Origin of the sequence: Pseudomonas sp. SGAir0191, from assembly GCF_002812565.2 — a bacterium.
GTDB classification, from domain to species: domain Bacteria; phylum Pseudomonadota; class Gammaproteobacteria; order Pseudomonadales; family Pseudomonadaceae; genus Aquipseudomonas; species Aquipseudomonas parafulva_B.
In genome coordinates, this window is sequence record NZ_CP025035.2 from 458883 (window position 1) to 689568 (window position 230686).

203 protein-coding genes, 2 tRNA genes, 4 pseudogenes and 1 riboswitch (2 of these 210 only partly in view) are annotated in these 230686 nt (G+C 62.0%); of the genes and pseudogenes, 125 read left to right on the top strand and 84 right to left on the bottom strand.

The window, feature by feature from the left end:
• Positions 1-233, top strand: the end of a protein-coding gene (locus CWR53_RS01965; protein WP_058604013.1) for a glycosyltransferase. 652 nt of this gene lie to the left of the window's left edge; the window shows 233 of its 885 coding nt (coding positions 653-885); its start codon lies beyond the left edge, outside the window; the stop codon is at positions 231-233.
• A gap of 5 nt (positions 234-238) precedes the next feature.
• Positions 239-877: a CatB-related O-acetyltransferase gene (locus CWR53_RS01970; RefSeq protein ID WP_100850676.1), complete on the top strand. Its 639-nt coding sequence runs from the start codon at positions 239-241 to the stop codon at positions 875-877.
• Here the strand turns inward: CWR53_RS01970 and CWR53_RS01975 are convergent.
• Both CWR53_RS01975 and CWR53_RS01980 read right to left on the bottom strand, forming a co-directional pair.
• Complete coding sequence (locus CWR53_RS01975; protein WP_100850677.1) at positions 854-2062, bottom strand: acyltransferase; 1209 nt, start codon at positions 2060-2062, stop codon at positions 854-856. The genes CWR53_RS01970 and CWR53_RS01975 overlap by 24 nt on opposite strands.
• A gap of 1 nt (position 2063) precedes the next feature.
• The gene (locus tag CWR53_RS01980) at positions 2064-3920 is read right to left on the bottom strand and encodes a bifunctional O-antigen ligase/aminoglycoside phosphotransferase family protein (protein WP_058604010.1); all 1857 of its coding nucleotides are present in this window, start codon (positions 3918-3920) and stop codon (positions 2064-2066) included.
• Between the two features lie 146 nt (positions 3921-4066).
• On the opposite strand from CWR53_RS01980, the gene msbA reads away from it, so the two are divergent.
• Both msbA and hldE read left to right on the top strand, forming a co-directional pair.
• Positions 4067-5872: a lipid A export permease/ATP-binding protein MsbA gene (msbA, locus tag CWR53_RS01985; protein ID WP_058604009.1), complete on the top strand. Its 1806-nt coding sequence runs from the start codon at positions 4067-4069 to the stop codon at positions 5870-5872.
• A gap of 129 nt (positions 5873-6001) precedes the next feature.
• Positions 6002-7423 carry a bifunctional D-glycero-beta-D-manno-heptose-7-phosphate kinase/D-glycero-beta-D-manno-heptose 1-phosphate adenylyltransferase HldE gene (hldE, locus tag CWR53_RS01990; protein ID WP_023532960.1) on the top strand — a complete coding sequence of 474 codons (1422 nt, stop codon included), beginning with the start codon at positions 6002-6004 and terminating at the stop codon, positions 7421-7423.
• 138 nt (positions 7424-7561) lie between these two features.
• Here hldE and CWR53_RS01995 read toward each other — a convergent pair whose 3' ends face one another.
• The 4 genes from CWR53_RS01995 to CWR53_RS02010 form a co-directional block, all read right to left on the bottom strand.
• Entirely contained in the window at positions 7562-8533 is a 972-nt protein-coding gene (locus CWR53_RS01995) for a hypothetical protein (RefSeq protein ID WP_058604008.1), read from the bottom strand.
• 46 nt (positions 8534-8579) lie between these two features.
• Positions 8580-9392: an aldo/keto reductase gene (locus CWR53_RS02000; RefSeq protein WP_100850678.1), complete on the bottom strand. Its 813-nt coding sequence runs from the start codon at positions 9390-9392 to the stop codon at positions 8580-8582.
• Positions 9389-10564, bottom strand: coding sequence for an FAD-binding oxidoreductase (locus CWR53_RS02005; RefSeq protein ID WP_078477894.1), 1176 nt, complete (start codon positions 10562-10564; stop codon positions 9389-9391). Before CWR53_RS02005 ends, CWR53_RS02000 begins: the two co-directional genes overlap by 4 nt.
• 104 nt (positions 10565-10668) lie before the next feature.
• Positions 10669-11001 carry a multidrug efflux SMR transporter gene (locus CWR53_RS02010; RefSeq protein ID WP_058604005.1) on the bottom strand — a complete coding sequence of 111 codons (333 nt, stop codon included), beginning with the start codon at positions 10999-11001 and terminating at the stop codon, positions 10669-10671.
• 83 nt (positions 11002-11084) lie between these two features.
• On the opposite strand from CWR53_RS02010, the gene CWR53_RS02015 reads away from it, so the two are divergent.
• Positions 11085-11975, top strand: a complete 891-nt coding sequence (locus CWR53_RS02015; protein ID WP_100850679.1) for a LysR family transcriptional regulator — start codon at positions 11085-11087, stop codon at positions 11973-11975.
• Between the two features lie 11 nt (positions 11976-11986).
• Positions 11987-13258, top strand: a complete 1272-nt coding sequence (gene waaA / locus CWR53_RS02020) for a lipid IV(A) 3-deoxy-D-manno-octulosonic acid transferase (RefSeq protein WP_100850680.1) — start codon at positions 11987-11989, stop codon at positions 13256-13258.
• An 83-nt stretch (positions 13259-13341) separates the two neighbouring features.
• Here the strand turns inward: waaA and CWR53_RS02025 are convergent, their stop codons facing one another.
• On the bottom strand, positions 13342-14775 hold the full coding sequence (locus tag CWR53_RS02025) for a TolC family outer membrane protein (RefSeq protein WP_058604002.1): 1434 nt from the start codon (positions 14773-14775) through the stop codon (positions 13342-13344).
• 160 nt (positions 14776-14935) lie between these two features.
• Positions 14936-15042, top strand: a riboswitch (TPP riboswitch).
• Positions 15043-15196: 154 nt separating this feature from the next.
• Here CWR53_RS02025 and thiC point away from each other — a divergent pair.
• Both thiC and cytX read left to right on the top strand, forming a co-directional pair.
• On the top strand, positions 15197-17077 hold the full coding sequence (gene thiC, locus CWR53_RS02030; RefSeq protein WP_058604001.1) for a phosphomethylpyrimidine synthase ThiC: 1881 nt from the start codon (positions 15197-15199) through the stop codon (positions 17075-17077).
• Positions 17078-17186: 109 nt separating this feature from the next.
• Entirely contained in the window at positions 17187-18470 is a 1284-nt protein-coding gene (cytX, locus tag CWR53_RS02035; RefSeq protein ID WP_058604000.1) for a putative hydroxymethylpyrimidine transporter CytX, read from the top strand.
• On the opposite strand, the gene CWR53_RS02040 is transcribed toward cytX, so the two are convergent.
• On the bottom strand, positions 18439-19185 hold the full coding sequence (locus CWR53_RS02040) for an RsiV family protein (RefSeq protein WP_058603999.1): 747 nt from the start codon (positions 19183-19185) through the stop codon (positions 18439-18441). The genes cytX and CWR53_RS02040 overlap by 32 nt on opposite strands.
• A 185-nt stretch (positions 19186-19370) precedes the next feature.
• Here CWR53_RS02040 and CWR53_RS02045 point away from each other — a divergent pair, with 185 nt between their 5' ends.
• The 9 genes from CWR53_RS02045 to CWR53_RS02085 all read left to right on the top strand — a co-directional run bounded on the left by CWR53_RS02045 (position 19371) and on the right by CWR53_RS02085 (position 28695).
• Positions 19371-19988, top strand: coding sequence for an NUDIX domain-containing protein (locus tag CWR53_RS02045; RefSeq protein ID WP_023532940.1), 618 nt, complete (start codon positions 19371-19373; stop codon positions 19986-19988).
• Positions 19943-20431: a DUF1249 domain-containing protein gene (locus tag CWR53_RS02050; RefSeq protein ID WP_205885101.1), complete on the top strand. Its 489-nt coding sequence runs from the start codon at positions 19943-19945 to the stop codon at positions 20429-20431. The genes CWR53_RS02045 and CWR53_RS02050 overlap by 46 nt, the downstream gene beginning before the upstream one ends.
• A 12-nt stretch (positions 20432-20443) precedes the next feature.
• Positions 20444-21244 carry a 3',5'-cyclic-AMP phosphodiesterase gene (gene cpdA, locus CWR53_RS02055; protein ID WP_058603998.1) on the top strand — a complete coding sequence of 267 codons (801 nt, stop codon included), beginning with the start codon at positions 20444-20446 and terminating at the stop codon, positions 21242-21244.
• Between the two features lie 255 nt (positions 21245-21499).
• Complete coding sequence (locus CWR53_RS02060; RefSeq protein WP_058603997.1) at positions 21500-22108, top strand: YqiA/YcfP family alpha/beta fold hydrolase; 609 nt, start codon at positions 21500-21502, stop codon at positions 22106-22108.
• A 35-nt stretch (positions 22109-22143) separates the two neighbouring features.
• Positions 22144-24048, top strand: a complete 1905-nt coding sequence (gene parE, locus CWR53_RS02065) for a DNA topoisomerase IV subunit B (RefSeq protein ID WP_058603996.1) — start codon at positions 22144-22146, stop codon at positions 24046-24048.
• A complete protein-coding gene (locus CWR53_RS02070; protein ID WP_100850681.1) occupies positions 24045-25031 on the top strand; it encodes an esterase-like activity of phytase family protein in 987 nt (328 codons plus the stop codon). Before parE ends, CWR53_RS02070 begins: the two co-directional genes overlap by 4 nt.
• Positions 25028-25546 (top strand): TIGR02281 family clan AA aspartic protease, encoded by a 519-nt coding sequence (locus tag CWR53_RS02075; protein WP_100850682.1) that lies wholly within the window; start codon positions 25028-25030, stop codon positions 25544-25546. Before CWR53_RS02070 ends, CWR53_RS02075 begins: the two co-directional genes overlap by 4 nt.
• A gap of 10 nt (positions 25547-25556) precedes the next feature.
• Positions 25557-27812 carry a DNA topoisomerase IV subunit A gene (gene parC / locus CWR53_RS02080; protein WP_100850683.1) on the top strand — a complete coding sequence of 752 codons (2256 nt, stop codon included), beginning with the start codon at positions 25557-25559 and terminating at the stop codon, positions 27810-27812.
• A gap of 172 nt (positions 27813-27984) precedes the next feature.
• Entirely contained in the window at positions 27985-28695 is a 711-nt protein-coding gene (locus tag CWR53_RS02085) for a membrane integrity-associated transporter subunit PqiC (RefSeq protein WP_100850684.1), read from the top strand.
• 275 nt (positions 28696-28970) lie between these two features.
• On the opposite strand, the gene CWR53_RS02090 is transcribed toward CWR53_RS02085, so the two are convergent.
• Complete coding sequence (locus CWR53_RS02090) at positions 28971-30413, bottom strand: hypothetical protein (RefSeq protein WP_058603992.1); 1443 nt, start codon at positions 30411-30413, stop codon at positions 28971-28973.
• Between the two features lie 134 nt (positions 30414-30547).
• On the opposite strand from CWR53_RS02090, the gene serB reads away from it, so the two are divergent.
• Positions 30548-31762: a phosphoserine phosphatase SerB gene (gene serB, locus CWR53_RS02095; RefSeq protein ID WP_058604066.1), complete on the top strand. Its 1215-nt coding sequence runs from the start codon at positions 30548-30550 to the stop codon at positions 31760-31762.
• Positions 31763-31828: 66 nt separating this feature from the next.
• On the opposite strand, the gene asd is transcribed toward serB, so the two are convergent.
• Genes asd through CWR53_RS02105 form a run of 3 tightly spaced genes read right to left on the bottom strand, consistent with a single transcriptional unit; the run spans position 31829 to position 35089 of the window.
• Positions 31829-32692, bottom strand: coding sequence for an archaetidylserine decarboxylase (gene asd, locus CWR53_RS23090; RefSeq protein ID WP_058603991.1), 864 nt, complete (start codon positions 32690-32692; stop codon positions 31829-31831).
• A gap of 9 nt (positions 32693-32701) precedes the next feature.
• Positions 32702-33511, bottom strand: coding sequence for a rhodanese-like domain-containing protein (locus CWR53_RS23095; protein ID WP_058603990.1), 810 nt, complete (start codon positions 33509-33511; stop codon positions 32702-32704).
• Positions 33512-33553: 42 nt separating this feature from the next.
• Positions 33554-35089, bottom strand: a complete 1536-nt coding sequence (locus tag CWR53_RS02105; RefSeq protein WP_100850686.1) for an HDOD domain-containing protein — start codon at positions 35087-35089, stop codon at positions 33554-33556.
• A gap of 130 nt (positions 35090-35219) precedes the next feature.
• On the opposite strand from CWR53_RS02105, the gene motA reads away from it, so the two are divergent.
• Positions 35220-36071, top strand: a complete 852-nt coding sequence (motA, locus tag CWR53_RS02110; protein ID WP_058605808.1) for a flagellar motor stator protein MotA — start codon at positions 35220-35222, stop codon at positions 36069-36071.
• A gap of 3 nt (positions 36072-36074) precedes the next feature.
• Complete coding sequence (motB, locus tag CWR53_RS02115) at positions 36075-37097, top strand: flagellar motor protein MotB (protein WP_100850687.1); 1023 nt, start codon at positions 36075-36077, stop codon at positions 37095-37097.
• Between the two features lie 80 nt (positions 37098-37177).
• On the opposite strand, the gene rsgA is transcribed toward motB, so the two are convergent.
• Positions 37178-38209: a small ribosomal subunit biogenesis GTPase RsgA gene (gene rsgA / locus CWR53_RS02120; RefSeq protein ID WP_023532943.1), complete on the bottom strand. Its 1032-nt coding sequence runs from the start codon at positions 38207-38209 to the stop codon at positions 37178-37180.
• A gap of 139 nt (positions 38210-38348) precedes the next feature.
• Between rsgA and orn the strand changes: the two genes are divergently transcribed.
• Together orn and CWR53_RS02130 are read left to right on the top strand one after the other, a co-directional pair.
• Positions 38349-38891 (top strand): oligoribonuclease, encoded by a 543-nt coding sequence (gene orn / locus CWR53_RS02125; RefSeq protein ID WP_027913960.1) that lies wholly within the window; start codon positions 38349-38351, stop codon positions 38889-38891.
• Between the two features lie 110 nt (positions 38892-39001).
• Entirely contained in the window at positions 39002-39613 is a 612-nt protein-coding gene (locus CWR53_RS02130; RefSeq protein WP_023532953.1) for a trimeric intracellular cation channel family protein, read from the top strand.
• Positions 39614-39711: 98 nt separating this feature from the next.
• Here CWR53_RS02130 and queG read toward each other — a convergent pair whose 3' ends face one another.
• Positions 39712-40776 (bottom strand): tRNA epoxyqueuosine(34) reductase QueG, encoded by a 1065-nt coding sequence (gene queG / locus CWR53_RS02135; RefSeq protein ID WP_100850688.1) that lies wholly within the window; start codon positions 40774-40776, stop codon positions 39712-39714.
• Between the two features lie 64 nt (positions 40777-40840).
• On the opposite strand from queG, the gene CWR53_RS02140 reads away from it, so the two are divergent.
• The 14 genes and pseudogenes from CWR53_RS02140 to CWR53_RS02200 all read left to right on the top strand — a co-directional run bounded on the left by CWR53_RS02140 (position 40841) and on the right by CWR53_RS02200 (position 55806).
• A complete protein-coding gene (locus CWR53_RS02140) occupies positions 40841-41701 on the top strand; it encodes an NAD(P)H-hydrate dehydratase (protein ID WP_100850689.1) in 861 nt (286 codons plus the stop codon).
• Positions 41689-42171: a tRNA (adenosine(37)-N6)-threonylcarbamoyltransferase complex ATPase subunit type 1 TsaE gene (gene tsaE / locus CWR53_RS02145; RefSeq protein WP_058605813.1), complete on the top strand. Its 483-nt coding sequence runs from the start codon at positions 41689-41691 to the stop codon at positions 42169-42171. The genes CWR53_RS02140 and tsaE overlap by 13 nt, the downstream gene beginning before the upstream one ends.
• A 2-nt stretch (positions 42172-42173) precedes the next feature.
• Positions 42174-43604, top strand: coding sequence for an N-acetylmuramoyl-L-alanine amidase (locus CWR53_RS02150; protein WP_058605814.1), 1431 nt, complete (start codon positions 42174-42176; stop codon positions 43602-43604).
• Positions 43601-45490, top strand: a complete 1890-nt coding sequence (mutL, locus tag CWR53_RS02155; RefSeq protein WP_078477908.1) for a DNA mismatch repair endonuclease MutL — start codon at positions 43601-43603, stop codon at positions 45488-45490. The genes CWR53_RS02150 and mutL overlap by 4 nt, the downstream gene beginning before the upstream one ends.
• 1 nt (position 45491) lies before the next feature.
• Complete coding sequence (miaA, locus tag CWR53_RS02160) at positions 45492-46463, top strand: tRNA (adenosine(37)-N6)-dimethylallyltransferase MiaA (RefSeq protein WP_058605816.1); 972 nt, start codon at positions 45492-45494, stop codon at positions 46461-46463.
• Positions 46464-46557: 94 nt separating this feature from the next.
• Positions 46558-46818, top strand: coding sequence for an RNA chaperone Hfq (gene hfq, locus CWR53_RS02165; RefSeq protein ID WP_015272006.1), 261 nt, complete (start codon positions 46558-46560; stop codon positions 46816-46818).
• Between the two features lie 12 nt (positions 46819-46830).
• Complete coding sequence (hflX, locus tag CWR53_RS02170; RefSeq protein ID WP_058605817.1) at positions 46831-48132, top strand: ribosome rescue GTPase HflX; 1302 nt, start codon at positions 46831-46833, stop codon at positions 48130-48132.
• Positions 48133-48228: 96 nt separating this feature from the next.
• Entirely contained in the window at positions 48229-49407 is a 1179-nt protein-coding gene (hflK, locus tag CWR53_RS02175) for an FtsH protease activity modulator HflK (RefSeq protein WP_058605818.1), read from the top strand.
• Entirely contained in the window at positions 49407-50276 is an 870-nt protein-coding gene (hflC, locus tag CWR53_RS02180) for a protease modulator HflC (protein WP_058605819.1), read from the top strand. Before hflK ends, hflC begins: the two co-directional genes overlap by 1 nt.
• Positions 50277-50563: 287 nt before the next feature.
• On the top strand, positions 50564-51751 hold the full coding sequence (locus CWR53_RS02185; protein WP_023532898.1) for an ATP phosphoribosyltransferase regulatory subunit: 1188 nt from the start codon (positions 50564-50566) through the stop codon (positions 51749-51751).
• 56 nt (positions 51752-51807) lie between these two features.
• Complete coding sequence (locus CWR53_RS02190; RefSeq protein WP_023533002.1) at positions 51808-53100, top strand: adenylosuccinate synthase; 1293 nt, start codon at positions 51808-51810, stop codon at positions 53098-53100.
• A 1003-nt stretch (positions 53101-54103) separates the two neighbouring features.
• Positions 54104-54316, top strand: a pseudogene (locus tag CWR53_RS23395) (methyl-accepting chemotaxis protein); the annotation flags it as partial.
• A 201-nt stretch (positions 54317-54517) separates the two neighbouring features.
• Positions 54518-55222, top strand: a complete 705-nt coding sequence (locus tag CWR53_RS23400) for a methyl-accepting chemotaxis protein (RefSeq protein WP_375335479.1) — start codon at positions 54518-54520, stop codon at positions 55220-55222.
• 116 nt (positions 55223-55338) lie between these two features.
• Positions 55339-55806 (top strand): DUF2867 domain-containing protein, encoded by a 468-nt coding sequence (locus CWR53_RS02200; RefSeq protein ID WP_100850691.1) that lies wholly within the window; start codon positions 55339-55341, stop codon positions 55804-55806.
• 101 nt (positions 55807-55907) lie between these two features.
• On the opposite strand, the pseudogene CWR53_RS23100 reads toward CWR53_RS02200, so the two are convergent.
• Positions 55908-56400, bottom strand: a pseudogene (locus CWR53_RS23100) (iron ABC transporter permease); the annotation flags it as partial.
• Positions 56401-56838: 438 nt separating this feature from the next.
• Here CWR53_RS23100 and CWR53_RS02210 point away from each other — a divergent pair.
• Genes CWR53_RS02210 through CWR53_RS02230 form a run of 5 tightly spaced genes read left to right on the top strand, consistent with a single transcriptional unit; the run spans position 56839 to position 62443 of the window.
• The gene (locus CWR53_RS02210; RefSeq protein ID WP_100850692.1) at positions 56839-57900 is read left to right on the top strand and encodes a hypothetical protein; all 1062 of its coding nucleotides are present in this window, start codon (positions 56839-56841) and stop codon (positions 57898-57900) included.
• A 5-nt stretch (positions 57901-57905) separates the two neighbouring features.
• Positions 57906-59429 (top strand): acetate/propionate family kinase, encoded by a 1524-nt coding sequence (locus CWR53_RS02215; RefSeq protein ID WP_100850693.1) that lies wholly within the window; start codon positions 57906-57908, stop codon positions 59427-59429.
• The gene (locus CWR53_RS02220) at positions 59426-59971 is read left to right on the top strand and encodes a hypothetical protein (RefSeq protein WP_100850694.1); all 546 of its coding nucleotides are present in this window, start codon (positions 59426-59428) and stop codon (positions 59969-59971) included. Before CWR53_RS02215 ends, CWR53_RS02220 begins: the two co-directional genes overlap by 4 nt.
• A gap of 13 nt (positions 59972-59984) precedes the next feature.
• Positions 59985-61154 (top strand): hypothetical protein, encoded by a 1170-nt coding sequence (locus CWR53_RS02225; RefSeq protein WP_138031800.1) that lies wholly within the window; start codon positions 59985-59987, stop codon positions 61152-61154.
• Positions 61151-62443 carry an MATE family efflux transporter gene (locus CWR53_RS02230; protein ID WP_100850695.1) on the top strand — a complete coding sequence of 431 codons (1293 nt, stop codon included), beginning with the start codon at positions 61151-61153 and terminating at the stop codon, positions 62441-62443. Before CWR53_RS02225 ends, CWR53_RS02230 begins: the two co-directional genes overlap by 4 nt.
• Before the next feature lie 649 nt (positions 62444-63092).
• On the opposite strand, the gene CWR53_RS02235 is transcribed toward CWR53_RS02230, so the two are convergent.
• From CWR53_RS02235 to CWR53_RS02250, 4 genes are all read right to left on the bottom strand, one after another.
• A complete protein-coding gene (locus CWR53_RS02235) occupies positions 63093-64658 on the bottom strand; it encodes an iron ABC transporter permease (protein ID WP_100850696.1) in 1566 nt (521 codons plus the stop codon).
• Complete coding sequence (locus tag CWR53_RS02240; RefSeq protein ID WP_058637993.1) at positions 64658-65671, bottom strand: extracellular solute-binding protein; 1014 nt, start codon at positions 65669-65671, stop codon at positions 64658-64660. Before CWR53_RS02240 ends, CWR53_RS02235 begins: the two co-directional genes overlap by 1 nt.
• Before the next feature lie 241 nt (positions 65672-65912).
• A tRNA-Leu gene (locus CWR53_RS02245) sits at positions 65913-65999 on the bottom strand.
• 86 nt (positions 66000-66085) lie between these two features.
• Positions 66086-66172: transfer RNA gene (locus tag CWR53_RS02250), tRNA-Leu, on the bottom strand.
• Between the two features lie 271 nt (positions 66173-66443).
• Between CWR53_RS02250 and rnr the strand changes: the two genes are divergently transcribed.
• The 9 genes from rnr to azu all read left to right on the top strand — a co-directional run bounded on the left by rnr (position 66444) and on the right by azu (position 76908).
• Positions 66444-69026 carry a ribonuclease R gene (gene rnr, locus CWR53_RS02255; protein WP_058605823.1) on the top strand — a complete coding sequence of 861 codons (2583 nt, stop codon included), beginning with the start codon at positions 66444-66446 and terminating at the stop codon, positions 69024-69026.
• Positions 69023-69769 carry a 23S rRNA (guanosine(2251)-2'-O)-methyltransferase RlmB gene (gene rlmB, locus CWR53_RS02260; RefSeq protein WP_023532995.1) on the top strand — a complete coding sequence of 249 codons (747 nt, stop codon included), beginning with the start codon at positions 69023-69025 and terminating at the stop codon, positions 69767-69769. Before rnr ends, rlmB begins: the two co-directional genes overlap by 4 nt.
• A 295-nt stretch (positions 69770-70064) precedes the next feature.
• The gene (gene rpsF, locus CWR53_RS02265; protein ID WP_021783885.1) at positions 70065-70490 is read left to right on the top strand and encodes a 30S ribosomal protein S6; all 426 of its coding nucleotides are present in this window, start codon (positions 70065-70067) and stop codon (positions 70488-70490) included.
• A 28-nt stretch (positions 70491-70518) separates the two neighbouring features.
• A complete protein-coding gene (rpsR, locus tag CWR53_RS02270) occupies positions 70519-70749 on the top strand; it encodes a 30S ribosomal protein S18 (RefSeq protein ID WP_003249563.1) in 231 nt (76 codons plus the stop codon).
• 33 nt (positions 70750-70782) lie between these two features.
• The gene (locus CWR53_RS02275) at positions 70783-71646 is read left to right on the top strand and encodes a hypothetical protein (protein ID WP_100850697.1); all 864 of its coding nucleotides are present in this window, start codon (positions 70783-70785) and stop codon (positions 71644-71646) included.
• Between the two features lie 20 nt (positions 71647-71666).
• Positions 71667-72113, top strand: coding sequence for a 50S ribosomal protein L9 (gene rplI, locus CWR53_RS02280; protein WP_012316464.1), 447 nt, complete (start codon positions 71667-71669; stop codon positions 72111-72113).
• Between the two features lie 113 nt (positions 72114-72226).
• Positions 72227-73624, top strand: coding sequence for a replicative DNA helicase (dnaB, locus tag CWR53_RS02285; protein ID WP_023532900.1), 1398 nt, complete (start codon positions 72227-72229; stop codon positions 73622-73624).
• Positions 73625-73807: 183 nt separating this feature from the next.
• Complete coding sequence (locus tag CWR53_RS02290; RefSeq protein WP_100850698.1) at positions 73808-76108, top strand: YgiQ family radical SAM protein; 2301 nt, start codon at positions 73808-73810, stop codon at positions 76106-76108.
• Positions 76109-76458: 350 nt separating this feature from the next.
• The gene (gene azu / locus CWR53_RS02295; RefSeq protein ID WP_058605826.1) at positions 76459-76908 is read left to right on the top strand and encodes an azurin; all 450 of its coding nucleotides are present in this window, start codon (positions 76459-76461) and stop codon (positions 76906-76908) included.
• A gap of 55 nt (positions 76909-76963) precedes the next feature.
• Here the strand turns inward: azu and nadE are convergent, their stop codons facing one another.
• Together nadE and pncB are read right to left on the bottom strand one after the other, a co-directional pair.
• On the bottom strand, positions 76964-77791 hold the full coding sequence (gene nadE, locus CWR53_RS02300) for an ammonia-dependent NAD(+) synthetase (RefSeq protein ID WP_100850699.1): 828 nt from the start codon (positions 77789-77791) through the stop codon (positions 76964-76966).
• Positions 77792-77795: 4 nt separating this feature from the next.
• Positions 77796-79001: a nicotinate phosphoribosyltransferase gene (gene pncB / locus CWR53_RS02305; protein ID WP_058605828.1), complete on the bottom strand. Its 1206-nt coding sequence runs from the start codon at positions 78999-79001 to the stop codon at positions 77796-77798.
• Between the two features lie 485 nt (positions 79002-79486).
• Here pncB and CWR53_RS02310 point away from each other — a divergent pair, with 485 nt between their 5' ends.
• The 6 genes from CWR53_RS02310 to CWR53_RS02335 all read left to right on the top strand — a co-directional run bounded on the left by CWR53_RS02310 (position 79487) and on the right by CWR53_RS02335 (position 85997).
• The gene (locus CWR53_RS02310) at positions 79487-80623 is read left to right on the top strand and encodes a branched-chain amino acid ABC transporter substrate-binding protein (protein WP_100850700.1); all 1137 of its coding nucleotides are present in this window, start codon (positions 79487-79489) and stop codon (positions 80621-80623) included.
• 157 nt (positions 80624-80780) lie between these two features.
• Positions 80781-81695, top strand: coding sequence for a branched-chain amino acid ABC transporter permease (locus CWR53_RS02315; protein WP_023533025.1), 915 nt, complete (start codon positions 80781-80783; stop codon positions 81693-81695).
• A 2-nt stretch (positions 81696-81697) separates the two neighbouring features.
• Positions 81698-82999: a high-affinity branched-chain amino acid ABC transporter permease LivM gene (gene livM, locus CWR53_RS02320; RefSeq protein WP_100850701.1), complete on the top strand. Its 1302-nt coding sequence runs from the start codon at positions 81698-81700 to the stop codon at positions 82997-82999.
• Positions 82996-83871 (top strand): ATP-binding cassette domain-containing protein, encoded by an 876-nt coding sequence (locus CWR53_RS02325; RefSeq protein ID WP_100850702.1) that lies wholly within the window; start codon positions 82996-82998, stop codon positions 83869-83871. Before livM ends, CWR53_RS02325 begins: the two co-directional genes overlap by 4 nt.
• Complete coding sequence (locus CWR53_RS02330; protein ID WP_058605833.1) at positions 83868-84584, top strand: ABC transporter ATP-binding protein; 717 nt, start codon at positions 83868-83870, stop codon at positions 84582-84584. The genes CWR53_RS02325 and CWR53_RS02330 overlap by 4 nt, the downstream gene beginning before the upstream one ends.
• 645 nt (positions 84585-85229) lie before the next feature.
• A complete protein-coding gene (locus tag CWR53_RS02335; RefSeq protein WP_058605834.1) occupies positions 85230-85997 on the top strand; it encodes an SDR family oxidoreductase in 768 nt (255 codons plus the stop codon).
• 407 nt (positions 85998-86404) lie between these two features.
• Here the strand turns inward: CWR53_RS02335 and CWR53_RS02340 are convergent.
• Positions 86405-87768, bottom strand: a protein-coding gene (locus tag CWR53_RS02340) for an IS3 family transposase (RefSeq protein WP_100850704.1) whose coding sequence is annotated in 2 segments (ribosomal slippage) — positions 86405-87303 and positions 87303-87768 — 1365 coding nt in all. Because the reading frame shifts where the segments join, the coding sequence is not laid out codon by codon here.
• A 213-nt stretch (positions 87769-87981) separates the two neighbouring features.
• Here CWR53_RS02340 and CWR53_RS22875 point away from each other — a divergent pair.
• Positions 87982-88191: a hypothetical protein gene (locus CWR53_RS22875; protein WP_181405455.1), complete on the top strand. Its 210-nt coding sequence runs from the start codon at positions 87982-87984 to the stop codon at positions 88189-88191.
• 387 nt (positions 88192-88578) lie between these two features.
• Here the strand turns inward: CWR53_RS22875 and CWR53_RS02345 are convergent, their stop codons facing one another.
• The 3 genes from CWR53_RS02345 to CWR53_RS02355 all read right to left on the bottom strand — a co-directional run bounded on the left by CWR53_RS02345 (position 88579) and on the right by CWR53_RS02355 (position 90811).
• Positions 88579-89679 carry an AGE family epimerase/isomerase gene (locus CWR53_RS02345; RefSeq protein ID WP_100850705.1) on the bottom strand — a complete coding sequence of 367 codons (1101 nt, stop codon included), beginning with the start codon at positions 89677-89679 and terminating at the stop codon, positions 88579-88581.
• 62 nt (positions 89680-89741) lie between these two features.
• Positions 89742-90374, bottom strand: a complete 633-nt coding sequence (locus CWR53_RS02350) for a TetR family transcriptional regulator (protein ID WP_100850706.1) — start codon at positions 90372-90374, stop codon at positions 89742-89744.
• A 119-nt stretch (positions 90375-90493) separates the two neighbouring features.
• Positions 90494-90811 carry a hypothetical protein gene (locus tag CWR53_RS02355; protein WP_058603492.1) on the bottom strand — a complete coding sequence of 106 codons (318 nt, stop codon included), beginning with the start codon at positions 90809-90811 and terminating at the stop codon, positions 90494-90496.
• 329 nt (positions 90812-91140) lie between these two features.
• On the opposite strand from CWR53_RS02355, the gene CWR53_RS02360 reads away from it, so the two are divergent.
• A complete protein-coding gene (locus CWR53_RS02360; RefSeq protein ID WP_058603493.1) occupies positions 91141-93207 on the top strand; it encodes an AsmA family protein in 2067 nt (688 codons plus the stop codon).
• Between the two features lie 454 nt (positions 93208-93661).
• Here CWR53_RS02360 and CWR53_RS02365 read toward each other — a convergent pair whose 3' ends face one another.
• Together CWR53_RS02365 and osmE are read right to left on the bottom strand one after the other, a co-directional pair.
• On the bottom strand, positions 93662-94192 hold the full coding sequence (locus CWR53_RS02365) for a bacterioferritin (RefSeq protein ID WP_058603494.1): 531 nt from the start codon (positions 94190-94192) through the stop codon (positions 93662-93664).
• Between the two features lie 49 nt (positions 94193-94241).
• The gene (gene osmE, locus CWR53_RS02370) at positions 94242-94583 is read right to left on the bottom strand and encodes an osmotically-inducible lipoprotein OsmE (protein ID WP_027915304.1); all 342 of its coding nucleotides are present in this window, start codon (positions 94581-94583) and stop codon (positions 94242-94244) included.
• Between the two features lie 192 nt (positions 94584-94775).
• Between osmE and CWR53_RS02375 the strand changes: the two genes are divergently transcribed.
• Both CWR53_RS02375 and CWR53_RS02380 read left to right on the top strand, forming a co-directional pair.
• Entirely contained in the window at positions 94776-95063 is a 288-nt protein-coding gene (locus tag CWR53_RS02375; protein WP_100850707.1) for a PsiF family protein, read from the top strand.
• A 71-nt stretch (positions 95064-95134) separates the two neighbouring features.
• Positions 95135-96142, top strand: coding sequence for an AI-2E family transporter (locus CWR53_RS02380; protein ID WP_100850708.1), 1008 nt, complete (start codon positions 95135-95137; stop codon positions 96140-96142).
• A 122-nt stretch (positions 96143-96264) separates the two neighbouring features.
• Here the strand turns inward: CWR53_RS02380 and CWR53_RS02385 are convergent, their stop codons facing one another.
• Positions 96265-97533, bottom strand: coding sequence for an Hsp70 family protein (locus CWR53_RS02385; protein WP_100850709.1), 1269 nt, complete (start codon positions 97531-97533; stop codon positions 96265-96267).
• A gap of 164 nt (positions 97534-97697) precedes the next feature.
• On the opposite strand from CWR53_RS02385, the gene cbpA reads away from it, so the two are divergent.
• Positions 97698-98654: a curved DNA-binding protein gene (gene cbpA, locus CWR53_RS02390; protein WP_058603497.1), complete on the top strand. Its 957-nt coding sequence runs from the start codon at positions 97698-97700 to the stop codon at positions 98652-98654.
• Between the two features lie 2 nt (positions 98655-98656).
• On the top strand, positions 98657-98962 hold the full coding sequence (locus CWR53_RS02395; RefSeq protein WP_023534557.1) for a chaperone modulator CbpM: 306 nt from the start codon (positions 98657-98659) through the stop codon (positions 98960-98962).
• A 90-nt stretch (positions 98963-99052) separates the two neighbouring features.
• Here the strand turns inward: CWR53_RS02395 and CWR53_RS02400 are convergent, their stop codons facing one another.
• The 6 genes from CWR53_RS02400 to urtA form a co-directional block, all read right to left on the bottom strand.
• On the bottom strand, positions 99053-99574 hold the full coding sequence (locus tag CWR53_RS02400) for a GNAT family N-acetyltransferase (protein WP_100850710.1): 522 nt from the start codon (positions 99572-99574) through the stop codon (positions 99053-99055).
• 31 nt (positions 99575-99605) lie between these two features.
• Positions 99606-100304, bottom strand: a complete 699-nt coding sequence (urtE, locus tag CWR53_RS02405; protein WP_027915298.1) for an urea ABC transporter ATP-binding subunit UrtE — start codon at positions 100302-100304, stop codon at positions 99606-99608.
• Between the two features lie 72 nt (positions 100305-100376).
• Complete coding sequence (urtD, locus tag CWR53_RS02410; protein ID WP_100850711.1) at positions 100377-101234, bottom strand: urea ABC transporter ATP-binding protein UrtD; 858 nt, start codon at positions 101232-101234, stop codon at positions 100377-100379.
• On the bottom strand, positions 101231-102310 hold the full coding sequence (gene urtC / locus CWR53_RS02415) for an urea ABC transporter permease subunit UrtC (protein WP_100850712.1): 1080 nt from the start codon (positions 102308-102310) through the stop codon (positions 101231-101233). Before urtC ends, urtD begins: the two co-directional genes overlap by 4 nt.
• Positions 102310-103797: an urea ABC transporter permease subunit UrtB gene (urtB, locus tag CWR53_RS02420; protein WP_100850713.1), complete on the bottom strand. Its 1488-nt coding sequence runs from the start codon at positions 103795-103797 to the stop codon at positions 102310-102312. Before urtB ends, urtC begins: the two co-directional genes overlap by 1 nt.
• A gap of 86 nt (positions 103798-103883) precedes the next feature.
• Positions 103884-105149, bottom strand: a complete 1266-nt coding sequence (urtA, locus tag CWR53_RS02425) for an urea ABC transporter substrate-binding protein (protein WP_027915294.1) — start codon at positions 105147-105149, stop codon at positions 103884-103886.
• 502 nt (positions 105150-105651) lie between these two features.
• On the opposite strand from urtA, the gene CWR53_RS02430 reads away from it, so the two are divergent.
• Positions 105652-105948, top strand: a complete 297-nt coding sequence (locus CWR53_RS02430) for a hypothetical protein (RefSeq protein ID WP_058603502.1) — start codon at positions 105652-105654, stop codon at positions 105946-105948.
• 178 nt (positions 105949-106126) lie between these two features.
• Here the strand turns inward: CWR53_RS02430 and CWR53_RS02435 are convergent, their stop codons facing one another.
• The 12 genes from CWR53_RS02435 to cbiE form a co-directional block, all read right to left on the bottom strand.
• Positions 106127-113227: a Tc toxin subunit A gene (locus tag CWR53_RS02435; protein WP_100850714.1), complete on the bottom strand. Its 7101-nt coding sequence runs from the start codon at positions 113225-113227 to the stop codon at positions 106127-106129.
• Between the two features lie 159 nt (positions 113228-113386).
• A complete protein-coding gene (gene cycA / locus CWR53_RS02440) occupies positions 113387-114793 on the bottom strand; it encodes a D-serine/D-alanine/glycine transporter (protein WP_058603504.1) in 1407 nt (468 codons plus the stop codon).
• Between the two features lie 243 nt (positions 114794-115036).
• Entirely contained in the window at positions 115037-116404 is a 1368-nt protein-coding gene (locus CWR53_RS02445; RefSeq protein WP_100850715.1) for a PepSY domain-containing protein, read from the bottom strand.
• Between the two features lie 57 nt (positions 116405-116461).
• Positions 116462-118522 carry a TonB-dependent copper receptor gene (locus tag CWR53_RS02450; protein WP_100850716.1) on the bottom strand — a complete coding sequence of 687 codons (2061 nt, stop codon included), beginning with the start codon at positions 118520-118522 and terminating at the stop codon, positions 116462-116464.
• 62 nt (positions 118523-118584) lie between these two features.
• Positions 118585-119016, bottom strand: a complete 432-nt coding sequence (locus tag CWR53_RS02455; protein ID WP_100850717.1) for a DUF2946 domain-containing protein — start codon at positions 119014-119016, stop codon at positions 118585-118587.
• Between the two features lie 19 nt (positions 119017-119035).
• Entirely contained in the window at positions 119036-119515 is a 480-nt protein-coding gene (locus CWR53_RS02460; RefSeq protein WP_058603508.1) for a copper chaperone PCu(A)C, read from the bottom strand.
• Between the two features lie 47 nt (positions 119516-119562).
• Positions 119563-119952 carry a DUF2946 domain-containing protein gene (locus CWR53_RS02465; RefSeq protein WP_058603509.1) on the bottom strand — a complete coding sequence of 130 codons (390 nt, stop codon included), beginning with the start codon at positions 119950-119952 and terminating at the stop codon, positions 119563-119565.
• A gap of 138 nt (positions 119953-120090) precedes the next feature.
• Positions 120091-120945 (bottom strand): SPFH domain-containing protein, encoded by an 855-nt coding sequence (locus CWR53_RS02470; RefSeq protein ID WP_058638228.1) that lies wholly within the window; start codon positions 120943-120945, stop codon positions 120091-120093.
• 25 nt (positions 120946-120970) lie between these two features.
• A complete protein-coding gene (locus tag CWR53_RS02475; RefSeq protein ID WP_100850718.1) occupies positions 120971-121408 on the bottom strand; it encodes an NfeD family protein in 438 nt (145 codons plus the stop codon).
• A gap of 137 nt (positions 121409-121545) precedes the next feature.
• The gene (locus CWR53_RS02480; protein WP_100850719.1) at positions 121546-122268 is read right to left on the bottom strand and encodes a cobalt-precorrin-6A reductase; all 723 of its coding nucleotides are present in this window, start codon (positions 122266-122268) and stop codon (positions 121546-121548) included.
• Positions 122265-123359: a cobalt-precorrin-5B (C(1))-methyltransferase gene (locus CWR53_RS02485; RefSeq protein ID WP_058603513.1), complete on the bottom strand. Its 1095-nt coding sequence runs from the start codon at positions 123357-123359 to the stop codon at positions 122265-122267. The genes CWR53_RS02480 and CWR53_RS02485 overlap by 4 nt, the downstream gene beginning before the upstream one ends.
• Positions 123352-124563 (bottom strand): precorrin-6y C5,15-methyltransferase (decarboxylating) subunit CbiE, encoded by a 1212-nt coding sequence (cbiE, locus tag CWR53_RS02490; RefSeq protein WP_100850720.1) that lies wholly within the window; start codon positions 124561-124563, stop codon positions 123352-123354. The genes CWR53_RS02485 and cbiE overlap by 8 nt, the downstream gene beginning before the upstream one ends.
• A 157-nt stretch (positions 124564-124720) precedes the next feature.
• Between cbiE and cobG the strand changes: the two genes are divergently transcribed.
• The 7 genes from cobG to CWR53_RS02525 all read left to right on the top strand — a co-directional run bounded on the left by cobG (position 124721) and on the right by CWR53_RS02525 (position 131261).
• The gene (cobG, locus tag CWR53_RS02495; protein WP_100850721.1) at positions 124721-126034 is read left to right on the top strand and encodes a precorrin-3B synthase; all 1314 of its coding nucleotides are present in this window, start codon (positions 124721-124723) and stop codon (positions 126032-126034) included.
• Entirely contained in the window at positions 126027-126653 is a 627-nt protein-coding gene (locus CWR53_RS02500; protein ID WP_027915280.1) for a precorrin-8X methylmutase, read from the top strand. The genes cobG and CWR53_RS02500 overlap by 8 nt, the downstream gene beginning before the upstream one ends.
• Positions 126653-127384, top strand: coding sequence for a precorrin-2 C(20)-methyltransferase (locus CWR53_RS02505; protein ID WP_058603631.1), 732 nt, complete (start codon positions 126653-126655; stop codon positions 127382-127384). Before CWR53_RS02500 ends, CWR53_RS02505 begins: the two co-directional genes overlap by 1 nt.
• Positions 127372-129069 (top strand): precorrin-3B C(17)-methyltransferase, encoded by a 1698-nt coding sequence (cobJ, locus tag CWR53_RS02510; RefSeq protein WP_100850722.1) that lies wholly within the window; start codon positions 127372-127374, stop codon positions 129067-129069. The genes CWR53_RS02505 and cobJ overlap by 13 nt, the downstream gene beginning before the upstream one ends.
• A gap of 117 nt (positions 129070-129186) precedes the next feature.
• Entirely contained in the window at positions 129187-129870 is a 684-nt protein-coding gene (locus CWR53_RS02515; protein WP_058603517.1) for a hypothetical protein, read from the top strand.
• Positions 129871-129925: 55 nt separating this feature from the next.
• Positions 129926-130612, top strand: coding sequence for a hypothetical protein (locus CWR53_RS02520; protein WP_058603518.1), 687 nt, complete (start codon positions 129926-129928; stop codon positions 130610-130612).
• On the top strand, positions 130605-131261 hold the full coding sequence (locus CWR53_RS02525) for a hypothetical protein (protein ID WP_100850723.1): 657 nt from the start codon (positions 130605-130607) through the stop codon (positions 131259-131261). Before CWR53_RS02520 ends, CWR53_RS02525 begins: the two co-directional genes overlap by 8 nt.
• Before the next feature lie 8 nt (positions 131262-131269).
• Here CWR53_RS02525 and CWR53_RS02530 read toward each other — a convergent pair whose 3' ends face one another.
• The 8 genes from CWR53_RS02530 to CWR53_RS02565 all read right to left on the bottom strand — a co-directional run bounded on the left by CWR53_RS02530 (position 131270) and on the right by CWR53_RS02565 (position 141634).
• Positions 131270-134050 (bottom strand): hybrid sensor histidine kinase/response regulator, encoded by a 2781-nt coding sequence (locus CWR53_RS02530; RefSeq protein ID WP_100850724.1) that lies wholly within the window; start codon positions 134048-134050, stop codon positions 131270-131272.
• Between the two features lie 149 nt (positions 134051-134199).
• Positions 134200-135489: a phosphoribosylamine--glycine ligase gene (gene purD, locus CWR53_RS02535; RefSeq protein ID WP_058603521.1), complete on the bottom strand. Its 1290-nt coding sequence runs from the start codon at positions 135487-135489 to the stop codon at positions 134200-134202.
• A 99-nt stretch (positions 135490-135588) separates the two neighbouring features.
• Complete coding sequence (gene purH, locus CWR53_RS02540) at positions 135589-137196, bottom strand: bifunctional phosphoribosylaminoimidazolecarboxamide formyltransferase/IMP cyclohydrolase (RefSeq protein ID WP_100850725.1); 1608 nt, start codon at positions 137194-137196, stop codon at positions 135589-135591.
• An 81-nt stretch (positions 137197-137277) separates the two neighbouring features.
• Positions 137278-137598: a DNA-binding transcriptional regulator Fis gene (fis, locus tag CWR53_RS02545; protein ID WP_023534526.1), complete on the bottom strand. Its 321-nt coding sequence runs from the start codon at positions 137596-137598 to the stop codon at positions 137278-137280.
• Positions 137595-138608, bottom strand: coding sequence for a tRNA dihydrouridine synthase DusB (gene dusB, locus CWR53_RS02550; RefSeq protein ID WP_100850726.1), 1014 nt, complete (start codon positions 138606-138608; stop codon positions 137595-137597). Before dusB ends, fis begins: the two co-directional genes overlap by 4 nt.
• 207 nt (positions 138609-138815) lie before the next feature.
• Positions 138816-140144 carry a DUF3426 domain-containing protein gene (locus tag CWR53_RS02555; RefSeq protein ID WP_100850727.1) on the bottom strand — a complete coding sequence of 443 codons (1329 nt, stop codon included), beginning with the start codon at positions 140142-140144 and terminating at the stop codon, positions 138816-138818.
• A gap of 42 nt (positions 140145-140186) precedes the next feature.
• The gene (gene prmA / locus CWR53_RS02560) at positions 140187-141065 is read right to left on the bottom strand and encodes a 50S ribosomal protein L11 methyltransferase (protein WP_100850728.1); all 879 of its coding nucleotides are present in this window, start codon (positions 141063-141065) and stop codon (positions 140187-140189) included.
• Positions 141066-141178: 113 nt separating this feature from the next.
• Positions 141179-141634, bottom strand: coding sequence for a MaoC family dehydratase (locus CWR53_RS02565; RefSeq protein WP_058603526.1), 456 nt, complete (start codon positions 141632-141634; stop codon positions 141179-141181).
• A gap of 130 nt (positions 141635-141764) precedes the next feature.
• Here CWR53_RS02565 and CWR53_RS02570 point away from each other — a divergent pair, with 130 nt between their 5' ends.
• Genes CWR53_RS02570 through CWR53_RS02580 form a run of 3 tightly spaced genes read left to right on the top strand, consistent with a single transcriptional unit; the run spans position 141765 to position 143440 of the window.
• Positions 141765-142127, top strand: a complete 363-nt coding sequence (locus tag CWR53_RS02570; protein WP_023534554.1) for a CidA/LrgA family protein — start codon at positions 141765-141767, stop codon at positions 142125-142127.
• Positions 142124-142840: an LrgB family protein gene (locus CWR53_RS02575; protein ID WP_058603527.1), complete on the top strand. Its 717-nt coding sequence runs from the start codon at positions 142124-142126 to the stop codon at positions 142838-142840. Before CWR53_RS02570 ends, CWR53_RS02575 begins: the two co-directional genes overlap by 4 nt.
• A 9-nt stretch (positions 142841-142849) precedes the next feature.
• Positions 142850-143440, top strand: coding sequence for an LON peptidase substrate-binding domain-containing protein (locus CWR53_RS02580; protein WP_100852574.1), 591 nt, complete (start codon positions 142850-142852; stop codon positions 143438-143440).
• A 13-nt stretch (positions 143441-143453) separates the two neighbouring features.
• Here CWR53_RS02580 and CWR53_RS02585 read toward each other — a convergent pair whose 3' ends face one another.
• Together CWR53_RS02585 and CWR53_RS02590 are read right to left on the bottom strand one after the other, a co-directional pair.
• Positions 143454-144770 carry a bifunctional DedA family/phosphatase PAP2 family protein gene (locus CWR53_RS02585; RefSeq protein WP_100850729.1) on the bottom strand — a complete coding sequence of 439 codons (1317 nt, stop codon included), beginning with the start codon at positions 144768-144770 and terminating at the stop codon, positions 143454-143456.
• Positions 144771-144773: 3 nt separating this feature from the next.
• Positions 144774-145442: a DNA-3-methyladenine glycosylase gene (locus CWR53_RS02590; protein ID WP_100850730.1), complete on the bottom strand. Its 669-nt coding sequence runs from the start codon at positions 145440-145442 to the stop codon at positions 144774-144776.
• A gap of 246 nt (positions 145443-145688) precedes the next feature.
• Here CWR53_RS02590 and CWR53_RS02595 point away from each other — a divergent pair, with 246 nt between their 5' ends.
• From CWR53_RS02595 to CWR53_RS02655, 13 genes are all read left to right on the top strand, one after another.
• Positions 145689-146960 (top strand): glutamate-5-semialdehyde dehydrogenase, encoded by a 1272-nt coding sequence (locus tag CWR53_RS02595; RefSeq protein WP_058603530.1) that lies wholly within the window; start codon positions 145689-145691, stop codon positions 146958-146960.
• Position 146961: 1 nt separating this feature from the next.
• On the top strand, positions 146962-147621 hold the full coding sequence (nadD, locus tag CWR53_RS02600) for a nicotinate-nucleotide adenylyltransferase (RefSeq protein ID WP_078477933.1): 660 nt from the start codon (positions 146962-146964) through the stop codon (positions 147619-147621).
• A 43-nt stretch (positions 147622-147664) separates the two neighbouring features.
• Positions 147665-148084 (top strand): ribosome silencing factor, encoded by a 420-nt coding sequence (gene rsfS, locus CWR53_RS02605; protein WP_027915263.1) that lies wholly within the window; start codon positions 147665-147667, stop codon positions 148082-148084.
• Between the two features lie 10 nt (positions 148085-148094).
• Positions 148095-148562, top strand: a complete 468-nt coding sequence (gene rlmH, locus CWR53_RS02610; RefSeq protein ID WP_023534514.1) for a 23S rRNA (pseudouridine(1915)-N(3))-methyltransferase RlmH — start codon at positions 148095-148097, stop codon at positions 148560-148562.
• Between the two features lie 16 nt (positions 148563-148578).
• The gene (gene mrdA / locus CWR53_RS02615; protein ID WP_058603532.1) at positions 148579-150468 is read left to right on the top strand and encodes a penicillin-binding protein 2; all 1890 of its coding nucleotides are present in this window, start codon (positions 148579-148581) and stop codon (positions 150466-150468) included.
• A 38-nt stretch (positions 150469-150506) separates the two neighbouring features.
• On the top strand, positions 150507-151610 hold the full coding sequence (gene rodA / locus CWR53_RS02620; RefSeq protein ID WP_042139378.1) for a rod shape-determining protein RodA: 1104 nt from the start codon (positions 150507-150509) through the stop codon (positions 151608-151610).
• A gap of 17 nt (positions 151611-151627) precedes the next feature.
• Positions 151628-152638 (top strand): lytic murein transglycosylase B, encoded by a 1011-nt coding sequence (gene mltB, locus CWR53_RS02625; protein ID WP_058638948.1) that lies wholly within the window; start codon positions 151628-151630, stop codon positions 152636-152638.
• On the top strand, positions 152638-153645 hold the full coding sequence (locus CWR53_RS02630) for a septal ring lytic transglycosylase RlpA family protein (RefSeq protein ID WP_058603534.1): 1008 nt from the start codon (positions 152638-152640) through the stop codon (positions 153643-153645). The genes mltB and CWR53_RS02630 overlap by 1 nt, the downstream gene beginning before the upstream one ends.
• A 267-nt stretch (positions 153646-153912) precedes the next feature.
• The gene (locus CWR53_RS02635; RefSeq protein WP_023534573.1) at positions 153913-155073 is read left to right on the top strand and encodes a D-alanyl-D-alanine carboxypeptidase family protein; all 1161 of its coding nucleotides are present in this window, start codon (positions 153913-153915) and stop codon (positions 155071-155073) included.
• A gap of 72 nt (positions 155074-155145) precedes the next feature.
• Positions 155146-155421: a DUF493 domain-containing protein gene (locus CWR53_RS02640; RefSeq protein ID WP_058603535.1), complete on the top strand. Its 276-nt coding sequence runs from the start codon at positions 155146-155148 to the stop codon at positions 155419-155421.
• Positions 155421-156068 (top strand): lipoyl(octanoyl) transferase LipB, encoded by a 648-nt coding sequence (gene lipB / locus CWR53_RS02645; protein ID WP_027915256.1) that lies wholly within the window; start codon positions 155421-155423, stop codon positions 156066-156068. Before CWR53_RS02640 ends, lipB begins: the two co-directional genes overlap by 1 nt.
• A gap of 2 nt (positions 156069-156070) precedes the next feature.
• Positions 156071-157087 carry a lipoyl synthase gene (lipA, locus tag CWR53_RS02650; RefSeq protein ID WP_058603537.1) on the top strand — a complete coding sequence of 339 codons (1017 nt, stop codon included), beginning with the start codon at positions 156071-156073 and terminating at the stop codon, positions 157085-157087.
• 107 nt (positions 157088-157194) lie between these two features.
• Positions 157195-158133 carry an LD-carboxypeptidase gene (locus CWR53_RS02655; RefSeq protein ID WP_100850731.1) on the top strand — a complete coding sequence of 313 codons (939 nt, stop codon included), beginning with the start codon at positions 157195-157197 and terminating at the stop codon, positions 158131-158133.
• Positions 158134-158215: 82 nt separating this feature from the next.
• Here CWR53_RS02655 and CWR53_RS02660 read toward each other — a convergent pair whose 3' ends face one another.
• The 5 genes from CWR53_RS02660 to leuS all read right to left on the bottom strand — a co-directional run bounded on the left by CWR53_RS02660 (position 158216) and on the right by leuS (position 164263).
• Positions 158216-159526: a lytic murein transglycosylase gene (locus CWR53_RS02660; protein ID WP_058638953.1), complete on the bottom strand. Its 1311-nt coding sequence runs from the start codon at positions 159524-159526 to the stop codon at positions 158216-158218.
• A gap of 60 nt (positions 159527-159586) precedes the next feature.
• The gene (gene arfA / locus CWR53_RS02665; RefSeq protein WP_100850732.1) at positions 159587-159751 is read right to left on the bottom strand and encodes an alternative ribosome rescue factor ArfA; all 165 of its coding nucleotides are present in this window, start codon (positions 159749-159751) and stop codon (positions 159587-159589) included.
• A 160-nt stretch (positions 159752-159911) separates the two neighbouring features.
• Positions 159912-160949: a DNA polymerase III subunit delta gene (holA, locus tag CWR53_RS02670; RefSeq protein ID WP_058603540.1), complete on the bottom strand. Its 1038-nt coding sequence runs from the start codon at positions 160947-160949 to the stop codon at positions 159912-159914.
• A 40-nt stretch (positions 160950-160989) separates the two neighbouring features.
• Positions 160990-161595, bottom strand: a complete 606-nt coding sequence (gene lptE / locus CWR53_RS02675; protein ID WP_100850733.1) for an LPS assembly lipoprotein LptE — start codon at positions 161593-161595, stop codon at positions 160990-160992.
• A gap of 61 nt (positions 161596-161656) precedes the next feature.
• A complete protein-coding gene (gene leuS, locus CWR53_RS02680; RefSeq protein WP_100850734.1) occupies positions 161657-164263 on the bottom strand; it encodes a leucine--tRNA ligase in 2607 nt (868 codons plus the stop codon).
• Between the two features lie 224 nt (positions 164264-164487).
• Here leuS and CWR53_RS02685 point away from each other — a divergent pair, with 224 nt between their 5' ends.
• Positions 164488-164802, top strand: coding sequence for a hypothetical protein (locus CWR53_RS02685; protein ID WP_078477937.1), 315 nt, complete (start codon positions 164488-164490; stop codon positions 164800-164802).
• Positions 164803-164917: 115 nt separating this feature from the next.
• Positions 164918-165679: a YdcF family protein gene (locus CWR53_RS02690; protein ID WP_100850735.1), complete on the top strand. Its 762-nt coding sequence runs from the start codon at positions 164918-164920 to the stop codon at positions 165677-165679.
• 45 nt (positions 165680-165724) lie between these two features.
• On the opposite strand, the gene lnt is transcribed toward CWR53_RS02690, so the two are convergent.
• From lnt to CWR53_RS02730, 8 genes are all read right to left on the bottom strand, one after another.
• Positions 165725-167242, bottom strand: a complete 1518-nt coding sequence (lnt, locus tag CWR53_RS02695; RefSeq protein WP_100850736.1) for an apolipoprotein N-acyltransferase — start codon at positions 167240-167242, stop codon at positions 165725-165727.
• 8 nt (positions 167243-167250) lie between these two features.
• Positions 167251-168090 (bottom strand): HlyC/CorC family transporter, encoded by an 840-nt coding sequence (locus tag CWR53_RS02700; RefSeq protein ID WP_023534628.1) that lies wholly within the window; start codon positions 168088-168090, stop codon positions 167251-167253.
• 25 nt (positions 168091-168115) lie between these two features.
• Complete coding sequence (ybeY, locus tag CWR53_RS02705) at positions 168116-168589, bottom strand: rRNA maturation RNase YbeY (protein ID WP_058603546.1); 474 nt, start codon at positions 168587-168589, stop codon at positions 168116-168118.
• Positions 168582-169580 carry a PhoH family protein gene (locus CWR53_RS02710; RefSeq protein ID WP_028687151.1) on the bottom strand — a complete coding sequence of 333 codons (999 nt, stop codon included), beginning with the start codon at positions 169578-169580 and terminating at the stop codon, positions 168582-168584. Before CWR53_RS02710 ends, ybeY begins: the two co-directional genes overlap by 8 nt.
• A gap of 105 nt (positions 169581-169685) precedes the next feature.
• Positions 169686-170231 (bottom strand): tetratricopeptide repeat protein, encoded by a 546-nt coding sequence (locus CWR53_RS02715; RefSeq protein ID WP_100850737.1) that lies wholly within the window; start codon positions 170229-170231, stop codon positions 169686-169688.
• Between the two features lie 254 nt (positions 170232-170485).
• Positions 170486-171769: a glutamate-1-semialdehyde 2,1-aminomutase gene (hemL, locus tag CWR53_RS02720; RefSeq protein WP_058603548.1), complete on the bottom strand. Its 1284-nt coding sequence runs from the start codon at positions 171767-171769 to the stop codon at positions 170486-170488.
• A 16-nt stretch (positions 171770-171785) separates the two neighbouring features.
• A complete protein-coding gene (thiE, locus tag CWR53_RS02725; RefSeq protein ID WP_078477940.1) occupies positions 171786-172409 on the bottom strand; it encodes a thiamine phosphate synthase in 624 nt (207 codons plus the stop codon).
• Between the two features lie 13 nt (positions 172410-172422).
• A complete protein-coding gene (locus CWR53_RS02730) occupies positions 172423-173220 on the bottom strand; it encodes a hydroxymethylpyrimidine/phosphomethylpyrimidine kinase (protein ID WP_058638963.1) in 798 nt (265 codons plus the stop codon).
• A gap of 262 nt (positions 173221-173482) precedes the next feature.
• On the opposite strand from CWR53_RS02730, the gene CWR53_RS02735 reads away from it, so the two are divergent.
• The gene (locus CWR53_RS02735; protein WP_100850738.1) at positions 173483-175468 is read left to right on the top strand and encodes a hybrid sensor histidine kinase/response regulator; all 1986 of its coding nucleotides are present in this window, start codon (positions 173483-173485) and stop codon (positions 175466-175468) included.
• 73 nt (positions 175469-175541) lie between these two features.
• Here the strand turns inward: CWR53_RS02735 and CWR53_RS02740 are convergent, their stop codons facing one another.
• The 3 genes from CWR53_RS02740 to CWR53_RS02750 all read right to left on the bottom strand — a co-directional run bounded on the left by CWR53_RS02740 (position 175542) and on the right by CWR53_RS02750 (position 178284).
• Complete coding sequence (locus tag CWR53_RS02740; protein WP_100850739.1) at positions 175542-175919, bottom strand: hypothetical protein; 378 nt, start codon at positions 175917-175919, stop codon at positions 175542-175544.
• A 588-nt stretch (positions 175920-176507) separates the two neighbouring features.
• Positions 176508-176885 carry a hypothetical protein gene (locus CWR53_RS02745; protein ID WP_176417782.1) on the bottom strand — a complete coding sequence of 126 codons (378 nt, stop codon included), beginning with the start codon at positions 176883-176885 and terminating at the stop codon, positions 176508-176510.
• Positions 176878-178284, bottom strand: a complete 1407-nt coding sequence (locus CWR53_RS02750; protein ID WP_100850740.1) for a PAAR domain-containing protein — start codon at positions 178282-178284, stop codon at positions 176878-176880. Before CWR53_RS02750 ends, CWR53_RS02745 begins: the two co-directional genes overlap by 8 nt.
• A 296-nt stretch (positions 178285-178580) precedes the next feature.
• Here CWR53_RS02750 and CWR53_RS02755 point away from each other — a divergent pair, with 296 nt between their 5' ends.
• The 3 genes from CWR53_RS02755 to CWR53_RS02765 all read left to right on the top strand — a co-directional run bounded on the left by CWR53_RS02755 (position 178581) and on the right by CWR53_RS02765 (position 182444).
• The gene (locus CWR53_RS02755; RefSeq protein ID WP_100850741.1) at positions 178581-180224 is read left to right on the top strand and encodes an acyl-CoA dehydrogenase family protein; all 1644 of its coding nucleotides are present in this window, start codon (positions 178581-178583) and stop codon (positions 180222-180224) included.
• 111 nt (positions 180225-180335) lie between these two features.
• Positions 180336-181799, top strand: coding sequence for an AMP nucleosidase (gene amn, locus CWR53_RS02760; RefSeq protein WP_023534634.1), 1464 nt, complete (start codon positions 180336-180338; stop codon positions 181797-181799).
• Between the two features lie 6 nt (positions 181800-181805).
• Entirely contained in the window at positions 181806-182444 is a 639-nt protein-coding gene (locus CWR53_RS02765) for a pseudouridine synthase (RefSeq protein ID WP_058603557.1), read from the top strand.
• 36 nt (positions 182445-182480) lie between these two features.
• Here the strand turns inward: CWR53_RS02765 and CWR53_RS02770 are convergent, their stop codons facing one another.
• The 3 genes from CWR53_RS02770 to CWR53_RS22880 form a co-directional block, all read right to left on the bottom strand.
• Positions 182481-182684, bottom strand: a complete 204-nt coding sequence (locus tag CWR53_RS02770) for a DUF2788 domain-containing protein (RefSeq protein WP_023534618.1) — start codon at positions 182682-182684, stop codon at positions 182481-182483.
• 54 nt (positions 182685-182738) lie between these two features.
• Complete coding sequence (locus CWR53_RS02775) at positions 182739-183215, bottom strand: Lrp/AsnC family transcriptional regulator (RefSeq protein WP_100850742.1); 477 nt, start codon at positions 183213-183215, stop codon at positions 182739-182741.
• Between the two features lie 143 nt (positions 183216-183358).
• Positions 183359-183517 (bottom strand): hypothetical protein, encoded by a 159-nt coding sequence (locus CWR53_RS22880; RefSeq protein ID WP_181405456.1) that lies wholly within the window; start codon positions 183515-183517, stop codon positions 183359-183361.
• A 94-nt stretch (positions 183518-183611) separates the two neighbouring features.
• Here CWR53_RS22880 and CWR53_RS02780 point away from each other — a divergent pair, with 94 nt between their 5' ends.
• Positions 183612-184406 (top strand): DUF6515 family protein, encoded by a 795-nt coding sequence (locus tag CWR53_RS02780; RefSeq protein ID WP_100850743.1) that lies wholly within the window; start codon positions 183612-183614, stop codon positions 184404-184406.
• A 4-nt stretch (positions 184407-184410) separates the two neighbouring features.
• Here CWR53_RS02780 and CWR53_RS02785 read toward each other — a convergent pair whose 3' ends face one another.
• Both CWR53_RS02785 and CWR53_RS02790 read right to left on the bottom strand, forming a co-directional pair.
• Positions 184411-185280 (bottom strand): cation diffusion facilitator family transporter, encoded by an 870-nt coding sequence (locus tag CWR53_RS02785; RefSeq protein WP_100850744.1) that lies wholly within the window; start codon positions 185278-185280, stop codon positions 184411-184413.
• A gap of 21 nt (positions 185281-185301) precedes the next feature.
• Entirely contained in the window at positions 185302-185721 is a 420-nt protein-coding gene (locus CWR53_RS02790) for a hypothetical protein (protein WP_058638971.1), read from the bottom strand.
• A 117-nt stretch (positions 185722-185838) separates the two neighbouring features.
• On the opposite strand from CWR53_RS02790, the gene hrpB reads away from it, so the two are divergent.
• The 12 genes and pseudogenes from hrpB to CWR53_RS02850 form a co-directional block, all read left to right on the top strand.
• Positions 185839-188358 carry an ATP-dependent helicase HrpB gene (gene hrpB / locus CWR53_RS02795; protein WP_100850745.1) on the top strand — a complete coding sequence of 840 codons (2520 nt, stop codon included), beginning with the start codon at positions 185839-185841 and terminating at the stop codon, positions 188356-188358.
• Positions 188359-188559: 201 nt separating this feature from the next.
• On the top strand, positions 188560-190245 hold the full coding sequence (locus tag CWR53_RS02800; protein ID WP_181405480.1) for a ShlB/FhaC/HecB family hemolysin secretion/activation protein: 1686 nt from the start codon (positions 188560-188562) through the stop codon (positions 190243-190245).
• Positions 190246-190283: 38 nt separating this feature from the next.
• The gene (locus CWR53_RS02805; RefSeq protein WP_100850747.1) at positions 190284-199490 is read left to right on the top strand and encodes a hemagglutinin repeat-containing protein; all 9207 of its coding nucleotides are present in this window, start codon (positions 190284-190286) and stop codon (positions 199488-199490) included.
• Entirely contained in the window at positions 199480-200115 is a 636-nt protein-coding gene (locus CWR53_RS02810) for a hypothetical protein (RefSeq protein ID WP_058603598.1), read from the top strand. Before CWR53_RS02805 ends, CWR53_RS02810 begins: the two co-directional genes overlap by 11 nt.
• A 521-nt stretch (positions 200116-200636) precedes the next feature.
• Entirely contained in the window at positions 200637-201083 is a 447-nt protein-coding gene (locus CWR53_RS02815; protein WP_181405457.1) for a hypothetical protein, read from the top strand.
• Positions 201083-201607 (top strand): hypothetical protein, encoded by a 525-nt coding sequence (locus CWR53_RS02820; protein ID WP_081322811.1) that lies wholly within the window; start codon positions 201083-201085, stop codon positions 201605-201607. Before CWR53_RS02815 ends, CWR53_RS02820 begins: the two co-directional genes overlap by 1 nt.
• A gap of 489 nt (positions 201608-202096) precedes the next feature.
• Positions 202097-202492 (top strand): DUF6911 family protein, encoded by a 396-nt coding sequence (locus CWR53_RS02825; RefSeq protein ID WP_058603601.1) that lies wholly within the window; start codon positions 202097-202099, stop codon positions 202490-202492.
• Positions 202493-202846: 354 nt separating this feature from the next.
• Positions 202847-203209: a hypothetical protein gene (locus tag CWR53_RS02830; RefSeq protein ID WP_100850748.1), complete on the top strand. Its 363-nt coding sequence runs from the start codon at positions 202847-202849 to the stop codon at positions 203207-203209.
• Positions 203210-203485: 276 nt separating this feature from the next.
• Complete coding sequence (locus tag CWR53_RS02835) at positions 203486-204034, top strand: hypothetical protein (RefSeq protein ID WP_138031801.1); 549 nt, start codon at positions 203486-203488, stop codon at positions 204032-204034.
• A 299-nt stretch (positions 204035-204333) separates the two neighbouring features.
• On the top strand, positions 204334-204654 hold the full coding sequence (locus tag CWR53_RS02840) for a hypothetical protein (RefSeq protein WP_220458355.1): 321 nt from the start codon (positions 204334-204336) through the stop codon (positions 204652-204654).
• Between the two features lie 209 nt (positions 204655-204863).
• Positions 204864-205148, top strand: a pseudogene (locus tag CWR53_RS23405) (hypothetical protein); the annotation flags it as partial.
• A 161-nt stretch (positions 205149-205309) separates the two neighbouring features.
• Positions 205310-205569: pseudogene (locus CWR53_RS02850) on the top strand (transposase); the annotation flags it as partial.
• A gap of 40 nt (positions 205570-205609) precedes the next feature.
• Here CWR53_RS02850 and CWR53_RS02855 read toward each other — a convergent pair.
• Positions 205610-206932, bottom strand: coding sequence for an APC family permease (locus CWR53_RS02855; protein ID WP_100850751.1), 1323 nt, complete (start codon positions 206930-206932; stop codon positions 205610-205612).
• A gap of 83 nt (positions 206933-207015) precedes the next feature.
• Positions 207016-207840 (bottom strand): carbon-nitrogen hydrolase family protein, encoded by an 825-nt coding sequence (locus CWR53_RS02860; RefSeq protein WP_100850752.1) that lies wholly within the window; start codon positions 207838-207840, stop codon positions 207016-207018.
• A 317-nt stretch (positions 207841-208157) separates the two neighbouring features.
• Here CWR53_RS02860 and CWR53_RS02865 point away from each other — a divergent pair, with 317 nt between their 5' ends.
• Positions 208158-208937: a helix-turn-helix transcriptional regulator gene (locus tag CWR53_RS02865; RefSeq protein ID WP_058603605.1), complete on the top strand. Its 780-nt coding sequence runs from the start codon at positions 208158-208160 to the stop codon at positions 208935-208937.
• A gap of 16 nt (positions 208938-208953) precedes the next feature.
• Here the strand turns inward: CWR53_RS02865 and CWR53_RS02870 are convergent, their stop codons facing one another.
• The gene (locus tag CWR53_RS02870) at positions 208954-209610 is read right to left on the bottom strand and encodes a hypothetical protein (protein ID WP_100850753.1); all 657 of its coding nucleotides are present in this window, start codon (positions 209608-209610) and stop codon (positions 208954-208956) included.
• A gap of 168 nt (positions 209611-209778) precedes the next feature.
• Here CWR53_RS02870 and CWR53_RS02875 point away from each other — a divergent pair, with 168 nt between their 5' ends.
• From CWR53_RS02875 to CWR53_RS02905, 6 genes are all read left to right on the top strand, one after another.
• Positions 209779-210540, top strand: coding sequence for a DUF2076 domain-containing protein (locus tag CWR53_RS02875; RefSeq protein WP_100850754.1), 762 nt, complete (start codon positions 209779-209781; stop codon positions 210538-210540).
• A gap of 71 nt (positions 210541-210611) precedes the next feature.
• Positions 210612-211091: an NYN domain-containing protein gene (locus CWR53_RS02880; RefSeq protein ID WP_023534583.1), complete on the top strand. Its 480-nt coding sequence runs from the start codon at positions 210612-210614 to the stop codon at positions 211089-211091.
• 7 nt (positions 211092-211098) lie between these two features.
• Positions 211099-211704, top strand: coding sequence for a PolC-type DNA polymerase III (locus CWR53_RS02885; RefSeq protein ID WP_058603609.1), 606 nt, complete (start codon positions 211099-211101; stop codon positions 211702-211704).
• 130 nt (positions 211705-211834) lie between these two features.
• On the top strand, positions 211835-212728 hold the full coding sequence (gene yedA, locus CWR53_RS02890) for a drug/metabolite exporter YedA (RefSeq protein WP_100852575.1): 894 nt from the start codon (positions 211835-211837) through the stop codon (positions 212726-212728).
• An 81-nt stretch (positions 212729-212809) separates the two neighbouring features.
• Entirely contained in the window at positions 212810-214141 is a 1332-nt protein-coding gene (locus CWR53_RS02895) for a DEAD/DEAH box helicase (RefSeq protein WP_100850755.1), read from the top strand.
• Positions 214142-214597: 456 nt separating this feature from the next.
• Entirely contained in the window at positions 214598-215347 is a 750-nt protein-coding gene (locus CWR53_RS02905; protein ID WP_100850756.1) for an RHS repeat-associated core domain-containing protein, read from the top strand.
• Positions 215348-215439: 92 nt separating this feature from the next.
• Here CWR53_RS02905 and CWR53_RS02910 read toward each other — a convergent pair whose 3' ends face one another.
• From CWR53_RS02910 to CWR53_RS02920, 3 genes are all read right to left on the bottom strand, one after another.
• Positions 215440-216693: a TIGR03862 family flavoprotein gene (locus CWR53_RS02910; RefSeq protein WP_100850757.1), complete on the bottom strand. Its 1254-nt coding sequence runs from the start codon at positions 216691-216693 to the stop codon at positions 215440-215442.
• 148 nt (positions 216694-216841) lie between these two features.
• Positions 216842-217756: a histone deacetylase gene (locus tag CWR53_RS02915; protein ID WP_058638431.1), complete on the bottom strand. Its 915-nt coding sequence runs from the start codon at positions 217754-217756 to the stop codon at positions 216842-216844.
• A 111-nt stretch (positions 217757-217867) separates the two neighbouring features.
• A complete protein-coding gene (locus tag CWR53_RS02920; protein WP_100850758.1) occupies positions 217868-218554 on the bottom strand; it encodes a histidine phosphatase family protein in 687 nt (228 codons plus the stop codon).
• Between the two features lie 182 nt (positions 218555-218736).
• Here CWR53_RS02920 and CWR53_RS02925 point away from each other — a divergent pair, with 182 nt between their 5' ends.
• The 9 genes from CWR53_RS02925 to CWR53_RS02965 all read left to right on the top strand — a co-directional run bounded on the left by CWR53_RS02925 (position 218737) and on the right by CWR53_RS02965 (position 227849).
• Positions 218737-219309 carry a GNAT family N-acetyltransferase gene (locus CWR53_RS02925; protein WP_100850759.1) on the top strand — a complete coding sequence of 191 codons (573 nt, stop codon included), beginning with the start codon at positions 218737-218739 and terminating at the stop codon, positions 219307-219309.
• A 141-nt stretch (positions 219310-219450) separates the two neighbouring features.
• Positions 219451-220320 carry an acyl-CoA thioesterase II gene (tesB, locus tag CWR53_RS02930; RefSeq protein ID WP_100850760.1) on the top strand — a complete coding sequence of 290 codons (870 nt, stop codon included), beginning with the start codon at positions 219451-219453 and terminating at the stop codon, positions 220318-220320.
• On the top strand, positions 220317-220907 hold the full coding sequence (locus CWR53_RS02935) for an HAD family hydrolase (RefSeq protein WP_058638427.1): 591 nt from the start codon (positions 220317-220319) through the stop codon (positions 220905-220907). Before tesB ends, CWR53_RS02935 begins: the two co-directional genes overlap by 4 nt.
• Positions 220908-220955: 48 nt before the next feature.
• The gene (locus CWR53_RS02940; RefSeq protein ID WP_058603618.1) at positions 220956-221966 is read left to right on the top strand and encodes an NAD(P)-dependent alcohol dehydrogenase; all 1011 of its coding nucleotides are present in this window, start codon (positions 220956-220958) and stop codon (positions 221964-221966) included.
• Positions 221967-222094: 128 nt separating this feature from the next.
• Positions 222095-223210: an ABC transporter substrate-binding protein gene (locus CWR53_RS02945; RefSeq protein WP_100850761.1), complete on the top strand. Its 1116-nt coding sequence runs from the start codon at positions 222095-222097 to the stop codon at positions 223208-223210.
• Positions 223207-224268, top strand: a complete 1062-nt coding sequence (locus CWR53_RS02950; RefSeq protein WP_100850762.1) for an iron ABC transporter permease — start codon at positions 223207-223209, stop codon at positions 224266-224268. Before CWR53_RS02945 ends, CWR53_RS02950 begins: the two co-directional genes overlap by 4 nt.
• Positions 224265-225026, top strand: a complete 762-nt coding sequence (locus CWR53_RS02955) for an ABC transporter ATP-binding protein (protein WP_058603621.1) — start codon at positions 224265-224267, stop codon at positions 225024-225026. Before CWR53_RS02950 ends, CWR53_RS02955 begins: the two co-directional genes overlap by 4 nt.
• A 348-nt stretch (positions 225027-225374) precedes the next feature.
• Complete coding sequence (gene gabP / locus CWR53_RS02960; RefSeq protein WP_100850763.1) at positions 225375-226766, top strand: GABA permease; 1392 nt, start codon at positions 225375-225377, stop codon at positions 226764-226766.
• 258 nt (positions 226767-227024) lie between these two features.
• Positions 227025-227849 (top strand): hypothetical protein, encoded by an 825-nt coding sequence (locus tag CWR53_RS02965; RefSeq protein ID WP_100850764.1) that lies wholly within the window; start codon positions 227025-227027, stop codon positions 227847-227849.
• Positions 227850-227916: 67 nt separating this feature from the next.
• Here the strand turns inward: CWR53_RS02965 and CWR53_RS02970 are convergent, their stop codons facing one another.
• Entirely contained in the window at positions 227917-228396 is a 480-nt protein-coding gene (locus tag CWR53_RS02970) for a hypothetical protein (RefSeq protein WP_100850765.1), read from the bottom strand.
• Positions 228397-228701: 305 nt separating this feature from the next.
• Here CWR53_RS02970 and CWR53_RS02975 point away from each other — a divergent pair, with 305 nt between their 5' ends.
• The 4 genes in view from CWR53_RS02975 to CWR53_RS02990 are tightly spaced (at most 3 nt apart) and all read left to right on the top strand, a layout consistent with a single transcriptional unit that may run on beyond the window.
• The gene (locus CWR53_RS02975; RefSeq protein WP_100850766.1) at positions 228702-229553 is read left to right on the top strand and encodes an STAS domain-containing protein; all 852 of its coding nucleotides are present in this window, start codon (positions 228702-228704) and stop codon (positions 229551-229553) included.
• Between the two features lie 3 nt (positions 229554-229556).
• On the top strand, positions 229557-229919 hold the full coding sequence (locus CWR53_RS02980) for an STAS domain-containing protein (RefSeq protein WP_058603626.1): 363 nt from the start codon (positions 229557-229559) through the stop codon (positions 229917-229919).
• Positions 229916-230320 carry an anti-sigma regulatory factor gene (locus tag CWR53_RS02985; RefSeq protein WP_023534560.1) on the top strand — a complete coding sequence of 135 codons (405 nt, stop codon included), beginning with the start codon at positions 229916-229918 and terminating at the stop codon, positions 230318-230320. The genes CWR53_RS02980 and CWR53_RS02985 overlap by 4 nt, the downstream gene beginning before the upstream one ends.
• On the top strand, positions 230311-230686 hold the start of the coding sequence (locus CWR53_RS02990) for an ATP-binding protein (RefSeq protein ID WP_375335473.1). Its footprint extends 644 nt past the window's final position; the window shows 376 of its 1020 coding nt (coding positions 1-376); the start codon lies at positions 230311-230313; the stop codon falls past the right edge of the window. The genes CWR53_RS02985 and CWR53_RS02990 overlap by 10 nt, the downstream gene beginning before the upstream one ends.

The window sequence follows — 230686 nt, forward strand, 5'->3', positions numbered from 1 at the left end:
AGAACCACCGGTTCATGATCGACAATATCCTGCGCACCTATGCCAAGTTCAAGGATCATCCGGCCTATGAGCAGGTCAAGTTCAAGGCGCTGAACTCGATGTTCCTCAAGGTGGCCAACCGTGATCGCAAGCTGGCCCGCGAGCTGCTGGCGCAGATTCCATTGCGCGCCTACACGCGAAAGACCTGGCGCGGGCTGGGGCGATTGTTCTTCTCGCCATTGGAAAAGGGCTGAAGGGCATGGGCTGGCTCTCGCGCTACCGGGAAAAACGGGCCAAGCGGGCGATTCGCAAGCTGCCGGCCATCGAGCGCGGGCAGGCGCGATTTGCCGCGCGTTACCCCCAGTACGCTTTCGGCGTGGGCAGCTATGGCGTGCCCGAGGTGCACGACTGGCAGGAGGGGACGACGCTGCGCATCGGCGCCTATTGCTCGATTGCCGAAGGCGTGCAGATTTTCCTGGGCGGGCATCATCGGGCCGACTGGGTAACCACTTACCCATTCCCGGCCATGCTGCCCGAGGCATCGGCCATCGAGGGCTATGCCTTCAGCCGCGGTGACGTGACCATCGGCAACGACGTATGGCTGTGCTCCAACTGCACGATCCTGTCGGGGGTTAGCATTGGCAGCGGTGCCATCGTGGCCGCTGGGGCCGTGGTGACCCGGGATGTGCCCGCTTACGCGGTGGTCGGCGGCAACCCGGCCAGCATCGTGCGCTGGCGATTTCCGGAAGCGGTGCGAGAGCAACTGCTGGCCAGCGCCTGGTGGGACTGGCCACCTGCCGAGATTGCCCATGTGGTGGGCAAGCTGTGCAGCGATGACATCCAGGCGTTTCTCGCCTATGCCGAGCGGCGCGCCTCAGGCCTGATGGGTCGAGCCTGACTTCAGGTTCCCAGGCTTGGCCTGCGGGCGCTGGGCCAGGCGCTTGCCCAGGGCGATCCCCGGCTTTTCCAGCAAGAGGAACGTGGCGCTGCTCACGACCACCAGCACGGTGCAGGCGACGGCGATCACGGCCATGAACGCCCCGTGGTCGTCGTAGGTGAACCCGTAAGAGGGGTAGAGGCGATAGGCGAGCCACCACAGCACCAGCCCATGGAGCAGGTACAGGCTATAGCTGATTTCGCCTAGCCAGCGGGCACTGCGCAGGACCAGGGCGCCCAGTAGGTCGTTGCCTGAGACGATGATGCAGAACACGAGGCTCAGCAGAAGCAGCGGGAACACCGCGAAGGTCTTGTGCAGCACCGTCATTACCAGCACCAGCAAGCCGATGGCCATCCAGGTGCCGTACCTGCCCTTGGCCCATTGCACCAGTGCCGGGCTGCGTACCCAGTAAACCGCTGCAATGCCGCCTGCAAAGCTCATCAGGTATTTCTTTTTCAGCGCATGTTCCCAGCCCACAAGCTTTGCCAGCAGGTACAGGGCGACCACGCAGGCAATGGCCCTCAAGAGCGTACCGCGGTAGACGAACATCAGGCCCAGCAACGGCAGGGCCAGGTAGAAGTAGATTTCGTAGTTAAGGGTCCAGGTCACGTTCGAGATCAGGTTGCCGGTGCCGGCCAACTGGTTGATGTCGGGGCGGTGGAACAGCAGCCAGCCTGAAAGCTGTTGTGCCAGGGCGGTTGGCGTGTCGAGCAGCTTCCAGCCTTGCAGGTAGAACACCGTCACAAGCACTGCAGCCAGCAGGCCGAAATACAGCGGGTACAGGCGCATGACCCGGGAAATGGCAAAGGCTCGCCAGTCGAAGGCGCGGCCCTGGCGCACCAGCCTGCTCCAGAACAGAAACCCGGTGATCATGAAGAACAGCGCGACGCTCGCTTGCCCGATCTGGGCGAAGAAGCGTTCGGGGGGCATGTTGATCTGGCCGGTGTGCTGGTAGTGCCAGGCAATGGCGGCATGGTGGATGAAGACCCCGAGTGCCAAGTAGCCCCTCAAGCCATCGAGGGTGGCCCAGCGCCCCGCCACCGGCTCAAGATGGCGCGCCACCCAAGGGCTGCGCAGCAGCAGCCCTGCCAGCAACAAGGCAAGGCCGAACACCAGGAAACTCAGCAGCGGCGCCAGATAGCCCATGTCAGCGTTCCGCTCCCGGGGCCAGTTCCAGCTTTTGACGCAGGGCGTGGCTCATGGTCTGGCTGGCTGCTGCGCTGTAGCCTTCCAGCAGGGCCTGGACGTTTTCCTCGAACAGCCACTGCTTGTCTTCGGTGTAGCGCTGCATGTGGCGCAAATTGCGCTGGCGCAGCTCCGCCGACAGCGGCGAAGGCAGCAAGCGCATGTCGGCAAGGTCGATCAGGCCGAATTCACCGTTGTCCATCAGCAGTACGTTGCCCAGGTGCAAGGACCGGAAGTAGACGCCTTGCTGGTGCAGACGCCCCATGAACCGCCCCATACGCTGCACCAGGGCCCGGCGTTCTGCCAGCGATGGGCAGGCCTGCAGCGCCTGGCGCACGGTCTGGCCTGCCAGGGGGATGTAGCGCACGCCTTGGGTGCCATCGGCGTAGTTCAGCAGTTCCACGACGGGGGGCGTGGGAATGCCTTCGAGTGCCAGTTGCTGGCTGTTTCTGGCAAAGCGGCGCGCGTAGGGGTAGAAGGCGCCGGCGGTGTACCAGGCGCGCGGGCGGAACAACTTCAGGAAGCTGCCATCTTGCAGCAGCAGGACCTTGGGGCCCAGCCCGTCCTCTTCGATGACGCGAGCACCCTCATGCAGCTGCCTGGCCTGCGCCTCGCTCAAGCGGGCGCGGTTGGCCGCCACCAGCCTGCCACCCCGGCGGGCGATGTTCAGCCCGGCGACCAGCGCCAGCGGAATCCACAGCAGGAACCAATGCTCCTTGGGCCGCGACAGGATACCGCCGCCCTCGGTCAGACCCGCACCGATGCCAAACACCAGCAGCGCCGAGGCCATCTGCAAAGCAGGGTGGGTGCGGTACTTCCAGCCGCTGTAAAGCGCGTAGACGATCATGCCCAGCCACGGCAGCAAGCCCAGGATGCCCACGTAATACAGCACGCCCATGACGAAACTGTGGGGCTCGCTCAGCAGGTAGCCCACGCCGACATCGATGGACAGGGGCGCGTCGTAGCCATGGCCGATCAGCGGGTGCTGGAGGAACAGGTCCCAGGTAATGCGCCAGATATCGAAACGGTACGAGTCGCCGCGCGCCATGATCAACTGCGGGTCCACCACCAGCACCGCGACGATGAACAGCGGGGCGGCCAGGAACAGGGGGATCGAGCGACGGTCCAGGCAGAGCAGGGCGATCCAGTTCACCGCCAGGGTCATGGCCACCAGGGGCGTGCGGGAACCGGTGGCCACCACCGCGGCGAACATGACCGCAAAGGCCGCCATGCACAGCGACACGGTCAACGCCCGCTTGCCGTTGACCGCCATCCACAGCCAGTAGGTCCCGAAGAAACCGTACAGGTGCGAGCTGAGCAGCGGGTTGTCCAGAGCGCCGGCCCCGATCAGCCGGCTGCCCGGGGTGTAGGTGAGCATGAACGTGGTCAGGTCCCGCAGCGTGGCCAGCAGCGCCAGCAGCGCAGCGCCCAGGAACAGCCCCTTGAGCGCCTCGGGTCGGTAACGCAGCATCAGCCCGGTGCCCAGGAACAGCATCAGGGTGTGCAGGGGCCGCTTGATCAGGTTGTCCGCCTGCGCCGGCGAGGGTGACCAGCTCAGGCTGAGGATGGCGTATCCGGCGAAGGCCACGAACAGCCACAAAAGCGGTTCACGAAACAGGGTTTTCAGTTCACGAGGCCGGACGCACAGCGCCAGCAGGGTCGGAATGCTGAAAAGACCGTAGTACAGCTTGTGGTGCAGGCTGCGTTCGGGCAGGAAGAACAGGGCACCGAGCAGCGCCAGCATGCCGGCCGGCAGCAGCCACAGGCACACGAAATCGAAAAAGCGGTTGCCGGCGTTGTGTAGGCTGCTTGGGAACATGGAGAAAGAGGGCCCAGGTCGAAAGAACGGGCAATGTTAACCCAGCTTTGCGCGCATTGCTGCTGGTAAGCGGCGGGGCCGAGTGGTCCGACGCCGCTGCCAACGTGTGGTAAAGTCAGCACCCCATTTTCAGCATGTTCCGTGATATGACAGACGCCAACGGCTCCCAGAGCCCATCGAGCATGAAGATCTATTTCCGTCTACTTGGTTATGTCCGACCCTACATCGGCGTGTTCCTGCTGAGTATCCTGGGCTTTCTGATCTTTGCATCGACCCAGCCAATGCTGGGCTACATCCTCAAGTATTTCGTCGACGGCCTGTCCAACCCGGATGCCTCGCTGTTTCCCAACGTCCCGCACCTGCGCGACCTGAACCTGCTGCACACGGTGCCGGCGCTGATCATCATCATCGCTGCCTGGCAGGGCCTGGGGTCGTTTCTGGGCAACTACTTCCTGGCCAAGGTCTCGCTGGGCCTGGTCCATGACCTGCGGGTGCAACTGTTCAATAACCTGCTGAGCCTGCCCAACCGCTACTTCGACCAGAACAACTCCGGGCACCTGATCTCGCGCATCACCTTCAACGTGACCATGGTCACCGGGGCGGCTACCGATGCCATCAAGGTGGTCATTCGCGAAGGCATGACGGTGGTGTTCCTGTTCGGCTCGCTGCTGCTGATGAACTGGCGCCTGACGCTGGTGATGCTGGCCATCCTGCCGCTGATCGCCTTCATGGTGGGCCGTGCCAGCAAGAAATTCCGCAAGCAGAGCAAGAAGATCCAGGTTGCCATGGGCGACGTCACCCACGTGGCGTCCGAGACCATTCAGGGCTACCGCGTGGTGCGCAGCTTCGGCGGTGAAGCCTACGAGCGCCAGCGCTTCCTCAAGGCCAGCCAGAGCAACACCGACAAGCAGCTGCGCATGACCCGCACCAGCGCCATCTATACGCCCCTGCTGCAACTGGTGATCTATGTTGCCATGGCCGTTCTGATGTTCCTGGTGCTGTACCTTCGTGGGGACGCCTCGGCAGGTGACATGGTGGCCTATATCACCCTGGCCGGCCTGCTGCCCAAGCCGATTCGCCAGCTTTCGGAAGTCAGTTCGACCATCCAGAAGGGCGTGGCCGGTGCCGAGAGTATCTTCGAGCAGCTCGACGAGCAGCGGGAAGTGGACAAGGGCACCGTCGAGCGCGATGCGGTCAGCGGGCGCCTGGAAGTTCGCAACCTCAGCTTCACCTACCCCGGTACCGATCGCCAGGTGCTGAGCGACATCAACTTCACCGTCGAGCCTGGGCAGATGGTCGCGCTGGTGGGCCGCTCCGGGAGCGGCAAGTCCACCCTGGCCGGCCTGATTCCACGCTTCTACCACCACAGCAGCGGCGAGATACTGCTCGATGGCGTGGAAATCGAAGACTTCAAGTTGCTCAACCTGCGTCGACACATCGCCCAGGTCAACCAGCATGTGACCTTGTTCAGCGACACCATCGCCAACAACATTGCCTACGGTGACCTGGCCGGCGCGCCGCGTGCCGACATCGAAGCGGCGGCCGAGGCGGCGTTTGCCAAGGATTTCGTCGATCAGTTGCCCAAGGGCTTCGATACCCAGATCGGCGAAAACGGCGTGTTGCTCTCCGGTGGCCAGCGCCAACGCCTGGCCATCGCCCGTGCGCTGTTGAAGAACTCGCCGTTGCTGATCCTGGACGAAGCGACTTCGGCTCTGGATACCGAATCCGAGCGGCACATCCAGGCTGCGCTGGACCGCGTGATGCAGGGGCGCACCACGTTGGTGATCGCGCATCGCCTGTCGACCATCGAGAAGGCCGACCAGATCCTGGTCATGGATCAGGGCCGCCTGGTGGAGCGGGGCACCCATGCCGAACTGCTGGCTGCCAACGGCTACTATGCCCGCCTGCACGCCATGGGCCTGGATGAGCCGGCCAAGGCCGATATCACCTGACCCTGCCCGCAAAGGGGGCCCAGCGCCCCTTCTGTTTCGGGGTATTCCTCAGCGCGAACTGGCCCTAAAGCCGCCAGCCACGCTGTGCTAATATCCCGTCCCTGTTCACTATTGTCATATGGGTTGCCCATGAAGTTGTCCATGCCGCGTTTCGATCAAGCCCCGGTACTGGTGGTCGGCGATGTCATGCTCGACCGCTACTGGCATGGCGGTACGTCGCGTATTTCGCCGGAAGCGCCAGTGCCGGTGGTCAAGGTCGATCAGATCGAGGATCGCCCAGGCGGTGCGGCCAACGTGGCCTTGAACATCGCCGCACTCGGCGCGCCGGCTTCCCTGGTGGGCGTCACCGGGCAGGACGAAGCTGCCGACAGCCTTTCCAACAGCCTGCAGGCGGCAGGCGTGCGTTCTGTGTTCCAGCGCATTGCGCACCAGCCGACCATCGTCAAGCTGCGGGTCATGAGCCGACACCAGCAACTGCTGCGCATCGATTTCGAAGAATCCTTCGCCACCGACCCGGTGTCGCTCAGCGCAGAAGTCGACGGTTTGCTCGAAGGCGTCAAGGTTCTGGTGCTGTCGGACTACGGCAAAGGCGCGCTGAAAAACCATCAGGCGTTGATCCAGGCTGCACGGGCCAAGGGCATCCCGGTGCTGGCCGACCCCAAGGGCAAGGATTTCTCCGTTTACCGTGGGGCCAGCCTGATCACCCCCAACCTCAGCGAGTTCGAGAACATCGTCGGGCGTTGTGCCGACGAGGCGGAGCTGGTTGCCAAGGGTTTGCAACTGCTGCAGGAACTGGACATGGGCGCCTTGCTGGTGACCCGTGGCGAGCACGGCATGACCTTGCTGCGCGAGGGCCATCCGCCCCTGCACCTGCCAGCCCGTGCGCGTGAAGTGTTCGATGTGACCGGCGCAGGCGATACCGTGATATCCACCCTTGCCGCCGCCATTGCCGCCGGTGAAGAACTGCCCCAGGCAGTGGCCCTGGCCAACCTGGCAGCGGGCATTGTCGTCGGCAAGCTCGGTACTGCGGCGATCAGTGCGCCGGAGCTGCGCCGCGCCATCCAGCGCGAAGAAGGGTCCGAGCGCGGGGTGCTGGGCCTTGAGCAATTGCTGGTGGCCATCGACGATGCCAGGGCGCACAACGAGCGCATCGTGTTCACCAACGGCTGCTTCGACATCTTGCATGCGGGCCATGTGACCTACCTGGAGCAGGCACGCGCGCAAGGCGATCGTCTGATCGTCGCGGTCAATGACGATGCATCGGTCAGCCGCCTGAAGGGCCCGGGCCGGCCGATCAACAGCGTCGACCGCCGCATGGCCGTGCTGGCAGGCCTGGGCGCGGTGGACTGGGTGATCAGTTTCTCCGAGGGCACCCCGGAAAACCTGCTGAGCCAGGTCAAGCCGGATGTGCTGGTCAAAGGCGGCGACTACGGCATCGACCAAGTGGTTGGCGCCGACATCGTCAACGCCTATGGCGGCACCGTGAAAGTGCTGGGGCTGGTGGAAAACAGCTCTACCACCGCCATCGTCGAGAAGATCCGCAAGCACTGACAGGGCAGGGCTGCACGTCGGCCCTTGTTCAGCCGGTCCTGCGAGAGAAGCGTTATATGCCCGCTTCGGCCGTAATGCTGTTCACTTAGGGCCGCAGAGCGGCCCCATCTATCTCAAATGAACAGCGTTACGCTTCGGTCAGGGCTTGTGCAGCGAGGTACGCGCCCGCTTGAGCAGCGCTCGGGCCTTGGCACCGAACCGTTGCAGGTGGGAGGCGCGGGCTGGCTTGGGTTCCACCAGGCCTTGCTGACGCACCCAGTCCTTCCAGCGTATGCGTTCCTCGTTGACCACCCAGCCCTCCTGCCGCGCGAAGCTTTCGGCCAGGTACAACCCGCGTGTGCTGGCCGGCACCAGTTCGTCTTTCTTCAAGGTATACAGCTCGGCCAGAGGCTGGCCGTCCTGTAGCGGCATCAGGTACAGGTCCGGGCGCTTGCGGTTCAGCCGCGCCACCAACTGGTCACCCTCCAGGCGTTCGTCCACATGGAACAGGCTGAGTTTCTTGATCTCCCTTGGCACTTGCAGGCGCATGTCGTAGATCAGTTGCAGCGAAGCGGTCGGCAGGTGCACGTAGGCCCGGGGTCGTTCCAGCAGGACCAGGTTACCGCAGTAGACCGGGCGGGCGGCACCGGACTGCGGTGCCAGTTGAAAATGCGGCGTCTCACGGTAGTGCAAGGCTGCTGCATAGGGCACCGGTAGCCAGGTGTCGTTGAAACGGCCGCCCAGCCAACCCTCGGTGGTTTCCAGCAGGCATTCCTCGGCCACTTCCTGCACGGCGGTGTGCAATGGCAGGTTCAGTTCCTGGGCGGGCACGTAGCCTGAGATCAGTTTCAGCACCACGTCGCCACGGTCTTGCCGCCGTTGACGGACCAGCACCCAGTAGTCACGGTTCTGCCAGCTCAGCGTCAGGCGCACCGACACACCCAGGTTGGCAAGCTCGACCGCGAACCGCTGCGGGTCTGCCACCGCCACCGGTTTGCGACGTTGCTGGGTCTGGGCGAAATTGAGGGGCATGCCGGTGCCCTGGTAGAGAAGGCTTTCGGCCGTGGCCTCGACATGCAGCGGCAGCGTCTTGAAGTTGCTCGGGTTCTTGCGTATCAGCGTTCGCGCCACGTTGCTCCTCCTTGCGACGGCTCACCCGGCGCGTGGCCAGGCAGACTCAATGCTGGCCCAGGATTCGGGCGACGGTGGCCACGTTGTGGGCCAGGTGCAACGGGTTGATGGTGCCCACGATAGCACTGCTGACGCCTGGGTGGGCGAACAGCAGCTCGAAGCTGGCACGGACCGGGTCGACGCCGGGTGCCAGGCAGGCATGGCCGCTGGCCAGGGCCTTTTTCACCAGGATGGCCTTGCCGTGCTGCGCAGCGTAGTCGAGTACCGGTCGCTCTGCCTGTTCGTTCAGGTTGAAGGTCACCATGGCGCAGTCGCCTTGCTCCAACGCCTTCAAGCCTCCGGCCGCCGTCTTGCCTGAAAAGCCAAAGCCCAGGAGCTTGCCTTCACGCTTGAGCGCGGCCAAGGTCTCATACACTTCCTGCTGCTCGAGGATGGCCAGGTCATTACCATCGGAGTGCACCAGCACCAGGTCGATACGGTCGGTTTCCAGCCGGCGCAGGCTGCGTTCTACCGAGCGGCGGGTGTGGGCTGCGCTGAAATCGAAGCGCGATTGACCGCCGTCGTATTCCTCGCCCACCTTGCTCACCAGCACCCAGGCATCGCGCTGACCCCGCAGCAGCGGGCCAAGGCGCTCTTCACTACGGCCATAGGCCGGGGCGGTGTCGAGCAGGTTGATGCCCAGGTCGCGGGCCTGGCCAAGCAGCAGCCTGGCTTCATCGTCGCCGGGGATGGTGAAGCCTGAAGGGTATTTGACGCCCTGGTCCCGGCCAAGCTTGACCGTGCCCAGCCCCAGGGGCGAAACCTGCAAGCCCGTGCTGCCCAGGGGGCGATGCAGGCCGTGGAGGGTTGGCAGGCTCATGGCAGCAGGGTCTCCCACGCAGGCTGGCCCAGCGGCGGGCGCGGCAAGTCGGTCAGGTCGGCCTGGGCCTGGGGTTGCACGGCGTCGCGTTGCAACTGGCGGATAACCCGATCGCTGAAATCAGGTGCCAGGGCCAGCTTGGTAGGCCAACCCACCAGCAGCCGTTGCTGCTCGGCAAGAAACGCATTGTCCGGGCGCACCAGGCCGGACTGGGCAGGCTCGGCACGGTCCACCCGCAAGGTGGCCCAGTGCAGCTGGCTTTGATCCACCCAGGGCAGCAGGCTGGCCACTTCTTTCTGTGCCGCGGCGATCTGCTCGGCCGGCTCGCGGGCCACCCCATCGGCTTCGGCCAGCTCGCCGCCCAGGTACCACACCCACTGTCCGTCGGCGGCCGGGTGGGTGGTCACCGTCATGCGCGGCTTGGGGCCTGCGCCCAGGCAATGGGCATAGAGTGGCTTGAGGTTGGCCCCCTTGACCATCACCATGTGCAGGGGGCGGGTTTGCATGGCGGGCTGCTCCAGCCCCAGTGCCTGCAACAGGTCCGCGATGCCGGCGCCGGCGCTGAGCACGATGCGCTGGGCGCGGATGTCACGCCCATCCACACGTAGGCCCACCAGCTCGCCATTGTCGCGCAGCGGCTCGATGCGCTCGCCTGCCAAGAGGCTGTCACCGGCCAGTTCGGCCAGGTTGGCCAATAGGCTGGGCACGTCGATCACCAGCTCGGCCAAGCGATAGACCTTGCCCTTGAAGGCGCGGTCTTGCAACGCCGCAGGTAATTGGTCGCCTTTGACCTGATCCACCCGGCCACGCACCGCCTTGCTGGCGAAGAAGCTGGTGAGGTTGCCGGCCAGGGTGCCTGGAGACCACAGGTAATGCGCATCGGATAGCAAGCGCGTATGACGCAGGTCCAGTTCGCCGTTGCCTGCCAAGGCTTCGCGCCAGCGGCGCGGCATGTCGGCAATCGCCTCCGAGGCGCCGGTCAAGGCCCCATGCAGTGCGTACTTGGTCCCGCCATGGATGATGCCCTGGGACTTGAGCGTCTGTGCGCCGCCTACCGTGGCGCGCTCCACCAGCACTGTCGAATAACCCAAGCGGCGCAAGCGGGCATTGAGCCAGAGGCCTGCGACCCCGGCGCCGACGATCAGCACGTCAGTGGAAATGGCAGATGGCATGGCGATACCTCGAAAACTGGGACAGCTGGCAAGTATACAGGCTCAGGATCGGATGCACGGGGTGGCGTGCGTCACGCATCCAGAGGCTGCTGCCAAGGCCCGGCTCAATGCCCCGAGGTCTTGGAGAACAACTGGATCACCACCACGCCGCCGACGATCATCGCCATGCCGAGTATCGCCGGGATGTCCAGCTTCTGCCCATAGATCACCAGTGCTGCCACGCTGATCAGGACGATACCGAGCCCAGACCAGATCGCGTAGGCGATGCCCACCGGAATGCTGCGCACCACCAGCGTCAGCATCCAGAACGCGATGCCGTAACCCACCACCATCAGCAGCAAAGGCAATGGCGTGCTAAGGCCTTTGACGGCCTTCATGGAAGCGGTGGCGACGACTTCGGCGCAGATGGCAATCGCAAGGTAGGTGTAGGCATTCATGACGGTTCTCCATTCGATGGGCGCATTCTAGGCCGTACTCGGATGCGGTAAAGTCATTACCTATCTGGCAAGGAGATAGGTGGATGGCCGAGCAATGGAGTCTGGATCAGCTGCGCACGTTCCTGCGGGTGGCTGAGCTGCGTTCGTTTTCGGCGGTTGCACGCGAACAGCACAAGGCTCAGTCAGCGATCAGCAGCGCCATCGCCCTGCTCGAAGCGGACCTTGGGGTCACCTTGTTCGAACGCAGCAGTGGGCGCCAACCGAAGCTCACCGCAAACGGCGAAGCGCTGCTTGCCGATGCCCGTGAGCTGCTGCGCCAATGCGAGCGCCTGGACGGACGGGCCCTGGCACTGATGCGTGGCCAGGAAGCACTGCTGCGGGTGGCGCAGGATGAGGCGATGCCGTATCAGCCTGTCATCGACAGCCTGGATGAGCTGGCAATCTGTTACCCCTTTCTGGAAGTGCAACTGGCCAGCGGCGCTCAGGGCGATGTCGCGCGCAAGCTGGTGGAGCGGCGCGCCGACTTGGGGTTGTTCTTTCACCACGAGCGCATACCGGCGTCGCTTGAACGGCGGGCCTTGGGTAGCGTGGAAATGGTCACGGTCTGCGCCGTCGGCCACCCTTTGGCGCAGGCCGGCCGGGTGGACCGACAGCAACTGGCACGCCATCGACAGCTGCTGATTACGCCCCAGCAGAGCGGTTACCCGGGAGGTGAGGCGATCAGCCCGCAGGTATGGCGGGCCGACAGCTTCTATGCCATGGCCGAACTGCTGATGCGTGGGCTGGGCTGGGCCTGGCTGCCGCGCCATGTGGTGCAGTACCCCACCTACCAGGCGCACATGGTAGAGCTGGCCAGCGACTGGCGGCCACCGGCGCTGGTGGTGGAGCTTGCCTGGCGTCGGGACGAACCGCTGGGGCCTGCTGCGCAGTGGCTGGCGGAGCGCTTTGCGGTGCATTTGCGTGCGATCGGGTAAACTGCGTCGCCATGAACAGAACCCTCTACACTTTGCTGTTTCACCTGGGCCTGCCCTTGCTGGCGCTGCGCCTGTACTTGCGCGCGCGCAAGGCCCCTGCCTACGGCCGCCGCGTCGGTGAGCGGTTCGCCTTCAGGCTACCGGCCATGCGCAAAGGCGGCATCTGGGTGCATGCCGTCTCGGTGGGCGAAAGCATTGCAGCCGCGCCCATGGTGCGCGCCCTGCTCAAGGCCTACCCTGAGCTGCCGATTACACTGACGTGCATGACGCCCACCGGGTCGGAGCGTATTCGCGCCCTGTTCGGCGATGAACCCCGGGTCCAGCATTGCTACTTGCCATATGACCTGCCGTGGGCGGCAGGGCGCTTTCTCGACCATGTGCAGCCAAGGCTGGGCGTGATCATGGAAACCGAACTCTGGCCCAATCACATCCATCAGTGCGCCAGGCGTGGCATTCCCGTGGCGCTGGCCAACGCGCGCTTGTCAGAACGCTCGGCCCGTGGCTACGGGCGGTTTGCCAGGCTGACCCGGCCCATGCTGGCCGAAATGAGCCTGATTGCTGCGCAGACTGAAGTCGAAGCCCAGCGCTTTCTTGCACTCGGAGCGCGTACTGGCTGCGTGCAGGTGACCGGCTCGATCAAGTTCGACCTGAAGATCGATGAGCACCTGGTGCCGCGGGCCCAGGCCTTGCGCCAGCAATGGGCCGCCGCTTCGCGCCCGGTGTGGATCGCCGCCAGCACCCATGATGGCGAAGATGCCCTGGTCCTGCAGGCGCACCGGCAGTTGCTGCAGGTGCATGGGGATGCGCTGTTGATCCTGGTGCCCCGGCATCCGGAGCGCTTTGAGGCGGTCCATGCCTTGTGCAGCCAGCAGTTTGCCACGGTGCGTCGCTCTACCGGGCTGCCGGTGCTTGCACAGACGCAAGTGCTGCTGGGCGACACCATGGGTGAGTTGCTGTTCTTGTATGCCCTTGCCGACATGGCGTTCGTCGGCGGCAGCCTGGTGCCGACTGGCGGGCACAACCCGTTGGAACCGGCAGCACTGGCGCTACCGGTGCTGATGGGGCCGCACGTGTTCAATTTTCTCGAGATCAGTGCCATGTTGCGCGAGGCGGGCGGGTTGCAGCAGGTCGATGACGCCCAGGGGCTGGCCGGTGCCGTGCAGCGGCTGGTCGAATTACCGCAAGATGCCCGGCGCATGGGTGAGGCGGGCAGGGCGGTGATGAGGGCCAATCAGGGGGCGTTGCAGCGCTTGCTCGAGGGGTTGGAAAAGTTGATGCCCTGAGCTCACCACGGGGGCGATGGCTGCGGTTGGCGTGATCAGGGGGCCGCTTTTGCGGCCCATCTTGCAGTTCGGACAGCCCGCCCTCAGGGCCTGCGCTCGAAATTCTTCGCCGCCGCTGCCGCCAGGTCCGGAGGCAGGAAATCCTTGTCCGGGTTGTAGTCAGGTTTCAGGTAGCGCTTGAGGTCCTGCAGGTCTTGCGGGCTCAGCGTACCGGCTGCCTGTTTCAGGCTCAGGTTGTCGAGGATGTAGGCGTACCGGCTGTTGTTGTAGTCGCGCACCGAGGTGTACAGCTGGCGCTGGGCGTCGAGCACATCGACGATGTTGCGGGTGCCCACCTGATAGCCGATTTCGGTAGCCTCGAGTGCGCTCTGGTTGGAAATGATCGACTGCTTGCGCGCCTGCACCTGTTCGACATCGGTGTTCACCGCGCGGTGCAGGTTGCGGGTATTCTCCACCACCTGGCGGCGCAGGCTTTCGCGCTGCTGCTCGCTCTGGCTCAGGCGTTGGTAGGCTTCGCGTACCTGTGAACTGGTCAGCCCGCCGCTGTAGATGGGGATGTTCAACTGCAAGCCAACGGTGGTCTGCTCCACGTCGCCGCCATAGCGAACACCCAGCGGTGAAGGGTTGCTAAAGCCCAGGTTGTCGTTGTCACCCTTCTGGTATTTGGCCACGGCATCCACGGTCGGGGCGTGACCGGCCTTGCGCTGACGCAGCGTTTCTTCCGCCGCGGACACTGCGTAGTTGGTCGCCAGCAGGTTGAGGTTCTGCCGGCCTGCAGTTTCGACCCAGGCCTTGGCGTCGTTGGGCACGGGCACCTGCACCGGCAGGCTGTGCACCACGCCCTGGATAGCGGTGTATTCCCGGTTGGTCAGGGTGACCAACGCCTCGAAGGCGTCCTGCACCTGACGGTCGGCGATGATGCGGTTGGCGCGGGCCGTGTCGTAACTGGCCTGGGACTGCAGCACGTCGGTCTTGTCCGAAAGCCCCACGTCGAAACGCTCGTTGGACTGGTCGAGCTGACGCTTGAGGGCCGCTTCCTCGGCCTTGCTGGCCGCCAGGTTGTCCTGGGCGCGCAGCACCGCGAAGTAGCTTTGCGCCGTCTGCAGGATCAGGTTCTGCTCGGTGGCAGACAGCTCCAGCGCGGCCTGTTCGTTGACCGCTTCGGCAGCCTGCAACTGGAACCAGCGGTCGGCGCGGAAGATGGGCTGGGCCAGGGTCGCGCTCCAGGCATTGCCGCTGCGGTTGGATGTGATCGAAGGTTCGTCGAGCTTGGTGCGGGTGCTTTGCATTTCGGCACCGGCCGACAGGTTGGGCAGCAAGCCGGCACGGGCCTGGGGCACGATTTCGCGACGCGCGCCGTAGTCGGCGCGAGCGGCGGCCAGGTCGGCGTTGTTCTGTACCGCTTCCTGGTAAACGCTCACCAGATCGGTCTTCACCGTAGCCGGCACGTCCGCTGCCCAGGCCATCGTCTGGGACGCACAAGACACGGCCAGGGCCAGTGAGAGTTTGCGCAGCATAGGGGCAATCCTTGTACGAAATGTAATTACTGAACTGTTGAGTTTCGTGTGATGACGCAGTGTAGTGCCACGCGCACCGGGCAACAATCACCCCGGATGCCGTTGATCATTCCCGGGATTGCTCGCTTGGCTTTGCCGGCAACTCCAGTCTAGACTGCGCATGTTCTTGTCGGGGTGCCTTGAAGCAAAGGCTGAGATCGCATAGGTGCGGATCCCGTTGAACCTGATCAGGTTAGCGCCTGCGTAGGGAACAAGATTGCTCGCCTTCCCGGGGAGCCTCTTGTGCCAGGTCCGGGAAAGCATCGGCTGCTTGCAGCCCATGACACCCCGTCTTTGGCACCGCACCCGTCTAGGAGTGCGTCCGCGTCCTTCAGGTTCACCCCGACATTCCACTGCTAGGAAGCCGTCTGGAGAGCCTGTGATGACCCAACAAGAAAAAGCGATGAACCTCAGCGAATCGGCGCAAGTCGATCAGCAGTCCGTGCAGCCGTTTCCGCGCTCGCGCAAGGTTTATGTCCAGGGCTCGCGCCCGGATATTCGCGTACCGATGCGCGCGATCAGCCTGGCCGACACGCCCACCGATTTTGGGGGTGAGAGCAATGCGCCGGTGCTGGTCTACGACACTTCCGGCCCTTACACCGACCCAGAGGTGTTGATCGACGTGCGCAAGGGCCTGGCCGACGTGCGTTCGGCCTGGATCGACGCACGGGGTGACACCGAGCGCCTGAGCGGGCTGAGCTCCCACTTCGGCCAGCAGCGGCTGAACGACGCCGAACTGGCCAAGCTGCGCTTCGCCCATGTCCGCAACCCGCGTCGTGCCAAGCCAGGCGCCAATGTGTCGCAGATGCATTACGCCCGCCAAGGCATCATCACCGCCGAGATGGAATACGTGGCCATCCGCGAGAACATGAAGCTGCAGGAGGCCCGGGCGGCAGGCCTGCTCGATACGCAGCATGCCGGTCACAGCTTCGGCGCCAGCATTCCCAAGGAAATCACCCCCGAGTTCGTACGTGAGGAAGTGGCCCGTGGCCGCGCCATCATCCCGGCCAACATCAACCATACCGAGCTGGAGCCGATGATCATCGGCCGCAACTTCCTGGTGAAAATCAACGGCAACATCGGCAACAGTGCGTTGGGTTCGTCCATCGAAGAAGAAGTGGCCAAGCTCACCTGGGGCATTCGCTGGGGCTCGGACACCGTCATGGACTTGTCCACCGGCAAGCACATCCATGAAACCCGCGAGTGGATCATTCGCAACTCCCCCGTGCCCATCGGCACCGTTCCCATCTACCAGGCATTGGAAAAGGTTGGCGGTGTGGCCGAGGACCTGACCTGGGAGCTGTTTCGCGACACGCTGATCGAACAGGCCGAGCAGGGCGTGGACTACTTCACCATCCATGCCGGGGTGCTGCTGCGCTATGTACCGCTGACCGCCAAGCGCGTCACCGGCATCGTCAGCCGGGGTGGCTCGATCATGGCCAAGTGGTGCCTGGCGCATCACCAGGAGAACTTCCTGTACACCCACTTCGATGAAATCTGCGAAATCATGAAGGCCTACGACGTCAGCTTCTCGCTGGGCGATGGCCTGCGCCCAGGCTCGATCGCCGACGCCAACGATGCGGCGCAGTTCGGCGAGCTGGAAACCCTGGGCGAACTGACCAAGATCGCCTGGAAGCACGATGTGCAATGCATGATCGAAGGCCCTGGCCATGTGCCGATGCAGTTGATCAAGGAGAACATGGACAAGCAGCTCGAGTGCTGTGACGAAGCGCCGTTCTACACCCTGGGCCCGCTGACCACCGACATCGCCCCTGGCTACGACCACATCACCTCCGGCATTGGGGCGGCCATGATCGGCTGGTTCGGCTGCGCCATGCTCTGCTATGTGACGCCCAAGGAACACCTGGGGCTGCCTGACAAGGACGACGTCAAGACCGGCATCATCACCTACAAGATTGCAGCCCATGCAGCCGACCTGGCCAAAGGTCACCCAGGGGCCCAGATTCGCGATAACGCGTTGTCGAAGGCGCGCTTCGAGTTTCGCTGGGAAGATCAGTTCAACCTGGGGTTGGACCCTGACACGGCGCGTGCCTTCCACGACGAAACCCTGCCCAAGGAGTCGGCCAAGGTGGCGCATTTCTGCTCCATGTGCGGGCCGAAGTTCTGCTCCATGAAGATCACCCAGGAAGTGCGTGAATACGCTGCCCGGATCGACACCGTGGATGTCTCGGTGGAGCAGGGCATGCGCGAGCAGGCCGAGCGCTTCCGCCAGGCCGGCAGCCAGCTGTACCACAAGGTCTGAGGCCCAGCCTTTGGGCCAAGGTGGGCGCAAGCAGGTCGCGAAGCAGGTACCTGGTTAGCCGCCTGCCTTGCGCCCACACCTACAATCACATTGCCGAGTGCGAGCAAGCATGACCACGTCCAGTCAATTCTCCCCCGATCATCCCATTCCCAACGGCCAACGCGTGTTCGGCGGCCGCGACCTGTTTTCACTATGGTTTTCCCTAGGCATCGGCCTGATGGTGCTGCAAGTCGGTGCCATGCTGGCGCCGGGCCTTGGCCTGTCCGGGGCTATCCTGGCCATCGCCCTGGGCACCGGGGTCGGTGTGTTGTTGTTGGGTGCTGCCGGTGTGATCGGCAGTGACACCGGTTTGTCCGCCATGGGTACGCTCAAGCTCAGCCTGGGGACGCAAGGTGCGCGCTTGCCAGCGCTGCTCAACGTATTGCAGCTGATAGGCTGGGGCGCCTTCGAGATCATCGTCATGCGCGATGCCGCCAGCCTGCTGGGTGCACGAGCCTTCGGTGAGGCCAGCGTGTGGAACAGCCCGGTACTGTGGACGCTGTGTTTCGGCGCGCTGGCCACCGTGCTTGCGGTCAGCGGGCCGTTGGCCTTCGTGCGCAAGATCCTGCGGGCCTGGGGTATCTGGCTGCTGCTGGGCGCCTGTGCCTGGCTGACCTGGAACCTGTTCGCCAAGGCTGACCTGGCGACGCTGTGGCAACGCGGCGGGGATGGGTCGATGTCGCTGGCCGTGGGCTTTGACATCGTCATCGCCATGCCCCTGTCGTGGTTGCCGCTGATTGCCGACTATTCGCGGTTTGCCCGTGACGGCAGGCAGGTGTTCGGCAGTACGGTGGTGGGGTACTTCATCGGCAACACCTGGCTGATGAGCCTGGGGGTGGCCTACACCCTGGCCTTCGCGGCGCAGGGCGAAGTCAATGCCCTGCTACTGGCGCTCGCCGGGGCTGGCATGGGTATTCCGTTGTTGCTGATTCTGCTCGACGAATCGGAAAAAGCCTTCGCCGATATTCATTCGGCAGCGGTCTCCGCCGGGGTGCTGGCACGCGTGAAGGTAGAACACCTGGCCATGGCCATCGGTGTGCTGTGCACGTTGATCGCCCTGTTGGCACCGCTTGCGCAGTACGAGAACTTCCTGCTGCTGATCGGCTCGGTGTTCGCCCCGCTGTTCGGCGTGGTGCTGATGGACCATTACTGGGTTCGCCGTCGCAGCGTTCCAGCCCATGTGGGGGCGCTGCACTGGCCGGCATTGCTGGCGTGGGCGGCTGGGGTGGCGGCGTATCACATCATCGCCGCCCAGGCGCCGGACCTGGGCGCGACCCTGCCGGCGCTGGTGCTGGCAGGGGTGTTGTATGGCGTGTTGAACCTCAGCCGCGGCCGGGGAACAGTTCGGGCTTGATCACGCCATTGAGGCGTGGGTAAGGGATTTTCAGCTCCACATGGCCCATGGAATACGGCGCGATGGCGTACACCTCGTACTTCACCACCACCGCGCCGTAGGTCAGGGCGATATGGGGCGAGCGTTTGAATGGCCAGGTCTTGATGAACTCGGCATCCTTGTCCATGCCGACACTGATCAGCCAGGCGCGGTGCGATTCCTCCACCGTCTTCCAGAACGTTTCTTCCTGGCCAGGGACCAGCATGTCCTGCAGTGTCAGGACCTTGTCCAGCTTGCGTGAATAGTTGATGAAGGCACGACCTGGCATGCCATGGGCGCCACCGGTATCCAGGTAGCTGGACAGCTCGATGATCACCAGCCCGTCATGCTGTTCGCGTACCTTGGCCTGCAAGTAGCTGCTGTTGCGCTTCTCGGCGCTGGCCAGGTACTGCTGCTCGTAGGCCTGCAACGTGGTCGGTGCTGCCCCGTGCTGGTTGTCCTCGGTCAGCTGCAGCAGGCGCTTTTCGACAATACCGTCGAGCTTGGGCAACGCCGGGAAATGCACGGTGTCAATATTCACCAACGGGCAATCACGCTCGCTGCAGCCTGGCTTGACGTGCTCCCAAGCTTCGCGCTTGACCTCGAGCGGTGCTCGGTAGTTGGGGGCGAACAGGCTCTGGCATGCGCCCAGCGCCAAGGCCAGCACAGCGATGGATGTCAGTTTGACGAGTGTCATGATGATCCTTGCAAGAACAGGGAAAAGTCGGCCTTTGACCGTCGGCATGGCCTTCAGTTCGCCACTAAGCTAACAGAGACCGGGCCCGCTGTGCCATGTACGCCAACGGTTGTCGCCGGGGGGTGAAACGTGCCAGCGTGCAGAGTAGGATGGCGCGATGCAGCAGCGATGCAACGAGGATTTTCATGTCGGATACGTTGAATTCAGTGCCCCAGGCGGTCGAGATCGTCAAGCGGGACAAGTGCTTCCAGGGCTTTTACAGGCTCGACAAGCTGCACCTTCGCCATGAGCTGTTCGCCGGTGGAATGGGCCGGGAAATCAGCCGTGAGCTGTTCGTGCGCCATGACGCGGTGTGCGTTTTGCCGTACGACCCGCAGCGCGATGAAGTGGTCCTGATCGAGCAGTTTCGTGTGGGCGCCCTGGACAAGGTCGCCAACCCCTGGTTGATCGAGATGGTCGCCGGGCTGATCGACAAGGACGAGCAGCCAGAAGAAGTGGCGCACCGTGAGGCCGAGGAAGAGGCCGGCCTGACGTTCAGCGCCCTGTGGCCGATGACGCGCTACTTCCCTTCGCCAGGCGGCAGTGACGAATACGTCCACCTGTTCCTTGGCCGCTGCAGCGCCGAGGGTGCTGGTGGCCTGCACGGGCTGGAGTCTGAAGGCGAGGATATCCGGGTTCGCGTGTGGTCGTTCGAGGATGCCTTGCAGGCGGTACGCGACGGGCGCATCTGCAATGCCGCGACCATCATCGGCTTGCAATGGCTCGCCCTGAACCGCGACGAAGTTCGAGGTATGTGGAAGTGAACCTGCTGCGCGAGCGCTACCGGGTCGACCTGGCCGGATTGCAGGCCGCCTGCGAGGCCAACTATGCCCGGCTGATGCGCCTGCTCCCGGACATGCGCACCACCCAGAGCTCGCGTAGCATCGGCATGACCCAGGGCGACCAGATGCTGGGCGTGCTAGTGCTCGACGTGGTCCTGGCCTGCCCCTACACCACCACGCTGCGCATACGCCAGGAGCACAGCCTGCCCTGGCTGCCGGTCCCGGTCATGGAGGTGCAGGTTTACCACGACGCCCGCATGGCCGAAGTGGTGAGCGCCGAGCACGCCAGGCGTCTGCGCAGCATCTATCCTTACCCCAACGCCGCCATGCACCAGCCGGACGAAAAAGCCCAGCTGAACCTGTTCCTGGGTGAATGGCTTTCTCACTGCCTGGCCTGCGGCCACGAACTGGTAAGCGCTCGCTGAAAGGAGACGGCCTTGCCGCACTCGAACCCTGCCGGCACCGTTAACGTGGTGCACCTGACCGACGCCCATCTGTTCGCCAGCCCCGAGGGCAGCATGCTAGGCCTCAATACCCGCGACAGCCTGCGCCATGTGGTGCGGCAGGCATTGCGCGAGCAGAGCGACACGCACCTGTTGTTGTGCACGGGGGACTTGTCCCAGGACGCCAGCGTTGCTTCCTACACGGCCTTTGAGCAATTGACCGCAGGCTTTGCTGCGCCGGCGCGCTGGCTGCCGGGCAACCATGACGAAGCGCAGGTGATGGCGCAGGTGGCGCCTGAGTTGGTGCAGCCGGTTACCGACATCGGGGCCTGGCGCATCGTCATGCTCGACACGGCAGTGCCAGGAGCGGCCCATGGTTGGCTGCAGGATACCCAGCTCAGCCTGCTGGAAACTGCATTGCGCACGTCAGGGGAGCGCCACTGCCTGGTGTGCCTGCACCATCAACCGGTCGACATCGGCTGTGCATGGATCGCCCCCATCGGCCTGCGCAACGCCGATGCGCTGTTCGCCGTGATCGATCGTCACCCCCAGGTGCGTGCGCTGTTGTGGGGGCACGTGCATCAGGAATGGGATCAATGGCGCGGCGACCTGCGGCTGCTGGCCACGCCTTCGACCTGCATCCAGTTCGCCCCAGGCAGTGAAGATTTCGAGGTAAGCCAGCAGCACCCTGGCTATCGCTGGCTCCGCCTGCAGGCTGATGGGACGGTGGACACGGGTGTGGAGCGGGCGCTGGATTTCGAGGTCAGACTCGATTTCGATAGCCCGGGGTATTGAACTGCGCGGGCTGTCCTGCACCCGCTCTCCAAACGAACCCAGTTCCGTGTGGGAACGGCCTCGCCGGGGCGCCGGACCGGCCGCTCCCACCCTAACCGTGTCACCATAGCTGCCAATAGTGTCAGTGACTCTCCACCTGCCCATAGCGGAATGTGTTTCAGAAAAACCAGCGCGGCGCCAAAACCTTGCGAACGCGATACACTGCGCGTCCCTGCGCCTGCCTACAGGCGCAACGCTACAGCTTCCGGGGGCAGCATGTCGGGTTCCATCCTCTATATACACGGCTTCAACAGCTCGCCGTTGTCAGCCAAGGCCAGGCAGCTTCAGGCCGTCATGCAGCACCTCGGGCTGATCGACCGGCTGCGCCTGCCAGCGCTGCATCATCATCCCCGCCAGGCCATCGAGCAGCTTGAAGGTTGCATCGCCGAACTGGGCGCGCCGTTGCTGGTGGGCAGTTCACTGGGCGGCTACTATGCCACCTACCTGGCCGAGCGCCATGGCCTCAAGGCCTTGCTGGTCAACCCCGCCGTAGGGCCGCACCGCCTGTTCGACGGCTATTTGGGTACCCAGCACAACCATCACACAGGCCAGGCGTGGGAGTTGACCCTTGACCACGTCCAGGCGCTGGCCGAGCTGGAGGTCCCGCCCCCTACGGACCCAAGCCGCTACCAGGTATGGTTGCAGACCGGCGACGAAACCCTGGACTATCGCCACGCCGAGCGGTACTACCGCCACTGCGCGCTGCGTATCCAGGCCGGTGGCGACCACAGCTTCCAAGGCTTCGCCGAGCGCCTGCCGGCCCTACTGGCCTTCGCCGGTGTTGCCCCGACGCAGTACGCTGCACTCGATTTTTCTGTATTTTGATTTTTTTGCATTCACCAGACTGACGACGAGACCCCATGGCCAATCCCAGCGCTAGCGCCTATAACGCAGACGCCATCGAAGTCCTCTCGGGCCTTGACCCGGTTCGCAAGCGGCCGGGCATGTATACCGACACCAGCCGCCCCAACCACCTGGCCCAGGAAGTCATCGACAACAGTGTCGACGAAGCCCTCGCCGGCCACGCCCGTTCGGTGCAGGTCATCCTGCACGCCGACCATTCGCTGGAAGTCAGCGACGATGGTCGCGGCATGCCAGTGGACATCCACCCTGAAGAGGGCGTATCGGGCGTCGAACTGATCCTCACCAAGCTGCATGCCGGCGGTAAGTTCTCCAACAAGAACTACCAGTTCTCCGGCGGCCTCCATGGCGTCGGTATTTCGGTGGTCAACGCCTTGTCCACGCAGGTGCGCGTGCGGGTGAAGCGTGACGGCAACGAATACCAGATGACCTTTGCCGATGGCTTCAAGTCAAGCGAGCTGGAAGTGGTCGGCACGGTCGGCAAGCGCAACACCGGCACCAGCGTCTATTTCAGCCCCGACCCCAAGTACTTCGATTCCCCGCGGTTTTCCATCAGCCGGCTCAAGCACGTACTCAAGGCCAAGGCCGTGCTCTGCCCAGGCTTGCTGGTCAGTTTCGAGGACAAGGCCAGCGGCGAGAAGGTGGAGTGGCACTACGAAGACGGCCTGCGCTCCTACCTCGTGGATTCGGTCAGTGACTTCCAGCGCCTGCCCGACGAGCCGTTCTGCGGCAGCCTGGCCGGCAACAAGGAAGCGGTCGACTGGGCCCTGCTGTGGCTGCCCGAAGGGGGCGACAGCATTCAGGAAAGCTACGTCAACCTGATCCCCACGGCCCAAGGCGGCACCCATGTCAACGGCCTTCGCCAAGGCCTGCTGGACGCGATGCGTGAGTTCTGCGAGTTCCGCAACCTGCTGCCCCGTGGCGTGAAGCTGGCCCCGGAAGACGTCTGGGAGCGCATCACCTTCGTGCTGTCGATGAAGATGCAGGACCCACAGTTCTCCGGGCAGACCAAGGAGCGCCTTTCCTCGCGCGAAGCCGCCGCCTTCGTCTCAGGCGTGGTCAAGGATGCCTTCAGCCTGTGGCTCAACGCCCACCCGGAGCTGGGCATGCAGCTGGCCGAGTTGGCCATCAGCAACGCCGGTCGCCGCCTGAAGGCCAGCAAGAAGGTCGAGCGCAAGCGCATCACCCAGGGCCCCGCACTGCCGGGCAAGCTGGCCGATTGCGCGGGCCAGGATCCGATGCGCGCCGAGCTGTTTCTGGTCGAGGGCGACTCGGCCGGTGGTTCGGCCAAGCAGGCGCGTGACAAAGAGTTCCAGGCGATCCTGCCGCTGCGCGGCAAGATCCTCAACACCTGGGAAGTGGACGGCGGTGAAGTGCTCGCCAGCCAGGAAGTGCACAACATCGCCGTTGCCATTGGCGTGGATCCAGGCGCGACCGACCTGGCGCAGCTTCGTTACGGCAAGGTGTGCATCCTGGCCGACGCTGACTCCGACGGCCTGCACATCGCCACCCTGCTGTGCGCGCTGTTCGTGCAGCATTTCCGGGCACTGGTCGAAGCCGGTCATGTGTATGTGGCCATGCCGCCGCTGTACCGTATCGACCTGGGCAAGGAAATCTACTATGCCCTGGATGAAGCCGAACGAGACGGCATTCTCGACCGCCTGGTGGCAGAGAAAAAGCGCGGCAAGCCGCAGGTTACCCGCTTTAAGGGCCTGGGCGAGATGAACCCGCCCCAGTTGCGCGAAACCACGATGGACCCCAACACTCGGCGCCTGGTCCAGCTCACCCTGGACGACGTGCAGACCACATGCGAGCTGATGGACAAGCTGCTGGCCAAGAAGCGTGCAGGGGATCGCAAGGCCTGGCTGGAAACCAAGGGCAACCTGGCCGAGGTCATGGTTTGATTCGTTGGCTCCTGGCGGCTTGTCTGCCGCTGGTGGCCTTGCCGACCCTGGCAGACACCTGGTCTGAACTTGAACTGATCGGCGAGCACCCCATCGATGGCATGCGTGCCGGTAACCTGTCGGGCCTTGCGCAATGCCGGGGTAGCTTATGGGGTGTCTCGGACCGGGACGACGACCGCCTTTACCGTTTTGAACTCAAGGACGGTGCGTGGCAGGCGCAGGCAGTGGCGTTCGACCCACCACCGGTGCCGGAGAGTGGCTTGCCGTGGGGGCTGAAGATGCGGACCTGGCTGTCTTCGTGGCTGCGCGGTGGCGACCTTGATTTCGAGGGCATCACCTGTGACCAGGCCGGCAACCTGTACCTGGTCAGCGAGGCGCATGCCGCCGTGCTGCAACTGCCTGTTTCGGGCGCGCCGCACTGGCTGAAGATCGATTCGGCCATGGTGCGCCAGGCACGGGCCAGCGGCATGCTGCTGAACTTCAATGCGTTGTTCGAAGGCGTGGCCGTCAACCCTGCCGGCGATCGCCTGTGGCTGGCCGGCGAGCGTGAGCGCCGTGGGCTGGTGGCCATCGAGCGCCAACAGTCGGTGTGGGCCTGCGGGCGACGCTGCGTCCTGTTCAGCGAAGCCGGTGTAGAGATGCAGCCGCCGCAGCTACCCGATGCGCGACCGGTTTCGCGGGACTTTGCCGACCTGGCCTGGTTCGACGGCAAACTGTTCACGCTCGAGCGCAATGCCTATCGCATCTGTCGCCGCGATGCCGACAGCGGTCAGATCGAGCGCTGCTGGTCGTTTGCGGCCGACGCGTTGACCGAGCCACGCCGCTATGACCAGCTGTTCGGTGTGGCCGAGGCGCTAGTGGTCGACGCCGAGGGGGCGTGGATCGGCCTGGACAACAATGAAGGCGCGCGTGCCGATGGCGAGCGCCGGCCGATCGTCTGGCGCTTTGCTGCCCCTGCCGGCGGCTGGAGTGCCAAGCCGTGAGCCAGGCACCGGGCAAACGGGCGGGCAGGGTGCTGATGATCCTGGCCTGGGCGGCGGCGCTGTTCCTGGCCACGCGCTTCTTTGGGCAATGGGAAGACCGCCAGCGCAACCCCAATGCCCAGGTCCAGTCCTCCCATGGACAAGGGTTCGTCGAGGTGCGCCTGCTGGGCAATGGCCAGGGCCACTTCGTCGCCGATGGCGCCATCAATGGCCAGGTGGTGCATTTCATGCTCGACACCGGTGCCACGGATGTCGCCATACCCGAATCCCTGGCCGACGGCCTTGCGCTCAAGCGTGGCAGCCCGGTAACCGTCAGCACCGCCAACGGTCGCACGCAAGGCTATCGCACCCGGCTGGACAGCCTGCAATTGGGCGACATCCACCTGCGCGACATTCGCGCGATCGTGGCGCCGGGTCTGGATGGCACCACCGTGCTGTTGGGCATGAGCGCCTTGAAACAACTTGAATTTACCCAGCGCGGCGGCACCATGCTGCTGCGCCAGAACCTGAAATGACGAGGCTCGCATGAGCGAACTACAAGACAGTCTGGACGGCGTCGAACGCCGCTCGTTGGCTGACTTCACCGAACAGGCCTACCTCAACTACTCCATGTACGTGATCATGGACCGGGCCTTGCCGCATATCGGTGACGGCCTCAAGCCTGTGCAGCGGCGCATTGTCTACGCCATGAGCGAGCTGGGCCTGGACGCCGATGCCAAGCACAAGAAGTCGGCGCGCACCGTGGGCGATGTGCTCGGCAAGTTCCACCCCCACGGGGACTCGGCCTGCTACGAGGCCATGGTGCTGATGGCGCAGCCCTTCAGCTACCGCTACACACTGGTGGACGGCCAGGGCAACTGGGGCGCCCCGGACGATCCCAAGTCGTTTGCCGCCATGCGTTATACCGAAGCACGGCTGTCGCGGTATGCCGAGGTGCTGCTCGACGAAGTCGGCCAAGGTACCGTGGATTGGGTGCCCAACTTCGACGGCACCTTGCAGGAACCGGCGGTGTTGCCCGCGCGCCTGCCCAACATTCTGCTCAACGGCACCACCGGCATCGCCGTGGGCATGGCCACCGACGTGCCGCCGCACAACCTGCGCGAGGTGGCCAGTGCCTGCGTGCGCTTGCTCGACGAGCCAAAGGCCTCCGTCGAGCAGTTGTGCGAGCACATCCAGGGGCCCGATTACCCGACCGAGGCAGAGATCGTCACGCCTCGGGCCGACATTCTCAAGATGTATGAAAGCGGGCGCGGTTCGATTCGCATGCGTGCAGTGTACCGGGTCGAGGATGGCGATATCGTCGTCACGGCGTTACCGCACCAGGTGTCCGGCGCCAAGGTACTGGAGCAGATCGCCGCACAGATGCAGGCCAAGAAGCTGCCGATGGTCGCTGACCTGCGCGATGAGTCCGATCACGAAAACCCCTGCCGCATCGTCATCATCCCGCGCTCCAATCGCGTGGATGCCGACGAGCTGATGCAGCACCTGTTCGCCACCACCGACCTTGAAAGCAGCTACCGGGTCAACGTCAACATCATCGGCCTGGACGGCCGCCCGCAACTGAAGAACCTGCGGGCGCTGCTGCTGGAATGGTTGGAGTTCCGTACCGGCACTGTCCGGCGGCGCTTGCAGCATCGCCTGGACAAGGTCGAAAAACGCCTGCACTTGCTAGACGGCTTGCTCACTGCCTTCCTCAATCTGGACGAAGTGATTCATATCATCCGTACCGAGGAACATCCCAAGCAGGCGCTGATCGCCCGCTTCGACCTCACCGAGATCCAGGCCGATTACATCCTGGAAACCCGTCTGCGCCAGCTCGCCCGGCTGGAAGAGATGAAAATCCGTGGCGAGCAGGACGAGCTGCTCAAGGAGCAGGCCAAGCTGCAGGCACTGCTGGGCAGCGAGGCGAAGTTGCGCAAGTTGGTGCGCAGCGAATTGATCAAGGATGCTCAGACCTATGGCGATGACCGACGCTCGCCCATCGTGGCGCGGGCAGAAGCCAAGGCGCTCTCGGAAAACGAGCTGATGCCGACCGAGCCCGTCACGGTGGTGCTGTCGGAGAAAGGCTGGGTAAGGTGTGCCAAGGGGCATGACATCGATGCCACTGGCCTATCGTACAAGGCCGGGGATGGGTTCAAGGCCGCAGCCGCGGGGCGCTCGAACCAATTTGCCGTGCTCATCGATTCCACCGGCCGAAGTTATTCGGTGGCCGCCCACAGCCTGCCGTCAGCCCGTGGCCAGGGCGAGCCCCTGACTGGGCGCCTGACGCCGCCACCGGGCGCCACTTTCGAGTGCGTGCTGCTGCCCGAAGACGATGCGCTCTACGTGGTGGCCTCCGATGCCGGCTACGGGTTCGTGGTCAAGGGTGAAGACCTGCAGGCCAAGAACAAGGCTGGCAAAGGGCTGCTCAGCCTGCCCAACGGCGCCAAGGTGATGACGCCGCGACCGGTGGCCAACCGAGAGCAGGACTGGTTGGCAGCGGTAACCACCGAAGGCCGTCTACTGGTGTTCAAGGTCAGTGATCTGCCGCAGTTGGGCAAGGGCAAGGGCAACAAGATCATCGGCGTGCCCGGTGACCGGGTCGCCAGCCGGGAAGAGTACGTCACCGACCTTGCCGTGGTGGCCGAAGGGGCCACGCTGGTGCTGCAAGCCGGCAAGCGGACCCTGTCACTCAAGGGCGATGACCTGGAGCACTACAAGGGCGAACGTGGTAGGCGCGGCAGCAAGTTGCCCCGTGGCTTCCAGCGGGTCGATGGGCTGCAGGTCGAATTGCCCGGCTGAGCATCCGACAGGCCCGCAATGGCGATTTCACCGCCGTTGCGGGCAGAAATGCTGGAGTCGGGCTCTTATTTCGCGGATGATATGCCCCCTGCGGTGCCGGCGTAGCCGTGTGCCCGTTTGAATCCATACGTATCACTGCGGCGTGCCTGAAGGCAGCCGCCTGGATGGGATGATGAAATTTCTGCGCCTTCCCTTTGCGCTGTTGATGACGGGTCTATTGGGCCTGGGCGGGTGCACCATGCACCAACCGGTTGCCTTGTACCAGCTCGACAGCGGTGATCCTGGCCAGCCGTCGCAACATGCGGGCATGGCCGTTGTACTCGGCCCGGTTTCGGTAGCCGACTATCTGCAACGTGAGACGTTCCTGCAACGCCAGGCCGACGGCAGCCTCAGTGCTGCGACCGACGGGCGCTGGGCAGGTAGCCTGTCCTCGGACATCGACCAGTTGCTGGTGCGGCAGCTGGCCTGGCGTCTGGACAGCCAGCGCGTGGTGCTGGCGCCGGCGACGGCAGGTTTCAGCCCGGACGTGCAAGTGCTGCTATCGATCACGCGACTGGACTCTGGCAAGAACCAACCCGCGGTTCTGGATGCACAATGGCGTGTGCTCGACCGCCGTGGTCAGGTGCGTGACAACCGCATCGTACATTTAGAGCAGAAGCATGCAGGCAGCGAGGCCTCGCAGGTCCAGGCGCAAGGGCAACTGCTGCAGAAGCTGGCCGAGCAACTAAGCACTGCGGTCAAGCCGTTGGCAAACCAGCCGGCCATCGCCGAAGCCGCACCCAAGAAGCCTGCAGCGCCTGTGCAGGTCAAGAAGCAGCCCGAGAAATCCAAAATCCCGATGGCCTCGCCGATTCGTACCGACATGGAAGTGTATCGGTTCTGATCGAAGACCAGGCATTGAAGAAGCCCGCATCAAGGCGCAATGGTGTTCACTTAGGGCCGCTTCGCAGCCCATCGCGGCCGGTCCGGCGCCCCGGCAAGGCCGCTCCTACACTGACCGCGTGATGCCCTAGTTGGGGTACTCGCAGGGTGTAGGAGCGGCCTTGTGCCGCGATGGGCCGTGAAACGGCCCCAGCGATCTTAAGTGAACAGCATTACGCATCAAGGCGGGCTTTTTCGTGGGCGCTGTACAGCGCCGCGCAGCGACCCTGTAATGGCTCAGGCGCGGCGTTCGTGCATGCGGGCCAGCTGGCGCTCCAGCATCGAGGGGTATGGCTCCATCAAGCGCTCCACACAGCAGGCGCCTTCCGGGCTTGCAATGGGGCGGATGCGAGCACGCTGGCGGATCAAACCGTCGTCGTTGACCTTGCGCTCGACCAGCAGCAGGTTGCGGCTGTGTTGAGACAGTGCCAGCGCATCCTGCACCTTCTCAGCCATCAGCAGGTCGACCAGTTCCAGGCCATCGAGGTCATTGCTCATGGCAAGGCCCAGTTGCAGTTGCAAGGTGATGCCGCTGTCAGCGACGTCGATCTGCAAGGCATGGCCCAAGGCACGTAGCAACTCACCGCAACAGATGGCATTGGTAAGGTAGTCCTCGCCGCACTGGCGGCTGTGGAACAGGACCAACGTACTGCCATCGTTGAGGGTGTGGGTTTCGCCCTCGTACAGCGAGGCCGCATGCTCCAGGCACTCCTGATAGCGCTCGGTAAGCTCGGTCAGGCGGGTGCGCGGCAAACGCCGCAGCTGCTCCTGGGAACCCAGTTGCACGGCAAGCACTGCGCTGAACTGGGGCTCATCGGACTCCACTTCGATCGCATGCGCCGGTGTGTCGTCCAGCAGGCCGGCGAATGCCTCGTCGTCATCGTCCGCGCTGGTCACGGTAGTGCGCTGGGCAGGCTTGGAAACGGGGGCGGGCGCTTCATCGAAGTGCTCGTCGTCCTCCGGTTCCGGTTCCGGCTCTGGCGGAGGCGGTGGAGCCAGTCGGGCGTGCAGTTGCCGGGCGATGTCGCCGATCTCGTCCTGGCGGTCGGTGGCGGGCGTGTAATACTGCGGGTCGCGCAACCAGACCCGCAGCTGCAGCAGCGGCAAGGTGATGAATCGGCCCTGGCGCAGGCTCAAGGTCAGGGCGAGCACCAGCAGAATGGCCGCCAGGATAGCCATGCTCTGCATGCTGATCAGCATGGGCTGCTGGAACTGGCTCATGTCCAGGCTCATGCGCAGTTGCCCGGCGGCCACGTCCTGGAAGGTGATCTTGGTCTGATAGACGCCCTCGGCCTCGCCCAGCAGGCTGTTGCGCGGACGCTGGCCTGCCTCGGCGAGGATGCGGTTGTCGACACTGTAGATGGCGGCATGCGCCACCAGCGGGTTCTTCACCAGGTTGCCCAGCAGCACGTTCAGGCTGAGGATATCGTTGGCCACCAGCAACTCGGTCGCCGACGTGGCCGTCTGGGTCGTCAGGCTCTGGCCCACGGCATCGGCCTGGTCGTGCATGGCCTGCTTGAACTGCAACCCCATTACGCAGGCATAGATCACCAGCGCCAGGGCCACCAGGAAAATGTTGGTGCAGGCGATGCGCAATGCCAATGGCACGCGACGTTGACTCAGGGCGCGATAGATCATCAGGAAGAAATTGTCTGTTTTGACTGAGGTGGGCCGGTTCACTGAGCTCGGCTCTTAATGGCATGAAGTGGGGGGCAGTATAGCGACACGGGTTTTGTCGGCAAAGTATCGTTAGCGCCCGATGGTCACGGAAAATCGGTAGAATGCGCATTTTTCATCGAAGTCGGAGCCTGGTTGTGCGCGAAATCGTCCTGATCAACATCACCGGTGAGGACCGCCCCGGTCTTACCGCTGCCATCACTGGCGTCCTGCTGCAGGGCGGTGTGAGCATTCTCGACATCGGCCTGGCGGTGATGCACGGCACGCTGTCGTTCGGCATCCTGGTGGATATCCCGGATAACGAAGTGGCGACCAAGCTGCTGCAAAGTGTCCAGGCCAAGGCGCACGAGCTGAACTTGCAGGCGCGCTACACACCGATTTCCGAAGCGGACTACCAGCACTGGGCCGATGGCCATGGTGAAGCACGGCACGTGGTGACCCTGCTTAGCCGCAAGATCTCGCCCGACCAGTTGCAGCGTGTCAGCGCCATCATCAGCCAGCACGGGCTGACCATCGAGCGCATCGAGCGCCTGTCGGCTCGAGTGGCGCTGGACGCGGACACCAGCAAGGGCAAGGCCGCGGTGGAGATTTCGGTTCGCGGCGAGCCTGACGATGGCCAGGCGTTGCGCGCCGAGTTCTTTGCCTTGTCCGAGGCCCTGAGCATCGACATTGCCTTCCAGCGGGACGACCTGTTCCGCCGCAACCGCCGCCTGGCCGTGTTCGACATGGATTCGACCCTGATCGAAGCCGAAGTGATCGACGAGCTGGCCAAGGCCGCTGGCGTGGGTGAGCAGGTCGCGGCAATCACCGAGCGGGCCATGCGGGGCGAGTTGGACTTCCGGGCCAGCTTCAAGGAACGTATGGCGCTGCTCAAGGGCCTGGATGTCAGCGTACTGGATGAAATCGGCGCATCGCTGCGCTTGACCGAGGGCGCGGAAAACCTCTTTGCCGAGCTCAAGCGCCTGGGTTACAAGACCGCCATTTTGTCGGGTGGCTTCACCTACTTCGCCCGCCAGGTACAGGCGCGCCTGGGCATCGACTATGTCTTTGCCAATGAGTTGGAAGTGGTCGACGGCAAGGTGACTGGCGTGGCGGTGGAGCCTATCGTCGATGCCCAGCGCAAGGCCGAGCTGCTCCAGCAACTGGCCAGCGAAGAGGGCCTGCAACTGGAGCAGACCATCGCCGTTGGCGATGGCGCGAACGACCTGCCGATGCTGGCGTTGGCGGGGCTGGGCGTGGCCTTCCGCGCCAAGCCGCTGGTGCGTCAGTCGGCCAAGCAGGCGATTTCCACGCTGGGCCTTGATGGTGTGCTGTACCTGCTGGGCCTGCGCGATCGCGATACCCGCGGCTGATCCAGCCTGCGCAGACCCCAGGGTTTTGGCGTTAGCGCCCGAACCCTAGGGCCACGTCTCGGGCCATCACGCCTGCAATGGGGTGGCCAACAGCTGGCCCATGCGCACCGACGAGGCGGCGCCCACGTGTTCGGCCCATTTGACCTGTTCGGGGCCGAACAGCACGATCGCCGTCGAACCCAGCTTGAATCGACCCAGTTCGGCGCCTTTTTCCAGGTGAATTGGCGCACGGCTGGCATCGTCGTAGCGGAAGGTCTTGAGCTCGCGCTTGGGCGGCGTGACCAGCCCTGCCCAGACGGTCTCGATGGAGGCCACGATCATGGCACCGACCAAGACAACCGCCATCGGGCCGCGCTCGGTGTCGAACAGGCAGACCACCCGCTCATTGCGAGCGAACAGTTCGGGCACGTTTTCTGCGGTGGTCTGGTTTACCGAGAACAGCCGCCCCGGCACGTAGACCATCTCGCGCAGCGTGCCTGCCAGCGGCATGTGCACGCGGTGGTAGTCCTTGGGTGACAGGTAGACAGTGGCAAACTCGCCGCCCATGAAGGGGGCTGCCAGGGCCGGGTCGCCGCCCAGCAGTTCCTGTGCGCTGTAACTGTGGCCCTTGGCCTGGAAGATGCGGCCGTGCTCGATCGGGCCAACCTGACTCACTGCACCGTCGGCCGGGCACAGGATGGCGCCGGGGGTCTGGTCCAGGGGGCGTGCGCCTGGTTTCAGGGCGCGGGTGAAGAATGCGTTGAAGTGCTCGTAGGCGGTCAAGTCTTCGACCAGCGCCTCACGCATGTCAACCTGGTAGCGCTTGGCAAACCAGGCGGTGAAGGCGTTCTTGAACCAGCGGGCGCGGCACTCGGCAACGCAGCCGGCCAGGCGCGACAGCAGGTGATGGGGCAGCAGGTACTGGCTGATGATGAACAGACGGGATTTCATTCAGGTTCCTTAAACTTCGACAGGCGTGTCCGGGTGGTTGCCCCACTCGCTCCAGGAGCCAGCGTACGCTTTGACTCGCGGGTAGCCCAGGGCCTTTGCCACCAGATAAGTGAAGCCGGAGCGGCGATGCGTCTGGCAGTGGGTGATCACTTCCTTGTCAGGCGTGATGCCAAGGGACTGCAGCACTTCGGCGATGTCCGGGCGGATGCGCAGATGGTCATTGAGATCCATGCCGGCGGTCCATTCGAAATTGACCGCACCAGGTATGTGCCCGCCTTTGGCCGCGAGCATTTTTTCGCCGGTGAATTCCTGTGGGGCGCGAGCATCCCAGATGGCCAGGTCATCGGCGCCCAGGCGGCTTTGCAGGTACTCGCGGGTGGCGGTGGGTTCCGGATGCAGTTGCAAACTCACCGGCCGGGTACCCTTGGCAGGCACATCGGTACTGAGCCGGTCGGCCGGCCAGGTCTGGATGCCACCGTTAAGATAGTGGTACCGGGTGTGACCGATCACATCGAGCAACCAGATGAAGCGGCCAGCCCAGCCACCGCCATCATCGTCATACACCACGTAGACCGCATCGCTGCGGTGGCCCAGTTCGCCGAACAGCTTTTCCAGGTCGCTCTGCGGCGGTAGCAGCCCAGGCGCAGGCGGCTGGCCGAGCTGGGTCCGCTTGCCCTCGACGAAATGCGCGCCCGGGATATGCCCGCTGACGTAACGATTGGCGCTGCTGAGGTCGACCAGGATCAAATCGGGCGAGCCCAGGCGTGGCAACAGGTCGGCGGCTTCGATCACCAGCGGCAGGCCGGAAAAGTCGGTCATCCACGGTCTCCAGTGTGCAAAGGGGCGATTGTAGCGCAAGGCTCAGCCCTTGCGGTTGGCAAACACCGACAGCGCCCGTTCGATGCATTGCGAGGTTTTGCCAAAAGCCTGCACGCTGATGTCGGCCAGGGGCCGGCACCCCTGGTCGGCCACCAACAACATCACCACCTGGTCTTTGACCGCCAGCGAGCGCAGCAGGACATGCTCGCCTCGGAACAGGGCACGTAAGGGCGGCGGCAACAACGAGGCGAACTGCGTATGGTTTTCGGGCGTGATGCGCAGTTGCCCGGCCTTGGACATCAGCTTTTGCAGCAGCTTGTTCGCCGCCACCGGCAATACCAGGCTGGTCGCCTCTTTCGCTAGCCCGGCTGCCTGTTGCACGCGTAGGCAGTCATTGGTCCGGTCCAGGCCAAGCAGCAGCAGGCGTTGCATGCCGCACGCCAGTACCGCCTCACGGGCTTGGGCCGCCAGGTGCACGGTATTGGTGAAAGGGCTGGGCTGGGCCAGCAAGTCCTGGCAGAGCGACCGCCAGCGTGCCAGTTCATCGGCGGTGGGGGGCGGGGGCGCCAGCATGTCCGGGTGGGGGCGGCGTTGATGCCACGGCCAGATCAAGGCCTCGGCTGGGTGGAACAGTGCCAGGCGCGCATGGCGCCTGGCACTGGCTGCGGCTTGTTGGTGCACCTGCTGTTGTACGTCTTCGAGCGAGGTCTGCAGGTAGAGTGCGGTCAGCAGTTGCCAGCGCAGCAGATGGGGATTGTCCCAGCCCACCTGGGCTGCCAGCGCCAGGTTATTGGCCAACAGCACGGTATTGGCCGGTTGGTTGAACCAGCGCCGCAGACCGGGCTCGGCATCGAGCCGATGTTGTTGGTTGAGCAGGTCTTCGTCCCGGGCGATGTTCAACACCTGGGCAAGCTGCTCGCGCTCTTCGAGCAGCAGACGGTAACCCTGGGTCACCCATTGCGGCAGGCGCCACTGCTGGGCAACGGCCTGGCACAGCGCCATGATGCGAACACCGAACAGCTCCTGCTCGACAATGGCGGCGTCTTCTCCTTTATGGATGACCCGCAGCTCCCAGGTGTCGAGCAGCTTCGGGTGGGCCAATGCCAGCGGCCATAATGGGGACAGAAACAGCAGGCTACCCCAGTGGATTTCCTGCCACAGCCGCGCCAGTCGGCTGGCGAACAGGCCACTGGCCTGCTGCGAGGCATGCTGGCTGATCATCTGGAACTGGCGCAGCACCGGCGGGATGTCTTCCATCGGCAGCGCTGGCAGGCGCTTGAGCAGCAGTGCGCTGCGCTCAAGGCCCAGGCGATTGAGCGCAATCTCCAGGCTTTCGGCCGGCTCGGCCTGGCTGGCGTTGGTCGGGTGGTTGGCTTCGCGCATCACCGACAGCACCAGGGCCGGGCTGTCCTGCATCAGCTCGGCGATGTCGCGCAATGAACGCCGGTTATCGTTGATGGCCGCCATGACCCGGTCGTAGCTGTGCTTGGGCACAGGAATGCGCACACTCTCCAGCAGCTTCACCCAGGCTTCTAACGTACGTGGGGCCTGGCCGGATACCTCGGTTTCAATTGGCATTTTGACATCAGTCCGAACTGGCTTTTCGCTTTTAGTGGCTATAGTCTGGCGCAGTTCTGCCGATAAGGAGAAGAAGAGTTTTGACGCTCCCGCCTCTTTCCCTGACCACGACAGCAAGTGCTTTGAATCTATGGCTAAAATTATCGGCATCATCGTCGTATTCGCGAGCGTACTCGGCGGCTACGTCCTTTCCCACGGCAAGATTGCGGCGCTGATCCAGCCGTTCGAAGTGCTGATCATCGGCGGCGCGGCCTTTGGTGCGTTTCTGCAGGCCAACCCTGGCTACATGACGATGCACGTTCTGAAGAAGTCGATGAAGATGTTCGGCTCGCGCTTCACCCATGCCTATTACCTGGAAGTGCTGGGGCTGGTCTATGAAATTCTCAACAAGAGCCGCCGCGAAGGCATGATGGCCATCGAGGCCGACATCGAAGACGCCTCGGCCAGCCCGATCTTTGCCAAGTACCCGACCGTACTGGCCGATGAGCGCATGACCGCGTTCGTCTGCGACTACCTGCGCATCATGTCCACCGGCAACATGGCCCCCCACGAACTCGAAGGTCTGTTCGACATGGAGCTGCTGAGCATGAAGGAGGAGCTGGAGCATCCTTCCCACGCGGTCACTGGGGTCGCAGACGGCATGCCAGGCTTCGGTATCGTTGCAGCCGTATTGGGTATCGTCGTCACCATGGCGTCGCTGGGCGATGGTGACCAGGCAGCCATCGGTATGCACGTGGGCGCCGCCTTGGTGGGTACCTTCTTCGGTATTCTCGCCGCCTACGGTTTCTTCGGCCCACTGGCCAAGTGCCTTGAGCACGATGCCAAGGAAGAACTCAATCTGTACGAGTCGATCAAGGCCTCGCTGGTCGCCTCGGCCTCGGGCATGCCGCCGTCGCTGGCCGTGGAGTTCGGGCGCAAGGTGCTGTACCCCAAGCATCGCCCCAGCTTCTCCGAGCTCGAGCAAGCGGTACGCGGTCGCTGAGTCATGGAGAACAATCAGCCCATCATCGTCAAGCGCGTAAAGCGCTTTGGCGGCGGCCACCACGGTGGCGCCTGGAAGATCGCCTTTGCCGACTTCGCCACGGCCATGATGGCGTTCTTTCTGGTGCTGTGGTTGCTGTCGACCGCAACCCCTGAACAGAAGATCGCCATCGCCGGGTACTTCAAGGACCCGATCGGCTTCTCCGAGAGTGGTACACCTTACGTCATCGACCTGGGCGGCTCGCCCGAGCTGGCGCCGGAAAAGACCATCAACCCCGAGGTGAAATCGGAGCCGACCCCAGACACCAGCATCGAACTGAACAAGGACCAGGTGGAAACCATGGCCGAGCAGGTCGAGCGCGAGCGCCTCGAGCTGCTGCTGCAGGAGTTGCAGAACAAGGTGGAGGAGAACCCGCAGCTGCAGAAGTTCAAGGACCAGATCCTGTTCGAGATCACCCAGGACGGCCTGCGCATCCAGATCATGGACGCCGAGAACCGGCCCATGTTCGACATCGGCAGTGCACGCTTGCAGCCCTATTTCGAGGACATCCTGCTGGCCATGGCCGATACCATCAAGACCGTGCCCAACAAGATCAGCGTCAGTGGCCATACCGATGCCAAGCCGTACGCAGGCGCTGGCGAGTTCGGCAACTGGGAGCTGTCGGCCAACCGTGCCAACGCTGCGCGGCGGGCCCTGGTGGCAGGGGGGTATCCAGATGGCCAGGTGGCACGGGTGGTGGGGTATGCGTCTTCGTCGCTGTTCGATCGCAAGAACCCGTTCAACCCGGTAAACCGTCGGATCGACATCATCGTGCTGACCAAGAAGGCCCAGCGTGATATCGAAGGCGAGCAGGGCGCCGCGCCACCGCCGGCGGAAGCCCCTACCGGGGCGCAGCCACCTTCAACGACCGCACCGGCACCCTCGGCGGCCGATGGCCAGACGCCCATGCAACCACGTGAGTTGCGCCAGAAGCTCAACATCTTCGAGGACGGCACGTTGAAGATGGATGAGACCAAGGAACAGTAAGGGCTTGGCAGCCCCGTTGGGCTGCCGGTCACTGCCGGGGCGGACAAGGCACCCCGCCTGCATTGGGCATGCAGGGTTGATCAGTAGGTTTCTTCCGGCAGGCTGGCGATGATCGAGCGGTAGCTGTTCATCCGCTGTGGCTTGATTCGCCCGTCTTCCAGGGCCTTGAGCAGCGCGCACCCAGGCTCGCGATCATGTTTGCAGTCGCGGAAGCGGCAGGTGCCGAACAGGTCGCGGAACTCGATAAAGCCCTCTTCCACATCGGTGCGGCTGACGTGCCCCAGGCCGAACTCACGGATGCCCGGCGAGTCGATCAGGTCGCCCCCGTTGGGGAAGTGGTACAGGCGGGCGGTGGTGGTGGTATGGGTGCCCTGGCCTGACCATTCCGACAGGTCACCGACCCGGGTACCGGCCTGTGGCAGCAGGCTGTTGACCAGCGACGATTTGCCCACCCCCGACTGACCGACGAAGACGCTGATGTGTCCATCCAGTGCCTGCTGCAGGCGCTGCATGCCATCCCCTTGATGCGCCGACACTTCCAGCAGCGGGTAGCCCAGTTCACGGTAGACGTCCAGGAGCGCTTGCAGGCCTGGCCCGTTCTCGTCATTAACCAGGTCAGCCTTGTTCAGCAGCAACAGGGGCCGCAGGCCGGCATGCTCGGCGGCCACCAGGTAGCGGTCGATGAGGTTGGGGTGCGGTTCCGGCGCCGGTGCGAAAACGATGACGATAAGGTCGACATTGGCCGCCACTGGCTTGAGCTGGCCATGGTTGTTGGGCCGGCACAGTTCGGTTGCACGGGGCATCTGCGCAACGATGACGCCGATCCCCTGGTTGCCGGCACGCCAGACCACGCGGTCGCCAGTGACCAACGCAGGAAGGTTGGCGCGCAGGTGGCAGCGAAACACCTGGCCTGCGGTGTCGCCATCCTGGGCTTCGACTTCAACTTGTACACCGAAGTGCGCGATCACCAGCCCCAGCTGCTCGGGCCCAAGGTCGCCGCCTTCCAGTTCCTGCAAGGCATGCTGCTCGCGCTTCGCCGCACGTGCAGCGCGCTCGTTCTGAATCTTTTCGATACGCCAGTTCTGGCGACGGTTGAGCTGGCGTTTGGCCATGAACGCTCCGTAGAAGGCCCCGTGCGGGGCGTAGAAAACGACTGGCAGTCTAGCATGCCGGGCCTGAACGCTGTCCGCTTCACTTTGGTTCGTGGGGGTGCACTGCGCTAATATAGACCTCCATCGGAGGAGTGCCTGCATGCAAAACCCACAGAACCTGATCTGGATCGACCTGGAGATGACCGGGCTGGATCCGGACAGCGATGTCATCATCGAGATGGCCACCATTGTCACCGACAGCGACCTCAATACGCTGGCCGAGGGCCCGGTCATCGCCATCCACCACAGTGATGAAGTGCTGGCGCGCATGGACGACTGGAACACCCGCACCCACGGCGCCTCCGGCCTGACCCAGCGTGTGCGCGAGAGCCAGGTGAGCATGGCCCAGGCCGAGGCCCAGACCATCGCCTTCCTTGAGCAGTGGGTACCTAAAGGCAAGTCGCCGATCTGCGGGAACAGCATCTGCCAGGACCGTCGGTTCCTGTACCGGCACATGCGTCAGCTGGAAAATTACTTCCACTACCGCAATCTCGACGTCTCCACCCTCAAGGAACTGGCAGCGCGCTGGGCCCCCGAAGTGCGAGACAGCTTCAGCAAGGGCAACACGCACCTGGCGCTGGACGACATTCGCGAATCCATCGCCGAGCTGCGCCACTACCGCGAACACTTCATCAAATTCTAAAAAACGCAGCTCACGCGCTTCACGCGGCCATCAGCGTACGGCCCCGGCACTTCTGCCCGAGGCCGTGCGCTGATGGTCGCTTGAGCGGGTGATCGGTGTGGGTCTTGCTCATGTTGCTGATGCTTTATCTGATCGCCATCACCGCCGAAGCGATGACCGGTGCGCTGTCTGCCGGCCGTCGTGGCATGGACTGGTTCGGGGTGGTGCTGATCGCGTGCGTGACCGCATTGGGCGGTGGCTCGGTGCGTGACGTGCTGTTGGGGCACTACCCGCTGACCTGGGTCAAGCACCCGGAATACCTGGTGCTGACCAGCTGTGCGGCGCTGTTGACCATTTTCATCGCGCCGATGATGCGCCGCCTGCGCTCCCTGTTTCTGGTACTCGACGCCTTGGGGTTGGTGGCTTTTACCCTCATTGGTTGCATGACCGCGCTGGAGATGGGGCAGGGCATGCTGGTGGCGTCCATCAGCGGGGTGATCACGGGGGTCTTCGGCGGGATTCTGCGGGATATCTTCTGCAATGACATTCCGCTTGTGTTCCGCCGGGAGCTTTACGCGAGCGTGTCGTTCGCTGCGGCCTGGTTCTACCTGGGCTGCGATTACTTCAAGGTGCCCGCAGAGCAAGCCATGCTGCTGACCTTGTTCGGTGGGTTTCTGGTGCGATTGCTGGCTATCCGCTTTCACTGGGAAATGCCCAAGTTTCATTACAATGACCAGCAGTGAGGTTGGGCGCCCGCACCAGGCTAGCGGGCCCTGGCTTTGTGCTACACCGCAAAGGTGCAGAGGCCGCTGTGCGGCCTATCGCGACCTCCCCTTGAGGGTCATGCCACCCCGTGCCGGGCAAGCGCCCATTCCACGTGTTCCCTCACCAGTGGCGAGGCATCGTCGCGTCGCGCCTTGAGGGCTTCGATGACCGGGATCGTGGAGGGGGCGTTGCCCAGGCCGACGGCCAGGTTGCGCAGCCAGCGCTCATAACCGGCACGGCGCAGAGGTCCGCCTTCGGTCTTGCGCAGGAAAGTAGGCTCATCCCACAGAAACATCTGCGCCAGTTCCGCATTCTCCAGGCCGTGGCGGGGCTGGAAGTCCTGCTCGCGGGTGGGCTTGGCGAAGCGGTTCCAAGGGCAGACGATCTGGCAGTCATCGCAGCCGAACACCCGGTTGCCCATCATCGAGCGCAACTGCACCGGGATCGGCCCCTTGAGCTCGATGGTCAGGTAGGAGATGCAGCGGCGGGCATCGAGCACGTACGGGCCGACGAAGGCCTGGGTTGGGCAGATGTCCAGGCAAGCCGTGCAGCGGCCGCAATGCTCGCTGGCGGTGGCCTGGTCCACTGGCAAGGGCAGGTCGACGAACAGTTCAGCCAGAAAGAAATAGCTGCCGGCCTTGCGGTTGAGCAACAGGGTGTTCTTGCCGATCCAGCCAAGCCCGGCTTGTTCGGCCAGCGCCTTTTCCAGCACCGGCGCGCTGTCGACGAAGGCTCGGTAGCCAAAGGGGCCGATGGCCTGCTGGATGCGGTCGGCCAGCGACTGCACACGCTTGCGCACCAGCTTGTGGTAGTCCCTGCCCAAGGCATAGCGGGATACGTAGGCCTTTTCCGGTTGGGCCAGGCGCTGCGCCATTTGCGTGTCGCCGGGCAGATAGTCCATGCGCAGCGAGACGACGCGCACGGTGCCTGGAATCAGCTGCTCTGGGTGGGCGCGCTTGCTGCCGTGTGCCCCCAGGTATTCCATCTCCCCCTGATAACCGGCGTCCAGCCAGCGCTGCAGGTGATGCTCGTGTTCGCCCAGGTCGATACCGGCGATGCCGACGTGGGCAAAGCCCAGTTCCTGGCCCCACAGCTTGATGTTATGGGCCAGTGCGTCGAGGTCAGGAGTGGAGGCGGACATGGATGGGCAAGCAATACGGGCAGAGGTGCGTATAATTCTGCCAGACATTGGAGCTTTTGACCCCATGCAACAGACCAGTAACCCCGTACACGCCCCCACAGTGCTGAGCAGCCTGACCGTTGCTCGCCTGCCGCCACGCCCTGCTCAGGCCCATAAAGGTGACTTCGGCCATGTGCTGGTGGTCGGCGGCGACCTTGGCACCGGCGGCTCCGCCCTGCTCAGCGCCGAGGCCGCGTTGCGCTGCGGCGCAGGGCTGGTGAGCGTGGCCACGCGGCCGGAGCACGTGGCCGCCGGGCTGACCCGCATGCCCGAAACCATGTGCCTGGGCGTGCAGTCGGCCAACCAGTTGATGACCGTGCTGAGCCGCGCTTCTGTGGCGGTCGTGGGGCCTGGCCTGGGGCAGGCGGCATGGGGGCGCAGCCTGCTGTCCGCCGTGGCCAACGCCGAGGGCGCGCAGGTCTGGGATGCTGATGCCCTGAACCTGCTGGCAGCCACGCCCCTTGCGCTGCCCAGTGGCAGTATCCTGACCCCGCACCCAGGCGAAGCTGCACGGCTGCTGGGCATTTCCACCGAAGCGGTGCAGGCGGACCGCCCGGGTGCAGCGCGCAAGCTGGCACGCCGCCACAACAGTGTGTGCGTGCTCAAAGGCGCAGGTACCTTGGTCGCCGATCCCGAAGGGCGGTTGGCGCGCTGCGACCGTGGCCATCCAGCCATGGCGGGCGCAGGCCTTGGCGATGTGCTCAGCGGTGTGTGCGGCGCGCTGCTGGCCCAGGGGTTTGGCGCCTGGGATGCCGCAGGCCTGGGCGTCTGGCTGCATGCCTGTGCTGGCGAGCGCCTGGGTAGCGGCGGCCGGGGGTTGGCAGCCAGTGATCTGATACCTGTGATTCGTGCGTTGTTGGAGGAGCATTCAGCGTGTCTGGCTTAAACCTGTTTCTGGCCGATGAAGCGGCCATGGTTGCCTTTGGCGGCCAACTGGCCGGTGTGACCGGTGGGCGCGGGATCATCTTCCTGGAAGGCGACCTCGGCGCTGGCAAGACAACCCTGTCTCGCGGCCTTATTCGTGGGTTGGGCCATACGGGTGCAGTGAAAAGCCCTACATTTACCGTGGTAGAACCCTACGAGATTGGTGATGTCCGAGCTTTTCACTTCGACCTCTATCGGCTGGTCGATCCGGAGGAGCTTGAGTTCATGGGTATTCGTGACTATTTCGAGGGTGATCCGCTGTGCCTGTTCGAGTGGCCACAAAAGGGTGCGGGCGTTTTGCCAAAGCCTGACCTGACCATTACCATAAGCCCCCAGGCGAGCGGACGCTCGCTTGTACTTTCGCCGCAGGGGGCTCGCGGCGACGCCTGGTGCGTGGCACTGGCCGAATACTATAAACAGCAAGCGGGGTAGGTATGCGCATACGCGCACTGGTCGCCATCGTTGGGCTTTTGCTGACAACGGTGACCGTTGAGGCTCTGGCCGTCACTCAAGTCAAGAGCGTGCGCCTGTGGCGTGCGCCGGACAACACCCGGCTGGTCTTCGACCTGTCTGGCCCTGTGCAGCACAGTGTCTTCACATTGAGCGCACCCGATCGGCTGGTCATCGACATTAACGGCGCAACCCTTGGCGCACCCTTGAAGGTGGCGACGTCCAATACGCCGATCAGCAGCGTGCGCTCGGCCCAGCGCACGCCGACCGACCTGCGGGTGGTCGTGGACCTGAAGAAGTCGGTCACGCCCAAGAGCTTCACCCTGGCGCCTAACGCGCAATACGGCAATCGCCTGGTGGTCGACCTGTACGATCAGGAGGCGGACGCCATTGCCGCCAGTGCCCCACCGCCTGCGCCGCCACCGGTGCAAACGCCAGCCACCACGCCAGCGGTGCCCGTCACACCAACCCAGCCAGCCATCAAGCTGCCACCGGTGCCCAGTGGCAAGCGCGATATCGTGGTGGCCATCGATGCCGGCCACGGTGGCGAGGATCCAGGCGCTTCGGGCTCGAGCGGGCAGCATGAAAAAGACATCGTCCTGCAGATCGCCCGCGAACTGCAGCGCCAGATCAACAGCGAGAAGGGCTTTCGCGCCGAACTGACGCGCACCGGCGACTACTTCATCCCGTTGCGCAAACGCACCGAGATCGCCCGCAAGAAAGGCGCCGACCTGTTCATCTCCATCCACGCCGATGCCGCCCCGTCGCGCGCTGCCTTCGGCGCCTCGGTGTTCGCCTTGTCCGACCGCGGTGCCACCTCCGAGACCGCACGCTGGCTGGCCGATACGGAAAACCGCTCTGACCTGATCGGCGGTGCCGGCAATGTCAGCCTCGATGACAAGGACCGCATGCTGGCCGGGGTGCTGCTCGACCTGTCGATGACGGCCACGCTCAGTTCCAGTCTCAACGTCGGTCAGAAGGTGCTGGGCAACATGGGGCGTATCACCTCACTGCACAAGCAGCGCGTGGAACAGGCCGGCTTCATGGTGCTCAAGTCCCCGGACATTCCCTCGATCCTGGTAGAGACCGGCTTCATCTCGAACAATGCGGAAGCCGCCAAGCTGGCTACACGCAGCCACCAGCAGGCATTGGCCCGCTCCATTCACACCGGGGTTCGCCAGTACTTCCAGCAGAACCCACCGCCAGGCACTTACGTGGCGTGGCTGCGCGACAGCGGCAAGATCGCCCAGGGCCCGCGTGAACATACGGTGCGGCCCGGCGAGACCCTGGCCATGCTTGCGGTTCGCTATCAGGTCAGTGTCACCAGCCTGCGCAGCACCAATAGCCTAAAGACCGATGAGCTGAAGGTCGGCCAGCGCCTGGACATTCCTGCCACCACGTTGGCTTCACAATGAGCGGCGGCTCACGTATCCAGCTGCTCAGCCCGCGGCTGGCCAACCAGATTGCGGCTGGAGAGGTGGTGGAACGGCCGGCATCGGTTGCCAAGGAGCTGTTGGAAAACAGCCTCGACTCCGGTGCTCGCCGAATCGACGTCGACGTCGAGCAGGGTGGCATCAAGCTGCTGAAGGTGCGCGACGATGGCAGCGGCATCTCTGCCGACGACCTGCCGCTGGCGCTGGAGCGCCATGCCACCAGCAAGATCCGCGAGCTCGAAGACCTTGAAGGCGTCCTGAGCCTGGGGTTTCGCGGTGAAGCCCTGGCGTCGATCAGCTCGGTCGCCCGGCTGACCCTGACCTCGCGCACGGCCAACGCCAGCGAGGCCTGGCAGGTGGAAACCGAAGGGCGCGAGATGACCGCGCGGGTGCAGCCTGCTGCGCACCCAGTCGGCACGTCCGTGGAAGTGCGCGACCTGTTTTTCAACACGCCGGCGCGGCGCAAGTTTCTCAAGGCCGAGAAAACTGAATTCGACCACTTGCAGGAAGTGATCCGGCGCCTGGCACTGGCCCGGTTCGACGTGGCCTTCCATCTGCGGCACAACGGCAAGAGCATTCTGAGCTTGCACGAGGCACGCGAGGAAGCCGACCGTGCCCGGCGGGTGGGCGCCATTTGCGGTCCGGGTTTCATGGAGCAGGCCCTGCCCATCGACGTGGAGCGCAACGGCCTGCGCCTGTGGGGGTGGGTCGGGTTGCCGACCTATTCGCGCAGCCAGGCAGACTTGCAGTACTTCTTCGTGAACGGGCGCGCGGTGCGCGACAAGCTGGTGGCCCATGCCGTACGCCAGGCTTACCGGGACGTGCTGTTCAACGGTCGTCACCCCACCTTCGTCCTGTTTCTTGAGCTTGAGCCCAATGGCGTGGACGTCAATGTTCACCCGACCAAGCACGAAGTGCGCTTCCGTGAAGGACGCAGCGTCCACGACTTTCTGTACGGCACCTTGCACCGTGCCCTGGCCGATGTGCGTCCCGAAGACCAGTTGGCTGCCCCGGCTGCCCTGCCTGAGGCGACCCGCCCGACGGGGCAACAGGCAGGCGAGTTCGGGCCCCAGGGCGAAATGCGCCTGGCTGCGGCCGTGCTCGAGCAACCGCGTGCTGCGCCGTCTCCCGTTGCCGGCAGTGGCAGTGGCGCGGGTTACCAGTATCAATACACACCCAGGCCGTCGCCGCCATTGCCGGCTGCCGAGGCCCAGGCGGTCTATCGCGAGTTCTACAAGCCCTTGAGCGAAGGCGCCGCCGCGCTGCCGGAAAGCCAGGGCGACATCCCCCCGCTTGGCTTCGCGTTGGCCCAGCTCAAGGGCATCTACATCCTGGCCGAGAACGCCGCAGGCCTGGTGCTCGTCGACATGCATGCCGCCCATGAACGGATCATGTACGAGCGGCTGAAGGTGGCCATGGCCAGCGAGGGTCTTAGCGGTCAGCCATTGCTGGTGCCCGAAACGCTCGCCCTGAGCCAGCGCGAGGCCGATTGCGCCGAAGAACACGCCGCCTGGTTCCAGCGCCTGGGCTTCGAGTTGCAGCGCCTTGGCCCGGAAACCCTGGCGATTCGCCAGATTCCTGCGTTGCTCAAGCAGGCTGAAGCCAACCGCCTGGTACAGGATGTGCTGGCGGACCTCATGGAGTACGGCACCAGCGACCGTATCCAGGCACACCTGAACGAATTGCTCGGCACCATGGCCTGTCACGGTGCCGTGCGTGCCAATCGGCGCCTGGCGATCCCGGAAATGAACGCCTTGCTGCGCGACATGGAAAACACCGAGCGCAGCGGCCAGTGCAACCATGGCCGTCCCACATGGACCCAGATGGGCCTGGATGATCTGGACAAACTATTCCTGCGCGGTCGATGAAATGAGTGGCAAGCCCCCTGCAATATTTCTGATGGGCCCGACGGCATCGGGCAAGACCGACCTCGCCATCGAGCTGAGCAAGGTTTTGCCCTGCGAGCTGGTGAGCGTCGATTCCGCCCTGGTCTATCGGGGCATGGACATCGGTTCGGCAAAGCCCTCCAAGGCTGTGCTGGCTGCCCATCCGCACCACCTGATCGACATCCGCGACCCGGCCGACGCTTACTCGGCGGCGCAGTTTCGTGCCGACGCCTTGCGCGTGATGGCCCAGATCACCGCCCGCGGCAACATCCCATTGCTGGTGGGCGGAACCATGCTCTATTACAAGGCGTTGACCGAGGGGCTGGCCGACATGCCGGCGGCCGATGCCCAGGTCAGGGCCGAGCTCGAGGCCCTGGCCGAGGCCGAGGGCCTGGAGGCGCTGCACCAGCAATTGGCTGAGGTCGATCCAGAGTCGGCCGCGCGCATCCATCCCAACGATCCGCAACGGTTGATCCGGGCGCTGGAGGTGTACCGGGTCAGCGGGCAAAGCATGACGGCCCATCGACAGCGTCAATTGGCTGAAAGTAGCGGTACAGACGCAAGCGCCTGCGGTCATTTGCCCTATACTGTCGCCAGTCTTGCGATTGCGCCTACAGATCGTCACATTCTGCATCAGCGAATTGCGTTACGATTTTCACAGATGTTGGAACAGGGCTTTGTCGACGAGGTCCGATTGCTGCGAGCCAGAAGTGACTTGCACGCCGGGCTGCCGTCTATACGGGCAGTGGGCTATCGGCAGGTCTGGGATTACCTGGACGGCCAGCTTACTGAGAATGAGATGCGTGAACGCGGTATCATCGCGACCAGGCAGCTGGCCAAGCGGCAATTCACCTGGCTGCGTGGCTGGCCAGACGTGCATTGGCTCGACAGCCTGGCCTGCGACAATCTGTCCCGCACCTTGAAATACCTTGGGGCCGTCTCCATATTGAGCTGAGTCCCTGCTGATTGCCGTCTATCCTTGTGAAAGCCGGCCTTACTTATCGTTTTTTCAGATTTTCCAATTATTTATCCTTACAGGAGTGCGGCATATGTCAAAAGGGCATTCGCTACAAGACCCTTACCTGAATACCTTGAGAAAAGAAAAGGTTCCGGTTTCGATCTACCTGGTAAACGGTATCAAGCTGCAAGGCTCGATTGAGTCGTTCGACCAGTTCGTGGTACTGCTGAAGAACACCGTCAGCCAGATGGTCTACAAGCACGCCATTTCCACTGTTGTACCTGCCCGCCCGGTTCGTCTGCCAAGCCCGTCCGATTCCGATCACGGCGACAGCGAGCCAGGCAACGCCTGATAGGAGCCTGCATTGTTCTTTGAGCGCCACGGTGGTGGTGAACGCGCGTTGCTCGTTCACTTGGAAGGTCAGAACCCTGAGGCGCGCGAAGACCCGCAGGAGTTTCAGGAACTCGCGTTGTCGGCCGGTGCCGACATCGTCTCGCTGGTAACGGTCTCGAGGCATCAGCCCTCGGCCAAGTACCTGATTGGCAGTGGCAAGGTCGAGGAATTGCACGACCGTGTCCATGCCGAGCAGGTAGACCTGGTGATTTTCAATCACACCCTCACGCCCAGTCAGGAGCGCAACCTCGAACGCGTGTTCGAGTGCCGTGTGCTCGACAGGACCGGGCTGATTCTGGATATCTTCGCCCAACGGGCGCGTACCCACGAAGGCAAGCTGCAGGTCGAACTGGCCCAGCTTGAGCACATGAGTACGCGGCTGGTACGCGGTTGGACCCACCTTGAGCGACAAAAAGGGGGTATCGGCCTGCGGGGGCCGGGTGAAACCCAGCTCGAAACCGACCGTCGCCTGCTGCGCGTACGCATCCGGCAGATCAAGTCCCGCCTCGAGAAAGTGCGCAGCCAGCGTGAACAGGCGCGTCGCGGGCGCAAGCGCGCGGACATTCCGTCGGTCTCGCTGGTGGGCTACACCAACGCCGGCAAGTCCACGTTGTTCAACGCCCTGACCCAGTCCGAGGTGTACGCCGCCGACCAGTTGTTCGCCACCCTCGACCCGACGCTGCGTCGGCTTGAGCTCAACGACCTGGGGCCTATCGTGCTGGCCGATACCGTGGGCTTCATTCGCCACCTGCCGCACAAGCTGGTCGAGGCGTTTCGGGCTACGCTCGAGGAGTCGAGCAACTCCGACCTGCTGCTGCACGTGATCGATGCCCATGAGCCTGAGCGCATGGAGCAAATCGAGCAGGTGCTGGCCGTATTGGGCGAGATTGGCGCCGAAGGCTTGCCGATCCTCGAGGTGTATAACAAACTCGACCTGCTCGAAGAGGTCGAGCCGCAGATCCAGCGCAATGCCGACGGCAAGCCTGAGCGGGTCTGGGTTTCGGCACGTGACGGGCGTGGCCTGGAGTTGGTTGGCCAGGCGATTGCCGAGCTGCTGGGTGATGATCTGTTTGTCGGCACTTTGTGCCTGGAGCAACGTTTTGCCCGCCTGCGCGCGCAATTCTTTGACCTGGGCGCGGTGCAGAGTGAAGCGCATGATGAAGAAGGGCGCAGCCTGCTGAGCGTGCGTCTGCCCAGGGTAGAACTCAATCGCCTGGTCAGCCGTGAAGGCATGGAGCCGCAAGTGTTTGTCGAGCAACACACTTTGCAATAAATGCCCTACGAGGTCGTCGGGCAGCAGTGACAGGCATTCTGTAGCATTGGACGGCGCGCCGTGGGCGCGTCTTTGCTTTATCAGATGGAGAGCGCTATGGCTTGGAACGAGCCGGGTGGCAACTCGAACAATCAGGATCCCTGGGGCGGCCGCCGCGGTGGCGGTGGTGGCGGCGACAAAAAAGGTCCGCCGGATCTGGACGAGGCCTTCCGCAAACTGCAGGACAGCCTCAACGGCATGTTCGGTGGTGGCAAGAAACGGGGTGGCGGTGACCGCAATGTCGGCAAAGGCGGCGGCCTCGGGCTGCTGGCCATCGGCCTGGCAGTGCTGGCGGCCATCTGGCTGTACAGCGCCGTGTATGTCGTCGACGAGCAGGAGCAGGCCGTTGTGCTGCGCTTCGGCAAGTACTATGAGACGGTCGGTCCCGGCCTGAATATCTACTTCCCGCCGATCGATCGCAAGTACATGGAAAACGTCACGCGCGAGCGGGCCTACACCAAGCAGGGCCAGATGCTGACCGAAGACGAGAACATCGTCGAGGTACCGCTGACCGTCCAGTACAAGATCAGCAACCTGCAGGACTTCGTGCTCAACGTCGACCAGCCTGAGGTCAGCCTGCAGCATGCGACCGACAGCGCCCTGCGTCACGTGGTGGGCTCTACGTCCATGGACCAGGTATTGACCGAAGGTCGTGAACAGATGGCCGTGGACATCCGCGAACGTCTGCAGCGTTTCCTCGACAACTACCGCACCGGCATTACCGTTACCCAGGTCAACGTGCAGAGCGCGGCAGCCCCGCGTGAAGTGCAGGAAGCCTTCGATGACGTGATCCGGGCGCGCGAAGACGAGCAGCGTGCCCGCAACCAGGCCGAGTCCTACGCCAATGGCGTGGTGCCCGAAGCCCGTGGTCAGGCCCAGCGCATCATCGAAGACGCCAACGGCTACCGCGATGAAGTCATTGCCCGCGCCAAGGGTGAGGCCGACCGCTTCACCAAGCTGGTCACTGAGTACCGCAAGGCACCTGATGTGACCCGCGAGCGCCTGTACCTGGAAACCATGCAGGCGGTGTACAGCAATTCGAGCAAGGTCATGGTGGCAACCAAGGACGGGCAGAACAACCTGCTCTACCTGCCACTGGACAAGATGGTCGAAGGCAGCCGCAACCCGTCCGCACCTGCGAGCGGTGTATCGTCGGCCAACGACGCTGCCGCCGCGCGCTCGGCGCAGGACACGCAACAGCAACAGCAGCCGCTGCGCACTAGGGAGAGCCGCTGATGAGCAACCGATCGCTGATCGCCCTGATCGCCGCCGTGGTTCTGGCCATCGTGGCCTGGAACAGCTTCTACATCGTGGCCCAGACCGAGCGTGCGGTACTGCTGCGCTTCGGTAAGGTCGTCCAGGCCGATGTCCAGCCAGGGCTGCACGTGAAAGTGCCGTATGTGAACCAGGTGCGCAAGTTCGACGCCCGCCTGATGACCCTCGACGCCCCTACCCAGCGGTTCCTGACCCTGGAGAAGAAAGCGGTGATGGTCGACGCCTATGCCAAATGGCGCGTCAAGGATGCCGAGCGCTTCTACACGGCCACTTCCGGCATGAAGCAGATCGCTGATGAGCGTCTGTCCCGTCGTCTGGAAAGCGGCCTGCGTGACCAGTTCGGTAAGCGCACCCTGCACGAAGTGGTGTCCGGTGAGCGTGACGCGTTGATGGCCGACATCACCGCTTCGCTGAACCGCATGGCCAACAAGGAGCTGGGTATCGAGGTCATCGACGTCCGCGTCAAGGCCATCGACCTGCCCAAGGAAGTCAACCGCAGTGTGTTCGATCGCATGAGCACCGAGCGTGAGCGCGAGGCGCGCGAGCACCGGGCCAAGGGTAATGAGCTGGCCGAAGGTATTCGTGCCGACGCCGATCGCCAGCGCCGTGTGCTGCTGGCCGAGGCCTATCGCGAATCTGAACAGACCCGCGGTGAGGGTGATGCCCAGGCGGCGGCTATCTACGCCAAGGCCTACACGCAGGACGCTGATTTCTACGCGTTCTACCGTAGCTTGCAAGCCTACCGCGAGAGCTTCTCCAGCAAGAGCGACGTGCTGGTCCTGGATCCGAAGAACGAGTTCTTCCGCTTCATGGACAAGAGCAAGCCCTGAGCCGAATTCGGGCAGGCGCCCCGCCTGGCAGCTAAAACGCCAGGCAGGGTGCATCCCGAATCAAAAGGGGTGTATGATGAGTCAGCCGGGAAATTTCCCGGCTTTTTTGCGTCTGCAAGGTTGATCGGCTTGGTGTCGGTTCGCCTTTGACACGTTCGCAAGGCAATTCGAGGGTATCGGGTACGGTGGCTGCGCTGGGATCAGTGCTGCCCGTTGCTGTGCGCGATACCTGCTTTACTGACGGCCGGCTTGCTGGCGGCCGCCCGGACCAGAGGGGAAAAGGCGTAATGGCAACGGTAGACCGCTGGCTGCTGCCAGATGGCATCGAGGAAGTACTGCCACCTGAGGCTGCGCGCATCGAGATCGCGCGTCGCCAGGTGTTGGACCTGTTCCAGAGTTGGGGTTACGAACTGGTCGTCACCCCGCATATCGAGTACCTGGAATCGCTGCTTACCGGCGCTGGCCAGGACCTGGATCAGCGTACCTTCAAGGTAGTGGACCCGCAGTCCGGCCGCCTGATGGGCTTTCGTGCCGACTTCACGCCGCAGGTCGCGCGCATCGACGCCCATACCCTGCGCCGTGAAGGCCCAAGCCGGTTGTGTTACGCCGGCAGTGTGCTGCATGCCCAGCCGCGTGCTTTGTCTACCTCGCGCAGCCCTATCCAGCTGGGTGCCGAACTGTACGGTGATGCCAGCCCCACCAGCGATGTGGAGGTCATCAGCCTGATGCTCGCCACACTGCAGTTGGCCGATGTGCCTGATGTCCACATGGACCTGGGCCATGTGGGCATCTACCGTGGCCTGGCTCGGGCCGCCGGCCTGTCGGGCGCGGTCGAGCAGCAGCTGTTCGACGCCCTGCAGCGCAAGGCGGTCGACGAAGTGCAGGCGCTGACGGCCGACTTGCCAAAGGATGTGGGCAACATGCTGCGAGCCCTGGTCGAGCTGTGCGGCGGCAGGGAAGTTCTGGCCGAGGCCCGCGTACGCCTGGGTCGTGCACCTGCAAGCGTGCTGGCGGCCCTGGACGATTTGCTGGCCATCGCCGACCGGTTGGCCGCTCGTTACCCGCAGTTGCCGTTGTACTTCGACCTGGGCGAACTGCGCGGTTACAACTACCACACGGGCGTGGTGTTTGCGGTGTTCGTGCCAGGTGAAGGGCAGTCGATTGCCCAGGGCGGACGCTATGACGACATCGGCGCTGACTTTGGCCGGGCGCGCCCGGCTACCGGTTTCTCCACGGATTTGAAGACCCTGGTCACACTGGGGCGAGCGGAGGTCGTACTGCCCACGGGCGGCATCTGGATGCCGGACAGTGGCGATGCGGCCCTATGGCAGCATGTCTGCCAGTTGCGCAACGAGGGCCAGCGTGTGGTCCAGGCCCTGCCTGGTCAGCCGCTGAGTGCTGCCCTTGAAGCGGATTGTGATCGTCAATTGATTCAGCAAGACGGGCGCTGGCAGGTTCTGCCGCTGGCCCAGTGAGTTTCTGCGTCGGCAACAGGCCGGCAACCAAGTTTGCGTGAATGAGGACCAATGTAATGGGTAAGAATGTCGTCGTCCTGGGCACCCAGTGGGGTGATGAGGGCAAAGGCAAGATCGTCGATCTGCTGACCGAACATGCTGCCGCCGTCGTGCGCTACCAGGGTGGCCACAACGCGGGTCACACCCTGGTGATCAACGGTGAAAAGACCGTTCTGCACCTGATTCCATCCGGCATCCTGCGTGAAGGCGTGCAATGCCTGATCGGCAACGGTGTGGTCGTTGCACCCGATGCGCTGATGCGCGAGATCACCAAGCTGGAAGAGAAGGGCGTACCGGTTCGCGAGCGCCTGCGCATTTCCCCGGCTGCGCCGCTGATCCTGTCGTACCACGTCGCGCTGGACCAGGCCCGTGAAAAAGCCCGTGGCGAAGCCAAGATCGGCACCACCGGCCGTGGTATCGGCCCAGCGTACGAAGACAAGGTCGCCCGCCGTGGCCTGCGCGTGGGCGATCTGTTCCACCGCGAGCGTTTTGCCGCCAAGCTGGGCGAGCTGCTGGACTACCACAACTTCCAGCTGGTCAATTACTACAAAGAGCCTGCCATCGACTTCCAGCAGACGCTGGACGAGTGCATGGCTTATGCCGAACAGCTCAAGCCGATGATGCTCGACGTCACTGCCGAGCTGCACAACCTGCGTCGTGCCGGCAAGGACATCATGTTCGAAGGCGCGCAAGGCTCGCTGCTGGACATCGACCACGGTACCTACCCGTACGTCACCAGCTCCAACACCACCGCTGGCGGTATCTCGACCGGTTCCGGCGTGGGCCCGATGTACCTGGACTACATCCTGGGCATCACCAAGGCCTACACCACCCGCGTAGGTTCGGGCCCGTTCCCGACCGAGCTGTTCGATGACACGGGCGCCACCCTGGCCAAGCGTGGCCATGAGTTTGGCTCCACGACCGGGCGCGCCCGTCGTTGCGGCTGGTTCGATGCCGTCATCCTGCGCCGCGCCATCGACGTCAACAGCATCTCGGGCATCTGCCTGACCAAGCTCGACGTGCTGGACGGCCTGGAGACCATCAACATCTGCGTAGGTTACAAGGATGCCAATGGCGAAGTGATCGAAGCCCCGACCGATGCCGACAGCTACATCGGCCTGCAGCCTGTGTACGAAACACTGCCGGGCTGGAGCGAGTCGACCTTGGGTGCCAAGACTCTGGAAGCGCTGCCTGCCAATGCGCGTGCGTACATCACCCGTATCGAGGAACTGATCGGCGCGCCGATCGACATCATCTCCACCGGCCCGGACCGCAACGAGACCATTGTGCTGCGTCATCCGTTCGCCTGATCTGCCCTGCAGGCTGATCTGACGCCGTGGCCCTGAACAGGGGCCGCGGCGTTTTTCATTGTGGGTATGAAACGCGCATTGCTTGGACTTGGCGTGTATCCCCGCTGCTACCGGCATAACCCTTGCTGTAAGAAGTGTCTGTCGATGCCATCAAAGTAATGGCGCCAGAAAACACGAGGGTTTCACCGTGTCTGCCATCCTTTCGCTGTTACGAAGCCGCCTGTTGCGGCCTGTTTTTGTGGCCTTGGGTATCGCCCTTTTGGTGCAAGTGCTGGTGGCCGTTGCCCTGACACGAAGCACCGTTTCGGCCCTTGAGCGCGAACTGGCCGAACGCCTGGGGCATGACAGCCAGCAACTCACGACCGATCTGGAGCAAGCCGGCCAGGAGGTGCGCGCAGGCCTCGATGGCCTGTCTGCCAGCACGCGCCAACGCTTGAGTGCAGGTCTCTCGACACGCCTGCAGGCCGAGCAGCAGCAACTGCGCGAGACCCTCGAAGGCACGCTGAAGGAGTCCGCCAACGACATGGCAGAGTTGCTGGCCTCGGTGGCGCCGCGCGCCATCTGGGACAAGGATGTGCCGGTGCTATCGGATTTCGCCCGACGGGCGCAGCGCAATCCCAACGTTCTGTTCGTGATTTATGACGATGCAGAAGGCCAGCACCTGACCCGCTACCTGAACCGACAGAACCCGATCAACCAGGCATTGCTCGAGAAGGGCCAAGGGGAGCGAGCGCTGGACAAGGTGATCGAGGCCGCTCGCCGTGATCCTGCCGTGTACATGGTCGAAGCGTCGATCAACCCAAACGGGGCGGAAATCGGCAAGGTTCTGCTGGGCGTGTCAACCGCCGGTATCGATCAGCAACTGGCCGCGCTGGATCAGCGTTTCGCAGCCTTGATCACCAGCAGCGAGCAGCTGGTTGGCGACAGCCTGGTAGGGGCGGCTGCCGACAGTGGCAAGACCCTGCGTGAACGCCTTGAGGCTGCGCAAGGCAGCGCCGCGGCCATGCAGAACAATACAGCGCAAACCGTGCGCGATGCGGCGGCTGAATTGCGTTGGCGCATCGGCCTGGGCCTGGTGCTGGTAGGGTTGGGCGTGCTGTTGGTGGTGGCTGTGGTGCTGGGCCGGCGTGTAGTGAGCAAGTTGCGCCTGTTGATCGCGGCGCTCGATGACCTGGCGGCGGGCGAAGGCGACCTGACCAAGCGGGTACGGCTGGACAGCCGCGACGAGATTGGCGACATGGCCTCTGCAGTCAACCGCTTCGTCGACAAGCTGCAACCTATCGTGCGCGAAGCCGGTGACGTGGCCCAGCGCACCGGCGTGGAAATCGGCGCCATGGCCCAGCGCAACGCCGGCGCCGATGCCGCCGCTGCGTTGCAACGTGATGAAGTGGCGGCCAGCCTGAGCGACCTGTCGAGCATGGCTGAAGAAGCCCAGGCCGAGAGCTACGCCATGCAGGCCGCCTTGCAGCAAGTGGTGGACATCCGCCAGGCCACCGACGAAAACAGTCGAACCTCGACGCAACTGGCCGCGCTGATCGAAAACCTGGCTGGGCAGGTGGATACAGGCTCCCAGGTCATCGAGCGCCTGGCCAAGCAAAGCGAGCAGATCGAGGTGGTGCTGACAGTGATCCATGGCATTGCCGAGCAGACCAACCTGCTGGCCCTCAACGCTGCCATCGAAGCCGCCCGTGCCGGCGAGACGGGGCGTGGCTTTGCCGTGGTGGCCGATGAAGTCAGGGCGTTGGCGAGCAAGACGCAACGCTCCACCGGTGACATTCAGGCGCACATTGCCGCGCTGCAGGCAGGGGCCAAGGAGGCGGTAGCGACGATCAGCCAGGCGGGTGCAAAGGCCAGCGAAGGGCTGCTGGTGCTGCGTGACAACGAGCGTCGCCAGCAGTCGGTACAGGCTGCCGTCGAGCAGGTGCATGCGGCGATAGGCCTGGCCACCCGCGCCGCCGAACAGCAAGCCAACGGCGCGCAAGCGGTGCGCGGCAGGGTGCAGAACATACATACCCAGGCCGAGCGTTCAGCCGAAGTGGTGATGCAGACCACGGCAAGCAGCAAGGTACTGGACGATCTGGCGGCGCAGCTTCGGGCGAGTCTAGGCCAGTTCCGGGCTTGATCGGCTAATGCGTTCTGTGCGGGAACGGCTTCGTGTCGCGATGGGCTGCGCAAGGCCGATTCTGCATTGTAGAGTCTTGCTATGATGGCGACGACACGTGGCAAAGGAAGTTGTTCATGTCCGCCCAACTGGTCGCCGCTGCGGCTGTACTGGATTTTCTTCATAGCGATGGCGTGTGCGTCACCGCACCAATGACAGCCTTCCAGGCTTACTGCGCCATGGCTTCGGACGTTCCGGGCTGGCTAGCCGTGGCCTTTCGCCTACGCGATTTTGTCTCATGTCGGTTCAACGTTGCCACTATCCACGGGTTTTCATCGCGCAGCCCCGAGCGGGTTACGGCAGTGGGTGAGCTACTGGATTTCTTCACCGTCGAGGGAATCAGCGACCAGCAACTGGCCCTGACCTCGCGCGACACGCATCTGGCGGTGATGGTGAGCATAGATCTGGATGAAGCAGGGCAGAGGCGGCAACGCGTGAATGTGACCACCTCGGTGCAGTGCTTCAATCGTTTTGGCCGTCTCTATATGCTGCCCGTCGGTAATGCCCATGGGGCAGTTGTCCGTCGCATGTTACGCAACATCTGATGGCTGGATCGCCGGTAAGCCTGCTCCCGCAGGTACTGCACGGGCATGAAGGCAGCGCGATACCTGTGGGAGATGGCTTGCCGGCGATGAGGCGAGGCGGATCAAGCCTTGTTCAAATACAGCCGCGTTGTCAGCAGGTACACCGGCAACACTGACACGACGATAAGCAGTGCCGCGTGAGGCGCCACTGCCACGGACTCCAGGTTGGCCGTATGGACCTCGGTAGCTAATGTGTGCATGCCCTTGGGGCTTAGTCCCAGGGTGGTAGTCAGCATCTTCATCCTATCCAGGAGCACCAGCGCAACGGCCGCTACCACGGTCGGAAAGATGATCGGTATGGTTATCCAGCGGAACGCGTGCGGGGTTATGGCCTGCTGTTCCTGATACAAGCCCAGCCGCCGGTACGCATCGCACGGAACAAGGTCTCACCAACGCATGGAAACATGCAGCAGTTAAGGCAGGCGCTGGGTCCAGATCGCCAGACCAGCGGCATGCAGAAGCCTGCGCCAGCCAGTGACAGTGACAGCGATGTGAACAGCGCCATCGAAATGGCCGGCACAGGAACGCTGCTGAGGAGTCGACGCTCATCCAGGAGCCGAGCGTGGGCAGCGGAATTTTTTGTGCGATGAAATAATTTTCTAGATTCGAAGTTGTAGGAAACTTCCCAAACTAGCCGTTTTTTGCCGGAATCAATTGCAGTGCTAGAAACTGGATACTAGGCTCGTTACGTAATTCGAAGAATCCAATCGAAACTCATCGGACACTGGTACGATTGAAATCTACTGGCACTAGCAGAGAGAAATCCTATAGCGGCAATGTATTAGGACTTCTTCTATGAAGCGCTAAGGCTAGTCTCTGATAGTTATTGCAAATTCTATAATAGGAGGTAGCTCTGTTTCAAAGAGCAACTTTTCAGTGAGAGATGAGGTGGCTGATTTTGCTAAGAGCTATAGTATGAAGCGTACTTGGCGCGTTCAGCCTGCATCCGAAATTAATGCCTGCGCGCCGCAGGTATAGAATATAGAGGTCAATATGCGCGAAACGCTTATCGAACTGAAGAGGTCAGATATAGGTCCCAGTGAAATATCTATACTTAATGGGGAGGTGGTAATACCCAAGCGCTACCTACGCGAACGAGTGCGCCTTGAAAAGGACAGTATTCTCATAGTTTCTGGGTCACTTATTGAAGGAGTTGGAACGATACATTCTGATATAGACTGCATTGTGTTTTGTAATGAGAGACCAAAAGCAGACGATCTTAAGTCGTGTGAGCACGCACTCGTTACGGACATAAATTACCATTATCTTACAGAAAATGAGGAGGTTCATAACACAACCGATTTTTATGGTGAAAGCGGATTACATATTGACACTGATTACATTACGTTTCTTGAGGTCACAAACATAGTTTCAAAAATTGAGCGTGCGTTCAACGATATTCAGTCCGATCAGCGTTTCTTGTATTCACCAGTGCTGCTTGAGCGAGAAAATAACGTTATTCACCGCTCTCTGACGGGTTTTGCATTAGTTGAGGAGGAAAAATTTGAGGCCTTAAAGAAATCAATCCCTCGCGACAAGCATATGTACGTAGCCCACCGTGAAAAGCTACCCGTATTCTATGCATTCCAGGATGTACAAGGCTGTTGGGAGTCGGGTAATTTGTGGATGGGATGCGAAATTACTCGTGAAATGATGCTCAAGACTACTATGAGTTTCTCGTACTTGACAGGGATCACTAATAAGCATCACAAGTGGGTCTATTCAAATGTATTCCGAATCCATGGCTATGACGAGATTAAATATAGCTTCTTTGAGCTTTCTAGGCGCGGGGCGGTTACTGAGAACGAGTGCAGGAAATACATCTTGGATGCGTTAGACTACATGGATAAGGTTTTTATTGCCATTCAGGGGCTATTATCCCAAAACCCAGTTTACCCATCATGTGAAAAGTCACTTGCTGCATTGAACTATGAATTTAACAGGAGAAAGCAAACAGAGCACAAAATTTCTACGTGTGAATACTATTTCAGGAAAAAGTTCTTTGCTGCAGAGGACACTCCGGCATTAACTGTTCTTTTGAAAGAGTGGAGTTAGATTGAATGGATAACATGGTTTGTCGAGATAATTGCAAAATGGCAGTTAATGTCGGAAGCTCTTCAGTCAAGACGTCCATTTTCTATGGAGGCAACCGTGTTGATGTAAATATAAATTTTATAGGGCTTGAGCGACAGTTGTTGAAGGTTAAGTATTACGGTCTAGCCAACCGTACTGACCGAGCCTATCACGTAACAATCGGTAATGACTTGGCAAAGGCGGCCTCAGTTATCCTAAATCTAGGGGTTTCGGTCCTACGAGAGATAAAATGGCCAGCACCACAGGCGGTTGGTCATCGTGTGAAGTTTGCTGGGTTCGGCAAAGGCGTTGAAAGATTCACTGAAAAGAATGTTCTCAGAATGAAGTTCCATGACTACCTAAGCTCGAGGCATAACGAACTTTGTTTGGCCGTGCTGCGTGAAACTCAACAGGCATTCCCAAGCGCAGAGCAACTAATGGTTCGTGATCAGATTACTGAGGACCTGTCTCTTCATGATGTGGATCGAATTCCTTTCGACAATTCCACGATTCGGCGTTATGGACTCTATGCTCATGGTTTCCATGGACTTGCAGTGAAGGCATGTCTGGAGATTATGACCAAGCGTTTTCAGATCGACGCTTTTGATGGTGTTGTATGTCAGATAGGCTCAGGCGTCAGCTTTACGGCTATATCGAACGGTAAAATTGTTTTTAACACAATGCAATTTGCTGCATGTGATGGACCGATTATGCATAATCGCTCAGGCACCCAGCCCACTGGTATTGCATTGCGTTTTTTAAAATACGGACTAAAACCAACCGCATTACCGAGCATGTATAGCCTAACAAGCGGAATTTATGGTTTGGCTGGGGTGTCGGCAGACAGCACAACGACCGTCGAGGATCTTTTAAGTCGGCCAGAATATGTTCACGCCAAAAATGCTTATCTCATGGCAAACGGCGTTGAACTGTTCAGGAGCATTTCAGTACTTGGAAGTGCCAGTCACTTTATTTTTTCTGGTGGGCTTGCTACAAAGCACCGCTGGCTTGGCCCTGAGTTGCTTCTAATTGCTAAAGCTATTACGCCTAAAATCAAAAATACACTCGTCGCCCAACTTGAAGCTAATGAAGGTAAGTTTGCGACGGCTGGTGGTAAAACCGTATGTATAGTTGATATTGATGAGCAAGCTTGCATTCTTAATGAGTGTGAGAAGTTCTCTACAGAAATGGAAGTTTTCGAGATTGAAAGTGGTGCCTGCGAGGTTCCAGGTACATCCGTTGGGGTGGTGATTGAAGGTAGAAGTGGATGGAGCGACGGAAGCATTTGTATGTGTGTAGCTGATTCGGATTTTTTATTCGATAGCTCATCATTTCCTGAAGGTTTCATTTTTTTCGGAAAGTCACGAGGGGATTTTTTTCTGAGGGCTGCATTTGCTAGAAACAATAAAATCCCAGCAATTTTCATAGAAAGTGCATCTCATGACCCGCTATCACTCATTAACAAAGTTGTCTATATGGACACTCCGACCCAAAAGATAGTGATGATATGAATAATAGTTTTACTACGTATATGAAGGAGCTTAATTTTATACCATCCGTCAGGCGTATAACCGCCAGCCGTGAGTGGACGATTGTATTGGGGGATAAAAGAATAGATTCTGATGCTGATCTAATCGGCTTGATAGCAGAGTTGTCAACTCTACTCAGGCGAGGACTTAATGCGGAGGTACAGGCAGGAGCTTTATTAGGTGTTTTATATGTAACGGCAAGGATCTTAGATACATGTCAGAAAATAAAGCTTGAAGATGCCAAAAATTCGATGGAAATAGACTTGGCAATATCCCTGGAGCTGCCCGGTGAGTCTACGAGTGGGTTGGCTTTTCTGAAAGCCAACGATCGCCTACATCGAGAGGACTTGGGCGTAAGGATCGAGGCGTTACTATCAACAATAAATGATTTGTTCGTTGGATGTCCATCAAATACGACCATCAAGAAGGAGTGTACTCAGGATCTTCCGCTGCTGATTCTCTCAAGGGTATACTGCTGTCTTGTTGATATGGTGTTTGAGAACTTAGAACATTTCTGTGAGTGAAGCAGGTGTCAAAATGAATAAAGTAAAAAGTTTTTTACAATATGCGCCACTCACCAATCGATTAACATACTTGAGTGCGCATCAAATCGCTGAACTATTTTATCGTCAAGTATTGGCCTCGTATGATATTGCAAGTAGTGAGGATTTAAAAAAGTGCGTTATATTTTGTTGTGCACACCTGTCTACCGCTGTTAATTTGAGTATTTGTAATCACTGGGTATCTATTTTTGAAAATGTTTATCTAATTCCTAAGAAAGCTTCGTTAAATACCTCGCTTCTTTGCCATGTCGCTAATCCAACACGGATATTGCAAGCTCGGGAAAGGTCTGACTTTGATAGAACTATTGGTGAAATCAAAGCAATTCTATCCGAATCAGATTTTCCGGTTATTTTTTTTGACATTGGTGGGTATTTTGCTCCATATGTTGATGAAATTTCAGAGTTGTTAGGTGATCGCCTTCGCTTAGTTATGGAAGACACAGCTAATGGGCATGTGAAATATGAGAACACTGCTTATTTTGCAACGTCTGCGAGTTTCAAATCTGTCGCATACGATTCCTATAAAATGGCAGAAAATGTCATGGTTGCTAGTATCATTCTCGGACATTTGCGATCATTTATACCTGACTGGTCGTCATATAAGTCCACATTGGTCATCGGCTATGGGCGAATCGGACGGTCGCTATGCTTCGGCTTGCGTTCAAGGGGGGTTAAGAATCTAGTTGTTGTTGAATCGGACAAGGCTCGATCATTTATGGCGATGGCCGAAGGCTTTCCAACCCTAACACCTTCGCAGCTTAGTCAGGAGGTCAGCAGATTCGATTACTGCTTTTCGATGTCAGGTCGGCATGGTGTTACACCAGTGGTCCTGTCTGCGCTTAAGAATAACTCTTATATATCTGTGGTCACTTCTTATGATGACGAGTTTGAAAAATCAATCAAAGATTTATTCGAGCTAGGAGGGCGCGAAGCACTTAGGTGGGACGGCAAGACAATAAATGTCGTCAATAGTGGGCGGCCAATAAATCTTTCAAAATTCGCTGTATTTGATGCAAGGAATCTATCTTTGCATTTTTTATTTGGGCGTATTTTTGCGAGCTTTCTGCGTTCTCTTGGGTTTGAACAAGTCTCAGATTGGGAGAAGATAGCCTATATAGACATAATAAATGAGATCCAGTCATGATGGGAGTCGCCAGGCTGGCCGGGCCCCTTATAATATCTAGACTGGGAGATATGACTTCTTCATTTCTGTTCTTGACATTCGTGGGGCACTTTTTGCCTGAATCCTTAGGTCAGGCCTCTTTCGCGTGGGCCTTTATTTCATTCGCTACAGTAGTTGGTATTGGTCTATTCTCTACACTTATGATCGATGCTGCAGGGCTCAAAGTAGTTGGTAGAGGTCCAGCTAATATGTTGCTGGCAACGAGCTTTAGGGTGGCTTTGACCGCGGGTTTTTTGGTTTCTGGGGGCGTTCTAGCAGTTTTGATCGTACAGTATGGCGCGAGTGAGCTATTACGGTCTCAAAAACTTGGACTTTGGATCATATCTCTATCACTTCCTGCAATTTACTGCCAGATTGTCACATTCAACTATTTAAATGCGACTGGTCATTGTGGGTATGAACTTAAGTTTGTCTGGGTGTCTAATGTGGCATGTGTCGTTATTGGTTTGGTTTATGTCACTGCTAACTTGCCATTGTCATTTGTTTTTTTTGCATTAACATATGTTTCACTTCGTTGGGTGCTGCTTCTTGCAATGCTGCTATATTTCGCACTTGTGGAAAAGCATGTGAACGCCAGTTCTTTTTGGTTATGTTTTCGACAAGCGAAAATTATACGGTTCATAGTGAATGGATTGCCTCTAGCATTGTGCTTTGCTGGAGAGAGTTTCTTATATTTCGCATTATCATTAATTTCAGGCAGGATAGGCAGCTTGGAATTGTCCGCTTATCAAATTTCTTTGCATTTCCTGAGTCTGATTTATATGATATCGATCGGAGTTGGAAATTCTATTGCTATACTCGTTGCGGGTGCAGCACCAGAAATAAAAATTTCAGCGGCAAAAGAAACGCTGTTGGAGGGGGCTAAGTTTGGCGGGCTCCTGATGGTTCCATGTTTAGTTATATGCATGGCCCTGCCTGGTTATGTGGCTGGACTGTACACGTCGGATCCAGCAGTGGTGAAGTTAGCTAGCGAAAGTATAAGATTTTCAGCGCTATTTCTGGTTTTTGAGTTTGTGTACGTCATACTCCGGATGACATTGCGGAGCCTGGGTGATTCCTGGGTCCCTACCTTTGCTACGATTTGCTGCCTCAATGGAGTGGGTTTATCGTTAACGTGGGTTCTTCTTAATATCTACGCACAAAGCTTACGATCAGTTTTCATCGCCCTGACTGCTTGTACTTTTTTTTTGATGATGTATCTAATTTATAGATTCTTCAAGATCTATCATAAAATGCTAATTCGTTCCTAGTAGAGGCGTCCACCAGGTGATCGGCCAGATTACTGGGCGCGCCATTGTAGGTTGCTCTTGTCGCATTCAGTGTTTCGTATGTCCTAGTTGGTGGTGATCGCAGCGGTAGCTGTTTCCTTAAGCGATTGTGCTGAATGCTCTTCGTGAACAGTAATGAACTGGCGGGTACCGAGCTTTAGATCACTAGCAAAGGTCAACCCGTCTCGATAAAGCGTGTGGCTACCCAGGTGTGAAAACCAACTTTCCATCGCCTTTAATCAGGAAGCACTGGTCTGCGAGAAATGCAGTCTGACGCACGGATACTTTTGCAGCCAAGTCTTGATCGAGGCGCTTCCGTGGGTTGAGCTGTGGGCGATCGCAGTTCGGCGGGCGTGTTGCTGCCAATCTGCATAAAAAACTCAGGAACTCCGTGGTCCGGCGCCGCTGGGCAAGTCCGCTTTGTAAGGGGTCAATCGTACCTGCTCTATCGCGCACGTCCCATTGTTCTTCCCCTGGATCTTAAGGCGGGCGCAAAAAGAGGCTCGTGCCTCCCCCACAGGAGTAATTGGTCCGAAACAAAGTGGGCGGTGCTGCAATACGATTTGCCCCGCAAGGCGCCACGCGGGCGGCGCTCGATGTACGCGTCAGCAAAGTATCCACGGCGTATCCATCACGCCCGGTTCAGATACATCCGCGTGGTCAGCAGGTACACCGGCAACCCCGACACCACAATCAACAACGCCGCATACGGGGCCGCGGCTGCGAACTCCACATTGGCCGTGTGTGCCCAGACCTCGGTGGCAAGGGTCGTCATGCCGGTCGGGCTGAGCAGCAACGTTGCCGTCAATTCCTTCATGGCGTCCAGAAACACCAAGGCGAAGGCCGCTGCCATCGCCGGGAAGATGATCGGCAGGGTCACTTTGCAGAACGCGGCAAAGCTGCTTGCACCCAGGGTGCGGGCCGCTTCTTCCAGCGTAGGGGAGGCCTTGTTCAAGGCCGTGCGCACAGGCGACTGGGCCAGAGGCAGGAACAGCAGTGCATAGGCCAGAAGCAGTAACGCCGTGGTCTGGTACAGCACCGGCACGTAGTGCAGCGCGAAGAACACCAGCGTCAGGGCAATGACCAGGCCGGGCAGGGCATGCAGCAGGTACGGCAAGCGTTCTGCCCAAATGGCCAGGCGCCCCTTGTAGCGCACCACCAGGAAGCTGATCGGCAGAGCTAGCACGACGCAGAAGCCGGCGCCGCCCAGCGACACGGACAGCGAAGTGAACAGGGCACTGGAAATATCCGCAATGGGGAACGCTGCGGAGGAACCCACACTGAGCCAGTAACCGAGCATGGCCAATGGAATACCGCTGCCCAATACTGCCAAGCCCAGGCAGAACAACTGAGCAGGTATTGCCCAGCCACGCAGCTTTATAGGCTGAGCGCGGCGTGCCACGCCCTGGCCGATGCGCACATGCCGGGCCTTGCCGCGTACCCGCAGCTCCAGCCAGAGCATGACCAGGCACATGGCTAGCAGTACGGCAGAGAGCATGGCCGCGTTGGCGTTGCTGAACTCCAGCTCGAACTGTTGGTAGATGGCGGTGGTGAATGTCTGCAGGCCTAGAATCGACAGCGCACCGAATTCCACGAGCATGTGCAGGGCAATCAACAAGGCGCCTCCGAGCATCGATGGCCACAGCAGGGGCAGGGTGACTTTCCGGTACACGCTCCAGCGGCTACAGCCCAGGGTCCGCGCCGACTCCTCGAGTGAGGTGTCCAGGTTGCGCAAGGTGGCGGCCACTGGCAGGAAGATCAGCGGGTACTTGGACAGGGCCATCACCAAAATGGCGCCGCCCAGGCCCTCGAAGTCAGCGCTCAGCGAGACCCAGGTGAAGCTGCTGACGAACGACGGCACGGCAAAGGGCAGGCACAACACCACCCCCCACAGCCTGCGACCGGGCAGGTCGCTGCGTTCGAGCAACCAGGCCAGCGCCAGGCCGACCACCATGCAAGTCAGGGTTACCCCGACCATCAACAACAAGGTATTGCGCATCAGCCCCCATACATAGGGGCGCCACAACAGATACAGCGCCTCTCGCCAGCCGGCTTCCCAGGCTTTGATGGCCACGTAGAGCAATGGCAGCACGCTCATCGCCACCAGGAAAAGCACGGGCAGCACCACCCAGATCGAGGGGCGCTTGCGGCGCGGTACGAAACGTACCGGCACCGGCTGGGTCAGGGCGGCAGTCATTAGAGCAGACCGACCTCACGTTCCAGTTCGATGGCTTCCTCGGCATTGCCCAGGTCGGCAGGCGAGATCTTGGGCGGGCGCAGGTCTTCAAACGGCTTCAGGCCCCGGTCGGAGACCATGCCCTTGTGCAGCGGGTACTCGGCTGTCGTCTGGGTGATGACGCGCTGGCCTTCTTCGCTGGCCATCCAGTTGAGCAGGGCCTGGGCTTCCTTGGGGTGCTTGCTGGCCTTCACGGCCGCGGCACCCGAAATGGTCACCAGGTTGCCGGCATCGCCGTCGGCCAGGTAGTACAGCTTGGAATCGAGTTTGCCACGCTCGCGCTCCAAGGCGTACCAGTAGTAGTTGTTGACCAGCACCGCGTCCACTTCACCTTTCTCCACGGCCTTGAGGGCGACCATGTTGTTGGTGTAGGTCTTGCCGAATGCCTTCAGGCCGGTCAACCATTCTTCCGTTGCCTCGCGACCATGCATCTTCAGGATGGCTACCGCCTGCTCCTGGAAAGCCCCGCTGGTGGGCACGAAGCCAACACGCCTGTCCCATTCAGGGTTGGCGAAGTCCATCACCGTAGTCGGCAGGTCCTTCTCGTCGATTTTCTTGGGGTTGTACACCACCACCCGGGTCCGCGCGGTCACGCCCATCCAGGTGCCGTTGGCGGCGACATATTCCTTGGGCAGCATGTTGAGCGTGGCATCATCGATCTTTGCCAGTAGGCCCAATTCACCCAGGTTGTTCAGGGGTGGCGACTCTTCGGTATAGATGATGTCGGCCGGCGAGCGCTCGCCTTCTTCGATGATCTGGCTGGCCAGCTGGTTGCTGCTGCCCTTGCGAATATTGATATGGATGCCGGTCTTGGCTTCATAAGCCTTGGCGATGGCCTCGCCGATTTCCTTGTGCTGACCGTTGTACATGGTCAAGGTGACCGGCGCGTCTGCCATGGCGGCCGGAGCGCCGATGACCAGGCTCAATACGGCGGCGGCCAGGGTGCGCATCAGCGGTTGCGGGCGGATCGTCATGCGGGTACTTCCTCGCTTACGGCTACATATTCGGAAACAATGGTAAACGAAATCGTTTCTCATGTGGCGAGGTGACGATAAATTCATTGAGCGGGTTACGTGGGGTTATGCACGCATCGGAAGGGGCGGGGGGGTGAGCCTTGCGCGCCGTCTTGCAGAAGGCCGAACGCACGGAAGGGCGCGGCCAAGTGCTGAATTTCAGGCAAGAAAAAACCCACTAGCAAGCTAGTGGGTTTTTGTATGGTGCCCAGGAGAAGACTCGAACTTCCACGACCGTTAAGTCACTGATACCTGAAACCAGCGCGTCTACCAATTCCGCCACCTGGGCAAAGCTTTACATCATCTGATGAAGGCGACTATTGTTCGCTTCACACAGTAGTAACAGATCCTTGGTCATCTATTACTTGAAAATTATGGTGCCCAGGAGAAGACTCGAACTTCCACGGCCGTTAAGCCACTGATACCTGAAACCAGCGCGTCTACCAATTCCGCCACCTGGGCACACATTCGAGATAAAAGATGCTTTACAGCGCCGCTCATCTCTACTACAACTTCGGGGTTGTCCGTCGTCGTGGTGCGCACTATACGGATGCTCCCAAGGGCTGTAAAGCCCTCGATCAAAAAAAATCTCAAAAAATTCAACTTGTTGATTTCATGGGCCTATTGCCGATTGCCGAGCGCTCCTCAGGGGGCTGTCCAAGGCTGACATTTCCGGTTTCAATACGCCTATGCCAAAATTCCTATCTATATACCCCAAGGTGAACCCCTTCTGATGGCCGATTGGCAATCCCTCGATCCCGAGGCCGCTCGCGAAGCGGAAAAATACGACAACCCCATTCCCAGCCGTGAGCTGATCCTGCAGCGCCTTGCCGACCGTGGCGAACCGGCCGCGCGCGAGGAGCTGGCGGCAGAGTTCGGTCTGCACGAAGAAGACCAGATCGAAGCACTGCGTCGCCGCCTGCGGGCCATGGAGCGCGACGGCCAGCTTATCTACACCCGGCGCGGCACCTATGCCCCGGTGGACAAGCTGGACCTCATCTGCGGTCGCGTCTCCGGCCACCGCGACGGCTTTGGCTTCCTCATTCCCGACGACGGTAGCGAAGACCTGTTCCTGAGCCCGTCGCAGATGCGCCTGGTATTCGATGGCGACCGCGCCCTGGCTCGCGTATCTGGCGTCGACCGCCGTGGTCGCCGCGAAGGCGTACTGGTAGAGGTTGTCTCCCGCGCCCATGAAAGCGTAGTCGGCCGCTACTTCGAGGAGGGCGGCATCGGTTACGTGACCCCCGACAACCCGAAGATCCAGCAGGAAGTGCTGGTCACGGCCGGGCGTAACGGTGGCGCGAAGATCGGCCAGTTCGTCGAGATCAAGATCACCCATTGGCCGACGGCGCGGTTCCAGCCACAAGGCGATGTGGTGGAAGTGGTCGGCAACTACATGGCGCCGGGCATGGAAATCGACGTTGCCTTGCGCAGCTACGATATCCCACACGTTTGGCCCAAGGATGTGATCAAGGAGGCCCGCAAGTTCCGCTCCGAAGTCGAAGACAAGGACAAGGAAAAGCGCGTCGACCTGCGCCACCTGCCTTTCGTGACCATCGACGGCGAGGACGCGCGCGACTTCGACGATGCCGTTTACTGCGAACCGCTGGGCAAGCTGCGGATGTTCTCCGGTGGCTGGCGCCTTTATGTGGCCATCGCCGACGTGTCGAGCTACGTTCGCCTGGGCTCGGCGCTGGATGTGGAAGCCCAGCAGCGCGGCAACTCGGTGTACTTCCCCGAGCGCGTGGTGCCCATGCTGCCCGAGGAACTGTCCAACGGCCTGTGCTCGTTGAACCCGCATGTCGATCGCCTGGCCATGGTCTGTGAAATGACCATGAACAAGGCCGGGCAAATGGTCGACTACCAGTTCTATGAAGGGGTCATCCACTCCCACGCCCGCCTGACCTACAACAAGGTCAGCAGCATGCTCGAGCATTCACGCACCCGTGAAGGCAAGGCGCTGCGCGAGGAATACAAGGAAGTCGTCCCGGACCTGAAGAACCTCTACAACCTGTACAAAGTCCTGCTCGAGGCCCGTCACACCCGCGGTGCCATTGACTTCGAGACCCAGGAAACTCGCATCGTCTTCGGCGAAGACCGCAAAATCGCGGAAATTCGCCCGACCGTGCGCAACGATGCGCACAAGCTGATCGAGGAATGCATGCTGGCCGCCAACGTGGCCACGGCAGAGTTCTTGCAAAAACATAACGTGCCGGCCCTGTACCGCGTGCACGACGGCCCACCACCGGAGCGCCTGGAAAAGCTGCGCGCGTTCCTGGGCGAGCTGGGGCTGTCCCTGCACAAGGGCAAGGATCCGTCGCCCAAGGACTACCAGGCGCTGCTGGCGAGCATCGCTGCCCGCCCGGACTTCCATCTGATCCAGACCGTGATGCTGCGCTCGCTCAGCCAGGCGGTGTACAGCACCGACAACAACGGCCACTTTGGCTTGAACTACGAGGCGTACACCCACTTCACCTCGCCGATCCGCCGTTACCCTGACCTGCTGGTGCACCGCGCCATCCGCAGCGTGATCCGCTCCAAGGTCGATACCCCGCACGTCAAGCGTGCCGGTGCCATGAGCATTCCCAAGGCGCGCATCTACCCGTACGACGAGAACACCCTCGAGCAACTGGGCGAGCAGTGTTCGATGACCGAACGTCGGGCTGACGAAGCCACCCGTGACGTGGTCAACTGGCTCAAGTGCGAGTACATGAAAGACCGCGTGGGCGAGACGTTCCCGGGTGTGATCACTGCGGTGACCGGTTTCGGCCTGTTCGTCGAGCTGACCGACATCTACGTCGAGGGTCTGGTGCACGTCAGTGCGCTGCCGGGCGACTATTACCACTTCGACCCTGTGCATCATCGCCTGTCGGGCGAACGCACCGGCCGCAGCTTCCGGCTGGGTGACACGATCGAGGTCAAGGTCATGCGCGTGGACCTGGACGAGCGCAAGATCGACTTCGAGGTGGCCGACGCCACTTTGGCCGCTCCGATCGGTCGCAAGCAGCGTGGTGCAACGGCTGCGGCTGCCCCGACCGAGCAAGCTCCGGAGCAAGTGAAGGCCAAGGCCACGCCCAAGCCGCGCAGCCGCAAGAGCGAAGCCTCCGAGGCGTACTTCCCCAAGGACGCCGTGCAGCGCAACGCCGAGGTGCGCAAGAGCCGCGAAATGAAAAAGGCGCTGATGACCGAGGCCCGCACTACCGGCCACGGCAGCAGCAAGTCGGACAAGGGCAGCAAGACGTCCGGCAAGCCTACCAAGCACCGTAAAGGGCCGTCGAAATCCGGCGCCTCACGCAAGAGCAAGAGCAATTCATGAGTCAGTTGGAAAAGATCTACGGCGTTCACGCGGTACAGGCGCTGTTGCAGCACCATCCCAAGCGAGTCAAGCAGATCTGGCTGTCAGAGGGTCGCAGCGAGCCGCGCCTGCAAGCGCTGCTGGCCTTGGCCGCCGAGAACCGTGTGGCCGTGGGTCAAGCCGAACGCCGTGAGATGGACGCCTGGGTCGAGGGCGTGCACCAGGGTGTGGTGGCCGAGGTGAGCCCCAGCCAGGTCTGGGGCGAGCTTATGCTCGAGGAGTTGCTCGAACGCACTGAAACGCCGCCGCTGATCCTGGTGCTGGACGGGGTGACCGACCCGCACAACCTAGGTGCCTGCCTGCGCACCGCCGATGCGGCGGGGGCCACGGCTGTGATCGTGCCCAAGGACAAGTCAGCGACCCTTACGCCTGTAGTGCGCAAGGTCGCATGCGGCGCAGCCGAGGTGATCCCGCTGGTGGCCGTGACCAATCTTGCGCGTACGCTTGAGAAGTTGCAGCAGCGGGGCCTATGGGTGGTCGGCACCGCTGGCGAAGCCGAGCAGGAAATCTACCAGCAGGACCTGACCGGCCCGCTGGTGATGATCATGGGCGCCGAAGGCAAGGGCATGCGCCGGCTGACCCGCGAGCACTGCGATTTTCTGGTGAAGCTGCCGATGAGCGGCAGCGTCAGCAGCCTGAACGTGTCCGTGGCCACTGGCGTATGCCTGTTCGAGGCCGTGCGCCAGCGTCAGGCCAAGGGTTGAGCCCAGGGCCGTGCCGGTCTTGTGGCCGGCGCGGCGTCAGCCTGACCTGACCACGTGAACTGATCCTATGCAGGCAGCTGCACCCGTGGAGCGACAGGCGCCGCGTCGAAGTGTTTCCGGTTGTTCAAATAATCGCCAATTGCCTTGCTTGTCTGTCTGGCCTTCTCTACAATTGCGCCCCTTGCCGAGCTGGCAGGTGCGCATGTGCCTCTACTCCCTGGCAAGACACACCAGTGTCATTCACTCCTTGTCTGACCAGATTCGCTGGCAGACTACTAACCCGTAAGGAGCATTCATGCGTCATTACGAAATCATCTTCCTGGTTCACCCGGACCAGAGCGAGCAAGTCGGCGGCATGGTTGAGCGTTACACCAAGCTGATCGAAGAAGATGGTGGCAAGATCCACCGCCTGGAAGATTGGGGCCGTCGTCAACTGGCCTACGCAATCAACAATGTTCACAAGGCTCACTACGTGATGCTGAACGTTGAGTGCACTGGCAAGGCCCTGGCCGAGCTGGAAGACAACTTCCGCTACAACGATGCCGTTATCCGTAACCTTGTCATCCGTCGCGACGAAGCCGTTACCGGTCAGTCCGAGATGCTGAAGGCTGAAGAAAACCGCAGCGAGCGCCGTGAGCGTCGTGAGCGTCCTGAGCATGCCGAGTCCGCCGAAGGCGACGACAGCAATGACAGCGACTCCAGCGATAACGCTGACGAGTAATCCACGGACCTTTAGAGGAGCCTATTAAATGGCACGTTTCTTCCGTCGTCGTAAATTCTGCCGCTTCACTGCTGAAGACGTGAAAGAGATCGACTTCAAAGATCTCAACACCCTGAAAGCTTACGTATCCGAAACCGGCAAGATCGTTCCAAGCCGTATCACCGGTACCAAAGCTCGTTATCAGCGTCAGCTGGCTACCGCTATCAAGCGCGCCCGCTTCCTGGCCCTGCTGCCCTACACCGACAGCCACGGCCGCTGAGACCGGGTCGTCGACAAGCAGTAAGGGATTAGCATGCGAGCGTTAGCAAGTTTCATCATGCGCGGTCGTGTGCAGGCCACCCTCGTGGTGGTCATCAGCGCGGTATTGCCGCTGCTGTTCTGGTTGAGTGCCGCTGCCGGCAGCCTTGTGCTGCTGCGGCGCGGGTTCAAGGATGCTTCAACGGTCATCGCTGGCGGCTTGCTGGCAGGGTTGGCCGTTTGGGTCATGGGCGATCCGATCACCTTCATGGTGATCGCGGGCGCCCTGGCACTTGCCGGCCTGTTGCGGGCCGAGCATCCCTGGAGTCGGGTGTTGGTGGTCAGTGCCGTGTTCGCCGTGGCGTTCAGCCTCGTGCTCGATCTGGCGCTGGCCCCTAACTTCGATGCGCTGGCCAAGGCGTTTGCCGAAGCCATGCCGCAAGTAGAAGGGCAGCCGGTGCTCTCCGGTGAAGTGATCCGCCCATTGCTGGTCACTTCCACAGCGGTGACAGTGCAGTTGTTCTGCGTGCTGGCCTTGGTGCTAGCGCGCTATTGGCAGGCAGCGTTGTACAACCCTGGAGGCTTCGGTCACGAGTTTCGTGCCCTGAAGCTGCCGAAACAGACCATGGTGGCCCTGGTGGCAGTGATGGTGGTGGCCCCGTTCATCGGGCCGCAGTTCATCATCCTGGCATCGGCTTCGAGCCTGGTACTGGTGCTGGCCGGCATCGCTTTGATGCATGGGCTCGTGGCGCAGGGCCGACTGGCCGGTTTCTGGCTGGTAGGGATGTACGTGACGCTGCCGCTGATCATGCAGCTGATTTACCCGTTGCTGGTGGTCCTGGCCATTGTCGACAGCCTGATTGATTTTCGCGGTCGCAAGTCCCCCAAAGGGAATGACTCCGCGAACGGTGAAGGTTAAAAGTTAAGAGGTTTTACCAAATGGAACTGATCCTGCTGGAAAAAGTCGCCAACCTGGGCAACCTGGGCGATAAAGTAAAAGTTAAGGCTGGTTACGGCCGTAACTTCCTGCTGCCATTCGGCAAGGCTACCGTTGCCAACGCCGCCAACCTGGCTGCGTTCGAAGAGCGTCGCGCCGAGCTGGAAAAAGCAGCTGCAGACCGTAAATCGTCGGCTGAAAGCCGCGCTGCCCAACTGGCCGAGCTGGAAGTGACCATCACTGCCACCGCTGGCGACGAAGGCAAGCTGTTCGGTTCGATCGGCACCCACGACATCGCTGACGCCCTGACCGCCTCCGGCGTTGAAGTGGCCAAAGCTGAAGTTCGTCTGCCGAACGGCACCATCCGTCAGGTTGGCGAATACGACGTAGCCGTGCACCTGCACAGCGACGTTGAAGCCACCGTACGCGTGGTCGTCGTAGCTGCCTAAGCTGCGCTGACTGGCTGGCCCCTCAGGTGTCAGCCGGTTAACATCGGGCACGGTCCTGTCTTCGACAGGCCGTGCCCTTTGTCTTTTTCATCCTCCAGAATTCTTTCGTGGCCATGAACGAGATCACTACCTCCGAACAGCTCGACCTGCAAACCGCAGCCCTGAAAGTGCCGCCGCATTCCATCGAGGCCGAACAGGCCGTGCTCGGTGGACTGATGCTGGACAACAACGCCTGGGAGCGGGTGCTGGATCAGGTGTCGGACGGTGACTTCTACCGGCATGACCATCGGCTGATCTTCCGTGCCGTGCACAAGTTGGCCGACGCCAACCAGCCGTTCGATGTGGTGACGCTGCACGAGCAGCTCGACAAGGAAGGCCTGTCGACGCAGGTCGGTGGCCTGGCGTACCTGGCCGAACTGGCCAAGAACACGCCTTCGGTGGCCAACATCAAGGCTTACGCCGCGATCATTCGCGAGCGGGCCACGCTGCGGCAACTGATCAGCATCAGTACCGACATCGCAGACAATGCGTTCAACCCGCAAGGCCGTGATGCGGCGGAAATCCTCGACGACGCCGAGCGGCAGATCTTCCAGATCGCCGAGGCACGGCCCAAGACAGGCGGCCCGGTAGGGGTCAACGACCTGTTGACCATGGCCATCGACCGCATCGACACCTTGTTCAACTCCGACAGCGACATCACCGGTATTTCCACCGGTTATACCGACCTGGACGAGAAAACCAGCGGCCTTCAGCCGGCCGACCTGATCATCGTGGCGGGCCGACCTTCGATGGGTAAAACCACGTTCGCCATGAACCTGGTGGAAAACGCCGTGCTGCGGACCGACAAGGCCGTACTGGTGTTTTCGCTGGAAATGCCAGGCGAATCGTTGGTCATGCGTATGCTGTCCTCACTGGGTCGTATCGACCAGACCAAAGTCCGCTCCGGTCAATTGAGCGACGACGACTGGCCACGCCTCACCTCGGCGGTGAACCTGCTCAACGACCGCAAGTTGTTCATCGATGACACCGCCGGCATCAGCCCATCGGAAATGCGCGCGCGCACCCGGCGCCTGGCACGCGAGCACGGCGAGATCGCCATGATCATGGTCGACTACCTGCAGCTGATGCAGATTCCCGGATCTTCCGGTGACAACCGCACAAACGAGATTTCCGAAATCTCCCGGTCGCTCAAAGCCTTGGCCAAGGAATTCAATTGCCCGGTCATTGCTCTCTCGCAGCTCAACCGTTCGTTGGAGCAGCGCCCGAACAAACGCCCGGTGAACTCCGACTTGCGTGAATCGGGTGCAATCGAGCAGGACGCCGACGTCATCATGTTCGTGTACCGCGACGAGGTGTACCACCCCGAAACCGAGCACAAGGGCGTGGCGGAAATCATCATCGGCAAACAGCGTAACGGGCCTATCGGCTTTGTGCGCCTGGCGTTCATCGGCAAGTACACCCGCTTCGAGAACCTCGCGCCGGGCATGTACAACTTCGACGACGACGAATAGCGCCTGTTTCTGCTTCACCAGACATACCTCATCACCTGCACCGTGGGGCGAACGTGCCCCGCGAGGTGTCACGCCCCAATCATCGCACGCCTGTCAATTCCCACGAATCCAGTCGGATTTGGTTAAAATTTGTGCTATTCTCCGCGCCCGCGATTTCCCTGCACACCAGAGCCGGTCACTGATATGCAAGCAGCCAAACCACTTTACGATTATCCCAAGTACTGGGCCGAATGCTTCGGGCCAGCACCTTTCCTGCCGATGAGCAGGGAGGAGATGGATCTGCTCGGTTGGGATTCCTGCGACATCATCATCGTGACCGGCGATGCCTACGTCGACCATCCGTCGTTCGGCATGGCCATCATCGGCCGGTTGCTGGAAGCCCAGGGTTTTCGCGTGGGCATCATTGCCCAGCCGAACTGGCAGTCCAAAGACGACTTCATGAAGCTTGGCGAGCCCAACCTGTTCTTCGGTGTGGCTGCCGGCAACATGGACTCGATGATCAACCGCTACACCGCCGACAAGAAGATCCGTTCCGACGACGCCTACACCCCGGGCGGCCTGGCGGGCAGCCGGCCTGACCGTGCCAGCCTGGTGTACAGCCAGCGTTGCAAGGAAGCCTACAAGCACGTGCCCATCGTGCTGGGCGGCATCGAGGCCTCGTTGCGCCGCATTGCGCACTACGATTACTGGCAGGACAAGGTGCGCCACTCGATCCTGATCGACGCCAGCGCCGACATCCTGCTGTTCGGCAACGCCGAGCGTGCCGTGGTCGAGGTGGCGCAACGGCTGTCCAACGGCGAGAAGATCGAGTCGATCACCGACGTGCGTGGCACGGCCTTCGTGCGGCGCGACACCCCGGAAGGCTGGTTCGAAATCGACTCCACCCGTATCGATCGTCCGGGGCGTGTCGACAAGATCATCAACCCGTACGTCAACACCCAGGACACCCAGGCCTGCGCCATCGAGCAAGCCAAGGGCGACCAGGAAGACCCGAATGAAGCCAAGGTGGTGCAGATACTGGACAGCCCGCGCGTGACGCGCGAGAAGTCGGTGATTCGCCTGCCATCGTTCGAAAAGGTGCGTAACGACCCGGTCCTGTATGCGCACGCCAACCGTGTGCTGCACCTGGAGACCAACCCAGGCAACGCCCGCGCCCTGGTGCAGAAACACGGCGAGGTGGACGTGTGGTTCAACCCACCGCCCATTCCCATGAGCACCGAGGAAATGGACTACGTGTTCGGCATGCCCTATGCGCGCGTGCCGCACCCTGCCTATGGCAAAGAACGCATCCCGGCCTACGAGATGATCCGCTTCTCGGTCAACATCATGCGCGGCTGCTTCGGCGGTTGTACGTTCTGCTCGATCACCGAGCACGAAGGGCGCATCATCCAGAACCGTTCGCACGAATCGATCCTCAACGAAATCGAGGAAATGCGCGATAAGGTGCCCGGCTTCACCGGCGTGGTATCGGACCTCGGCGGCCCTACCGCCAACATGTACCGTATCGCCTGCAAGAGCCCGGAAATCGAGAAGCACTGCCGCAAACCCTCGTGCGTGTTCCCCGGTATCTGCGAGAACCTGAACACCGACCACAGTTCGTTGATCGAGCTGTATCGCAAGGCCCGTGCGCTGCCAGGCGTGAAAAAAATCCTCATCGCCTCGGGCCTGCGCTACGACCTGGCGGTGGAGTCGCCGGAGTACGTCAAGGAGCTGGTGACCCACCACGTGGGCGGCTACCTGAAGATTGCCCCGGAGCACACCGAGCGTGGCCCGCTGGACAAGATGATGAAGCCGGGCATTGGCAGCTATGACCGCTTCAAGCGCATGTTCGAGAAGTTCTCCAAGGAGGCGGGCAAGGAGCAGTACCTGATTCCGTACTTCATCGCGGCGCACCCCGGCACCACCGACGAAGACATGATGAACCTGGCCTTGTGGCTCAAGGGCAACGGTTTCCGTGCCGACCAGGTGCAGGCGTTCTACCCCTCGCCGATGGCGTCGGCCACAGCCATGTATCACTCGGGCAAGAACCCGCTGCGCAAGGTGACCTACAAGAGCGAGGGCGTGGATATCGTCAAGAGCGACGAGCAGCGTCGCTTGCACAAGGCGTTTCTGCGTTACCACGACCCCAAGGGCTGGCCGATGCTGCGCGAGGCGCTGCAGCGCATGGGGCGTGCCGACTTGATCGGGCCAGGCAAGCATCAGCTGATTCCGTTGCACCAGCCGCAATCCGATACCTACCAGAGCGCCCGGCGCAAGAACTCGACGCCTGCCGGTAGCCACAAGGTGGGTAAGGACCAAAAGATCCTGACCCAGCACTCCGGCCTGCCGCCGCGCGCCAGCGATGGCAGCAAGCCATGGGACAAGCGCGAGAAGGCAAAGGCGGAAGCGTTCGCCCGCAACCAGCAGGCGGCCAAGGAGCGCAAGGAGTCGGCCAAGGGTGGCAAAGGCGGGAAGAAGCCGCGCCAGCCAGTCATTCCCCGCTAAAACCCGGGCCGCCTGGCGGCCCCTTCCTCAGCTGCAAAGGGTTACTCGGTTACTGCACATCGGCATCACTCGGGGCGCGAGAATTCGCAGATCGCGCCTGTGGCAGCGTGGGCATAGGCAGCGAGCAGGCTGTTCAAGAAACTGGACATGGGCATTTGGTACTGCTCCTAAATGAGAGGTTGTCCCATCGTCTATTAAAAGGGCATGATGTGCCCTTAGATTGGTTGTATACAATCCATTGAACAATTCAACTGACTGGCCCATTGACATCCCCTTGATGCACGTCACCCAGGGGCTGGACGGTTTCAGGCAGTCTCGCTGTTGATAAAACCCTGCCAAGGAGATTCACGATGTTTGCGAAAGCTGTAGCGGTATCCCTGCTGACCCTCGCCAGCGCCTCTGTCTTCGCAGCCGAGTGTTCGGTAACTGTCGATTCGACTGACCAGATGTCCTTCAACACCAAGGAAATCACGGTCGACAAAAGCTGCAAAGAATTCACCGTCAAACTGACCCACTCCGGCAACCTGCCGAAGAACGTCATGGGCCATAACCTGGTCATCAGCAAGACGGCCGACATGCAGGGCATTGCCACCGAAGGCATGAGTCAGGGTCTTGAAAAGGACTACATCAAGGCCGACAACGCCGCCATCATCGCCCACACCAAGATGATCGGCGCGCCAGAGAAGGAAACCGAAGTGACGTTCGACACCGCCAAGCTCGAAGCCGGCGGTGACTACAGCTTCTTCTGCACCTTCCCAGGTCACATCTCGATGATGAAAGGCAAAGTCGTGGTCAAGTGATGTGACCGCGCGCTAGAACACGAATTGGGGCCGCAACGCGGCCCCAATTGCGTATTCAAGGGGCGAATGGCAGTTCGCGCTTGTGCTGGGTCTTGCGGTAGTTGGCAACGATGACATCGAACGCGGCTTGATCGATTTCCTGGCCATGCAGGAATGCATCGATTTGCTGGTAGGTGACCCCGTGGGCCGCTTCGTCTGGCTTGCCCGGGTCAAGGTCTTCGAGGTCAGCGGTAGGCACTTTCTCCACCAGTGACTCCGGCGCCCCGAAATGGCGCGCGATGGCGCGTACCTGATGCTTGACCAGGCCACTGAGCGGCGCCAGGTCGCAGGCGCCGTCGCCGAACTTGGTGTAAAAGCCCATGACCGCCTCGGCCGCATGGTCGGTACCGATCACCAGGCCGGCGCGCGCGCCTGCGATGGTGTACTGGGCAACCATGCGCATCCTGGCCTTGATGTTACCCACCACGAAATCCACGAGCGTGGGCGAGCCGTTTTTCAACGCCTGCGTTTCGCCTGCCAGTGCCTTGACGGCCGGGGCAATGTCGATGGTATGCGTCTCGTCCGGCTTGATGACTTCCAGGCACGCCTGCGCATCATGCTCATCGTGCTGGACATGATAGGGCAGGCGCACCGCGATGAAGGTATAGCCCTTGTCACCGGTTTCATCACGCAACTCGTTGATGGCGCGCTGGGCGAGCAGGGCTGCGGTCAGCGAATCGACGCCACCGCTGATGCCCAGTACCAGGGTCTTGAGCCTTGCATTGGCCAGGCAGTCCTTGATGAACGCTACCCGCCGGGTCACTTCGGCCTCGAGGGCGGCAGCGTCGGCGAACGGCGGTTGTACCTTGAGTGCCTGGGCAATCTCTTGCTGAACCGCTTGCATGGGGTTACTCCTTGCTGGGGACTTTGAAAACGTGACGTAGGTAGGTGACGAAGTTCTCGTCACGACACTGGGTCTTGGCCGCTTCGTCTGAAATCTTGGCCACCGGTGCGCCGTTGCAATCGGTCATCTTCAGCACGATGCTCATCGGCGTTACGCCCGGAATGTCGCAGGTCAGGTTGGTGCCGATACCGAAGCTTACGTTGATGCGACCACGCAGGGCACGGAAGATTTCCAGCGCCCGGGGCAGGTTCAGCCCATCGGAGAACACCAGCGTCTTGGTCATCGGGTCGATGCCCAGGTGCTGGTAGTGAGCAATGGCTTTTTCGGCCCAGAGCACAGGATCACCGGAGTCGTGGCGCAGCCCATCGAAGAGCTTGGCGAAGTACAGGTCGAAATCGCCCAGGAAAGCGTCCATGGTCACGCAGTCGGTCAAGGCGATGCCCAGCAACCCCCGGTACTCACGCACCCAGCAATCGAGTGCGGCGATCTGGCTGTCGATCAACCGCGGGCCCAGTTGTTGATGGGCCATGATCCATTCATGAGCCATGGTGCCCAGCGGCTTGATGTCGAGCTTCCAGGCCAGGTCCACGTTGCTGGTACCGACGAAGCGGGCCGGGAAGTCATCGCGCAACACCCGCACCACGTCTTCCTGCACACGGCTGGAGAAACGCCGGCGGGTACCAAAGTCGGCGACCTGCATTTCGGCCAGTTCATCGGTGCTGGCATTGGCGCGCAGCCAATCGAATTTACGGTAAAGCTGATCACGGGCATCGGCCAGGCGCATGTGCGGGTGCAGCGAACGGTTGCGAACCTCGCTGATGATGGCAAGCAGAGGCACCTCGAACAGGATCACATGCAGCCAGGGCCCTTTGAGGCGCAGCACCAGCTGACCGTCGTCGATGCCCAGATGCACGTAACGCAGGTTGAAGCGGAACAATCTCAGAAAGCGCAAGAAATCAGGCTTGAGAAAGCTGATGCGCTCCAGGAAAGCGAGTTGGCCAGTATCCAGCGTCAGTTCGGCAAGCTGCTCGAGTTGCTGGCGAATGTCGTGCAGGTAGGGACGCAGGTCCTCGCCATTGCGGCAGCGAAATTCCCATTCGACATCGGCGTCAGGGTAGTTGTGGAGCACGCCCTGCATCATGGTGAGCTTGTAGAAATCGGTGTCGAGCAGGTTATGCACGATGCGCTCGGCGAATGCGCTCTCGCTCATCAAGGTGGCTCCAGAAACGGCAATAGGCGGTCATTGTGCCAGTCTTTGCCATGCCGATGTGATTGCGACGCCGATGGAAAGGTAAGGCAGCGTGAAACCCTTCAGAAGAATCTGACTACGGTGTCGTACCAGCCAAACCAGGCGGCGTTACGTCGCGTGCCGAGTGTAGTTAAGGTGCGGGCTGTAGCAGTCATGCACCAGCTGTGTGCAGTTCGGTGACGTTAATTGTTACAGGTCGGTTGCCCATCGGCCCGTGCACCAGTTGCAACGCCCTGCCGTTACGGTTGCCCCGCGCCGCGATAATCGGTGTCACCTGAGGTGGAATAGACGGTTGCACGCTCAATAAAGAAACGGCCAACGCCGGCCCGCCACCCTACGCACGATGGTGTTTGGAGATGATGCGAATCTAATGGCACGGCCCTTGCTCAGAGCACAAGGCTGAGTCGTTGTAGTGCCAATCAAAAAAACTCTAGGAGCACCACCTCATGTCGCAGACGTTTTACAGGAAAGGTTTCCTCGCCCTGGCCGTTGCCACGGCCATGGGTGTTTCTTCGTATGTACAGGCCGACGTCAAGATCGGTGTTGCAGGCCCGATGACCGGTGCCAACGCAGCGTTTGGCGAGCAATACATGAAAGGTGCGCAGGCAGCGGCTGACAAGATCAACGCAGCCGGTGGGGTCAATGGCGAGAAGATCGTGCTGGTCAAAGGCGACGACGCGTGCGAACCCAAGCAGGCCGTGTCTATAGCGAACCGGCTGGTGGATCAGGACAAGGTCATTGGCGTGGTAGGGCATTTCTGCTCCTCCAATACCATCCCGGCATCCGAGGTGTACGATGAAGCAGGCGTCATTGCCATCACGCCCGGCTCGACCAACCCGCAGGTCACCGAGCGCGGGCTGTCGGCCATGTTCCGCATGTGTGGGCGTGACGACCAGCAGGGCGTCGTCGCCGGCAACTATATCGTCGATGTACTCAAGGGCCAGAAAGTAGCGGTGTTGCACGACAAGGACACCTATGGCCAGGGGCTGGCCGACGCGACCAAGGCACAGCTGGAAAAACGCGGCGTCAAGCCTGTGCTGTACGAGGGCCTGACCCGCGGCGAGAAAGACTTCAGCGCCATTGTGACCAAGATCCGCTCCACCGGCGCCGACGTGGTCTATTTCGGTGGCCTGCACCCTGAGGCCGGCCCCCTGGTACGCCAGCTGCGCGAGCAAGGGCTCAAGGACGTGAGGTTCATGTCCGATGACGGCATCGTTACCGACGAACTGGTGTCCACGGCAGGCGGGGCGCAATACGTCGATGGCGTCTACATGACCTTCGGCGCCGACCCGCGTCAACTGCCCGACAGCAAGGCGGTGGTCGAGGAATTCCGTAAAGGCGGCACCGAGCCTGAAGGCTACACCCTTTACGCCTACGCCTCGTTGCAGGCACTGGCTGCCGCGTTCAACGGCGCCAAGTCCAACAAGGGCGAAGACGCGGCCAAGTGGTTGAAGGCCAATCCTGTGCAGACGGTGATGGGCGAGAAGAAGTGGGACAGCAAGGGTGACCTGACGGTTTCGGACTACGTGGTCTACCAGTGGGACAAGGACGGCAAGTACCACCAGCTGGAAAAACAACAATAACAACGGCGCCAGGGCCCCGGGGCGCAGGCCCCTGGGCCCGGCCCTGCGGTACCCGTCTTTATCCGAAGATCAGCACAGTGCTGCAGCGCCATGGCTGCCTGGTACCGGGCCCTGCGTGGGCAGCACCGGTGCGATCTCGATCAGGTGAGATTGCGTTATGGATGGTATTTTCCTGCAGCAACTGGTCAACGGCCTGACCCTCGGGTCGGTCTACGGCCTGATCGCCATCGGCTACACAATGGTCTATGGCATCATCGGCATGATCAACTTCGCGCACGGCGAGGTGTACATGATTTCCGCCTACCTGGCGGCGATCAGCCTGGCATTGCTGGCCTATTTCGGCGTCGAGTCCTTCCCTCTGCTGATGTTGGGCACCTTGTTGTTCACCATCGTGGTGACCGGGGTATACGGCTTCACCATCGAGCGCATCGCTTACAAACCCTTGCGCAACTCCACCCGCCTGGCGCCGCTCATCAGTGCCATCGGCATTTCCCTGATCCTGCAGAACTACGCGCAAATCAGCCAAGGTGCGCGGCAACAGGGGGTACCAACCCTGCTTGAAGGCGCCTGGCGCGTCGAGGTGGGCAGCGGCTTCGTGCAGCTGACCTACACCAAGATCTTCATTCTGGTGGCGGCCTTCGTTGGCATGGGCCTGCTGACCTATGTGATCAAGTACACCAAGCTGGGGCGCATGTGCCGGGCCACTCAGCAGGACCGCAAGATGGCGTCGATCCTGGGCATCAACACCGACCGGGTGATTTCCTACGTGTTCGTCATCGGTGCCGTGATGGCGGCGCTGGCCGGCGTACTGATCACCATGAACTACGGCACCTTCGATTTCTATGCCGGTTTCATCATCGGCATCAAGGCCTTCACTGCCGCGGTGCTCGGCGGTATTGGCTCGCTGCCTGGCGCTATGCTTGGCGGCATCATCCTGGGCATCTCCGAATCGCTGTTCTCCGGGCTGATCAACTCGGACTACAAGGACGTATTCAGCTTCTCGCTGCTGGTACTGATCCTTATCTTCCGCCCCCAAGGCCTGCTGGGTCGCCCACTCGTGGCTAAGGTGTGACCATGTCCGTTGCCAAATCCGTATCCGTTCCCCAAAAGTCAGGCTTGGATCTCAAGCGCAGCGTACTGGAAACCCTGGTCGCAGGGCTGCTGGCGCTCATCGTGTTCGGCCCCGTCGTCGGTGTGGTGCTCGACGGCTACAGCTTCAACGCCGAACCGCGGCGTGTGGCGTGGCTGGTCGGCGGTGTGATGCTTGGGCGCTTCCTGCTCAGCCTTTACCTGCAAACCGCTGCTGGCCGGCGCATGCTGCAAGGCTTCGACAATGGCGGCTCGGGCGTGCATGTGAACCCGCCAGACTACAAGTCGCGCCTGCGCTACATCATTCCTGCGCTCATCGTGATCGCCATCATCTTCCCGATCTTTGCCAACAAGTACTTGCTGACGGTGGTGATCCTTGGGCTGATTTACGTGCTGCTGGGTCTTGGCCTGAATATCGTGGTTGGCCTGGCCGGGCTGCTGGACCTGGGCTATGTCGCGTTCTATGCCATCGGTGCCTATGGCCTGGCGCTGGGCTACCAGTACCTGGGGCTTGGCTTCTGGAGCGTGCTGCCCCTGGCGGCCATTGCCGCAGCGCTGGCCGGGTGCATCCTGGGCTTTCCGGTGTTGCGCATGCACGGCGATTACCTGGCCATCGTTACCTTGGGCTTTGGCGAAATCATTCGCCTGGTGCTCAACAACTGGCTGTCGTTCACTGGCGGCCCCAACGGCATGCCGGCCCCGGCGCCGACGTTCCTCGGCCTGGAGTTCGGGCGGCGGGCCAAGGACGGGGGCGTGCCCATCCACGAGTTCATGGGTATCGATTACAACCCCAACCTCAAGTTCGTGTTCATCTACGCGGTACTGTTCCTGGTGGTGCTGGCCGTGCTGTACATCAAGCACCGGCTGACGCGGATGCCGGTAGGTCGCGCCTGGGAGGCCCTGCGCGAAGACGAGATTGCCTGCCGTTCCATGGGGCTCAACCATGTGCTGGTCAAGCTCTCGGCGTTCACCCTGGGCGCCTCGACGGCGGGGCTGGCGGGGGTGTTCTTCGCCACCTACCAAGGCTTCGTCAACCCGTCCTCGTTCACCTTCTTCGAGTCAGCGCTGATCCTGGCCATCGTGGTACTGGGCGGCATGGGTTCGACCGTCGGCGTGGTGATTGCCGCGTTCGTGCTCACCGTTGCGCCAGAACTGCTGCGCAGCTTCTCCGAGTACCGGGTGCTGCTGTTTGGCGTGCTAATGGTGCTGATGATGATCTGGCGACCGCGCGGGCTGATCCGCATCAGCCGGTCCGGTGTGACCCCGCGTAAAGGAGTGGCGCCATGAGCGACGACATCATTCTCTCGGTAGACCACCTGATGATGCAGTTCGGTGGCATCAAGGCGCTCAGCGATGTGAGCCTGAAAGTCAGGCGCAACCAAATCTTCGCCCTGATCGGCCCCAACGGCGCAGGCAAGACCACGGTGTTCAACTGCCTGACCGGTTTCTACAAGCCCAGTGGCGGGCGGATCGAGCTCAACGCGCGGGGTAGCCATACCAACGTCATCCAATTGCTGGGCGAACGCTTCCAGGCGGCGGACTTCGTCTCGCCATCACGGTTCGCCAGCCGGCTGTACTACAAGATGTTTGGCGGCACTCACCTGGTCAACCGGGCCGGCCTGGCCCGGACGTTCCAGAACATCCGACTGTTCAAGGAAATGTCCGTCGTCGAGAACCTGCTGGTGGCCCAGCACATGTGGGTCAACCGCAACCTGTTGGCTGGCGTGCTCAACACCAAGGGGTATCGCAAGGCCGAGAGCGACGCGCTTGACCATGCGTTCTATTGGCTGGAGGTGGTGGACCTGGTCGACTGCGCCAACCGCCTGGCCGGCGAACTGTCCTACGGCCAGCAGCGACGCCTGGAAATCGCCCGTGCCATGTGCACCCGCCCGAAGGTGATCTGCCTGGACGAACCTGCCGCGGGCCTGAATCCCCAGGAAACCGAAGCGTTGAGCCGCATGGTGCGGGTCCTGCGCGACGAACATGACATCACCGTGGTGCTGATCGAGCATGACATGGGCATGGTCATGAGCATTTCCGACCACATCGTCGTACTGGACCACGGCAACGTGATCGCCGAGGGCGCGCCCCAGGATATCCGCAACAACCCGACAGTGATCGCTGCCTATCTGGGTCCCGACGAAGAGGAGCTGATATGACTGCACCCATTCTGCAATTGAAGGACCTGGATGTATTCTACGGCCCCATCCAGGCCCTGAAGCAGGTGTCCATGCACATCGACGAAGGTGAGACGGTCAGCCTGATCGGCGCCAACGGGGCGGGCAAGTCCACCTTGTTGATGTCCATTTTCGGGCAACCTCGTGCCGCTTCCGGCCAGATCCTCTATCGGGGCACCGACATCACCCGCAAGTCCTCGCACTACATCGCCGCCAATGGCATCGCTCAGTCGCCGGAAGGGCGGCGGGTGTTCCCGGACATGAGTGTCGAAGAAAACCTGATGATGGGCACCATCCCCATCGGCGACAAGCATGCTGACGAGGACATGCAGCGGATGTATGCGTTGTTTCCACGTCTCAAGGAGCGACGCAACCAGCGCGCCATGACCATGTCGGGTGGCGAGCAGCAGATGCTGGCCATCGCCCGCGCCTTGATGAGCCGGCCTCGACTGCTGCTTCTGGATGAGCCTTCGCTCGGGCTGGCGCCCATCGTCGTCAAACAGATCTTCGCCACCCTGCGCGAGCTGGCCAAGACGGGCATGACCATCTTCCTGGTCGAGCAGAACGCCAACCATGCGTTGAAGCTGTCGGACCGGGCTTACGTGATGGTCAACGGGCAGATACGCATGACGGGTACGGGCCAGGAGTTGTTGGTCAATGAAGAGGTGCGCAGTGCTTATCTGGGCGGGCACTGAGCCATGATGGTCGTCCAGCCCTGAGCCAAACGGGGCTGGTCAGCGCTCGAAAGAATCTTCCTGCACGTCTCAACAGGCCAGTCCTCATGTGGACAACTGCCATGACCTCGGGCTTATGCACAGGCGCGAGGCGACAGGCCGTCCTCGGTTACCCACCACTTGATTTAGTCCACCATTCGTGTGGAGCTGCCTGTGGAAAACATGGTGGCATCTTTCTGCAGGCCAATGAATCAGAGGCTTCCATAGATTTGATCATTTTTTGACCATGGTCGTGCTGGGTGATGCTATGTCTATCTGACTAGTACTTTTTAAGTGCGATGTCATAAGGTCAGATGTCTGTGGATAAAATTGTGGAAAAGCATTGGACAGACGTCTGGAAGCAGCATGGGGCCAAGGATCTGGCCCTAGTGAAAAAGGCATACGAGACCGTGATTCGCTGAAAGGGTTCCGCCGGGTGCGGCAGTTGCCCCCAATTGGCGGGGAAAGGCTTGTGGATAAGGTGCGCATAGGTGGCTGCAGCCCAGTGCATGCGCGGCCTTCAGCGGTGTGGTCAAAAAACGATCAGCGCGTGTGGCGACTTGCTCGCCGCATCGAGCACGGGCATGCTTCGGGTTAACCCAGGATCTCTTACGTGAGGAACACTGCATGACTTCGACCGTCTTCATCACAGGCGCCACGTCCGGCTTTGGCGAGGCCACTGCCCGCCGGTTTGCCGAGGCGGGCTGGAAACTGGTGCTCACTGGGCGCCGCAAGGACCGCCTGGATGCCTTGTGTGCCGAATTGTCAGCGCAAACCGAAGTCCATGGCCTGGTGCTGGATGTGCGCGATCGCCAGGCGATGGAACAGGCCATCGCCAACTTGCCACCGGGTTTCGACACGCTTCGCGGGCTGGTCAACAACGCCGGGTTGGCGCTGGGGGTGGACGCGGCACAGAATTGCAGCCTGGACGACTGGGAAACCATGGTCGACACCAACATCAAGGGGCTGATCTACACCACGCGCTTGCTGCTGCCGCGCTTGATTGCCCACGGGCGGGGGGCGTCCATCCTGAACGTGGGGTCGGTGGCGGGTAATTATCCCTATCCGGGCAGCAACGTCTATGGCGGCACCAAGGCGTTTGTCGGCCAGTTCTCGTTGAGCTTGCGCTGCGACTTGCGCGGCACTGGCGTGCGGGTGAGCAACATCGAGCCTGGCTTGTGCGAGAGCGAGTTCTCGTTGGTGCGTTTTGGCGGTGACCAGGCCAAGTACGATGCTACCTACGCGGGTGCCGAGCCGATTCAACCACAGGACATTGCCGAGACCATCTTCTGGATCCTCAACCAGCCGGCGCATATCAACATCAACAGCCTGGAACTGATGCCGGTAAGCCAGGACTGGGCTGGGTTCTCCATTGATCGCTCGGCGAAGGGGTAATTTGGGGTCTTTCTCGGTGGGAATGATCTCGTCAACTGGCGAGTTCCCCGCGCAACCCTGCCGTATTCGGACGTGCTGTTCGCGAACCTGAATGGCCGTTGCCGTTGCCGTTGCCGTTGCAGTTGCTTTTGCTTCTAAGCGCGCGGTAGTTCAGGCGCCGCAGATCGCGACTTCAGGAGGCCGAGCGCAGGGCTTGCGGAGGGAGGTGACAGGCATGGATGCCTGTCAAGCGCTGGGCCCCAGGATGGGGCCTGCAGCGCGGTCCTCCCGGGAGCAAGCCCGGAGCGAGGGGACCCCGGAGCGCAGCGTAGGGGCCGGATGATAGGAGCAGGCGGTTTTTGCTTACTTTTTGACAAGACAAAAAGTGAGCCGCGTTGAACTGACCCCCAAAAGTTGGACAGTGAGCGCTATGGGGCCAGCGCGTGGGTCCGAAATTGTATCGGACTCAGGCCATTAAGTCTGAGGCTGATGCGTTTTTGGTTGTAGTAAGCGATGTAATCATCAAGTCCTGAAGCCAACTGCTCGACATTTTCAAACGACTCCAGGTAAAAATATTCGCTCTTGAGTGTGCCGAAAAAGCTTTCCATTGCGGCGTTGTCTAGGCAGTTGCCCTTACGCGACATACTCTGCTCAATGTTCTTCTCGGCCAGCATATGCCGGTAAGTGGGCTGCCTGTACTGCCATCCTTGATCGGAGTGCAATATCGGTTTATCACCTGGATTCAGCCGCTCAAAGGCTTGCTCAAGCATTGCCGAGACCATCTTGAACTCCGGGCGCCGGTTAATCTGATAAGCGAGGATTTCGCCGTTATACAGGTCCATCAACGGCGAAAGAAACAGCTTCTGCCCCTTCACTTTGAACTCTGTCACGTCGGTTGCCCATTTCTGATTAGGGGCTCCTGCCTTGAATTCTCGCCTGAGCAGATCAGGCGCAACCAGTCCCTCTGAGCCTCGGTACGAGCGATATTTCTTCGCCCTGACCAGCGACTGGAGACCCATCAGCTGCATCAGTCGCTGCACCTTCTTGTGATTAATCATCCGACCGTTGTGCTTGAGGGTCTCAGTGATCCGGCGATAGCCATACCGTCCTTTATGCTCGTGATAGACGTTGTTGATACTCTCTTTCAAAGCTGCATGCTTGTCAGTCAACAACACCTTGCTTTGGTAATAAAAGGTACTACGTGCAAGCCCGGCAGCACGTAACAGCAGAGCGAGTCGATGCCCGTGCCTCAATCCCTGGACAGCCTTCGTTTTCTCGCCTGCGCAGTGCGAGGGTCCGCTTGGATCAAGGCATCGAGCTTTTTTAGATAAGCATTCTCCGCACGCAGATATTCCAGCTCTTCGAGCATTTGCTCGGGTGTCAGGTCGCTATCCGAAGCGGTAGGAGGACTTGCGCTGGTTTTTTTCGATGGCTTACGGGGCATGCTCAACTCTCGGGTATGATGCGGATGAAGTGCTTCAACTCCGCCTTGATCATACAACCTTTTCCACTGCCTGATGCTACTTGGACCACGAATATCAAACTGGATGCAGGCTTGCTGGGCAGACAATCCTTCTTGCTCAATGCACTGCAAAACCTTCAATTTGAACTGGGCATCGTAGCGGCTGTACTTGGCACTTAAACCGGCTGCGCCGTGTTTTTCATAGCCCTTTACCCACCGACGTAGCATCGATGGACTGAGGTCATGCTTTAGCGCCACTTCATGAATGCTAGGAGCAGAAAGGCACTCTTCGATGAGTGCCTGTTTGAGCGCCAGGTTGTATTTCGTCATGGAACACCCTCCGGTGAGATAGGTGTCCAACATTCGGGGGTCAGTTCAACGGCGAGTCACTTTTTGTCAAACGCGACAAAAAGTAACCAAAAAACGCTGCGCTCCATTCATACGGCCCCTACGCTGCGCTTCGGGGTTCCCTCACTCCGGTCTTGCTCCCGGGAGGACCGCGCTGTAGGCCCCATCCTGGGGCCCAGCGCTTGACAGGCATCCATGCCTGTCACCTCCCTCCGCAAGACCTGCGTTCGGCCTTCTGAAGTCGCGAAGATCAAAAGCAAGATCAACAGCAACAGCAACAGCAACAGCAACAGCAACAGCAACAGCAACAGCAACAGCAACAGCAACAGCAACAGCAACAGCAACAGCAACAGCAACAGCAACAGCAACAGCAACACTGTCTATAGTGGGAGTGATAACTTCTAGACTTGCCGCGATATATATCCCGTGTAGGAGCGGCCTTGTGCCGCGATGGGCCGCGCAGCGGCCCCAGTTATAGCGATATTGCTCAAATTTTGGGGCCGCTGCGCGGCCCATCGCGGCACAAGGCCGCTCCTACACGGTAAATGAGTCGTCTTCAAAGAATGTACAGGCGTAACAAGGATTTTGTATTTACATATGCTGTTGCTGTTACAAGAGTAGTAGCAATGTGAATATAACTACGCCAGTAAATCAGGCACTCGATACTGTAGCAGTCCTGACAACGCTCGCCATTGAACGTATTTCAATGGCGCAAGCTTCTCAGCGCGCTGGACGGCTCCAGAATCTAGGCCTAACCACGCATTACGGTAACAACGCTAGCAGCGTCCGCCTTCACCCACCCAATCGCTTCAACCCTTCCAGACAGGTAGCCAGGTGATAAGGCGTAGTCGACGGCATATCATGCCGGCTGACATCGCCTTGCCCATCCCGGCATTCATACCATCCCGCCTGCCGCAAGAACCGCCCCTGCACGGCCTGCAACAGCTGGGGCAGCTTCACGTCTGCGTCAGGGCGCAATGCCAAGGCCCTGGCGTATTCAGCCTGTGCCCAGATACGCTGGGTCGCATCCAGCACGTGCCCTTGCACATCCAGCATCGCCAGCACCGCCATGTTTTTCACGCCATGGCGCTCGGCAAAGGCGAACCCCCGCTCAATGGAAGCATGCAACGCTGTCTCACGCAGCAGCGGCGAGGTGTGCAGCAAATAGAACCACTCGAACTGATGACCCGGCTCGAACCAGTTATCCACAGTGCCCCTGGGCTTTTCCAGCATCAGGCCGTGGGCAGGCTCGATGAAGTGGGCCTGCATCGCTGTGCATAACTGCAAAAGTGACTGCTGCACAGCCTGGTCATCACGCACGGCCAACACCTGCAGGAAGGCCTCCGCCAAATGCATCTGCGGATTTTGCAGCGCGCCACTGCCCAGGTTGCCCCAGTCTTCATCCAGGCTGGCCTCGTACAAGCCATCATCCCGGGCAAAGCGATGCTCGATGACGTCCAGCGCAGCAGCCAGGGCGGAGACCACCAGGTTGTCGCGGACCTGACCCCAATAGTGCGCGCAGGCGAAGACGATGAACGCGTGGGTATAGAGGTCCTTGCGCCGGTCCAGCGGCTTGCCCTGGGCGTCGATGCTGTAGAACCAGCCACCGTGCTCGGGGTCATGGAAGTGTTTTTGCAAGGAGCGGAACAATGCCGCGGCGCGTTCGGCCGCACCCGGTTGATCGATGCGGCTGCTGAACAGGTACAACTGGCGTGCGCACGCCATGGCCCGGTAGCGCTGCACAGGCAGCGGCTGATGTTCGGCGTCGAGCGCTTCGTAGGGCAGTGCCAGTTCGGTGTTCCAGCCTGGCCCCTGCCATAGGGGCACGATGCACGTGGCAAAGTGCTGATTGAAGCGGGTCAGTTCGGGCAGGGTGGGGCGGGGGTTGGACATCTTGGCGCTCGTCGCTGTCGGGCAGGGCGCCATGGTAGCAGAAGTCGGGTTTGCCGAGCCCGTCAGCCGGGGTTGCCAAGGCCTTGCCAATGCCGCGCACCGACGAAGATGAAGCGCAATTGCTGGGTGATCTTTTCCTGAGGGGTCAACGCCTGGGGTTCACCCCTTTCTGGCCTGTCGATCAATTCGGGCAAGGTGGCGAACACGGTCTTGACCACCAGGTCCGCCATGACGGTAAGCGCAGCATTGTCCAGGTGCTGCCAACGCTGCATCCGGCCCAGGTCGGTGGCCAGGTCAGCGGTGATGTTTTCACGCAGTTGGGCGATGGCCTGGCGCACGGGGTGCGAGCCTCCGTACTGCTCACGCGCCAGGAATAGAAACTGGGCACGGTGGGCAGCGACCACGTCGAGGAATATACGGACCGACGCATCCGTGATACCGCCCAGCTCGAATTCGTTGTGTCGCACCAAGCGGATGGTCTGGCGGAAGGTATCGTCCACCTCGCTGACCAGTGCCAGGCCCAGTGCATCCATGTCCGGGAAATGTCGGTAGAAGCCGGTGGGCACGATGCCGGCCGCCTTGGCCACTTCGCGCAGGCTGATGCTGCCAAAACCGCGACCACTCTCCATGAGCAGGCAGGCGGCGTCGAGCAGGGCCTGGCGGGTCTGTAGCTTCTGTTCGGCACGCGGCAACATGATGCAGGTTTCTATAGAGGGTGGCTGGGCACTCTAGTTAAAAAAACGAAGCCCGGTCAATGCACCGGGCTCGAAGAGGTAGGTCAGGCAGACGACAGCGCGGTGCGTCTTGCATAAGGTCAGCTCACCCGTGCCGTTTGCGACAAGCGATCTGCACCGCCTTCGGCAATACGGCCGCTGCGCTCGATCAGGCGATCAGAACCACCTTCGGCAACACGGGCGCTGCGCTCGATCAGGCGATCGGAGCCGCCTTCGGCAACACGGGCGCTACGCTCGATCAACCGGTCTGAACCGCCTTCGGCAAGTGTTTCAAGCGGTTGGATGTTTTGAACAGCGCTCGAACGTGATTCGGCGGTCAGGTGCTGCTCGGCACCTGGCAGGGCGAACGCATTGGCTGCAAGCAGGGAAAGGGTGAGGGTCAACAGATGGCGTTTCATGATTCAGTGCTCCTCTGCGGGGCTGGAAAGTGGGTGTGTAGCCAATGCTACGCCGCGCACCGGCACAGAGAAGTTCATCCGGGTAATGGTAAAAATCGACCTCATTGATATCAGCCGCCAAAGGCTCTATTCAGAGCCCTGGCAGGGTCGCAGGTGGCTTGATGGCATGGGTGCGCACGAGCGAACCGGACGCGCCAGGCGCACCCAGGCACGGGAAATTCTTGGCTATCCTCCCCCTGAGATAAAACCCTCACGCCTTTCATCAGTCCCAGATACATGACCCCTCACCGCTACGCTTGTTTTCGCCTTGCCGCATGGAGACTCACGCAATGACGCGCCCCGCCAGAATCATCCTCTGGACCCTGACCACACTGCTGACCGTGCTGGCAATCCTGGTCGTGGTGATTGCCACCTTCGACTGGAACCGCGTCAAGCCCCTGCTCAACGAAAAGGTGTCCGAGGCCTTGCATCGGCCCTTCGCCATCAATGGCAACCTTGCAGTGCACTGGCGCACCGAGCCTGAAGAAGGCGGTTGGCGGGCGTGGATACCCTGGCCGCATTTCACGGCTGAAGATCTTACCCTGGGCAACCCGGACTGGCTCAAAGAGCCGCAGATGGTTGCACTGGAGCGCGTGGAGTTTCGCCTGTCGCCGCTGCCGCTGTTGTTCCACCAGGTCAGCATCCCGCGTATCAACCTGACCAAGCCGACTGCCAGCCTGACTCGCCTGGCGGACGGCCGGGCCAACTGGAATTTCGACTTCGGCCCGAAGGACGAGAACGAAGAACCGTCCAAATGGCAGATGGACATCGGCGCGATCGGTTTCGACCAAGGCAATGTCAGCTTTGACGACCAGACGCTCAAGGCTCGTATGAAGGTCCAGATCGATCCTCTGGGCAAGCCCATTGCATTCAGCGACATCGTGGGCAAGGCCACGGCCGAGAAGTCGGCGCCTGCACAGGACTATGCGTTCGGCCTCAAGGCGCAGGGACGCTACAAGGACCAGCCCGTGTCCGGCACCGGCAAGATCGGCGGCCTGCTGGCACTCAAAGCGTCCGATCAACCCTTCCCGCTGCAAGCGGATGTGCGCATCGCCGATACCCATGTGGTATTGGCCGGTACCCTGACCGACCCGCTCAACCTGGGTGCGCTCGATCTGCGGCTGCGCCTGTCAGGCGCCAGCCTTGGCAATCTGTTCCCGTTGACCGGCGTGACATTGCCTGACACCCCAGCGTATTCCACCGATGGTCACCTCAACGCCAACCTGCACGCCGAGCAAGGCGCTACCTTCGAATACCAAGGGTTCAATGGCAAGATCGGTGACAGCGACATTCACGGTGACCTGGCGTATGTCGCCAGCAAGCCTCGGCCCAAGCTCACGGGCAAGCTCGTTTCCAACCAGCTCCTGTTCAAGGACTTGGCACCACTGATCGGCGCTGACTCCAATGCCGAGCAAAAAGCCCGTGGTGGTGCCAGCAAACAGCCGTCCGACAAGGTCTTGCCGGTCGAGGAATTCCGTACCGATCGCTGGCGTGCCATGGATGCCGATGTCACCTTCACCGGCAAGCGCATCGTGCACAGCGAGCAGCTTCCTTTCAACGACCTGTCGGCCCACGTGATCCTCGAAGACGGCCTGCTGCGCCTGGAGCCGTTGAGGTTCGGCGTAGCGGGCGGCAACCTGGCATCACGCATTCGCCTGGACGGCCGCAACGTTCCGTTGCAGGGGCGTGCACGGCTTACTGCGAGGGGGTTCAAGCTCAAGCAACTGTTCCCTACCTTCGCACCGATGCAAAGCAGCTTTGGCGAGCTCAATGGGGATGCCGACATTACCGGTCGCGGCAACTCCGTGGCAGCACTGCTCGGCAGCGCCAATGGCGACCTGCGCATGCTGGTCAACGATGGCGCCATCAGCCGCAGCCTCATGGAAATCGCAGGTTTGAACGTGGGCAACTACATCGTCGACAAACTCTTCGGTGATGAAGACGTGAAGATCAACTGCGCCGCAGCCGATGTCGGTATCAAGGATGGCCTTGCCAGTACGCGCCTGTTCATTTTCGATACCGAGAACGCGATCATCTATATCAACGGCACCGCCAACTTCGCCAACGAGCGCCTGGACCTGAAGATCACGCCGGAATCCAAGGGGTTGAGGCTGTTCTCCCTGCGCTCGCCGCTGTATGTGCGGGGGGCTTTCGCCAAACCTAGCGCCGGGGTGCAGGCGGTACCGCTGGCACTGCGCGGCGCCGGTATGGTTGCCCTTGGGGTGGTCGCGGGGCCTGCGGCCGGTCTCTTGGCGCTGATCGCACCCAGCAGTGGGGATGATCCCAACCAGTGCACACCCTTGTTGCAGCAGATGAAGGAAGGTAAGGCGCCGGCGGCCGTCAAAGGCCGCAAGTGATGGCGGGGCATGGGCCTGCGAGCTGAACCTTGCGGCTGCGCAGCCCATCGCGGCCGGTCCGGCGCCCCGGCAAGGCCGCTCCTTGAAATCGGTTAGCCTTCGGGGCGGCATCAGGCAGTTGCTTCTGCAAAGTCCAGGCCCCGCTATCTCAGCCAATACAGAACCAAGGTAGGAGCGGCCTGGTGCCGCGATGGGCCGCAGCGCGGCCCCGGCATTATGCGCTGCGAAGCTAAGATCCTGGGGCTACTGCGCAGGCAATTGCAGCCAGTCCAACGCTCCGGCGGAGCCGGTCGTGGGCTTGAGTAATCCAGAGTCAAGGGAAAGATCGCCAGTGCTTCACGATCTCCGAGGTGGAATGGTCCGGTCAGGGCGCCGGACTGACCGCAATGGGCTGCGAAGCAGCCCTGCGTGAACAGCGTGACCGCATCAGCGGCCTTGTCGGTTGCTACTGGTCTTACAGCCCATCGAGCAGGTCGGACATGTCGTCGGCGTGCTCTTCTTCCTGCGCCAGGATGTCTTCGAAGATGCGGCGAGTGGTCGGGTCCTTGTCGCCGATGTACTGGATGATCTCGCGGTAGCTGTCGATGGCGATACGCTCGGCTACCAAGTCTTCCAGGACCATTTCCTTGAGGGTCGTGCCTGCCACGTACTGAGCGTGGGAGTTCTTGCTCAGGTTGTCCGGGTTGAAGTCAGGCTCACCGCCCAGCTGCACGATACGCTCGGCCAGCTTGTCGGCGTGTTCGGATTCCTGGTTGGCATGCTCCAGGAATTCTTCGGCAGCCACGCTGGCCTTGACGCCAGAAGCCATGAAGTAGTGACGCTTGTAGCGCAGGGTACAGACCAGCTCGGTAGCCAGCGAATCGTTGAGCAGCTTGATGATGCGCTCGCGATCGGCATTGTAGCCTTCGGTCACGGCACCGTTTTCCACATGTTCGCGCGCACGCTGGCGCAAGGTTTGAATGTCGGTCATTTCAGTCGTGTTCATGTTTCATCTCCAAAAAGCATCAGGTAGTCGTAGTCAGGTAGCGGAAGCCTTACGCGCCTTTGACGGCCTCGCGGTCTTCTTCACGTTGTTTGCAGGTCTTGAAACCCTTGGCATCCACATGGCCGGTGGCATCGAAGCGCACGTAGTACGGCTGCTGCTTGCCGTCGCGGTTGAGAATGTAGTCGTTGCAGGTACCGCCATTGGGCAGGTCGATGACGTTGGACGGGCTGCCGCCGATGGCGATGACGCGCTGCATGGTCATGCCATTTTCGACCTGCTTGACCAGGGGCTCGTTGCGGTAGGTCACATAGTCCACCGGGTTTTCCGGGCGGCTGCCGCATGCCGCCAGAGTGGCGCTGGCCAGAAGGATTGCCAGAGTCTGCTTGAACATCGTCCCGCTCCTTGCACAAAAGGGTATGTGCAGGTTTTGAACCTCACGCAGCGCCAGGAGTTCGATCGAGCTAGCCAATTGCCTGCGTGCAAAAGGTTGTCGTGCGCTTGATGGCAAAACGGGCCTCGCGCCAGCGCTTGTCTACACTGCAGGTGTCACCGTGCGTTGGGCGCGGGCTCAGGAGAACACGACATGAAACGGCTGCACATTCCGTTACTGATGGTTGCGCTGTTGTTCAGCGCCCAAGGTTTCGCGGCAAATACCACCCAGCAGGAAAAGATGAAAACGTGCAATGCAGATGCCACGGCGCAATCGCTCAAGGGCGACGCCCGCAAGGCCTTCATGAGTACGTGCCTGAAGAAACAGGCGCCACAAACCCAGCAAGAGAAAATGAAGACGTGCAATGCCGACGCCACCGCCAAGGTGCTCAAGGGTGATGAGCGCAAGGCCTTCATGAGTGAGTGCCTCAAGAAGAAATGATCGGTGCCTATGCCTGCAGGCATAACGCTGGCAGACTGCGGATCTTCTTCGTTGGCTGCCGCTGAGGCTGTATGACCTTCACCCCCCGCCAAGTCACCCTGGCCAGTTTGATTATCGTGTTCGCAGGCTTGCTGTTGGCGTTGCCGTTGAAGCTGCTGCCCAGCCTGCTGGCAGGCCTGCTGGTGTTCGAACTGGTCAACATGCTCACGCCGCGCCTGCAGCCATTGATTGCCGGGCAGCGTGCGCGCTGGCTGGCAGTGGCGCTGCTGGGCACGCTGGTGGTGATCAGCCTGGCGCTGCTGATCGCCGGGGCGTTCAGCTTCTTGTTGCATGAAGCGGAAAATCCTGGCGCTTCGCTGGACAAGTTCATGGCGTTGGTTGAGCGGGCGCGCGGGCAGTTGCCGCCGTTCATCGAGGGCTATTTGCCGGCCAGTGCTGCTGAGTTCAAGGTGGCGATCGGCGACTGGATCAAGAGCCATCTCAGTGATTTGCAACTGGTGGGCAAGGGCATGGCCCACATGTTCGTGACCTTGCTGATCGGCATGATCCTGGGGGCTATCGTCGCCCTGCAGCGCATACCCGACATCTCCCGGCGCAAACCTCTGGCAGCCGCCCTGTTCGAGCGCCTGAACCTGCTGGTACAGGCGTTTCGCACCATCGTTTTCGCCCAGATCAAGATTTCCCTGCTCAACACCGCCTTCACTGGCATCTTTCTGGCCGTGGTGTTGCCGTTGTTCGGCGTGCACCTGCCGCTGACCAAGACCTTGATCGTGCTGACGTTCCTGTTGGGTCTGCTACCGGTCATCGGCAACCTCATGTCCAATACCTTGATCACCATCGTCGGGTTGTCGTTGTCGGTGTGGGTGGCAGCGGCGGCGTTGGTCTACCTGATCGTCATCCACAAGGTGGAGTACTTCCTCAACGCCAAGATCGTCGGTGGGCAGATCAGGGCCAAGGCCTGGGAACTGCTGTTGGCCATGCTGGTGTTCGAAGCGGCGTTCGGCCTGCCGGGGGTCGTGGCAGGGCCGGTCTATTACGCCTATCTCAAGAGCGAGCTGCGCAGGATGGAGCTGGTTTGAAGGCGGTCACGGCGGGCCTGCTCAGCAGATAACAGGGCCGGCGCCAGGCTCGGCCAGACGGTTACAACCAGCGCTAGCGCGGATGAGGGGCAACACAAGCGCCCCTTGGCCCCGTCGTTTCGTCACGCGCCGTAGCGCTTGCGTGCCTCAATGGCCAGCCCACTGCCGATACTGCCAAAGATGTTGCCTTCCACGTGACGGGCATTTGGCAACATTGCGGCCACACTGGTGCGCAGGGCTGGAATGCCGCTGGAGCCGCCCGTGAAGAATACTGTGTCGACCTGGCCCTGGCTGACCCCGGCCTTGGCCAGCAAGTCCGTGACACTGGCCCGTACCCGTTCCAGCAGGCTTTCGATGGCCGTCTCGAACAGGTTGCGAGAAAGGTCCACGCCAAGGCCTGGTTCGATGCGGCCGAGGTCGACGTGACGACTCGGCTGTTCGGTCAATTCGATCTTGCTGGCTTCCACTTCCATGGCCAGCCAATGCCCGGCGCGCTCCTCGATGAGTTTGAAGAGCCGATCAACGCCAAGGGTGTCCTCGATGTCGTAGCGCATGTTGCCCAGCGCCAACTGCGACTTCTGTGAGTACAACGCGTTGATCGTATGCCAGGTGGCCAGGTTGAGGTGATAGCTGGTTGGCATCAAGGCACCGCTTTTCATGCGGCTGCCATAACCGAACAGCGGCATTACCCCTTGCAGGCTCAGCTGCTTGTCGAAGTCCGTGCCGCCGATGTGTACGCCACCGGTTGCGAGGATGTCGCTCTGGCGCTCGGCCACCGCATGCCGCTCCGGCGACAGCCGAATGAGGGTGAAGTCGGACGTACCGCCGCCGATGTCGACGATCAGCACCAGCTCTTCACGGCTGATGCCCGACTCGTAGTCGAACGCCGCGGCGATGGGCTCGTACTGGAACGATACGTCCTTGAAGCCGATCTTGCGTGCCACCTCGGCCAGCGTGTCCTCGGCTTCCTGGTCGGCTGCCGGGTCCTCGTCGACGAAGAATACCGGGCGGCCAAGTACCACCTGATCGAACTCACGCCCGGCCTCAGCCTGCGCGCGGTTTTTCAGCTCACCGATGAACATCCCCAGCAGGTCCTTGAACGGCAGTGCGCTGCCCAGCACGCTGGTGTCGTGCTTGATCAGCTTGGACCCGAGCAGGCTCTTGAGCGAGCGCATCAAGCGCCCCTCATAACCTTCGAGGTATTCGTGCAGGGCCAGCCGGCCATAGACAGGGCGGCGCTCCTCGATATTGAAGAACACCACCGAGGGCAAGGTGATCTTGCCGTCTTCCAGGGCAATCAGCGATTCCATGCCCGGACGGTGCCAGCCAACCGTCGAGTTGGAGGTGCCAAAGTCGATGCCAAGGGCGCGGGCCGGGGATACGTCGGACATGGGGAAAAGGCTTCCGGAGGCAAAACGGCCGCGCAGTGTATGCCAGCTGGCGACAGAATCAAGACCGGTCGTCTGCCATGGAGCAACCCCAAGCGGGCCTTGAAAGGCTATGCTTGATCCCTATCTTCTCCAGCAACACGCACATTCACACTGGTGATCCCTAGATGGACTTCAAAGACTACTACAAGATACTTGGCGTAGAGCCCACGGCGGACGATAAGGCAATCAAGGCCGCGTACCGCAAGCTGGCCCGCAAGTATCACCCTGATGTCAGCAAAGAGCGCGACGCCGAAGACAAATTCAAGGAAGCCAACGAGGCCTACGAAGTGCTGGGCGACGCGCAGAAACGCGCCGAATTCGATGAAATCCGCAAGTACGGCGGCCAGCATGGCCGGCCGTTCCAGGCACCGCCGGGCTGGGAAAGCCGAGGCGGGGCCGGGGGTGGTTTCGAGAGTGGCGATTTTTCGGACTTTTTCAGCTCGATGTTCGGCGGTCGTGGAGGCAACCCGTTCGGGGGTGCCCGTCAACAACAGCGCAGTGCCGGCAGGCGAGGGCAGGACGTGGAGCTTGAACTGGCGGTATTTCTGGAAGAAACCCTGAGCAAAGAGTCCAAGCAGATCAGCTTCCAGGTACCGCAAACCAATGCCATGGGCCAGCGCACCGGGTTCACCACCAAGACCCTGAACGTGAAGATCCCGGCCGGCGTGACCGATGGCGAGCGCATTCGCCTCAAGGGCCAGGGTGCCCCGGGAATCGGTGGCGGTGCCAATGGCGATTTGTTCCTGACCATCCGCATGGCCCCGCACCCGCTGTTCGACGTCGAAGGGCACGACCTGATCATCACCGTGCCGCTGGCACCCTGGGAAGCGGCCCTGGGCACCAAGGTGGCGGTACCTACGCTCGAAGGCAGGATCAACCTGACCATCCGCCCCGACAGCCAGAGCGGGCAGCGCCTGCGGGTGCCAGGCAAGGGCCTGGCCGACAAGCAGGGCCAGCGCGGCAACCTCTATGCACAGCTCAAGGTCGTCATGCCGACCACCTCTGACGAATCTACCCGGGAACTGTGGGCCAAGCTTTCCGAGAAGGCCGCGTTCGACCCGAGGGCACAATGGAGTAAGTGATCATGAGCAGCACCCTGATCGTTCAACTGGACATGCATACCTTGTGTCAGGAAGCCGACCTCACGGCGGACTGTGTGATCGAGATCGTCGAGCACGGCATTGTGGAGCCAACCGGGCGCAGGCCTGAAGACTGGCTGTTCGACGATCAGGCACCGCTGCTGGCAAGGCGCGCGGCCAAGCTGCACCAGGAGCTGGAACTGGAATGGGAAGGCGTGGCGCTGGCCCTGGAATTGCTCCAGGAGGTGCAGCAGCTACGCAACGAGAACAGCATGCTGCGCCAGCGCCTGGGCAGGTTCACACAGATGTGAGTGTCATCAGGCGCGGGCAAGGCTGGAACGCTGGCCAGTGCAGCCTTGTGTCACCCGGCAAGGCTGCGTGAGGACTGCCTGGGCCCGGTGTCATGGCTGGTCTGGATCGGCCCCTGGGCTCAGCACCCGCTGCATGAAGGTCAGGTCCAGCCAGCGCCCGAATTTCACCCCCACCTGCGGCATCTGCCCGGTAACCACGAAACCCAGGCGCTCGTGCAGGTGCACAGACGCTGCGTTGCCGCTTTCGATGGCCGCGACCATGACGTGCTTGCCGCAGCCTTGGGCGCGCTCGATCAACGCAATCATCAGCGCCGGCCCAAGCCCTTTGCCGCGCTGATCGCTGCGCACATATACCGAATGCTCGACCGTGTGGCGAAACCCCTCGAACGGGCGCCAGTCCCCGAAGGACGCGTAGCCCAGCACGTCGGCGCCGTCCACGGCCACCAGTATCGGGTAACCCTGTTGCGCACGGGCGTCGAACCAAGCCTGGCGGTTGGCCAGGTCCACCGGCGTCTCGTTCCAGATGGCCGTGGTGTTGCGAACGGCGTCGTTGTAGATGTCGAGGATGGCCGGTAGGTCGGCAGGCAGGGCGTCGCGGATTTCGTGACTCATGGCAGCGTCTCGCTAGGTCGAAGCGTGCAGGTTAAATGGTTACCAGCCCGCGTACACCTTCGGCCTGCATGTTTTCGCCCCGGCCACGCTGCACGATCTGGCCACGGGCCATGACCAGATAGTGATCAGCCAAAGCCTCGGCAAAATCGTAGAACTGCTCGACCAGCAGGATGGCCATGTCGCCGCGCTGCGCCAGCCGCTGGATCACCGCGCCTATTTCCTTGATCACCGAAGGCTGGATACCCTCGGTGGGCTCATCGAGAATCAGCAGGCGCGGACGACTGGCCAATGCCCGGCCGATGGCCAGCTGCTGTTGCTGCCCCCCGGACAAATCCCCGCCACGGCGTTGCTTCATCTGCTCGAGCACAGGGAACAACTCGTAGATGAAGGCAGGCACTTCACGCGCCTCGCGCCCCGGAAAGCGTGACAGGCCCATCAGCAGGTTTTCCTCGACGCTCAAACGCGGGAAAATTTCTCGGCCCTGTGGCACGTACGCAATGCCGGCCTGCACCCGGTGGTGCGGCTTGAGTGCGGTGATGGGCTTGCCTTCCCATTCCACGCTGCCTTCGCGCACGGGCACCAGGCCCATCAGGCAACGCAGCAACGTGGTCTTGCCCACGCCGTTGCGGCCCAGCAGGCAGGTGACCTCGCCCAGCCTGGCTTCGAAAGAAAGGCCGCGCAGAATATGGCTGCCGCCGTAGTACTGGTGCAGCGTATCGATCTTGAGCATGCAAGGCTCCTGAAGTAACGGGTTGGGCGTCCCCGGCAGCTCACCGGTGTACGCGAGAAGACGTGCGCCTGTTCAACGACCGAGGTACACCTCGACCACACGATCATCGGCCTGCACCTGCTCAAGCGATCCCTCAGCCAGCACCGAGCCCTGGTGCAGCACCGTCACATGGTCGGCGATGCTGCCCACGAACCCCATGTCGTGCTCGACCACCATCAGCGAGTGTTTGCCTGCAAGGCCCTTGAACAGCTCGGCGGTAAAGGCGGTTTCGGCGTCGGTCATGCCGGCTACGGGTTCGTCGAGCAACAGCAGTTGAGGTTCCTGGACCAGCAGCATGGCAATTTCCAGAAACTGCTTCTGGCCGTGGGACAGCAGCCCGGCCTGACGCGAGGCCAGCCCGTTCAGCCGCACGGTGGTCAGGACGTCGTCGATCCTGTCGCGTTGCTCGCCGCTCAGGCGCGACCTCAGGCTCGCCCACACCGACTTGTCGGTCTTGAGCGCCAGCTCGAGGTTTTCATACAGGCTCAACGCCTCGAACACCGTGGGTTTCTGGAACTTGCGACCGATGCCAGCCTGGGCAATCTGGTACTCGCTCATGCGCGTCAGGTCGAGCGTGTCACCAAAGTAGGCACTGCCTGCGCAGGGCCGTGTCTTGCCGGTGATCACGTCCATCATCGTGGTCTTGCCCGCACCGTTCGGGCCGATGATGCAGCGCAGCTCGCCCACGCCGATATACAGCGTCAGCGCATTGAGTGCCTTGAACCCATCGAAGCTGACGCTCACCTCTTCAAGGCTCAGCACGGTGCCATGCCGCGCGTCCAGGCCTGGTACGCGGGCATGGCCCAGGCCTATGGCGTCGCGGCCGATACCCTGCGGGTCGAAGGCAGGTTCGAGCATGAACTCCGGGTGTACCGGGGGCAGGCCTCTCATGACTGGCTCCTTTTGTTCCACAGGCCGACCAGGCCCTTGGGCAAGTACAGGGTCACAAGGATGAACAGCGCGCCGAGGAAAAACAGCCAGAATTCCGGGAAAGCCACCGTGAACCAGCTCTTCATGCCGTTGACCAGCCCCGCGCCCAGCAGCGGGCCGATCAGGGTACCGCGCCCGCCCAGTGCCACCCAGACAGCAGCCTCGATGGAGTTGGTGGGCGACATTTCGCTGGGGTTGATGATGCCGACCTGAGGCACGTACAGCGCGCCTGCCAGGCCGCACAGCATGGCGCTGAGCACCCATACCAGCAGCTTGAAACCACGCGGATCGTAGCCGCAGAACATCAACCGGTTCTCGGCATCGCGAACGGCCGTCAACAGGCGCCCGAACTTGCTGCGCGTCAACCGCCAGCACAGGTACAGGCTGGCGACCAGCAACGCAACGGTGAGCAGGAACAGTACGGCGCGGGTCCCGGGTGCGGCGATGTCGAAGCCCAGCAGGGTGCGAAAGCTGGTGAAGCCGTTGTTCCCGCCAAAACCGGTCTCGTTGCGAAAGAACAGCAACATCCCGGCAAAGGTCAGGGCCTGGGTCATGATCGAGAAGTACACACCCTTGATCCGCGAGCGGAAGGCAAACCAGCCGAACACCAGGGCCAGCATGCCAGGCGCCAGCACCGCCAGGCACAGGGCCCAGGCAAAGTGTTGGGTGCCGGCCCAGTACCAGGGCAGCTCGCTCCAGGACAGGAACGTCATGAAGCCTGGCAGCCCCTCCCCGGCGGCCTGGCGCATCAGGTACATGCCCATGGCGTAGCCGCCCAGGGCAAAGAACAGACCATGGCCGAGCGACAGCAGCCCCGCATAGCCCCAGACCAGGTCAAGGGCCAGGGCCACGATGGCATAACAGAGGATCTTGCCCACCAGTGTGAGCACATAGGACGACACATGCAGGGCGTGGTCGGCGGGCAGCAGCGACAACAGCGGCAAGGCGAGCAGCAGCGCCAGGGCGGCGATACCCAGCGCCAGCGATAGGCGAGGGCCGGCTTTGTGCGCAGCGGTGACAAGCAGTGGCTGGTTCATCAGTCGATCACCCGTCCCTTGAGGGCAAACAGGCCTTGCGGGCGCTTCTGGATGAACAGGATGACCAGCGCAAGGATGAGGATCTTGCCGAGCACCGCACCGATCTGCGGCTCCAGCAGTTTGTTGGCGATGCCCAGCCCGAACGCCGCCCAGAGGCTTCCGGCCAGTTGGCCGACACCCCCGAGCACCACCACCAGGAATGAATCGATGATGTAGCTTTGCCCCAGGTCCGGCCCCACGTTGCCGACCTGGCTCAAGGCCACGCCGCCCAGGCCGGCGATGCCCGAACCCAGGCCGAAGGCGAGCATGTCCACACGCCCGGTGGACACGCCGCAGCACGCCGCCATGTTGCGGTTCTGGGTTACAGCGCGCACGTTCAGGCCCAGGCGCGTGCGGTTGAGCAGCAGCCAGGTCAGCAGCACCACGGCCAGCGCGAACGCGATGATCACCAGGCGGTTGTAAGGCAGGATCAGGTTGGGCAGAACCTGGATGCCACCTGACAACCAGGCCGGGTTGCTGACCTCGACGTTCTGTGCGCCGAACAGCAAACGCACGGCCTGGATCAGAATCAGGCTGATGCCCCAGGTGGCCAGCAGGGTTTCCAGAGGGCGGCCGTACAGGTGGCGGATCACCGTACGCTCCAGCGCCATGCCGACACCGGCACTGACGGCGAACGCCACGGGCAGGGCGATCAGTGGGTAGAACTCCAGGGCACCCGGTGCGTAGCGCTGCACCACTACCTGCACCATGTAGGTGCTGTAGGCGCCGAGCATCAGCATCTCGCCATGCGCCATGTTGATCACACCCAGAAGTCCGAACGTGATCGCCAGCCCCAGCGCCGCTAATAGCAGGATCGACCCCAGCGACAGGCCACTGAAGGCCTGCCCTAGCACTTCACCGACCAGCAGCTTGCGCTTGACCTGGGTCAGGCTGGTTTCGGCGGCGGTACGCACCGTGGGGTCCGTTTCCATCTCGGGTTGCAACAGCGCCTCAAGGCGGGTACGGGCCGTTGGGTCACCGGTTTTCCCTAACAGGCGTACGGCCGCCAGGCGCACCGAAGGGTCGCTGGCGCCGAGCTGCAGGTTGGCCAACGCCAGGCCCAAGGCTGCCCGCACGGTCGCATCCGGCTCGCTGGCGTAGCGCCGGTCGAGCAAGGCGACCTGAGCCGGTTGTGCGCTCTTTTGCAACTGCCTGGCGGCGGCTAGCCGGGCGGCGCTGTCGTCACTGAGTAACCGGTGGCTGGCCAGGGCATTGTCGATCAGCCCGCGCAGGCGGTTGTTCAGGCGCACCTTGCGGCTGTCGTCCTTGGCGATTCGGCCGGCCTGCAGGTTTTCCAGCAGTGCCAGTCGGCCTGGCTCGGGTTGGGCGGCCCAGGTATCGAGTAGGCGCGCCTGCTCGGCGGGCTTGGCGGCGAGGAAAAACTCGCCTTCGCTGGCGTCTACTGCCATGGGCAACAGCAGTAGCAGGGTAAGCAGGAATCTGAGCATGAGGCTCTCCTGTGGATCAGCGCTTACGCGCAGGCGTACCCGAACACCGGGCCGCCCACGGACGGGCTGCAGCGCAGCCCAGGGCCTCAGTTGCCTTTCACGGCGTAATCAGGGCGCTTGTCATTGCCTGGGATGAAGGGGCTCCAGGGTTGCGCCCGCAGCGGTTGCTCGGTTTCCCACACCACGCTGAACTGCCCATCGTCCTGGATCTCGCCGATCATCACTGGCTTGTGCAGGTGGTGATTGGTCTTGTCCATGGTCAGGGTGTAGCCCGAAGGGGCCTTGAAGGTCTGCCCGGCCAGCGCTTCGCGCACCTTGTCCACATCGGTGGATTTGGCTTTTTCCGCCGCCTGCGCCCACATGTGAATGCCCACATAGGTGGCTTCCATCGGATCGTTAGTCACCGCCTTGTCGGCGCCAGGCAGGCCTTTGGCCTTGGCATAGGCCTTCCAATCAGCGACGAACTTCTGGTTGACCGGGTTATCCACCGACTCGAAGTAGTTCCAGGCGGCCAGATGGCCCACCAACGGCTTGGTGTCGATGCCCCGCAGCTCCTCTTCGCCCACCGAGAACGCCACCACCGGCACATCGGTCGCTTTCAGGCCCTGGTTGGCCAGCTCTTTGTAGAAAGGCACGTTGGAGTCGCCGTTGACCGTGGAAATGACCGCCGTCTTCGCCCCGGCCGAGAACTTCTTGATGTTGGCGACGATGGTCTGGTAGTCGGCGTGGCCGAACGGCGTGTAGACCTCCTCGATGTCCTTGTCGGCCACGCCCTTGCTGTGCAGGAACGCACGCAGAATCTTGTTGGTGGTGCGCGGGTAGACGTAGTCGGTGCCCAGCAGGAAGAAGCGCTTGGCGCCGCCGCCATCCTCGCTCATCAGGTATTCCACCGCCGGAATCGCTTGCTGGTTGGGCGCAGCGCCGGTGTAGAAGACGTTCGGCGACATCTCTTCGCCTTCGTATTGCACCGGGTAGAACAGCAGACCATTGAGCTCCTCGAATACCGGCAATACCGATTTGCGCGACACCGATGTCCAGCAACCGAACACCACCGCGACCTTGTCCTGGGTCAGCAACTGGCGGCTTTTTTCGGCGAACAGCGGCCAGTTGGACGCCGGGTCCACCACCACCGGCTCCAGCATCTTGCCGTTCACCCCACCTTTGGCGTTGATCTCATCGATGGTCATCAAGGCCATGTCCTTGAGCGACGTCTCGGAGATGGCCATGGTCCCGGACAGCGAATGCAGGATGCCGACCTTGATGGTCTCGGCTGCCTGGAGACTCCAGCTAAGGCCCATCGCCGCCATCGAGGCGCTGAGGGTGAAGGCCTTGATCAGACTGCGTCGCTTCATGTGCTCTCTCCGCTGAGTTGTTGTGGTGTGGGCAGAAGGGCGATTGCAAAGGCTGTGCCGTGGTGCGCAAGGCTGCGGTCTAGAAGGGTTGTGCTTCTATGCGGGTCTTGGATAGGGGCCAGGTTGGTGCTTGCGCGACTGGCCTGCACAGGATTGGGTCCAGGGCGGTGAACAGTTTTGACACATTAGCGGTACTTGAGTACCGTTCGGCACCGCAGTAGATTCTGCGGGTCGGGATTGGCGTCCCGCTGTCAGAACCGGGCACATCGCACACGCGATAGTTGTGCCCTGCATGGTTGCACCCGTTATGGGCGGAGCCGTGTGTGGGAGCCTTCGGGCTCACCGGACCTTCTGACCGGCAACGCCAACCCGCACGGCTCCGTCCACCCATATTGGCGTATGGGCACGGAGATACATTTCAGAAGGTTGCAAGGAGACGCACCATGCTCAAGAAGATCGTTCCAGATCCACCTTTCGCATCCACCCAGCGGGAGGCTCAGTCATGATCCATGACTCACACATCCCAACCCCGCGCCCTCGTCGGCCTGTCACGGCCAGCATGAATTACGGCACCTGCCATCAGTCCCATGACCCGATCTGTACCGTACGCGCAGGCATCGACAGCGCCGACGCGCTGGTGTGCGCGATCGCGGCGCTCAAGGCTGCGTATGAAACCAATGCGCTGGCGTTGGAGCAGGTAGGTGAACCTTTGCGCAGCTTGTTGACGGCGACGGAAAACTCACTGGAGAAGGGCGTGGCGCTGGCTGAAGCGGTGCTCGAGGGTTTGGAGGCGCCGTAGCGGGCAAGCCCGGGCCATCCAGCACCGCAGATTGAAGGGTTACCAGGCCATGTGCACCTTCGGGCTGCATGTTTTCGCCACGGCCACGCCCTGAAGCGCTGCCGGGCCAGCACCTGCAGGCTCGGCGCTGGTCACGTGGGCCAGGTCGAACTTGCAGGTGTGAGCATGCCTTGCCGGGTCAGGTCTTGGAGGGCATGCCATCCTTGGCTTGCTTGAGCAGCGTTTGCACAGCATCAGTAAAGGCCTGATCGCCTGCCTTGGCGGTGTAGACCATGTTCAGCTTGATGTCGGTGATCACGGACAGGTCTTTGAGCAACGCCTCGTCGCCCAGGATCTTCAGCTCCCATTGCGAAATGGCGCCAGTGCCTTCGAAAGGCAGGTAACGCCCGTCATGCAATGCCATTTCGTACAGCCACGAATCGGCTTGATGGCCGATGCCGTCATCCGCGTCGGTGACCGACAAAGCGATCTGTTGGTTGATCCCGGGGTTGCGCAATACCAGTGCGGGATCCTGGGCTGCTGTTTCGCGCGCATCGTTCTCCTGCGTGGTCGCTGTCTGCGCAGCGGGGTACAGCGAGGCGGCGGCTGTGCTGTGTGGCTCGAGCAAGGTGTTGCTTGCCAACTGGGTGAGCACGGCGCTCAGCTCGGCCGGGTCCTGTCTGTTCTTCATCACCAAGGTGACGGAAACGTGTTTCAGCTGACGCAGATAATGGCCTGGATAGCTCTTGTCGAAGTCCGCTGCCGAAAATGCGAAATTCAGGGAAAGCGCTGAGCCGGCGTCGCGATCTTTCTTGAAGAGGCTGTCCCATCGCGCTTGCCCCAGTTGCTGGTTGAGGCTGAAGGTCTTGCGGATGGTCAGTCGCCGTTCGGTGTTCAACAGGTACTCGTTTTCCATCTGCTGCAAACCCTGCAGCAAAGACTGCCCCGCCAGCATCCCCTTGTATTTGTCGCGCCAGGCATAGGCGTCGAAGAAGCTGGCGCGCCGATAGTCGCCGATCTCCAGGCGCCAGGCAGACTCGGCCATCTGGCACAGCGAGCGCACGGCGTCGTAGGCGCTGCCGTAGATCTGTTCCTGACGGGCCGTGAGCCAGTCGTAGGTCGCCGCGATGCTGAAGCTGTCGGTCATGGACGCATGGGCCTCACGCAGGTTGTTGCGGTCCTGGATACAGCGCGCCAGCTCGATGTTGCTGGCGCCGAGCTCCAGCTCCAGTTCGTCCAGCTGAGCGCCGAGAATGCGCAGATCCCATTGCGCTTCGCTCTTCTCGAACGCCCAAGTGGCGGCTCGGCGATTGTAGCCTGCTTGTGTTTTGAGTTCTGCGGCCAACATGCCGGAAACCTCGCTGGCCACTTTCAGGCTCTTTGCGGTCGAGTACATCGGCGCAGCAGGCTTTATCCCGCCGACCGCCATGCCATAGATAGTCGGCACCGCGGCTTCAACTGCAGCCCCCGCGACCTCGAACGGTATGCTGAGCAGCTTGGCGCTGTTGCCGATCCAGGTGAACGCGGTGGCGGCTTCTTCCTCGGGCGAGCGGCCGATGTCGATCAAGTGGCTCAGCCGGTTCAGCCGCGCGGTGGTCTTGCTCTGGGTCAGCAGCAATCCGGATTTGCGTGACTGCAGGCTGTTGATTGTTTTCTGCTGCAGGCGAATGGCGAAGTCCGCCATCTTCAGGTGGTGAGTCTGGCGCAAGACCAGCAGTTTCTTGTCGAGCTGGCCTTCCATGAGGACTAGGTACTGACGGCCCTGTTCGACCAACTCACTCGCCGCCTCTTTGGCGATCGGCAGCAAGTGACGGAAGCGATAATGTGGCAGCCGTTCGTGGGTTCTTCGATAAATGGCAGGTTGGCTGCCAATCGTTCCCTGGTTGCTGCTGAAGGCTTCCAGGGTTTCGCTGTTCCAGTCCAGCGCTGGCAGTACCTTGCCATCGAGCGTCAGGCCATGACGCAGGTTAAACAGGCGCTGTTTGAGCGTTTGGTGCAGTCTGGCCAGACGCGGGTTGATGGGCCTGCGCAAGGCCTCGACGTTCAGCTCGGCGAGCGCAACGGGCGTCCAGCGCGAGGTCAGGTCGGTCTTGGCCAGTGGACCGAGCAATTGCAGTGCCTGCTGATAACACAGCCAGGCCTGGTTCAGGCTGCTGAGGGTGAGCTGGCGATAGAAGTGGTCGCCTTGCAGCTGCCAGTTTTCGAGCAACGACAGGTAGACCGCTTCCTGGTAATAGCGCGAACGCAGAAACGCCCGGTTGATCGGCTCCACGTCCTGCCCCAAGGTCGAGCTCATGGTGCCGGCCTCGGCCAGCGGGCGCGTGCACCAGGGGGCAGGGCGCCCCTGGGCATCGGGTTTGGTGCGGTACGGGTTGAACAGGTAACGCAGGTACCAGTCTTCGGCTTCCTCGAACTGCTGCTGTTCGGTCAAGCGCATGGCGACCATGGCCGGTACGTGCAGGAACAGCTCTCGCAAGTACAGCGCGTTGGCACCGTGGAAGTCGGTGGGCGGGGAGTGGTCGCTGCCATCCAGCGCGGGTTCGGTCAGCGTCTGGGTGTCCCAGGCAAGTACCCGTTCGACGCCTTGGGTGGCACGGGCGACGAGGTTCTTGCCGAAGAGCGTGTTGAGGCGGAATTTGTCGGTGAGAAGCGGTGGTTCGTTGTGCTTGACTGCGCTCAGGTCCAGGTACTGGGCCTGTTTTGTATTGGCTGAAATGGATAGGCTCCAGGGTTTGATGGTGCCGGTCGCATCGACTTTGTATTCTCTCAAAGACCAGGCATATATGGGTTGTGGGGAAATGGCTAAGCGATTGTCTACGTACTTAAGTAAGAATTTGAGACCTGTGACATTGGTTGAAGGTACCGACATGCCATGGGTGAACGTCTCTACTTTAGAGCTGGTACTTCCGTTAATCGTTGAGATTATTTCAATTTTCATTTCATCAAGTTCATACTGGGTATCGTGTGGTGTGGCCTCTGAGCTGACCTCGATAGTGAAGAGATTTCCCTTTTGTATGATTTTTAATTCTAAGTCCTGCGGGGTTTTCGATCCGGCGTTGTTTGGATAAAAAGTATTTAATTCTGGATCATTTGTTTTGAAGTTCAAATAATTGTAGAATGCCGAGTAATTTTTTAGGATTATAATTTGGGGTATTATTTGAGTGTTGCTATTTACGAGTTTGGTCCTGTCTGGTGAGTCAAAAGGTTCAGGGTACGCTGTATACGACTCAACCATCGAAGTAATATTAATTACACCATCATAAGGATGAGCAATCGCATGTTGTTGCCCAAAACTATTGATTAGCACCCTGCTGACCGAGTCGGCCTCGGTACTGTCCAGCTCTTTCTTCTCCAGCAACAGCAAGTCTCGGAAAACCAGATAGTAGTCGGTGTTCTGAACGCGTCCTGTCTCCTTCTTGCGGTCGTAGAGCAGCACGGTCAACCAGGGATCGTTCTTTCTCTGCGCTTCCTCATTCACGGTAACGATCAGACCTGGCTCGAAGTCCAGACCTTTTGCATGGGTAGCGGGCTGCCACACACCCTCCAGAAATCCGTCCAGGCACAGAATCTCGTTGGGGGTGCTCCAGGTATCGTCGCTCTGCTGGAAGCAATAGTGGACCGTAAGCTTGCGCTTTCCGGGCAAGGTCTTTTTGGCATCATCACCACTGACCAGATCGGTTGTGCTGCGCTCTACCCAGAACACATAGCGTCGGCCGGCAATGACGACGGGGCGTACCAGATCGGCGCGGCTGTCGGGCTGCGCTGAGCCGACGATCTCACCGGCAGGGGACAGCGAGATGGCCTGCCATTCGCTCCATGCCAGGGGGCTGAGGCGGCGTTTGTCGTCGCACAGGCTGATGTCCAGGGTGCGCCAGTAGTATTCCAGGGGCGTGCTGTTGGTGCGGGCGATCAGGTGGTAGGTGTTGCGTTTGGGATCGTGCCCATCCAGATACCCGCTGACCACCTGCAGGTTACTGATGCGTTCGAATTTGGTGAGGTAGTTGCAGATGGCGGTGTGCAGCAAGGTAGTGTCCATCTTGCCTTGATTGAGCTCGATTTCCAGCTCCTGAAACGCCTTGCTCTTATTGCTGCGTTGGGAATAGTGGATCAGGTTGGCCGGGTGATTCAGTTGTTCACGTTTGCGTCTCCAGGTGCCGTACTGACCGAGCTGCCCTTGCCAGGCCAGTTGCTGCTCGCCAGAGGGTGCGTTGTCCAGGTAGCCCGGCTCCAGGCGTGCATGCAGGCGCGACAGGTAGTGCTGCAGGCTGCCGATGGCCTGGTCGAGCAGGGTGGTCTGCACCTCGGGGCCTACCAGGATGTCGCACAGGCAATACGTGCACAGATCGTCGGCCTGAGCGAAGGTGATCGATGCTTCGCCCGTACCCTTGGCCCCGTGTCCGATCAGGTAGCCGGCCAGGGCGTCACGCCACGATTCGGCGCTCTGCTTGTCGACATTTGCCCGCAAGGCTTCCTCGGTGCTGGCCAGCAGCAGCTGGCTGGAGGCTTCGTACTGACGGTAGCTGGAGTGCTGGGTGAGTTCGGTGAGGTCGAGCAGGGAACGACAGGCCAGGCCCGTGGCCTTGGCCAGGGATTTCATGCGCAGGATGTAGTCGATCTGCCTGATGCTGGTGGGCACCCCCGGGGTACCCACCGAGCGGCTTACGGTACCACGCGCAGTGTTCACGACTTCGAGTTCGAGCGGGTGATGCTCGTGGCCTGATCTGATCATTGTCTTCCACGCCTTCAGCCATTTTTCGGGTTTGTAGGCGTCCTGATACTGCTGCTGGGTAACCAGCAGAGGGCCGGGGTGCTGATCCAGGAACGTCACCAACTTGCGGTGCAAGTGGGTAAACTTGATGTCGGTGTAACCCTTGGTGCCAGCCACACGAACGACCACCCGCCTGATCAGCGTCTCGATCTTGTAGTGCTCGTACGTGGCCAGCTCGTCGGCAGATAGCGTCTGCAGGAAATCGTTGAAGGTCGGTCGCGTATACTCCACTTCCATGAGCGTTTCGTAGGGCGGGCAGGCCGCCGCGACGTCTTCGTCGGTCCAGGCACAGAGCGTGGCCATTGCCCTGGCGAACTGTTGGCGGTCTGTGGCAAGGGTGCTTGGCTTCAATCCTTTGAAAAATCCTAGGACGTCCTCCTCGGTGCGGCCTTGTTCGGCACTGACCGCTACCCAGCCTTTGAGGCAGGCGAGCTTGTAGCAAACATCCAGCGTGAGTGCCGTATCGCTGCGCTCGAGCGCGAACCCGCCAGGGTGATCCGCGATGCACTGGATGATGGCGGGGCTCAACGAAAATACCACGCTCAGTGCGCAACGACTTTCCAGATCAAGCCAGCTCTGGCCTTTGTCGCTCGCCTGTGCAGGGTCGGCAACTTTCAGCGAATCCGCAGCGTGCAACAGCTCGGCATGGCTTTTCCCGACCCAGTTGATCAGTGGCTGGACATGACTCAGGGTGAAACCAGGCGTGTTCAGTGGCAGACCCAGTGCATCTGCAAGGAGTTGGGCAATCAATGCTGTATGTTGCGCTGGTTCATCAACAGGTTCGGATGCGCTGGCATCGGAGTTTATCGGTGTGCTCTTCAAGGCTTTATCGATTGCGTCCTTGTGCAACATGAGCGTCTTCGGCCGATGTTCTTCGATCCAGCCCGTGGCGTTGGGTTTGCTGAGGTTCAGGGCCGCAAGCAGAGCGCTGGGCAGGATCTGCTGCTGACGCAGCCACTGGTCCAGGTTGGTCAGCGCAATCAGCACATCGAGGATGCCGGTGGTTTCGAAGTCGCTGATCAGCGGGGTGCCGCTCAGTTGTGCCTGCACATCGATGCCGGCGTCGGCCAGCAGCTTGAGCAGGGCGTCGGTTTCCTGTCGTGAGCGCTTGAGCAGGCGGGGCAGGCGGCTGAGCCGGTAGAGTGCCGACAGTACTGAGAGCGACAACGTCAGTTGCTCAGTCGGCTGGGCATTTTTTACCAGGCCCAGCCAATCGAGGGTCGTCTGTTCATCGGCGCCCAGCGCCTTGGCCAGGCCCGGAAGTACCTCGAACTGGCCTTCGGCGCCGTCGTTCGGGTCCAGGGCCCGGTCATCGAGTACCAGTGATGATGAGGTGTCCAGTGCGGTGCTGCCGGGGCCATCGAGCACGCGGTCAAGCATGGCAGGCTGGGCGCCGAAGGCATAGGGGCAGACCTGGCAGACCAGTGCGGCGAACTGCTCGGCACTGATGCCGTAAGCCTCGTTCAGATAGCGGAATACCCCCAGCGCGCGCAAGGTAGTGGGCGTCACGTTCCAGGCATCTTTCTGGCCTTCGGCCCTGAGGATCGAGATCACTAGAAGGTCGGTTTCGGCGAACGGCAGGCCCAGTTCGCGTTGCAGGTGAATCATCTGATAAATGCGTGGCAGGCAGTCGTAGTCGAGCCGGTTGAATGTCGGCTTGATTCCGGCGCCGCTCAGGGTGTCTTTCAGCGTCAGGCGAACCTTGCTGCGTGCATTGATGAACACCGCACCGGGATGGAAGTTTGGCAGCGACGTTGCGCTCGTCGGTTTATAGGCCTCGGATGTTCGGACTGTGCTGTGACCGGCTTGTGCGTCATCATCGATGCTGGATATGGCAAGCAGTTCCAGCACCTGTTCGAACGTAAGACCGGTCTTGTCCATGAACGTCTCGACGTCCTTCAGGCTCGCGATAGCCTTTTGCTCTGCTGTGTTCTGCAGCCCGTACCATTTGCGCCAATCTCTGACGCTAAAGTTCAGTGCGTAGTTATCCAGCAACAACTTCTGCACCCCGGGCCCGAAGCCGCTGGCCATGAGCATCGCCTGGCGCAGCTCCTTGCTGCGCAGTTGCGCTTCGCAGAACACCGGGTAACAGCGCAGCGACTGTTGCAGCAGTTCGAAGTAGGGGATCTTCTTGTGTGCAAGCACCGTCTTGATCTGCTCGTGCGCATGGTGATACGGCAGATGTATATGCAGGCCTGCCTCAGCGAGCACTTCGGGCAGGTCGACAGTTGAGCCTGCGCGGGCCTGGGCGTGGTGGGTCAGTGTCGAAATGGCCAATGCCAGTGCATTGACAGGTTGCTCCAGGCGTTCAGGGTCCAGTACCAGTTGTGCCAGATCCGGACGACGCTGAGCCAGTGTCTGACGTTGCCCCGATTCGCTGGTCGCTTCGATGCTCAGGGCCTTCTGATAAAGCGCATGCAGGTAGGCGATGGGGCCAGTATTCGATTCAGGCGCAGCGGGGTCGCAGGGGTTGGCCAGTTGTTCGGGAAACAGATGGGCGTAACTGCAGGCGAAGTTGCTCTGATCGGACATGACGGTGCGCTCCAGGCGAATGAAGACACGTCAGGCAGAGAGGCCATGACGTTTGGGTCCTGGCGCTATTTGAAGGATGAAGGCGAAATCGCACAACTGACAGAAATATCAATAAGGTTCGCCAGCCCAGGCGGGACAAGGGCTGGCGGATCCTCATGCTCAGTGGTTGCGCACCACGGTACGCGGCTGGCGCTTGCTGCGCACGAACTGGTAAGTGACCGCCAGGATCAGGAACCAGATTGGTGTCACCACCAGCGCCGAACGGGTGTCGGTTTCAAGGCTCAGCAGCACCAGGATGCCGGCGAAGAACACCAGGCACACGTAGCACATGAAACGCCCGCCAGGCATCTTGTAGATCGACTTCTCATGCAGCGCTGCGCGCTGCTTGCGGTAGCTCAGGTACGACAGCAGGATCAACGTCCATACGAACATGAACAGCACCGCCGACACCGTGGTCACTAGGGTGAAGGCTTCGATCACGTTCGGTACCAGGTAGATGAGCACCGCGCCGAGCAGCAGGCACAGGCAGGAGAAGTACAGGCCGTTGGCCGGCACGGCGCGTCGCGACAGCTTCTCGAAGGCCTTCGGTGCATCACCTTCCTGGGCCAGGCCGTAGAGCATGCGGCTGGTGGAGAACACGCCGCTGTTGGCCGACGAAGCGGCCGAGGTCAGCACCACGAAGTTGATGATGCTTGCCGCTGCTGGCAGGCCGGCCAGCACGAACAGTTCGACGAACGGGCTCTTGCCCGGGACCACGTCGCGCCATGGGGTGACCGCCATGATCGCGATCAGCGCCAGCACGTAGAACACGATGATGCGAATCGGGATCGAGTTGATCGCCCGCGGCAGGGTGCGCTCGGGGTTCTTCGCTTCGGCGGCGGTGGTGCCTACCAGCTCGATGCCGACAAAGGCGAACACCGCGATCTGGAAACCGGCGAAGAAGCCGAACAGGCCATTGGGGAACATGCCGCCGTCATTCCACAGGTTGGCCAGGCTGGCCGTGTGGCCGCTCGGCGACTGGAAGCCGGTGATGACCATGTACAGGCCGGTGGCGACCAGGCCGAGGATGGCGACGATCTTGATCAGGGCGAACCAGAATTCCATTTCGCCGAACATCTTCACCGTGACCAGGTTCAGCGACAGCAGCACTGCCACGCAGGTCAGCGCCGGTATCCATTGAGGCAGGTCGGGGAACCAGAACTGTGTATAGGCGGCGATCGCCACCACGTCGGCGATGCCGGTCACGACCCAGCAGAACCAGTAGGTCCAGCCGGTGAAGTAGCCGGCCCAGGGGCCGAGCAGGTCGGCGGAGAAATCGATGAACGACTTGTAGTTGAGGTTCGACAGCAACAGCTCGCCCATGGCACGCATGACGAAGAACAGCATGAAGCCGATGATCATGTAGACGAAGATGATCGAAGGCCCAGCCAGGCTGATGGTCTTGCCCGAGCCCATGAACAGACCGGTGCCGATGGCACCGCCAATGGCGATGAGCTGGATGTGTCGGTTGGTGAGGTTGCGTTGCAGGTGTTGGTCGTCGGGTGGAGTCGGCGCAGTTTGCGTCATAGGCTGCATTCCCTTGTAGAGGTCAGTCGCATTGGCTGACGTAGCCGGCTAGGCTATCACGCACTGCAAAGGTGCGGGCGTGACAGATCGACACGATATCGCGAGTGCAGGGCGCTTTAGAAATGATCGGGGTCAAGCGTCGGCGCTTTAGAGAATAATCCTGCACCTACAGGCAGGGGCCGTGAAACGCTCGGCGGGCCTTTCGGCCCGCCTGGGGTTTCACGACAGCCGCTTACCGGGCCGCTATGCCTGCGTCGCCACCCTTGCCCGCCGCATGATCAGGTTGTCGAGTACCCACATCAGCACCATCGACACCCCCACCAAGGGGAAAACGAGCCCCAATGCCAGCATCACCACCACGGCCGTCTTCCAGCGGGGCAGGTCGTGGCGCAAGGGGGGAACGCCCAGGCCGCCTTCGGGCCGACGTTTCCACCACATCACCAGGCCACTGACCGAACCCAGCAGAATCATCAGGCACACCAGCGCAATGACGATCTGGTTCAGCGGGCCGAACATCTTGCCCTCGTGCAGCATGACCCCAAGTTCCGTGGCGCGGGCCACAGGGCTGTAGTCCTGCCAGCGCACATCGGCCAGCACCTTGCCGGTGTACTGGTCCACATGCAGGGTGGCGTCGTTGCGTGGGTCGTCGGCGAATACCGCGACGGTGAATACGCCGTCGGCCGTGGTTGGCCAGGTGATGCTGTAGCCCGGTGCCACCTGCCGCGCAGTGGCGATGTCTTCGACCTGTTGCACGCTCACATTCGGTGCGGCCGGTTGGCTGGACATTGTGTGATGCCCGGCATGCTCGGCATGGGCGCCAGATTGAGGCATCGGCGTGTTCTCCATGGCCCAGGGCACGGTCTGGCGGTGAGCATGGTTGAGCTCGCGCGCCTGCTGGTCCGACTTCGGCACATCGTTCCACATCGCTACCGGAAAGCGGTTCCACAGGTCGGCATACTGCTTGCCCCAGAACCCGGTCCAGGTCATGCCGCTGAGCAGCATCAACAACAACAGCGCCGAACCCCAGAACCCACTGACCGCATGCAGGTCGCGCCAGAACAGCCGGCCTCGGGCGGCCAGGCGCGGCCACAGCACGCCTGCGCCCAGGCGCCCGCGAGGCCACCACAGGTACAGGCCCGAAATCACCAGCACGACGCCCCAGCCTGCGGCCAGTTCCACCAGGCGATCGCCCAGGGTGCCCACCATCAATTCGCCGTGCAGGGCGCGGGCGATGGCTTGCAGATTGCGCTTGCCGTCCTGCTCGCCGAGGATCTTGCCGCTGTACGGGTCGACGAACACGTTCAGCTCGCGGCCCTCTTCGTGCACCACGAACTGCGCACTGCGCTGCGCGTTCAGCGGCGGCAGGTACTGGCCCACATGGCCTTTGGGGTGCGCCTTGCGCACTTCGGCCAGCATCACATCGGCCCCTTGGCGATGATGGCCGGCCTCAACCACCATCAGGTCGCGGTACAGCCATGGATCGAGCTGCGGCTTGAACAGGTATACCAGCCCGGTAAGGGCCAGCAGGATCATGAATGGGGCCACGAACAGCCCTGCATAGAAATGCCAACGCCAGGCCAGGTTGTAGAATGAAACGCGTGTTCCTCTCATGGGAACCTCCAGGTAAACCCGCACAGGGCGCGGTCACTGCCGCGCCCGCGGTGGATGTCAGAAGCTGAAATCGACTTTGGTCCAGACGCTCCGGCCGGGCTCATTGACCGGTTGAGGATCGCTGGCTGGGTAGCCGAAACCGGCATTGCCCGCCAGGTTCAGGTGTTCGGCGTAGGTCTTGTCGAACAGATTGTCGACCCCTGCACTGAGTTTCAGATTTTTGCTCACCTTGTACGCGCCGTTGAGCGAGAACACCCCAAACCCTGCACTTTCGTCATAGTCTTTGCCAACCACATTGCCCTGGTTGCGGGCGATGCGGTTCTGCGCTGCGACCAGCCGCCAGAGCGCGCCTGCGCTCCATGCATCGCGGCTGTAGGTCAGGCCCAGGCGGCTTTCCAAGGGCGGCATCTGGGGCAGCGCCTTGCCATCGCTGCTGTTCTTGCCCCAGGCGTAGGCCAGTGTGGCATCGGCCTTCCAGGTATCGCTCAGCGAGTAGGCCGCACCCACTTCGCCACCCATGATGCGGGCGTCGATGTTCTGCGCCTTCGAAGTCGCCATGCCCATCATGCCAGTGCGGTAGTCGAACAGGATGTAGTCGCGGATCTGCCCGACATAACCCGAAGCCCAGGCTTCCAGCCGTTCGCTGCGGTACTGGACACCGAAGTCGAGCTGCGTCGTCTTCTCGGGCTCGATGCCGTCGAAGGCATTGACCGACCCGGTGGGCGCTGTTTTCGGCGAAAACAGCTCCCAGTAGTCCGGGAAACGCTGGGCGTGCCCAAGGCCGATGTAGGCCGTTGCCGGCAGGGCTGCCAAGTCGTGTTCATAGCGCACGAAGCCGCTGGGCAGCGTGTCGGCGCGGGTGTCGTTGCGGGTCGGGCTGGCCTGGCGCAGATCCCGCGCCGACGCGCGGTCCAGGCGGGCGCCGGTGATGACCCGGTCATCGCCGCTGAGCGACCAGGTCAGCTCGCCGAACACACCGTAGTTGTGAAAATCGGCATCCTTGGTCCAGGCCTGGCCTTTGTGCGCATCCACGCCCATGCCGCCGCGCTGGCGATGCGCGTTGGTCTGCGCGTCGATACCGCTGATCAGCTGCACATCGGCCCAGCGCCAGGTCGCCTTGAGGCGTGCACCCATCGTGCGGCGGTCGACATTGCTGACCATCGGCATGCCCATCATGCCGCTGCCAGAGGGTGTGCGCAGGCTGTAGTTGTCCATCACATGGTCGGCATAGTTGTAATAGGCCTGGGCTTCGATCTTGTCGAGTACCTCGCCGAGGTTGGATTTTTCAAAGCGCAGGCCCAGGCTTTCACGCTTGAACTGCGAACCGTCCATGCCCCGACCGGCATAGCGCGCCTCCCCATCGCCCTTGCCTGCGGTGAGTTCGAGCAACGTATCGGCATCGGGCGTCCAGCCCAGGGCGACATCGCCGTTCCATTTTTCCCAGCGCGACGGCACTGAATCGCCAGCCCCGTCATGGTAGTCATCGGCACGCGACTGATTGCCGACGAAACGGGCATAGGCCTGACTGTTGCCGACAGCAGCGTCCAGCACCTTGTCGAAGCGGCCATTGGTGCCGGTGAGCAGGCTGGCATTGACGCGGCTGCCAAGGGTGCCGAATGCCTCGGGGTCACGCTCGAACAAGACGGTGCCTGCCGAGCCGCCCGGCCCCCAGATCACGCTCTGCGGGCCCTTGATCACGGTCAGTCGGTCGTAGGTTTCCGGGGCGATGTAGGCGGTTGGGGCATCCATGCGGTTGGGGCAGGCGCCCAGCATCAGCCCACCATTGGTGAGGATGTTCAGCCGCGAGCCGAACATGCCGCGCAGTACCGGGTCACCGTTGGTGCCGCCGGCACGGATGGCCGAAAAACCGGGAATGGTTTTCAGGTAATCGGCACCGTCACTGGCCGGCACGGGCTGGCGAGGGTCCTTGGGGTGGGTGACCACGGTCAGTGGCGAGCTGGGGGCGATGGCGGTGATGACCGTAGGGCCGAGCTCAGGTGCAGCGGATGAATGGGCAAGCTGGCCAGGGTCTGCCGCCAGTGCGACAGGGGTCAGCAACGAGCCACACAGGGCGGCAATGGTCCCGCGCAGGGACAAAAGAGGGGTACAGCCGGACATAATGATTCCAGTCGATCAGTCGTGAGAAGACGCGAAGCGATCAGGCTTCGTGCGCTAATGGGTCAAACACTGATCGAAACGGGCGGTGCGCGGCTGCGGGCGCCGGGGAAAACGGCCTGCCTGGCATGCCCGTGGCGCGTGGCAGGCTGAAGATGGACCTGAGGCAGGGCGCCTGCCAGGTTGAGGGGGCTGAGCGCCTGGGGCAATGCAGGGCAGTTGAACAGCAGGCTGCAGTAGCCGCACTTCTCCCACATCACATGAAGCTGGCCGTCCTGGCTCGGGCCGTGATGAGCGTCGCCATGCTGATGAGCAGCCGGCATCGGCATGTCCATCGGCATGGCCATGCCGGCGCCATGGTGATCCATAGGCATCGACTGGGAAATCAGCGGCCCGATGAAAATCATCCACATGGCGAACAGGCTCAGCCATCCGCCACCGGCGCGCCTGCGATCAGGGCGGGTGGTACGGAGCTGGCGGTGTGGCGACGAGCGCATCACGCCCTGTCAGCGGCAGTCAGTGCTGATGAGCCTGCGGCTGGCCAGTCGGCGGTGCTTTCTGCACAGCCACTTGCACGGTGATGGGGCCGGCTTTCTCGAAGCGAAGCGTCAGCGGGAAGCGCTGGCCATCGGTCAGCAGGCTGCGATCCTTGGGCTGCATGAGCATCACATGGTAAGCGCTGGGTGCAAACACCAGATCCTTGCCTGCGGGCACTACCACGTTTGGCACTTGCTGCATGCGCATGGCACCGGCCGCGCTCATGGCGTGCTCGTGCAACTGGGTGTCATCGCTGATGGGGGACTCGGCGCTCAGCAGGCGGTCATCGGTGTTGCCATTGTTGTGCACCACGAAATACGCGGCGACGTTGGGGGCATTGGGCGGCAGCTGCAACGACCAAGGATGGGCGATATGCAGGTCGCCCACGGTGTATTCGTGAGCATGGGCGAAAGCGGCGGGCAGCAGGAGGGCGGCCACGGCAAGGGCGTGCTTGAGCATGATGGATGTCCCGATGGAATGAGGTTCAGGCAGGCAGCGTGAAACACTCAGGCAAGCGGGGAGGCACGGGGGTTGAGCGCGGGCCTGAGTTGGCGCGGCGTAGGCGTGGGTGGCGCATCCAGCGACAGTGGGCCGGCAAGACGAGCAGGCGAGGCATGCAGCTGTAACGCTTGTCCGCCCAATGGTAGTGGCGGCGCGGCACCCAGGCAGCACCAGCAGTGCATCGTGCTGGCGCTGTCATCGCTTTGCGGGCCCAGGTCGATCTTGGCCAGGGCCTGCACATCGACCTTGGCCTTGTTGGCCATGCTGGAACAGAACGCCCCCCACAGCAGTTGCTCTGCCGGGCCTTTGGGCGCAGCAGAGGACAACGGCATGGCCAGCAGGTTGAACAGCACCGCTAGGCAGGCTATCCAGGCAATGTGCCGACGTGGGGGCATGGAGAGATCCGGTCAGGAATCGTGGTGACTATTGTACGGCCGAGTATAAGCAAATTTGGCAGGGTGCGGTGACGTGACGCAGGTGGCGTGCCTGGCCGCTGGCTTCGCGATGCCCTGGCACCGCGAAGCCGTTCAGGTTCAGGCCTTGTTACGGCCCATCAGGCCGCGTACGGTTTCCTGCAGATCGGCCGGCAGTACCACCACCTTGGCGTTATTGCTGCTCGCCAGGTTTTCCATGGCCCCGACGTAGCGCTCACCGAGCAGGTACATGGCCGGGACGGTTTCGTTGCCGACTGCGTCCTTGACCAGCGAGATGGCCCGCGCCGAGGCTTCGGCCAGGCTGATCTGCGCCTCGGCATCCAGCCGGGCGGCCTGCAGGCGCGCTTCGGCTTCGAGTACTGCCGCCTGCTTGGCGCCTTCGGCACGGGTGACGTCGGCCTTGCGCTCCCGCTCGGCGGCCGCCTGGCGTTCCATGGCCAGTTGCATGTTCTGGGACGGCTTGATGTCCTGGATTTCCACCGAGCGCACGGTCACGCCCCAGTCCTCGGTCTGCTCGGACATGGCCTCGCGCAGGCGCGCCTTGATCTGTTCGCGGCTGGAGAGCGCTTCGTCAAGGTCCATGGCGCCGACGATGGCGCGCAGGGACGTCATGGTCAGGCTGGTGACGGCAAAGGCGTAGTCCTGCACGCCATAAGACGCCTTCTGCGGGTCAACGACCTTGGCAAAGCACAGGGCGTTGGCGACGATGACGGCGTTGTCGCGGGTGATGATTTCCTGTTCCTGCACATCGAGGATGATGTCCTTGGTCGGCAGGCGATAGGCAACCACGTCCATGTAGGGGATGACGACGTTGAGGCCAGGCTTGAGGGTGGTGTGGTAGCGGCCCAGGCGCTCGACGATCCATTCCTCACCCTGGGGGACGATGCGTACCCCCTTGAACACAGTGATCAGGACGAACAGGGCGATGGCGCCGACGACGATGAGGCTGGTCATGATGGCAAATTCCTTTTTTACGGATTCAGGCCCGGATGACGCGGGCGGTATTTCCTTCGACGGCGATCAGGCGTACCCGCTCGCCGGCCGGGATGGTGGTATCTGCAATGCAGGTCCACTCCTCGTTGCCCAGTACGGGCTTCTGAAAGCGCACCCGGCCTTTCTGGAACTCGGACACACCCGAAGTCAGCAAGCCGACCTCGCCGATCACGCTGGCGGCAGTCCAGCGCTCATCCGGCTGCTTACGGCGAAACACCTTGAACCACAGCAGGGTAGTCAGCGATGAGAGCGCCACCCAGAGCAGCCCTTGCATGGCCAGCTCCAGGCCTGGAAACGCCAGGCAGACCAAGGCCACCAGCACGGCACCAATGCCGAACCAGAGGATGAAGAACGTGGGCAAGACCAGTTCGAGCAACATCAGCGCGATGCCGAACACCAACCAGATCCACCATTGCAATTCCATATCAGGCACGTCTTCCGAGGGGGGCGCCCGAGTTTAAGGCAGGACTGCGACACGTGGCCACTTGCAGGCGCTCGGAAAATGCCCAAAGGGATGTAGGAGTTCAACCCCCCCCCTAGGCGCTATGCAAGGGGCTTTCGTCACATAGCGAACAAAGCCGCCACCAGTTCCGGCAGGGCATGGAACGTCCGATCGGCAATCGGCAATGTCGGTCGCTTGAGAATGAACACCGGCAGGCCTAGCTCGCGGGCTACTTCCAGCTTGGGTTCGGTGGCGACGCTGCCGCTGTTCTTGCTGATCAGAACGTCGATGCGCCGGTCGGTGAACAGCGCACGCTCCTGGTCCAGGTCGAAAGGCCCGCGGGCACCGATCACCTCGCAGCGCGCATTGCCAGGACAGGCTTGCAGGGCGCGCAATGTCCAGAACTGGCCATCCGGGATGGCGTCCAAGTGCTGCAGGGGTTCCCGGCCCAGGGTGAACAGCGGTCGGGCATAGGGCCCAATGCCCTGCATCAGCGCCGGCCAGTCTTCGACTTCGCGCCAGTCATCCCCCGCCTGTGCCTGCCAGGCCGGACGGTGCAGGGCCCAGCAAGGGATCCCGGCACGCTGCGCGGCGCTGGCCGCGTTGGCGCTGATACGGGCGGCGTAGGGATGGGTGGCATCGACCAGCAGCGTGATGCCGTTTTCACGCAGGTACTGGGCCAGCCCAGCGGCCCCCCCGAAGCCGCCCACGCGTACCTGGCACTGCAGGTCGTCGGGCACCCGGCCGATGCCGGCCAGGCTGTAGATGTGGTCCGGGCCCAGCAGGCGTGCGATGGCCAGCGCCTCGGTAATGCCGCCGAGCAGCAGAATGCGCGCCCTCATGGCTGGCCCGCTCGACCGACGATGCCGCCCTGGCGGTCGATGGCGACCACCTCGACGCTCACCTGCGCAGGCACGACGCTGCGGGCGAAGGCCAGGGCATGCTGGCACACGGCATCGCCCAACTGGACACCGGCGCTGTGGGCCAACGCCAGGGCCTGCTGGCTGGTGTTGGCGGCCACGATGGCAGCCTGAAGCGCCGGATCGGCCCCGCCTGCTGCGGCCCAGCCCGCCAATTGCGGCAGGTCGATGCTCGAATGACGGCTGTGCAGGTCCATGTGCCCGGCGGCTAGCTTGCTGATCTTGCCGAAGCCCCCGCACAGGGTCAGGCGGGGCACCGGCACCTTGCGCAGGTGCTTGAGCACCGCCCCAACGAAGTCGCCCATCTCGATCAGGGCGATTTCCGGCAGCCCGTAGACACGGCGCATGGTGTCCTCGCTGGCGTTGCCGGTGCACGCGGCAATGTGGGTGTAGCCGTTGGTGTGCGCCACGTCGATACCTTGATGAATGGAGGCAATGTAGGCTGCGCAGGAGAAGGGGCGCACGATACCGCTGGTGCCCAGGATCGATAGGCCGCCGAGGATGCCCAGGCGTGGGTTCATGGTCTTGAGCGCCAGGGCTTCACCGTCCCGCACGTTGAGGGTGACCTCGAACCCGCCGGTGTAGCCGCATTCGACGGCCAGGCCCTGCAGGTGGTCCGTGATCATACGCCGTGGCACCGGGTTGATGGCCGGTTCGCCCACGGCCAAGACCAGCCCAGGCCGGGTCACAGTGCCCACGCCTGTGCCTGCGACGAAGTGCACACCGGCCTGGGCACGCAGGCGCACCTGGCTGAACAGCAGTGCACCATGGGTCACGTCCGGGTCGTCGCCGGCGTCCTTGAGCGTGCCTGCTTCGGCGTAATCGTCGACCAGGCGGCAGAACTCCAGGCGCATCTGCACCACCTTGCCCTTGGGCAGGGTGATGCTCACTGCGTCGCTGTCTGCACCGGTGAGCAGCAGACGCGCTGCCGCCAGGCTGGTCGCGGTGGCGCAACTGCCAGTGGTCAGGCCACTGCGCAGCGGGGCGGCCTGTTCGCGGGTTTCTTCACGCATCGGCCGGCTTGACCACGTCGAGCAAGGTGATGGGCAGCGCCTGGCGCCAGGTATCGAACGCACCCAAGGGCTGGGCATGGGCAACATGAATGCGCGTCAGTTCGCCGCCGTGCTGCGCCTTGAAGTGGGCCAGGGCCAGTTCGCTTTGCACCGTCACGGCGTTGGCCACCAGCCGACCGCCTGGGCGCAGGCTGGACCAGCAATGCGCCAGTACCCCTGGACGGGTGACCCCGCCACCAATGAACACCGCATGCGGCGGTTCCAATCCTTCCAGTGCCATGGGGGCCTTGCCGCGCACCAGGTGCAGGCCAGGCACGCCCAAGGCATCGCGGTTGTACTCGATCAACCCCTGACGGCCCTCGTCGGCCTCGATGGCCACGGCGCGGCATGCCGGGTGTGCACGCATCCATTCGATGCCGATCGAGCCGCAGCCCGCGCCCACGTCCCAGAGCAGCTGCCCGGGCTCGGGGGCCAGCCGGCCCAGGGTGATGGCGCGCACATCGCGCTTGGTCAGTTGGCCGTCGTGCCGGTAGGCGTCATCGGGCAGGCCTGCCAGGCGGTGCAGGCGAGGCGCTTCGGGCGCTGCCACGCATTCGATGGCCACCAGGTTGAGCGCAGCCGTTTGCCCGTGCTGCCACGTGGATGCTTGCCCGTGCAACTGGCCCTGGGCCTCGCCCCCCAGGTGTTCGAAGACCCATAGGCGGCTGGGGCCGAAACCCCGTTCGCGTAACAACGCGGCAATGGCCGCCGGGCTGTCTCCATCGTTGCTCAGTACCAGCAGGCGCAGGCCGCCATGCAGGTGCGCGTTGAGCGCGGCCAGGGGCCTTGCCACCAGCGACACCACCTGCACGTCTTGCAGCGCCCACCCCAGGCGCGCAGCAGCCAGGGCGCACGAGGAGGGCATCGACAGCACCTGCATTTCGTCGGCAGGCACCTGGCGCGCCAGGCTGGCGCCCACCCCATAGAACATCGGGTCGCCACTGGCCAGCACGCACACAGGCGAGCCGCGCAGCGCCAGTACCGGCGCTAGCGAGAAAGGGCTCGGCCAGTGCAGCCGTTCGCCGGTCACGCAACGCGGCAGCAGGGCAAGCTGGCGAGGGCTGCCGAAAATCCGTGTCCCACTGAGCAGCGCTCGGCGAGCCTGTTTGCCCAGACCGCTGAAACCTTCTTCGCCGATGCCTACTACTGTGAGCCAGGGTGCCATTGATACCTCTAGAGTTCGTGCGTATGCAGCACGCCCAATTGTGCCTTTACCCGAAAGATGCTCGACCACCGGCTTTTCATGCGGGCGGCCAAAGCAGGCATAATACCGCGCCTTCTCCACTCAAGCGCAGTTTCACGGACTGCCGGACACCTCAGCGATGCCACCTCACGCTTCCTACAGTTCGCCTCGCCCCTCGGCTTGTCCGGGGTTGTGGCGTATCGTCAGCGCCCTGGATGGCGGCATTTGCCGGATCAAACTGCCGGGCGGGGTGTTGCTGGCCCAGCAGGCCGAGGCCGTCGCCAGCGCCGCCGAGCGCTTCGCAGGGCGGGTGATCGAGGCCACCAACCGGGGCAACCTGCAAATCCGTGGCGTCGGCCCTGATCACCAGGGCCTGGTGGCGGCGCTGCTTGCAGCTGGGCTGGGCCCGCGTGAAGTAGCCGGCGACGATGTTCGTAACCTGATGCTTAGCCCACTGGCCGGGCTTGACCCGGCGATGGTGCTGGACGTCCGGCCGCTGGGGGGGCAAATCCTCGACCTGCTCGAGGGCACGCCACGCTTTCACGCGTTATCGGCCAAGTTCGCCCTGCAGCTCGATGCCGGTGAACGCCTGGCCATGCTCGATCACCCGCACGACCTGTGGCTTTCGGTGCTTGAGCTTGAGCAGCAGCCCTGGCTCGCATTCGGCCTGGCCGGCAGCCTTGGGGAGAGTGACGTACTGGGTGCGGTGCCGTTCAGCCAGGGCTTGACCTTGGTACGCGCCGTGCTCGAACGTTTTCTGGACCTGGCCACCCCAACCCAGTCGCGCATGCGGCATGTGCTGCAGGCCTGCACGGCTGCCGATTTCATCGGTGGGCTTGGCGTGGCGTTGCGCCAAGACCCCGCCGTGCTGGGCTGGCGCCGGCCGGTTCGCCCAGTGACGTGGCTTGGGGCACTGGCTCAGCGGCGTGGGGCTGCGCTTGGCGTGGCACCGCCACTGGGGCGGCTCACCCCGGCCATGCTGCGTGAGGCAGCGCGTGTCGCGCGTGAACAGGGCGACAGCAGCCTGCGGTTGACCCCCTGGCAGAGCCTGGTGCTGCCCAACCTGGCGCCCGGCGCCATCGACCAGGCGCAGCGCAGCCTGATGACGGTCGGGCTGCTCTGCCACGCGGCCGAACCCTTGGCGCGCATCAGCGCCTGCACCGGCGCCAGCGGCTGTGCCAAGGCCTTGAGCGAGACGAAGGCCGACGCCGTGGCACTGGCCGCATTATTGGGGCCCGGAGCGCCTGCCAGCGTGCATCTTACTGGCTGCCCCCGGTCCTGTGCCCTGGCCCACACCGCCCCGGCCACACTGCTGGCCCGCGCGTCCGGGCGCTACGACCTTTACCAGCGTGACCCCCGCCTGCCGGGGTTCGGCGCCCTGCGCGCCACTGACATTACCTTGAATGAAGCAGGCGCCATGCTCGACCTGCCGACGGAGCACCTTGATGATTGACTACATCCGCGATGGTCAGGAGATCTATCGCAATTCCTTCCGGATCATTCGTGAGGAAGCCCGACTTGAGCGGATTCCCGCAGACCTCGAAAAGCTTGCGGTACGCGTGATCCATGCCTGCGGCATGGTCGATGCGATCGATGGTCTGCAATTCTCCGAGGGCGCCGGCCAGGCCGGCCGTCAGGCCCTGCTGCGTGGCGCGCCGATCCTGTGCGATGCGCACATGGTCGCCGAAGGCATCACCCGGGCACGACTGCCAGCGAACAACCCGGTCATCTGCACCTTGCGCGACCCGAGCGTACCGGACCTGGCCAAGGCCGCTGGCAATACCCGCTCCGCCGTTGCCCTGGAGCTGTGGCGCCCCCACCTGGAAGGCAGCGTAGTGGTGATCGGCAACGCGCCGACGGCGTTGTTCTACCTGCTGGAAATGCTCGACGCCGGTGCGCCGCGCCCAGCGCTCATCCTGGGGTTCCCCGTCGGCTTCGTTGGCGCTGCCGAATCCAAGGCCATGTTGGCGGCCGACAGCCGTGGCGTGCCCTTCGTGATCATGCAGGGACGGCTGGGCGGCAGCGCCATGGCCGCCGCGGCCGTGAACGCCCTGGCCACGGAGGTGGAATGATGGCCCCGCGCGGACGCCTGATTGGCCTTGGCGTAGGGCCGGGCGACCCTGAACTGATCACGCTCAAGGCCCTGCGCCTGCTGCGCGAGTCGCCGGTGGTCGGCTACTTTGTCGCCAAGGGCAAGCGCGGTAACGCATTCGGCATCATCGAAGCGCACCTGCAACCCGAGCAGACGCTACTACCGCTGGTCTATCCGGTGACTACCGAAGCCTTGCCCGCGCCCCTGTCCTACGAGCAGGTGATCAGCGACTTCTACGACGAAGCCAGCGTCCAGGTGGCCGAACACCTGGACGCAGGGCGTGACGTGGCGGTGATCTGCGAGGGTGACCCGTTCTTCTATGGCTCCTACATGTACCTGCACGACCGCCTGGCCCAGCGCTATGAAGCGCAGGTGATTCCTGGCGTGTGCTCCATGCTCGGTGGGGCCTCGGTGCTGGGTGCACCGCTGGTCTATCGCAACCAGAGCCTTTCGGTGCTCTCTGGCGTCTTGCCGGCCGAAGACCTCAAGCGCCGCCTGGCCGACGCCGATGCAGCCGTCATCATGAAACTGGGGCGCAATTTTCCCAAGGTGCGGCAGGTGCTCGGTGAGCTGGGCCTGCACGAGCGTGCGCTGTATGTGGAACGCGCCACCATGGCCAACCAGAAAATCGTACCGCTGGACCAGGTCGACCCGCAGTCCTCGCCTTACTTTTCGCTGATCATCGTGCCGGGGGAAAAATGGCAGGGCTGAACACGCAGGTGGCACCGGCCATCGTCATCCTGGGGCAAGGCAGTCTGACCACCGCCCGTTGCCTTCAGCAGATCTACGCCCAAGCCACAATTTACGGCCTGCAAGGGCGCGTCCAGGGGGCAGACCAGGATTACAGCACCTTTGGCGATCTGCTGCGCAGCCTTTACCAGCGTGGTACGCCGATCATCGCCTTGTGCGCCGCGGGGATCGTGATCCGCAGCCTGGCTAGCCTGTTGGGCGAGAAAGGCAGCGAGCCGCCTGTGCTTGCCGTGGCAGAAGACGGCAGCGCCGTGGTGCCCCTGCTCGGTGGCCTCAGTGGCGTCAACCAGATGGCACGCGACATCGCCGCTGCGCTGGATGTTTCAGCGGCCATCACCACCAGCGGCGAGTTGCGCTTTGGTACGTGCCTGCTCAATCCGCCTCAGGGTTACGCCTTGGCGGATCTGGAACAAGGCAAGCGTTTCGTGTCCGACCTGCTGGCCGGGGAGCCGGTTCGCATCGAGGGTCAAGCACCGTGGCTGGCGCAGGCTCAGTTGCCTGCAAGTGATGCCGCGCAGCGCACCATCCATGTGGGCCATTTGGAGCGCCCCGCCAGCCGAGACGAGCTGTTGATCCATCCCCGCTCCGTCGTGGTCGGTCTCGCCAGCGGCGATCTGCAGACGATTCGTGACGCGCTGCAGCAGGCCGGTATCGCGCAGGCATCGCTGGCCTGCGTGCTGGCCGATGAGCGGGCCATGGCGGACCCCCGTTTGCATGCCGCCGCGCAGGCGCTGGGTGTCGAATTGCGCTTTGCGGCAAGGCCCGACGATGTGGCTGGCATGGTGGGCGCTGCACTGCCCGATGCGCGGTTGCAGTGCCAGGGTGAGGTGGTCATCGCCGTGGCACCTGCGCCGGTCGAGGTGACTCAGGTTGGCCGTCGCCGTGGACGGCTGGCCGTCATCGGTCTGGGACCCGGTGCAGCGGAGTTGATGGTGCCAGCGGTCAAGGCTGAGCTGGCACGGGCCGAGGATGTGCTCGGCTACGAAACCTACGTACGAATGGCAGGCCCATTCCGGGACGATCAGGTGCTGCACTGCACCGACAACCGTGAGGAGATGCAGCGCGCCCGCCACGCATTCGAACTGGCCGCGGGGGGCCGTTCGGTGGTGGTGGTGTCATCGGGCGACCCAGGTGTATTCGCCATGGCCGCTGCGGTCCTTGAGGCGTTGCACGAGTCCACGAATCCTGACTGGCACGCTGTCGATCTGGAGATACTGCCTGGCGTATCGGCCTCGCTGGCAACGGCTGCACAGGCTGGCGCGCCGCTGGGGCATGACTTCTGTGTCATGTCGCTGTCGGACAATCTCAAACCCTGGTCGATCATCGAAAAACGGCTGGACCTCGCTGCCCAGGCCGATCTGGTGCTGGCCTTCTACAACCCGATTTCCAAAGCACGTCCTCACCAACTGGGGACCGCGCTGGACGTCGTGCGCCGGCACCGTGGTGCTGATACACCTGTAGTCCTTGGCCGTGACATTGGTAGGCCGGGGCAGACTTTGCGCGTCGTCTCTTTGGCCCAACTGGTGCCAGAAATGGTCGATATGCGCACCATGGTGCTGGTGGGCTCATCGACCACGTGCACCTTCGATCGCCCGGATGGCGGGCAGTGGGTCTACACGCCGCGGTGGTATGGCGCCAAGCCCTGAAGCACGGCAGTTCGATCCGAGGGGGGAAGCGTTTCGAGGCAGGATGAGCAGCGTCGAGCGGTTAGGTTCAAGGCCGAAGCCATCTGGTTTCGACCGGACCCAACTGGAGCCTTAGACATGACCACCAACAAAGAAAACCTTGAACTGCAAGTCCTGCCTGACATGAACCTGTTCGTGTTCCCCGACACCATGAGCGAGGCCAACCGCAACGCGGCCAAGGCCTGCCACTCCCTTGCTACCCAGGGTGCCAACAGGCAGCACCACCCGATCCAGGAAACCCAGGCCTGGTTCAACCAGTACGTGTTCCTGATGTCGAAGATGGGTTGGACACCCACGCGCGTTGATGTTCAGCGTATTACCCAGAGCGACAGGCACCTGGAGATCAGCAACCTGATTGGTAAAGGGCTGCAAGCTGCCTATGGCGCCTTTACGGGCGACGTGGCATCGGCGCTGGAAGGGTTGGGCAAGACGGTCGTTTCCGCACTGGCTGCCAGCACCAAGAATGTCGAATTGCTGGATCGCAAGTCCGTTGAGGATGACCGCAACAGCCTGAGCCTGAACAAGTGTGAGCAGACCGGTGCTGGCCAGGTCGCCATGATGGTGAGCGCAGTCCAGACCGATGCCAAGCCTGACAAGAAAGCCAACTACCTGTTGGCCAAATGGGAGAGTAGCGGCACCACCAACTACGCCTGCGGTGCCGTTCTGAACCTCGACCAGCGCCAGTACGAGAAAGTACGCGCCGTGGTTGAAACCAAGCTCGACGACAACGCCCTGGAAGTGTTGCTGGCCCTCGAAATCTAACCTGTCGGTGTGACTCACCGGGGCCTTGGCTTCGGTGAGCCTGGAGGGTGCATCAATGTCGAATAACTACAGCGTGTGGCGCAATGGCAATAGTCTGGTGCTCGTCGACAAGACCATCAGCGAGTCTTGCAGGCACGACATGCTCAATATCCAGCTGGCGGCCTACCTGGCCGCGTGTAATGGCGGTGACTCAGGGGCTGATGGTGACAGCTGGCTCAACGAATACATACGTGTGCAGAGCAGTTTCGGCTGCACGCTTGCCACGCTGCGGTCGCAAACCATACCCATGGTGCCGGTTGCGGCTTTCAGGCCTTGGGATTTGCTTTGCGACAGTCTTCTCCAGGCTACGCCTCACCGCCTTCGCGAAGCTGTCGCGCAGTGTCTGGCAGCCTGCGCGAGCAGTGAAACACGTGATAACCGGATGGGTGGGCGCTGTGATATTGGCGAACACCATGGCGACACTGGCCTGACCCATGCGCATGCCGAGGTTCGGCTGGTGCTGCCTGAGTATTCCATCATCAGCACTCAACTGAACCTGGGGAGTCGAGAGCCTCTTGATCCTGACTGGCTCTGGCAACCGTTCGACCCTCAGGCGGTGCAGGCGTGCTGGCAGTTCCAGGGGCAGTACTTGATCGATTTCAGGCGTATGAACCTCATCGGGCCGGGGCTGGCAAAAAAACTTCAGGGCAAGCTGGCCCATCATCGCAGCGAAATCAGCGCGCAGGAGCCGAACCATGACTAACATCGACGCATCATCTATCGCTGGCCAGCTGGTCCACAGCAGCGTGCTGGTTTTTCTGCCAGGCGTATGCCCGCAAGCACGTTCAGACATACTGTTGGCCAACGCCTTTGCGCAGCAGGTGGCATGGGGGGATTCGAAAGACGGTCTTGAACCTGACTGGTTCAGGAATTACTGGCGCAACCTCGCTGCCCTTGGCTTCGATGGCAAGCTGGCGCCAGTAGGGCGGCGGCCCGGGCCTGACCGAGGCAGCCTTGCTGCGCAGGCAGTCGAGCACATCAGTCAGGCGAGCTCTCCACGCCTGGCCGAAGCGGCCGACCAGGCGCTGGACGCCCTACGGCGTGATGACAGCGCGCTGAAACTGTTCAGCGCCCATTCGATCGTGGGCAATCAAGCGCGTGTCCAGTTGTTGCCCTGTGCTCAGCAGTCGAATGGTTTTATCGACATGGTGCTGCTGCACATGGATATTTCAATGAAGAAAAAAACCAGCGACTTCCTGTTCATGGGCGCGAGCAACGGGATCAGTGTGAAAGACCTGCGACTGGAAGTGATCCATTTCAATCTGCAAGGGTTTCGTGAGGATTATCGGCGCAGGGCAGAGGCCAGTGTTGCGCGAACGGCCGAGCGCGTCATCAGGGATCTGGTGCTCTAGTTGCGCGGCTAACTGCCGTCAGGGCCCATGCCCTGATCAGCATTGGCCGGCTGTTGGCTGGCCCAGTGTTGGATCAACTCTCGCAGTTGGGACAATTCGACGGGCTTGGCCATATGGCCGTCCATGCCGGCTTGCTTGGCGCGGTCCTTGTGCTCGGCAAGGATATGCGCGGTCAGTGCAACGACGGGTGTGCGCACGCGCTGGTTGGCGGCTTCCCATTCGCGCAGGCGCCTGGTTGCCGAGAAACCATCCAGAACCGGCATTTCGCAATCCATGAGCACCAGGTCATAGCGCTTGGCTTTCATGGCTTCCAGGGCTTCTTCGCCGTTTGAGGCAGTATCGGGCTGCAAGCTGAGCTTGCCGAGCATGCCGCGGATGACCTTGGTCGAAATGGTGTTGTCCTCCGCGACCAGCACGCTGAAATCTGGGGGCAGGTCGAGGGCCTGGGGCTGGCCTGGTGCAGCAGCCGGCAGCGTCTGCTCGCGGCCGCGTTGAGCCAGTTCTTCGGCCAGCGTGGTCTTGAGCGTGTAGCCAGCGACCGGTTTGGCCAGTATCCGCTTGATCCCGGCATTACGGGCGATGATCTTGCTGGGCGCGTTGCTGATACCGGTCAGCATGACCACCAGGATGTCGTGATTGAGGCTGGGGTCTTCCTTGATCTTGGCGGCCAGTTGCATGCCGGTCATGCCGGGCATGTTCTGGTCCAGGAGCACCGCGTCGAAGTAATCGCGAAGGTGAGCCTTGGTACGCAGCAAAGCCAAGGCTTCCTTGCCTGAAGGCACTGCGCTGACATTCATGCCCCAGGCGCTGCACTGTTGGACCAGTACCTTGCGGCACGTGTCGTTGTCGTCCACCACCAGTACCCGCGCGTCGCGCAGCGGCCCGTCCAGGTCGGCCGGAGGTTGCTCGAGGCAGGCTGGGTCCAGCGGCAAGGTCAGCCACAAGGTATTGCCGGTGCCGGTGCTGCTCTTGATGCCAAACTCCCCATGCATCAGGCCAATCAGCTGCTTGGCGATTACCAGCCCCAGGTGGCCGCCCAGCCGATTGCTGGACAGGAAGTGCCTGCTGTGCAGTTCCGCCTGCAGCAGCGCCTCGCGATCGGCTGCCGGCAAGGGGTCGCCGCTGTCCTGCACCGCGATGCGCAAGCGGGGCACCTCGCCGCGCTGGTCCAGTGCAACGACAAGCAGGATTTCCCCCTGGTCGGTGTTTTTCAGCGCGTTTTCCATCAGGCTCGACAGCGCCTGGCGCAAGCGGGTGGGATCGCCGCTGACCACACGGGGCACCTGGGGCTGGGTAAAGCTGATCAGCTCGATGTTCTGCTGCTCGGCCTTGGCCCGAAAGATGTTCAAGCAGTCTTCGATTAGCGCGTTGAGGTCGAACTGGACATCGTCGAGTTCGATCTGACGGGATTCGAGCTTGGAGATATCGAGTATCTCGTTGATCAACGTGAGCAGCTCGTTGCCCGCGCTGTGAATGGTCTGAACGTAATCGCGCTGTTTGACGGACAACGGCGTGCCCAGCAGCAGTTCGGTCATGCCCAGCACGCCGTTCATGGGGGTACGTATTTCGTGGCTGATCTTGGCCAGAAATTCGGCCTTGGCGTTGATTTCGGCGTCACTGGCTGCCAAGGCGCGGCTGACACTGAAGCGCTCCTCATTGATGCGTCGCAGCCGGTCGCTGACAGCCAGGTTCAATAGCAGCCCGCTCGCCACTGCCAGCCCCAACAGAATGCACAGCAACCAAGGCGTGGGGGTGCGTGTAAGTCCAAGCAGGGCAGGCAGCAGCACCAGCCCGCCAACGTTGAAGATGATCATCGCCAGACCGAACAAACGGGCGGGTGCGTAACCGCGGTACCAATGGTAGCTGCTGACCACCAGCATCGTGACACTGCCCAGTGCCATCAAGGCATAGGTCATGAGATTGAGCGGCAAGGTGTCGATGAACAGCAGCACGATCCCGCTCACGCCCACCAGCAGCATCTCGCCGCTCAACAGCCGGTTAAGGCGCGGCGAGTTGCGCGGCGCGAAGAAGTGCTGGGTGAAGTACAGCCCTGCCAGCCCCGCCAGGACCAGCGTAAGGTACGCCGCTGGCGTCTGGGCGCTGTACCACACATGCCACCATGGGCCGCTGAGGTTCAGCAGGATCAGGCCGCTGAGCAACATCAAGCCATGGTAGAACGCCAGGATCAGGGCAGTGCTCGAGCGGCTGTAGATGAAGCGAATCAGGTTATGCAGGATCAGCATCACCAGGCCACCGAACAGCATGCCGAACAGCAACGGCTGGGTCTGATTGGCGGCGGCGCGCGCAGCGGGCTCAAGGCTGATGGCCGGGCGCAGCTGGTGTTCCGATACCAGGCGCAGGTAGATATCCAGGCTTTGCTTGCTGTTGGGCAACGGCAGCACGTGGTCGCTGCCGCGCAATGTGGGGTTGGCACTGCCGGTTTGGCGGCCGTGATGCAGGTGGCGTATCAGCTTGTCGCCTTGCAGGGCGTATAGGTCCAGACCAGAAAGATCAGGCGCGAAGACGCGCAGCAGTTGTTCCTGCTCACCGGGCTCTAGTCGGTAATGCAGCCACAGGGCCTGGTCGGGGGGCGCCGCATCGAGTTCTGCCAGCTCCAGCGGGCTGAACTGGTTGCGATAACGGTCCGAGCGCACGTCGCTCAGTTGCAGGTTGCCTTGTTCATCGAGCAGCAGGGCCCAGCCACTGTCATGCTCCGCCATCGCAGGGAACATGCAGATCAGGGTCAGCAAGCTGACGATCAACGCTGAGGCAATCCGGAGCCGGCGCACTACGAAATCCCTTCTTGGCCCATGTGCGGGGTGCTAACTATGCGCGGCGTTTCGAGTTGAAGGCAAGGCCCGCGGGCACGCCAACGAGCCGGTTGCCGTGCGCCCGGCTGCACAGGTCCGGGCGCCTCGACAGTGCAGCGATAAAGCGGTTATTGCTCGCCACGTTCCCGGGCAATGGCCCGGTAGCCGATGTCGGTCCGGTAGAAGCTGCCGTCCCAGGTGATCTGCTCGGCCAGGCGATACGCTTGCTGCTGAGCGGATTCGACGGTCTCACCCATGGCCGTGGCGCACAGCACGCGCCCCCCAGCGGTAACCACGTCACCGTCCTTCAAGGCAGTGCCCGCATGGAATACCTTGCCTTCGATTTTTGCGGCCGCCTCCAGGCCTGAAATGGCTGCGCCCTTGGCGTAGTCACCAGGGTAGCCGCCTGCAGCCAGCACCACACCCAGACTAGGGCGTGGGTCCCACTGCGCCTCGACCTTGTCCAGGGCCTTGGCAAAAGCTGCTTCGATGAGCAGCACCAGGCTCGACTCCAGGCGCAGCATGATCGGCTGGGTTTCCGGGTCGCCGAAGCGGCAGTTGAATTCGATGACCTTGGGGTTGCCCGCCTTGTCGATCATCAGGCCTGCATACAGGAAGCCGGTGTAGACATTGCCTTCTTCAGCCATGCCGCGCACGGTCGGCCAGATCACCTGATCCATGACCCGCTGGTGCACCTGGTCAGTAACTACAGGGGCAGGGGAGTAGGCACCCATGCCGCCCGTGTTCGGGCCGCTGTCCTTGTTGCCGACGCGCTTGTGGTCCTGGCTGGTGGCCATGGGCAGCACGTTGTGGCCGTCGACCATGACGATGAAGCTGGCTTCTTCGCCATCGAGAAATTCCTCGATGACCACGCGCGAGCCCGCTTCACCAAAGGCATTGCCCGCGAGCATGTCTCGCACGGCGGCTTCGGCTTCTGCCAAGGTCATGGCGACGATCACGCCCTTGCCAGCGGCCAGGCCATCGGCCTTGATCACGATCGGCGCGCCTTTTTCCTGCAGGTACGCCAGGGCCGGTTCGATCTCGGTGAAGTTCTGGTAGTCGGCCGTCGGGATCTTGTGGCGGGCCAGGAAGTCCTTGGTGAACGCCTTGGAACCTTCCAGTTGGGCAGCGCCCTGGGTCGGGCCGAAGCAGTCCAGGCCACGGCTGCGGAACAGGTCGACCACACCGATGACCAGTGGCGCTTCCGGGCCGACGATGGTCAGGTCGACGTTCTTCTCGGCAAAGTCAGCCAGTTGCTCCAGGGCGCAAACGTCGATGGCGACGTTCTCGCACTTGGCCTCGATGGCGGTGCCAGCGTTGCCTGGAGCCACGAAGACTTTTTCGACGCGTGGGTCCTGGGCGACTTTCCAGGCCAGGGCGTGCTCACGGCCGCCGCTGCCGATGATCAAAACTTTCATGTCAAAACCTCTAGATCTGTCGAGCGAGAAGCTGTGCTTCTCGCTGTGCCAGGTCGCACCGCAGCAGTTGCCTGCCTGGGTGCGGCCGATTGCCCTGAATCAGTGGCGGAAGTGGCGCATGCCGGTGAACACCATGGCGATGCCGGCTTCGTCAGCGGCAGCGATCACCTCGGCGTCACGCATCGAGCCGCCGGGCTGAATGACCGCGCTGATGCCGACCTTGGCCGCATTGTCGATGCCATCGCGGAATGGGAAAAACGCGTCCGAGGCCATGACGGCACCCTGCACCTGCAAGCCGGCATGTTCGGCCTTGATGGCGGCGATACGGGCGGAGTTGACGCGGCTCATCTGGCCCGCGCCCACACCGATGGTCTGGCGCTGCTTGGCATAGACGATGGCATTGGATTTGACGAACTTGGCCACTTTCCAGGCGAACACCAGGTCGTGGATTTCTTGCTCGGTGGGTGCACGCTGGGTGACGATCTTCAGGTCATCGGCGGTGATCATGCCGATGTCACGACTCTGGACCAGCAGCCCGCCGTTGACTCGCTTGAAGTCCCAGCCGGCAGCCCGCTCCGCTGGCCACTCGCCGCATTCGAGCAGGCGCACGTTCTGCTTGGCTGCAACCACCTCGCGCGCAGCCTGGGAGATCGTCGGTGCGATGATCACCTCGACGAACTGGCGCTCGACGATGGCTTTGGCGGTTTCGCCGTCCAACTCGCGGTTAAAGGCAATAATGCCGCCGAAGGCCGATTCGGTGTCGGTGGCGTAGGCCAGGTCGTAAGCTTTGCGGATACCGCCTTCGTCTTCAGGCACCACAGCCACGCCACACGGGTTGGCATGCTTGACGATGACGCAGGCCGGCTTGACGAAGCTCTTGACGCACTCGAGCGCAGCGTCGGTGTCGGCCACGTTGTTGAAGGACAGCTCTTTGCCCTGCAGCTGCACGGCAGTGGAAATGCTGGCTTCGCCTTTCTTGGCTTCCACGTAGAACGCCGCGCGCTGGTGCGGGTTCTCGCCGTAGCGCATTTCCTGGGCCTTGACGAACTGGGTGTTGAAGGTGCGCGGAAAATCGCCGCGTGCTTCGGTGCTCAGGGTTTCCCTGGCCTGGTCCACGGTGCCCATGTAGTTGGCGATCATGCCGTCATAGGCGGCGGTGTGCTCGAAGGCCTTGAGCATGAGATCGAAGCGCTGGGCATAGGTCAGACCGCCGGCCTTCAGGCCCTCGACGATGCTGGCGTAGTCACTGGCGTTGACCACGATGGCCACGTCCTTGTGGTTCTTGGCAGCCGAGCGGACCATGGTCGGGCCGCCGATGTCGATGTTCTCGATGGCGGTCGGCAGGTCGCAGCCAGGCTTGGAGATGGTGGCTTCGAAGGGGTACAGGTTGACCGCCACCAGGTCGATGGGCTTGATCCCGTGCTCGTTCATGATCGCGTCGTCGGTACCGCGACGACCGAGGATGCCGCCATGGATCATCGGGTGCAGGGTCTTGACCCGGCCATCCATCATTTCGGCGAAGCCGGTGTAGTCGGCCACTTCCACCGCGTTGACACCGTTGTCCTTGAGCAGCTTGTAGGTGCCGCCGGTGGACAGTATCTCGACCCCGAGCTGTTGCAGCTCACGGGCAAATTCGAGGATACCGGTCTTGTCGGAGACGCTGATCAGGGCGCGGCGGACTGGCAGGCGGGTAGTCTGGTCGGTCATTTCGGGTTCCAATAACGCGGTGGAGTCAGCAAAAAAGGCGTCTGTGTTGAGACAGGCGCCTTTTTCGATCGGGATTCTGGCTTACAGCAAGTCGTATTGCTTGAGCTTCTTGCGCAGCGTGCCTCGGTTCAACCCGAGCATCTCGCTGGCTTTGGTCTGGTTGCCCTTCACATAGCTCATCACGCTTTCAAGCAGCGGCGCCTCGACTTCGGAGAGCACCAGGTTGTACACGTCCGTGACGGTCGCGCCTTCGAGGTGGGCGAAGTAGTTGTGCAGCGCCTTCTCGACGCTGTCGCGAAGGGTCTGGCCCTCTTCGCTTGGCGTGTTCAGGTGCTGTTTCAGGTTGGCGTTGTCGCTCACGGGCGTTGTTCCACTCACAAATGTTTCGGTCATCATCGTCATGCGGCCACCCCTTGTCCGTCCTCTGTCTCAAGGCTCTGTCGACGTTCACTGAAAAACGCGCGAACGTTGGCGCACTGCGCTTGTGTGTCTTCCAAAGCGTTGAACCGGGAGCGAAACTCCTTGCCGCCGGGTCGTGTCGCCAGGTACCAGCCCACGTGCTTGCGGGCGATTCGCACGCCCATTACATCGCCGTAGAAGGCGTGCAGGGCGGCCAGGTGCTCTAGCAGGATGCGTTCCACCTCGTCCAGCTGCGGCGCTGGCAACTGCTCGCCAGTGCGCAGGTAATGCTCGATCTCGCGAAAGATCCAGGGCCGCCCTTGAGCGGCCCGGCCGATCAGCAGGCCATCCACGCCCGTGGCGTCGAGCACTGCCTTGGCCTTTTCCGGCGAGGTGATGTCGCCGTTGGCGAAGACCGGGATGGACACTGCTTGCTTGATAGCGGCGATGGTGTCGTATTCGGCTTCACCGGTGTACAGGTCGGCGCGTGTGCGGCCATGCACCGCAAGCGCCTGGATGCCAGCCTGTTCGGCGATCTTCGCCACGTTCAGGCCATTCTTGTTGGCCCGGTCCCAGCCGGTGCGGATCTTCAGCGTCACCGGAACGTCCACGGCGCCCACGACGGCGTGCAGAATTTCGCTGACCAAGGCTTCATCTCTCAATAAAGCAGAGCCTGCCGCCTTGTTGCAGACTTTTTTTGCCGGGCAGCCCATGTTGATATCGATGATCTGGGCGCCCGCGGCGACATTGGCCTGTGCAGCCGCCGCCATCATCTGTGCATCGCCCCCGGCGATCTGGACCGAGCGGGGCTCGGGATCGCCTTCGTGGATGCGGCGCAGGCTCGACTTGCGGCTGTTCCACAGGGACAGGTCGCTGGAGACCATTTCCGACACCACCATGCCTGCGCCCATGCGCTGGCAAAGTGTTCGGAACGGCTGGTCCGTGACCCCAGCCATGGGTGCGAGGATCAGGTTATTGCGCAGTGTATAAGGGCCGATGCGTACCGCCGACATAGGTGTTCCCTGTTGTGGGGCCGAATCTTGAGGTTCGAAAAAGGGTTGGCATGATACCCGCTCTGGATGACCGGATAAAGATGGATTTGGATAAAATCTGAACAACTGCGGGTTGCCGCCCCTGCACCCTGGGCTCCGGGTCGTCAGACCCGGACAAGCGGCATCATGGCCGGCGTGCCGGCAGCGTACCGGGTAGGCCGCCTGGGTTTATTCCGGCGAGCGAAAGCTCAGGCTGTAGTTCACCGCTCGCTGACCTGGGTCGAGAATATCCAGCGCGATGTGGATCGGGGTCTGGCTGGGCATTTCGCCGCGTCCGGCCAGCTCCCCGGACAGGTATTCGGCCGGTTTGAAGCGGCGACTGGCAATCAGTTGGCCGTTGAGGTCCGAGAAGCGCAGTTCGAGCAGTGGAAACGGTTGGGCGAAAGGTGCGCGGTTATAGATGATGGCGTCCACGATCAGCGCCCCTTTGAAGTCCGGGTGGCTGCGCACCACCAGGTTGCTGCTCTTGATCCGGTTCACATCGACGCGAGAGGGGACCTGGCAGCCCACGACCGGGCACACCTGCTCGAACAGTGGGCGATACTGGTCCTGTCGGGACAGCTCGTCGAAATGGAACCACACATACTGCAAGGCTAGCGTGGCGGCAGCGATCAGCGTCAAGCCACCCCATAACAAACGCTTGCCCCAGGCCGGGGCCGGTTTCTCCCAGCCTAGTTGCAGCGGGTCGTCCACCACATCCACCAGGGGTTCCTTGCGCCTTGGGCGTTCGACCTTGTCAGTGACTTCAGGCTCCAGACGCCCCATGGGCAACGGCGCCTCGTCGAGTTCATCGTCGGCGCGCAGGCTAGTGGCCAAAGGTTCGTCGTCGTGCGCGGTGAGGCCGGCAATCGACACATCGTCATCGTCATCGGGGCGCAGCGGCGCTCCCAGTTTCGGCTCATCTTCATTCGTAACGATGCTGCCCAGCGGCGGCTCACTTTCTGCATCGGTGTCCAGGTCAGCGGTGAAGGTCGGCTCGGTACGCGCCTCGCGCCGTGAATCTGCCTGGGGGGCGGGCTTGAGCACGGGGGCGGCATCAGCCTGTTCCGGTTCAAACGGCTCGCCGGCTGCCGTGCCGAAGACCTCGTCCAGGTGTTCCTCTGTGTCCTCCTCGTGACGCCGTGCCTGCAGCACGGGCGTCTGGTCGGCCTTATCCACCTGTGCAGGCGTGTGGCGGCGTTCCAGGCGCTCCAGTTCCTTGTCCAGATCGAGTTCGTCCAAGGCCTGGGCGGTCTGGGCCCAGGCCTCGTCGTCCGGCGCGATGGGGTGCCCTTGCGCGGGGGTGGGCGCGGCAGGCGACGGCGCTGCCTCGGTTGCCGGCAGCGGGTTCGCCTGAGGGGGGGCGCTGCGGTTCTGTGCCAGCAGCTGCTTGGCGGCATTGAACACTTGCAGGCACTGGCCGCAACGCACCACGCCACGGGCCACGCTCAACTGGTGGTGGGTGACACGAAAGCTGGTCTGGCAATGCGGGCACTGGGTGACGAAACTGTCGGTCATGCGGCGATCCGGAGGCTGTGCTGAGGGCTATTCTAGGTTCGACTAGCGGCGGCGACCACTGATTCGTACCCAGCCATCGCGAACGACGATGGGGTCCAGGTCGAAATCGGCAGCGTAGGCGGCAGCCACTTCTTCACCTTGTTCGGCGAGGATGCCCGACAGCGCCAGCAGGCCGCCCGGGCGAACCAGGCCGCTGAGTTGCGGTGCCAGCGACACCAATGGCCCGGCCAGGATGTTGGCCACCAGCACGTCGGCCTGCATGGCAGGCATGTGCTCGGGCAGGTAGAGCGCGAACAGCTCGTCGGCAATGCCGTTGCGCTGGGCATTGTCGCGAGAGGCCTCGATGGCCTGCACATCGATGTCCGTGCCTACCGCTTCGCGCGCGCCCAGCAGCAGTGCAGCGATGGCCAGAATGCCCGAGCCACAGCCGAAGTCCAGGACCTGGGTGCCTTGCAGTTGCTGACCGTCGAGCCATTCAAGGCACAGCGCCGTGGTGGGGTGCGTGCCCGTGCCGAACGCCAGGCCAGGATCGAGCAACAGGTTCACGGCCTCCTTTTCCGGGGCATCGTGCCAGCTGGGCACGATCCACAGCCGGCGGCCGAAGCGCATCGGCTGGAAATTGTCCATCCAGCTGCGTTCCCAGTCCTGGTCTTCGATCGCTTCGGCCTGGTGCTGGGGCAGCTCGACCCCTGTCAGCAGGCGCAGGTGCGCGAATACCTGCTCGGGGTTGGTGTCGGCCTCGAACAGGGCCAGCAGATGGGTGTGCGACCACAGCGGCGTGGTATTGAGGTCTGGCTCGAAGATGGGTTGATCTTCGGCGTCCATGAAAGTGACCGACACCGCGCCGACTTCCAGCAGCGCGTCTTCGTAGGTTTCGGCTTGTTCCGGGCTGATGGCCAGACGTACTTGCAGCCAGGGCATGGCGTGTACCTTTGATAGATCCAGAAGGGCAGCCCAAGGCTGCGCGGGAGCCTGGCAGTTTACGCGAGTGCGTGGGGTTTGTAGAGACGCCTACGCCTGCCAGGTACCGGTGCCTAGACAAAGCACAGGGACAGGGATTCGGCCCGGTAGGCGGGCTTGTCCTCGTCTTTTATCTCCAGTGTGGCGATGGCCTTGAGCAACCATTGGCCGGGGCGCTTTTGCTGCACATCGGCCAGCTCCACATGCAGGCGCACCTGGCTGTCGACCTTCACCGGCTGGATGAAGCGCACGCTGTCCAGGCCGTAGTTGACGACCATTTTCAACCCCTGTGGCAAGACCAGGATGTCTTCGATCAGCGCAGGTATCAGGGACAGGGTCAGAAACCCATGGGCGATGGTGCAGCCGAACACGGTCTGCGCCGCTCGCTGCGGGTCGACGTGGATGAACTGATGATCGCCAGTCGCCTCGGCGAAACGGTCGATACGCTGCTGGTCGATGGTCAGCCAGGCCGAGTGGCCGAGGGACTTGCCGATGTATTGGGTAAGCGCGGTGACCGGCACTAGCGGCATGGTGATCCTCATGGGTATTAAATGGTACGTGCGTGCAAGATCAACACGCCTGGCCAGGCCGGTCAAGTTGCGCTCGGCGCTGGCAGCGTGCCCATGCTTATAATGAGCCGCACGCCTTGAGGAGAACGTTATGCTGTTGCGGGGTTTGACCTGGCTGGTGCTGTTCCAGCTGCTGGGGACGGCAGTCAATCATCTGTTGGTTCCCGTCTTGCCGGGGCCGATCATTGGCCTTTTGCTACTGCTGGGCTTTCTGATGGTGCGCGGCGAGGTGGGGGCCCCCCTCAACGAAGCTGCCGGCAGCCTGCTGCGCTACTTGCCGCTGTTGTTGGTGCCTCCTGCCGTGGGGGTGATGGTGTATGCCCGCGACATCGCCGCCGACTTCTGGGCCATTGTCGGTGCGCTGCTGATTTCCTGCCTGCTGACGCTGGTGGTGGTGGGCGTGCTGATGCAGAAACTCATTCATCGTCAGGCCCGGCGCGAGGACCAGCCATGATGCTCGACTGGCAAGGCGCAGTGAATGCAGTGGTCCACCACCCGTTGTTCGGCATTGGCGTGACCTTGGGGGCCTACCAGCTGGTGCTGGCCGGGTATGAGAAGACCCGTTGGATCTTCCTGCAGCCGGTGCTGGTGTCGATGGCGCTGGTCATCGGCGTACTGCTGCTGTGCGGCATCGACTACGCCGAATACCGCAAGAGCACCGAAATCATGAACATCCTGCTGGGCCCTGCCACCGTGGCCTTGGCGGTGCCGCTGTTCTTGAACCTGCGCCGCATTCGTCAGTTGTTCTGGCCGACCTTGACTACGCTGGTACTCGGAGGCCTGTTCGCCACGGTGTGTTGCCTGTTGCTGGGGTGGTGGTTTGGCGCCGAGCACATGATCCTGATGACCATGGCACCCAAGTCCGTCACCTCGCCCATCGCGATGCTGGTAGCCGAGCAGATCGGTGGGGTGGCGGCGCTAGCTGCGGTCTTCGTGCTGATTACCGGGGTGATCGGGGCCATTTTCGGGCCTGCCTTGTTGAGCCGCTGCGGTGTGCTCAGCCCCGAAGCGCGGGGCATGTCCCTGGGCATCACGGCCCACGCGGTCGGCACCTCGGTGGCCTTGCAGGAAAGTGACGAATGCGGCGCCTTCGCCGCGCTGGCGATGAGCCTGATGGGCGTGGCAACGGCAGTGTTCCTGCCGCTGGCCGTCAGCCTGGTGGCTTGAGGAGTGATGATGATGCTACCGCTGTTTCCCCTCGACACCGTGCTGTTTCCAGGGTGTTTTCTCGACCTGCAGATTTTCGAAGCCCGCTACCTGGACATGATCGGGCGTTGCATGAAACAAGGCGAATGCTTTGGTGTGGTCTGCATCGTGGAGGGCGAGCAGGTCGGCAAGGCGCCGCCCGTGGTGGCGTCCATTGGCTGCGAGGCCGTGATCCGCGATTTCGTCCAGCAGGAAAACGGCCTTTTGGGCATTCGCGTCGAAGGCGTGCGGCGTTTCGATCTGCAGGCCACCGAAGTGCTCAAGGATCAGCTGCTGGTGGGGCAGGTGCAGTGGCTGCCTGATCTTGAAGACAGCCCCTTGCAGGAAGCGGACGACGATTTGCTGGCGCTGCTGCTGGCCTTGGGCGAACACCCGATGGTCGAGGCGCTCGACATGCCCCGGCCCGTGGACGGGCGTCAGGCGCTGGCCAACCAACTGGCCTACCTGCTGCCCTTCACCGAGCAAGACAAGCTGGACTTGCTGGCCCAGGACTCGCCCGAGCAGCGGCTGGGCGAGATCCACAGGTTGCTCGAGCGCATCCAGGGTGAGCTGTTTGCCTAAATAGCGCCGGGCGTCAGTACTGGTACCTGAGCAGCGCGTGGGGCAGGGCGTGGGTGGCAAAGAAGGCCAGCAAGGCGATGCAGGCCGGCAACACCAGCCACCAGACCTTTAGGGGCAGGGCCGGCAGGGTCTGCCGGTACTGGGACAACGTCAGGCTGATCGCGCAGACGCAGCAGGCCAGCAGGGCACCGGCCAGGATGTCGGTGGGCCAGTGTGCACCCAGGTACACCCGCGACAGGGCGATGGCCAATGCCGGAATGCAGCCCAGCATGATCCAGGTCAGGCGCATGCGCGGTGGCTGGCCGCGGCCGGCGAGCACCGCCAGTACCAGAAAGAACGCAAACGACGCCGAGCTGTGGCCGCTGGGCATGCTGTAGCTGGTCAGCGGGTCGGTCAGCACTTCCGGGCGGGCCCGGGCGAACAGCCACTTGAGTGTGCCGTTGGCGATGGCGGTACCCATCAGCGCCCCAGCGGCGAAGAAAGCGTGCCGCCACTGACGCACCACCAGCAGCAAACCTGTCAGCAGCCCGCCCAGAAAGAATTGCGTGCGAAAATCCCCGAGCCGCGTCACCACCACCACGGCGCCGTCGATGGCCTGGCTGCGATGCTCCTGGACCAGGGTCATCACCCCGTCGTCGAAGGCGTGCAGGTAGGGCCAACCGAGAAATACCCCGGCCAAGGCCAGCAGGCACAGGGCACCAATCAGCCGTGTGCCGTGCCGGCGGTCGCGGATGCTGGTGCTCAGGCTAAGGCCGATGATCACTGCCAGCGTGCCAAAAATGATGCCGGCCTGGGGCCAGAAGCCTTCGGGCAGGGGCAGGCGCATGGCAGCGCCAGTGGCCCAGCCGGGCAGCAGGTAGGCGATCGACCAACCGGCGGCTGCCACCAGGCTAACGGCGACGAACCGCAGCAGGGGCATGTCGAACATGCCTGCGACCATTGGCAGCATGGGCCTCAATGGGCCGATGAAACGGCCTACGAGCAGGCTGGCGATGCCATAGCGCTTGAAGTAGGTTTCGGCGCTGCCGATCCATTCCGGGTGGTGTCGCAACACCGGCAGGCGGCGAATGTTCTGGTGGAAATGCTTGCCGATCATGTAGGACAGCGCGTCACCCAGTAACCCGCCCAAAAAGCCCAGCAGCAAGGTTTCGCCAAGGCCCAGCACGCCGCTGCCTGCCAGCACGGCTACCGCGAACAGCAGCACCGTGCCGGGGACGATGATGCCGGCGATGGCCAGGCATTCGATGCACGCGACCAGGAAGATCGCGACGCCCAGCCACTGTGGGTTGGCGCCTAGCCAACCGGTCAGGCCGTCGAGCCATTGTTCCATGGTTCAGTTCTCTTGTTCGATGATGGAGAAGTCACGGCCTTCGACCTGGCCGCGCCGCAATGGGTTGCGCGTGCAGAACCGGGCGTACGCGGCATCGACGAAGCGGTACGGCAGGTGCTCGTCACGCCCGTGGGGAATGCCCAGGCGCGCTGCCTGGATCACCCGGGGCACCGGGTTGGCGCAGTCGTCCACATACAGCCGCTGCGGGTCGAAGCGCTGCGCATCCCACTGTGGCACCTTGAGGCCTAGCGCCCGGCACAACAGCGTCTGCCCTGCGCACAGGCGCTCGGCGGGGCGCAGGTTGCCGCTGGCGTCTGGGTTGTTCAGGTGCATCTGCGCCAGGCTGTCTGGCCCGGACAAGGCATCCTGCCATGGGTAGGCAGACTTGATGAGCACCGCATTGCCGGGGCCCTGGGCGCTGAAGTTCAGGGAGTCGCCGCCGCGGGCGTAGTACATATAGATGTGCCCACCATCGAGAAACAGCGCCTTGCGCTTTTCGGTGTAGCCCAACGACGCATGACTACCCTTGTCGGCGAGGTAATAGGCCTCGGTCTCGATGATACGGGCGGCGAGCCACAGGTTGCCCTGGCGGTGGCGGATGACCTTGCCCAACAGGGCTTTGGCCAAGGTCTGGGCGTCGCGGTCGAAAAAGCTGTCTGGCAGTGCTGGCATGCAAGGGCTTCGCAGGCTAAAGGCATGAGGGTAACAAGCGCTACCTTAACCGAATCTGAAACCTGCGGATATGCGACGGCGCACGTCAGCGATTTCCACAGAGCTCTGCGTTCTTATGGATAAGCCCGGTTACATCTTTCCTACGGATTACCCACAGCTTTTTTTACCTTCCGCCACCCACCGCTGGGCGTACACCTGCGCGACAGTTATAATCAGCCGTTTCCCCATCGCCAAGACACCGAGCCCATGACTGAGTCCGTTCTTGACTACATGACCCGCCTGGGTCGCGCAGCCCGTGAAGCGTCCCGGGTAATCGGCCGTGCCAGTACCGCGCAGAAGAACCGTGCGCTGCACGCTGCCGCCGACGCATTGGATGCAGGGCGTGACGCGCTGATCGCAGCCAACGAGCAGGACTTGGCCCATGGCCGTGCCACCGGGCTGGAAGCCGCGTTGCTCGACCGCCTGGCCCTGACCCCGGCGCGCATCGATGGCATGATCACCGGCCTGCGCCAGGTAGCCAGCCTGCCTGATCCGGTCGGCGCCATTCGCGACATGAGCTACCGCCCATCGGGTATCCAGGTCGGCAAGATGCGCACGCCGCTGGGCGTCATCGGCATCATTTACGAATCACGCCCGAACGTCACCATCGACGCGGCCAGCCTGTGCCTGAAGTCAGGCAATGCCACCATCCTGCGCGGCGGCTCCGAAGCCATCCACTCCAACCGCGCCATTGCCGCCTGCATCCAGCGCGGCCTGGCGGCGGCAGGCTTGCCCGCGGCCGTGGTCCAGGTGGTGGAAACCACCGACCGCGAGGCGGTGGGCGCGCTGATCAGCATGCCCGAGTTCGTCGATGTCATCGTGCCGCGCGGCGGCCGGGGCCTGATCGAGCGCATCAGCCGCGACGCCCGGGTACCGGTCATCAAGCACCTGGACGGTATCTGCCATGTCTATGTCAGTCAGCATGCCGACCTGGACAAGGCCTGGCGCGTGGCGTTCAACGCCAAGACCTACCGTTACGGCATCTGCGGGGCAATGGAAACACTGCTGGTGGACCAGCATGTCGCCGAGCGCTTCCTGCCCGAGATGGCGCGCCGCTTCCAGGAAAAGGGCGTTGAGTTGCGCGGTTGCGAGCGTACCTGTGCGCTGATCGACGCGCACGCGGCCAGCGAAGATGACTGGCACACCGAGTACCTCGATGCAGTACTGTCCATCCGTGTGGTGCAAGGCCTGGATCAGGCCATCGAGCACATCAACCACTATGGCTCGCACCATACCGACTCGATCATCACCGAGCATCAGGGGCAGGCGCGCCAGTTCATGGCGGAGGTCGATTCGGCCTCGGTCATGCTCAATACCCCGACGTGCTTCGCCGACGGCTTCGAATATGGCCTGGGTGCCGAGATCGGCATTTCCACCGACAAGCTTCACGCCCGTGGCCCGGTCGGCCTCGAAGGCCTGACGTGCGAGAAATACGTGGTGATCGGCGACGGTCAACTGCGCGGCCAGGAGTCCTGCTGAGTTGAATCAGGCCCAGGCAGTGCGCCGCGTCGGCATTCTTGGCGGCACCTTCGACCCGGTTCACATCGGCCATCTGCGCAGTGCGCTGGAAGTTGCCGAGTTCATGGCCCTGGACGAGCTGCGTCTGCTGCCCAATGCTCGCCCGCCGCACCGAGACACGCCGCAAGTGGCCGCGCATGATCGTCTGGCCATGGTGCGGGGCGCCGTCGCGGGCGTTGCAGGCCTGAGCGTGGACGCACGTGAACTGGCACGGGACAAACCGTCGTACACCATCGATACGCTGGAGTCGATCCGTGCCGAGCTTGCTGCTGACGACCAGCTGTTCCTGGTGCTGGGCTGGGACGCCTTTTGCGGACTGCCGGGTTGGCACCGCTGGGAAGAACTGCTGCAACACTGCCACATCCTGGTGCTGCAACGCCCGGATGCGGACGTAGACCCCCCCGACGAACTGCGCAACCTGCTGGCTGCCCGTTCGCAGAGCGATCCCACCGCCATGTCCGGCCCGGCGGGAAACATTTCGTTCGTCTGGCAGACACCGCTTGCGGTGTCGGCTACACAGATCCGACAGCTGCTGGCCAGCGGCAGGTCGGTGAGGTTCCTGGTGCCGGACGCCGTACTGGCCTACATCGAGGCGCACGAACTGTATCGTGCGCCCAACTGACGGTGCCCCTGGCACCTCATCCTACGAGTTGAACGAGTTTTATATGACCAAGCAGAAAATTTACGGCGACGAACTGGTCGCAGTGACCACGGCAGCGCTGGAAGACGTCAAGGCCCAGGATATCCAGGTCATCGACGTGCGTGACAAGCACAGCCTGACCGACTACATGATCATCGCCACCGGTACCTCCAACCGTCAGATCAACGCCATGGCCGAGAAGGTCCGCGAGGCGGTCAAGGCCAAGGGCGCCCAGCCGCTGGGTGAGGAAGGCAAGGGCGACAGCGATTGGGTGCTGCTGGACCTCAACGATGTCATCGTGCACATGATGACCGCGGCTGCACGCCAGTTCTACGACCTCGAACGCTTGTGGCAGGGTGCCGAGCAGAGCCGCGCCGCCGATGGCAAGCACCACAGCCCGGACCATGTCCACGAGTACTCCGACAAGCTCAAAGATCGCGAATAAGGAAAGCGCCGTGCGTCTGCGCCTGATCGCGGTCGGCTCGCGCATGCCGAAGTGGGTCGAGGAGGGCTGGCATGAGTATGTCAAGCGCCTGCCGGCCGAACTTTCGCTCGAGCTGGTGGAAATACCGCTGAACACCCGCGGCAAGAATGCCGACGTCGCCCGCCTGATTCGCCAGGAGGGCGACGCCATGCTCAGCAAGGTGCAACCCGGCGAGCGCGTCGTGACCCTTGAGGTTCATGGCAAGCCGTGGAGCACCGAGCAGCTGGCAGGTGAGCTGGACCGCTGGCGCCTGGATGCGCGCACGGTGAATTTGATGGTGGGTGGGCCCGAAGGGCTTGCGCCGCAAGTGTGCGCCCGCGCCGATCAGCGCTGGTCCCTGTCGCCGCTGACCTTGCCGCACCCGCTGGTCAGGATACTCATCGGCGAGCAGGTCTACCGGGCCTGGACGGTGTTGTCCGGCCATCCCTACCACAAATGAGCCTGTAAGCAGCCCGATGTCGCAGCCGATCCGCCTCAAGGACCACGAAAAAGACGCCCGTCTGGTGCGCAACCGCGTCGTGGTCGGCGCCGTGGCGGTCATGCTACTCATCTGCGTGCTGATTGCGCGGCTGTACTACCTGCAGATCATCCAGTACGACTACCACTCCACGCTGTCGGAGAACAACCGGGTGCACGTGCAGCCGATCCCGCCGACACGCGGGCTGATCTTCGACCGCAACGGGGTAGTGATCGCCGACAACCGGCCCAGCTTCAGCCTGTCCATGACCCGGGAGCGTGCCGGAGACTGGCAGCAGGTACTGGACAGCATCGTCGAGATACTGGAACTCACCCCAGACGACCGCGCGCTGTTCGAAAAGCGCATGCGCCAGGGGCGCAGGCCGTTCGAGCCGGTACCTATCCTGTTCGAACTCAACGAGGAACAGATCGCCCGTGTGGCGGTGAACCAGTTCCGCTTGCCAGGGGTGGAAGTGGTCGCCCAGCTGGTACGTCACTACCCACAGGGGGCGCATTTCGCGCATTCGGTGGGCTACGTCGGGCGTATCAACGAGAAAGAGCTCAAAACCCTGGACCCTGTGAACTACAGCGGCACGCACCACATCGGCAAGACCGGCATCGAGCGGTTCTACGAGGCCACGCTGCACGGCCAGGTCGGCTACGAAGAAGTCGAGACCAACGCGCGCGGGCGTGTGCTCAGGGTGCTCAAGCGTACCGATCCCAAGCCTGGCAAGGACATCGTGCTGAGCCTGGACATCAAGTTGCAGGAAGCGGCCGAGGCCGCCCTGGCCGGGCGCCGTGGCGCGGTGGTTGCACTCGACCCACGCACCGGTGAGGTGCTCGCCATGGTGAGCCAGCCCAGCTTCGACCCCAACCTGTTCGTCACTGGCATCAGCTTCAAGGCCTATGCCGAACTGCGTGATTCGATCGACAGGCCGCTGTTCAACCGCATCCTGCGCGGCCTCTACCCGCCCGGCTCGACGATCAAGCCCGCCGTGGCGATCGCCGGCCTGGACAGCGGCGCGGTGACCCCAAGCAGCCGTGTGTTCGACCCTGGGTACTACCAGCTGCCCAACTACGATCACAAATACCGTAACTGGAACCGCTCGGGTGACGGCTGGGTAGACCTGGATACCGCCATCATGCGCTCCAACGACACCTACTTCTACGACCTGGCCCACAAGATGGGCATCGACCGGTTGTCCAGCTATATGAACAAGTTCGGCATCGGCCAGCGGGTGTCGCTGGACATGTTCGAAGAGTCCGCAGGGTTGATGCCGTCGCGGGAATGGAAGCGGGCCACGCGCCGGCAGGCCTGGTTCCCGGGCGAAACCCTGATCCTGGGTATCGGCCAGGGCTACATGCAGGCCACGCCGCTGCAGCTTGCGCAGGCGACGGCGCTGATTGCCAACAAGGGGGTGTGGAACCGGCCGCACCTGGCCAAGACCATCGAAGGGGAGCCGCCGGTGGACGAAAACCCAATGCCGGACATCGTGCTGCGCGACAAGGCCGATTGGGCGCGCGTGACCCATGGCATGGAGCAGGTGATGCACGGCGCGCGCGGTACTGCCCGCAAGGCCGCCATCGGCGCCCAATACCGCATCGCCGGCAAAAGTGGTACCGCCCAGGTGGTGGCCATCAAGCAGGGCGAGAAGTACGACCGCAACAAACTTCAGGAGCGTCACCGCGACCATGCCTTGTTCGTGGCCTTCGCTCCGGCAGACGACCCCAAGATCGTGGTGTCGGTCATGGTCGAGAACGGTGAGTCGGGTTCTGGGGTGGCTGCGCCAGTGGTGCGCCAGATCATGGATGCCTGGCTGTTGGACGAAAACGGCCGGCTCAAGCCTGAGCTTGCGCCGGCTACCGCTACTCAGGAGTCGCCGCTGTGATGAACAATTTCGATCGCATGCTCTCCAGCGAGGATGTGATGCGTCGGCGCGCCAGCTTCCTGCAGCGCATCCACGTCGATGGTCCTTTGCTGATCATCCTCCTGACCCTGGCCGCAGGCAGCCTGTTCGTGCTGTATTCGGCCAGCGGCAAGAACTGGGACCTGTTGCTCAAGCAGGCCACCTCGTTTGGCATCGGCCTGGTATCGATGTTCGTCATCGCCCAGCTCGAGCCACGGTTCATGGCGCGATGGGTGCCACTGGCCTACCTCACCGGGGTGTTGCTGCTGGTGGTGGTGGACGTGATGGGCCACAACGCCATGGGTGCAACGCGCTGGATCAACATACCCGGGGTGATTCGCTTCCAGCCCTCCGAGTTCATGAAGATCATCATGCCGGCGACCATCGCCTGGTACCTGTCCAAGCGCACCCTGCCGCCGCACCTCAAGCATGTGGCCATCAGCCTGGTATTGATTGGCGTGCCGTTCATCCTGATCGTGCGCCAGCCGGACCTGGGTACGGCGTTGCTGATCCTGGCCTCCGGTGCCTTCGTCCTGTTCATGGGCGGCCTACGCTGGCGTTGGATTCTCAGCGTGCTGGCGGCCACGGTGCCGGTGGCGGTGGCCATGTGGTTCTTCGTGATGCACGACTACCAGAAGCAGCGGGTGCTGACCTTCCTCGACCCGGAGAGCGACCCGCTGGGTACGGGCTGGAACATCATCCAGTCCAAGGCAGCGATTGGTTCTGGCGGCGTGTTCGGCAAGGGGTGGCTGCTGGGCACCCAGTCGCACCTGGACTTTCTGCCTGAAAGCCACACCGACTTCATCATCGCCGTGCTGGGCGAGGAGTTCGGCCTGGTGGGCATTTGCCTGTTGCTGATCGTCTACCTGCTGCTGATCGGCCGGGGCCTGATGATCACGGCGCAGGCACAGACATTGTTCGGCAAGCTGCTGGCAGGCAGCTTGACCATGACGTTCTTTGTATACGTGTTCGTCAATATCGGGATGGTAAGTGGCCTTTTGCCCGTCGTCGGCGTGCCGTTGCCCTTCATTAGCTATGGCGGAACTTCATTGGTGACGCTGCTGTCAGCGTTTGGCGTTCTGATGTCGATCCACACGCATCGAAAGTGGATCGCACAGGTTTGAATAAGGTGAACAATTACATGCAAGCAGTGCGTAACTGGGCTACCCGTTGTGCGCCGTGGTTTGGTGCGGTGAGCCTGTTTGGCGCTGTACAGCTGGCCGAGGCTGGCGACTACGACAACTCGCCCCAGGTGGCCGAATTCGTTGGCCAGATGAGCCGCGACCATGGTTTTGCCCCAGAACAACTGATGGGCGTGTTCCGTGAAGTGCAGCGCAAGCAGTCGATCCTCGATGCGATTTCGCGTCCCGCCGAACGGGTCAAGCCCTGGAAGGAATATCGCCCCATGTTCCTCACCGACGCGCGCATCGCGCGGGGCGTGGATTTCTGGCGTCAGCACGAGGCCGTGCTGGCGCGGGCCGAGCAGGAATACGGGGTGCCGGCACAATACATCGTGTCGATCATTGGCGTTGAAACCTTCTTCGGGCGCAACACGGGCAACTTCCGGGTGCTTGACGCGTTGTCCACCCTGGGCTTCGATTATCCCCCCCGCGCCGAATTCTTCCGCAAGGAACTGCGTGAGTTCCTGCTGCTGGCCCGTGAAGAACAGCTCGATCCCCTGACTCTCAAGGGCTCCTATGCCGGGGCCATGGGGCTGCCGCAGTTCATGCCCAGCAGCTTTCGCAACTATGCCGTGGACTTCGACGGTGATGGGCACATCAACATCTGGACCAACCCCGATGATGCCATCGGCAGCGTGGCGAGCTACTTCAAGCGCCATGGCTGGATGGCCGGAGAGGAAGTGGTCAGCCGCGCAACCGTGCAGGGCGAGCGCGCCGATCAAGGCCTGACCACCGGTATCGAGCCGGCCAGCACGGTCGGACAGTTGCGTGCCCTTGGCTGGTCGGTTCATGATTCGCTGCGCGATGATCTGCCCGTCACGGCCTTCCGCCTGGAGGGTGAGAACGGCCCCGAGTACTGGGTGGGGCTGAAGAATTTCTACGCGATCACTCGCTACAACCGCAGCGTGATGTATGCCATGGCGGTGCATCAGCTTGCGCAACAGCTGGTCCAAGCACGGGGCGTCAACTAATGCGCGCAATTTTCTCTACCACTTCCTTCAAACTGATCACCTGCGCAGCCATCGGCCTGGCATTGGTCAGTTGCTCCTCCAGCCGCCCGGCGCCCAAGAGTTCCAGCGGTGCGAGCGTGGTGCGCAGCCAGCCCGGCCTGGACATCAACCGTGCCCACAAGGACGGTGCGCCGTGGTGGGATGTGGACGTCAACAAGATCCCCGATGCCACGCCCACTCTGCACACCGGCAACTACAAGGCCAACCCCTACACCGTCCTGGGCAAGACCTACTACCCGATGCAGGATGCGCGCAACTACCGCGCCGAGGGCACGGCGTCGTGGTATGGCACCAAGTTCCATGGCCAGAACACCGCCAACGGCGAGCTGTACGACCTGTACGGCATGAGTGCCGCGCACAAGACACTGCCACTGCCCGCCTATGTGAAGGTGACTAACCTGGCTAACGGTCGCAGCGTCATCCTGCGGGTGAACGATCGCGGCCCGTTCTATTCCGATCGCATCATCGACTTGTCGTACGCGGCGGCGAAGAAGCTGGGCTACGCCGAGATCGGCACTGCCCATGTGCGCGTCGAAGGCATCGACCCCCAGCAGTGGTGGGCGCAACGTGGCCAGACGCCACCCATGGTGCTCAAGGAGCCCCAGGTGGCCCAGACCCAGGCGATCCCGGCCAGCTCCGGTCGGGTAGAGCAGTGGACGCCGCCGCCACAGCAGCATGCAGCACCGGTGGTGCCGGTGCAGGTGGGCGGCAACAACGTGCCTGCTGGCACTGGCGGCAGCTTCCTGCAAGTCGGCGCTTTCGCCAACCCGGATGCGGCCGAGCTGCTGCGCGCCAAGCTCAGCAGCATGGTCAGCGCACCGGTGTTCATCAGCTCGGTCGTGCGTAACCAGCAGACATTGCATCGTGTACGCCTGGGGCCGATCAACAGCCAAGGTGAAGTCCAGCAGGCGCAGAACAGCATTCGCCTGGCGAACCTGGGGCAGGCCAAGCTGGTCACAGCTGACTGACCAGGCGTCCCGGCAGGATGACCGACCCCTCGCGCACGGTATGAACAGCCTGCGTGTGGGGTTCACCCAAGGGCAAGCACGGTGCAATGTGGCGGTTTTGTCATGAATTGACAGGCCCAGCCATGTACAATGCCGGTTTTGCCCGCAGCGGCACCCTGTCGCACGTTGCCGGGCCAGGCCTCAGGCCAATAACTAGACTGACCGGTGCTGGGCCGTGTGCTTGCCCAGAAAACATCTCCAGACCATTAAGCGATTTTCGAGAGACGGATGAACATCACCAACCTTGCCAAACGACTTTGCTTGCCCGTATTGCTCCTGCTCACTCCGGTAGCCTTCGCGGCCGAGCAGATGACGCCCGCGCCGCCTCAACTGGCAGCCAAGTCCTACGTACTCATGGACGCGTCCAGCGGCAACGTGCTGGTCGAGAACAACGGTGACGAGCGTCTTCCGCCAGCCAGCCTGACCAAGCTGATGACCGCCTACATCGCCACGCTGGACATCCGCCGTGGCCAGATCGGCGAAAACGACCCGGTGACCGTCAGCGAAAACGCCTGGCGCACCGGGGGCTCGCGTATGTTCATCAAGGTGGGCAGCCAGGTGACCGTCAGCGACCTGCTGCACGGCATCATCATCCAATCCGGCAACGATGCGTCCGTCGCCCTGTCCGAGCACATCGCCGGCAGCGAAGACGCGTTCGCCGACATGATGAACAAGACCGCTGCCGACCTGGGCATGACCAACAGTCACTTCATGAACCCCACCGGCCTGCCGAACCCGGAGCATTATTCTTCTGCTCACGACATGGCGATCCTGGCCCGTGCGATCATCAACGTCGATCCGGCTCACTACGCCATCTATTCGCAGAAAGAGTTCTTCTGGAACAACATCAAGCAGCCTAACCGCAACTTGCTGTTGTGGCGTGACAAGACCGTGGACGGCCTGAAGACCGGCCACACCGAAGAGGCTGGCTACTGCATGGTGGCGTCGGCCGTACGTGACGGGCAGCGCCTGATCGCCGTGGTGTTCGGTACCAACAGCGAGCAGTCCCGTGCTGCCGAAACCCAGAAGCTGCTGACCTACGGTTTCCGCTTCTTCGAAACCCAGACCTTCTATCAGAAAGGCACCGAGCTGACCAAGGCGCCGGTCTGGAAAGGCGCCACCAGCGAAGTCAAGGCAGGCCTTGCCGAAGACCTGACCATGACCATGCCCAAGGGCCAGCTCAAGCGCCTGCAGGCTTCGATGACCATGAACCCGCAACTGACCGCACCTATTGCCAAGGGTGACGTGATCGGCAAGGTTGAAGTCAAATTGGACGACAAAGTGGTTCACAGCGCCGACCTGATCGCCCTCGATGGCGTCGAGGAAGGTGGTTTCTTCCGCCGTATGTGGGATAGCATCCGTCTATTCTTCTACGGGTTGTTCAACTGACACGTGACCTGCACACCCCCGCGTGGTCGCGGGGGTGTTGTTGTTGCCACGGCTTGCGAGGCCGTTTCCGCCATGAGCGAACCAGACGTCAAGTCTCATAAAATCGAATTTCCCTGTGCCGACTACCCGATCAAAGTCATTGGTGACACTGGTGTCGGCTTCAAGGACACCGTGATCGAAGTGCTCAGCAAATACGCCAAGGTCGATCTTTCCACGCTGGCCGAACGCCAGAGCAAGGAAGGCAAGTACACCACCGTGCAACTGCACATCGTGGCCGAAAGCGAAAACCAGCTCCACGACATCAACAGCGCCCTGCGTGCCACCGGCATCGTGAAAATGGTGCTGTGATGCCCGGCTGCCTCGGTGTCCGCGAACTTGGCCTGCAGCCCTATGAGCCGGTGCTCGAGGCCATGCGGCGTTTCACTGAGCAGCGCACTGCCGATACCCAGGATGAAGTCTGGCTGGTCGAACACCCGCCGGTCTTCACGCAAGGGCAGGCTGGCAAGGCCGAGCACCTGCTGGTGCCGGGCGATATCCCCGTGGTGCAGACCGACCGTGGTGGCCAGGTGACCTATCATGGCCCAGGCCAGCTGGTGGCGTACCTGCTGCTGGATGTACGCCGCCTGGGCTTTGGCGTACGCGACCTGGTCAGCCGCATCGAGCGCAGCCTGATCGCTTTGCTCGATGGCTACGCGGTGCAGGCCGCTGCCAAACCCGATGCACCCGGTGTGTATGTGGACGGCGCGAAGATCGCTTCGCTTGGCCTGCGTATCCGCAACGGCCGCTCCTTTCATGGCCTTGCCTTGAACGTGGACATGGACCTGGCGCCCTTTTGCCGAATCAACCCCTGCGGTTATGCGGGGCTGGCGATGACCCAGCTGCGTGACCTGGCAGGCCCGATCGAACTCGACGAGGTCAGGACAAGGCTGCGCGAACAGCTGGTCAAGCACCTCGACTACGCAGAGCAGACGACCCTCACGGGCGGAATCGACTGAATATGACTACTGTGCAAGAAGCCGTGCCGAACCTGATCCCAACCCAGGACGCTACGCCGCGCTCCGCCCCCAAGAAGGTCGAAGCCGGGGTCAAGCTGCGAGGCGCCGACAAGGTCGCGCGCATCCCGGTCAAGATCATCCCCACTGACGAGCTGCCCAAGAAGCCTGACTGGATCCGTGTGCGTATCCCGGTCTCGCCCGAGGTAGACCGCATCAAGCAACTGCTGCGCAAGCACAAGCTGCACAGCGTCTGCGAGGAGGCCTCCTGCCCGAACCTGGGCGAGTGCTTCTCGGGCGGCACCGCCACCTTCATGATCATGGGCGACATCTGCACGCGCCGCTGCCCGTTCTGCGACGTGGGGCATGGCCGTCCCAAGCCGTTGGACGTGGACGAGCCGAAGAACCTTGCGGTGGCCATTGCCGACCTGCGCCTGAAGTACGTGGTCATCACCTCGGTTGACCGTGATGATTTGCGCGATGGCGGCGCCCAGCATTTCGCCGACTGCATCCGCGAAATCCGCGCTTTGTCGCCAGGCGTACAGCTTGAAACCCTGGTGCCGGATTACCGGGGCCGTATGGACGTCGCGCTGGCGATCACGGCTCAGGAGCCGCCGGATGTGTTCAACCACAACCTCGAAACCGTGCCCCGTCTGTACAAGGCCGCTCGCCCGGGTTCGGACTACGACTGGTCGCTGGACCTGCTGCAGAAGTTCAAGCAACTGGTCCCGCATGTGCCTACCAAGTCCGGCCTGATGCTCGGGTTGGGCGAGACCGACGAAGAAGTGATCGAGGTCATGCACCGCATGCGCGAACACGACATCGACATGCTCACCCTGGGTCAATACCTGCAGCCATCGCGCAGCCACTTGCCCGTGCAGCGGTTCGTGCACCCTGACACCTTCGCCTGGTTCGCCGAGGAAGGCTACCGCATGGGCTTCAAGAACGTCGCTTCCGGCCCGCTGGTGCGCTCGTCCTACCATGCCGACCAGCAAGCGCACGAAGCCAAGATCAAACTCTGATCTGACCGTAAAAAGAGAAATGCCGATGCGCCGCAAGGCCGCGTCGGCATTTTTTTTTCAGCCAGCAAAGCCGTAAGCTGTTTGTGACAAGCCGTATGGAGTTGCCGATGAACTGCGTAGAACCTTCTGCCTTGCCACTGCGCAAGGCCATTGAGCCCGATGCCTGCTTTGCCGTGGTTGCCCCGGCAGGCCCGGCGCGTCTGGATGTGCACAAAGCGGCCCAGTGGTTCGCCGAGCGCGGCTACCGCTGCCGGGTCTATCCGGGGGCGACTCAGTCCGAGGGCTACCTGGCAGGCGCCGACGCGCAGCGGCTACAGGATCTGCACGACGCCTTCCAGGACCCGTCCATCGACGCGGTTCTGTGCATGCGTGGCGGCTACGGCAGCATGCGTCTGCTGGACAAGCTCGATTTCGAGCTGTTGCAACACCACCCCAAGCCTTTGATTGGCTACAGCGATATCACCGCCTTGCATGCGGCGCTCTACCGTCACACAGGGATGATCAGCTTCCACGGGGCCATGCTCAACGCCGACCTGCTGGGTGGCAAGCAGGCACCGACCGAATCGTCGCTGGTGGCGCAGTTGAGCGGGCAGGTGGCAGCCGGTGAGCCGATCACGCACCCGGCGCAGTTCCCCTTGCACACGGTCTTCCCTGGCCTGGCCAATGGCCCGCTGCTGGGTGGGAACTTGTCGATGCTGGGTGCGACCCTTGGGACCCTGGCAGAGCTGGATACCCAGGGCTGCATCCTGTTCATCGAAGACGTGAACGAGCCGTTGTACCGAGTCGATCGCCTGCTGACGCAGTTACGGCTAGCCGGCAAGCTAGAAGGCATCAGGGGTGTGCTGGTAGGGGACTTTGCTGGCATTACCGCGGCGGCGCTGGCACCACTGCTGCGCGACACGTTCGGCCCACTGGGCGTCCCTGTGCTGGCCGGATGGCGCAGTGGGCACTGTGACCCCAATATCTGCCTGCCGCTAGGTGCTCGAGTAACGCTGGACAGCGAGCGGCAGCGCCTGGTGCTGGAGCAGGCGCTGTTCCAGGCATGAGCCTGGCGCCAAGGCCACCCCAGGGTTACGGTTACCGTGCCTAGGGGGACCCGCATTGTTGCCAGTAAGCGCGAGCCTGTGGCTACCGTAGGCTCTCCAGGAGCTTGTGCGTCGGATAGCCATCGGCTGGCCAGCCCAGGCCCTGCTGGGCATTACGGATGGCCTTGCGGGTGTTGGCGCCAATGATCCCATCGGCGTTGCCCGCCTCAAAGCCCTTGGCATTGAGCAAGTTCTGCAACTCCATGCGCTCGCTACGGCTCAGGGGGGTGTCGTCCTTGGGCCAGCTGCCAGCGATGAAGCCCCAGCCGGTGAAGCGATCGCTCAGGAGGCTGACGGCCAGCGCGTAAGCCGATGAGTTGTTGTATTTGAGAATGGCGCGGAAATTGTCGAGAACCAGGAATGCCGGGCCTCGCGCGCCAGCGGGCAGCAACAGGGCGGCTGGCAACTCATTGCTACCGGCTGGCAACTGCGTACCAGCAGGCAGTGTCAGGCCCATGGCCAACCATTCGGCGATCGGCTTGCGCGAGGTCCCGTCAGCTTGCCAATAATCGAAGCCTGCCGGTACCTGCACCTCGAACCCCCAGGGTTGGCCACGCTTCCAGCCTGAGCTTTGCAGGTAGTGTGCAGTAGAGGCCAAGGCATCGGGCGTGCTGTTCCAGATATCGCGGCGGCCATCGCCGTCGAAATCCACGGCATGGGTGTTGTAGGTGGTCGGGATGAATTGGGTCTGGCCCATGGCGCCGGCCCAGGAGCCGCGCATTGCATCAGGCTGAATATCACCGTGCTGGATGATCTGCAGGGCGGCAATCAGCTGGTCTTGGGCAAACTGTGGGCGTCGCCCTTCGTAGGCCAGGGTGGCCAGGGAGCGGATCACTGACTTGCTGCCCTGGAACTGGCCGAAGTTGCTTTCCATGCCCCATACCGCGACCAGGATCTGGCGATCAACGCCGTAGCGCTGTTCCAGGCGGGTCAGCAGCTCGGCGTTCTGCTCCAGCAGCCTTTTGCCGTTGCGTACGCGCACGGGGGACAAGGCACCTTCCAGGTATTCCCAAACTGGCCGGGTGAACTCTGGCTGGCTTCGGTCAGCCTTGATCACGTCCATGTCCGGCGTAACGCCGAGAAACGCCTTGTCGAAAATTTCCGGGGCAATGCCCGCTTGCAGGGCCTGTTGGCGGAAACCTGCTTGCCACTGGGCAAAGGTTTGGGACGGCTGGATATCTGGGTTGCTGTCTGGCGCCTTGCCAGGTGCATTCACGACAGGCGCCGGCTGCGCCTGGGCGAGGGGCAATGCATCGGCTGCCGTGGGTTTTTCCGCACAGGCAACGAGCAGGATGAAGCTGGAGGCCGCAACGAGCTGGCGGGTTTCCCAACGAGGAAAAAGACGGTAGAGCATGCACAGGTCCAGGTCTGCAGGTCAGGTGATGACCATATCATGCCTGCGCTACGGATGCCTTCATGCCGCCGAAAAGTAAGAAGCCTCCCAATCTCTCGATTGGAAGGCTTCGCGGCGGTAGCTGCCCTTGCCTTTCTCCGGCCGTTCCTGACGACAACGGAACAGGGGCTGGGCGACGATGGACTTGGCCTTGTTATGGCCTTGCTTGTTTGGTTTTTTGCTCATGAAGATGGTTCCTGCGTTGGGACAGTGCGGGCTGCACTGTGCAGGCTTGGCCGTGGGCAGGCCAATTGATTGTTTATATGGTCGTGAGTGTTATCCAGGCCTCGTGAGGCGGCTTGCCGGCGACGGCCAACAAGCACGGGCTCTACAGGCAGGGCGTCGACTATTGGGCAGGCAGCGCTAGGCGCTGGCCGGCCATCAGTAGCACCAGGCGCGCCAGGCCTGTCCAGGGAGAACCTTGCGCCTGGCCCTTGATCTGGGCGTCGATACGCTGGGCGTCCTGCAGCAGCTGCGACCAGCGCTGCGCGGGTAACCGCTGCAGGGCCTTGCTGACCAAGGGGCGGCGTTTGTCCCAGATGGGTGGGCGTGCCTGGCTGAAGGCCTTGTCCAGGGGAACGCCCTGGCTGAACTGCTGGGCCAGGCCCGCCAGTTGCCGCAGTTCACGGGCCAGGGCCCAGAGGATCACCGGGGGCTCCACGCCTTCGCCGCGCAGGCCTTCGAGCATGCGCAAGGCATGGGCGGCTTCACCCTTGAGAATGGCGTCGACCAGCCCGAAGACGTCAAAGCGCGCGCTGTCCGCCACCGCGGCCTGGACCGTTTCCAGGGTGATGACGTTGCCCTCGGCCAGCAGTTTGAGCTTTTCGATTTCCTGCGCGGCCGCGAGCAAGTTGCCCTCCACGCGTGCAGCAATCAGGTCTACAGCGTCACGCTGGGCACTCAGGCCTGCCTGTTGCAGCCGCTGATTGATCCATTGGGGCAACTGATGCGCGTCCACGGGCCATATCTGGATGAACTGGCAATGATCACCCTCGACCAGTGCCTTGCCCCATTTGGTCTTCTGCGCGCTGGCATCGAGCTTTGGCAAGCTGATCAGCAGCAGCGTGTCTTCGGCAGGGCGGGCGCAGTATTCCAGCAATGCGGCAGCGCCCTTGTCACCCGGCTTGCCCGAGGGCAGGCGCAGTTCCAGCAGGCGTCGCTGGGCGAAAAGCGACAGGCTCGCACCCGCTTGCAGCAGGGTGCCCCAATCGAAGTTGGCATCGGCACTGAATACCTGGCGCTCGTCGAAACCTTGCTGGCGGGCGGCGCTGCGGATGGCGTCGGCCGCTTCCTGGCACAGCAACGGGTCATCGCCGCTGACCACGTAGACGGGCGCGAGTGAGCCTTGCAGGTGTTTGGTGAGTTGAGCGGGGGCGAGTTTCATGGCATTGGGGGCAGGGCGCCAGACGGCGCCCTGCACGGGCTCAGTTGCCCGGCACTTCCAGCGGCGACTGCTGCGGAGTCTCGGCCTGCTGGCGACGCGCGGCTTCCAGCGCATCCGCTTCGGCCTTGGCACGCTCATCGGCCTTGCGCTGCAATTCATCGAGCTGGGCAGGGGTGAGGTTTTGCAGGCGCACGATCATGGCGTTGACCAGGTCGCGGCGCATCTCGTCACGGGCGCGCTTGGCATCCTGCTCGGAACCGGTGATGTTCGAGGCGTCACGCACATAGACCTTGCGCACTTCGACCTTGTCGCTGGTCAGCTCCAGATTGTTCAGGCCCTGGATGCTGTAGTCCAGCTCGGTGGTGAGCTCGAATTCCGCCGTGCGGTTGCCGCTGTTGTAGGTAACGGCGCGCTGGCGCTCCTGTTCGTTGGTCAGCACCAGGCGGTACGGTGCGCCTGCGTGGACGTTCACGCCGCTGCGCTCGAGCACTTCGCGCAGTTGAATCACGGTCGGGCCGTAAGCGTTGCGCGCGCTGACGTCCATCTCCTTGACGCTCATTTCGCTGGTGCCCGTGCCGCGCAGCTGGAACCCGCAGGCGCTGAGCACGACCGCCAGGCCAACTACCAGCAGATTGCGTTTAATCATGTTGTTGCTCCCTCGTGAGCCTGTTCCGCCCGTGCGCAGAGCCTGCGAACGGGCGTTGCCATCAGTTGGCGACGATATTGACCAGTTTGCCCGGCACCACGATGACCTTGCGGATGGCCAGGCCATCGATGAAGCGCAGGACATTCTCGTTGCTGCGCGCGGCGGCTTCGACTTCTTCGCGGCTGGCTGCGGCCGGCATCTCGATCTGGCCACGCAGCTTGCCATTGACTTGCACCACCAGGGTCACGGTGTCCTGTACCAGCGCGGCTTCATCCACTGCAGGCCAGGCGGCATTGATGACGGCCTGGTCATGGCCCAGTTGCTTCCACAGCTCGTGCGAGATGTGCGGCGTGATCGGGGCCAGCAGCAGGGTGACGGCTTCGAGGCCTTCCTGCAGCAGGGCACGGTCCTGCGCGGTGGCCTGTGGCGCTTTTTCCAGCACGTTCATCACGGTCATCACCTGGGCGATGGCGGTGTTGAACTTGTGGTACTGGCCTACATCGGTACTGGCTTGCTTGATGGCGGCGTGGATGGCGCGGCGGATCACTTTCTGCGCGTCATCCAGGGTTGCCACCTCCAGCTTGCCAGGCAAGCCCTGGGCAACGTGGGCCTGGGCCAGGCGCCAGACGCGGCGCAGGAAGCGGCTGGCGCCCTCCACACCTGAGTCGGACCATTCCAGGCTCATGTCGGGCGGCGAGGCGAACATCATGAACAGGCGGCAGGTATCGGCGCCGTACTGTTCGATCATCGACTGGGGATCGACGCCGTTGTTCTTGGACTTGGACATCTTCTCGGTGCCGCCGATTTCAACCGGCAGGCCATCGGTCTTCAGGCGTGCGCCGACGATCTTGGCCTTGGCATCGCGCTCGACTTCGACATCGGCCGGGTTGAACCAGTCCTTGCCGCCATTGCTGGCGACGCGGTAGTAGGTTTCGGCCACGACCATGCCCTGGGTCAGCAGGTTCTTGAACGGCTCGTTCGAGGTCACCAGGCCTTCGTCACGCATCAGCTTGTGGAAGAAGCGCGCATACAGAAGGTGCAGGATGGCGTGTTCGATGCCGCCGATGTACTGGTCGACCGGCAGCCAGTGGTTGGCCGCTTTCGGATCTACCATGCCGCCTTCGTAGTTGGGCGAGGCATAGCGCGCGAAGTACCACGAGGACTCGACGAAGGTGTCCATGGTGTCGGTTTCGCGTTTGGCCGCAATGCCGCACTTGGGGCAGCTGCATTCGTAGAATTCGGGCATGCGCGCCAGCGGCGAGCCTGCGCCGTCCGGTACCACGTTTTCGGGCAGGGTAACCGGCAACTGGTCTTCCGGCACCGGCACATCGCCGCAAGACGGGCAGTGGATGATCGGGATCGGGCAGCCCCAGTAACGCTGGCGGCTGATGCCCCAGTCGCGCAGGCGGAACTGGGTGCGGGACTTGCCCAAGTCCTTGCGCACCAGCGCCGCTTCGATGGCGTCGAAGGCGCCGGCGAAATCCAGGCCGTCGAATTCGCCGGAATTGATCAGCTGGCCATGCTCGCCATAGGCGGCCTGCCACTGGGCACCGACCTCATCACCGGCACTGGTACGCACCACGGCCTTGACCGGCAGGTCGTACTTGCGGGCGAATTCGAAATCGCGTTCGTCGTGGGCTGGCACAGCCATGACTGCACCGTCGCCGTAGTGCATCAGCACGTAGTTGGCGACCCATACCGGCAGCTTCTCACCGGTGAGCGGGTGCTCGACCAGCAGGGAAGTGGCCATGCCCTTCTTTTCCTGGGTGGCCATGTCCGCTTCGGCCACGCTGCCGCCCTTGCATTCGTCGATGAAGGCTTGCAGCGCCGGGTTGCCCTGGGCCGCCTGGGTGGCCAGCGGATGCTCGGCGGCGACTGCCACGTAGGTAGCGCCCATCAGCGTGTCCGGGCGGGTGGTGAAGACTTTCAGCGTACCGGTGTGGCCAATGCTGGCCTGATCGTACGGGAACTGCACTTCCATGCCGCGGGACTTGCCGATCCAGTTGCGCTGCATGGTCTTGACCTGCTCAGGCCAGCCCGGCAGCTCGTCGAGGCTTTCCAGAAGTTCGTCGGCATAGTCGGTGATGCGGAAGTAGTACATCGGGATTTCGCGCTTTTCAATCAGCGCGCCGGAACGCCAGCCGCGTCCGTCGATGACCTGTTCGTTGGCCAGCACGGTCTGGTCAGCCGGGTCCCAGTTAACGGTGCCGTTCTTGCGATAGATGATGCCCTTCTCGAACAGGCGGGTGAACAGCCACTGCTCCCAACGGTAGTAGTCGGGCTTGCAGGTGGTGACCTCGCGGGCCCAGTCGATGGCAAGGCCCAGGCTCTTGAGCTGGGTCTTCATGTAGTCGATGTTTTCGTAGGTCCACTTGGCCGGGGCGACGTTGTTCTTCATCGCCGCGTTTTCGGCAGGCATGCCGAAAGCGTCCCAGCCCATAGGTTGCAGGACGTTCTTGCCCACCATGCGCTGGTAGCGGGCAATCACGTCGCCGATGGTGTAGTTGCGCACGTGGCCCATGTGTAGCTTGCCGCTCGGGTACGGGAACATCGACAGGCAGTAGTACGTGTCCTTGCCTGGCTGTTCGGTAACAGCGAACGATTGTTGCTCGTCCCAGAATGTCTGGGCGGCGGCTTCGATATCACGGGGCGTGTATTGTTCGTGCATGGCTACTTTTGGCTGAGAGAGAGGAGACCTTTCCAGGCAGCGAACCTCGCTGCGTCCGGCACTCCGGTGTCATCGGGAGTGAACGCCGTAGCATACAGCAGCGCCGCGCATCGTGGGAAACGTTCGTTGCGAATGGCCGCTGGTCGCAGCGTCGGGCTGCTTTTCGCAACGACGCTAAGCTCTCGGGTGGGGGAGATAATCGTTATCTTCAATGAGGTGAACGAATGGGAGAGTCGCAGCTACCTGCAGGAAAACCAGAACTCTATGAGCGCCTGATCGATAGGCTCGGGCTTGCCCTGGATACAGCCAGAACGTCCATGCGGCTTCGGGACGAGGCGCCAGCCGAGTTGGAGTTGCGTGGTTTGAGCCGCGCCGAGTTCGAGGTGATCAAAACTTATCTGGATACCTTCCAGAAACGCGCCGACGAGGCTGCAAACCTCAGGCCGCAAGCTGAACCTGCGTCGGCCAGGATCATCTGGCTCAAGGACATCAAGCGCACAGTGCGCACGCCACGCCCACGCAAGGCCTCCCGCCGCTAGGGGTTTGCGCGGCGCCTTTCAAGGGTTTGCACAGTAATCCGACCTTGATCGACGCCGGCCATGTTGTTGGCCGGCGCCGATGCTTTTAGTCTGCACACCTTCGAAGGAGGTGTGCATGCCCATCCGGTATTTCATCAAACAGTGGTTGTTACCCCCAGGCGTGCTGTTTCTCCTGCTGCTTGCAGCCTGGTGGCTGCGCAGGCGTCGCCCCCGGCTGGCCGCTGTGTGCTTTGTGGCAGGGCTAGGCGGGCTGTGGATGACCAGCTTGCCGGTGGCCGTGCAGCACCTGGCAAGAGCCCTGGAAACGGAGCCTGCGCTAGCCGGGCAGGAATGGGCTGGCCTCAAGCAGCGGGCCGATGCCATCGTCGTGCTGGGCGCAGGGCGTGAACGGGGCGACCCTGCCTGGGCGGGTGTCGACCAGCCGACGCCCACGGCCTTGGAGCGGCTGCGCCTTGCCGCTCGCCTGGCCAAGGCGTCCGGGCTACCGGTGCTGACCAGCGGCGGGCTGCACTACGGCACACCGCCCAGCGAGGCGCAGCTGATGGCCGACAGCCTGCATGACGACTTCGGCGTTGAGGTGAAGTGGTTGGAGCAGGCGAGCCGCACCACCTGGGAAAATGCCCAGCACTCGGCGAGTGTGCTTGAGCCGTTGGGGATACGCCGCGTCGTGGTGGTGACCCAGGCCTGGCACATGCAGCGCTCACGCTGGAGCTTCGAGCAGGCAGGTTTCGAAGTGGTACCCGCGCCAGTCGGCTTCCTCGGCCGTGATCCGGCGCGGCCATTCGCAGGTTGGCTGCCGGAAAGCCGGGCCATGTGGCAGAGCGGGCAGTTGCTCAATGAGGTGGCTGGGCTGGTGGGGTATCGGTTGTTCTACTGAAAGGGCTGAGCAGCAGCCCCTTGGAACGTTAACTGCAAAGCCCCGTCACACTGCCCTGGCCACACGCCCGGCCATCAACGCCCAGACCAGCAGCAACCCACAAACGATTGCAAGCGGCCAGGAACGCCATTGCAGATAAGGCGTCAGCTGCTGCATCGGCACCACCTCGCCGTACATCACTGCCTGCTGGAACTGAGGCACTTGGGTCGTGATGCGCCCGAACGGGTCGATCAAGGCCGTCACGCCATTGTTGGTGGCCCGGATCATCCAGCGGCCGGCTTCAAGCGCACGCATTTGGGCCATCTGCAAGTGCTGCAGCGGGCCTATGGAAGTGCCGAACCAGGTGTCGTTGCTGATGGTCAGCAGCAAGTCGCTACGTGCCGCCAGGCCGGCGGCAAACTCGGGGTAGACCACCTCGTAGCAGATATAAGGCGCGATCTGATAACCCTTGGCCTGGAGCAGCGGTTGGTCCTCAGGGCCCCGGGCGAAATCCGACATGGGCAGGTTGAAGAACTCGATCAGCCCCCGCAGCATGTCCTGCAGCGGGACATATTCGCCAAAGGGCACCAGCTTCTGCTTGAGGTAGGTGCCGTCCCCTTCGCCCGTGACGGTGATGCCGTTGAAGTAGCGACGCTGGCGGTGCACCACTTCGCGAACCGGCACGCCGGTGATCAGGGCCGAATGCCGGTCTGCGGCGAAGCGCCCCATGATGTCGATATACCCTTGCGCCTGGTCCTTGAGCACAGGTACCGCCGTTTCCGGCCAGATCAACAAGTCCGCAGGTTTTGAACTGAAGCTCAGGTCGCGGTACAGGGCCAACTGGGCGTCGATATGCGCCGGGTCCCACTTCACGTCCTGTTCGACGTTGCCCTGAATGGCAGCGACCTTGAGTGGGTCGCCTGCCGGAGTAGTCCAGGCATGCCCTTTGAGTGCCAATCCTACCGCCCAGGGAGTGAGCAGCAGCACGCAGGCGATGGCAAGAAAGCCCGGACGGGTACGCAAACGGTTGAGGTTGCACAGCAGCGCAGCCGTCAGCGCCAACGCAAACGACACCAGCCACACCCCGCCCAGAGGCGCCAGGCCGGCCAGCGGGCCGTCCAGCTGACTGTAGCCTGCGTACAACCACGGGAAGCCGGTGAGGAACCAGCCGCGAAACGCCTCTTGCGCCACCCACAGGGCAGCAAAGCCCAGGGCATCGGCAAGCGGCGCCTCGTTGCGCCGCAACCAGCGTGCCCACAACCAGGTGGGCAGCGCAAAGAACCAGGCCAAGGCCGCAAAGAACGCAACCAGCAGCGCGATGGCCAACAGCGGCGAGGCGCCGCCGTAGTTCGTCATGCTGACGTAGATCCACCAGGTGCCGGCGCCGTAGAGGCCGAAGCCGAACCACCAGCCACGCCACAAGGCCTGGCGCGGGCTAAGCTCGCGCAGGCCCAGGTAGAGCACGGCGATGGACAACAGCGCCAGTGGCCACAGATCGAATGGCGCCAGGGCCAGGAGGGTAGAAGCGCCGGCCGCCAGGGCCAGCAGGTTACCGGGCCAGCCGGGGCGGGTGATCCAGCGCATGTCGTTCCTTAACGGTTGATCGGGGTCAGGCGCAGCAGGTGTATCCGGCGGCTGTCGGCGTTGAGCACGCGGAACTTGTACGCGCCGATTTCGGTGGTTTCGTTGCGCTTGGGCAGATGGCCGAAGGCACTCATCACCAAACCGCCGACGGTGTCGAACTCATCGTCGGAGAACGCGCTGTCGAAGGACTCGTTGAAGTGCTCGATCGGCGTCAGCGCCTTGACCAGGAAGTCACCGTTGGGCAGCGGCTTGATGTAGCTGTCCTCTTCGACGTCGTGTTCGTCTTCGATATCGCCGACGATCTGTTCGAGCACATCCTCGATGGTCACCAGGCCAGCCACGCCGCCGTATTCATCGATGACGATGGCCATGTGGTTGTGGTTGGCGCGAAACTCGCGCAGCAGCACGTTCAGGCGCTTGGACTCGGGCACGAAAGTGGCCGGGCGCAGCAGCGTCTTGATGTCGAAGTTGTCGCCGTTCTCCTTGAGAATCAGCGGCAGCAGGTCCTTGGCGAGCAGGACACCGAGCACATCGTCATGGCTTTCGCCGATTACCGGGTAGCGCGAGTGCGCCGCGTCGATCACTGCCGGCAGGAACTCGCGCGGCGACTGGCCGGCCTTGATGCTGTTCATCTGCGAGCGCGGCACCATGATGTCACGCACTTGAAGGTCCGCCACCTGGATGGCACCTTCGACGATGGTCAGCGCCTCGCTGTCCAGCAGCTTGTTCTGATGTGCTTCACGCAGCAGCTCCAGGAGCTCCTGGCGGTTTTTCGGCTCATGGGCAAAAGCCTGGGTCAGTTTACCCAGCCAGGACTTCTGCCCGTTGCTCGATCGATCTTCGCTCATGGCGGTTCTCGTGATCCTTGGTCTATCAGTGTGGGGTTGATTCGGTTTCGTCATCGGCGTATGGGTCCGGGTGACCCAGTTGCGCCAGCAATTCTCGTTCCAGGCTTTCCATCTCCTCGGCTTCCTCATCCTCGATGTGGTCGTAACCGAGCAGATGCAGGCAGCCGTGAATGACCAGGTGCGCCCAGTGCGCCGCCAGCGACTTGCCTTGCTCGGCCGCCTCGCGTTCGACCACCGCGACGCAGATCACCAGGTCGCCCAGCAAGGGGATGTCGAGCAAGTCGTCTGGCACGTCGGCCGGGAAGGACAACACGTTGGTCGCGTAGTCCTTGTGCCGATACGTGTGATTGAGCTCGCGCGCTTCCGCTTCGTCCACAAGACGAATGGTCATCTCCGAGTCGGCCTTGCGTTGCTGCAAGGCCAGCTCGCACCAGCGGCGAAAGTCGGCATCGACCGGGGCGACAGCCTGTGTCGCCCGTTGTATGTCCAGTTCAAGCATTTTTGCCGGGCGCCTCGGGAGTGGCCTGGCGGGCTTCGAAGCGGTCATAGGCCTCGACGATGCGCTGCACCAAGGGATGACGTACCACGTCCTTGGGCTGGAAGTGGGTGAAACTGATACCCGGCACGTCCCGCAGCACCTCGATCACATGCGCCAGGCCCGACTTGGTGCCCCGGGGCAGGTCGACCTGGGTGATGTCGCCGGTGATCACCGCCGTGGAGCCGAAGCCGATACGGGTCAGGAACATCTTCATCTGCTCGAGCGTGGTGTTCTGGCTTTCGTCGAGAATGATGAAGCTGTTGTTCAGGGTGCGACCGCGCATGTAGGCAAGCGGCGCAATTTCGATGACCTGACGCTCAATCAGCTTGGCCACGTGCTCGAAGCCCAGCATTTCATAAAGGGCATCGTAGAGCGGGCGCAGGTAAGGGTCGATCTTCTGTGCAAGGTCGCCAGGCAGGAACCCGAGCTTCTCGCCAGCTTCAACGGCCGGGCGCACCAGCAGGATGCGGCGAACCTGTTCACGTTCCAGCGCGTCGACAGCACACGCCACGGCCAGGTACGTCTTGCCGGTACCGGCCGGGCCGATGCCGAAGTTGATGTCGTTGGCCAGGATCTCCTTGACGTAGCGCTGCTGGTTGGCGCCCCGTGGTCGGATATTGCCCTTGCGTGTGCGCAGCGAGACGCTGACCTCGTTCACCGCCGGGTTGTCGATGTGCTCGACGGCCGATTCCTGAAGGTACAGATGCACGGTTTCCGGCGACAGCTCGGTGGCCTGGGTCTCGCGGTAGAGACGGCGCAGCAGTTGCTCGGCAGCATGGGTGGTCTTGGATTCGCCGATCAGTTCGAACTGATTGCCGCGGTTGCGGATCTCGATGGCAAGGCGTTGTTCGATCAAGCGCAGGTGCTCGTCGAACTGGCCACACAAGTTGGCGAAACGGTGGGCCTCGAAAGGTTCGAGGATGAAACGATGGGGTTCGATGGGTGCGTTCAAGGTCGTTTTTAGCCGCCCGACGGCAATGAGTGTGAGCTCAAGAATAACCCTTGAATGGCAGTGGCGAAAGTCCTGATGGGCTCAACGGCATTCTGCAAGCAAAGCCTAGGGCAGCGGGGAGAACGGCGAGCGTCCCTCGGCGTTCTGCAGCTCGAGCAGGTACTTGCGGAAGATCTGGCCGAGCACCTGCGTCGCATGCTCCAGGTCGTCCCTGGGCATCTGTTCGGTGACTTCGTCCGCCATGTCCAGGGCATCTTCAGCGCCGTTGACTGCCGCCATCTTCAACAGGATGTAGGCCTGCACGTTGTTGGCCTTGACCCCTTCGCCGCGGAAAAACATCGACCCAAGGCGGTACTGGGCCTCGGCATGGCCTTGCAGGGACGCTTTCTGGTACCAGTCCAGTGCCTTGTTGAGGTTTTTCGGCGCTTGCGCATAGAAGTACTCGCCCAGCTCGTACTGTGCCTGGGCATCGCCGGCATCGGCCACCTGTTCACAGGTTTTGAGTGCGCTTGCCAGGTCCTGCGGCTGCACGTTCAAGGTGCAGCGACCCGTCGTCGGGATGAGCAACGAGTTACCGCCCTCCGCCAGGGCCAGCAGGGGCTGGAGAAGCAACAGGCAGCCCAGGATGAGGGCGCGGCCGGTGCGGTTCATGGGGATCGACTTACCTCTGCAAAGCTGCGGCCAATGTCTCTGGTGGCACATTATGGGATAAGCAGCGCCAACCTTACAAAGTTTTACTCGAATTTATGTCGGCGTGGCGAAACAGGCTGATGGCAGGACCCCTTCGTTACCTGTATGGCCTCATTGCACGCGCGCCCGTTCCCATGGGGTATGCCCCTGGCGATGGCCGGTATACCCACCGTGATAGCGGGTGCTACCGGCTACCAAGGTGGGAAGGCGCCGGGTTACTTCAGGGCTGCGAAGGCCTTTTCAGCCGCATCCAGGGTGATCTGCAGCTCTTTGTCGCCATGAACGATGGAGGTGAAGCCAGCCTCGAACGCGCTCGGCGCCAGGTACACGCCACCGTCGAGCATCAGGTGGAAGAACTGCTTGAAGCGACCGGCGTCACTGGCCATTACGTCATCGAAGGTGACGATGTCGTCGGCCCCGCTGAAGTACAGGCCGAACATGCCGCCAGCCTGAGTGGTCACGAACGGCACGCCGGCAGCATCGGCGCGCTGTTGCAGGCCGTCGAGCATGCGGCTGGTATAGTCAGTCAGCTCGGCGTGGAAGCCCGGGCGGCTGATCAGCTTGAGCGTGGTCAGGCCGGCGGCCATGGCCAGCGGGTTGCCCGACAGCGTACCCGCCTGGTAGACCGGGCCCAGCGGGGCGATGCAGCCCATGATTTCGCGCTTGCCGCCGAAGCAGCCGACCGGCATGCCGCCGCCGACGATCTTGCCGAAGGTGGACAGGTCGGGGGTAATGCCGTAGTGCGCCTGCGCACCACCCAGCGAAACCCGGAAACCGGTCATCACTTCATCGAAGATCAACACCACCCCATGCTTGTCGCACTGCTCGCGCAGGCCTTCGAGGAAGCCTGGCGCCGGCGGTACGCAGTTCATGTTGCCGGCAACCGGCTCGACGATAATGCAGGCTACGGTCTGGCCCACTTCAGCCAGCGTCTTCTCGACGGCGGCGATGTCGTTGAAGGGTAGCGTCAGGGTGTGCTTGGCGAAGTCGGCGGGCACGCCGGCCGAGCTGGGCACGCCTTGGGTCAGCAGACCGGAACCGGCCTTGACCAACAGGCTGTCGGAGTGGCCGTGGTAGCAGCCTTCGAACTTGATGATCGCGTCACGGCCGGTGTAGCCACGGGCCAGGCGGATGGCGCTCATGGTCGCTTCGGTACCCGAGCTGACCATGCGCACCATTTCCATGGAAGGCACCAGCGAGCACACCAGGTCTGCCATTTCGGTTTCCATGGCGGTCGGGGCGCCATAGGACAGCCCGTGTTCCAGCTGGCGACGTACCGAGTCCAGCACGTCAGGGTGGCCATGGCCCAGGATCATCGGGCCCCAGGAGCCCACGTAGTCGACGTAGCGCTTGTCATCTTCGTCGACGACGTAGGCGCCCTCGGCATGCTTGAAGAACAATGGGGTGCCGCCCACGCTCTTGAACGCGCGCACGGGCGAGTTCACACCACCGGGGATGTGTTTCTGGGCTTGGGCGAAAAGTGCTTCGGAACGGGACATGGAAAGTTCTCTCGAATCAGGATGCGAACAAGGCATTGAAGGCGCGGGCGCGGCGGGTAACTTCCTGCGCACTGTCGGCACCGAACAAGCCGTGGATCACCGCCAGCAGGTCGGCACCGTGGTGCACCAGTGCGGCGGCATTGTCGAGGGTGACCCCGCCGATGGCGGCGATCGGCAGGTTCACCTGGGCGCGAGCCTGCGCCAGAAGACGGACGTCGGCAGCCGGAGCGCCGGGTTTGGTGCTGGAGGTGAAAAAGCGGCCGAAGGCGACGTAGCTGGCGCCTTCGCGGGCTGCCTGGGCGGCCAGGTCGAGGCTGGCATGGCAGGTCGAGCCGATGATCGCTGCGCTGCCCAGCAGGGCGCGTGCAGGGTTCAGCGGCCCGTCGGTTTGCCCCAGGTGTACGCCCACGCCCAGGTGCCTGGCCAGTTCGGCATCGTCGTTGATGAGCAGCTGAGTGCCATAGCGCTCGCACAATTGCTGGAGTGCCTGCGCTTCACGCAAGCGCCGCGCGGCGTCATCGCTTTTGTCCCGGTACTGCAGAAGGCATACACCCCCTTCGAGCGCTGCCTCCACATGAGACAGGAATCGGCCGGCCAGCAGTTGGCTGTCGGTGATGGCATACAGGCCGCGTAGGGTCATCGAGCACCTCGAGTCAGGAGCAGAAATCCAGGGGCAGGCGCCGAGGTACGAACTGGCCCCGTCCCAACTGCTCCGCATCGCGTAGGGTGCGCCAGGTGTAGTCCAGGGCGGTGCGCACGGCGCTTTCCAGGTGCTCGCCCAGGGCCAGTCGACCCGCCAGGGCGCTGGCCAGGGTGCAGCCCGAACCGTGATAGCTGCCCGGCAGGCGTTGGCAGGTCGAGGTGCTGCGGTGACCGTCGCGGCTGTACAGACGGTTGTGGATTTCGACCTCGTCGCCGTGTCCGCCGGTGATCAGTACGTGCGGGCAGAACTCCAGCAGCCTGGCAGCGCACTCGTCGGCGCTGCCTTCGGGCAACTCGGCGAGAATGCGGGCTTCGGGCAGGTTCGGCGTGGTGATGGTCGCCAGCGGCAACAGGCGTTCACGCAGGGCGTAGCCTACTTCATCCTTACCCAGGCGCCCGCCGCCGCCTGCGCGCAGCACCGGATCGCACACCAACGGCAGGTGCGGGTGCGCAGCCAGCAGCTCGGCCACGGTATCGACCATGTCGATCGAGCCGAGCATGCCCAGCTTGACCGCAGCCACCGTGGAGTCGGTGAGCACGGCATTGGCCTGGGCCAGCACCCACTCACGGTCGAGCACGCGGAAGTCGGAGACATTGACGGTATCCTGCACGGTCAGGGCGGTCACCGCGGGCGCGGCATGACAACCTTGTGCAAGCAGGGCTTCGATATCTGCCTGCAAGCCGGCGCCGCCACTGGGGTCGTGGCCGGAGAGACAGAGGACAACGGGGCGGGAGGCGTAGGTATTCATGGTCGGCGAGCTTACCACCAAACCTGTTTGTGCGGACCTTGCCCGTGCAGGTCGGTGGACTTTTTGGTGTGCGATGCGCGCCCTTCAATGCCGCTTATGCCCGTGCCAGAGCGGTCCTGTGGTTTTTTTGCCGCCGCTCGACGCACCTTGACGCTGTGCTAGAGTGCGCAGATAAATCGATGAACAGGTACTGCAGGATTTCGTCGTCTCAAACGGAAAGGGGGCAACCGCGACGCGACCGGACAGGCCATGCTGGGGCTGTATGCGCTATTTGCTGATTATGCTCATGGGTTTGCTGCCTGCATTCGCCGAGGCGGTGGACATCACCGCGGCCACCCGTCACCTGCCTCTGGGCAAGGTCATGCAGGTCTACGAAGACCCGGACGGCAGCGCCAGCATCACGGAGGTCAGTGCGCCCGACTTCGCACAGCATTTTCTTTCCCACCCTGAAGACGTGCTCAATGCCGGGTTTTCCAAGTCGGTGTTCTGGCTCAAGCTCGAGCTGCACCCTGACGCGGAGCCGGGCATGCCCCGGCACTGGTTGCTGGAACTGGCCTACCCACCCCTCGACCACCTCGAGCTTTACCTGATGGGCCCGGACGGGCGCTTTCACCTGGCCCAGCGCACCGGTGACGCACTGCCTTACTCAAGTCGGGAGGTTCGGCAGGACAATTACCTGTTCAACCTACAATTGCCGCCTGGGCAGGTCACCACCGTCTTCCTGCGGCTGCATAGCCAGGGCTCGGTGCAGGCGCCGCTGGCCCTGTGGTCCCCCCAGGCCTACCTGGAAGCCCAGGCCACGCGCCTGTATGTGCTGGGGATGATCTACGGGGTGCTGTTGGTGATGCTGGTGTACAACCTGTTCCTGTACCTGAGCGTGCGGGACGTCAGCTACCTGTACTACATCCTCTACATCGCCTCCTTCGGCCTTTACCAGGTCTCGGTCAATGGCGCCGGCATCGCTTACCTGTGGCCCGACAGCCCATGGTGGGCCAATGCCTGCACACCGTTGTTCGTCGGCGCAGCTGCGCTGTTTGGCTCCCAGTTCGCCCGGCATTTTCTGCAACTTCGCCATCAAAGCCGCGGCTTCGACCGGTTGCTGCAGGCGCTGATGCTGGGCGGTGCCGTGGTGATGGTGCTGGCCGTGAGCGTGCCCTATGGCGTGGCCATGCGCCTTGCCACCGCCTTGGCGCTCGTGTTCAGCCTGGGCGTTTTCTGCGCAGGGCTCAACGCCTGGCGGCGCGGGCTGCGCGTGGCGCGCTGGTTCATCATCGCCTGGACCGCGTTCCTGCTCGGGGGGCTGGTCAACACGCTGATGGTGCTGGGCTACCTGCCGAACATGTTCCTGACCATGTATGCCAGTCAATTGGGTGCTGCGCTGGAAGTGGCGTTGCTATCGCTGGCCCTGGCCGACCGCATCAAGACGCTGCGCGATGAGCAGGCCCGTACCCTGCGTGAAACGGGGCAGCAACTGGAGCTACTCAACCAGCAACTGGCCAACAGCAACCGGCTCAAAGACGAGTTTCTGGCCTGCGCCACCCATGAACTGCGCACCCCAATGAATGGCGTGATCGGTTCCCTGGAGTTGATGCATACCCTGCCGATGGACGCGGAAATGGCCCGCTTTCATCAGACAGCGGTGGGTTCGGCCCAGGGCATGATGAACATGGTCGACGCCATCCTGACCTTGTCCGAACTCCAGGCAGGGCGGCTGCGTGCGCAGCCAGCACCCTTCGACCTGCGGGCACTGCTGCAAGGCGTGCGCGCCGGCTATGCCGGCCAGGCACTGGGCAAGGGCCTGTATTTGAGTGTGGACATGCCGGCGGACCTGCCCGACCGACTGGTGGGCGATGGGCCGAAGCTGGCCCGCTGTCTGGGATGTCTGGTGGACAATGGCCTGAAATTCACCCACCAGGGTGGTGTGATGATCCAGGTTCGCGGACAGCACAGGGGGCCTAATCAACTGGCCTTGACGTTTACCGTGAGCGACACGGGTATCGGTTTCGAAGACCTTGACCAGTCGATTCTTTACCAGCGGTTTTTCCAAGTGGATGGGTCCATGACCCGGCGCTACGGCGGGTTGGGCATTGGCCTTGCCATCTGCCGGCAGATGAGCGAATTGCTGGGGGCACGGCTGTCACATCAATCGGCGCCTGGGGTGGGCAGTCGGTTCGAGATGAGTGTGGAGTTGGCGATTTCGCAGGGGCAGGTGGCTGTGCAGGGGAGTGAGGGGCGGCGTTGGCGGTAAGCATCTGTAGGTTAGGACGATTTGCTGTTAGCTAAATGGGCAGTGCGATAACGTGGGCGTGCGATTCGGGGTATCAAAGAAAGTAAGAACCTATGATTAACCAGCCGAAGGCGACTGTGTTCAGCCATGAGGCGGCCACAATCCGCTTTCTCATGGATGGTGGAAATTGCTCATAGTCTTGTGCGTCAAGCATGCCTTGTCGAATACTTGATTTTGGATACTTTATGACCCCGGCGACCATGAATGTCACAAACATTCTCGCACGCAAAGTCTTTTCACCACAAAGGGTGACAATAAAGGGTAGGCACGCACTGCGCTGCAGGGCCCCAATCATGATTTTGTATTCTTTGGAGCCTGCGATACGCAGATCCATGACGAGGCCGGTCAGTCCGAGGGCAAAGGGAGTGGCAAGAAAAAGTAATTGAAACGTAATGTCAAAATTCTTGATCATTCTCAAGGCCTCGAAAGTTTTCGCTTAATTGCATGCACGAAGACTTCCCGTCAGAGGCGCTGTTGCAGGGGTCGAGATGCCATATGCAGCGCCGTCAAGGCAGTTCTTCGGGAAGAAATAAGTATCACTTCATTAGCTACTTTGGCCCCCGACCATTTTGGGCAGGCCAAAATCGTCAGGCTCAGTAAATAGTGTTCTTCAACATGGCTTTGTATTCCCGTCCGCCGTGCGAGCTTCGAGTACCTGGCTACTTGCCAGCTCGCCCAGGTGCGTCGAATACCCAATCATCAGCGTGGATCCATGGTGCTTGTAATGAGTAACAGCTTCACCTTGGCAGTAGGAAAAAGTAACCGACTGTTAGCCAAGTGAACGCTACTGTGTTCAGCCAGGATGCGGTGTTGATCTTCTTTTTAAGGGAGGCTGGAAAATTCTGATAATCGAGTGGATCAAGCGCACCTTTGCGAATGTGGTAGGTTGGAGATGCTATGAGCCCACCCACCATTGAGATCACCAATAATCGTGCGCGTATGCTTTGTTCTCCCGTCACCAAGATTAGCGGCATGCAGCAAGTATGGGTCGGTAACGTTGTTATCCGTAGATCAAACAAATTACAAAAAGCCAGAAGCCGGCTATGGTATTAAGCCAGGACGCTGTGATGATCTGTATTTTCAAACGAGATGGAAATTGATCATAGTCTCGGGGATCAAGCGCGCCTTTACGGATGCTGTATTTTGGAGAGGTTATGGCGCCCGCTACCAAAAAAATCACGAGCATTCTTGCACGCACGCTTTTATCGCCCCATGTTGCGACAAAAACAGCTAAGCATGGACTGCGCTGCAGCGCTGTGGTCATGGTTGCATATCCTTTGGAACATGCGATGTGCAGGTCCATTGCGAGCGCGGTGAAGCCCAGGACAAATGGGGAGGCCACCCAAAATAATTTCAGCGTATTGTCGAGATCATTCATCAATTAGCATCTCGAAGATGACTTCGCCTACGGTTTCGCCGCCTATCATGCCTCCTTGGCTCCCTGCCCAAGCTCCTGCTCCTGCAAACACCACATTACAAATGAGCGTTCCTGGACCCGTCCGCCAGCAAACCCTGAGCGCTGCCCTACTGCCAAGCTTTGCACCTATCCACCCACCTCCCAAGCCACCCGAAAAATTACCAGCCTCAGTAAAACGTATTCTTCTACACGCTTTCGTATTCCCCACCCGGCACGCATCGGCAATATTCATCGCTGATCCAATACCCCCGAGCGCAATACCCACTGCCCCTCCAGCCTTCAAATACTTGGCCATCCTGGCCAGTTTGTCCAAGTGAGTGGAATACCCCGGTATGTCCGTGGGCCCGCCTGCTTTGCTCCAGTGGTGCACCAGGCTTTTGGAAGAGATACCCAAGTCTCGGCGCAGTGTTGAGTAATCCCCAAGATTAAGCCGCTTATTGAGAAGGGTGGCCTTCAAACCGACACTCAACTGATTGAACAGCTGCTGGCGCTGGGCGAAGAATTCCGGGTGGCGAAGGTGCCCGTGCTTGGCAAATTGCGCTTTGTGCAGGTCTTCGATTTTGCGCAAAAGGCTGGTGATCTCATCCAGTGACTTACCCGCCACTGTCTCGGCTACGCCCATGGCCAGACTGGTATCACCAAACAGCGCGGCTATCTCGGCCTGATGCTGCATCATGAAGCCGGCTTCCTCCTCGGTGAGGCCGGCCAATGCAGCGCGCGCCTGCTCCGCTGCACTCATAACCGACATCTCCTGCCGGGTACACATCGGGTACCTCGATTCTTCACCCACGACGAATATCTCGCCCGGTTTGAATCCGTTCCGGAAGGTTGGATTAAGCCGTTCCAATGCTGACCGAGACAGGTGCGCGTGGGGCGAACCGAGTTCTACCAACACCTCTTCATACGACATGCTGCGCGGCACGATGTAGAAACCAGGTTCATTGCTGTGCTGAGCCGCTGAAGGCGCGGCGTCCCGGAACCGCTCCGGACTGATCGCCCTATCGCGTGCTTGAGGATGTCGCAGTGCGTCACTGACCGGTTCAGATGCGGGTGCCCTGAACGTTGCAGGTACTGCAGATCCGCCTGCAATTACGCGGTTGCTGCCTGTAGGGCACCCACACTCCACCAATGCGCCGTCAAGGACCGTAGGTATGCCGTCCTGCTTCCAACGGGGCTCGCCCTCCACCAGCGTGCCAGGTTGCCCGCAGCGGGGGCAGGGCGTGGTCTTGTCGCCTTGCAGCAGCCAGTTACGGCCATGGACGCGACCTCTGGATTGCCCGGCAATGCAAATGGCGCCGGTGGTGGTTTCATCGCTGTCCAGGCCTTGGTACCGACCCAGGATGCTGATGCGCATACTCATGGCTTGCCTGCTGTTCATGAAAGAACCCGCAACCTAGCAGGCGGTATCCACTTATGTGCGCTTGATTCAGCTTCTAGGAAGACTCCCACGGACTATTGGGAACTGGATTACAAGTTCCTGACGACCTCACCTATTCGGGCGCCGCACGAACACGCCGCTGGCGACCCCGATCATGCAGGTCTCTAAAGCGCCGCTCATCACGCACCCCTGCCTTTAGTCAGGAATGCCCCTTTGTACACCGACCAGACAGTGCTTCACTGGGTATCTCACGCCTGCCCGGATTCAGGAGCGCTTCCATGAACCTGCACCAGTTCGCTGAAACCCATGAGGTCACCAACCAGCCGCCACCGCTGGACGGGGCCAACCTGTACCGCCTGGACCTGCCGCTACAGGAGTGGTCCAGGCGCTTTGGCGCCGACTGGGCGCAGTCGCGGATCGATGCGTACGGCGCGCTGGCCGGTGGGCCGTTGATGCAGGCAGGCTTTCTGGCCAATGCGCACAAGCCGGTGTTCAGCAGCCATGACCGCTATGGTCATCGCATCGATCTGGTCGAATTTCACCCCGCTTATCACCAATTAATGCGTACCGCCGTCGAGCATGGGCTGCCGTCGCTGCCCTGGGCCGAGCCGCGCCCGGGCGCCCATGTGGCCCGCGCGGCGATGACCTACCTGCACAGCCAGGCCGAGGCCGGGACGGGCTGCCCATTGACCATGACCTTCGCTGCGGTGCCGGCCCTGCGCCTGCAACCGGAGATCGCCCACTACTGGCTGCCCAAGGCGCTGTCGCGTGAATATGACCCGCGCAACGTCGGCGACCGGCACAAGGCCGGCGTCACGTTGGGCATGGCCATGACAGAGAAGCAGGGCGGCACGGACGTGCGCGCCAATACCACCCGTGCTTACCCCGTGGGCGCGCCGGGGCCCGGCCAGGCCTACGAGCTGGTGGGTCACAAGTGGTTCTGCTCGGCGCCCATGTGCGATGCCTTCCTGGTCCTGGCCCAGACCGAGCGCGGCCTGAGCTGCTTCCTGCTGCCCCGCCACCGCCCGGACGACAGCCGCAACCAGTTCTACATCCAGCGCCTGAAGGACAAGTTGGGCAATGTCTCCAACGCTTCCAGCGAAGTGGAGTTTCGCGGTGCGCTGGCCTGGATGATCGGTGAGGAGGGCCGGGGCGTGCCGACCATCATCGAAATGGTGGCCATGACCCGTTTTGACTGCATGGTCGGCTCCAGTGCCCTGATGCGCCAGGCGCTGACCCAGGCCCTGCACCACTGTGCGCATCGGCAGGTGGCGGGCCGCCTGTTGTCCGAGCAGCCGCTGATGCAGAACGTGCTCGCCGATCTGGCGCTGGAAAGCGAAGCGGCATTGGCCCTGAGCCTGCGCATGGGCCACGCCCTCGAACAGCTCGACGACCCCCAGCAGGCGCATTTCGCGCGCTTGGTCACGGCGGTGGGCAAGTACTGGATCTGCAAGCGTGCCCCGGCCATGATCAACGAAGCGGCCGAGTGCCTGGGCGGGGCAGGGTATGTGGAGGACAGCATCCTGCCGCGGCTTTACCGCGAGGCGCCCGTCAACTCGACCTGGGAGGGTTCGGGCAATGTGCAGTGCCTGGATGTGCTGCGCGCCTTGTCCAAGGAGCCGGGTGTGCTGGAGGCGTTGTTCGCCGAACTGGGGGACGGGCACGGCGACAAGCGCCTGGCCACCTGCATCGTCAACCTGAAGGATGCGTTTCTCGATACCGGCGATATCCAGTACCGGGCGCGACAACTGACCGAGGCCATCGCCTTGGCGTTGCAGGCCAAGTTGCTGCTGGAGGCTGGTCATTCTGCGGTCAGCGATGCGTTCATTGCCAGTCGCCTCACAGGGACGGGGCGCGCCTATGGCACGCTGCCACGCGGTGTTGACGTACAGGCCGTGATGGCGCGGGCCATGGCCAGCTGACCAGGCCGGCCCTGTACGCCCCAGCTGCGCCCTCTGCATCATCGAGGGGATGAATTTACCCAAGAAGGCAGGCAAGATGGTTCGCATGCATGTCCAGACAGGAAGCACAGTGTGAGCCACGCGTTTGAAGTCGTTGATACTCCCGAACAGGCCGTCGATCGTCTGGCGGCCTTGCATGAGCAGGCCACCGGTGCCCTGAGCCAGGCCCTCAAGCGTTACCTCAAGGACCGCACCGAGCCCGACGCCCAGGAGCGTGACCTGTTCCGCTACCCGGCGCTGCGCCTGACCTACCACAGCAATGGCGAGGTCGCTGCCACCACGCGGGCCTATGCCAAGGTCCAGGTGGCTGGCACCTACAGCGTCACCATCACCCAGCCGGCTGCTTTTCGCGGCTACCTGCTGGAGCAGTTGCGCCCGCTGATGCACGACTACACCGTCACGGTGGAAGTGGGGGTCAGCGAGCAGCCCATCCCGTATCCGTACGTGGTGGACCAGGGCGACGAGCTGGCCGGCAGCGGCATCACCGCCGCGCAGCTGGCGCGGGTGTTCCCCAGCACCGACCTGTCCTCGGCCACCGACAACATCGCCGATGGGCTCTACGACTGGGACAGCACCGATACCTTGCCCCTGGCCCTGTTCGATGCCGCGCGCGTGGACTTCTCGCTGCGGCGCCTGGTGCACTACACCGGCAGCGACTGGCGCCACGTGCAGCCCTGGATCCTGCTGACCAACTATCACCGTTACGTGGACCAGTTCATCAGCCATGGCCTTGAGCAGTTGCGCGATGATCCGCGTTTCGTGCGCATGGTGCTGCCGGGCAACGTCGTGATCGAAAAGAGCATGGACCACGGCGAGGCCCAGGCGCTGGTCGCCGGTGTGGTCTGGCACCGCTACCAGATGCCGGCCTACCACCTGATTGCAGGGGACGGCGACGGCATCACGCTGGTCAACATCGGCGTCGGCCCGTCCAACGCCAAGAACATCACCGATCACCTTGCAGTGCTGCGCCCGCATTGCTGGCTGATGATCGGGCACTGCGGCGGGCTGCGCCAGTCGCAGACCATTGGCGACTACGTGCTGGCCCACGCCTACATGCGCCGTGACGGCATCCTCGACCGCGTGGTGCCGCCGAACATTCCAATCCCGGCGTTGGCGGAGGTGCAACTGGCCCTGCAGGAAGCCGCCGCCCAGGTGACCGGCGAGCGGGGCGAGCAGCTCAAGAAGCGCCTGCGCACCGGTACCGTGCTGACCTACGACGACCGCAACTGGGAGCTGCGCTGGGCTCAGGAACGGCCCTTGATCAACTTGTCCCGCGCCGTTGCCGTGGACATGGAGAGCGGCACCATCGCAGCCCAGGGCTATCGACTGCGGGTGCCGTACGGCACCTTGCTGTGCGTGTCCGACAAACCGCTGCACAGTGAGATCAAGCTGCCGGGCTCGGCCAACGCGTTCTACAACCGCGCGGTCAGCCAGCACCTGAAGATCGGTATCGCGGCGCTGGATCTGTTGCGCACCGAGCTCAATTCGCTGCACTCGCGTAAACTGCGCAGCTTCGACGAGCCGCCGTTCCGCTGAGGATCCATGTCACTGCCACCCCGTTCCAAGCCGCGCCGCCCCCAAGGGCGGCCTGCGCCTGGTGCTCATCGCCAGCCCAAGGCGCCACCCGCCGAGCCGCGGTTGATCCTGTTCAACAAACCCTTCGACGTGCTGACGCAGTTCAGCGACGGCGAGGGGCGGGCCACGCTCAAGGATTTCATCGACATCCCGGGCGTCTACCCCGCCGGCCGGCTGGATCGGGACAGTGAAGGCCTGCTGCTGTTGACCAATGACGGCGCCCTGCAGGCGCGTATTGCCGACCCCAAACACAAACTACCCAAGACCTACTGGGTACAGGTCGAGGGCGAGCCCACCGAGGAGCAGCTGCGCCAACTACGCGAAGGCGTGCAGCTCAATGACGGGGCAACGCTGCCCGCCGAGGCCCGCAGCCTGGAAGAGCCCGCGCTGTGGCCGCGCAACCCGCCGGTACGCTTTCGCAAAAGCGTCCCGACCCGTTGGCTTGAATTGGTGATTCGCGAGGGCCGCAATCGCCAGGTACGACGCATGACCGCCGCTGTGGGCCTGCCCACCTTGCGCCTGGTGCGCGTGCGCATTGGCGATTGGGCACTCGATGGGCTGGAGCAGGGCTGCTGGCGCGAGGTGGCGCCGACCCTGCGGCGCTAGGCGTCATGGCCGGCGCGGACGTGACGACCGCGCCGGCTACACCCCCTCGATGAACCCCACCACCACGCTCTTGATGATGAACGCCAGCACACCCAGGCCGAGCACGAAGAACAGGATCAGGGTGCCGAACCGCCCCGCCTGGGACTTTTTCGCCAGGTCCCAGACGATGAAGCCCATGAAGCCGATCAAGGCGGTCACCAGGATGATCATCATCCACTCTTCGAATACGGCAGGATCCATTGCAGTGCTCCAGGCGGGTTGAGGGGGCAAGTATACGCGTGAGGTGGCAACCGATCAGCGAAGGTGGGTCAATGGAAGCTCGGTGCTGGCCAATACCTGGTTGAGCACGAAGCTTGAACGCACGCTGGTGACGCCCTCGATGCGCGTGAGGCTACCGAGCAGCAGCTTCTGGTAATGGTCCATGTCGGGCACGACGACCTTGAGCTGATAGTCAGCGTCCATCCCGGTCACCAGACTGCATTCCAGCACCTGGGGCAGATTGCGAATGGTGGTCTCGAAGGTTTCGAAGCGCTCGGGGGTGTGCCGGTCCATGCCGATGAGCACGTAGGCGGTCAGGCTCAAACCCAGCTTCTTGCGATCGAGCAAGGCCACCTGGCGGGAAATGTAGCCGTCGTCTTCGAGTTGCTTGACGCGGCGCGAGCAGGGTGAGGGTGAAAGGCCGATGCGTTCGGCCAGCTCCTGGTTGGAGATGCGCGCGTCACGCTGCAATTCAGCCAGAATGCTCAGGTCGTATCGGTCCAGCTTGCTCATGAATCATGCCTTTTCTGTTCGGATTGCGGCGAATTATCAATCCAGGGTTAAAAATTGCGCAAGTGCTATTTATATGAGCAATCTTCGCAATCCTGTGCCGGTGCGCGCCCGGTATCTTTATCACCAGAATCACTGCCCGGACATCAGTCCACGGCGATGCGCCCCAGACGGGCGCTCGCGGCCAAGCCATCCAACAGGATGGGCCAGGCCCCCGGGCTACGCACCTTCCAGAAGATGGTGTGAGGTGAGCCGGGGCCACAAGCGCCGAGCACGGACGACAATTGCTGAAGGGAGGCCCACATGGCCTCCCTTTTTTCATGGCTGAAATTTAATGGGCGGCGCGGTGGGGCGCGGTAGACTGGCGCAGTCAGCCGTTATCCCGTCGAGAGGACTACCATGAAGTCGCACATCTGGCAGTGGGCAGGTGTTGGTTTGCTGGGCATGGGCATCAGCGTGGCAGCCCTGGCAGCCGGGCCCAACGACGGCCCAGGTGCGTTGCCCCCCGCCGCCACAGGGCCAGGTATCGAGGCAGGGCCCGCGCCTGGGCGTGCGCTCAATTCACGTGACGAAGTCGGTCAGACGCAGCCCCCACGGCCAGGGTTCTACCAGGATATTCCCCGCCGCCCCGGTGATGGCCCGCGGTGGCAGGGCCGCCCGGGTGGCCACGGTGAAGGCTGGGGCCCCGGCCCGCACTACCGGCCCGGCCAGACCGTGGACCGGTTCCCTGACCGCTTCTGGAAGGTGCCCTACCAAGGGCAGGACTATTTCTACTCGGGTGGATACTGGTACCGACCCTGGGAACGGGGTTACCAGGTCGTGGTGCCGCCTCCAGGTGCGCGAGTCAGCTACCTGCCGCCCTATGCACACAAGTTTCGCGTGGACGGTGCGATGATGTACCTGGTCGCCGACACCTACTATCGGTACCTGGAAAACAGTCGCGAGTACGTGGTGGTCAATCCCCCAGAACCTGCGCCAGCAGCGGCGCCGGGGTATGACGTGGTGGCTTATCCGCGTTATGGGCAAGGGCAGGAACAGCAGGACCAGGATCGCTACCAGTGCCACCGCTGGGCGGTCAGCCAGTCGGGGTTCGATCCTGCCATGGCTGCCTATGCGCCGGCGCCTGCGGTTGCAAGCACCTACCAACGGGCGCTTGGCGCGTGCTTGTCCGGGCGGGGCTACAGCATCAACTGAAGGGCTACACCGGGTCGGCGTGCACCATTACATCGGCCTTGGGGTACTGCTGGCGGATCACCTCCGAGGCCTGCACGCACAGGCCATGGGCGTGATGCAGCGGCAGTTGCCCAGGCAGCTCGATGTGCAACTGCACGAACCACTGGTTGCCCGATACCCGGGTGCGCAGGTCGTGCACGCCCAGCACGCCATCGATAGCCAGCACGCGGTTGGCCATGTCTTCACTGACATCCACGGGCAGCTCCTTGTCCATGAGAATCGCCGTGCTTTCGCGTGCGATCTGCAGGGCGCTCCACAGGATGTACAACGCGATGCCCAACCCGAACAGCGCATCGAGTTGCGGCCAGCCGAAGCGCGCCAGCAGCAATGCCAGCAAGATGCTGCCGTTGAGCAACAGGTCGGAGCGGTAGTGCAGGGAATCGGCGCGTACCGCCGTGGAGCCTGTGGCGCGGATGACCTTGCGTTGCAGGGCCAGCAGCGCGACGGTCAGCACCAACGACAACAGCATCACCCCGATGCCGATGGCGGTATCGCCCAACGGCTGCGGGTTGCGCAGACGCTCCAACGCCTGCAAGGCGATCAGCACGGCACTGCCGCCGATGAACAGCGCCTGGGCGATGCCAGCCAGGGCTTCTGCCTTGCCGTGCCCGAAGCGGTGGTCGTCATCGGCCGGGCGCAGGGCGTAGTGCACGGCCAGCAGGTTGAGGAAGGACGCCACGGCGTCCAGGGCCGAATCGGTCAACCCGGCCAGCAGGCTCACCGAGCCGCTCAACCACCAGGCTAGCGCCTTGCTGACCACCAGGATGCTGGCCACCGCCAGGGAGGCGCGCGTGGCCAGGCGGAGCAACCGTTTGTGTTCGGCCGAGGTGGTCATGTCAGGCGGTTGTCCTTGGCATTAGGCGGCAGGCACCAGCCCCAGGCTGGCCAGCTGTTCAGCACTGCCGCGGTGCTGGATCAGGCGGGGGTCGTCCAGCGGCAGGCGCTGCCCCAGTTCGCTTTCCAGGATGGCCTGCAGCTTGAGGTTGTCCACGGTGCCATCGGCATTGACGGCGTCCTTGAGCTTGGCAGGGTCCACCTGCGCGGTCTGTCCTGGCGGGTAATAGATGGCGCCGGTGGCGAAGTCGATGCCGAAGGCGATCAGCCCTGGGATGACGTAGAACAACAGGCCAACAGCGTCCAGCACGGCGATCGCCGGGTCGACCTTGCCGTCGATCTGGCCGCGACGGTCTGGATAGAAGATAGAGCCGCAAGCCGTCAGTTGCGTCAGCAAGGTGCCCACGAGGGCAGCACCGATCAGGCGGGAAGCAATGCGCATGTAAATCTCCGGGCGTGGCGTTCGGCAGGCCAGGCAAGGCGCCTGAGCCCGCAGTTAAGACCATGATAGGACAACGTCGGTTCGCCGTTATACTCGCCTGCTTGTTCGAGGGCCACCATGATTTCATTACCTATAGACCTTGTACTGCCAGATCTGCGACAGGCCCTGGCCAGTCGCAATGAAGTGATCCTCGAAGCGCCCCCAGGTGCTGGCAAGACCACTCGGGTGCCCCTGGCGTTGTTGCATGAACCCTGGCTGGCCGGGCAAAAGATCCTGATGCTCGAACCTCGCCGACTGGCTGCGCGGGCGGCGGCGGAGCGTTTGGCCAGTGAGCTGGGTGAGCAGGTGGGTGAGACGGTCGGCTACCGCATTCGCCTTGAAAGCAAGGTAGGGCCGCGTACGCAGATCGAAGTGGTCACCGAAGGCATCCTGGCTCGCCGGCTTCAGGATGACCCGGCGCTGGAGGGTGTGGGGGTGGTCATCTTCGATGAGTACCACCTGCGCAACCTCGATTCTGACCTGGCGCTGGCGCTGTGCTTGAGCGCCCGTGAGCTGCTGCGCGATGAACCCCCGCTCAAGCTGCTGCTGATGTCTGCAACACTGGAGGGTGCTCGGCTCTCGAAGGTGCTGAACGATGCACCTGTAGTCACCAGTGAAGGGCGGATGTATCCCGTCTCGACGGTATGGGGCAGCCCCTATCAGCCGGGCGAGCGAATTGATGCGCGCATCACGGACACGTGCCTGGCTGCCATCGATGAACAACCTGGCAGCCTTCTGGTTTTCCTGCCGGGGCAGGCAGAGATTCGGCGGGTGGCAGAGGACCTCAAGGCGCAGCTCGGCAGCCGTCCAGAGGTGATCGTGTGCCCGCTGTACGGTGACCTCGACCTGCAGGCGCAGCGTGCGGCGATAGACCCGGCACCCAAGGGCTCGCGCAAGATCGTATTGGCCACGAACATTGCCGAGACCAGCCTGACCATCGAAGGGGTGAGGGTGGTGGTGGACAGCGGCCTTGAACGAGTGCCCAGGTTCGACCCCCGCAGCGGCATGACCCGACTCGACACACAGCGCATTTCCAAAGCCAGCGCTACCCAGCGTGCGGGGCGGGCTGGGCGCCTGGAACCCGGCGTCTGCTATCGGCTGTGGTCGCAGTCCCAGCACGAACAGATGGCCGGCTACAGCACCCCTGAAATCCTGCAGGCAGACTTGGCAGCCTTGGCGCTCCAGTTGGCCCGATGGGGCATGAAGCCGCAAGAGATGACCTGGCTCGACCAACCGCCAGCAGCGCCCTTCACTCAAGCCCGAGATTTGCTCAAGCGCTTGGGCGCCCTCGACGATGCTGGGCAGCTCACGCCACACGGTGCGGCCATGAGCGCGCTGCCAGCCCACCCCCGGATCGCCCACATGCTCATCAAGGGCAATGCGATGGGCCTGGATGACCTGGCATGCAACATTGCGGCACTGCTGGGCGAAAAGGACATTCTGCGCGGGGCCGGTGCTGACCTTCACACCCGGCTGAGTGCCCTGTCAGGGGAGCAACATTCACGTCGTAGTGGTGGTTCTCTCCAGCGGGTGAAGCAGTCGGCTCGGCAGTACCGATCCCTACTGCGTGGGAAGGCCTCCAGCCCTGTCAGCGAGCCCGATCACCCACGGTGGGTAGGGTGTCTCCTGGCGTTTGCCTACCCTGACCGAATCGGCCAGCAGAGGCGTGCAAGTGCATCCGAATACCGTCTTTCCAACGGTCGTGCCGCGGTGTTCTCAGAGCCCGATGCGCTCACCAAGCATGAGTGGCTGGTGGTCGCCGACCTGGGTAGCCGGCAAGGGCAGCGTGAGGAGCGGATCTACCTGGCGAGTGACCTCGAGCCTGCTCTGTTCGATGACGAGCTGGCTGACCTTGTGAAGTCTGTCGATGAGGTTGACTGGGACGAAAGGGAAGGGGTGCTGAAGGCTGAGCGGCAGTTGAAGGTGGGGCAGCTGATCTTGTCGACGAAAGCGCTGCCGAGTCTTGATGAGCACACCCGTTCGCTTGCCCTGGTCAACCTGGTAAGGCGCAAGGGCATCGAGCTCCTGCCCTGGAACCCTGAACTGCGGCAGTGGCAGGCCCGGGTGGGTCTGTTGCGCCAGCTGGATATCGAGGGTGGGCAGGCACACAGCAAGTGGCCTGACCTGAGCGATGCCAACCTGCTGGACACGCTGGACCAGTGGCTCACGCCCTACCTGGGTAAAGTCACGAGGCTCAGCCACTTCAGCCAGTTGGACCTGTCCTCGATCATCAGAAACCTCCTGCCCTGGCCGCTTCCACAGGAGCTGGACACCCAGGCGCCCCAGGCGATCCAGGTGCCGTCCGGCTCGAATATCCGTATCGACTATTCGCAGCATCCGCCCATCTTGGCCGTGCGGCTTCAGGAGCTGTTTGGCCTGGCAGAAACCCCACGCATCGCCCAGGGCAGGCAGCCGCTGGTGCTGCACCTGCTGTCGCCGGCTCGCAGGCCTGTGCAGGTCACCCAGGATCTGGCGAACTTCTGGCGCAGCACTTACGTGGAGGTGAAGAAGGATCTGAAGGGGCGATACCCGAAGCATTATTGGCCTGAAGATCCGCTGGTAGCCGAAGCGACTGCCAGGGCAAAACCCAGGAAATAGCCAACCTCGAGAAGGGCGTGGATCCCGGCAGCGCTGTCTCAATGTCGCCACCTTGATGCGCTCAAGGAACTCGGCCTTTGGAGAGCGGTCTCTGTCACCGATATGAAAAATGATGTCATATCGCTGGTATTGGCCCCCTAGGCGCCTGCTGCACTGATTGCCCGTATTTCCAATGGAATCACTATGCCTTTATCTACAAGGATGTGGATGGCCGCCAGTGCGGCCGTGCTGAGCCTCGCCGCTTGTTTCTCCGTGCAAGCCGCAACCCCGGGTGAGCAGGACCTTATCCGCGACCGCCAGGATCGCCTGCTCGAAGAGCAGCGTCGGCGCCTGCAGGAACTGCAGGATCTACCCGGCAAACCGGCCACGCCTGCTGCGCCCCAGACGCCCAACGATACCCGCTGTTTCACTATCCAGCGTATCGAGCTGCAAGGCGCCAATGCCTTGTCCGAGGCCGACCGCCGAGCGCTGACAGCGCCCTACCAAGGCAAATGCCTGGGTGTGTCGCAGCTCAACGCGCTGCTCAAGGCCATCACCGACCACTACCTCGACAAAGGCTGGGTCACCACTCGCGCCTACCTGCCGCAGCAGGACTTATCCACAGGCCGGCTGCAAGTGCTGGTGGTTGAAGGCACCCTGGAAAAGCTGCGCAGCGACGCTGGCAGCGGCCTGTCCGAGCGCGAGCTGGCACTGACCTTTCCCGGTAAAGAAGGCCAACCCCTCGATTTGCGCGAGATCGAGCAGATGGTCGATCAGCTTAACCGCCTGCCTTCGAACAACGTGCGCATGGAGCTGAGCCCCGGACAGAACGTCGGCAGCAGCAACGTGCTGGTGCGCAACGAAGCCGACAAGCCCTGGCGTGCGCACCTGTCGCGCAATAACGATGGCCTGCGCAGCACCGGCGAGCAGCAGTGGAACGCGGGCCTGGACTGGGACAACCCGCTGGGCCTGGCCGACCAGTTCAGCGTGCGCGGCGGCCATGACGCGGTCAGCGACCACCAGCGCAGCTCGCGCAACGGCTTGCTGGCGTACAACTTTCCCTGGGGCTGGTGGACCTTCAGCTACTTCTACAGCGAAAGCCACTACCGCTCGCGCATCGACGTGCAAGGCAGTGAAGTGGAACAGGACGGCGACAGCCAGACCCACCAGTTCAGCGCCGAGCGGGTGATCCACCGCGACACCCTGAGCAAGACCTCGGTCAGCCTGGGCCTAGCGCATATCCGCACCAACAACTTTTTCGGCGACACCCGCCTGGACCTGAGCAGCAACCGCATCAGCGAAGCGCAGGTGGGCCTCAACCACGGCCGACGCATCGGCTCGGCCTTCGTCAACCTCGACCTGGGCATGCAGCAAGGCATCGGCCTGTTCGACGCCCAGGGCAACCACGACCCGGGCCCGGGCGAAGCCGACGCGCGTTACCGCAAGTACACCGGCACCCTTAGCTACCTGCAGCCGTTCGAGCTGTGGGGCGAACGCCTGGCCTTCACCAGCCTGGCTACCGGTCAGCGCAGCGAAGACGCGCTCTTCAGCCCGCAGCGCCTGAGCCTGGGCGGGTCGTCGTCGGTACGCGGCTACAAGGACCAGTTCCTGACCGGCGACAGCGGCGGCTACTGGCGCAACGAACTGCGCTGGACGCGCCCGGTGACCTTCGACGCGTTGCGCCCAGTGCTCGGGGAATACGGCGTGGCGCTGGGCTACGACCAGGGCGTGATCCGCAACGACCGCTACAACGGCCAAGAGCACGGCCGCCTGAGCAGCAACTCGCTGGAGCTGTTTGCCCGCGGCAAGCATCTCGCCGCCTCGGTCACCTTTGCCCATTCTCTGGAACGCCCGGATGTGCTGGACCGCGAAGCACCGATCTATTTCCGCATGGATTTTTATCTTTAATTTTTGCTCGTCGACGACGTAGTTTCGAGGTTGCACACATGGACGTTCGCCAACTGACCCTGGCTGCCCAACCCACCGCCGTACTCGCCGACCGGCCGAACTTCCTCGGCCTGCCCAAGCGCCTGCTGGCCGTGCTGCTGGCCAACGTCATGTTCTGGCAGCCGATCTGGGCGATGGCCGACGGCATTGCCGTGAGCGGCACGACAAATACCAAGGTCGGCAAGGCCGGCAACGGCGTGCCGGTGGTCAACATCGCCGCGCCCAACGCGGCAGGCCTGTCGCATAACCAGTACGAGCGCTACAACGTCGACAGCCAAGGGCTGATCCTCAACAACTCGACCCAAGCCATCCAGGGCACGCAACTGGGCGGCAACATCCTCGGCAACCAGCAGCTGGGCGGGCGCGCGGCGAGCACCATCCTCAACGAAATCAACGGCGCCAACGCCACCCAGCTCAAGGGCTACACCGAAGTGGCCGGGCAGGCGGCGCGGGTTATCGTCGCCAACCCCCATGGCGTGACGTGCAACGGGTGTGGCTTCATCAACACCCCGCGGGTCACCCTCAGCACCGGCAAGCCGGTGCTGGATGCGACCGGCAAGCTCGACCACTTCGCAGTCGATGGCGGCAGCATCAGCATCGAAGGGCAGGGCCTGGACGCCAGCAACATCGACCAGTTCGACCTGATCACCCGGTCGGCCAAGCTCAACGCCGACCTGTACGCCAAGCGGCTCAACGTGGTCGCCGGCGCCAACGACGTCAATGCCGACACCCTGGCCACCACCCCGCGCCAGGGCGACCCGGCTGACAAACCGCAACTGGCCATCGACTCCTCGGCGCTCGGCGGCATGTACGCCGACACCATCAAGCTGGTGGGCACCGAGCAGGGCGTGGGCGTGAAGACTGCCGGCAACCTGGCCGCCAGTGCCGGCGACATCCAGATCGACGCCAACGGCCAACTGAACATGGCCCAGGCCTCGGCCAAGGGCGCGCTGAACGTCACCGCACCTGTCATAGAAATGACCGGCAAGGCCTACGCCAACAGCGTCAATGTGCGCACCCCCGGCAAACTGGTGAGCCGCCAGAGCCTGGCAGCGCGCGAGCGGGTCGAGATCGACGCCGGCACGCTCAGCAACCCTGGGACCGTCGCGGCCGGCATCGAAAACGACAACAGCCGCAACGCCATCGGCGACGTCACCGTCCGCGCCGCCTCGCTCGACAACACCGGCACCCTGCAAGCCAGCCGCAACCTGACCGTCGAAGCCAGCCAGCGCATCGACAACCGGGGTGTTCTCCAGGCCCAGCGCACACAACTGACCACCGCCACCCTGAGCAACCAGGGCAAGGCCGCCCGCGTGGTCGGCGAACAGGCGCTGTTCGTGGCGGCGCCGGCCATCGTCAACCTGGGCGGGGTGCTGCTGTTCGGCAACGGCCAGGACGTCACCCTCGACCTCGCGCGGCTGGATAACCGCGAAGGCCTGCTGCAAGCCGTCAACGGCAAGCTGACCCTCAACGTCGCCACCCTCGACAACGCCGCCGGGCAGATCGACGCCAACGCCCTGAGCGTGAGCAGCGACACCCTCGACAACCATGCCGGCCTGCTCTCGGCCAGCGGCGGCGACGCGCAGGTCATTGCGCGCATGCGCCTGGACAACCGCGACGGCACCGTGCAGGCCCAGCGGCACCTCAATGCGTCCACAGGCCAGGCCGACAACCAGGGCGGGCGTCTGCTGGCGGTCACCGGCGACCTCGACCTCGCCACAACCGGCCTCGACAACCGCAACGGCAGCCTGCTCGGCACCGGCATACGCGTGACTGCGCCCCAGGCTGACATCGACAACCGCCAAGGGAAGATCATCGGCGAGCGCCTCGACCTCGACGTCGCCCAACTCGACAACCGCCAGGGCCAGATCGTCGGTGAACAGCTCGCCATCACCGCCAAGCGCCTGGACAACCGCGACCAAGGCCTGCTGGCCGCCGGCACCCAGGGCCTGACCCTGGACTTCGCCCGCAGCGCCACCCAGGCCCAGTTGCTCAACGACGGCGGCCGGGTGCAGAGCGACGCCAGCCTGCTGCTGCGTGGCGCCTGGCTAGACAACAGCGGCGGCACGGTGATCGGCCGCAGCCTGAGCCTCGACACCCAGCGCCTGTACAACGACGCCAAGGGCGCGCTGGTGAGCGACGGCGGCGACGTGCAGCTCAGTGTCAGCGATGTGTTGAGCAACCTCACCGGCATCATCGACGCTGGCCAGCACGGCGTGACGCTGGACGGTGCCGCGGCTGTGGATAACAGCGGCGGCAGCCTGCGCGGCCAGCGACTGGACCTGCACGCCAACACCCTGAACAACGGCCAGGGCGGTGAATTGGTCGCCGGCAGCGACGGCCTGCGCTACACGGGCGGCACCTTGAACAACGACGCCGGCATCGTGCTCGCCACAGCGGGCACCACCGCCCTGCAACTGGGCCAGGCGGCGCTGAGCAACCTGGGCGGCATCATTCAGGGCGACAGCGTCGAGATCACAGCCGCACGCTTGGACAACGGCAGCCAGAGCGGCAAGGCCGGCTCCATCGCTAGCCTGGTCGGCGGCCTGACGCTGAACGCTGCCACCCTCGCCAACGCCGGCGGCACCTTGTTCGCCAAAACCGCATTGCGTTCGATCGGCACCATTCTGAGCAACACCCAAGGCGGGCAGATCAGCGGCGAGACCCTCGACCTCGAGGCCAGCCAGGTGGACAACCACGGCGGCTTGATCGAAGCCAACAGCCGCTTCACGCTCAGCGCCAGGGCCCTGGACAACCGCGACGGCCAACTGACCGCCCTGGGCCATTCCCTTGTAGGCCTGACCGCCGCAAGCGACCTAAGCCGCCTGGAACTGACCGGCAGCCTGCTCAACCAGAACGGCCGCATTGCTGCCGGCAACACCGATTTCAGCCTCAAGGCCGCCCTGCTGGACAACCGCGGCGGCCGCATCGAACACGCAGGCGACGGCCTGCTGAGCCTGGTCTTCGACCGCGTCAGTGGTGTCGGCGGGCGCATCACCGCCCTGGGCGCCGGCGACTGGCAGTTCGGCCAGGTCGACGGCCTGGGCAGCGTGCAGCTCAACCGCGCTCTGACCTACACCAGCGACGCGCTGGCCCTGCAAACCGGCGACCGCCTGGCCAGCGCCAGCAACCTGACCTTGAACCTCGCCCGCCTCGACAACGGCGGCGAGCTGCTCAGCGACGGCGACCTGACCCTCAACCTCAGCGGCGACCTGAACAACCGCGGGCGCCTGTCGGCCCAAGGCCTGGTGGCCATCAACGCCGGCAACGTCACGCAAAACGGCGGCCGCATCGGCGCCGGCACGGACGCGCGCCTGAGCCTGACCGGCAACCTCGACAACCTCGGCTACCTCACCGCCCGCCAGGCCCTGGCCATCGACGCCACGCAGATCCTCAACCGCGGCACCCTCGGCGCCCAAGGCGCAGTCACGCTCAACGCCGAGCGCATCAGCAACGACCCCGACACCCTGCTGTTCAGCGGCGGCCCCATGGCGCTGCGCACCCAGGTGCTCAGCAACCTCTATGGCGACGTGTACAGCCGTGGCGACCTGAGCGTCGCCAACCGCGACGGCAACGCCGCGCAGCGCTTCAGCAACCTGTCCGGCACCGTCGAAAGCGAAGGTGCCATCACCTTGAACGCCGCCAGCGTGGAAAACGCCAAGGCCAGCTTCGAGCTGGGCGAGTCGATCGTCAGCGGCAGCCTGAGCTGGGTGTGCGGCCAGCACTGCGGCGGCCACGACTCGTTCAAGCGCGGCACCATCACCATCGAACAAACCCTGCTGGAACGCGCCACCCAAGACAGCCCCGGCGCGCGCCTGGTGGCCGGCAAAGACCTGACCATCCAAGCCAGCGACGTGCAGAACCGCTACAGCCTGCTGGCGGCCAACGGCAACCTCAGCATCACCGCCAACGACCTGCTCAACCTCGGCGCTACCGAGCGCACCGGCCAGCAGAAGATCGTCATCGGCACGCCCGGGCGCATCGACACCGGTTACTGGGACCAGATGGAATACATCGACGTCCCGGCCTTCAACGCCGCCGTGGCTGCCGGCAATTTCGACCTGGCGCGCTTCGAGCTGCTCAAGGCCCGTTCAGCCGATGCGCGCTTCAGCGAAGAGAGCAACGTCACCACCTGGACCGACAGCACCAAACCGCTCTACGCCGCCACCCTGCAAGCCGGCGGCACGGTCAACCTGAACGTCGCCCGCAGCGTGCAGAACGGCTCGGTGAGCGAACACAACGCCCTGGAAATCCTCACCGGCAAGCTGGGCGACGACCAGACCGGCGTGCCGGTCGGCGGCATCGACATCACCCTCAACAAACAGGCCGTCGACGCCAGCGCCGCCACCGTAGCCGCACTGCCCAGCGTGCAGCGCGTGACCGACGCCAACGGCCAGACCACCATCGTCCCGGTGGACTACAGCGGCATTCCGTTCGCGGCGGTCGACCCCACCGCCGGCCCCACTTTCCAGCTGCCCCAAGGCGACTACGGCCTGTTCGTGCGCAACCCCGACCCGAACGGCCACTACCTGATCGAAACCAACCCCAACTTCACCGACCTGTCGCGCTTCCTCGGCTCCGACTACCTGCTCGAGCGCCTGGACATCGGCCCCGACGCCAACTGGCGGCGCCTGGGCGACGGCCTCTACGAACAACGCCTGATCCGCGACGCCGTGCTGGCCCAGACCGGCCAACGCTTCCTCGCCGACGGCCTGGTCAGCGACTACGACCAGTACCGCTACCTGATGGACAACGCCCTGGCCAGCAAGGACGCCCTCAACCTGAGCCTGGGCGTAGCCCTGACCAGCGCGCAGGTCAGCGCGTTGACCCATGACATCGTGTGGATGGAAAACCGCGTCGTCGACGGCCAGACCGTGCTGGTGCCGACCCTGTACCTGGCCCAGGTGGACGCCCGCAACGTGCGCGGCAGCAGCCTGATCCAGGGCCGCGACCTGAGCCTGATCAGCGGTGGGGATCTGGTCAACGTCGGTACCCTGCGCGCCAGCCGCGACCTGAGCGTGAGCAGTGGCGGCAGCATCTACCAGGGTGGCCTGGTGGAGGCGGGCAACAACCTGCAACTGATCGCGCAGGACAGCATCCGCAACGCCATGGCAGGACAGATTCGCGGGGAGAACGTGAGCCTGGCGGCGGTGCGCGGCGACGTCACCAACGAGCGCACGGCGATTCAGGTGCGCGATGGGGCGGGGTACCGCACGGTGACGGATGCCGGGAGCGGGGTGAGTGCTCGGCAGGATCTGGCTGTGTCGGCGGGTCGGGATGTGACCAATTACGGCACGTTGCAGGCTGGGCGGGATGTGGCGTTGCAGGCAGGTAACGACGTAAGCCTGCTGGCAAAAACCGACAACACGCAAAAGCACGAGTCCTTCGAGGGCGGCCACCGCTACGTCGTCACCACGCAGGCCAAGCAGCTGTCCTCCAACGTAAACGCCGGCAGCGATTTGAACTCCGACGCCGCTCGCGACATCAACGTCGTCGCCAGCCGCGCCAACGCCGGGCAGAACTTGGCACTCGACGCCGGGCAAGATGTGAACATAGCCTCGGCTCAGGATGAAAACGCCTCCTACTCGTTCAAGAAGAGCAGTGGCTCGTTTGGCCGCAAGAAAAAGCATCAGGAGGAAACCTACGATTCCACCAATGTCGCCTCGGTAATCGAGGCCGGCCAGGACCTGACCATCAACACCCGCAAGGCTGCCGACGGCAGTGTCGGCATCAACGTCGGTCGCGACGTCAATATCGTCGGCAGCCAGCTGTCGGCAGGCAATGACCTGATCCTGGGCGCCACAAACGACGTCTCGGTCAATTCTGGCGTAGAGCAACACGGCACCTACAGCAAGACCACCAAATCCGGGGCCTTCGGCCTGTCGAAGAGCGGCAAGAGCCAGATGACCCGCAACGTCGATCAAGTCGGTAGCGAGCTGACTGCCGGCAACGATGCGGTGATTGCGTCAGGTCGCGATGTGAACCTGCGGGCCAGCACCCTCAATGCTGCGAACGACGCAGACGTCAGAGCGGGCTTGGTCGATGAAAACGGTGACATCAACCTGCTGTCGGCCAACAACGAAGCCTCCAGCCACCAAGAGAAATACAAGAAGAAAACCGGCCTTTCCCTGTCCGGTGGCTTCCTGTCGTTCTCCTCGGCCAAGGAAGCGGGCAACGAAGCGCAGGGCCGTACGGCCGTGGGCAGTCAGATTACGGCCATGCGCGATGCCTACCTGCACAGCGAGCGGGACATCAACGTCGTCGGCAGCCGTGTGGATGCGGCGGGCGACGTCGGCCTGCAAGCCGGGCGCGACGTCAACGTGCTGGCGGCGCAGAACACCCACTCCAGCCAGGATTGGAAGAGCAAGAAGCAGTCCGGTATCGGCATTTCCTCGGACGACAACGGCGTCAGCCTGTTCGCCGGCTCCGAGCGCAACAAAGCCAAGGACCGTCTGACCCAGGAGACCAGTGCCGCCAGCCAGATCAGCGCCGGTGGCGATCTGAATGTGGGTGCCAAGCGCGACATCAATCAGGTCGGTTCGGACCTGCAAGCCTTCAACGACATCAACCTGGCCGCCGGTCGCGACGTCAATGTCGACGCTGCCAGCGAGTCGCAGGTGACCGAGCGGGAACGCGAGCGCTCGCGCAACGGCCTGACGGCGACCATCAACCATAACTTCGGTAGCACCAAAGATGCCGTCAATGGTGCCGGCAAAGGCGAGGACGCTACCAGTAAAGCCTCAAGCACATTGCGGGCCATGGACAGCATTTCGCAGTTCCTGAGCGGGCCTACGGCCGATGCGAAGTTCGGCAACAGCAAGGAAAGCAGTCGCCAAGTTGTGTCGCAAACGAGCAATCGCGGCTCGACGCTGGATGCCGGCAACGACTTGAACATCGCTGCCAACAATGATGTGCGTATCCGCGGCGGAAAGTTGCAGTCGGGGCGCGATATCAACATTCAGGGCCGTGACATCACGCTCGATGCGGCCAAGGGCAGTTATGGCGAAGAGAGCAGTGAGGAGAAAAGCTGGAGCGGCATTCATGGCGGCACCAGCGGTGGTTTCAAGGTGGGTGTTGGCGGCAGTCGCGGAGTTGCCGATAGCGATCAAAGCCAAGGCTCTTCGACGGTCACGAGTTTGCAGGCTGGACGCGATGCCAACCTCAAGGCCAGCAACGACCTGAACTTGATTGGCACGCAGGTGCAAACCGTGCGGGATATCAATCTTCAGGCGGGTAATGACCTCAACATCAGGGCGGCGCAGAACGACAGCGCCAGCTCCAGTAGCCGTCGTAGTGGCGGGGGTGAAGTAGGGCTGGCGGTGGGCTCGGAGGGTGTTGGTCTTTATGCCAGCGTCAACTTGGGTAAAGGCAATCTGAAGCGTGAGGGCCAGCAACAGCAGGAAGCCTATTTGTATGCCGGCAACCAACTGGCCTTTACCAGCGGTCGGGACAGCAACATCGCGGGCACTACGTTGCGCGGCAATGAGGTTGTCGGGCGCGTTGGCCGCGATCTGACCGTCACGTCGCTGCCCGATACCGGCAAGGCCGAGGGCAAGGAATACGACCTCAGCGCGACGGTGGTAGTGGGGCCAGGAAGTGGCGTCAGTGGCTCGATGGGTTATGGCCGGACCACGGGCAGCAAGAACTGGGTTGAGAAGCAAACCAGCATTACTGCTCAAAACGCGCTCGATATACGTACCCAAAACCATACCCAGCTTGATGGTGCTTTGATTGCTTCGGACACGGGTAAGTTGAAGCTGGATACCAATACGCTCGGGTTCAGCGACATTGCCGGTAAAGATAAGGAGCATGGCTACTACCTGAATGTCGGTGGCTCGTACGGTATCGGCAAGAACACCACGCAAGACCCGAGTCAGGTAGGCAAGGGCGATCAGGGCCAGAACGGCTGGAGCGTAGAGGGCTGGAACTACAACAAGGATCGCCAGCAGATCGTGCGGGGCACGGTGGGTGCGGGCGATGTGGTGGTGCGTGGGGATAACGCAGGGCAGGACTCGACCGCTGGTTTGAACCGGGATGTGAGCAGGGCTTATGAAGTCACGAAGGACGATGAGCATCGGACTGATTTGTATGCCACGAAGCGATCGACCGAAGCTGTTCTTAGCCCGGAAGATACGCTGAGTCAGTGGCGTCAAAGCGTTGAGTTGTATGGGGAGAACAGCCGTAACGCGACTGAAAAACTCGTTGACATGCTTGTAGTCACTGCAAAAGTGGTCGACGGCCAAGGTTTGTATCGGGCCGGATCTTATACGATATTCACTGACCTGAAGCAGCAGCTCAGAAGTGCGGACGAAAGTACAAGATCGGCGACTGCAAAAAGACTCCTTGAGGGCGCTCTAAGGACAGATCTGGGCTCTGATGGCGATGCGCTTGTAACAAGGGTTGCAGAAATCGGTCGAGAAAACCCAGAGCAAGCACTACAAACGATAGTTTTGCTCGGCTCATTAAATAGGCCAGAGTTCGTTTCCAATTTTGCTGCTGTAGCAGGTTTGGCTGTTGGAGCCGCCGTGGTAGTGAGCCTCGCGCTTACAGCTCAGACCCCAGAGCAGAAGCAAAAAGCGGCCGAGGCAATTGAGCGGGCTGCGAAAGAGGCAGGGAGGACATTAGAAGAGCAGTACATAATCACTAAAGGGATTATGGAAGTGGTGCTCAAGACTAGCCTCCCTGAAAGTTGGTTAACTGATCGAGGCTCTGATTTAGGGAAGCCCATTCACGAACAGGGAAGCAATCCGTCCAGTGACGGCTATGCTAATGGTGGGAGACAGGAGGCTATAGGCTCGACGGGCGGTAGCGAGGTCGTGGATCAGGCTCCAGGTGATTATTCCAGGCCGATTGTGGATCTTCCTGAGTCGGGGTTGGTGTATCAGGATTCTGCTAGCGATGAAAAAGGCAAAATTCCTGAAAATATGAGTCCGGCAGGTGCTGGGCGGGCTGGGGCTTTTAATGAGGCCAAACGTCAATCAGGAGTTCCCGTAAGCCAGAAACCTAGTGGCATTCTTCCAAATGTCGACAAAAGGGGTAACCCTCAGCCGGGGAAAATTTATGAGTTTGAAATTCCAGCATCAGGTGGAGGAATTAAGACGGTGAGAATTCGTGATGACGCAGAAGGTCATTATTTTGGCACCGGTAACCCACAAAACCGGGGTCCACACTTTAATGATGAAGCTGGAAATCATTATGACTACTGATATTGAAGTTACTAGCACGCAGAATATTTTCCAATATAATGAAGTTTACAATTTTGATGCTTCTAAGGTGGGTGCTGAATTAGTTTTGTCGGCAGCTAGCTTTCTAATTAATGGCGCACCAAATAATGCTCTCGTGGCTGTCTGTAAATTTATTTTCAGCTTGATTCGTAAAAACATGTATGGCTACGAAGTCTGGGTGATTGTGGGGAATTCTGCTTGGCAACCAAATACCAGAATAGTACGACATCGAAAGTTGTGGGGGGCGCTGAAGTTTCAAGGGTGTGAAATCTTGGGAGGTAGTGATCCTCAGGAATATTTTTCGGAGGCCCATGAAAAATTGAAATTTTTTGGTGCTATAAAGATTTCGAAAGCATCTATTGAGAGCATGATTGAATTAATAGTTAAAGAGCGTTGTTCATATATTATATTGGTGCCTGAAAATTTTAAGATTAAAAATATTCTTAGCCTGGGGTGGTCCGGTAGCTTGACTGAAGATTTGAATGTTTTTCACGAAGTGTACAAAGCAGGTGGGTTGCTTTTTAAACGGATGGGGGAGTTTGATGACCCCGAATGGGGTTTCCTATCTATAGGATTACCCGAGACAATCAAGAAAATATTGGGTTGAAGCGGTTCGTTTCCTACATTTTTCAATTGTTGAGAAATTTTCACGAGGTATGCATGTGTTAAGGCTAAATTATGGCAGGAGAAAATACCCTTGCCCAGATTCAGCTGTCTCACAGTTTAAGTAGATCAGATATTTTTAGAAGCTTGCTCTTTAATAAGCTAGCAGAAGCATGCGGATAGTAATTTTTACTGCCCGCTTTAGGGACTGTATGGAAATTCTTGAGACGCCTAGCTTGCGCGTGTATCGACTGTCAGGCCGCCAAACCTGAGTCGTCTGTGAGCGACGGGCGGACTATAAACCCTTCGCTTACACGTCTCAACGCACCAAACGCTCAGCGCTTCCTTGCCGACGGCCTGGTCAGCACTACGACCAGTACCGCTACCTGATGGACAATGTCATCGACCTAAAACCTGGCGACCGCCTGCAATCGCTGGCAGATGGAAATTCAGTGGATAGCTCGTCGGAGGTCGACTCGCTGGAGCTGTATCTCTCGGTTGGCAAGACATATAACCTTACGGTGGATGTGGGTCACACGTTCTATGTGGGTGGGCGGGGCTACAAATGCTCTGGATGGTTTGGTATGGCATGATGCTGCGCTAGGTGCAAAAGCAACTACTAACGCTCCAAATACACCCAGGTTCATTACGGACTCTGCCGGTAATACTATTGATTTAGATTATACCAAGGGACTCAGGGAAACGAATGTGACGGTCACGGGAACGCGTGGTGGTGTTCAGTATCCGTTGCAAGGGCAAACTCCCGATTCTTATGCGAATCTTGGAAATGGGCATGTTGTTGTCTACGGCCCTGAAGGGCGTGCGCTATATGATGTGTCTAGCTCTCGGATTAAGGTGGTCGAATGGAACCAAGCTCCGGATGGAACATATTTCCCGAAGAAGGGAAGTGATACAAAAGCTTTTGAGGGAAATGTTCCTCAGCCGGTTCTTGATAGCTTAGGGTTGAAATGATGAAAGTTTATCAGGGTAATATTTCTAAAGAGTCGTTGAATCTGTTTGTTTCAGATATTGGCTCCGGGGAGTTTTTTTCATATGTAGGGCACTTGGTTTCATTAGAACAGGCAATTTCTGTTCTAGGCTTGCTCTCTCCTGATTTTATTGAGGTCAGTGGTCACATTTTCTGGCTGCCTAGCGCTCAGCAATACGATCCGCAAAAATTTCATCTGAACGGGCTGGTTGAGACCGAATCTAGTATATTGGAACAAAGTACATCGCGTAGAGACGTTGAACGATACAGAAATATTTTTTCAATAAATCAGTTCTTTTCAAAGTGGGAGGATGCACCGGGCCGACCCGTATTTAAAGTGGGCCTGTCGGAAGAAGATTATCGTCTTTGTCATTTATTTGCTGAACAGATCACTAGATATTGGAAGCGCGCGTTATCCGATACCTTTCCAGAGAAGGTATTTCAGTTTGAAATTGCTGACGATCTTCTCGATGAATATGGCGTCTGTCTGACATTCTGGCAGTCGTAGTTTAAAGAGCGCACAGGATGTGTCCGCGCCATTAAAACCACTGCCAGAGGCTAAACAATAATTATGCGTTTAGAAATGGTCCAAAAGGTGTTCCTCCGGTGGTCACTGCAGAGGGGAAGATTGGTGGAGAAACATTTACTGACGTTAACCAGACTGCCCGCCCAGTTTCACAGGCTAATGCTAGTCAGCCAACTTTAATATCTGACTGGGTAACCGTTAAAGCTGACGCATCTGGGAAAGTCCTGCCAAATGGGAATATGGCCGATGCTCATGCGGAAATCGGTGTGAGGCATAAGCTGCTGGAAAGACTACGGGGCAAGCATGGAGCTTACTGTCTCTGGCAAAGCGGTTTGTGGCTATTGCCGAGGAGATATAGCTGCAATGGCAGAGAAGGCTGGGCTCACTTCTCTTATAGTTAAAGAAGCTGCAACTGGTAAGAATCTCTACTGGCAGCCTGGAATGCGCGCTTTGAGAGAGAAGGATTAGAAAATGACGTTTTCTCTATCATGGGTTGTTGGATTCGGAAGTAAGTGCCAAGGGGGGAAAGCTAAAGACCCCTCCTGGAGTGATATTGAGTTTCATCTTGGAGAAGTATGTAAGGTGTCTGGTTCCGTTACTTTAGAGGCTGTGAATCTTAATGGATTTGAGTTGTTGAGCTTGCAAGTTTTTTCAGATCATGGGATGTTCGCGATGACTTTAGGTGAGGACAATGGTAAAGATTACATTGTTCGATCTTATCTCGGAGGGGAGGGCTCAGGGAGAGTAGTTGATATTCTGGGAGACGCTGTTGATGCCGCTTCGGTTTGTACGAACTTTGAGATTGTTATTGATGTTTTTAGGGGGTTCTTTGAAAAAGGCAGCGTTTCTTGGAGCTTGATGGCCTAATTCTTTGGTGCAAAAGCAAATGTGTGGTCGATTAGTCACATCTCTGGAGTGAATCTTCCTAAAGGTCAGTCTAAGATTATTGCTGATTTTGAAGCAGCAGGGTACCCAAAAAAACCAGTAGTTTCTCCGACCATCGGAAACGTGGTCTGAACTCAATACATCTTGCCTGATGGTTCGCGAGTTCGGGTGATGCAGGCGGATGGTCGAAGTCCCCAGCGCGCATCCTTCGAGAACGCTAATGGCGGACGTGTTGATCCGACTACTGGAAAGCCGCCGCAGCCCCCGCAAGGTTTATCGAAGGCTGAACGGAAGCAGTGGATTAGAGAGCGTACGCATATTGAACAGGTGGACTAAATGATGAATACACTCTTGCAGGCTGTGGCTCTTTTGTTGCCTATGAAAATTGAAAGAGTATTTTGGGATGGCAATACTTTGATGCTTTTTTCGGCGGGTTGGAGCTTTCGAACTGAGAGTGCGTGGCGTGTGTCTAAGGGGGGGGAGTTGCTGTTCGCTTGTTGGGATGGCGATGCGCTTGACCATGTTTCTGAGCTTTTAGGCTTATCCATTGTTGACGTAGGTTGGCTTATTGATGCTCAGCCAATTGATCCATTTTTTAAATTATCTGACGGCCGCGTCTTGAATGCATTTTGTTCGTCATCAACTGAGCCTTGGCTTATGGAGTTCTCGGATGGGGCAGTTTATTTAGGGAATACTTAATTTTATAAAGTTTTCTTGGCGCAAAAGCAACTGGTGCAGTTGAAGTGCCGACTACTTCAGCAATTGCGCGTGTTGGGCTGAGAGACGATCTGGCCGCTCAAGCAGGGATTCCGCGAGATATAGGTGCTAACCCATCCAGCGTTTGGGGGAGATCGGGTGGGGTATTTAGCTCGGTATCCACTGACTACCATTGGGAATGGGTGGGATTCGCTCGTTGAGAAAGGTGGCTTGTCCCAGGCGTATGCTCTGCAGGGTCGGCATGAGCTTGCGGGAGCGGTGACTGCAGAGCAGGCAACGAATTTTGGGATTAGCTTGCTTCCTGGTGAGCGGTTGTTGGCGCTGGGTAAGGTGGGCGGGGCTACAAATGCTCTGGATGGTTTGGTATGGCATGATGCTGCGCTAGGTCCAAAAGCAACTGGTGCAGTTGAAGTGCCGGCTACTTCAGCAATTGCGCATGTTGGGCTGAGAGACGATCTGGCTGCTCAAGCAGGGATTCTGCGAGATATAGGTGCTAACCCATCCAGCGTTTGGGGGAAATCAATAGAGGATCTGAAGCAGTCTCTCAGCATGGATGGCGAAGTATTAACACTCAAGGTAAAAAGCAAAACCTCTGGTAATGCCCAGGTATATTCAGCTGAGGGCGGTACTACAGGAATCAAAGAAATTCAGTACAGCCCGTCGACTGGTGACAGCGGTAGCTCTAAGCACAAAGGTGAATACTATAAAATCACCTATAAGGATGGTAGTAAAGTAAAAGTTGTAAATCCTGAAAATTACAGGCCTACATTTGATTCCGATGGTCCTATCTACGGTAAAAAATACTAGGTACATAAATCCATAGGGGCAAAATGTAATATTTGATCCCTCAATTAATAAATGGGTGTCCGAATGAATTTAGATGCCGGCTTCAAAATATCTTGGAATGCACCAGTATTGCCTGGTGCATCACTTGCCGGAATTCCCCTTGGAGTATGTTCGAATGTTTTAACGGATAGGCTTAACGATTATATTTTTGACTCTAATAATGTTTATAAGTTTCACAACTCGCCAGAGCTGAGGCTAATTACTCAAGGTCTAGATGCTTTTGGCAATGGAAGTTACTCGTTTTTTTATTCGACGATGCAGTGGTTAATAAGCTTATAAAAAACTTTCCAGCTTTATATATAATGATAAGAGAGTGGAGTGTTTTCGCTATTAAAGTCTATGATTTTAGTTTTCCGGGGGAGGCTGCGCAGGCTTTAAGGTACAGAGGAGAATTACCTTCAGGCCATGGTCTGGGCGACCTTGTATCTGAACTAAAGAAATTTGCCGACTTAGAATTTGACGATGCTGAGGAATGGTTTTGCGGTAGTTGCGAATATGATGGATTAGAAGTAACTGGGTGGGGTGTGCCTTTGGAAGATAGACCTGATCAAATAATAACTGCCCTTTGTGTTCTTTCTTAGTAAACATTTAAGAATCTATAATTCATAGCTTGAGTTTAGGTAATAAAATTGAAAGCGCAGAAACGGTTTCTGTTTCGCCCTATAAGTCGATCGGGTTAGTTTCTATGGCCGGTCGGGACGTTACCAACTACGGCACGTTGCAGGCTGGGCGGGATGTCCCGCACGGTTTGCACTTGCGTGCCGATCAGATTCAGGTCGTTGCTCGCCGGAGCGGTTCGGCCGGCTACGGGCGGACCAACGGCAGCAAAAATTGGGTGGAAAAGCAGACCAGCATTACGGCGCAGGATGGGCTGGATATCCGTACGCTGAACCACACCCAACTCGACGGTGCGCTGATTGCATCAGATACCGGTAAGTTGAAGCTGGATACGGATACGCTTGGGTTCAGTGACATTGCCGGTAAGGATAAGGAGCATGGGTATTACCTGAATGTTGGTGGCTCGTACGGTATCGGAATGCAAAATATAAATAAAGTGGTGCAAGGCGGTGGAGGACAAACCTTCATTTCGAACAACGGCATCGCTGACTTTAAAGGGTTGCTCCCAAAGGCTCTGTCTATGTTGAGTTTGATGCTCCAGCTAACAGCTTGCTGCAAGGCGGGAAGGATGGTTGGTTCAAAATGATCGGTCCTGATGCAGGTAAGTCCGATGCGCAACGCCGTTACTGCGATCGATATCGGATGCAGCCCGTCATCCCTCTGCGCTCGATGAACCGCAAACCCAAGCCTGGCTTACCCAGGCTGTTTGATCGGCGCAAGACCGACATCGCAACATCATCGAAGGCATGTTTAGCTGGCTGAAAGAGAACCGCCGGATCGTAACGCGCTTTGACAAGCTCGCGAAAAGTTATGCCGCCGTGGTCTCCTTGGCTTGCTCCATGCGGTGTTTGCGACGTCTCTTTTCGTACAGAGCCTAGTCATCAAATAGGCCCCGCCAGCCACACTGCCCGCCCCACCTCAAGCTTCCTCGAAATGCATCTCTGGCGGCTGTTGCCGCAACCCACGGGTGATCACCAGCAGGTACAGGCATCCCATGCCCAGCCAAGCCAAACCAAGGTAGATGGCCATGGGGTCCAGGCTTGCCATCAGCCACAGGTCCGCCACTAGCCCAATCAAGGGGAAGGCCAGGTACACCGTTGCAGCCTTGAGCCCGCGTTCGCCCTGGGCGATCCAGTAGTGAAAGATCACCGACAGGTTGACCAGGCTGAAGGCCAGGAAAGCGCCGAAGTTGATGAACGAGGTGGAGGTCGTCACGTCCATGCGCAAGGCCAGCAGCGCGACCATGCCACACAGGACGATGCTGATGACCGGTGTGCCGAACCGTGCACTCAGTCGCCCGAACCAACGCTTGGGCAATACGCCGTCGCGGCCCATGGCGAACAGCAGGCGCGAGGCGCTGGCTTGCGCCGAAAGCCCTGAGGTGAATTGCCCTACGATCAGGCCGATCAGGAAGAAACTGACGAAAATGTCCCCACCAATGGCCTTCGCGATTTCGTAGGCGGCCGAGTCCGGGTTGCTGAAGGTCGCGCCAGGGTGGGCGAGTTGGACGAAGTAGCTGGCCACGATGAAGATGAAGCCGCCCAGCAGGGTGATCAGCAGGATGGCGCGAGGGATGGTCTTGCGCGGTTCATGGGTTTCTTCGGTCAAGGTGCTGACCGCATCGAAGCCCAGGAACGAATAACAGGCGATGGCGGCGCCACTCATGATCAAAGGCAGCTGGAAACCGTCCTGATGAAAGGGTGCCAGCGACCAAAACGGCTGGTTCAGCTCGCCGGTGGCGTAGTGCACGGCCAGGCCCACGAAGGCTGCCAGTACCAGGAACTGAAGCAGCATCAGTACGCCATTGACGGTCTTGGCCAGTTGCAGGCCGACGATGTTGATGGCCGTGGTGACGGCAATGAAGGCTAGCACCCACACTGGGTGCGGCACCGCCGGGAAGGCCGAATGCAGGTAGGCCGCGCCGATCAGCCAGATCGCCATGGGCAGGAACAGGTAGTCCAGCAGCACCGCCCAACCGGCCAGAAAACCCAGCTTGGGGCTGATGGACTTGCGCACGTAGGTGTAGGCCGAGCCGGCGACGGGGAAGGCCTTGGCCATCTTGCCGTAGCTCAGGGCGGTGAACAGCATGGCGATGGAGGCGGCCAGGTAAGCCGAGGGCACAGCGCCCTGGGTGGTGTCGGCAAGGATGCCGAAGGTGCCCAGCACAATGATGGGGGTCATGTAGGCGATGCCGAACAGCGTCACCGCACCCAGCGACAGGGTACGTTTCAAGTGGGCCATGGTGTTACTCCGGATTGTGTTTTTTATGGAGTTCAGTGTCAGGGCCCGGCCTGGGCCCTGGGCGCCAGCCGTGGCGCAAGGGTTCAGACGGTGGTCAGGATCAGTTCTCGCAAGCCGCCTGGGTGCTCGACCTGCTGGCCTGGCAGCTCGAAGCGGCGCTCGGCCAGGTAGCTGTAGTCCTGGCGCGCTTGCCCGATCAGCGCCATGTCGAGGTCCAACTGCAGCCGGCAGGCGCTGCGCCCTGCCTCGCACAACAGTTGGCCGTAAGGGTCGACCACCGCGCTGCCGCCTGCAAACACCAGGTTGCCATCGCCCTGGCCGACGCGATTGACCATCACCGCATAGGCCTGGTTTTCCATGGCGCGAGCGCTGATAGCGTTGCGGTGCGTGGGGCCATAGGGGTCCATGTTGCCGTTGGTCACCAGGATCAGCTCGGCCCCCAGCTGGCCCAGGGCGCGGGCGCTTTCGGGGAATTCGATGTCGAAGCAGATCAACAGCCCTACGCGCACCCCTTTGTACAGCGCCGTGGCGTAGCGATCGCCCGCCGTGAAGATGCCCTTGTCGGAGGCCCACAGGTGGGTCTTGCGGTACTTCAACGCGACACCGTCCGGGGTGATCAGCACGGTGGTGTTGTAGAAGTGCCCGTCTTCGCCCGCCTCGGCAAGGCCGACCACGGCTGCCACGCCCTTGTCGGTCACCGCTTGGGCGACGGCGGCAAGCGTCGGGCCGGTCAGGGGCTCGGCGATGGCCGCGATGTTGTCCTGCGTCGGAAAGCCCATCAGCTGGGTTTCCGGGAACACGATCAGGTCCACATCCGCTGCGGCGCGGTGGATCGCCTCCAGGGTGCGTTCCAGGTTGTAGGCGGTGTCGCCGTCGCGACCGGCCAGCTGGACGAGTTCTACTTTCATTGCAACTCCTGACTGCGCAGCCAAACGGCTGCCAGGTGATCGACGCGGCGTAAAACCAGCGCACTGCACCGGCTGAGATAACGTGCCTGCCACTTGCTGTGGCGGACGGCGATTGCCCGAGTATGCCGCTGCCATTGGCGGCGGGGTAATTACGCCCTTGAGGTAACCCATAGGGGTTAGCCCTGTACAAATTCCTTCGATACTGGCCAGCGCTGCGCCGAAAACAGCACCGCAATGCCCATGCACTCCAGTACACTTTGCCCGCTCGGTTGTATTCACCCTGACCTGCATCTCACCTTTTGGTACAGAGCCCGGACATGAACCTCACACTTCAGGACATTGCCTGGCATCGGTCGGTCGGCCAGGTGATCGATGCGCTGGACCACCCCGGTTTCTGGCTGCGCCTGGTGCGGTTGCTGGAGCAATACGTGGCGTTCGACAGTTGGGTCGCGTTTCTTTTCAGCGAGCACCGCCCACTGGTGTATGCCGAATCTCCCGGCAGTGATGGTGGGCTGGACCCGTTATTTCAGGATTACCTCAAGGGCCTTTACCTGCTGGACCCGTTCTACATCGCCAGCCGGGAGACGCCGGCAAGCGGCCTGGTGCAGCTGGCCGACGTGGCCCCTGAATGCTTCGAGCGCACCGACTATTACCAGCGTTATTTCCGCCTCAACGTGGTGGCCGATGAGGTGCAGTACAACGTGGCCCTGGATGCAGGGCGCACACTTTGCCTGTCGCTGGGTAGCCGTTCGCGCTTTGCGGGCGAGCAGATTGCGCTGCTGCACCTGCTGCAACCCTGGGTGCTGGCCACCATGCGCCAGCGCTTTCGGTTCGAGCACGATGTCGACGAAGTCACCCCGGCGCCTGCGTGGCAGAACCACCTGGCCGAGGGCTTCGGCAACCTTGAAACGCCGCTCACCGCCCGCGAACTGGAAGTGGGCCGCATGCTGCTCAGCGGCTGTTCCAGCAAGGAGATCGGCCGCAAACTCGCCATCTCCTCGGAAACCGTGCGGGTCCATCGCAAGCACATCTACCGCAAGCTGGGCATCAAGTCCCAGTCAGAGCTGTTCGCCTTGTTTCTCAAGGCCCAGCGCTAGCAGCCGGTAGCTGGGTTCACCTGCGCTGCTCAACCTCTAGCAGCATGAACAGCCGGTACATGACCACCGTGCCGAACAATTGCAGGAAGCCTGCCAGGCTGTCCACGAGCAGTTGCACGCCAGGAGATGGGTCGGGTATGGCCATCAGGATCAGGCCTTCGATCAGCCAGATCGACGCCAGCACGGCCAGCAGGCACACCAGAATGCGCAGGAAATGGCCAGTGGTCATGCGGGCGCTTTCGCGCATCGCCTGCACCACGGGCAAGCCGCGCAGCACCAGCAGGTATTCACCGAACACCAGGTTGACCATGATCCACACCCCAGGGAACACGAACAAGGCCATGCCGGCCATGATCAGCAACGAGCTGATCAGCACCAGCAGCGTCAGCGCCGGCCAGAGCTGCACCGCACGGGCAAACAGGTCGCGCTTGGCGATCGCCTGGCCATTGCTGCGGGTATCGAGGTAAAGAATCAGTGCTGCGCTGTACAGCGGGTAGCACAGCACATAGATCAGCATGCCGTAGGCCGGGGAGGCCTGCTCGCCCAGCTGGCGATACAGCACCTGGGTCAGTACGGCTTCGAGCACCACCAGCGGCAGGCACAGTTGGGCAATACCGGCCAGGTGGCGGGTGAAGAAGTGGAGGGAGTCGCGCAAAACGCTCAGCGGATTCATGGGGTCAACATCGCATGGCAGTTGAAACAGGGGGTCTAACTCTAGCCCAAAGCGACGCTTGATCCGTTACTTGCTGAAAAAAGTTTCACCCCGCCGGTGATTGAATCAGCCGCGTCGACGCCCCATCTTTGAGCCTGTCCGTAGTCCCGCTACCCACGAGGTCGCCCCATGAATACCGAAGAACAATCCCTGATCGATGGCCTGTTCAGCCGCATCAAGCAGGCCGAAGACCCAAGCCAGCCACGTGATGCGCAGGCCCAGGCCTGCATCGAGGCGCATGTGCGCCAGCAGCCGGCGGCCCCTTACTACATGGCCCAGGCGATCCTGGTGCAGGAAGCGGCCATCAAGCGCCTGGACGAACAGAACAAACAACTCGAAGCGGAACTCAAGCAGGCACGCGCCCAGGCCGAGGCTGCGCAGACCGGCGCCTCGCAGAACACAGGCGGCGGCGGTTTTCTGTCTAGCATTTTCGGCGCTGGCGGGCGTAGCTCGGCGCCGGCACCTGCCTCTCAGCCCCAGCGTTCGGCCGCACCGTCCGCACCCGCCGGTGGCGGCTGGCGCGAACCCGCGGCACCTGGCTTCTCGCAGCCGCCGGCCCAGCAGCCGGGCTTTGGCGCAGCGCCCGCGCGCGGCGGCGCCAGCAGCTTCCTGGGCGGCGCCATGCAGACGGCTGCCGGTGTAGCCGGTGGTGTCTTGCTGGCCCAGGGCATCAGCAGCCTGTTCAACCACAATTCCCAGCCCGAAGAGGTGGTCGAGGTGATCAAGGAAGCGCCTGCGCAGGCCAGTGACAGCGGCGGCTGGAACGACCAGAACGAGCAGCAGCACGTGGCCGACAACAGCGGCTGGGGCAGCGACCAGGGCGGTTACAGTGACGCCGATTACGGCGGTGATGACGGGGGATTATTCTCCGACGACGATTCCTACGTCTGACGGCTCTGGCATACTGCTGGCCTTCGCGGGGCGCTGAACCCGCCCCCGATCCGGCCAGACGAGGTGCCAAGGTGAAAAAGATCGCGCTGTTCGCCGACGTGCAGAACCTCTATTACACCGTGCGCCAGGCCCACGGTTGCCATTTCAACTACACCGCCTTGTGGAACCAGGTCAGCCGCGAAGGCCAGATCGTCGAGGCGGTGGCCTATGCCATCGATCGGGGCGACAGCAAGCAGCAGCAGTTTCAGCAGATACTGCGCAACTTGGGTTTCGATGTGCGCCTCAAGCCCTTCATCCAGCGCAGCGATGGTTCGGCCAAGGGCGATTGGGATGTCGGCATCACCCTGGATGTGATCGATGCGGCCAGCCGCGTGGACCAGGTGGTATTGGCGTCGGGTGATGGGGATTTCGACCTGCTGCTCGACCGCGTGATCCAGCGTCACGGCACCGAAGCGGTGGTCTATGGCGTGCCTGGGCTGACGGCGATGTCGCTGATCCGCGCCGCCACCCGCTATGTGCCCATCGAGGGCCCGTTGTTGCTCAAACACTAAGGTTTTTATGGAACGTATCGCTGTCATCGACTTTGAAACCACCGGCATTTCCCCAGGCACCGGTTGCCGCGCCACCGAGGTGGCCGTGGTGATGCTCGAGCGCGGGCAAATCGTCGAGCGCTATCAGAGCCTGATGAACGCGGGTGTGTCGGTGCCTGCTTTCGTGTCGGGCTTGACCGGCATCACCACCGCCATGGTGCGCAAGGCACCCCCGGTGGAGCAGGTGATGAACGAGGTGGCCGAGTTCGTGGGGGCAACGCCGCTGCTGGCCCACAACGCCGCTTTCGACCAGAAGTTCTGGGACTTCGAGCTGGGCCGCATCGGCCGCAGCCGCAGCCAGCCCTTCGCCTGCTCGCTGTTGCTGTCCCGGCGCCTGCTGCCGGCAGCCCCCAACCACAAGCTGGGCACACTGACCCGCTGGGCCGGGCTGCCCAACACTGGCACGGCCCACCGGGCCATGGCCGACGCGGAAATGGCCGCCAACCTGGTCCAGCACCTGGCCGGCGTACTGCGCCAGGACCATGGGGTGCAGCAGCCTTCCCACGACTTGTTCTGCCGTCTGCAGAAAACCCCCGCCGCCAAGGTACGCGACGCGCTGGCAATCTATCGCTGAAGCGGGCAGCGCCTGTCGTCGCACGCCCCAGGTTGCAAGTGTGCTGCTGATCCAACGCCCCACTGTAGGGTTGCCGCTGCGCTTCACGCCGTTAGACTGCGTCACCCGCAAAAGGATTTTCGACTCGACCATGTCCAGCACCCGCCGCTTCCCGCTTCTGCTTATCGGGGCCTTCGTGGCCCTGTATTTCGTATGGGGCTCAACCTACCTGTTCATCCGCATCGGTGTGGAAAGCTGGCCGCCCATGCTCATGGCCGGGGTGCGCTTTCTGATTGCCGGGGGGCTGTTGTACGGCTTCATGCGCTGGCGAGGGGCGCCATCGCCGTCCTGGCCGCAGTGGCGGGCAGCGGGGCTGGTGGGTTTTTTGCTGCTCAGCTGTGGCAACGGGGGCGTGACGATCGCCGAACACGCGGGCGTGGCGTCCGGCGTGGCAGCGCTGGCGGTGGCGACCGTACCCTTGTTCACCCTGGTGTTTGGGCTGATGTTCGGTTACCGCAACTCGGCGCTCGAATGGGCGGGCATCGTCCTGGGCCTGACTGGCATCGGCCTGCTCAACCTGGGCTCCAACCTGCAGGCGAGCCCGCTTGGCGCGGCGCTGCTGATCTTCGCCGCCGCCTCGTGGGCGTTCGGGTCGGTGTGGAGCAAGCGCCTGCCCATGCCACCGGGCCCCATGGCCAGCGCCGCACAGATGCTGGTCGGCGGCACGGCATTGCTGCTGGGCAGCCTGCTGTCCGGTGAACGCATGACGCAGATGCCCACCGCTGCCGGCTGGGGCGCGCTGGCCTACCTCGTGTTCTTCGGCTCGATCCTGGCGTTCAGCGCCTACATGTACCTGCTCAAGCACGTTCGCCCGGCGGCCGCCACCAGCTATGCCTACGTCAACCCGGCCGTGGCGGTGCTGTTGGGCATCGTGTTCGCCGGCGAGCAGATCGGTGCCGAGGAGTGCGTTGCCATGGCCGTGATCATCGGCGCGGTGGTCCTGATCGGCCTGCCGCAGTGGCGCAAGGCGCGCCCCGTCGCGTAGCCGCTCGACCGGGAAACCTGCAAGTGCACAGGGGGGATGCGGTAGACTTGCCGGCTTCGCTGAACCCCTGATGGTATTGCCATGAATTTCGCCAAACTCGGCCTGATCGAACCCTTGCTGCGCACCCTTGAGCAGCGCGATTACACCACCCCGACCCCGGTACAGGCCCAGGCCATCCCCGCCGTGCTGGCCGGCCGCGACCTGATGGCCGCCGCCCAGACCGGCACCGGCAAGACCGCAGGTTTTGCCCTGCCCGTGTTGCAACGCCTGGCGCTCGAAGGCGAGAAGGTCGCGGCCAACTCGATTCGTGCCCTGGTCCTGGTGCCCACCCGGGAACTGGCCGAGCAGGTGCATACCAACGTGCGCGAATACGCCGAGCACCTGCCGCTGAGCACCTATGCAGTGTATGGCGGGGTGAGCATCAACCCGCAGATGATGCGCCTGCGCCGCGGTGTGGACCTGCTGGTGGCGACCCCGGGCCGGCTGCTGGACCTGTATCGCCAGAACGCGATCAAGTTCAACCAGGTGCAGATTCTGGTGCTCGATGAAGCCGACCGCATGCTCGACCTGGGGTTTGCCGAGGAGCTGCAATCGGTCTATGCCGCGCTGCCCCGCAAACGCCAGACGCTGTTGTTCTCGGCGACGTTCTCGGACCAGATCCGCATGCTCGCAGGGCTCGCGCTCAACGACCCGCTCAGCATCGAAGTCAGCCCGCGCAATGCCACGGCCGCGAGCGTCAAGCAATGGCTGGTGACCGTGGACAAGAAGCGCAAGGTCGACCTGTTCTGCCACCTGTTGCGCAAGCAGCGCTGGAAACAGGTGCTGGTCTTCGCCAAGACCCGCAATGGCGTCGATCAACTGGTCGAGCGCCTGCTGGCCGAAGGGGTCAAGGCCGACGGCATCCATGGTGACCGCCCGCAAGCGACCCGGCAACGGGCGCTGGACAGCTTCAAGGCACGCGAAGTGCAGGTGCTGGTGGCCACCGACGTGGCTGCGCGCGGGCTGGATATTGACGACCTGCCGCTGGTGGTCAACCTGGACCTGCCGATCGTGGCCGAAGACTACGTGCACCGTATCGGTCGCACCGGCCGTGCGGGCAACACGGGCGAGGCGATTTCGCTGGTGTGCGCCGACGAGGTGCAATTGCTGGCGGCCATCGAGGTACTGACCCGCCAGACGCTGGCGCGTCATGAAGAGCCTGATTTCATTCCTGATCACCGGGTACCGCTGACCGATGCCAGTGGTCAGGTGATGAAAAAGCCCAAGAAACCGAAGAAGCCCAAGGAAAACAGTGCCAAGCGTGGGCTGGGGCGGTGGATGGACAGTGACGAAACCGGTACCGCGCCACCTGCGGTGAAGGCAGTGCGCAAGGTGCCTAGCTTCAATGGGGGGCCGCGCAAGCGCAAGCCCTGACGGTTAGAATGTTGGCAAGGGGCAGTTACCTTTGACCTCAATAGGGCTGGTGCGTGCCTGAGCACCGCGTTGGGCGCTGCCTCTTCCTGAAACGCGCATCGCCAGACGCAATTTAAAGAGCCCAGTTGAAGCGCCAGTCGGCATTCTTAGGCTCTGTGTGAAAGTCGTGAGACGAAGGTCAGGCAAGGCGAAAACAGCCGAGGAAGCGGAGTTTACGGGTTGTAAATGAGCATTCCGAGGCTATTTTTCAACGCAGCATCACCGAGTATCAAGGCTTTTCACACAGAGCCTAGGGGCGCGGACACCGCAGCCTACATGATCACGTCGGCAAGACAGTACCTCCCGCGACCGTGCAGCCTTACTTGTAGTACAGAGCCTGGCCTGACAAAACTGCCAGTTTTTTTCACGAAGCACTTCGCACATCATGAGATTCACAAACATGGCGAGGTGCGTCTCATGTGCCATAAAGCGAGCTCGATTTCAGGCACTGGCCGAGCGGTCTCCTATTTGCCCTATGGCGATCAACGCTGCGACCCACGCTTTTCTGAGCTGGCTTACAGCGGCCAATTACTGGACCGTGTTACTAGGGGCTATCTGCTGAAAAGAAGGATGTACCAACCGCAGCTGAGGCGTTTCTACACCCCAGATCCACTGAGCCCTTTCCTGAAGGGAGGCTTGAACGCGTACGCCTACTGCGAAAACGATCCGGTTAATTTCATTGATCCAGAAGGGAGTGCCCGATTAGGGCGTTATACGAGTAATCTAAAGCCTGTTGTGAAGAAGATCGACAATGAGAAATTTCGGCTGAAGGGGTTCGCTTTCGACCCCTCAAAGCCCAAGGGCCAGCGTATTGACAAGTTTCGGGCGAAGGTCGCAAATGGCCTACTGCAAGAGCGTGTTGATCAACATGTTTCTACGAGTGGATCTTTCTATGTCAACGAGGATCGATCATTGTTCATAAGTGAGTTTCTCGTTGCCGATAACGAAGTGGATATGTATCCGTTAAAAAATTTCGGTTTCATCGAACAAGGATTTACGTTGAAGGTTGTTAACCCTACCCATGCCAGAATAGTAAACGGGCATCCGGTATTCGATAGCAACATGATCACGATCAACGAGTCAGGTATGACCGACTATTCGAAGCGAGATCTGCAGATGCCTGGGGTGAACGACGCAATCCGTAAGGGGCAGCCTGCAAAGCGTTGATTGTTCACCGAGCAAGGCATGCAGTTTGCGGGTCAGCCGGGGCCTCTGTAACCTCGACTACGCAAGCGAGGACAGGCTTGTGATTCCCGCGATCAGCCCGGCGTCTTCCCCTGACGCCCCACCCAAGCCGCCGCTGCCCGCCCGGCGCGCAGCCCGCTGGCGAAGCAGGCAGTCAGCAGGTAACCGCCTGTTGGCGCTTCCCAGTCCAGCATTTCGCCTGCACAGAACACCCCTGGCATGTGCTTTATCATCAGCTCCTCATCCAGGCTTTCGAAGCGGACCCCGCCGGCACTGCTGATCGCTTCGTCCAGGGGGCGAGTGCGCACCAGCGTGATCGGCAGGGCCTTGATCGCCCGAGCAAGGGAGGGCGGGTCGGCGAAGGTTGCCGGGTCGGTCAGTTCACGCAGCAGCGCTGCCTTGACTCCGTCCAGGCCCAATTGCCCTTGCAAGTGCTTGGCCATGGACCGCGAGCCCCTCGGCCGTGCCAGCGCCTGGGCAATCTTGTCCACAGGCTTGTCCGGTAGCAGATCCAGTACCAGCACACCGCTGCCATGCTGCTCGATGGCCGTGCGCACCTGCGCCGACCAGGCGTAGACCAGGCTGCCTTCCACACCCTGGGCGGTCAGGATGAATTCGCCTTTGCGCGGTGTGCTGCCGGGTACGCTCAACGCAATGTTCTTGACCGGCGCCCCTGCGAACTTGTCGGTGAGCACTGCGCTCCAGCCCGCCACCTCGAACCCGCAATTGCTCGGTCGTAGGGGTGAGATATCCACAGCCCGGTCAGCCAGGGTTGCTTGCCAGCGCCCATCAGACCCCAATCGCGCCCAACTGCCGCCACCCAGCGCCAGTACTACCACCGCAGGCCGGACCAGCCGCTCGCCCTGTGGATAAGCAATCCGCATCGCGCCGTCCTCGTTCCAGCCCAGCCAGCGATGACGGTTGTGGATAACCACGCCGGCTTCACGCAGGCGTTTGAGCCAGGCGCGTAAAAGCGGGGCGGCTTTCATGTCGGTGGGGAACACGCGGCCCGAGCTGCCTATGAACGTGGCAATGCCCAGCGCGTGAATCCACTGGCGCAAGGCGTTGGCATCAAAATCGCGCAGCAGCCCGTCAACTTCGCCCTGGCGCTCGGCATACCGCGCCGCAAAGGCAGGGTAGGGCTCGGAATGGGTGATGTTCATGCCACCCACGCCCGCCAGCAGAAACTTGCGACCTACTGAAGGCATGGCGTCGAACACTTCCACCGCAAGCCCGGCCTGTGCCAGGGCTTCAGCCGCCATCAGGCCGGCAGGGCCGCCCCCGATGACAGCGGCGACAGGAAGGGCGGGGTGACTTACTTCGGACATGATCGGCTGCAGGCTGTGGAAAAGACGCGCATTCTAACGCAGCACGCCTCCCACAAGCACTGATCAAAAAATGCTCAATAACGCGCAAGCAGCGTTATCAAAGGGCTACAGCCTGTTTCGCTCAGGTTATCCACAAGCGGTTCCACAGTCATTGTGCACAACGCAAGACTTTGGCTGCCGTGTGATGAAGCACACCGTGGCGCTTGGCCAGTGCTTTGCGGTCCTTGCTGTAGCCGCCTCCGATCACACCCATGACCGGAATATCGCGCCCCAGGCACTGGCCGAGCACGCGCTCGTCACGTGCGGCCAGCCCTGCATCGGTAATTTGCAGATAACCCAGGGCATCGTCCTTGTGAACATCGACTCCGGCGTCGTACAGCACCAGATCAGGCTGATAGAGCGGCAGCAGGTAATTGAGCGCTTCATCCACCACTTGCAGGTAAGCGTCGTCTCCCATGCCACGAGGCAGGGGAATGTCCCAATCGCTTTGTGCCTTGCGGGCGGGGAAGTTCTGCTCGCAATGCAGGGAGACGGTAATGGCGTCGGGTGTGTCCTCAAGCATGCGCGCAGTCCCGTCCCCTTGATGGACATCGCAATCGAAAATCAGCACCCGATGCACGCGACCGGCTTCAAGCAGGTACCGGCTGATCACGGCCAGGTCATTGAAGATGCAGAAGCCGGCCGGGTGGTCGTAGTGGGCATGATGAGTGCCCCCGGCCAGGTGGCAGGCCACCCCGTGTTGCAGGGCCATCTCGGCCGTCAACAGCGACCCCCCGACCGCGCGCACGGTGCGCCGCGCCAGCGCTTCGCTCCACGGCAGGCCCAGGCGGCGCTGGTCCTCGCGCGACAGCTCGCCGTGCATGTAGCGCTCTATGTAATGGCGATCGTGGGCCAGCGCGAGAATGTCATTGGGGCAGATATCGGGCCGCAGCAACGCCTGGTCAGTGGTCAACCCGCTATCGATCAGGTGATCGTGCAGCAGACGAAACTTGTCCATCGGAAAACGATGGTCCGGCGGAAACTCAGGGCTGTAGTCTTCGTGGTAGATCAGCGGCAGCGACATGGGTTATCCACAGCAGGGAACAGCCTCGATCTTGCCATGAGTGGCCTACGGCTGTGGAAAACTTTGCTGGCGCCAACTGCAAGTCGGTGGCGGCCCATGCAGTGGGCATTTTCAACGTGCGGCACTGGCCAGCACGCGCTGCCATGCAGGCTCGTTCAAGCGCCCCAGAATGCGTGCCTTGCCGTTGTCGTCCACGGAAACGAACAGGGCGCTGGCATAACCGCTGTCCCGTTCGCCGCCGGCAACGTTCTGCTGACGAGCGAACTGATCGACGCAGCCGCTATGGGTTACAAGCACCAGGTTGTGTTCGGAGCGTTTGGCGGCCAGCGCCTGGGCCGGGAAGCTGCCGTCGCACTGCCCGATCCATTCCCGCGTGGCGACCGGCTGCCCCAGAATGAAATGCGCCGTCTGCTGGGTGCGTACCTTCGGGCTACTCAACAGGTCGGCATCGGCCAGCCCCAGGTGCTTGAGACCTTCGCCCACGCGCCCGGCAGCGTGGCTGCCGGCCACCGTAATGCCCGCTGGGTCGTCCAGGCAAGGGCCTGGTGCGCTGTCGCAGCGCTCGGCATGGCGGATCATGACGATCACCGCACCGTTGGCCCAGGCCTGGAGCAGGCCGCTTTTGCTGAGTTGTTGCTCGCTACCAAGGTCCATGATGGAGGTTCTCGTCATAAACCAGGAGGTCGATGCCGCCACGGCCAGGCTCAGGCTCAAGGCGACGGTCACGGCGCGGCGAGGCAGCCATCGCTTGCGCGGTGAATGCAAGGCGTAGGGCGGCAGGGTGTTGCTCGACAGCATGGGTGGCTCCGACAAGGAAACCGCGCGCTGGGCGCGGCAGGGATGGCGGCATTTTGCTAACCCACGTGTTGCCAGCCGGTGAAGCGCCTGTGAAAAATGCATTCGGCTACGGGTTACGCCGGTGCGCCGCCGTGCTTGTGCCTACGCTGTACACTGCATCACCCCAAAACGGAGCGAACCCCATGACCCCCATTCTGGAACTGGAAAGCGCACGGCTGATCCTGCGCCAATGGCAGGACGAGGATCTGCGCGAGTTCGCTGCCCTGTGCGCCGACCCCCAGGTCATGCGGTATTTCCCCGCGCCGCTCACACGTCTGGAAGCGGCTGCCTTGATCGGCCGCATCCGCGGGCATTTTCATGAGTACGGGTTTGGCCTGTGGGCGCTTGAGCGCAAGGACAGTGGCGCGTTCATCGGCATGACGGGCCTGCTCAACGTCAACTTCGACGCGCCCTTCGCCCCGGCGGTCGAGATCGGCTGGCGCCTGGCACGCCGGCACTGGGGCCTGGGGTTTGCCAGTGAGGCGGCCTGGACGTGCTTGCGCTGTGCGTTCGCCCAGCTGCAGGTCGAGCAGGTGGTGTCCTTCACCAGTACCCTCAACCTGCCCTCGCAGAAGGTCATGCAAGCCATCGGCATGGAGCAGGACCTGGCAGGCAGCTTCGACCACCCGCGTGTCGCCCTCGGCCATCCCTTGCGCCCGCATGTGCTGTACCGGATCGATCGCTCGCGGTGGGAGCAGACCCTGCGGGCCGAGTGAACCGCCAGGGGGGCCGACGGTGTCAAACCCTGTATCATTTGCGCTATTGGACGGTGCGGCTCATGCGTGGGCTGCGCCGGTTGAATCGAGCGCCGGCCCACGGCGCCTTGTGAGCACGCCTTGCGTCTACGGAGAACCCCGATGAGTCATGTGTTGGACGACCTGGTCGACCTGTTGAGCCTCGAAGCCATTGAAGAAAACCTGTTCCGCGGCCGCAGCCAGGACCTGGGTTTTCGCCAGCTGTATGGCGGCCAGGTGCTGGGCCAGTCCTTGTCGGCCGCCAGCCAGACGGTAGAGGATGCCCGCCATGTGCACTCGCTGCACGGCTACTTCCTGCGCCCGGGCGATGCCAGCCTGCCGGTGGTGTATTCGGTGGACCGCGTGCGCGACGGTGGCAGTTTCAGTACCCGCCGTGTCACGGCGATTCAGAAGGGCAAGACGATCTTCACCTGCAGCGCGTCGTTCCAATACGACGAAGAAGGGTTCACCCACCAGGCGCAGATGCCCGATGTAGTCGGCCCTGAAAACCTGCCCACTGAAGTGGAACTGGCCAGCGCCATGGCCGATCAGCTGCCTGAGCGCATCCGCGACAAGGTGCTGTGCGCCAAGCCCATCGAGATTCGCCCGGTGACCGAACGTGACCCGTTCAACCCCAAGCCCGGCGACCCGGTGAAATACGCTTGGTTCCGCGCCGATGGCAACCTGCCGGCCGTCCCTGCGCTGCACAAGTACATCCTGGCCTACGCCTCTGATTTCGGGCTGTTGACCACCTCGATGCTGCCCCATGGCAAGTCGGTCTGGCAGCGCGACATGCAGATCGCAAGCCTGGACCACTCCTTATGGTTCCACGGCAATCTGCGCGCCGATCAATGGCTGCTGTATGCCACCGACAGCCCTTGGGCAGGCAATGCCCGTGGCTTCTGCCGGGGCAGTATCTTCAACCAGGCCGGCCAGCTGGTTGCCTCGTCCAGCCAGGAAGGCCTGATTCGTCATCGCAAGGACTGGGCATGAACCTCGGCCAGGTGCGCCATTGGGTGTTCGACATGGACGGCACCCTGACCGTGGCCGCGCATGATTTTGCCGCTATCCGTGTGAAGCTGGGCATCCCGCCCAAGGACGACATCCTGGCGCACCTGGCGGCCTTGCCCGCCGACGAAGCCGCCGCCAAGCATGCCTGGCTGCTGGAGCACGAGCGTCATCTGGCGTTTGCCTCCAGAGCCGCCCAAGGGGCGGTGGAGTTGGTCCGTGAGCTGGCCAGCCGTGGTTGCCAGCTGGGCATCCTTACCCGCAATGCCCGCGAGCTGGCGCACATCACGCTCGAGGCCATTGGCCTTGCCGACTGTTTTCCGGTGGCGCACATCCTTGGGCGTGATGAAGCGCAGCCCAAGCCCAGCCCCGATGGGCTGCTCAAGATCGCCGGTGCCTGGGGCGTCGCGCCGCAGGCGATGGTGATGGTGGGCGACCACCGCTTCGACCTGGACTGCGGGCGAGCCGCCGGTGCAGGCACGGTGCTTGTGAACCAGCCGCACGACGCCTGGCCAGGCCTTGCCGACCGACATGCGCCCGACTGCCATGCCTTGAAGCGTATGCTGGGCTGAACCGACGCTCGCCGGCCACTTTTCTTTTTACAGATGGAGCACCCGACCATGAGCAGCAAGGCGATTTACATTCAACCCGGCGGCGGCTACGACAAGGTCGAGGTCGGCACCTGTGAAGCCACTGCCCCAGGCAAGGGTGAAATCACCGTGCGCCTGCATGCAAGCTCCCTCAATTACCATGACTTTGCCGTAGTCAGTGGCATGTGGGGCCCAGCCGAACGCCGCATCCCGATGGCCGACGGTGCTGGCGAGGTCGTAGCCGTGGGCAGCGGTGTCAGCGACTTCAAGGTCGGTGACAGCGTGGTCAGCACCTTTTTCCCTGACTGGCTGGATGGGCAGGCCAATGTCGAGGGCTTTGCCCGGGTGCCGGGCGATGGCCTGGACGGTTATGCCCGTGGCCATGTGACCGCGCTGGCCACGGCGTTCACCCTCGCGCCCAAGGGCTTCAGCCACGCCGAGGCGGCGACCTTGACCACTGCCGGGCTGACGGCCTGGCGCGCGCTGATGAGCGACGATCACCTCAAGCCCGGTGACACGGTGCTGGTGCAGGGCACCGGCGGGGTTTCGATCTTCGCCCTGCAGTTCGCCAAGCTGGCTGGCGCGTCGGTGATCGCCACTTCTTCCAGCGATGCCAAGCTCGAGCGGCTCAAAGCCTTGGGCGCCGACCACGTGATCAACTACACGCGCACGCCGGCCTGGGGCGAAAAGGTGCGTGAACTGACCGACAACCGTGGGGTGGACCATGTGATCGAAGTGGGCGGGCCTGCCACTTTGGAGCAGTCGATGATTGCCGCGCGCATCGGGGGCCATGTCTCGCTGATCGGTATTCTGACCGGTGTAGCGGGGCAACTGCCGCTGGTGCAGGCACTGGTGCGGCAGATCCGCTTGCAGGGTGTCCTGGTGGGCAGCCGTGCTCAGCAGCAAGCCATGGTCCGGGCCATCGAGGCCAACGGCCTGCGCCCGGTGGTGGACAAGCACTTCGAACTCGAACAGATCGTCGAGGCGTTTCGCTATCAGGAAAGCAACCGCCATTTCGGCAAGATCTGCCTGACCTGGTAACGCCTTGGGGTAACGGGATGTAATGGCTGGCGAGCAGGCCAATACATTCGCGCACATCGGGCGCACAGGTGGCTGGCTAGAATGCCCGGCTCCGTTGCGACTGATTCTCTCTTCAAGAGGACGCCCCGATGTGCCTGTTCCCCCGTTTGCGGCAGCGCCTGCTGCCTGCCTTGTTGCTGTTGGCGTCCTGCCTCGGCTTTACCCATACCGCCCACGCCCTGCAAGTCACCGATGTGCTGGGGCGTACCGTCGAGCTTGACCACGCCCCGCAGAGGATCGTGCTGGGCGAGGGGCGTTTGTTCTTCGCCCTGGCGCTGCTCGACCGGGACAACCCGTTCCAGCGCGTGGTGGGCTGGCAGAACGACATGCGCTTGCTGGACCCGCACACCTACGAGGTCTACGCCCAGCAGTACCCGCAGATCGCCAAGCTGCCCTTGATCGGGCAGGCCTCCGAGCAGAGCGTGAGCGCCGAGCAGATCCTGTCGCTCAAGCCGGACCTGGCCATTTTCAGCATCGCCGGCGAAGGCCCGACCCAGCACAGCCCGGTGGCCGACTTGCTGGCCAAGGCCGGCGTGCCAGTATTGTTCATCGACTTTCGCGTGCACCCCATGCGCAACACCCACGTGAGCATGCAGGCGCTGGGCACGCTGCTGGGGCGTGAACCGCAGGCGCAGCAGTACCTTGACCTGTACGACCGTCACCTGGAGCGGGTGAAAGCGGGCGTGGCCGGCATCAAGGACAGCGAGCGGCCCAAGGTGTTTCTGGAACTGCTGGCCGGGGTGTGGCAAGCGCCCGGCCATACCACTGGCAAAAGCGGTTTGGGCAGTGTGGTCCAGGCGGTGGGTGGCCATAATATCGGCGCCGACGTGGTGCCCGGTGCGCTGGGCGATGTCAGCGTCGAGTACGTGCTGCAAGCCGACCCCGACGTCTACATCGCCACCGGCAACCGCGCCCCTGGGGTGCTGCTGGGTGCCGGGGTGTCCGAAGAAACGGCCCGGGACAGTTTGGCGAAGATCACGGCGCGCCCGGAATTCGCCCCCTTGCGCCCCATCAAGGCCGGCCAGGCCCATGGCTTGTGGCATGACTTCTACAACTCGCCGTTCAACATCCTGGCAATTGAAGCGATGGCGCGCTGGGTGCATCCGGAGCGGTTCAAGGACATTGACCCGCAAGCGACCATGGCCCAGATCAACCGCATGCTCAAGGTAGGGCTGGACGGTCAGTACTGGGTCGACGCCCAGTGACCGCACAGGCGCTACCAGGCGTGCAGCAGGCCGCCTGGCATTACCGTCGGCTGCTGTGGCGGCGTACCGGGCTGGTGGCCGGGCTGGCCGTGCTGTTGCTGGTTTCGGTCTTGAGCGACCTGGCCAGCGGTGCATCGGGCATGAGCCTGGGGCGACTGGTGCAAGGCCTGTTCGACCCGGCCACCCTCAGCGCCACGGAGCGAGTGATCATCTGGAACGTTCGCCTGCCGTACGCGCTGATGGCCGTGCTGGTGGGCACGGCACTGTCGCTGGCAGGGGCCGAGATGCAGGCGATCCTCGACAACCCGCTGGCCAGTCCCTTTACCCTAGGTGTGTCCTCGTCAGCGGCACTGGGGGCTTCGCTTGCCATCGCCTACCCGCTCAGCGCCACCTGGATGACGGCGGGAGTGCAGGTGACGGTGATGGCCTTCGTCTTCGCGTGCCTGTCGGTGGTGCTGTTGCAGGCCATGTCGCGGCTTCGCGGCGCGGGCGTGGAGAGCCTGGTGCTGTTCGGCATCGCCCTGGTATTCAGCTGCAATGCCCTGGTGTCGCTGTTGCAGCTGCTGGCCACCGAGGACGTGCTGCAGCAACTGGTGTTCTGGACCCTGGGCAGCCTGGCCCGGGCCGATTGGAACAAGCTCGGCATACTGGCACTGGTCGTGGCGCTGGTGTTGCCGTTTTCGCTGCGTGCAGCACCTGCGATGACGCTGCTGCGCATGGGCGAGGACCGGGCGCGCAGCTTCGGCGTGGACACCCGGCGGCTGCGCTTTGCCTCGCTGCTGCGCATCAGCCTGTTGTCGGCAACCGCCGTGGCATTCGTCGGCACCATCGGCTTTGTCGGCCTGGTCGGGCCGCACATTGCGCGCCTGCTGGTAGGTGAAGACCAGCGGTTCCTGCTGCCGGCCAGCGCGCTGGTGGGCGCCCTGATGCTGTCGCTGTCCTCCATTGCCAGCAAGCTGATCATGCCAGGCGTGATTGTGCCGGTCGGCATCGTCACCGCCCTGGTGGGGGTGCCGATTTTCGTGACGCTGGTGTTCCGGCGGGGGAGAAAGCTGTGAGCCTGGTGATCGACAAGGTTTCGGTCGCCTACGGTGCGCGGCAGATCCTGCACGAGGTCAGCCTGCCGGCCTTGCCCGAAGGCAGCCTGGTGGCGCTGGTGGGGCCCAATGGAGCAGGCAAGTCCACGCTGCTCAGGGCCCTGGCAGGGCTCGAGCGCATGCGCGGCGGCCTGCGCCTGGATGGCCAGGACGTGACCCGGCTGGCCTTTGCCGACCGTTCGCGACGGCTGGCCTACATGCCCCAGCAGTTGCCCCCCGGCATTGCCCTCGGTGTGCTGGAAAGCATCATGGCGGCACTTCGCGTAGGCAGTGCGGACGATCTGCTGGGCCAGGCCTTTGCGGCCCTGCGCCAGCTGGGTATCGAGCATCTGGCCCAGTGCTCGCTGGACAGCTTGTCCGGCGGGCAGCGGCAATTGGTGGCGCTGGCCCAGTTGCTGGCGCGCAACCCGCAAGTGCTGCTGCTCGACGAGCCCACCAGCGCGCTGGACCTGCATTATCAATTGCGGGTAATGGATGCCGTGCGTGAGCGGGTGCAGGTGCATCGCCTGTTGGCGGTGGCGGTGCTGCACGACATCAACCTGGCCGCCAGCCATGCCGACTGGCTGGTGGTGCTGCGCGAGGGCAGGGTGGTGGCCAGTGGTGCGCCGCAGGATGTGTTGGTGCCTGACCTGCTGGCGCAGGTATATGGCGTCCAGGCGCGGGTCGAACGCTGTTCTCAGGGGCGGCTGCAGGTGCTGGTCGACCACGCGCTGAGCTGATGCCCGCGCTGCCTGCTGCCTGCTGGACAGGCAGCGGGTGCAACACACTCGAATGAAAAACCCAAGCGCCATTGGCGTGCATGGCGCGTTCGGACATGCCAATCGCGACATTTGTCGCTTGCACAAAAGCGCTGTCGTGATCGAACAGTTCCGGGGCGTTCTCGTGTAATTTCCCTCCTCCCTGCGGGGCTTAAATGAAGCCCGACCCCCACCGGCACGTTGCCTTGTGATGCGCTGCAAAGATCAACAACAGAGCGCAAGCAACCTGTCGACCTGAACCCTTCAAGGAGCTATTTTCGCCTACGCCTGCCCGTCCATCCTTGTGTCAGCAAAAAGAGAACAACATCAATGAACACCGTGGGATCTGATGGCAACCTTGCACAAGGTTTCAAGCCACGTCATGTAACGATGCTGTCCATCGCCGGCATCATCGGCGCCGGACTTTTCGTCGGCTCGGGCCACGCCATTGCGGCAGCCGGCCCGGCTACCATAATCTCCTATTTCGTGGCCGGGACCTTGGTCGTCCTGGTCATGCGCATGCTCGGCGAAATGGCCGTCGCGCACCCCGATACCGGTTCCTTCTCCACCTACGCCGACCAAGCCATCGGCCGCTGGGCCGGCTACACCATCGGCTGGTTGTACTGGTGGTTCTGGGTGCTGGTCATCCCCATCGAAGCCCTCGCGGCAGGGCATGTGCTCAATGCCTGGTTCCCGCAGATAGACAGCTGGATATTCGCCCTGGCGTCGGTGTTGCTGCTGGCAGGTACCAACCTGTTCAGCGTGGCCAAGTACGGTGAGTTCGAGTTCTGGTTCGCCATTCTCAAGGTGACCGCGATCCTTGCCTTCATCAGCCTCGGGTTCGCGGCGCTGATGGGCTGGCTGCCCAACCGCGAAGTCAGCGGCCTGAGTGGGTTGATGGCCGATCACGGTGGTTTCGCGCCCAAGGGCTGGGCCGCGGTGGTGGGGGCGTTCATCACTGTGATGTTCAGCTTCATCGGTACTGAGGCGGTGACCATCGCAGCGTCCGAGTCCAGCGACCCGTCGCGCAACATCGCCAAGGCCACCCGCTCGGTGATCTGGCGCATCAGCACCTTCTATATCCTCTCCATCTTCGTGATCATTTCCGTGGTGCCGTGGAACGATCCGCAACTGGCTGTGGTGGGCTCGTACCAGCGTGCACTGGAAATCATGAACATCCCCAACGCGGCCTTGCTGGTCGACCTGGTGGTGCTGGTGGCGGTCACCAGCTGCATGAACTCCTCGATCTACATCGCCTCGCGCATGATGTACTCGCTGGCCAAGCGCGGCGATGCGCCGGCAATGCTCAAGCACACGTCCAAGGTCGGCGTACCACGCGCTGCGGTGTTCGGCAGCACCCTGATCGGTGCGTCCATCGCCGTGCTCAACTACTTCGCACCCAAGGGCGTGTTCGAGTTCCTGCTGGCAAGCTCAGGTGCCATCGCGCTGTTGGTGTACATGGTCATCGCCATCTCCCAGCTGCGCATGCGCCGCCGTCTTGAGCGGGAGAATACCGAGCTCAAGTTCCGCATGTGGCTGTTCCCCTGGTTGACCTGGGCGGTGATCATCTTCATTGCCCTGGCCTTGGCGGTGATGATGTACACGCCCGAGCACCGGGCGGAGGTGAGCGCCACGCTGGGGCTTGCGATCATGATTTCCTTCCTGGGCATCGTGACGACACGCGGTCATGCGCAGCCGGTGGGGGCGCGGTCGTTGGGTTGAGGCGGGCTTTGCTGGAGCCTTGAAGCCGCGATGCGGCTTCAGGGTTTTCAGCTTCGCGGCTCATGGTGCTGGGGCCGTACCGCGCGCCCACGCATCCAATGGCCCGGCCAAATCGACCGAGCATACATACTGGCATCCCCCTATCGAATGATGGAAAATCGCGCCTCGCCCGCCTGGGCGTCGCGGTCAACGACACGGATGTGAGGCGCTTTTCTCACTGCGCCTGCTTCGATTTTCCAGAGTAAGGATACGTCCCCCATGCCCCTGTGTAGATTCCTCCTGCCCATGCTGACCACCATGGCCCTGGCCGGCTGCGTCACGACCGAGCAGATGCCCGACGGTCGCACCAAAATTCGTTTTTCCGACGACACGGTCAGCTCACTGACATCGATGATGCCTGCAGCCATGGCCACCGGAATCGCCGGCGGAGCTGGCAGTGAGGGTGGGCTGGACTTGATTGCCACCCTGTCCTCGAGCAGTGGCGAGTTCCTCTACCTGGGCGGCAGGTTCGATGCCGAATGCACCGCTGCCTTGTTCTACAGCGCCAAGTCTGGCAAACCGCTCGCAACCAAGATCGACGACAGTTGCAGGATTCGCTACCTGGCCAGGCAGCAGGACCTCAAGGCGATTGGAAAACCCTACGACCGCGCAGCCCCTGTCGGCGAACTGGAGGGCTCCCACCACCCCTATTGGGATTCACTCACCCGCCGGGTCACTGGCCAATTGGCCGCGCAGAAGCAGTTCAAAACGCGGGTGGGCGTCATCCCGCGCTATGACAAGGCAGGCACGCCGTTTGTCACCCTTGGGTTTTTGGGACAGGGTAAAAGTGAGGACTACGCCCTCAGGACAACGCCAGCGCCGGCACCGGTGGTGTTCAGAGACCCGGCCTATGGCGCCCAGATGCGAGCCACCGCCGTCAGACGGCAGACTGACCTTGGTGAATCCATCAAGTGTGAAGCGTTGCTGGAGCCGCAAGGTGCCGTCGACCTGGGGCGCAAGCCGCCTTCGGTCAACACCAGTGACTTTGCGCGTTACGTGGTGCCAATGAAGATAACGTCCATGGGCTGCACACCTCTGTACTAGGGCAGGCGGGAATGCCAGCCTTTGTTGGCTGGCACCTCGCCATGCGCTGAGTGGCGAGGCGCTCAGCCTACTGCGCCGAGCGCTTGTCTTGCGTGCAGGCAATGTAGGTACTGCCCGACTCGTCCCGTAACGACAAATCGTGGTTGCCAACTGCCTGGGTGTAATGCCCCAGGTCATCCTTGCCGATGCCGCTCAGCCTTGCGATGTCCTCGACGCGCTGGCCCTTGAATACCCCCGAAAACTCGTTGAAGTCCCCTTCGCCGTCACTGGCAGCATGTGCCGTCAGCTGCGTGATCGGTTTGCCATAGACGTCCACTGGCTGAGGCAGCGAATACTCAGCGTCCGACAGCTCCGACGCCTGGACGGTGGCCTGGCCCTTGGCCGCCTTGACCAGTGCATCGAACTGCTCGGGTGAGACCGTGCGCTTGCACGTCAGAACTTGACCGATACGCGTGCGGGCCTCGGTTTGATCGAGGTTTTCAGCGTGAGCGGTGGCCTCGCCAGCAAGGCTGGCAAGCAGGGGCAGGATCAGGCGAGTCGTGTTCATGCATCAGTTCCTTCTGGTGGATAGCCCCTATTGAGTGCCGCCGTCAGCAATGGTTTCAAGGCCCATGGACGCTATTGGAGATCCCGTAATGGGACGGGGGCCACCCACCCTTGGGCAGGTGCTCACGGCGTGCCCACCTGCCCTTGATCCAACCTGCCAAATTTCTTTGAGCAATGGGCTACCATCCGATGGCCTAATGCAATTAAATGCGCCGCCCGGACAACTATTCCGGCCAGTAACTGTCACTCACAAAACCCCCGGTCATAGTGTGAAGGTGCCCGCTTTCACCACAGGAGCTCAGATACATGGCAGCACTGCAAAGCAGTACGTTGGACGCGGTAGAAAACAACCAGGACCAATTGCTGACCCAATGGTTGGCAGGCCTGGAAGCCAACGGTGCCACGCGCAATGTCAAGGAGCAGGTGCTGGCCCAGGAAACCCGCGAGTTTCTGCAACTGCTGGTCCAAGGCTTCAAGGGCCAAGGTGGCGCCAACCTGGCAGCTGCCGATTGGGAGGCCGTGCGCCGGTTCCTCGAAAAGCTGTCGTCATCGCGCGCGCAGATGGGCCATGACTCCCACCAGACCGTGTACTTCATCTACGCCCTCAAGCGCCCGCTGTTCGCCTTGCTGCAATCGCACTACGGCGACGACCCGACCACGCTTGCCGAGGAACTCTGGCGTGTGTCCGAGCTGCTCGACAGCATGGGCATGCACACCATGCGCACGTACCAGGCGAGCCGTGAAAACGTCATCCGCCGCCAGCAGGAAGAACTGCTGGAGCTGTCCACGCCCGTGGTCAAGCTGTGGGAAGGTGTGCTGGCATTGCCACTGATCGGCACTCTAGATTCCCAGCGCAGCCAGACCGTCATGGAGTCGCTGCTGCAGCGCATCGTCGACACCGGTTCGGAAATCGCCATCATCGACATCACGGGCGTGCCCACCGTGGACACCCTGGTGGCGCAGCACCTGCTCAAGACCGTGACGGCCATTCGCCTGATGGGCGCCGATTGCATCATCAGCGGCATTCGTCCGCAGATCGCCCAGACCATCGTGCACCTGGGCCTGGACCTTGGCACCCTGACCACCAAGGCCAACCTGGCCGACGCCCTGAAGCTGGCCCTGACCCGCGTGGGCAGCGACCTCGGCCAGCGAGCCTGAGCCATGGAGCGTATCCCGATCCTGCAGATGGGGGAATTTCTGCTGGTGACCATCCAGGTGGACATGCATGACCAACTGGCCCTCACCCTGCAGGAAGACCTGACCGACCGCATCAGTAGCACCTGCGCCCGTGGCGTACTCATCGACATCTCGGCGCTGGACATGGTCGACTCGTTCATCGGACGCATGATCGCCAGCATCTCGGGCCTGTCGCGCATCATGGACGCCGAGACCATGGTGGTCGGCATGCAGCCGGCCGTGGCCATCACCCTGGTGGAGCTGGGCCTGACGTTGCCTGGCGTGAGTACGGCCTTGAATGTGGAGCGCGGTATGCACGTGCTGCGTCAGCGTGTGGCCCGCAAATGAACGTGCGCGACAGCGGTAGCCTGCCGGTGCGCATCGAGCAGGATGTGGTGCTTGCCCGCCAACTGGCCCGCAAGCTGGCGGGCGAATGCGGTATGCGCCTGGTCGACCTGACCAAGCTGGTCACCGCCGTCAGCGAGCTGGCCCGCAACACCGTGGTCTATGGCCGTGGCGGCGATATGGACTGGCAGGTGCTGGAGGACTTCGGTCGCGTGGGCCTGCGCCTGCATTTTCGTGACGAAGGCCCTGGCATTCCCGACATCGGCCTGGCACTGACCGACGGCTGGACCTCGGGCGGTGGCATGGGCCTGGGCCTGACCGGCGCGCGGCGGCTGGTGGATGAGTTCGAGTTGGATACCGCGCCTGGCGAAGGTACTCGAGTGACGATTACACGATGGGCTTGAGCATCGCGGCGAGCCAGACCTGCGTCGTACCATTGGCTGATGCCAGTGATGTTGGCCACGCCCGACGGGTCGCGCAAAAACTTGCACAGGCCCACGGGCATGACGAGACGGACGCCGGACGTGTCGCGCTGGTGGTGACCGAACTGTGCACCAACGTGCTCAAGCATGCCGGGCACGGCGAGCTTAATCTGCGCGCGCTGCCGCGCGGTGACGGCAGGTTTGGCATCGAGGTGCTCACCCTCGATCGCGCCCAAGGGTTCGATGCCCAAGCCTGCCTGGCCGACGGCTATTCGTCGGCGGGCACCCAAGGCATCGGCATGGGCGCCGTCGCCCGCCAGGCTCAAGTCTTCGACGTTTATGCCGATA

Coding starts and splice junctions, on each gene's coding strand:
- CWR53_RS01970 (WP_100850676.1), top strand. CDS start 239: ATGGGCTGGCTCTCGCGCTACCGGGAAAAACGGGCCAAGCGGGCGATT.
- CWR53_RS01975 (WP_100850677.1), bottom strand. CDS start 2,062: ATGGGCTATCTGGCGCCGCTGCTGAGTTTCCTGGTGTTCGGCCTTGCC.
- CWR53_RS01980 (WP_058604010.1), bottom strand. CDS start 3,920: ATGTTCCCAAGCAGCCTACACAACGCCGGCAACCGCTTTTTCGATTTC.
- msbA (WP_058604009.1), top strand. CDS start 4,067: ATGACAGACGCCAACGGCTCCCAGAGCCCATCGAGCATGAAGATCTAT.
- hldE (WP_023532960.1), top strand. CDS start 6,002: ATGAAGTTGTCCATGCCGCGTTTCGATCAAGCCCCGGTACTGGTGGTC.
- CWR53_RS02000 (WP_100850678.1), bottom strand. CDS start 9,392: ATGAGCCTGCCAACCCTCCACGGCCTGCATCGCCCCCTGGGCAGCACG.
- CWR53_RS02005 (WP_078477894.1), bottom strand. CDS start 10,564: ATGCCATCTGCCATTTCCACTGACGTGCTGATCGTCGGCGCCGGGGTC.
- CWR53_RS02010 (WP_058604005.1), bottom strand. CDS start 11,001: ATGAATGCCTACACCTACCTTGCGATTGCCATCTGCGCCGAAGTCGTC.
- CWR53_RS02015 (WP_100850679.1), top strand. CDS start 11,085: ATGGCCGAGCAATGGAGTCTGGATCAGCTGCGCACGTTCCTGCGGGTG.
- waaA (WP_100850680.1), top strand. CDS start 11,987: ATGAACAGAACCCTCTACACTTTGCTGTTTCACCTGGGCCTGCCCTTG.
- CWR53_RS02025 (WP_058604002.1), bottom strand. CDS start 14,775: ATGCTGCGCAAACTCTCACTGGCCCTGGCCGTGTCTTGTGCGTCCCAG.
- thiC (WP_058604001.1), top strand. CDS start 15,197: ATGACCCAACAAGAAAAAGCGATGAACCTCAGCGAATCGGCGCAAGTC.
- cytX (WP_058604000.1), top strand. CDS start 17,187: ATGACCACGTCCAGTCAATTCTCCCCCGATCATCCCATTCCCAACGGC.
- CWR53_RS02040 (WP_058603999.1), bottom strand. CDS start 19,185: ATGACACTCGTCAAACTGACATCCATCGCTGTGCTGGCCTTGGCGCTG.
- CWR53_RS02045 (WP_023532940.1), top strand. CDS start 19,371: ATGTCGGATACGTTGAATTCAGTGCCCCAGGCGGTCGAGATCGTCAAG.
- CWR53_RS02050 (WP_205885101.1), top strand. CDS start 19,943: ATGGCTCGCCCTGAACCGCGACGAAGTTCGAGGTATGTGGAAGTGAAC.
- CWR53_RS02060 (WP_058603997.1), top strand. CDS start 21,500: ATGTCGGGTTCCATCCTCTATATACACGGCTTCAACAGCTCGCCGTTG.
- parE (WP_058603996.1), top strand. CDS start 22,144: ATGGCCAATCCCAGCGCTAGCGCCTATAACGCAGACGCCATCGAAGTC.
- parC (WP_100850683.1), top strand. CDS start 25,557: ATGAGCGAACTACAAGACAGTCTGGACGGCGTCGAACGCCGCTCGTTG.
- CWR53_RS02085 (WP_100850684.1), top strand. CDS start 27,985: ATGAAATTTCTGCGCCTTCCCTTTGCGCTGTTGATGACGGGTCTATTG.
- asd (WP_058603991.1), bottom strand. CDS start 32,692: ATGAAATCCCGTCTGTTCATCATCAGCCAGTACCTGCTGCCCCATCAC.
- CWR53_RS23095 (WP_058603990.1), bottom strand. CDS start 33,511: ATGACCGACTTTTCCGGCCTGCCGCTGGTGATCGAAGCCGCCGACCTG.
- CWR53_RS02105 (WP_100850686.1), bottom strand. CDS start 35,089: ATGCCAATTGAAACCGAGGTATCCGGCCAGGCCCCACGTACGTTAGAA.
- motA (WP_058605808.1), top strand. CDS start 35,220: ATGGCTAAAATTATCGGCATCATCGTCGTATTCGCGAGCGTACTCGGC.
- motB (WP_100850687.1), top strand. CDS start 36,075: ATGGAGAACAATCAGCCCATCATCGTCAAGCGCGTAAAGCGCTTTGGC.
- rsgA (WP_023532943.1), bottom strand. CDS start 38,209: ATGGCCAAACGCCAGCTCAACCGTCGCCAGAACTGGCGTATCGAAAAG.
- orn (WP_027913960.1), top strand. CDS start 38,349: ATGCAAAACCCACAGAACCTGATCTGGATCGACCTGGAGATGACCGGG.
- CWR53_RS02130 (WP_023532953.1), top strand. CDS start 39,002: ATGTTGCTGATGCTTTATCTGATCGCCATCACCGCCGAAGCGATGACC.
- queG (WP_100850688.1), bottom strand. CDS start 40,776: ATGTCCGCCTCCACTCCTGACCTCGACGCACTGGCCCATAACATCAAG.
- CWR53_RS02140 (WP_100850689.1), top strand. CDS start 40,841: ATGCAACAGACCAGTAACCCCGTACACGCCCCCACAGTGCTGAGCAGC.
- CWR53_RS02150 (WP_058605814.1), top strand. CDS start 42,174: ATGCGCATACGCGCACTGGTCGCCATCGTTGGGCTTTTGCTGACAACG.
- mutL (WP_078477908.1), top strand. CDS start 43,601: ATGAGCGGCGGCTCACGTATCCAGCTGCTCAGCCCGCGGCTGGCCAAC.
- miaA (WP_058605816.1), top strand. CDS start 45,492: ATGAGTGGCAAGCCCCCTGCAATATTTCTGATGGGCCCGACGGCATCG.
- hfq (WP_015272006.1), top strand. CDS start 46,558: ATGTCAAAAGGGCATTCGCTACAAGACCCTTACCTGAATACCTTGAGA.
- hflK (WP_058605818.1), top strand. CDS start 48,229: ATGGCTTGGAACGAGCCGGGTGGCAACTCGAACAATCAGGATCCCTGG.
- hflC (WP_058605819.1), top strand. CDS start 49,407: ATGAGCAACCGATCGCTGATCGCCCTGATCGCCGCCGTGGTTCTGGCC.
- CWR53_RS02185 (WP_023532898.1), top strand. CDS start 50,564: ATGGCAACGGTAGACCGCTGGCTGCTGCCAGATGGCATCGAGGAAGTA.
- CWR53_RS02190 (WP_023533002.1), top strand. CDS start 51,808: ATGGGTAAGAATGTCGTCGTCCTGGGCACCCAGTGGGGTGATGAGGGC.
- CWR53_RS23400 (WP_375335479.1), top strand. CDS start 54,518: ATGGCTGAAGAAGCCCAGGCCGAGAGCTACGCCATGCAGGCCGCCTTG.
- CWR53_RS02200 (WP_100850691.1), top strand. CDS start 55,339: ATGTCCGCCCAACTGGTCGCCGCTGCGGCTGTACTGGATTTTCTTCAT.
- CWR53_RS02210 (WP_100850692.1), top strand. CDS start 56,839: ATGCGCGAAACGCTTATCGAACTGAAGAGGTCAGATATAGGTCCCAGT.
- CWR53_RS02215 (WP_100850693.1), top strand. CDS start 57,906: ATGGATAACATGGTTTGTCGAGATAATTGCAAAATGGCAGTTAATGTC.
- CWR53_RS02220 (WP_100850694.1), top strand. CDS start 59,426: ATGAATAATAGTTTTACTACGTATATGAAGGAGCTTAATTTTATACCA.
- CWR53_RS02225 (WP_138031800.1), top strand. CDS start 59,985: ATGAATAAAGTAAAAAGTTTTTTACAATATGCGCCACTCACCAATCGA.
- CWR53_RS02230 (WP_100850695.1), top strand. CDS start 61,151: ATGATGGGAGTCGCCAGGCTGGCCGGGCCCCTTATAATATCTAGACTG.
- CWR53_RS02235 (WP_100850696.1), bottom strand. CDS start 64,658: ATGACTGCCGCCCTGACCCAGCCGGTGCCGGTACGTTTCGTACCGCGC.
- CWR53_RS02240 (WP_058637993.1), bottom strand. CDS start 65,671: ATGACGATCCGCCCGCAACCGCTGATGCGCACCCTGGCCGCCGCCGTA.
- rnr (WP_058605823.1), top strand. CDS start 66,444: ATGGCCGATTGGCAATCCCTCGATCCCGAGGCCGCTCGCGAAGCGGAA.
- rlmB (WP_023532995.1), top strand. CDS start 69,023: ATGAGTCAGTTGGAAAAGATCTACGGCGTTCACGCGGTACAGGCGCTG.
- rpsF (WP_021783885.1), top strand. CDS start 70,065: ATGCGTCATTACGAAATCATCTTCCTGGTTCACCCGGACCAGAGCGAG.
- rpsR (WP_003249563.1), top strand. CDS start 70,519: ATGGCACGTTTCTTCCGTCGTCGTAAATTCTGCCGCTTCACTGCTGAA.
- CWR53_RS02275 (WP_100850697.1), top strand. CDS start 70,783: ATGCGAGCGTTAGCAAGTTTCATCATGCGCGGTCGTGTGCAGGCCACC.
- rplI (WP_012316464.1), top strand. CDS start 71,667: ATGGAACTGATCCTGCTGGAAAAAGTCGCCAACCTGGGCAACCTGGGC.
- dnaB (WP_023532900.1), top strand. CDS start 72,227: ATGAACGAGATCACTACCTCCGAACAGCTCGACCTGCAAACCGCAGCC.
- CWR53_RS02290 (WP_100850698.1), top strand. CDS start 73,808: ATGCAAGCAGCCAAACCACTTTACGATTATCCCAAGTACTGGGCCGAA.
- azu (WP_058605826.1), top strand. CDS start 76,459: ATGTTTGCGAAAGCTGTAGCGGTATCCCTGCTGACCCTCGCCAGCGCC.
- nadE (WP_100850699.1), bottom strand. CDS start 77,791: ATGCAAGCGGTTCAGCAAGAGATTGCCCAGGCACTCAAGGTACAACCG.
- pncB (WP_058605828.1), bottom strand. CDS start 79,001: ATGAGCGAGAGCGCATTCGCCGAGCGCATCGTGCATAACCTGCTCGAC.
- CWR53_RS02310 (WP_100850700.1), top strand. CDS start 79,487: ATGTCGCAGACGTTTTACAGGAAAGGTTTCCTCGCCCTGGCCGTTGCC.
- CWR53_RS02315 (WP_023533025.1), top strand. CDS start 80,781: ATGGATGGTATTTTCCTGCAGCAACTGGTCAACGGCCTGACCCTCGGG.
- livM (WP_100850701.1), top strand. CDS start 81,698: ATGTCCGTTGCCAAATCCGTATCCGTTCCCCAAAAGTCAGGCTTGGAT.
- CWR53_RS02325 (WP_100850702.1), top strand. CDS start 82,996: ATGAGCGACGACATCATTCTCTCGGTAGACCACCTGATGATGCAGTTC.
- CWR53_RS02330 (WP_058605833.1), top strand. CDS start 83,868: ATGACTGCACCCATTCTGCAATTGAAGGACCTGGATGTATTCTACGGC.
- CWR53_RS02335 (WP_058605834.1), top strand. CDS start 85,230: ATGACTTCGACCGTCTTCATCACAGGCGCCACGTCCGGCTTTGGCGAG.
- CWR53_RS22875 (WP_181405455.1), top strand. CDS start 87,982: ATGCCTGTCACCTCCCTCCGCAAGACCTGCGTTCGGCCTTCTGAAGTC.
- CWR53_RS02345 (WP_100850705.1), bottom strand. CDS start 89,679: ATGTCCAACCCCCGCCCCACCCTGCCCGAACTGACCCGCTTCAATCAG.
- CWR53_RS02350 (WP_100850706.1), bottom strand. CDS start 90,374: ATGTTGCCGCGTGCCGAACAGAAGCTACAGACCCGCCAGGCCCTGCTC.
- CWR53_RS02355 (WP_058603492.1), bottom strand. CDS start 90,811: ATGAAACGCCATCTGTTGACCCTCACCCTTTCCCTGCTTGCAGCCAAT.
- CWR53_RS02360 (WP_058603493.1), top strand. CDS start 91,141: ATGACGCGCCCCGCCAGAATCATCCTCTGGACCCTGACCACACTGCTG.
- CWR53_RS02365 (WP_058603494.1), bottom strand. CDS start 94,192: ATGAACACGACTGAAATGACCGACATTCAAACCTTGCGCCAGCGTGCG.
- osmE (WP_027915304.1), bottom strand. CDS start 94,583: ATGTTCAAGCAGACTCTGGCAATCCTTCTGGCCAGCGCCACTCTGGCG.
- CWR53_RS02375 (WP_100850707.1), top strand. CDS start 94,776: ATGAAACGGCTGCACATTCCGTTACTGATGGTTGCGCTGTTGTTCAGC.
- CWR53_RS02380 (WP_100850708.1), top strand. CDS start 95,135: ATGACCTTCACCCCCCGCCAAGTCACCCTGGCCAGTTTGATTATCGTG.
- CWR53_RS02385 (WP_100850709.1), bottom strand. CDS start 97,533: ATGTCCGACGTATCCCCGGCCCGCGCCCTTGGCATCGACTTTGGCACC.
- cbpA (WP_058603497.1), top strand. CDS start 97,698: ATGGACTTCAAAGACTACTACAAGATACTTGGCGTAGAGCCCACGGCG.
- CWR53_RS02395 (WP_023534557.1), top strand. CDS start 98,657: ATGAGCAGCACCCTGATCGTTCAACTGGACATGCATACCTTGTGTCAG.
- CWR53_RS02400 (WP_100850710.1), bottom strand. CDS start 99,574: ATGAGTCACGAAATCCGCGACGCCCTGCCTGCCGACCTACCGGCCATC.
- urtE (WP_027915298.1), bottom strand. CDS start 100,304: ATGCTCAAGATCGATACGCTGCACCAGTACTACGGCGGCAGCCATATT.
- urtD (WP_100850711.1), bottom strand. CDS start 101,234: ATGAGAGGCCTGCCCCCGGTACACCCGGAGTTCATGCTCGAACCTGCC.
- urtC (WP_100850712.1), bottom strand. CDS start 102,310: ATGAACCAGCCACTGCTTGTCACCGCTGCGCACAAAGCCGGCCCTCGC.
- urtB (WP_100850713.1), bottom strand. CDS start 103,797: ATGCTCAGATTCCTGCTTACCCTGCTACTGCTGTTGCCCATGGCAGTA.
- urtA (WP_027915294.1), bottom strand. CDS start 105,149: ATGAAGCGACGCAGTCTGATCAAGGCCTTCACCCTCAGCGCCTCGATG.
- CWR53_RS02430 (WP_058603502.1), top strand. CDS start 105,652: ATGATCCATGACTCACACATCCCAACCCCGCGCCCTCGTCGGCCTGTC.
- CWR53_RS02435 (WP_100850714.1), bottom strand. CDS start 113,227: ATGTCCGATCAGAGCAACTTCGCCTGCAGTTACGCCCATCTGTTTCCC.
- cycA (WP_058603504.1), bottom strand. CDS start 114,793: ATGACGCAAACTGCGCCGACTCCACCCGACGACCAACACCTGCAACGC.
- CWR53_RS02445 (WP_100850715.1), bottom strand. CDS start 116,404: ATGAGAGGAACACGCGTTTCATTCTACAACCTGGCCTGGCGTTGGCAT.
- CWR53_RS02450 (WP_100850716.1), bottom strand. CDS start 118,522: ATGTCCGGCTGTACCCCTCTTTTGTCCCTGCGCGGGACCATTGCCGCC.
- CWR53_RS02455 (WP_100850717.1), bottom strand. CDS start 119,016: ATGCGCTCGTCGCCACACCGCCAGCTCCGTACCACCCGCCCTGATCGC.
- CWR53_RS02460 (WP_058603508.1), bottom strand. CDS start 119,515: ATGCTCAAGCACGCCCTTGCCGTGGCCGCCCTCCTGCTGCCCGCCGCT.
- CWR53_RS02465 (WP_058603509.1), bottom strand. CDS start 119,952: ATGCCCCCACGTCGGCACATTGCCTGGATAGCCTGCCTAGCGGTGCTG.
- CWR53_RS02470 (WP_058638228.1), bottom strand. CDS start 120,945: ATGACCAGCCTCATCGTCGTCGGCGCCATCGCCCTGTTCGTCCTGATC.
- CWR53_RS02475 (WP_100850718.1), bottom strand. CDS start 121,408: ATGGAATTGCAATGGTGGATCTGGTTGGTGTTCGGCATCGCGCTGATG.
- CWR53_RS02480 (WP_100850719.1), bottom strand. CDS start 122,268: ATGAGGGCGCGCATTCTGCTGCTCGGCGGCATTACCGAGGCGCTGGCC.
- CWR53_RS02485 (WP_058603513.1), bottom strand. CDS start 123,359: ATGCGTGAAGAAACCCGCGAACAGGCCGCCCCGCTGCGCAGTGGCCTG.
- cbiE (WP_100850720.1), bottom strand. CDS start 124,563: ATGGCACCCTGGCTCACAGTAGTAGGCATCGGCGAAGAAGGTTTCAGC.
- cobG (WP_100850721.1), top strand. CDS start 124,721: ATGCCACCTCACGCTTCCTACAGTTCGCCTCGCCCCTCGGCTTGTCCG.
- CWR53_RS02500 (WP_027915280.1), top strand. CDS start 126,027: ATGATTGACTACATCCGCGATGGTCAGGAGATCTATCGCAATTCCTTC.
- CWR53_RS02505 (WP_058603631.1), top strand. CDS start 126,653: ATGGCCCCGCGCGGACGCCTGATTGGCCTTGGCGTAGGGCCGGGCGAC.
- cobJ (WP_100850722.1), top strand. CDS start 127,372: ATGGCAGGGCTGAACACGCAGGTGGCACCGGCCATCGTCATCCTGGGG.
- CWR53_RS02515 (WP_058603517.1), top strand. CDS start 129,187: ATGACCACCAACAAAGAAAACCTTGAACTGCAAGTCCTGCCTGACATG.
- CWR53_RS02520 (WP_058603518.1), top strand. CDS start 129,926: ATGTCGAATAACTACAGCGTGTGGCGCAATGGCAATAGTCTGGTGCTC.
- CWR53_RS02525 (WP_100850723.1), top strand. CDS start 130,605: ATGACTAACATCGACGCATCATCTATCGCTGGCCAGCTGGTCCACAGC.
- purD (WP_058603521.1), bottom strand. CDS start 135,489: ATGAAAGTTTTGATCATCGGCAGCGGCGGCCGTGAGCACGCCCTGGCC.
- purH (WP_100850725.1), bottom strand. CDS start 137,196: ATGACCGACCAGACTACCCGCCTGCCAGTCCGCCGCGCCCTGATCAGC.
- fis (WP_023534526.1), bottom strand. CDS start 137,598: ATGACGATGATGACCGAAACATTTGTGAGTGGAACAACGCCCGTGAGC.
- dusB (WP_100850726.1), bottom strand. CDS start 138,608: ATGTCGGCGGTACGCATCGGCCCTTATACACTGCGCAATAACCTGATC.
- CWR53_RS02555 (WP_100850727.1), bottom strand. CDS start 140,144: ATGACCGACAGTTTCGTCACCCAGTGCCCGCATTGCCAGACCAGCTTT.
- prmA (WP_100850728.1), bottom strand. CDS start 141,065: ATGCCCTGGCTGCAAGTACGTCTGGCCATCAGCCCGGAACAAGCCGAA.
- CWR53_RS02565 (WP_058603526.1), bottom strand. CDS start 141,634: ATGCCGCTAGTGCCGGTCACCGCGCTTACCCAATACATCGGCAAGTCC.
- CWR53_RS02570 (WP_023534554.1), top strand. CDS start 141,765: ATGCTGTTGCGGGGTTTGACCTGGCTGGTGCTGTTCCAGCTGCTGGGG.
- CWR53_RS02575 (WP_058603527.1), top strand. CDS start 142,124: ATGATGCTCGACTGGCAAGGCGCAGTGAATGCAGTGGTCCACCACCCG.
- CWR53_RS02580 (WP_100852574.1), top strand. CDS start 142,850: ATGATGCTACCGCTGTTTCCCCTCGACACCGTGCTGTTTCCAGGGTGT.
- CWR53_RS02585 (WP_100850729.1), bottom strand. CDS start 144,770: ATGGAACAATGGCTCGACGGCCTGACCGGTTGGCTAGGCGCCAACCCA.
- CWR53_RS02590 (WP_100850730.1), bottom strand. CDS start 145,442: ATGCCAGCACTGCCAGACAGCTTTTTCGACCGCGACGCCCAGACCTTG.
- CWR53_RS02595 (WP_058603530.1), top strand. CDS start 145,689: ATGACTGAGTCCGTTCTTGACTACATGACCCGCCTGGGTCGCGCAGCC.
- rsfS (WP_027915263.1), top strand. CDS start 147,665: ATGACCAAGCAGAAAATTTACGGCGACGAACTGGTCGCAGTGACCACG.
- mrdA (WP_058603532.1), top strand. CDS start 148,579: ATGTCGCAGCCGATCCGCCTCAAGGACCACGAAAAAGACGCCCGTCTG.
- rodA (WP_042139378.1), top strand. CDS start 150,507: ATGCGTCGGCGCGCCAGCTTCCTGCAGCGCATCCACGTCGATGGTCCT.
- mltB (WP_058638948.1), top strand. CDS start 151,628: ATGCAAGCAGTGCGTAACTGGGCTACCCGTTGTGCGCCGTGGTTTGGT.
- CWR53_RS02630 (WP_058603534.1), top strand. CDS start 152,638: ATGCGCGCAATTTTCTCTACCACTTCCTTCAAACTGATCACCTGCGCA.
- CWR53_RS02635 (WP_023534573.1), top strand. CDS start 153,913: ATGAACATCACCAACCTTGCCAAACGACTTTGCTTGCCCGTATTGCTC.
- CWR53_RS02640 (WP_058603535.1), top strand. CDS start 155,146: ATGAGCGAACCAGACGTCAAGTCTCATAAAATCGAATTTCCCTGTGCC.
- lipB (WP_027915256.1), top strand. CDS start 155,421: ATGCCCGGCTGCCTCGGTGTCCGCGAACTTGGCCTGCAGCCCTATGAG.
- lipA (WP_058603537.1), top strand. CDS start 156,071: ATGACTACTGTGCAAGAAGCCGTGCCGAACCTGATCCCAACCCAGGAC.
- CWR53_RS02655 (WP_100850731.1), top strand. CDS start 157,195: ATGAACTGCGTAGAACCTTCTGCCTTGCCACTGCGCAAGGCCATTGAG.
- CWR53_RS02660 (WP_058638953.1), bottom strand. CDS start 159,526: ATGCTCTACCGTCTTTTTCCTCGTTGGGAAACCCGCCAGCTCGTTGCG.
- arfA (WP_100850732.1), bottom strand. CDS start 159,751: ATGAGCAAAAAACCAAACAAGCAAGGCCATAACAAGGCCAAGTCCATC.
- holA (WP_058603540.1), bottom strand. CDS start 160,949: ATGAAACTCGCCCCCGCTCAACTCACCAAACACCTGCAAGGCTCACTC.
- lptE (WP_100850733.1), bottom strand. CDS start 161,595: ATGATTAAACGCAATCTGCTGGTAGTTGGCCTGGCGGTCGTGCTCAGC.
- leuS (WP_100850734.1), bottom strand. CDS start 164,263: ATGCACGAACAATACACGCCCCGTGATATCGAAGCCGCCGCCCAGACA.
- CWR53_RS02685 (WP_078477937.1), top strand. CDS start 164,488: ATGGGAGAGTCGCAGCTACCTGCAGGAAAACCAGAACTCTATGAGCGC.
- CWR53_RS02690 (WP_100850735.1), top strand. CDS start 164,918: ATGCCCATCCGGTATTTCATCAAACAGTGGTTGTTACCCCCAGGCGTG.
- lnt (WP_100850736.1), bottom strand. CDS start 167,242: ATGCGCTGGATCACCCGCCCCGGCTGGCCCGGTAACCTGCTGGCCCTG.
- CWR53_RS02700 (WP_023534628.1), bottom strand. CDS start 168,090: ATGAGCGAAGATCGATCGAGCAACGGGCAGAAGTCCTGGCTGGGTAAA.
- ybeY (WP_058603546.1), bottom strand. CDS start 168,589: ATGCTTGAACTGGACATACAACGGGCGACACAGGCTGTCGCCCCGGTC.
- CWR53_RS02715 (WP_100850737.1), bottom strand. CDS start 170,231: ATGAACCGCACCGGCCGCGCCCTCATCCTGGGCTGCCTGTTGCTTCTC.
- hemL (WP_058603548.1), bottom strand. CDS start 171,769: ATGTCCCGTTCCGAAGCACTTTTCGCCCAAGCCCAGAAACACATCCCC.
- thiE (WP_078477940.1), bottom strand. CDS start 172,409: ATGACCCTACGCGGCCTGTATGCCATCACCGACAGCCAACTGCTGGCC.
- CWR53_RS02730 (WP_058638963.1), bottom strand. CDS start 173,220: ATGAATACCTACGCCTCCCGCCCCGTTGTCCTCTGTCTCTCCGGCCAC.
- CWR53_RS02735 (WP_100850738.1), top strand. CDS start 173,483: ATGCGCTATTTGCTGATTATGCTCATGGGTTTGCTGCCTGCATTCGCC.
- CWR53_RS02740 (WP_100850739.1), bottom strand. CDS start 175,919: ATGATCAAGAATTTTGACATTACGTTTCAATTACTTTTTCTTGCCACT.
- CWR53_RS02745 (WP_176417782.1), bottom strand. CDS start 176,885: ATGAATGATCTCGACAATACGCTGAAATTATTTTGGGTGGCCTCCCCA.
- CWR53_RS02750 (WP_100850740.1), bottom strand. CDS start 178,284: ATGAGTATGCGCATCAGCATCCTGGGTCGGTACCAAGGCCTGGACAGC.
- CWR53_RS02755 (WP_100850741.1), top strand. CDS start 178,581: ATGAACCTGCACCAGTTCGCTGAAACCCATGAGGTCACCAACCAGCCG.
- CWR53_RS02765 (WP_058603557.1), top strand. CDS start 181,806: ATGTCACTGCCACCCCGTTCCAAGCCGCGCCGCCCCCAAGGGCGGCCT.
- CWR53_RS02770 (WP_023534618.1), bottom strand. CDS start 182,684: ATGGATCCTGCCGTATTCGAAGAGTGGATGATGATCATCCTGGTGACC.
- CWR53_RS02775 (WP_100850742.1), bottom strand. CDS start 183,215: ATGAGCAAGCTGGACCGATACGACCTGAGCATTCTGGCTGAATTGCAG.
- CWR53_RS22880 (WP_181405456.1), bottom strand. CDS start 183,517: ATGTGGGCCTCCCTTCAGCAATTGTCGTCCGTGCTCGGCGCTTGTGGC.
- CWR53_RS02780 (WP_100850743.1), top strand. CDS start 183,612: ATGAAGTCGCACATCTGGCAGTGGGCAGGTGTTGGTTTGCTGGGCATG.
- CWR53_RS02785 (WP_100850744.1), bottom strand. CDS start 185,280: ATGACCACCTCGGCCGAACACAAACGGTTGCTCCGCCTGGCCACGCGC.
- CWR53_RS02790 (WP_058638971.1), bottom strand. CDS start 185,721: ATGCGCATTGCTTCCCGCCTGATCGGTGCTGCCCTCGTGGGCACCTTG.
- hrpB (WP_100850745.1), top strand. CDS start 185,839: ATGATTTCATTACCTATAGACCTTGTACTGCCAGATCTGCGACAGGCC.
- CWR53_RS02800 (WP_181405480.1), top strand. CDS start 188,560: ATGTGGATGGCCGCCAGTGCGGCCGTGCTGAGCCTCGCCGCTTGTTTC.
- CWR53_RS02805 (WP_100850747.1), top strand. CDS start 190,284: ATGGACGTTCGCCAACTGACCCTGGCTGCCCAACCCACCGCCGTACTC.
- CWR53_RS02810 (WP_058603598.1), top strand. CDS start 199,480: ATGACTACTGATATTGAAGTTACTAGCACGCAGAATATTTTCCAATAT.
- CWR53_RS02815 (WP_181405457.1), top strand. CDS start 200,637: ATGTGGGTCACACGTTCTATGTGGGTGGGCGGGGCTACAAATGCTCTG.
- CWR53_RS02820 (WP_081322811.1), top strand. CDS start 201,083: ATGAAAGTTTATCAGGGTAATATTTCTAAAGAGTCGTTGAATCTGTTT.
- CWR53_RS02825 (WP_058603601.1), top strand. CDS start 202,097: ATGACGTTTTCTCTATCATGGGTTGTTGGATTCGGAAGTAAGTGCCAA.
- CWR53_RS02830 (WP_100850748.1), top strand. CDS start 202,847: ATGATGAATACACTCTTGCAGGCTGTGGCTCTTTTGTTGCCTATGAAA.
- CWR53_RS02855 (WP_100850751.1), bottom strand. CDS start 206,932: ATGGCCCACTTGAAACGTACCCTGTCGCTGGGTGCGGTGACGCTGTTC.
- CWR53_RS02860 (WP_100850752.1), bottom strand. CDS start 207,840: ATGAAAGTAGAACTCGTCCAGCTGGCCGGTCGCGACGGCGACACCGCC.
- CWR53_RS02865 (WP_058603605.1), top strand. CDS start 208,158: ATGAACCTCACACTTCAGGACATTGCCTGGCATCGGTCGGTCGGCCAG.
- CWR53_RS02870 (WP_100850753.1), bottom strand. CDS start 209,610: ATGAATCCGCTGAGCGTTTTGCGCGACTCCCTCCACTTCTTCACCCGC.
- CWR53_RS02875 (WP_100850754.1), top strand. CDS start 209,779: ATGAATACCGAAGAACAATCCCTGATCGATGGCCTGTTCAGCCGCATC.
- CWR53_RS02885 (WP_058603609.1), top strand. CDS start 211,099: ATGGAACGTATCGCTGTCATCGACTTTGAAACCACCGGCATTTCCCCA.
- yedA (WP_100852575.1), top strand. CDS start 211,835: ATGTCCAGCACCCGCCGCTTCCCGCTTCTGCTTATCGGGGCCTTCGTG.
- CWR53_RS02895 (WP_100850755.1), top strand. CDS start 212,810: ATGAATTTCGCCAAACTCGGCCTGATCGAACCCTTGCTGCGCACCCTT.
- CWR53_RS02905 (WP_100850756.1), top strand. CDS start 214,598: ATGTGCCATAAAGCGAGCTCGATTTCAGGCACTGGCCGAGCGGTCTCC.
- CWR53_RS02910 (WP_100850757.1), bottom strand. CDS start 216,693: ATGTCCGAAGTAAGTCACCCCGCCCTTCCTGTCGCCGCTGTCATCGGG.
- CWR53_RS02915 (WP_058638431.1), bottom strand. CDS start 217,756: ATGTCGCTGCCGCTGATCTACCACGAAGACTACAGCCCTGAGTTTCCG.
- CWR53_RS02920 (WP_100850758.1), bottom strand. CDS start 218,554: ATGCTGTCGAGCAACACCCTGCCGCCCTACGCCTTGCATTCACCGCGC.
- CWR53_RS02925 (WP_100850759.1), top strand. CDS start 218,737: ATGACCCCCATTCTGGAACTGGAAAGCGCACGGCTGATCCTGCGCCAA.
- tesB (WP_100850760.1), top strand. CDS start 219,451: ATGAGTCATGTGTTGGACGACCTGGTCGACCTGTTGAGCCTCGAAGCC.
- CWR53_RS02935 (WP_058638427.1), top strand. CDS start 220,317: ATGAACCTCGGCCAGGTGCGCCATTGGGTGTTCGACATGGACGGCACC.
- CWR53_RS02940 (WP_058603618.1), top strand. CDS start 220,956: ATGAGCAGCAAGGCGATTTACATTCAACCCGGCGGCGGCTACGACAAG.
- CWR53_RS02945 (WP_100850761.1), top strand. CDS start 222,095: ATGTGCCTGTTCCCCCGTTTGCGGCAGCGCCTGCTGCCTGCCTTGTTG.
- gabP (WP_100850763.1), top strand. CDS start 225,375: ATGAACACCGTGGGATCTGATGGCAACCTTGCACAAGGTTTCAAGCCA.
- CWR53_RS02965 (WP_100850764.1), top strand. CDS start 227,025: ATGCCCCTGTGTAGATTCCTCCTGCCCATGCTGACCACCATGGCCCTG.
- CWR53_RS02970 (WP_100850765.1), bottom strand. CDS start 228,396: ATGAACACGACTCGCCTGATCCTGCCCCTGCTTGCCAGCCTTGCTGGC.
- CWR53_RS02975 (WP_100850766.1), top strand. CDS start 228,702: ATGGCAGCACTGCAAAGCAGTACGTTGGACGCGGTAGAAAACAACCAG.
- CWR53_RS02980 (WP_058603626.1), top strand. CDS start 229,557: ATGGAGCGTATCCCGATCCTGCAGATGGGGGAATTTCTGCTGGTGACC.
- CWR53_RS02985 (WP_023534560.1), top strand. CDS start 229,916: ATGAACGTGCGCGACAGCGGTAGCCTGCCGGTGCGCATCGAGCAGGAT.